Below are 173,396 nucleotides of genomic sequence, written 5' to 3' on the forward strand. Positions count from 1 at the left end.
GGCGGGGTCCTTCTCGATCCGCTCGCGGTACTCGTCGAGCGTCGTGGCGCCGACCATGCGCAGCTCGCCGCGGGCCAGCATCGGCTTGAGCATGTACGAGTTCCCTGACCGACCAGGGAACTCGGCGGCGGCGCCGTTTCGTTGGGGGAACACCGGCCGGGCAAGGTGAGCCGTATGGAGCCAGCCGTACGAAGCCGTGGAGGTCGTGCGAGGCCGTACGGCGAAACCGGTCCGGGTACCCAGGGACCCCGGTGTTCCACGCCACTGTGACGTATGGCACGATGCTGGCCACCTCCCCCACCGGCACAGCCCTCACAGGAGACACTTCCTCGTGCAGCACCCCGCCGTCCCGGAACTGGCACACACCGCCGCCCGCCCCGTCCACTGGCTGGCCACCGCTGCCGCGCTGGCCGCCGTCGTCGCGGGCTCCGCCGTCCTCCAGCCCGACGCCGCCACGGCCGCCCAGACGGGGCCCGAGACCCGTTCCAGAGCCGTCGCGGGCGCCCCGGCCGCCCCCGCGCCCGATCCCGCGTCCGTGGACTTCCCGCTCGACTGCGGCACCGTGCGGCCCGTCGTGAAGACGAAGGCATCCGGCGACCTGGACGGCGACGGCCGGGCCGAGAGCGTCGCCGTCGTGCACTGCCGCGCCGGTTCGGGCACCCCGCCCGACGGTGTCTACGTACTCACTCGCCCCGGCAAGGGCAAGCCCCGCGTGGTCGCGACGCTCGTCGACCCGGAGGACCGGCTCAACGCCACGGACCTCGCCGTCCGCGACGGCGCGGTCACCGCCACCCTGCTCGGGTACTCGTCGCTGGACGTGCCCCGCTGCTGCCCCGACCGAAAGGAAGCGGCCAAGTGGCAGTGGAAGGACGGCGCATTCGCACGGACGACTCCGGCCGGGGCGCGCAGCGTCTGACGTGACGCGGGCCGCCTCACCGGGGCAGGCGGATCACTCCGCGTCGGGGCCGTAGACCTCGACCCTGTCCGAAACCCGGCGTACGTGGATGCAGTCGCCCGGGCACTCCTTCGCCGAGTCCGCGACATCGCGCAGGAGCGGCAGCGGCACCGGTGTCGTGGCCCCCGGGGCCTGCAGCAACTCGTCGTCGCCGCTCTTCACGTAGGCCAGCCCGTCGATGTCCAGTTCGAAGACCTCGGGCGCGTACTGGGCGCAGATGCCGTCCCCGGTACACAGGTCCTGGTCGATCCAGACCTCCAGCAGATCGTGGCCCTCACTGCCGGTCTCGGCCTCGTGCCGCACGGTCATCTCTCCTGCCGGTAGCTTCGCCGAGCCGGCCGACGACTCGGTAAGTCGGGCCAGCTCTGACGGGTGTTGAACACTTCGACGATACAACCGCCCGCTTTCCGATGTTGTTGGGTGGGTATTCACCTGAGAGTGAGGGAGAGCGCAAGGGTGAAGATCGGACACACCCCCATCGTCTTTGTGATCTAGGGGTTTCAATCGACACCCACCCAGGTAGGGTCTGGAAGCGTCCAGCTCCCCTTGGAGGAGGTGAGGACCGTGGCAGCCCACGACGACGACATCAACCGCGGCATCCGGCCGGGGCGAGGGTCTGAAGACCCTGCCGGTCAGGTTGCCTATCTCGAGCAGGAAATCGCCGTCCTGCGACGAAAGCTCGCCGACTCTCCGCGTCATACGAGGATTCTCGAAGAGCGGATCGTCGAGCTGCAGACCAACCTGGCCGGCGTGTCAGCACAGAACGAACGGCTCGCCAACACGCTCCGCGAGGCCCGCGACCAGATCGTGGCCCTCAAGGAGGAAGTCGACCGGCTCGCGCAGCCGCCGGCCGGCTTCGGGGTCTTCCTCGCGGCGAACGAGGACGGCACGGCGGACATCTTCACCGGGGGCCGCAAGCTCCGGGTGAACGTCAGCCCCAGCGTGGAGCTCGAAGAGCTCAGGCGTGGCCAGGAAGTGATGCTCAACGAAGCGCTCAACGTGGTCGAGGCCATGGAGTACGAGAGCGTCGGCGACATCGTCACCCTCAAGGAGATCCTTGAGGACGGCGACCGAGCCCTGGTGGTCGGACACACCGACGAGGAGCGAGTGGTGCGGCTCGCCGAACCGCTCCTCGACGTCACCATCCGCCCGGGCGACGCCCTGCTGCTCGAACCCCGCTCCGGCTACGTCTACGAGGTCGTGCCCAAGAGCGAGGTCGAAGAGCTCGTCCTCGAAGAAGTCCCCGACATCAGCTACGAGAAGATCGGCGGCCTCGGCGGCCAGATCGAGATGATCCGGGACGCCGTCGAGCTCCCGTACCTCTATCCCGACCTTTTCAAGGAGCACGAACTGCGGCCGCCCAAGGGCGTGCTGCTGTACGGGCCTCCCGGCTGCGGCAAGACGCTGATCGCGAAGGCCGTCGCCAACTCGCTCGCCAAGAAGGTCGCCGAGGTGACCGGTCAGCCCGCGGGGAAGAGCTACTTCCTCAACATCAAGGGCCCCGAGCTCCTCAACAAGTACGTCGGTGAGACCGAGCGCCACATCCGCCTGGTCTTCCAGCGCGCACGGGAGAAGGCGAGCGAGGGCACCCCCGTCATCGTCTTCTTCGACGAGATGGAGTCGCTCTTCCGCACCCGTGGCTCCGGCGTCAGCTCGGACGTGGAGAACACCATCGTCCCGCAGCTCCTCGCCGAGATCGACGGCGTGGAGGGGCTGGAGAACGTCATCGTGATCGGCGCCTCCAACCGCGAGGACATGATCGACCCCGCGATCCTGCGCCCCGGCCGACTCGACGTGAAGATCAAGATCGAGCGCCCGGACGCCGAGGCGGCGAAGGACATCTTCGCCAAGTACCTCACCGAGCGGCTGCCGCTGCACGCCGACGACCTCGCCGAGCACAGCGCCGACCGGCGCGCCACGGTGCACGGCATGATCCAGTCCGTCGTCGAGCAGATGTACGCCGAATCCGAGGAGAACCGCTTCCTTGAGGTGACGTACGCCAACGGTGACAAGGAAGTCCTCTACTTCAAGGACTTCAACTCCGGCGCCATGATCGAGAACATCGTGGGCCGCGCCAAGAAGATGGCCATCAAGGCCTTCCTTGAGGCGAACCAGAAGGGCCTCAGGGTCGCTCACCTCCTCCAGGCATGCATCGACGAGTTCAAGGAGAACGAGGACCTGCCCAACACCACCAACCCGGACGACTGGGCCAGGATCTCCGGAAAGAAGGGCGAGCGGATCGTGTACATCCGCACCCTCGTCACCGGAAAGCAGGGCGCGGACACGGGACGCTCCATCGACACGGTGGCCAACACCGGTCAGTACCTCTAGAACACAGGGCGGCTGCGGGTGTCCTTCACGGGTGCCCGCGGCCGTCTGCTTTTCAATGAAGGCAATGATCTCCCCACCAGCGCAAAGGCGTTCTAGTCTCTTCGGTACCGCCGAGTCGCGCAGTGCGGGGACGGGCACCGCACATGCACCGGAGCACCAGCGGTACTTGAGCGCCGTTCCCGGACGGGAGCGCCGCCGGGCAAGGAGGGCCGCATGACCGTACGGCGAGTAATGGGCATCGAGACGGAGTACGGCATCTCCGTCCCCGGCCACCCCAACGCCAATGCCATGCTCACCTCGTCCCAGATCGTCAACGCCTATGCCGCGGCGATGCACCGGGCGCGACGCGCCCGCTGGGACTTCGAGGAGGAGAACCCGCTGCGGGACGCGCGAGGTTTCGACCTCGCCCGCGAGGCCGCCGACGCCAGCCAGCTGACCGACGAGGACATCGGCCTCGCCAACGTCATCCTCACCAACGGGGCGCGTCTCTACGTGGACCACGCGCACCCCGAGTACAGCTCACCGGAGATCACCAACCCCAGGGACGCGGTCCTCTGGGACAAGGCCGGCGAACGCATCATGGCCGAGGCGGCCGACCGCGCGGCACAGCTCCCCGGGGCCCAGCCGATCCACCTCTACAAGAACAACACCGACAACAAGGGCGCCTCCTACGGCACGCACGAGAACTACCTGATGAAGCGGGAGACCCCCTTCTCGGACATCGTGCGGCACCTGACGCCCTTCTTCGTCTCCCGCCAGGTCGTCACCGGCGCGGGCCGTGTCGGCATCGGCCAGGACGGCCACGAGCACGGCTTCCAGCTGAGCCAGCGGGCCGACTACTTCGAGGTCGAGGTGGGGCTTGAGACGACCCTGAAGCGGCCCATCATCAACACGCGCGACGAGCCGCACTCGGACGCCGAGAAGTACCGCAGGCTGCACGTCATCATCGGCGACGCCAACCTCTCCGAGATCTCCACCTATCTCAAGCTCGGCACCACGTCCCTGGTGCTCGCCATGATCGAGGACGGCTTCATCGCGGTGGACCTCGCGGTCGACCAGCCGGTGCGCACCCTGCACCAGGTCTCGCACGACCCGTCGCTGAAGCACCTGGTCACGCTGCGCAGCGGCCGGTCACTCACCGCCGTACAGCTCCAGATGGAGTACTTCGAACTGGCCCGCAAGTACGTGGAGGAGCGGTACGGCTCCGACGCGGACGAGCAGACCAAGGACGTGCTCGCCCGCTGGGAGGACGTGCTCGGCCGCCTGGAGAGCGATCCGATGAGCCTCAGCGGGGAGCTCGACTGGGTCGCGAAGCGGGAGCTGATGGAGGGCTACCGCCGCCGTGACGACCTCGACTGGGACGCGGCGCGCCTCCAGCTGGTCGACCTCCAGTACGCCGACGTACGGGCCGAGAAGGGCCTGTACAACCGCCTGGTGGCCCGCGGCAAGATGAAGCGGCTCCTCGACGAGGCGGACGTGGAGCGCGCCGGCACGAAGCCGCCCGAGGACACGCGCGCGTACTTCCGCGGCCGGTGCCTTGAGCAGTACGCGGACGACGTGGCCGCCGCGTCGTGGGACTCCGTCATCTTCGACCTGCCCGGCCGTGACTCCCTGCAACGAGTGCCGACCCTGGAGCCACTGCGCGGCACCAGGAACCACGTCAAGGAGCTCCTGGACCGCTGCCGCTCGGCGGAGGAACTGGTTCGCGTGCTCTCGGGCGGCTAAAGGTCATCGGCGGGGGAATCACAGAGGTGGGTCCCGTGCGTTCCACCAAGTGCGGGGCCGATGTCGGACCCGGATTGTAGGGTCTGATCAAGAACGTCTAACCGAGCGAGCGGGGTGAGGTAGATGGCGACCAAGGACACCGGCGGCGGACAGCAGAAGGCGACGCGCTCCACCGAGGAGACCGAGGAGCAGGCGCCTGAGGCGCAGGGCTCCGAGGACCTCAAGGAGCGCCAGGAGAAGCTGAGCGACGACGTGGACTCCGTTCTTGACGAGATTGACGATGTCCTAGAGGAGAACGCAGAGGATTTCGTGAGGTCCTTCGTTCAGAAGGGCGGGCAGTAGGCCCTGTCAGCCTTTGAATCCAAGGCTGTAGTGGGTTGGGTGGCTGACGGGCGGACGCGGAGCGCCGCTGGTGGAGGGCGCTCCGCGTGATCTGTCCAGGTGCCACCCCAATCCATGTGGATCACCGCCACGAGGCGGGTAGGGTCCGTGGCGTACTGTGCTTCAACTGCAATTCGGCCATCGGCAAGTTGGGAGACGATCCCGACACAGTTCGTCGGGCTGCCGCCTATTTGGAGGGATCCACGTGGAAGCCAACACTCGTCACACCGGGCGTCTGCCAGCTGCCTTCCTGACGCCTGGTTCGTCGTCCTTCATGGACTTCCTGACCGAGCACCAGCCCGAGATCCTGCCCGGGAACCGTCAACTTCCGCCGTTGCAGGGCGCGGTCGAGGCGCCGCACGGCACGACCATCGTGGCCGTGACGTTCCCCGGCGGCGTGGTCCTCGCCGGGGACCGGCGGGCGACGATGGGCAACATGATCGCGCAGCGCGACATCGAGAAGGTCTTCCCCGCCGACGAGTACTCGGCGGTGGGCGTCGCCGGCACGGCGGGCCTTGCCGTGGAGATGGTGAAGCTCTTCCAGCTGGAGCTGGAGCACTTCGAGAAGGTGGAGGGCGCCACGCTCTCCCTGGAGGGCAAGGCGAACCGGCTCTCCACGATGATCAGGGGCAACCTCGGCATGGCCATGCAGGGCCTGGCCGTGGTGCCGGTCTTCGCGGGCTACGACGTGGACCGCGAGAAGGGCCGCATCTTCTCGTACGACGTCACGGGCGGCCGCTCCGAGGAGCACGTCGGGTACGCGGCGACGGGGTCCGGTTCGGTCTTCGCCCGCGGCGCCATGAAGAAGCTGTACCACGACGGTCTGACCGAGGACGAGGCGACGACCCTGGTGGTCCAGGCTCTGTACGACGCGGCAGACGACGACTCGGCGACCGGCGGCCCCGACGTGGGGCGGCGGATCTACCCCATCGTCACCGTGATCACCGACGACGGTTTTCGCAGGCTCACGGACGACGAGTCCGCGGCGATCGCGCGTTCGATCCTGGAGAGGCGGATGGAACAGCCCGACGGCCCGCGTGCCGCGCTGCTCTGACCGTCCCGCATTCGCCGCCAGTATTTTTTGACAGAAAGGGACGGATCCGGTGTCGACGCCGTTCTATGTATCACCACAGCAGCAGATGGCCGACCGCGCGGAATACGCCCGCAAGGGCATCGCGCGCGGCCGCAGTCTGGTCGTTCTGCAATATGCCGACGGCATCGTGTTCGTCGGCGAGAACCCGTCCCGCGCGCTGCACAAGTTCAGCGAGATCTACGACCGCATCGGTTTCGCAGCGGCCGGAAAGTACAACGAGTACGAGAACCTGCGCATCGGCGGCGTCCGTTACGCCGACCTCCGCGGCTACACCTACGACCGCGACGACGTGACGGCGCGCGGTCTGGCGAACGTGTACGCGCAGACGCTGGGCACGATCTTCTCCAGCGCCGCCGAGAAGCCCTACGAGGTGGAGCTCGTCGTCGCCGAGGTGGGTGTCACCCGCGAGGGCGACCAGATCTACCGCCTGCCGCACGACGGTTCCATCGTGGACGAGCACGGTTCGCTGGCCGTCGGCGGCAACGCCGAGCAGATCAGCACCTATCTGGACCAGCACCACAGCGACAGCATGACGCTGGCCGAGGCGCTCAAGCTCGCGGTGCGCGCGCTGTCGCGGGACACCAACGGCAGCGAGCGGGAGATCCCCGCCGAGCGCCTTGAGGTGGCGGTGCTCGACAGGACGCGTCCGCAGCAGCGGAAGTTCAAGCGGATCGTGGGGCGCCAGCTCTCCCGCCTGCTCGACGAGGGCGGTTCGACGGACGCCCCGTCCGACACCGAGCCCGAGCCGGAGACCGACGGCGAGTAGCCCGCTCCCCGTGCGCCCCGCACCCCCGGCCGTCCGGGCGTGCGGGGCGCACGTGTGTGCGGGGCCGGTCAGCGGGCGGGGCCGGTCGAGCCTCGTACGACGAGTTCGACGGCCAGCGGCGTGGAGTCGGGGGCGCGCCCTTCGACGACCGCGACGAGGGACTCCATGCCGCGCTCCCCGAAGTGCTCGGCGGGCAGCCGGACGGTGGTCAGCTCCGGTTCCACGGCGGTCGCGAGGGTGAGGTCGTCGAAGCCGGTCACGGAGAGGTCCTCGGGGACGCGCAGGCCGAGCCGCCGAGCCGCCTTGCAGACGCCCGCGGCGAGGAAGTCGTCGTCGCAGATGACCGCGGTGGGCCGGGGCCCCGGGGCGGCCAGGGCGGCCTCCGCGGCCGTACGGGCGGCCTCGACGGTCAGGGGCGCCGCCACACGGCGTACGGCAGCGCCGGTGCCGCCGAGGGCCGCGGCGAGGGCGTCCGCGCGGACGTCGAAGGTCCAGGAGTCGATGTCGGCGGCGAGGTGCAGGAGGTCGCGGTGGCCGAGGGCCAGCAGATGCTCCGTCACGCGGCGCATGCCGTCGGCGAGGTCGAGGTTGACGGTGGCGGCGCCGAGGCTGCGGGCCGGGTCGCTGTCGAGCATGACCAGGGGCAGGTCGTCACCGCGGATGGCGGCGAGTGCGTGGGAGGCCATGGAGGACGCGAGCACGCCGTCCAGTGAGGCGCGCGCGGAGTCGAAGGGGTCGCGGGCGGGCCCGGTGCCGTCGGGGGAGGGGTAGAGGACGACGCCGAAGCCGTGCCGGGCGGCGACGCGGGCGGCCCCGGTGTGGACATGGGCGAAGAACTCGTTGGTGAGGGCGGGGACCACGAGGAGCGCGGTCCTCGTCCTGCCCAGGCGCAGGTTGCGGGCGGCGAGGTTGGGCCGGTAGCCGAGCTCCCGCGCCGTGGTCCTGACGCGTTCGGCGGTCGGCTCGGCGACCCGGCCGCGCCACTTGTCGCCGAGCACCAGGGACACGGTCGCCTGTGAGACGCCGGCCACGCGCGCGACGTCGCGGCTGGTGGGCCGGGGGCCCCCGGTCTCCTGCTGTGGCCCGGCCACTGCTACCTCCCAGGTCGTGTCCGAGGGCGGGCACGTGGTGGACCCGTGGACTGCGCTCATGGTACGTATGGCGTCCGAAGTTATACGTAAAACCCCGGCCGTGACGGCGCGGGAGAGGGCGGGCTTGCATGGCTGCGGGATACGCGGAGATCCTCAGGACGCGGTACGCGACACGGCTGCTCGCCGGGACGCTGGTGGGCCGGCTGCCCAACGCCACGGCGGCGATCACCATCGTGCTCTTCGTCCGCGCGGAGGGCGGCAGCTACAGCCTGGCCGGGGCGCTCGCCGCGGTGTACGGCGTGGCCAACGCCGTGAGCCAGCCGCTGCTCGGCCGCCTCGTCGACCTGTACGGCCAGCCGCGCGTGCAGCTCCCCGCGGCCCTGCTCTCCGCCGTCGGCATGGCCCTCTTCGCCTTCACCGGCCCCGACCGGATCGCCCTGGCGCACGTCGCCGTGGCCGCCGCGGGGCTGTTCACCCCGCCCCTGGAGGGCGGCCTGCGCGCCCTGTGGCCGAGCGTCCTCGGCAAGGAGGAACAGGTCCACGCCGCGTACGCGATGGACGCCATCGCCCAGGAGGTGATGTTCACCGTGGGCCCGCTGCTCGTGACCGGGTGCGTCGCCCTCTGGTCGGAGCGGGCCGCGCTGCTCGTCGTGAACGCCGTCGGCGTCCTCGGCGCCCTCTCCGTAGTGGTGTCCCGGCCCTCACGCGCGTGGCGCTCGGCGCCCCGCGACGCGCACTGGCTCGGGGCGCTCCGCTCACCCGGGCTCCTCGCGCTCCTCGGCGCCTTCCTCTTCATCGGCATGGCGCTCGGCTCCATCACCGTCGCCGGCGTGTCGTACGCGGACGGGCACGGCGGCGACGCGGTCTACGGCTGGATGATGGCGGCGCTCGGCCTCGGCGCGCTGATCGGCGGCTCGGTGTACGGCGCCCGGCAGTGGCGCGGCGTCCCCGAGCGGCGGCTCGGCGTCCTGGTGGCCCTCCTCGCGGTCTGCTACGCGCCGCTGACGCTGACCCCGGGCGCGCCCGCCATGACCGCGCTCACCGCGCTCGCGGGGGTCTTCCTCGCGCCGGCACTCGCCTGCGCGTTCATCATCGTGGACCGGCACGCGCCGCGCGGCACGGTCACGGAGGCGTTCTCGTGGCTCGTCACGACGTTCACGGTCGGCGCCTCGCTCGGTACGGCCGCCGCGGGACCGGTGGTCCAGTGGGGCGGAACAGCGGCGGGATTCGCGGTGCCGCCCCTCGCGGGCGGGGCGGCACTCCTGGTTTTGCTGGCCACCGCGCGGGTACTGGTGAAGCCCCGTACAACAGGGGTCGTTGCGGGTTCATCCGAAAATGATCGAAACGGTGCCGTCGAACCCGGTTTCAGTGCCGGGCATCAGGCGTAATGTTCAGTCATGGACCGCCGCATTTTCGGGCTGGAGAACGAGTACGGCGTCACGTGCACGTTCAGGGGACAGCGCCGCCTGTCGCCTGACGAGGTGGCGCGCTACCTCTTCCGCCGTGTTGTGTCATGGGGCCGCAGCAGCAACGTCTTTCTGCGGAACGGCGCCCGCCTCTATCTTGACGTGGGGTCACATCCGGAATACGCGACACCCGAATGTGACAACGTGACCGAGCTGGTCACCCACGACAAAGCCGGCGAGCGCATTCTGGAAGGCCTGCTCGTCGACGCAGAACGTCGCCTTCACGAGGAGGGAATCGCGGGCGACGTCTATCTCTTCAAGAACAACACCGACTCGGCGGGAAACTCCTACGGCTGCCACGAGAACTACCTGGTGGCCCGGCACGGGGAGTTCTCGCGGCTCGCGGACATCCTCATCCCGTTCCTCGTCACCCGCCAGCTGCTGTGCGGTGCGGGGAAGGTGCTGCAGACTCCGCGCGGCGCCGTGTACTGCGTGAGCCAGCGCGCCGAGCACATCTGGGAGGGGGTCTCCTCCGCGACGACCCGCTCCCGTCCGATCATCAACACCCGCGACGAGCCGCACGCGGACGCCGAGCGCTACCGCAGGCTGCACGTCATCGTCGGTGACTCCAACATGTCCGAGACGACCATGCTCCTCAAGGTCGGCGCCACCGACCTGGTGCTGCGCATGATCGAGGCGGGCACGGTCATGCGCGACCTCACCCTGGAGAACCCGATCCGGGCCATCCGCGAGGTCAGCCACGACATCACCGGCCGCCGCAAGGTCCGCCTGGCCAGCGGCCGCGAGGCCTCCGCCCTGGAGGTGCAGCGCGAGTACTACGAGAAGGCGGTGGACTTCGTCGACCGCCGCGGCATCCGCACCGGCACCGTCGAGCAGGTGCTCGAACTGTGGGGGCGGACGCTGGACGCGATCGAGACCGAGGACCTCGACCGCATCGGCACCGAGATCGACTGGGTCATGAAGTACAAGCTCATCGAGCGGTACCGCGCCAAGAACAACATGACCATGTCGCATCCGCGGGTCGCGCAGATAGACCTCGCCTACCACGACATCCACCGCCGCCGCGGGCTCTACTACCTCCTGGAGAAGAAGGGCCAAGCCGCCCGCATCTGCAACGACTTGAAGATCTTCGAGGGCAAATCGGTGCCCCCGCAGACCACCCGCGCGCGGCTGCGCGGCGACTTCATCCGGCGCGCCCAGGAGCAGCGCCGCGACTTCACGGTCGACTGGGTGCACCTCAAGCTCAACGACCAGGCACAGCGCACCGTGTTGTGCAAGGACCCCTTCCGGTCGGTCGACGACCGCGTGGAGAAGCTGATCGCCGGTATGTGACCGCGGCCCCGCCGACCGGGGTCGTGTGACCCCGGTGAAGCGGGTGGCGTCGTGGGAACGCAACGCGGGCGCCGTACGTTCCTCGTACGGCGCCCTTCTCACGCCGTAGAGTTGCGCGCACGCCAACCCACAAGATCGACCGATACGAGGCCCCCACCGTGCGCCGACGCTCCCTCCTCCTTGCCGTTCCGGCCGGCCTGCTCACGCTCGCAGGCTGTGGTGACGACAAGCCCGACAAGGCCAAGTCCAAGACCAGCGACGCCCCGACGAACTCGCCGTCGGCCGCGCCGAAGGCGAAGATCGTGGACGGGCCGGTGCCTGAGATCACCAAGGGCGACAAGTTCGGCCAGAAGCCGACCGTCGCCAAGGGCTCCGGCAAGCCGTCCTCCGACCTCGCGGTCAAGACCCTGATCGAGGGCAAGGGCAAGGAGGTCGCCAAGGGCGACTACCTCCAGGCGCACTACCTCGGCCAGATCTGGGCGACGGCCAAGGTCTTCGACAACTCCTACGACCGGGGGAACCCCACGGTCTTCCCGATCGGCGTCGGCCAGGTCATCCCCGGCTGGGACCAGGGCCTCGTCGGCAAGAAGCTGGACAGCCGCGTCGAGCTCGCCATCCCGCCGGAGCTGGGGTACGGCAAGCAGGGCAACAAGGACGCGGGCATCAAGGGCTCGGACACCCTCGTGTTCGTCGTCGACCTCGTCGACACCTTCAACGCCAAGAGCTCGTCGAAGGGCAAGGAGGTCGCCCAGTCCAACAAGGACCTGCCCAAGGTCGGCACGGACACCGACGGCAAGGCCCCCTCGATCGACGTCCCGAAGACCGACGCGCCCAAGAAGCTCGTCGCCTCCTACATCCTTGAGGGCGACGGCGACGTGATCAAGGAGACCGACAGCCTCCTGTGCCAGTACAAGGGCGTGCTCTGGGAGGACGGCAAGGAGTTCGACTCCTCGTACAAGCGGAAGCAGCTCGCGCAGTTCCAGCTCGCGCAGGTCGTCAAGGGCTGGGCGCAGGGCCTGGCCGGCAAGAAGGTCGGCAGCCGCGTCCTCATCGTCGTCCCGCCGAAGCTGGGCTATGGCGACCAGCCGCCGCAGGGCAGCCCCATCAAGAAGGACTCCACCCTCGTCTTCACCGTGGACATCCTCGCGAAGTCGTGACGCCCGGGGGATGTAAGACTGTCCGCGCCGACTTTCCGTACCAAGCAGGAGCATTTTCGTGAGCATTGACAAGCCCGAGGTCGACTTCCCGGGCGGCGAGCCGCCGGCCGAGCTCAAGATCAGGGACATCTGGGAGGGCGACGGCCAGGTCGCCAAGGCAGGCGACTTCGTCAAGGTCCACTACGTGGGCGTGGCCTTCAGCACGGGCGAGGAGTTCGACGCGAGCTGGAACCGCGGCAACCCGCTGGAGTTCCAGCTCGGTGCCGGCCAGGTCATCTCCGGCTGGGACCAGGGCGTCCAGGGCATGAAGGTCGGCGGCCGTCGCGAGCTGATCATCCCCGCCCACCTCGCCTACGGCGACCGCGGCGCCGGTGGCGGCCGCATCGCCCCGGGCGAGACGCTGATCTTCGTCTGCGACCTCGTCGCGGTCTGAGGTCCGGGTGACCGGGTCGCGGGCCTCACGCCCCGTGACCCGACCCGACGCGACCCGTCCGCCGAGGGCCCATGCCTGTCCGGCATGGGCCCTCGGCTTTTGCCCCGACACCCCGGGGCGGTACGGTCATCGGTCGGAAGCATTGTGTGCTCGCAAGCGTTGCCTGTTCGAGAGACATGTGTGTGAGGCCGAGAAAGGGCGTCCATGGCCATTGCCAAGGCCGAGCGGCTGATGAATCTGGCGTTGTGCCTGCTCGGGACGCGTCGGCCGCTGAGCAAGCGGGAGCTGCGCGAGTCCATCGAGGCCTACCTCGAAGCGGGCTCGGACGACTCCTTCAACCGGATGTTCGAGCGTGACAAGGACGACCTGCGCGAGCTCGGCCTGGTCATCGAGACCGTGGAGAACCTCGACGGCGACGTCGGCTACCTCGCCCGCCGCGACAGCAACCGCCTGCCGCCCATCACCCTCGACGCCGAGGAGGCCGCCGCCCTCGGCCTCGCCGCCAAGGTCTGGCAGCAGGCCCGCCTCGCCGGAGCCGCCAGCGGCGCCCTGCAGAAGCTGCGCGCCGCCGGCCTGCCCGAGGAGATGGACCCGTACGGGGCACACAGCGCCCTGGAGCCCCGCATCCCCGCGCACGAGGCGTCCTTCGAACCGCTGATGCTGGCCTGCCGCGACCGCAGGCCCGTCGTCTTCGACTACCGCAAGGCCACCGCCGCGCACCCCGAGCAGCGGCACGTCGAGCCGTGGGCGCTGGAATGCTGGCGCGGCCACTGGTACCTCGCGGGCTGGGACCGCGACCGGGGCGCCGAACGCGTCTTCCGGCTCTCGCGGATCACCGGCAAGGTCCGCGCCCGCGCGGGCAAGTACACCGCCGAGGTCCCCGACGTGGTCACGGTGCGCGAGACCGTGGCGAGCTGGGCGGGGGAGTCCGCCGACCGCACGGCCCGCATCAGGCTCCGCACGGGCGCCGGCTACCCGCTGCGCGCCAAGGCGGGCTCGGTGCGGGAACTGGGCGGCGGCTGGGACGAGCTGGAGATTCCCTACGGGCACGGCCTCGATGCCTGGCTGGTGGAGTTCGGGCCCGACGTGGTGGTCCTCGAACCCGCCGAGCTGCGGGCCGACGTCGTGGACCGGCTGCGCGCCGTGGCCAAGGGCTGAGGAGACGAGAGAACCATGGCCTCGAACGCCATCGACCAGACGCGACGCATGCTGTCGCTCGTCACCTACCTGCGCGAGCGGCCGGGCGCGCACGTGGAGGACGTCGCCCGCGCCTTCGGCATCACCCCCGACGAGCTGATCTCCGACCTCGACGTGCTGCCCCTGTGCGGGACCAGCTTCCGCGGCGGCGACCTGCTCGACATCGACACCGACGGCGACCGCATCTGGTGGCACAACCCCGACGACGTCGCCGCCCCGCTGCGCCTCGCCGCCGACGAGGCGACCGCGCTGCTCGTGGCCGCCCGCGCCGTGGCCACCCTGCCCGGCCTGCGCGAGAGCGACCGCCTCGCACTCCTTCGCGCCACCGCCAAGCTGGAGACCGCGGCCGGCGAGACGGCGGGCGCGAGCGCCCGGCTCTCGGTGACCTTCGAGTCCGAGGGAGGCGTCTTCGCCGACGTCGACCGCGCCATCTCCGAGCGGCGCAGACTCTGGATCCGGTACTACTCACCGGCCCGCGACGAGCTGACCGAGCGCGAGATCGACCCGATCCGCCTCGTCAGCGTCGGCCACACCTACGTGGAGGCGTGGTGCCGCCGCTCCGAGGCGCGCCGCACCTTCCGCCTCGACCGCGTCGCCGAGATCAAGATCCTCGACGAGCCGTCCGCGCCGCCCGAGGTCGAGCTGCGCGACCTCTCCGAAGCGCTCGTGCAGCCCGCCGCCGAGGACCCCGAGGTCGTCGTCGAGGTCGGCCCCGGCGGCCGCTGGGTCGCCGAGTACTACCCGCACGACAGCGCCGACGAGCTGCCCGACGGCGGCCTGCGCATCACCCTGCGCACCCCCGACCCCGCCTCCCTGCGCCGCCTCGCGCTGCGGCTCGGCGGGGACGGACGGATCGTCTCCCCCCTCCCGCTCGCGGAGAGCGCCCGGCAGGCGGCCCGGGAGGCACTCGCCGCCTACGACGGCACGTATGGCGAAGGACACGCCGAGCCGCCGTCCGGCCCCTACGATGAACAGCCGTACGCGCAGGCACAGGAACGGCAGGAGCTGGGGCGTTGAGCACACCGACCATGTCCGGGCTGCCGGGGGTGCCGGCCCAGGCCGGGCCCGTCCCGGTCCTCTTCACGGCCGCCTGCCCCGACTGCCGCGCGCGCTTCGAGCTGACCGCGGGCGCGCTGCGCCTGGTGATCGGCGCCAGCGACCGCACCACCTTCTACTCCTTCACCTGCCCGGCGTGCGAGGTCTCCGTCCGCAAGCCCGCGGGCGAGCGCATCGTCGAACTGCTCACCGGCGGCGGGGTGCGGACCTTGCGTCTGCACTCCACCGTCTAGGCTCGGCTCATGTTCTGGGCGATGCTCGCGATCGCGGCGGGCTTCTTGGGCCTCGCCGTCCTCGGCGTACTCGCGGTCAAGGTGTTCGTGGAGGCGCGGCGTCTCGCGCTCCAGGTGAACCGGACCACACAGCAGATCAACCGGGCGGCCGAGGACCTGGAGAAGGCAGCGGCGGCAGTGGCGCGTGCGGGCCAGGGGACTCCGTAGCCGCCGCGGCCTGTCACCCGCGGGAGGTGGCCGGGTACGCTGCGAAGGCGGCCCGGAATCGAGGCGGGGGGCCGCACCCGGAGTATGCGTGGGGATTGCCGAGCGTTTACCCCGGGGGGTTACGATCGCTGCCAGCGCGGAGATCGGATGCATGTCCGGTCCGCAAGCACCAGACTCCTGTCGCCTCGGTGAAGAAGGTATTAGCTATGGGTAGGCTCGGCCCCACCGAGATCGTCCTCATCCTCGTCATTGTCGTCCTGCTGTTCGGCGCCAAGAAGCTGCCCGACATGGCGCGCTCCCTCGGAAAGTCGGCCCGCATCCTCAAGAGCGAGGCCAAGGCGATGAAGTCCGAGAGCAAGACCGACGACGCCGCTCCGGCCGACCCGCCGAGCGACCCCGCCGTCCAGAAGCGCACGATCCAGGCTGCCCCCGGCGACGTGACCAGCTCGCGCCCGGTCACCGAGCCGACCGACCGTACGACGCAGCGCTGATCCAAGGCCGGCGACGGCCGGCCTGCCGCACGAGATGAGGACGTGGGTTGCTCAAGTCTGCCCGCAAGAAGGAGAAGGACCCCGAGGGGCGGATGCCCCTCGGAGAGCATCTGCGCGAGCTCCGCAACCGGCTCGCCAAAGGGCTCCTCGCGATCACGGTCGTGTCGATCGTGGCCGCTTTCTACAGCCAGGAGCTGATGGAGTTCCTCGCCGACCCGGTGCCGCGCTGTGAGCCGGGCATGGACCCGACCGGCGGCCACTGCGCGAAGGTGACCTTCAACGACCTGCTGTCGCCGTTCACCACCACGGTGAAGGTCAGCCTCATGGTCGGCATCATCGTCTCCAGCCCGGTCTGGCTGTACCAGCTGTGGGCGTTCGTCGCGCCCGGCCTGCACAAGCAGGAGCGGAAGTACACCTACTGGTTCGTGGGTGCCGCCGTGCCGCTCTTCTTCGGGGGCGCCTGGCTGGCGTACACGATCATGCCCGTCAGCATGCGGGTCCTGATCAGCATCACACCCGACCAGGCCGAGAACCTTCTCGCGATGGACAAGATCCTCGACTTCACCGTCAGGATGGTCCTCGTCTTCGGCGCCTCCTTCGAGCTGCCGCTGCTCCTGGTGATGCTCAACATGACCGGCATGGTGACCGGGCGCCGCATGCTCACCTGGTGGCGCGGCGTGGTCATGGGCGTCTTCGTCTTCGGCGCGGTCGCGACCCCGACCACCGACCCCGTCGGCATGATCGCCCTCGCGGGTCCGATCGTCGTCCTGTACTTCCTCGCGGTCGGCATCTCCTTCCTGAACGACGGGCGCCGACGCCGCAACAACCCCGACGCCGAGCTCGACGACGACGAGGCGTCCGCCCTCGACCTCACGCCCGAGGCGGTCGGAGACGTCGAGGCCGTCCCCGCGCCCAAGGCGCTGCCCGAGCAGGCGGGCACCGGCCGGGCCGACCACCGGGTCAACGGTTTCGACGACGTGACCTGAGGTGACCCGGCCTTGCGGGGTCCCGCCGTGACAAGCGGGATCACCCTCTTCGCCGACCCCACCGCGGGCCGCGGCCGGGGCGCCCGGGCGGCGCGGCCGGCCGCTTCCGCGTCGCGGGCCCGCGAGGCCGTCGCCGGCCCCCCGGGCCCCCGCGCTCCCCGATAATGATCGTCCGTTGTCAGTGGTGCCCGGTAGTCTCGAAAGCACGATGACAGAGGACCTCTCACCGGCCGAGCGGTACGCGGCGGCGCGCAAGCGCGCTGTCGAGCAGGCCACCGCACTCGCGTCCTTCCGCGAGATGTACGAATTCGGCCTCGACCCCTTCCAGATCGAGGCCTGCCAGGCCCTTGAGGCGGGCAAGGGTGTGCTCGTGGCCGCCCCCACGGGCTCGGGCAAGACGATCGTCGGCGAGTTCGCCGTGCACCTGGCCCTCGGCCAGGGCAAGAAGTGTTTCTACACCACGCCGATCAAGGCTCTCTCCAACCAGAAGTACGCCGACCTCGCCAAGAGGTACGGCGCGGACAAGGTGGGCCTCCTCACCGGCGACAACAGCGTCAACTCCGACGCGCCGGTGGTCGTCATGACCACCGAGGTCCTGCGGAACATGCTGTATTCGGGCTCGCAGGCGCTGGTCAACCTCGGCTATGTGGTCATGGACGAGGTGCACTACCTCTCCGACCGCTTCCGCGGGGCCGTCTGGGAGGAAGTGATCATCCACCTCCAGGAGTCGGTCACGCTGGTCTCCCTGTCGGCCACGGTGTCGAACGCCGAGGAGTTCGGCGACTGGCTCGACACCGTGCGCGGCGACACCGAGGTGATCGTCTCCGAGCACCGGCCCGTGCCGCTCTTCCAGCACGTGCTCGCCGGACGCCGGATGTACGACCTCTTCGAGGAGGGCGAGGGCCGGAAGAAGGCGGTCAACCCCGACCTGACGCGGATGGCGCGCCTGGAGTCCAGCCGCTCGTACAACCCGCGCGACCGCCGCAAGGGCAAGATGGTCCGCGAGGCCGACCGCGAGCGGGAGCGCAGGCAGCGTTCGCGGGTCTGGACGCCGGGCCGTCCCGAGGTCATCGAGCGGCTCGACTCCGAGGGCCTGCTGCCCGCGATCACGTTCATCTTCAGCCGCGCGGCCTGCGAGGCGGCGGTCCAGCAGTGCCTGTACGCGGGACTCCGGCTGAATGACGACGCGGCGAGGGCCGAGGTCCGCGCGATCGTCGAGGAGCGCACGGCCTCGATCCCGCACGAGGACCTGCACGTCCTCGGGTACTACGAATGGCTCGAAGGTCTGGAGCGCGGCATCGCGGCGCACCACGCGGGCATGCTGCCCACCTTCAAGGAGGTCGTGGAGGAGCTGTTCGTGCGCGGCCTCGTGAAGGCCGTCTTCGCCACCGAGACCCTGGCCCTCGGCATCAACATGCCCGCGCGCAGCGTGGTGCTCGAAAAGCTCGTGAAGTGGAACGGCGAACAGCACGCCGACATCACCCCCGGCGAGTACACGCAGCTGACCGGCAGGGCCGGGCGGCGCGGCATTGACGTCGAGGGCCACGCGGTGGTGCTCTGGCAGCGCGCCATGAACCCCGAGCACCTGGCCGGACTCGCGGGCACGCGCACGTATCCGCTGCGGTCCAGCTTCAAGCCGTCGTACAACATGGCGGTGAACCTCGTGGAGCAGTTCGGGCGGCACCGCTCGCGCGAGCTGCTCGAAACGTCCTTCGCACAGTTCCAGGCGGACAAGTCCGTCGTCGGGATCTCCCGCCAGGTCCAGAAGAACGAGGAGGGCCTTGAGGGCTACAAGGCCTCCATGACCTGCCACCTCGGCGACTTCGAGGAGTACGCGCGGCTGCGCCGCGAGCTCAAGGACCGGGAGAACGAGCTGGCCAAGCAGGGCGCGGTCCAGCGCAGGGCCGCGGCGGCCGCCTCCCTGGAGAAGCTGAAGCCGGGGGACGTCATCCACGTGCCCACGGGGAAGTACGCGGGGCTCGCGCTCGTCCTCGACCCGGGACTGCCCGCCGGGCGTGCCAACGGCCACCGCGGCTTCGACCACGTCGACGGCCCGCGCCCGCTGGTGCTCACCGCCGAGCGGCAGGTCAAGCGGCTCGCCGCGATGGACTTCCCGGTGCCGGTCGAGGCGCTGGAGCGGATGCGCATCCCGAAGTCGTTCAACGCCCGCTCGCCGCAGTCCCGCCGCGACCTGGCCTCCGCGCTGCGCACCAAGGCCGGGCACATCGTCCCCGACCGGCACCGCAGGGGCCGCGCGGCGGCCGCCGACGACCACGAGCTGGCCCGGCTGCGCGCGGCCCTGCGCGCGCACCCCTGCCACGGCTGCGACGAGCGCGAGGACCACGCGCGCTGGGCCGAGCGGTACCACCGCCTCAAGCGCGACACCTCGCAGCTGGAGCGCCGCATCGAGGGGCGCACGAACACCATCGCCCGCACCTTCGACCGCATCGTCGCCCTCCTCAGCGAGCTGGACTACCTGCGGGGCGACGAGGTCACGGAGCACGGCAAGCGCCTCGCCCGGCTCTACGGCGAGCTGGACCTGCTCGCGAGCGAGTGCCTGCGCGCCGGCGTGTGGGAGGGGCTCAGCCCGGCCGAACTGGCGGCGTGCGTCTCGGCGTTGGTGTACGAGGCGCGGGTCGGCGACGACGCGCTCGCGCCCAAGGTGCCGTCCGGCGGGGCGAAGGCGGCGCTCGGCGAGATGGTGCGGATCTGGGGCCGTCTGGACGCCCTGGAGGAGGAGTTCAAGATCAGCCAGGCCGAGGGGGTCGGCCAGCGCGAGCCGGACCTGGGCTTCGCCTGGGCCGCGTTCATGTGGGCGAACGGCAAGGGCCTCGACGAGGTGCTGCGCGAGGCGGAGATGCCGGCCGGTGACTTCGTGCGCTGGTGCAAGCAGGTCATCGACGTCCTCGGCCAGATCGCCGCGGCGGCCCCGCGCGAGGGGAGCACGGTGGCGAAGAACGCCCGCAAGGCGGTGGACCAGGTGCTGCGCGGAGTCGTGGCCTACAGCTCCGTCGGCTGACCGGGCCGCTGTCGCCCGCCGGGCCGCCCTGACCGGGGCGCCCGGCGGGCTTCGCCGTTTCCGGGCCCCCTGAGCGCGAGGCCCGCGGCTCAGGGGCGTGCGAGGCCCGCGGCTCAGGGGCGCGTGAGGCCGCCGCCGTTCATTACCGCACGTGTTCGAACGATTGCCGCGCGTGTAAATGGGGCGAGTGTATGCCTCCGTCGCGGCCGTCGCAGAGGGTTGCCCAATATGACTCCGCGCTGATGTCGGCGGACTAAGCTCGCCCGGAGCGCGGCGAGTTCGCACGAGTTGTGGCGTATTCGCGCACTTGTTCCCGAAAGATCCGTTGGTTCGCTTGACTCCCCTTGCTCCAACCGCGTGCCTCCCCGCACGCCCCCCTTCCCCAAGACGAGTGTTCAGAGGGCATACATGGTGAGTGTTCAATCGCCTCCCGGTGGCCGAGAAATCCCTTACGTCCGCGCTCTGCTGCTGCCCGTGGCGCTGATGGCCGCGGCGACCGGAGCCGCCGTCGCCACCGTGACGGAACCGGCCAGGCCCGCCGTCATCTGGTGCGGCGCCGTCGCGACGCTCCTGGTCGTCCTGGTCGGCGCGGAAGCCGTGCGGCGCGGCCGCACCATCAGGGGGCAGCGCGCGCAGTACGCGCGGCGGCTCGCCCACCTGGAGCGGCGCATCGCGTCCCACGACGACGAGACCGTACGCCTGGGCCGGGACATCCTGCCCGAGGCGCTCTGGCGGCTCCAGCAGGGCGAACCCCCCGCCGAAGTGATCCGCAACGTCGTCGACAACGACGAGGCGTACCGGGAACTGCCCCGCCCGCAGCGGCAGTTGCTCCGCGACGTCCTCGGAATCGTGGACCACGAAGGGGCGATGCGTGACTCGGCGCAGCGCGCCTTCGTGAACATCGCACGCCGCGTCCAGTCGATCGTCCACCAGCAGGCCGCGGAACTGCGCGAGATGGAGGAGTTCCACGGCCGCAACCCCGAGGTCTTCGACGACCTGCTCCGCATCGACCACGGCACCGCCCTGATCGGCCGCCTCGCCGACTCCATCTCGGTGCTCGGCGGCGCCAGGCCCGGCCGCCAGTGGCCCAAGCCCGTACCGCTGTACAGCGTGCTGCGCGGCGCGATGTCCCGCATCCTGGACTACCCCCGCGTCGAGCTGCACTCGATCGCCAAGGTCGCGATCCACGGCACGTCCGTCGAGCCGCTGATCCACGCCTGCGCCGAACTGCTCGACAACGCGACGCGGTACTCGCCGCCGCAGACCAAGGTGCACGTCACCGCCGTGGAGGTGCAGAGCGGCATCGCCGTGGAGATCGAGGACGGCGGCGTCAGCCTCAGCGAGGAGGCCCGCGAACGGGCCGAGCGCATGCTGGCGCAGGCCCAGGCCGGCATCGACCTCAACGACCTCGGCGAGAGCCCGCGCCTCGGCATGGCCGTCGTCGGCCGCCTCTCGCAGATGTACAACATGCAGATCTCCCTGCGGCAGTCCGCCTACGGCGGCGTCCGCGCGGTGCTCATCGTGCCGCGCGAGATGATCACCACGGGTCCCGCGCCCGGACTCGCCCACGGCATCGGCGCCTCCGCGGTGCCCCGCGTGGACGAGGGCGGCAAGCTCATCGAGGAGCCCGAGCGCAACATCCGCCGCAAGAAGCCCCGCGTCAGGACCGCGGGCCCGCCGCTGCGCTCACCGCTCACCGCCGCCATGGAGGACGAGGTCCCCGTGGTCACCGAGTGGACGGAGAACGGCCTGCCGCAGCGCCGCAGCCGCGCGACGATGTCGCTCAGCGAGCGGTACGCCCGGGAGGCCGAGGTCCAGCGTGCCGCCGAGGCCCACGCCGCCGCGACGGCACCGCCGCCGGTACCCGCGCAGAAGAAGGACGAGCCCGAGCCCGGCCTGTGGATCGAGGCGTTCATGAAGGGCGTCAAGGGGGACCCCGCCGCTTCCGGCCAGGGGACGCCGCAGGGCACCGATCCGGCCCAGGGGGCCGCCCCCGCGCAGGAAACCCACCGGAACAACCACGGCATCGCCGACGAGGGGGGCTGGCAGTGATCCAGCAGCGCGCCAATTTCGACTGGATGCTGAAGGAACTCGCCGACGGCGTCCCGCAGACCCGGCAGATCGTCGTCCTCTCCGCCGACGGCCTGCGCATCGCACGCTACGGCGGCGACCCCGACGCGGCCGACCGCATCGCCGCCGCCTGCGCGGGACTGCAGAGCCTGGCCGCCGCCGTGGCCACCGAGATCCCGCACAGCGACGGCGGCATGAAGATGGTCATCATCGAGATCAACGGCGGCTACTTCTACCTGATGGCGGCGGGCGCCGGCGCTTATCTCGCCGTGCTCGCGGACGAGACCGTCGACGCGGGCCTGATCGGCAACCGCATGCGCGACCTCGTCGTACGGATCGGGGCCCATCTGACGAGCCCGCCACGCCGTGACGGGCAGGCCGTATGACTCCTCCGCAAGAACCTCCGCACGGCCCTCCCCGCGGGGAGGAGCCGGGAGGAGAAGCACCCCCCCAGCGCGAGCGCCGCGACCCGGACAACCCCGAACGGCTGTACGTCCTCACGGGTGAGGACTCCGAGCGGGCCCCCCTCGACCTCGTCACGCTCATCGTGGCGCGGGGCGAGGCGGCCCCCACGGCGCAGCCCGAACACTCCGCGGTGCTGCGGCTGTGCACGACCCCGATCTCCGTCGCCGAACTGTCGGCCTATCTGGCGCTGCCGTTCAGCGTCGTGACCGTCGTCCTGACGGAGCTGCTGGGGTCCGAGCTCGTCCAGGCGCGCGCCCCCATCGTGCGATCCGCCGCGCTGCCCGACCGATCCCTTCTCGAAGCGGTGATGCATGGACTTCAAAAGCTCTGACACGATCACCGGCCCGCGCAGCGAGGACGTCCTGCCCCACACGGCCACGGCCGCGGTCAAGGTCGTCATCGTCGGCGGGTTCGGGGTCGGCAAGACCACGATGGTCGGCTCGGTCAGCGAGATCCGTCCGCTGACCACCGAGGAGACGATGACCCAGGCGGGCATCGGCGTCGACGACAACTACGGCTCGGAGAGCAAGACGGCGACCACCGTCGCCATGGACTTCGGCCGGATCAGCATCTCCGAGGAACTCGTCCTCTACCTCTTCGGCACCCCGGGCCAGGAGCGCTTCTGGTTCCTGTGGAACGGGCTCTTCGAGGGCGCGCTCGGCGCGGTCGTCCTCGTCGACACCCGCCGCCTCGAAGTCAGTTTCGACGTCATCGGCCGCCTGGAGGAGCGCGGCGTGCCGTTCGTCGTCGCCGTCAACGACTTCCCCGACGCGCCCGCCCACGGCATCGAGGTCCTGCGCAGGGCCCTCGACCTGGAGCCCGTGGTGCCGATCATGCCGTGCGACGCGCGCCGCAGGGAGTCCAGCAGGGACGTCCTGATGACCTTGATGCGCCATCTGCACTCCCTGACGGCCACCCGTGTCTGACCGCGCCCCAGACCGCGACCTCCCCCCGTTATCCCGGAACCCCTCGACGCGAAACCCGGAGCGACGACCGTGACGACTCCCCACCCCTCCTGGCCGGGCACCGACGACCCCCTGGCGCCCCCTCCCGGCTGCCCCGCCCACGGCTTCGGACCCGGCGGCCTGCGCCGCCTCCACGGCCCCGAGGCGGAGGCCGACCTGGCGGGACTGTACGAGAAGCTGCGGGCCGAGCACGGCCCGGTGGCCCCCGTCCTGCTCCACAACGACGTACCGATGTGGGTGGTCCTCGGGCACAGCGAGAACCTGCACATGGTCCGCACCCCCTCGCAGTACACCCGCGACTCACGCGTCTGGCGGGCCGTGCGGGACGGCAGCGCGGGCCCCGACCATCCGCTCGCGCCCGTCTTCACCTGGCAGCCCATGTGCAGCTTCGTCGAGGGAGCCGAGCACCAGCGGCTGCGCGGCGCGGTCACCGACGCCATGGCGAAGATCGACCACCGCGGCATCAGGCGCTACATCAACCGCTACACGAACCTGCTGCTCAACGACATCTGCCTGGACGGCGAGGCGGACCTGGTCAGCCGGTTCGCCGAGCACCTGCCCATGATGGTGATGTGCCACGTCCTCGGCATGCCCGAGGAGTACAACGAGCGGATGGTGCAGTCGGCCCGCGACATGATCAAGGGCACCGATACGGCCATCGCCAGCAACGCGTACGTCATGGAGGTCCTGACGGGCCTCGTGACGCGGCGGCGCGCCCAGCCGGAGGAGGACTTCACCAGCAGCCTCATCGCGCACCCGGCGCGGCTCACCGACGACGAGGTCGCCGCCCACCTGCGCCTGGTCCTCATCGCCTCCTACGAGGCCACCGCCAACCTCCTCGCCAACGTCCTGCGGGTGGTCCTCACCGACCCGCGCTTCCGCGCCCAGCTCAGCGGCGGGCAGATGACGGTCCCCGAGGCGGTCGAGCAGTCGCTGTGGGACGAGCCGCCCTTCAGCGCCATGGTCGGCTACTTCGCCAAGCAGGACACCCAGCTCGGCGGGCAGCGGATCAGGGCGGGCGACGGGCTCATCCTCGGCATCGCGCCGGGCAACGTCGACCCGGTCGTACGCCCCGACCTCGCCGCGAACATGCAGGGCAACCGCTCGCACCTCGCGTTCAGCGGCGGGCCCCACGAGTGTCCCGGCCAGGACATCGGCCGCGCCATCGCCGACATCGGGGTCGACGCGCTCCTGCTGCGCCTGCCGGACGTCGAACTCTCCGTCGACGAGTCCCGGTTGCGGTGGACGTCGACGATCCTTTCGCGGCACCTGGTGGAGCTGCCGGTGCACTTCGCGCCCAGGCCGCCGCAGGACGTCATGGCCCGGCCGTCCGCGAACGTGCCGACGTCGCGCGGCGACTGGCACGTCTCGTCGCCGCCGCTCCGGCCGCCCGCCGCCCCGGTACCGCCGCCGGAACCGGCCGTCGAGACACCGGCCCCCGTGGCCGAGCCCGCCCCGCCCAAGGGGGCCTGGCAGCGGTTCGTCACCTGGTGGCGCGGCTACTGAGCCCAGTCGTCGTACGCCGTCCAGGCGCCGAGCGTCCGGCCGCTCACGAAGCGGTGCGCGACGCCGGTGACCGGGTCCGTGAACGCCAGCACGCGCGCCAGGAGCTGGAGGGGCCGCCGGAAGTCGTCCGGCGCGGCGGGGGCCGCCACCTCCGGGTACACGGGGTCGCCGAGGATCGGCAGGCCCAGCGCGTTCATGTGGACGCGGAGCTGGTGGGTGCGGCCGGTGTGCGGGGTGAGCCGGTAGCGGCCGACGGCGCCTCGGTGCCCGACGAGTTCGACGCGGCTCTCGCTGTTCGGCTCGGCGCCCGCCACTTCCCGGGCGGCGATGACCCCGCGCTCCTTCACGATGTGGCTGCGCACGGTGCGGGGGAGCGGCACGTCGGGGGAGTACGGGGCCACGGCCTCGTACTCCTTGTGCACGCGCCGGCCGCTGAACAGGGTCTGGTAGGCGCCGCGTTCCTCCGGGCGCACGGTGCACAGGAGCAGCCCGGCGGTCAGCCGGTCCAGGCGGTGCGCGACGCCGAGCGCCGGGATGCCGAGCTGTTCGCGGAGGCGGGCGAGGGCGGTCTGCGCGACGTGGCCGCCGCGCGGCATGGTGGCGAGGAAGTGCGGCTTGTCCACGACCACGATGTGCTCGTCCCGGTGGACGACGTCGATCCCGAACGGCACGGGCGTCTCGGCGGGCAGCTCGCGGTGGAACCACACGTAGGCGCCCGACGCGTACGGGGTGCCGTGGGTGACGGCCGACCCGTCGGCGCCGACGATCTTCCCTTCCCGCACCATCGCGTCGATGACGCCGGGTCCTGCCGCGAGGCGTTCGACCAGGTGGTCACGGACGGTCGGCCACGGCCCCGCCTGCGGCAGCCTGACCCGGACGGGGTCGACGCCGTGGCGCTGGGGCAGCGGTGCGGGCGGAATGCGGGGCTTGCGTCTCATCAGGGGGTCAGCGTAAGCCCGGCCGGAGGGCCTTCCGCGCTGGTGCCCCGCGGCGGAAAATCACTGCCCTCCTCCCGGCGCCGCTGCCACGATGGGGCCATGCCCTCCAAGATCCTCGACGTGGCCGCCCCCGGCACCCTCGCCCACCGGGAGCAGCCGGTGCTCCCCGTCCCCGGCGGACTCGTCCTCCGCCCGTGGCGGCTCACGGACGCACCCTCGGTGTACGACGCCTTCCAGGACCCGGTGCTGCAGCGCTGGCACGCGCGCGTGGCCGACTCCGAGAGCGAGGCGCGCGGCTGGATCGAGGAGTGGCGCGCGGCCTGGGCGGGGGAGCGGGACGCGCACTGGGCGATCGCCGACGCGGAGACGGACGTCCTGGCCGGCAGGATCGCCCTGCGGCTGATCGTCCTCGCCGACGGCCAGGCGGAGATCGCGTACTGGACGGTGCCGGCGGCCCGCGGCCGGGGCGTCGCCCCGAGGGCCGTGGAGACCCTCTCCCGCTGGGCCTTCGACGAGGTGGGCCTGCACCGCCTGGAACTGACCCACGCGACGGCCAACGAGGCGTCCTGCCGGGTGGCCGAGAAGTCCGGCTTCACGGCGGAGGGCACCAAGCGGAGCGCGGTCCTGCACGAGGACGGCTGGCACGACATGCACCTGCACGCCCGGATCGCGGGGCCGGGCGCGGAGGGCTGACGACGGCGGGGCCGTGCCGCGTCGTGCCCGGGGGCCGGCCCGTACCCGGGTGGCGTGGGCGCCCCCCCCGCACGGGTGCCTCGTACGCCAGGAGGCGGTCACCCCGGGGTGGGGTGGCCGCCTCCCTCCGCCGAGGTCCGCGCGGCGTTACGCCGTCTTCTCCTGCTCCGCCTCCACCTGGGCGTTCCACTCCCGCTTCGAGGCCTGCCAGCCGTCCTCGTCGTGGCCGAGGCGCCAGTAGCCGGAGATCGAGAGGTTCTCGCGGGGGATCTCGCGCTCCACGCGGAGATAGCGGCGGAGTTCCTTCACGAAGCCCGCCTCGCCGTGGACGAAGGCGTGCGGGGTGCCTTCGGGGAACTCCAGGGAGCGCACCGCCTCGACCAGGGCCCGGCCGACCGGGCGGCCCGCGCGGTGGAGCCAGACGACCGGGACGTGCGTCTCGATCTTCTGCTCCTCCTCGGGGCCCTCGACCTCGACGAAGACGTGCGCGGTCGCGCCCGCGGGCAGTGCCTCGGCCGCGGCGGCGATCGCGGGCAGGGCGCTCTCGTCGCCGGCGAGCAAATGCCAGGCCGCGTCGGCCCCGGGCGCGTAGGCGCCGCCGGGGCCGAGGAAGCGGATCGTGTCGCCGGGTGCGGCGTCGCGCGCCCACGGGCCCGCGAGGCCCTCGTCGCCGTGGACCACGAAGTCGACCGTCAGCTCACGGGCCTCGGGGTCCCAGCGGCGCACCGTGTACGTACGGGTCACGGGCCACTGGTCGCGCGGGAACTCCTCGCGGACGCGCTGCATGTCGAACGGCTCGGGATAGGTGACGCCCTCGGCGTCGAAGAGCAGCTTCACGTAGTGGTCGGTGCAGTCGCCCGCCGTGAACCCGGCGAGGCCGTCACCGCCGAGGACGACGCGCTGCATGTGCGGGGTCAGCCGCTCGGAGCGCACGACGCGCCCGACGTGAGCCTTCGGTGCTTTGCGTGCCGGACGTTCTGCCATGGCGACGGCCTCCCCTTCAACAGCTACTTAGGTTTACCTAAGCTAACACCCTCAGCTGTGGAGCGTGCTGACCAGGCGCTGGAGCGAGCCACCCAGGTTCCACTGCTCCGCCAGCGCGTCGAGCGAGGCCGGGTCGCGCGGTTCACGGGGGAGCGCCACGTCGACCTCGGGCAGCGGCACGTCGTCGGCGACCCGGACGACCTTCGGCGCGACCGCCACGTACGCCCGCGACTCGTCGAGCCGCTTGCGCTGCGACGGCGTCAGCTTCGACTTCGGGTCGTCGACCGCGGCCATGATCCCGGCCAGGTCGCCGAAGGCGTCCAGGAGCTTCGCGGCCGTCTTCTCGCCGATGCCGGGGACGCCGGGCAGTCCGTCGCTCGGGTCGCCGCGGAGCAGGGCGAGGTCGACGTAGCCGGAGCCGTCCACGCCGTACTTCTCGCGCAGCCACGCCTCGTCCGTGAGCTGGAGGGTGCCGACGCCCTTGAGGGGATAGAGGACGCGGATGCCCCGCTCGTCGTCCACGAGCTGGTAGAGGTCGCGGTCGCCGGTGACGATGTCGACCGGGCCCGTCGCGCGGGCGGTGAAGGTGCCGATCACGTCGTCCGCCTCGTACGCCGCCACGCCGACGCGCGCGATGCCCAGCGCGTCGAGGACGTCCTCGATCACCGGCACCTGGGGCGCGAGCGTGTCGGGGACCACCTCGGCGTCCGGGCCCTGCTCCGCCTCCTCGGCGACGCGGTGCGCCTTGTACGAGGGGATGAGCCGGACGCGCCAGTCCGGGCGCCAGTCCGCGTCCATGCACGCGACCAGGTCGTCGGGGCGGTGGTCCTGGACGAGGCGGGCGATGAAGTCGAGGAGCCCGCGCACCGCGTTGACCGGGGTGCCGTCCGGGGCCTTCACGGATTCCGGCACGCCGAAGTACGCCCGGAAGTACAGGGAGGCTGTGTCGAGCAGCATGAGGCGTCGTGTTCGCTGAGTCACGTTGCGCATCATGCCGCACGCCACCGACAGCCGCCCGGAGGGCGTGGGCGGGGCAGGAAACGACCGTTGCGCATGGCGGTTCCACGTGCCGAGAGCGCAACGGATGTGAGCCGGGTCACTCTTTGGTTTGGCCTGAACCAGTATGGGCAGGCGCGCAGCCGGAGCGGGGCCGGTCGCACTTTCAACTTTTCGATCGGGTAAGTGGCCCGAAGCCATCACGCTCCACGGCCCGCCGGCGGGGGAGGCGGGCCGTCTTGGTTCAACCCGAGAGGTGTATGTGTCCAGGCTGCAGGCCGAGCGCTTGTACAAGGTGTTCGGCAGACGACCCGATGACGCGGTGGAGAAACTCCGCCACGGAGCCGACCGAGAGGAACTGCGCGCCGACGGCACCACCGCCGCCGTGATCGACGCCTCCTTCGAGGTCGAGCCGGGCCAGATCTTCGTCGTCATGGGTCTCTCCGGGTCCGGCAAGTCCACGTTGCTGCGCATGCTCAACGGGCTGTCGGAGCCGACGGCCGGCCACGTCCGCTTCGACGGCCAGGACCTCACCGAGCTGAGCGCGCGCGAGATGCGCGAGGTGCGCTCCAAGAAGATCAGCATGGTCTTCCAGCACTTCGCGCTCTTCCCGCACCGCAGCGTCCTGGAGAACGCCGGATACGGCCTCGAAGTGCAGGGTGTCCCGCGCGCCGAGCGCGAGAAGCGCGCCACCGAGGCACTGGAGCTCGCCGGCCTCAAGGGCTGGGAGAAGTCCTGGCCCGACGAGCTGTCCGGCGGCATGCAGCAGCGCGTGGGCCTGGCCCGCGCGCTCGCCACCGACGCCGACCTGCTCCTCATGGACGAGTCGTTCAGCGCCCTCGACCCGCTGATCCGCCGCGACATGCAGGACCAGCTCCTGGTGCTGCAGAAGCGGCTGAAGAAGACCATCGTCTTCATCACCCACGACCTGAACGAGGCCATGCGCCTGGGCGACCAGATCGCCGTCATGCGCGACGGCCGCATCGTCCAGATCGGCACCTCCGAGGACATCCTGGTCACCCCGGCCAACGAGTACGTCGCCTCCTTCACGCAGGACGTCGACCGCTCCCGGGTCCTCACGGCGGGCGCCATCATGGCCGACCCCGACGACGGCTTCGCGCGCGCCGACGCGCCCGCGACGGTCACCGAGAACACCCCCATCATCGAGCTGTTCACGCCCTGCTCCACCAGTGAGGTGCCGGTGGCCGTGACCGACGAGGACGGCACGCTCGTCGGGGTCGTGCCGCGCGCCAGGCTGCTCGCCGTGCTCGGCGAGCCGATGGAGTCGGAGACCGGGTCGGAGCCGCAGGACGCCTCCCCGGCCGCCATACCGGCCAGGGAAGACGACGGCAAGAGCGTGGGCAAGGTGAGCAGCGGTGCCTAGGATTCCCTTCGGCGACTGGGTCAATGACTCGGTCGAGTGGCTCAGAACCCACATGGACTGGCTGTTCGACTTCGTCAAGACCCTCTTCCAGAACATGTGGGACGGCGTCTACGACGTCCTCTCCGCCCCCGAGCCGCTGCTGATGGCGGGCATCCTCGCCGTCGTCGCCTTCTGGCTGCGCGGCCTGGTCGGCGGCGTCCTGTCCTTCGCGGGCTTCGCGTTCATCGTCTCCCTCGAACTGTGGGACAACGCGATGATGACGCTGTCCCTGGTGCTCGTCTCGACCTTCGTGGCGCTGGTCGTCGCCGTGCCCGTGGGCATCTGGGCGGCGCGCTCCAAGACGGTCAGCGGCATCGTCAGGCCCGTCCTCGACTTCATGCAGACGCTGCCCGCGATGATCTACCTCATCCCGGCGCTGCTGTTCTTCCGGATGGGCGCCCCCGCGGGCATCGTCGCCACGATCGTCTTCGCGCTCGCCCCCGGCGTCCGCATGACCGAGCTGGGCATCCGCCAGGTCGACAAGGAGCTGGTCGAGGCCGCCGACGCGTTCGGCACCACGCCCCGCAACACGCTCTTCCGCGTCCAGCTGCCGCTCGCGCTGCCGACGATCATGGCCGGTGTCAACCAGGTCATCATGCTCGGCCTCTCCATGGCGGCCCTGACCGGCATGGTCGGCACCCCGGGCCTGGGCGCCGACGTCAACGCGGCCATCGGCCAGCTCGACGTCGGTCTCGGCGCCGAGGCGGGCGTCTCCATCGTGATCCTCGCCATCTACCTGGACCGCGTCACCAGCGGCCTGGGCGGACAGGTCTCCCCGCTCGGCCGCCGCGCGCTCGCCAAGCTGCGGGCCGCGCAGGGCCTGAACCTGTGGAACTACCGCCCCCGGCCCGTCGTCGCGGCGGTGGGCGTCGTCGTCCTCGCGCTCGTCGCGGGCGGCATGGGCATCTTCAGCGGTGACAAGACCGAGCCCGTGGCCGACTCCGAGAACGTCGGCCAGGGCAAGGAAGTCAACATCGGCTACATCAACTGGGACGAGGGCATCGCCTCCACCTTCCTCTGGAAGGAGATCCTGGAGCAGCGCGGCTACAAGGTGAACGCCAGCCTCCTCGACGCGGGGCCGCTCTACACCTCGCTCGCCCAGGGCGACGTCGACTTCCAGACGGACGCGTGGCTGCCGACGACGCACGCCACGTACATGAAGAAGTACGGCGACAAGCTGGAGGACCTCGGCTCCTGGTACGACCAAACGTCCCTGGAGCTGACCGTCCCCGCCTACATGAAGGACGTCGACTCGCTCGCCGACCTCAAGGGCAAGGGCGACAAGTTCAAGGGCAAGATCATCGGCATTGAGCCGAGCGCCGGTGAGATGCAGCTCCTGAAGAGCAAGATCCTCAAGGAGTACGGCCTCGACAAGGAGTACGAGGTCGTCGACGGCTCCACCACCGCGATGCTGTCCGAGCTGAAGGCGGCTTACGCGAAGAAGGAACCGATCGTCGTCCCGCTCTGGTCGCCGCACTGGGCGTACAACGACTTCGACCTGAAGAAGCTCAAGGACCCGAAGGGTGCCTGGGGCAAGGGCGACGGCGTGCACACGCTGGCGCGCAAGGGCTTCTCGGAGGAGAACCCGCGGGTCGCCGAGTGGCTGAAGAACTTCACGATGGACGAGAAGCAGCTCACCAGCCTTGAGGCGGAGATCAACAAGGCCGGCAAGGGCAAGCAGCAGGACGCCGTCCGCACCTGGCTGAAGAAGAACCCGAAGGTCGTCGACGAGCTGGCCCCGCTGCCGGAGAACACCGGCGGCGAGGAGAAGAAGCGCCCGCTGAAGGCCGCGTACTTCGCCTGGGACGAGAACATCGCCGTCACCAACCTGTGGAAGCGCGTCCTGGAGAAGCGCGGCTACGAGATGGAGCTGACGCCGGCCGACGTGGGCCCCGCCTACACCGGTCTCGCGCAGGGCGACATCGACCTCAACCTCGACGCCTGGCTGCCCACCGCCCAGAAGTCGTACTGGGACAAGAACAAGGCGAACCTCAAGGACCTCGGTTCCTGGTACAGCCCGACCTCCCTTGAGGTCGCCGTCCCGTCCTACGTCAAGGACGTGAAGTCGCTCGCCGACCTCAAGGGCAAGGGCGACAAGTTCAAGGGCAAGATCATCGGCATCGAGCCGGGCACCGGCGTGATGCAGGCGCTCAAGGACAAGGTCCTGCCCGGCTACGGCCTGGAGGGCGAGTACGAGATCGCCGCGGGCTCCACCCCGGCGATGCTCACCGAGCTGAAGGCCGCGTACGCCAAGAAGGAGCCGATCGCGGTCCTGCTCTGGTCGCCGCACTGGGCCTACAGCGAGTACGACCTCACCAAGCTGAAGGACCCCAAGGGCGGCTTCGGCAAGGGCAACACGATCCGGTCGCTCTCCAGCAAGGACTTCCCGAACCAGTACCCGCAGCTCACGAAGTGGCTCAAGGACTTCAAGATGAGCGAGAAGGAACTGGCGAGCCTGGAGAACGAGATCAACAAGGCGGGCAAGAACAACGAGCCCGAGGCCGTCGACGCCTGGCTGAAGAAGAACCCGGGCTTCGAGGAGAAGATGACCTCCGCGAAGTAGGCCACCGGTCGCACCCCCGAGGGGTGGGCATCGCCCCTGTGGCGAAGCCCACCCCTCTCGGCGTTCCCGTGGGCCGCCCCGGTGCCTAATGTCGACAAGGCTGGCCCCATCAGGACAGAACCACCGAACAGAACCACCGAACGTGAGACCGTCGTGACCGCTCGGCAGCCGAGGACGGCCCGCCTCCCCATCGCCGCCGCCCTCGCCCTGGCCGCCTCCCTGCTCGTCGCGCAGCTCGCGCGGGCCGACGCCGACCCCGCCTCCCCGGGCACCGCCCGCCTCGCCGCGCTCGCCGAGGACGTCACCGCCGCCGACGGACACCGCTACGACGCGCGGGACCACACCGGGCGCACCATGGACGCCGCGCAGATCGAGCAGGCCCAGGACGGCAGCTACCTCGCCGTCTACCACACGCTCCTGGCCGACGGCCGCTTCCACGCGGCCGTCGCCACCTCCACCGACCTGCGCCACTGGCGGCGCCGCCACGACTTCGGCCCCGGCACCCACCAGGCATCCCTGGCCCACGACGGCCGGGGCGGCTACGTCCTCGCCGTCGAGAGGGACCCGCGCAACCACATCGCCGTACGCTCGTACGAGGACGCCGCGGCGCTGCTCACCGGCCGCGCCCGGCGGTCCTTCGACGCGCCGCTCACCCTGTCGCGCTGCGCCGAGGGCACCCCCGGCATCACCGCCGTGCGCGGCGCGACCGTCCACCTCACCGGGCACTACCGCGCGGGCTGCGACACCGACCGCCAGCTGACGGCCACGCTCACCGGCTTCCGCCACTGGCACGCCGAGCCCGACCGGCGGCTCGACCGGGCCGTGCGGTCCCGCGGCAACAGCGGCAACATCGGGGACCGCGCGCCGGTGGAGCTCGGCGGGCGGCGGGTGGTCCTCGTCGAGGGGCAGGGGCGGCGCGGGGACTTCGGGAGCTGGGCCACGTACGCCTACGATCCCCCGAGTGGACGCGCCGACCGCCTGGACATCCGCACCCACGGCGGCAGCCGCGCCTTCGCCAACCCCTCCGCCACCCTGCTGACCGGCCCGCGGGGCGAACCGGCTCTCCTCATGAGCGTGTTCGTGCCGAGTGAGGGTGCCGCCCCCGGCGAGTCAGGACAGCTGCTCTACTGGCGCCGGCTCGGGAAGTAGGGTCGGCGCGCGGAGTTTTTCCGTACCCGCGGCGGACGGCCGGGAACGGGCGGTCCCGGCAACCGGGCAGAACCGTCCGGCGAACATGCGTAGGGTGCAGACAACCCCTCAGGGTTGAGAGTGGACCGATGCGCTGAAGGGAGCCGAGGCGATGGACGAGCACAAGGAGACCCTCCGGGTGGGCTCGGCCGTGCGGCGGCGCCGCAGGCAGCTCGAACTCACCCTCGCCGTCGTCGCCGAGCGCAGCGGCCTCTCGGTGCCGTTCCTCAGCCAGATCGAGAACGAACGCGCCCGGCCCAGCATGCGCTCCCTGCAACGGGTCGCCGACGCCCTGTGCACCACCGACGTGGAACTCCTCGCCGCCGCCGACCCCGCCCGCACCGTGGAGGTCGTGCGCGCCCACGACGACACGGACCTGGACCACTCCACACCCGAGGCGCGCGTACGGGAACTGGCGCGCGGCCACCACCAGCTGCACGCCCTGGAATTCATCGGCGACCACGACGAGGGCCGCGAATTCCAGCACCGCAACGACGAGTTGATGTACGTCATCGAGGGTGCCGTCGAGATGGAGGCGGAGGGCCGCGCCCACCGGCTCGGACGCGGCGACTCCCTGTTCCTCACCGGCGGTGTGCGCCACCGGTGGCGGGCCACCGTGCCGGACACCCGGGTCCTGGTGGTCGCCGTCGGGGACCACATCGAGGCGGTGGACGACGGGGGGCGCTGACGTGCCGCGCCGCTCGCCGCGGGTGGTCTCCCTGGTGCCCTCGCTGACCGAGGCGGTGGCCGTCACCGTGCCCGGGGCGCTGTTCGGGGCGACCGACTGGTGCACGCACCCGGCGGGCCTCGGGGTCGCCCGCGTGGGCGGCACGAAGAACCCGGACGTGCCCCGGATCGCGGCCCTCGCCCCCGACCTGGTGATCGCCAACGAGGAGGAGAACCGCGCCCCCGACCTGGCGGCGCTGCGGGCAGCGGGCGTCGAGGTCCTGGTGACCGAGGTACGGACGCTGCCGCAGGCCCTCACGGAGCTGGAGCGGGTCCTCGCGGCCTGCGGCGCGGCACGCCCCCGCTGGCTCGACGACGCGGAGGCCGCGTGGCGGGCACTCCCGCCCCCGGCGGCCCGGCTGAGGGCGGCCGTCCCCATCTGGCGGCGGCCCTGGATGGTCCTCGGCCGCGACACGTTCGCGGGCGACGTCCTGGCGCGCCTGGGCGTCGACAACGCGTACGCCGCTCATGCCGAGCGCTACCCCAGGGTGGGGGTCGAGGAGCTGCGGAGCCCCGGCCCGGACCTGCTGGTGCTGCCCGACGAGCCGTACCGCTTCACGCCCGACGACGGTCCCGAGGCGTTCCCCGACGCCCCCGCGATCGCCCTGGTCAGCGGCAGGCACCTCACCTGGTACGGGCCCTCGCTCGCGGAGGCGCCCGCGGTGCTCAGCGCGGCGCTGCGAGCAGCGAGCCGTCGAGGACGCCCCGCACGGTGTGCGTGAGGGCCACCGCACAGGCGGCGGCCAGGGCGGCGAAGAGGGCGGTCGCGAGCCACTCGTAGGCGGCGAGCCCCGTGTGCCGGGCGAGGCCCTCGGCGCCCGTCACGCAGGTGCCCACGGGGAAGGTGAACGCCCACCAGGTCATCGCGAAGCCCATGCCGTCCCGCCGGGCGCGCAGCACCATGGCCGCCGCGAGGGCCAGCCAGAGCAGGGCGAAGCCCAGGACGGGCACTCCGTAGAGCACGGCGAAGACGAGGAAGCCGCGGTCGAGCGGGGCGGGCAGGACGCCGGGCGCGACGTCCGCGAACCTGCCGGCGGCGGTCGTCGACTGCCCCAGGGGGCCGAGCACCAGGAAGAGCGTGGGGGTGAGGGCGGTCGGCAGCGGGCCCGCGGTCACCAGGCGGGCGAAGATCACCGGCAGCATCACCAGGGTGGCGAGCAGACTCAGGCCGAACATCCCGCAGCAGGCGTACAGGAGCGTCTGCTGTGCCTGGCCCGCGGGCAGGTGCGGGACGAGCGCCGGGCCGGTGGCGGCCGACACCATCGGCGCGACGACGGGCAGCAGCCAGACCGGCGACGCCTGGTCGGCGGTGATGCGGTGCCTGACCACCATCAGATACGGGACGGCGACGGCCGCGGCGAGACCGACGGCCGTGCCGAGGGTGAACAGGACGGCGTCGAGCGCGAGGGCCGCGCCGGCGCCCGTCCAGTCCTCGCCCACGGCGGGGGCGCCCGCGCCGACCGCGAGCAGGGCCATCGACAGACAGCCGTAGAACGGTGCCACGGCCGGGTCGAGGAGGTGGGCGCGGGCCTGGTCGCGGTGGCGCGCCCAGTGCGCGGCACGGGCGGTGAGCAGGACGACGAGCATCACCAGCGCCAGCGCCCAGACGGCCGTGCAGGCGGTGCGCAGCCCCGTGAACCGGTGCGGCAGGGCGGCGCCCGCGGTGGCGACGACGGCGGTGCCCATGACGCACGCGTACCAGTTCGGCCCGAGATGGCGGACGCCCGGCGGACGGGTGGCGGCCCCGGGGAGCCGGCTCGTGGCGGTGCCGTGCGACGCGGTCCGGGACGGGGGAAGGGCGGTGACCATGGCTCCACCCTCGTACGGGGCTCGGGACGTCACCAGGAGTCACCTTCCTATGAGCACATAAGCTGGCTTTATGAGCTCGACCCCCGTACCGCCGTCCCGCCCCTTCGACCCCGCCTCGTCGGCGGCCTCGCTCGCCCACCGGGTCCCCGACCTCGGGGCGCTCCAGCTCCTGCTCGCCGTGGCGCGGCTCGGCAGCCTCGGGCGGGCCGCGCGGGAGCTCGGCATCACCCAGCCCGCCGCGAGCAGCAGGGTCCGCGCCATGGAGCGGCAGCTCGGCGTGGCCCTCGTCGACCGGTCGCCGCGCGGCTCCCGCCTCACCGGCGCGGGGGCCCTGGTGACCGACTGGGCGGGGCGGATCGTGGAGGCCGCGGAGGCGTTCGACGCGGGGGCGCAGGCGCTGCGCGACCGGCGTGACTCGCGGCTCAGGGTGGCGGCGAGCATGACCATCGCCGAGTATCTGCTGCCGGGCTGGCTCATCGCCCTGCGCACCCAGCGGCCCGACACGGCGGTGTCGCTGCTCGCGGGCAACTCCGCGGCCGTGGCGTCCCGGCTGCTCGCGGGCGAGGCGGACCTCGGCTTCGTCGAGGGGCTGACCGTGCCGGGCGGCCTCGACGAGGTGGTCGTCGCGCACGACCGCCTGGTGGTGGTGACCGCGCCTTCGCATCCGTGGGCGCGCCGCGCCGAGCCGCTCGACCCCGCCGAGCTCGCCGCCACGCCCCTGATCCTCCGCGAGGAGGGCTCAGGCACCCGCCAGGTGCTCGACGCGGCGCTCGGCGGCCTCGCCCGCCCGCTGATCGAACTCTCCTCCACCACGGCGGTCAAGGCGTCGGCGGTCAGTGGCGCGGGCCCCTCGGTCCTGAGCGAGCTCGCGGTGGGCGAGGAGCTGGCGGCCCGCCGCCTGGTGGAGATCCCCCTGCGGGACATGCGCCTGCGCAGGGAGCTGCGGGCCGTCTGGCCGACGGGGCACCGCCCCGCGGGCCCGGGGCGCGACCTGCTGTCACTGACGCGCGGCGGGACCGGCACGCGCGGGGCGTGAGGCGGCGGCTACCCCTCCGCCCGCTCGTCCGCGTCCGTGCGGGAGGCCAGCCGCTCATACCGCTGCCGGGCGGCCTGCGGCGTGCCGAGGCCGAGCCCGAAGGCGATCTCCGGCCAGGTCATGCCGCGTCCCCGCGCCATCTGGAGCAGCCCGGTCTCCAGCTCGTCCAGCTCGCCGCGGACCAGCGGCAGCAGCGTCAGCGCCGCCGTGATGTCGGCGTGGTCCACCTCCGGCTCACCGTCCGTCAGCCGCGCGGCACCGCTGAGCAGGAACGACACCAGCCGCACCGCTTCGTGCGGGCCGAGGACCGCGGGGTGGACCTGCCGGCGCCGCTGCTCGTCGTCGGCGGCGTGCCGTTCGGCCACGCGCGTCAGCGCCGCGAACACGCGCTGGGCGCGGGCCTGCTCCGGGTGAGGGGCGGTGAAGGGGTCGGCGGCACCGGCGGGCCGCTCGGGGGTCGCTGTCATGGGACCCAGCATGAACTCGAACACGGAACAGTGTCAACCATGCGTTGTGAACACTTTATTTGCGGCGGTGTCTGGTGACAAGTGCCTGGTGACAGATGCCTGGTGACAGACGCCTGGTGACAAATGCCTGGCGGCAGGAGCCGCCCGCGCGTCAGCATGGACCGCATGCATCCCCTCGCACCCCCGGCCACCGGCGTCCGCACCCCCTGGCACCAGCTCCCCGCCTCCGTGCGGGGCGCGCTGGAGGCCGGGCTCGGCGCCGCCGTCGTGGACGCGGTGACGCAGCACGGCGGGTTCTCGCCGGGGGCCGCCGCGCGCGTGCGGCTCGCGGACGGGCGGCGCGCCTTCGTCAAGGCCGTCAGCGCCGAGACCAACCCGGCGAGCCCCCGCATGCACCGCGCCGAGGCCCGCTGCTCCGCCGCCCTGCCGGACGCCGTGCCCGCGCCCCGCCTCCTCACCTCGTACGACGACGGCACCTGGGTCGCGCTCGCCTTCGAGGACATCGAGGGGCACCAGCCGCGGGTGCCCTGGCACGACGAGGAGTTCGGGCGCGTGCTCGACGCCGTGGACGCCCTCGGCCGCGTCCTGACGCCCGCGCCCTTCGACGCCCCGTCCGTCACCGGGGCGAGAGCCGGACACTTCCGGGCCTGGCCCAAGCTGATCGAGGCGGGCGCCGAGGACGACGACAGGATCGACCCCTGGGTCCGCGCCAACCTCGGGACCCTGGCCGAACTGGCGGAGCCCTGGGCCGAGCACGCCGCGGGGGAGACCCTCGTCCACGGCGACCTCCGCGCCGACAACATGCTGCTCACCGCCGACGGCCGGGTCGTCTTCGTCGACTGGCCGCACGCCGTGCGCGGCGCCCCCTGGCTCGACCTGCTGATCATGCTGCCGTGCGTGCGCGCCCAGGGCGGCCCCGACCCCGAGGCCGTCTTCACCGCGCGGCCCGCGGGACGGGCCGCCGACCCCGAGGGCGTCACCGCCGTGCTCGCCGCCCTCGCCGGATACTTCGTGCGGCAGGCCTCGCTGCCGGGGCCGCCGGGGCTGCCGACCCTGCGCGCGTTCCAGGGCGCCCAGGGCGCGGCCGCCGTCGCCTGGCTCAGGAAGCGGCTCTGACCAGGGCCTCCATGACCCGCGTGTCGTCCCCCATCTCCGGGTGCCACTGGACGCCGAGCGCCCACGCGGGACCGGGGAGTTCGATGGCTTCGGGGGTGCCGTCGTCCGAGTGGGCCGAGACGACGAGGTCCCTGCCGAGACGGTCCACCGCCTGGTGGTGGTAGGTCGGGACGCCCGTGGCGGCCTCGGGGGCGATCGACGCGTAGAGCGTGCCCATGACCGGCTTGACCGCGTGCGTGCCGAACGCGCCCACCTTCTCCGAGTGTCCTTCCAGGTGCTGCACCAGCGTCCCGCCCAGCGCCACGTTCAGGAGCTGCATGCCCCGGCAGATGCCGAGCAGGGGCGTCCCCGAGCCCAGCGCCGCGTCGATGAGGGCGAGTTCCCACGCGTCCCGCCGGTGCGCGGGCGGGCCCGTGCGGTCCTCGCGCACGGCGCCGTAGCGCGCGGGGTCGACGTCGGGGCCGCCCGCGATCACCAGACCGTCGAGCCGGGCGACGGCCGCCGCGGCGTGCTCGGGGCCGTCCGGCGGCAGCATCGCGGCGAGGCCGCCCGCCGACTGCACGAGAAGCGGGTACCCGGCGGGCAGCAGGGCCGCGGGCAGCTCCCACACGCCCCAGCTCGCTCTCTGCTCCCAGTACGTGCTGATGCCGATCAGTGGCCTGTTCACCGCGTCGCCTCTCCTCGGGTCGGTGCCGTTCCGCGGGTCCGCGCGGCGGTCAGTCGCGCGTCAGCTCCGCCTCGGCCGCCGCCAGCGCCGCGAACTCCTCCTCCGGGGCCCGCGCCACCAGGTGCCTGCGGCTGTAGAGGCCGAAGTAGGCGATCGCGACCACGTACACGCCGAGCGCGATGAACGCCGCCACCACGTCCACCAGGAACGTGGCGACCAGCGCCGCGCAGGCGAGGACGAGGGCGACGGAGGAGGTCAGGATGCCACCGGGGGTGCGGTAGGGGCGCGCGAGGTCCGGCTCGCGGCGGCGCAGGACGATGTGCGAGAGCGACATCAGGGCGTAGCTGATGGTGGCGCCGAACACCGCGACGTTCAGCATCCGGGCCCCGTCCCCGGTGCCCGCCGCGAGCCCGAAGCCGATCGCGCCGGGGACGAGCAGGCCGAGGTAGGGGGCCTTGCGGCTGCTGGTGAGGGAGAGGAAGCGGGGCAGGTAGCCGGCCCGGGAGAGCGCGAAGAGCTGGCGGGAGCCCGCGTAGATGAGGGAGAAGAAGGAGGCCACCAGGCCCGCGAGCCCCGCGTAATTGATGACGCGGCTCAGACCCGTCGCCCTGCCGTCCGGCTGCAACGCCTCGACCAGCGGGTTGCCTGCCGACTGGATGGCCGCGGAGCCGCGCGCCCCCGCCGAGGCGAAGAAGGTCACCAGGGCGAGGAGGACCAGGATGCACAGCGACCAGCGGATCGCCCTCGGCAGCGTGCGCGCCGGGTCCTTGGTCTCCTCGGCGGCCAGCGGCACCCCCTCGACCCCGAGGAAGAACCACATGCCGAACGGGAACGCCGCCCAGATGCCGAGCAGCCCCAGCGGCAGCCACGAGTTGGCGCCGAAGGCGTCCGTGTCCACGGGGATGTCGTCGAGGCGGGAGGCGTCGAAGTCCATGAACGCGCCGACCGCGAAGACGAGCAGCGCCACCACGGCGATGCCGGTCACGACGAAGCTGAACCGCAGCGCCTCGCCGACGCCCCAGAGGTGGATGCCGATGAAGACGGCGAAGCAGGCGAGGTAGACCGGCCAGCCCGAGGTCAGCCCGAAGAGGCCGAGCGACTCCACGTAGTCGCCGATGAAGATGGAGATCGCGGCGGGCGCCAGGATGTACTCGATGAGGATGGCCGTGCCCGTCAGGAAGCCGCCCAGGGGGCCGAGCGCCCGGCGCGCGAAGCCGTAGCCGCCGCCGGCCGTGGGCAGCACGGAGGAGAGCTCGGCCAGCGCGAAGACCATGCAGGCGTACATCACGCCCATCAGCGCCATGGCGATGCCGAGACCGCCGAAGCCCCCTTCCGCGAGGCCCGAGTTCCAGCCGGAGTAGTCGCCGGAGACGACGTAGGCGACGCCGAGGCCGGTGAGCAGCACCCAGCCCGCGTTGCCCCGGCGGAGCGTCCTGCGCTCCAGATAGTCGTCCGCCGGTTCGGCGGGGCGTGGTTCGGCGGGGCTCGGTCCGGAGGACTCCACGGTCATGGCACGGCTCCTAGCGGCGACGGCACTGCGGCGGGCGACTAATGGAACGGAGCCATACCTTTGCGGTCCCCGGTGGCCGATGGCAAGACCCGTGCGCCACCAGGTCGTCGACGCCCGCGCGGTACGCCTGCCGGGCGCGCCCGCGCTCCCGCTCCGTCCGGCGGCCCGGCGGCCCGGCGGCCCTCAGGTCAAGAATCCCCGCAGCAGCGCCGCCGTACCCGCGCAGTGCTCGCGCATCATCTCCCGCGCCCCGTCCGCGTCCCCGTCGAGCACCGCCTCGACGAGCGCGGTGTGCTGGCGCTGGGAGTGCTCCAGGTTCCGCACGAGCAGCGGGATGCAGTCGAGGAGGTCGTTCACGGTCGCCCGCACCGCCGCGTACTGCGCGGTCAGCGTCGGCGACCCGCACAGCTCGGCGAGCGTCAGGTGCAGCAGGGTGTCCCGGCGGCGGTACTCCGCGAGCGGCGCGTCGTGCGTGCGCGCCAGCGCGTCCCGCAGCCGGCCCGCCCGCCCCGCGTCGAGGCCGTGCGCCGCACAGAGCCCGGCCGCGCCCACTTCGAGCACCTCGCGGAAGCGCAGCGCGTCCTCGACGTCCACGTCCGCGACCCTGCGGCGCAGCTCGTCCTCGCCCGCCGCCTCGGGGCGCCGGCGCACGAAGGTGCCGCCGTACCGCCCGCGCCGCGACTCGACGAGGCCCTGGTCCTGCAGCACCTTCAGGACCTCGCGGAGCGTGACGCGGCTGATGCCGAGGCGGTCGGCGAGCTCCCGCTCCGACGGCAGCCGCTCGCCGCCGGGCACCAGACCGAGGCGTACGACCTGGAGGATCTGCTCCAGGGCCTCCTCGAAGCCGTTGCCCGCGCGCACCGGACGCAGCACCGGGGTCAGCCGGTCGTCGTCCCGCGCGCCCGGCGCACTCCACGCGTCCCGCCCGCCGCGGGCGCCCCCCGCGGACGGGATGCCCTCTTCCGTGTGCGACATGCCCGTACCCCCTTCCCAAGCAAAGGTTCTCCGCAATACCTTATGGCCCTCGGCTGACCCAAGGAGGCTCTTCCCGTGGCAGACCGCACACCCCCGCTCGCCGTCGAGGAGCTCAGGGCCCTCGTCGCGGGCGGCGAGATCGACACTGTCGTCCTGGCCTTCCCCGATATGCAGGGTCGCCTCCAGGGCAAGCGGTTCGCCGCCCGCTTCTTCCTCGACGAGGTCCTCGAACACGGCACGGAGGGCTGCAACTACCTCCTCGCCGTCGACCCGGAGATGAACACCGTCGACGGATACGCGATGTCCTCCTGGGACCGCGGCTACGGCGACTTCGCCCTGCACGCCGACCCCGCCACCCTGCGGCGCGTCCCCTGGAACGAGGGCACCGCGATGCTCGTCGCGGACCTCGCCTGGAACGACGGCTCACCCGTGGTCGCCGCGCCCCGGCAGATCCTGCGCCGCCAGCTCGACCGCCTCGCCGGACTCGGCCTCAGCGCCCACGTGGGCACGGAGCTGGAGTTCATCGTCTTCAAGGACACCTACGAGCAGGCGTGGGACGCCGGGTACCAGGGCCTGACCCCCGCCAACCAGTACAACATCGACTACTCGGTCCTCGGCACGGGACGCGTCGAACCCCTCCTGCGCCGCATCCGCAACGAGATGGCGGCGGCCGGACTCGTCGTCGAGTCCGCCAAGGGCGAGTGCAACCCCGGCCAGCACGAGATCGTGTTCCGCTACGACGAAGCCCTCGTCACCTGCGACCAGCACGCCATATACAAGACCGGAGCCAAGGAGATCGCGGCCCAGGAGGGCGTCTCGCTCACCTTCATGGCCAAGTTCAACGAGCGCGAGGGCAACTCCTGCCACATCCACCTCTCGCTCCAGGACGCCGAGGGCAACAACGCCATGGCCGGGCCCCCGGACGCCCCCGGGGGAGGCATGTCGCCCCTCATGCGGCACTTCCTCGCGGGCCAGCTCGCCGCGCTGCGCGACTTCTCCCTGCTCTACGCGCCCCACATCAACTCCTACAAGCGGTTCAGGCCGGGCTCCTTCGCGCCCACCGCCGTCGCCTGGGGCCAGGACAACCGCACCTGCGCCCTGCGCGTCGTCGGCCACGGCCGCTCCCTGCGCTTCGAGAACCGGCTGCCCGGCGGCGACGTGAACCCCTACCTCGCGGTCGCCGGCCTCGTCGCGGCCGGCCTCCACGGCGTGGAGCAGAAGCTCGAACTGCCCGAGGAGTGCACGGGCAACGCCTACTCCGGCGAGTACGCGCACGTCCCCACCACGCTGCGCGAGGCCGCCGAACTCTGGGACAACAGCCCCATCGCGAAGGCCGCCTTCGGCGACGAGGTCGTCGCGCACTACCGCAACATGGCCCGGGTCGAGCTGGACGCCTTCGACTCCGCGGTGACCGACTGGGAGCTCCGCCGCTCCTTCGAACGCATGTGAGAGGTGAGGACACCTTGCTGCAGGTACTCGATCCGGCGACCGAAGAGGTCGTCGCGACCGTCCCCGCCGCCACCGCGCAGGACGTCGACGCCGCCGTCGCCCGTGCCGCGCGGGCCCAGGAGCGGTGGGCCGCGGCGGCCCCCGCCGACCGTGCCAGGCTCCTGCGCCGCTTCGCCGTCCGGGTCGACGACCACCTGGAGGAACTGGCGCGCCTGGAGGTGCGCGAGGCCGGTCACCTCATCGGCAACGCCCGCTGGGAGGCCGGCAACGTCCGCGACCTCCTCGACTTCTCCGCCGGGGGAGCCGAGCGGCTGAGCGGCCGGCAGATCCCCGTGCCCGGCGGCCTGAACGTCACCGTCCTCGAACCCCTCGGCGTCGTCGGCGTCATCGCCCCGTGGAACTTCCCGATGCCCATCGCCGCGTGGGGCACGGCCCCCGCCCTCGCGGCGGGCAACGCGGTGCTCCTCAAACCGGCCGAGACGACCCCGCTCACCGCGCTCCGCCTCGCCGAACTCGCCCTGGAGGCGGGTCTTCCCGAAGGGCTCTTCCAGGTCCTGCCCGGCGAGGGCGGCGTCGCGGGCGCGGCGCTCGTCGAACACCCCGGCGTCGCCAAGATCGTGTTCACCGGCTCCACCCGCGTCGGCAAGCAGATCATGGCCAGGTGCGCCGACCGGGTGAAGCGGCTGACCCTCGAACTCGGCGGCAAGAGCCCGAACATCGTCTTCGCCGACGCCGACGTGGAGGCGGCGGCCCTCGCCACCCCCATGTCGTACCTGGACAACTCCGGCCAGGACTGCTGTGCCCGCACCCGCGTCCTGGTGCAGCGCTCGGTGTACGACCGCTTCGTGGACCTGGTGGCGCCCGCGGTCGAGTCCGTCGTCGTGGGCGATCCGTCCGACGAGAAGACCCAGATGGGCCCGCTGATCTCCCGGGCCCAGCTCGACCGCGTCCGGTCCTACGTCACCCCCGGCGACGGCATCCACGGCACGGCCCCCGAGGGCCCCGGCTTCTGGTTCCCGCCGACGCTGCTCACCGACGTCGACCCGGCGGCCCCGGTCGCCACGGAGGAGGTCTTCGGCCCCGTCGCCGTCGTCCTCCCCTTCGACGACGAGGCCGACGCCGTACGGCTGGCCAACGCCACCGACTACGGCCTCTCCGGCTCCCTGTGGACCCGTGACGTGGGCCGCGCGCTCCGCGTCTCACAGGCCGTCAGGGCGGGGAACCTGTCCGTCAATTCGCACTCCAGCGTCCGCTACTGGACCCCCTTCGGCGGCTACAAGCAGTCCGGTCTCGGCCGGGAACTCGGCCCGGACGCCCTGCACGCCTTCACGGAGACCAAGAACGTCTTCATCAGTTCCGAGAGCACGGAGGCCTGAGCCACATGACCGACCAGACCGTCTGCCGCCGCCTGGTGGGCCGCACCGCCGTCGTCACGGGAGCCGGCAGCGGCATCGGGCTCGCCACGGCGCGCCGCCTCGCCTCCGAGGGCGCCCACGTCGTCTGCGGCGACATCGACGAGGCCGCGGGCAAGAAGGCCGCCGAGGAGACCGGCGGGCTCTTCGTCCAGGTCGACGTCACCGACGCCGAGCAGGTCGACGCCCTCTTCGAGGCGGCCTTCGCCACCTACGGTTCCGTCGACGTCGCCTTCAACAACGCGGGCATCTCACCGCCCGACGACGACTCCATCCTCGACACCGGCCTCGAAGCCTGGAAGCGCGTCCAGGAGGTCAACCTCACCTCGGTCTACCTGTGCTGCAAGGCCGCCATCCCCTACATGCGCCGCCAGGGCAAGGGCTCCATCATCAACACCGCCTCGTTCGTGGCGCGGATGGGGGCCGCGACCTCGCAGATCTCCTACACCGCGTCCAAGGGCGGCGTCCTCGCCATGTCGCGTGAACTCGGCGTGCAGTTCGCCCGCGAGGGCATCCGCGTCAACGCGCTCTGCCCGGGGCCGGTCAACACCCCGCTGCTCCAGGAGCTGTTCGCCAAGGACCCCGAGCGGGCCGCGCGCCGCCTCGTGCACATCCCGGTGGGCCGCTTCGCCGAGGCCGAGGAACTCGCCGCCGCCGTGGCCTTCCTCGCCAGCGACGACTCCTCGTTCGTCAACGCCACCGACTTCCTCGTGGACGGCGGCATCTCGGGGGCGTACGTGACACCGCTGTAGCCGGGGACACGGCGCGAGCCCGGCACATCGTCGCCCGCGGAAGACTGATGTACGGTCCACTCACATGCGTACCAGACACCTTGTGGCGCTGACGCTCGCCACGGCCGCCACCCTGGCGGCCGTGCCCGCAGCCTCCTCCGCGGCCGCCGCCACGCCCGCGAACTCCCGTACCGCCGCCGCGCACTGCCCGCAGCTCTCGAAGAAGCTGAGGTGGCACGGTGACAACCGCGCCACGCTCCAGCGGATGATCGACGAGCGCGGGCGCTGCGCGAACCCGCGCGTCGGACACGGCGGGAAGCGCCCGGTCGCCGCCTTCGACTGGGACAACACCATCACCAAGAACGACGTGACCGACGCGACCATCGCCTGGTCGCTGCGGCACGACAAGATCCTGCGCCCCAAGAGCTGGAAGTCCACCAGCAAGTGGCTGACCGACGCCGCCGACCGCGCGCTCACCCGGGCCTGCGGCACGAAGGTCCCCGTCGGCGCGCCGCTGCCCACCTCCACCGACACCGACTGCGCGGACGAGATCTTCGAGGTCCGCGAGGACGGGAGGACGATGAGCGGCGCCGCCGCCTTCGCCGGGACATGGGACCACCGCCACACCGTCCCGCAGTACGCCTGGGTACCGCAGATCTTCGCGGGGCACACCGTCCCCGAACTGGAGTCGTACGCCGCGAAGGCCCGCAAGGAGGCGCTCGCCGCCCCCGTCGGCGCCACCCAGACCGTCGGCACCCACGAGATCCCCGGCTACGTGCGCTACTACGACCAGCAGCGCGACCTCATCCGCACCCTCAAGAAGGCCGGGTTCGACGTCTACATCGTCTCGGCGGGCTCCGAGCCGGTCACCGAGGTCTGGTCGAGGAGCGTGGGCATCGACCGCGCCCACACCGTCGCCATCCGCTCCGTCCTGGACCGCGAGGGCCGCATCACGACCTGGAACCAGGGCTGCGGGGGAGTGCCCGTCAACAAGGGCGAGGCCATCCCGTACATCGACGGCAAGCGGTGCTGGATCAACCAGGAGATCTACGGCGTCGAGGGCGAGGCGGCCTGGCAGAAGCAGGACCGCGCCCACCGCATCGCGCTCGGCGGCGGTGACGCCGACACCGACGTGACCTTCGTCGGCGACGCCACCGGCGCGCACCTCGTGCTCAACCGCAACAAGACCGAGTTCATGTGCCGCGCGTACGACAACGCCGACGGCCGCTGGGTCGTGAACCCGATGTTCATCGAGCCGCTGCCGCGCAAGTCCGGCGCCTACCCGTGCTCGACCGCCGCGTACAACCGGCACGACGGCGCCAAGGGCCCGGTCCTGCGCGCCGACGGCTCGGTCGTGCCCGACCAGCGGGACTCGGTGTACTGACCTCCGCGGCACGGCCTAAAGTGCCGGGATGAGCATGTCGCCGCCGCCCGGCTGGTACCCGGACCCGCACCAGAGCGCCGTCGAGCGCTGGTGGGACGGGACAGCGTGGACCGAGCACCGGCGCACCCCCGAAGCCCTCCGGGCGGCCCCGGCCGCGCAGGGCTTCGGCCCCGCGCCCGACCCCGCCGCGACGGCGGTGACGGCACCGGCGCCCTCCGGCGCCGGCCGCGCGAAGATCCTCGCGCCGGCCGTCGCCGGAGTCGTGCTCGTCGCGTCGATCGTCACGGGCGTCGTCGTCCTCGGCAAGGACGACGACGGCTCCGAGGCCGTGGCCGCGCCGAGCACGCACGCGGAGACGGGCCCCGCGCCGACCGCCACGGACGAGGAGTCGGAGTCCCCGACCGCCGACCCCGACCCGGACACCCAGGTCGACGACCTCAACGGCATCACGCTGCCCGTGCCCGAGGGCTGGGAGAAGGACGACGACACCGTCGGCGGCGGCGCGACGATCCGGACGCCCGACATCGTCGACTGCCCCGGCGACCCGGGCCTCTGCCGCCACGGCACGGTCACGTCGGGCACCGCCACCGGCACGGACGAGACCGACCCCAAGGCGCTCGCCCTCGGGGACATCAAGGACGCGGCGGAGGCCGCCTACGACAAGGACAAGCTCGACCGGCAGCCCTACGGCGGCATGACCGGCCACGAGCAGGTCGAGGCGGGCCAGGTCGCGGTCGCGGGCCGCGCGGGCTACTACGTGCGCTGGCGCGTCCACACGGCGAAGGGTCCGGGTGGCTACGTCCAGTCCCTCGCGTTCGCCTCCAGCGTCGGCTCCGAGTCGATGGTCATCGTCCGCTTCACCGTCGGCGCGGCGGACGGGGCCCCGCCCGTCTCCGACCTGGACGAGATCATGGCCGGCATCCGGTCCGTGGACGACAGCGCGTCGAGCGGTGGCGTGGGAAGCGGCGTCACGCCCACGCCGTAACGGCCCCTGACCGCCCGTCAGAGGAAGGTGTGTCCCTCGCCCCGGTAGGTGGGGACGCTCGCCGTGACGGTGTCCCCCTCCACCAGGCGCAGGGTGGCGAAGCGTTCGCACAGCTCCCCGGCCTTGGCGTGCCGGAACCACACCTTGTCGCCGATCCGCAGACCGTCCGCGGCCGGGCCGTGCAGCGGTGTCTGCACCTCGCCCGCACCCTCCTGCGGGTCGTACCGCAGCCCTTCGGGCAGGTACGGCACCGGCGAGCGGTCCGGGCCCGCGACCCCCGACGCGGGGTAGCCGCCGCCGAGCACCGTCACGACGCCCGGCCCCGGCCTGCGCACCACCGGCTGCGCGTAGAGCGCCGCCGGACGCCCGTGGAAGGACGTGTAGTTGTCGAAGAGGCGCGGTACGTAGAGACCCGACCCGGCGGCGATCTCCGTCACCGCCCGCTCGGCAGCGGTGTGCTGCACGCTGCCCGTGCCGCCGCCGTTCACGAACTCCAGGTCGCCGGCGGCCTCGCGGACCGCCGCGATGGTCCGCGCCCTGCGCTCCGCCAGCTCCTTGCGGGCCGCCGCCTGCATCAGCCTGATCGCCCGGGAGCGCGCGGGACGCCCCTCCACCGCGTCACCGACACCGGCCACATGACCCTCGTACGCCATGACGCCCACGAGCCGGAACCCGGGCCGCCCGGCGATGGCGCGGGCCAGGGCGGAGACCTGCCCCGGCGAGTGCAGCGGGGAACGCAGGGCCCCGACGCGGACGTGGCCGCCGAAGGCGCGCAGGGAGGTGTCCAGTTCGAGGCAGACCCGGATCTCCTCCTTCCCGCCGTCCCTCGCCTCGTCGATCAGCCGCAGCTGGGCCGGGTCGTCGACCATCACGCTGACGCTCGCGGCGAGCTTCGGGTCCGCGGCCAGCTCGGCGAAGCCGGACCGGTCCGCCGAGGGGTAGGCGAGCAGCACGTCGTCGAAGCCGGATCGGGCGAGCCACAGGGACTCGGCGAGCGTGAACGACATGACCCCGGCGAAACCGTCGCGGGCCAGGACCCGTTCGAGCAGGGCCCGGCAGCGGACGGACTTGCTCGCCACCCGGATCGGCTTGCCCCCGGCACGGCGCACCAGGTCGTCGGCGTTGGCGTCGAACGCCTCCAGATCGACGATCGCGACGGGGGCGTCGAGGTGCGCGGTGGCCCGGTCGTAGCGGGCCCGGTCTGCGGCGAGGGCAGTCATGGGCGAAGCCTGCCAGACGCGATTACCCGAGGGTAGGGGGAGGTTCCGGGCAGATCACCCGGGGGCGCGAACCGGTTCCCGCGCGGCCCGCGTCTGCCCGTAGAGTGACGCGCACGGAGCCTCGCCGGGCCGAGCGCTCCGGCACCGGAGCGCGAGGAGACGGGGGAGTATGAGCACGGAGGCGCGTCGCACCCCGATCCCCCCGGTCCCCGCCACGCCACCCCTCCCGACGCTCCCGCCGGACCCCCCGCCGCCCCCGTCGGCCCGCTTCCCCGACGTGCGCCCACCGGTGGACGACGACTGGCTCCTGAACGCCCCCCACCCCACGGCCCACCCCGAGCCCCCGCCCCCGTCTCCCCCGACCTGCTTCCCCGACGCAGGCCCGGCGGTCGCCGAAGCCGTTGCCCAGGCGGTCGGTGGTGCGGACGCCGCCGCCGGGCAGGCGACCGACGGCGAGGTCAGCTCAGCCACGGAGGCGCCCCCGGCATCGTCGGCGCGCTTTCCCGACGCCCGGCCGGCGGCTGCCGATGCCCCTCCGGCGATCCTCGACCGTGCGGACGACGTCGCCGAGCGCATAGAGGACCTCCTCGCTCCCTTCGAGCGTGCCCGTGCGCCCCGCGAGGCGGTGCCTCCGCCGCCTCCGGCGTCCGCGCGGCTGCCCGACGCGCCCCCGGGGGCGACGGCGGAGCCTTCCGCACCGCCCGCCGAGACCGAGGTGCCGGAAGCCGCCCCCGATGACGCGCCCCCGCGCGGCGACCGGTCCCGTGCCACGGCCGCCCGGCGCGCCGTCGGAGCCGTCGACCCGGCCCCGGGGCCGGGAGCGGGGCGGCCCTTCATCGTTTTCGCGCCGCCCGCCCTGTACGACGACACCACCACCCGGCTGCGCCGCGTCGGCGCCTGGGCGCGCCCCCGCGTGGCCGCCGCCGCGGCCTGCGCGGTCGTCGGGCTCGGCCTCATCGGCGGCGCGGTCACCGGCAGCTGGCTGACCGGCGAGTCCGCGGCCAGCGGCAGCGACCGCGGCGCCTACGAGGTCACCGGCGCGCTCTGGCACAGCGTCCCCGTGGACCGGCTCTTCCCGCCCACCCTCAAGGGCGGCGGCGCGGGCCCCGGCGGCGCCGACCGCTCCTGGACCCGCATCGCCGTCGCCCCCGACAGCGACTGCCGGGCCGCCTTCGACCCGCTGCTCGCCAAGGCCCTCGCCCCGGCGGGCTGCCTGCGGCTGCTGCGCGCCACGTACGCCGACGCCACACGCAGCCACGTCACCACGGTGGGCCTGATGTTCGCCAAGGCGGACGCCGACGCCATGCGGGCACTGCGCACCCGCGTCACGGAGGAGGGGCTCGACCGGCGCACCGACCTGATGCCCCGCGCCTACGCCGCCGACGGCACCCTCGCCGAGCACTTCGGCGACGCCCAGCGCGCGGCCTGGACGCTGTCCGTGCTGCCGGACGCGCCCGTCATCGCGTACGCCGTGTCCGGCTTCGCCGACGGCAGGGCCGTCACCGACCCCGAGCCCGCGGCCGAGGCGATGGAGGGCAACGACTCCGCACCCGCCCAGTCGGGCCTCGGCCACGAGGCCAAGGGCATCGCCGACCGCGTCGAGCGCGGCCTGCGCAAGACGATCGCGGACGCGGAGAAGGACGCATGAGGAGCACGAGGACCCCGCGGGGACGGCGGCGCGCCCTCGTCACCGCGCTCGCCGCCACGCTGGCGCTCGCCCCCGCCGCCACCGCCCGCGCCGACGACGGCATCCGCGTCCAGCAGTGGGGCCTCGGCGCGATGCGCACCAGCGAGGTCTGGCAGACCACCAAGGGCAGGGGCGTCACCGTCGCCGTCCTGGACACCGGCATAGACGACCAGCACCCCGACCTCGCGGGCAACGTCCTCGAAGGCAAGGACATGGTCGGCTTCGGCGCCTCCCGCGGCGACCGCCCCTGGGCCCGGCACGGCACCGCCATGGCGGGCATCATCGCGGCCCACGGGCACGGCGACGGCCGCGCCGACGGCGTGCTCGGCATCGCGCCGGAAGCGAAGATCCTGCCGGTCCGCGTGATCCTGGAGGACGGCGACCCCGCCCGCAAGCGGGCCCGCAACACCCGGGGCAACGCCCTCGCCGACGGCATCCGCTGGGCCGCCGACCACGGCGCCGACGTCATCAACCTCTCCCTCGGCGACGACTCCAGGTCCGCCCACCCGGAGCCGTCCGAGGACGCCGCCGTGCAGTACGCCCTCAAGAAGGGCATCGCCGTCGTCGCCTCCGCGGGCAACGCCGGCGAACGCGGCGACCACATCTCGTATCCGGCCGCCTACCCCGGCGTCATCGCCGCCACGGCCGTCGACGAGCAGGGCGCGCGCGCCTCCTTCTCCACCCGCCGCTGGTACGCCACCGTCGCCGCGCCGGGCGACGACATCGTCATCGCCGACCCCGACCGCAAGTACTACGAGGGCTGGGGCACCAGCGCCGCCGCCGCCTTCGTCTCCGGAGCGGTCGCCCTGATCCGCGCCGAGCACCCGGACCTCGCGCCCGCCCAGATCAAGCGGCTCCTTGAGGACACCGCCCGCGACGCCCCGCCCGGCGGCCGTGACGACTCGCGCGGCTTCGGCCTCATCGACCCCGCGGCGGCCCTCGCCCGCGCCGGAAAGCTCAGGCCGGACGAGCTGCGCGCCGCGGCGTACGGGGAGACGTACTTCGGCCGCGGCCCCGACGCCGACCGGGACCACGAGGACCCGGCGGCCTGGGTGGGCCCCGTCGCGGGCGCCCTCGGCGTCGCCCTGCTCGCGGCGGCGGTCCACCTGTGGCGCGGGCGGCGCCCCTCCGCGACGGGGCGCCGCCCGCAGCCGCCCCTGTGACGGAGGCGGAACCCGCCCCACCTGCCGCCGCGGCCCCCGCCCGGCCTCTGTAGGGTCGGACCGTGGCGAACAAGAACATTCCCGACCCCGGTTTCTCCGACGACGACGGGTCGGCCGACCCCGCGCTCGCCGCGGCGCTCGCCGCTTGGTCGAAGGACCGTACGGCCCACGCGCCCGTCCTGCGGGCCCTCGCGGGAGCGCGGCTCCTCGTCCCCGTCGTCGCCGTGCTCGGTGAGGTCGAGGAGGACGAGAACGGTCTGCGCCGCGAGAAGACCAGCGACATGGCGGTGCCCACCCTGAAGGCCGGCGACCGCAAGGCCCTGCCCGCCTTCACCTCCACCGAGGCCCTCGCCCTGTGGGATCCGGCCGCCCGCCCGGTAGCGGTGCCCCTGCACCAGGCGCTCCAGGCCGCCGCCCACGAGCAGGCCGACACCATCGTCCTCGACCTCGCGGGCCCCGTCCCCTACGAACTGGGCAGGACGGCGCTGCTCGCCCTCGCCGAGGGCCGCGCCGACACGGACCCGCTGGCCGACCCCGCCGTGCGTGAGGCCGTGCGCGCGGCCGTCGCCGCCGAGCCCGCGGTCGTCCGGGCCCACCTCGGCCCCGGATCGTCCGACGGCATCCTGGCGCTGGTCGTCGACGCCTCGGCCGAGCCGGCGGAGACCGCGGGGCGGGTGGCGCGGCTCATCGCCGCCGACGAAACACTGAGGGCCCGCCTGGTGCGCGGCCTCGACCTGGCACTCCTGCCGGCCGAGGCGACGCCACCGGGCGAGCCCCTCTACGTACGCACGGTCTGAGACCGCGGGGTCGGGCTCAGCCGAAGACCGGGCCCGTGTACTTCTCGCCGGGGCCCTGACCGGGCTCGTCCGCCACGATCGACGCCTCGCGGAAGGCGAGCTGCAGGGACTTCAGGCCGTCCCGCAGCGGCGCCGCGTGGAAGGAGCTGATCTCCGTGGCGCTCGCGTCCATCAGGCCGGCGAGGGAGTGGATCAGCTTGCGGGCCTCGTCGAGGTCCTTGTGGCCCTCGCCGCCCTCGGCGAGGCCGAGGTTCACGGCGGCGGCGCTCATCAGGTGGACCGCCACCGTGGTGATCACCTCGACCGCAGGGACGTCCGCGATGTCACGGGTCATGGTGTCGAAACTGGGGGAGTCACCCGTGGGGGACTCGGGGGTGGGGGTCGTGTCGCTCATGTCCCACACGATAAGCCGCGGCGGGGGCGGACCCGGCGCCGGGCGCCGGGGCCCCATGGGTTCGCCCCACCCCGGTGGAGCTGCTAACCTTGTGTAACGACCGGCCGGACACCCGTGTGCCAACGCGCGAGGAATCCGGCCCACAAGTGGAGGCTCCGATCTCCCACCTGACCGCTCCCCGGAGCGGTGGGTCACCGGTCAGGCGGCCGAAGTCCCCAGGGCTTCGGGTCGCCCGATGTGCGCCCCGCGATCACCGCGGAGGTGCTCCGGTAGTACATGGAGCCCCTTCAGTGATCGGTCGGGGCATTTTTTATGGCTCCGCGCGGTTGGTCGAGTCAACAGACGTAACGCGGCTGTCCGCCAGACGGTCGCGTGGTGCTACCGAGGAGGATCCATCAGCGCCGAGCCCCGCATCAACGACCGGATTCGCGTTCCCGAGGTGCGACTTGTCGGCCCCAGCGGCGAGCAGGTCGGAATTGTTCCGCTTGCCAAGGCCCTGGAGCTCGCGCAGGAGTACGACCTTGACCTGGTCGAGGTCGCGGCGACCGCCCGGCCGCCCGTGTGCAAGCTCATGGACTACGGGAAGTTCAAGTACGAGTCGGCCATGAAGGCCCGTGAGGCGCGCAAGAACCAGGCGCACACGGTCATCAAGGAGATGAAGCTCCGGCCGAAGATCGACCCGCACGACTATGACACCAAGAAGGGTCACGTCGTCCGGTTCCTCAAGCAGGGCGACAAGGTCAAGATCACGATCATGTTCCGTGGTCGCGAGCAGTCCCGCCCCGAGCTGGGCTTCCGACTGCTGCAGCGTCTCGCTTCGGACGTCGAGGACCTCGGGTTCATCGAGTCGAACCCGAAGCAGGACGGCCGAAACATGATCATGGTTCTCGGTCCGCACAAGAAGAAGACCGAGGCGATGGCCGAGGCCCGCGAGGCCCAGGCGGCCCGCAAGGCGGACGCGAAGGCCAATCCGGGCCGCTCGCAGAACTCCGCCGAGGGGGAGGAGTCCACCGAGGCTCCCGCCGAGGCCCCGGCCGAGGCCAACGCCGAGGCCTGATCACCCGGACGCGAGTCCAGGCGATCGCCAACTGACACATATGGCTCCCGGATGCCCGGTTTCGCGACCGGGCATCGGAGTGCCACTGACGAGGAGAGAACGGCGCTATGCCGAAGAACAAGTCGCACAGCGGTGCCAGCAAGCGCTTCAAGGTCACCGGCTCCGGCAAGGTGCTCCGTGAGCGCGCCGGCAAGCGCCACCTGCTCGAGCACAAGTCGTCCCGTCTGACGCGTCGCCTCACCGGCAACGCCGAGATGGCCCCGGGCGACGCCAAGAAGATCAAGAAGCTTCTCGGCAAGTGAGCCGGGGCGCGCACCGCGCGCCTGAGCTCTGACCGGGACCCAATCGATATCGGGCCGTGTGAGTCCAACCACGGCCCCGCTGCAAGGAGTCAACAAGTGGCACGCGTCAAGCGGGCAGTCAACGCCCACAAGAAGCGTCGGGCGATCCTCGAGCAGGCCAGCGGCTACCGCGGCCAGCGTTCGCGCCTGTACCGCAAGGCCAAGGAGCAGGTCACCCACTCCCTGGTCTACAACTACAACGACCGCAAGAAGCGCAAGGGCGACTTCCGTCAGCTGTGGATCCAGCGCATCAACGCCGCTGCCCGCGCCAACGGCATCACCTACAACCGCTTCATCCAGGGTCTGAAGGCCGCCAACATCGAGGTGGACCGCAAGATCCTCGCGGAGCTCGCCGTCAACGACCAGAACGCGTTCGCCGCGCTGGTCGAGGTCGCGCAGAAGGCCCTGCCCTCGGACGTCAACGCGCCCAAGGCCGCCTGACGCCGCGCTGAGCCGAGCGTGTTGTCGGACCCGTAAGCCGCCCGGCTTACGGGTCCGACTCTGTTCGGGCCCTCGTCCGCCCGCCTCTGCCGTCCGCCGTCCGCAGGTCCTGTGTGGGGCTGGTCGCGCAGTTCCCCGCGCCCCCGATGGGCTGCCCCTGCGGGGCGCCCATCCATGATTCCGAAGGTGAGTCCATGCCCGCCGCTCCTGAGCTGATCTCCCCCAAGTCACCCCGTGTGAGTGCCGCGCGGCGGCTGGCCAAGCGGAATTTCCGGGGGAAGGAGCGGCTGTTCCTCGCCGAGGGGCCGCAGGCCGTACGGGAGGCCGCGCGGCACGAGGAGACGCTCGTCGAGCTGTTCGCCACCGTCGAAGCCGCCGAGCGGTACGCCGGCATCGTGGGGGAGGCCCGCGCCGCGGGTGCCCGCGTGCACCTCGCCGACGAGGACGTCATCGCCGACATCTCCACCACCGTGACCCCGCAGGGGCTCGTCGGGGTCTGCCGGTTCATCGACACCCCGTTCGCGCGCGTCCTCGCGGCACGGCCGAAGCTCGTCGCCGTCCTCGCCCACGTACGCGACCCCGGCAACGCGGGGACCGTGCTGCGCTGCGCCGACGCGGCGGGCGCCGACGCGGTCATCCTCACGGACGCCTCGGTGGACCTCTACAACCCGAAGTGCGTACGGGCCTCCGTCGGCTCGCTGTTCCACCTCCCGGTGGCCGTGGGCGTACCCGTCGAGCAGGCCGTCCAGGGGCTCAAGGACGCGGGCGTGCGCATCCTCGCCGCCGACGGCGCGGGCGAGGACGACCTCGACACGGAACTCGACAGGGGCACCATGGGCACCCCCAGCGCCTGGGTCTTCGGCAACGAGGCCTGGGGCCTGCCGGAGGAGACCCGCGCGCTCGCCGACGCCGTGGTGCGCGTCCCGATCCACGGCAGGGCCGAGAGCCTCAACCTCGCCACGGCCGCCGCCGTGTGCCTCTACGCGTCCGCCCGCGCTCAGCGAGCCGTCCGTACTCGCTGAGGGGGTCCGCTCCGTCACATCGAGCTAGTAGTGTGACGGGCTCGGGGGCCGTCCCCGTCTCCGCGGTCGCTCCCTCCATGTTCCCGGTTCCGCTCGCATGTTCCCGGTTCCGCTCGAACAAGGGGGGCCGCTGAGCAGGGAGGCACCCGCACCGGAAGTGCGAGAGGCGGGGTACGGGGAATGAGCGTCGGCACGAGCAGAGCACCGGGAGCACCGGACGTCGTCCGTGCCCGCGCGGACCGCGGCGGTTCCGGTGACCTCGGCGGCCTCGGACTCGACCCCGACGAGCTGCCCGACGGACTCGTCGTGGCGGACGAGACGGGCCGGATCATCTGCTTCAACGCGGCGGCGGCGCGCATCACCGCCGTCCGTGCCGACGAGGCCATCGGCGCGCCCCTCGAACGCGCGCTCCCTCTGGAGGACCTCGAAGGCCGCCGCTGGTGGCAGCTGACCGATCCCTACGGTGGCCTCGCCATCCGCGTCGGCCAGCCCGAGCGCAATCTGCTGCTCCCCGGCGGCCGCGAGGTCCTGGTCTCCGCCCGCTATCTGCGCAACCACCGCAACGGACCCGTGCGCCGCGTCGTCGTCTCGCTGCGGGACACCGAGGCCCGCCGCCGCACCGAGCGCAGCCACGCCGAGCTGATCGCCACGGTCGCCCACGAGCTGCGCTCGCCCCTCACCTCCGTCAAGGGCTTCACGGCGACGCTGCTCGCCAAGTGGGAGCGGTTCACCGACGACCAGAAGAAGCTGATGCTGGAGACCGTCGACGCCGACGCCAACCGCGTCACCCGGCTGATCGCCGAGCTGCTCGACATCTCCCGCATCGACTCCGGGCGCCTTGAGCTGCGCCGCCAGCCCGTCGACATCGGCGCGGCGGTCGGGCGGCACATCCAGTCGCACGTCGCCTCGGGCCAGGACGCCGACCGCTTCCTGGTCCGGGTGCAGCAGCCGCTGCCGGACTGCTGGGCGGACCCCGACAAGATCGACCAGGTCCTCGGCAACCTGCTGGAAAACGCGGTGCGCCACGGCGAGGGAACCGTCACCATTGGGGTGGCGCCCTCCTCCTCGCCGCGCGAGCGGGGCGGCGCCGAGACCGCCGTGACCGTGAGCGACGAGGGTCCCGGCATTCCGGAGGAGTCGATGGGCCGCGTCTTCACCCGCTTCTGGCGGGGCAGCAAGCGCGGCGGTACGGGACTGGGGCTGTATATCGTGAAGGGCATCGTGGAGGCGCACGGCGGGACGATCACCGTCGGCCGCGCGCCCGGCGGCGGTGCCCAGTTCCGATTTACGCTGCCCGTGGGGGCCCCGGCGTATCTCCAGTAGGAAGCCGCGAGCGGCCCGCGGGCTCATTCGTCCACCGCACCCCCGGTAGACTCGGTCGTTGGCACTTTGCGTCCCCATGTCCGGGACAACTTGTCTCCGAGTTGTTGACGGGGACCCATCCGCCAGCCAATCGGAAGCACGGGAAGAGATGTCGGCACCGAACAAGTCGTACGACCCTGTTGAGGTCGAGGCACTGAAACCTGAAGAGATCGAGCGCATGCGGGACGAGGCGCTCGCCGCCTTCGCCGCCGCGGACACGCTCGACGCGCTCCAGGAGGCCAAGGTCGCGCACACCGGCGGCACCTCGCCGCTGGCCCTCGCCAACCGCGAGATCGGCGCGCTGCCGCCGCAGGCCAAGGCCGAGGCGGGCAAGCGCGTGGGCATGGCCCGCGGCGCCGTGAGCAAGGCGCTGGCCGCCCGCCAGGCCGAGCTTGAGGCCGAGCGGGACGCCCGGGTCCTGGTCGAGGAGGCGGTGGACGTCACCCTGCCCCACGACCGCACCCCGGCCGGTGCCCGCCACCCGCTGACCACGTTCATGGAGCGCGTCGCGGACGTCTTCGTCGCCATGGGCTACGAGGTCGCCGAGGGCCCCGAGGTCGAGGCGGAGTGGTTCAACTTCGACGCCCTGAACTTCACGCCCGACCACCCGGCCCGGCAGATGCAGGACACCTTCTTCGTCCAGGGTCCGAGCACCGAGGGCAAGGGCACCTCCCAGGCCCTCGGCTCCGGGGAGGAGTCGGGTGTCGTCCTGCGTACGCACACCTCGCCCGTGCAGGCCCGCGCGCTGCTCGAACGCCGCGAGCCGCCGGTCTACATCGTCTGCCCCGGCCGCGTGTACCGCACGGACGAGCTGGACGCGACGCACACCCCGGTCTTCCACCAGATCGAGCTGCTCGCCGTCGACGAGGGCCTGACCATGGCCGACCTGAAGGGCACCCTGGACCACATGGTCAAGGCGCTCTTCGGCCCGGACATGAAGACCCGGCTGCGGCCGAACTACTTCCCGTTCACCGAGCCGTCCGCCGAGATGGACATGGTGTGCTACGTCTGCCGCGGCGAGTCCGTGGGCAACCCCGACCGCCCCTGCCGCACCTGCGGCAGCGAGGGCTGGATCGAGCTCGGCGGCTGCGGCATGGTCAACCCCAAGGTGCTGACCGCCTGCGGCGTCGACCCCAAGAAGTACAGCGGATTCGCCTTCGGGTTCGGCATCGAGCGGATGCTGATGTTCCGCCACAACGTCGAGGACATGCGAGACATGGTCGAGGGTGACGTCCGTTTCACCCGGCCGTTCGGGATGGAGATCTGATGCGGGTCCCGCTTTCCTGGCTGCGGGAGTACGTCGACCTCCCCGCCACCGAGACCGGCCGTGATGTGCAGGCCAAGCTGATCGAGGTCGGCCTGGAGGTCGAGACCGTCGAGCAGCTCGGCGCCGGCCTGAAGGGCCCGCTCGTCGTGGGCAAGGTCCTCACCATCGAGGAGCTGGAGGGCTTCAAGAAGCCCATCCGCTTCTGCACCGTCGACGTCGGCTCCGCCAACGGCACGGGTGAGCCGCAGGAGATCGTCTGCGGCGCCCGGAACTTCCAGGTCGGCGACAAGGTCGTCGTCGTCCTGCCCGGCGCCGTCCTGCCCGGCGACTTCGCCATCGCCGCCCGCAAGACGTACGGCAAGACCTCGCACGGCATGATCTGCTCCGGCGACGAGCTCGGCATGGGCGACGACGGCAGCGGAGGCATCATCGTCCTGCCGCCCGAGCACGAGGCCGGCACCGACGCCATCGAGCTGCTCGAACTGGTCGACGAGGTCCTGGACATCGCCGTCACCCCCGACCGGGGCTACGCGCTGTCGATGCGCGGCGTCGCCCGCGAGACCGCCATCGCCTACGGCCTGCCGCTGCGCGACCCGGCGCTCCTCGACGTCCCCGCGCCGAACTCCTTCGGCTACCCGGTCAAGATCGACGACCCGATCGGCTGCGACCGCTTCACCGCGCGCACGGTCACGGGCCTGCGGCCCGAGGCCCGCTCGCCGATCTGGCTGCGGCGCCGCCTGCAGAAGGTCGGCATGCGCCCGATCTCCCTCGCCGTGGACGTCACCAACTACGTGATGATGGAGCTCGGCCAGCCCCTGCACGCCTACGACCGCTCCCGCGTCCAGGGGACGATCGGCGTGCGCAGGGCCGAGCAGGGCGAGAAGTTCACGACGCTCGACGGCGCCAAGCGCGTCCTCGACGCCGAGGACCTGGTGATCACCGACGACCGCGGCCCGATCGGCCTCGCGGGCGTCATGGGCGGCGCCAACACCGAGATCGCCGACGACGACGAGGCGGCGGCCGGCACCACCGACGTCGTCATCGAGGCCGCGCACTTCGACTCGCTCTCCATCGCCCGCACCGCGCGCCGCCACAAGCTGGGCTCCGAGGCCGCCAAGCGCTTCGAGCGCGGCGTCGACCCGCAGGCCGCGTCGGCCGCCGCGCAGCGCACCGTCGACCTGCTCGTGCTGCTCGCGGGCGGCACCGCGGAGGCGGGCGTCACCGAGGTCATCGCGCCGACCGCGCCGCGCACGATCACCATGCCCGCCGACCACCCCGACCGGGTCGCCGGCGTGGCCTACGGCCGCGAGACCGTCGTACGCCGTCTCCAGCAGGTCGGCTGCGACGTGTACGGGCAGGACGACCTGACCGTCACCGTGCCGTCCTGGCGCCCCGACCTCGCCGAGCCGAACGACCTCGCCGAAGAGGTCATCCGCCTGGAGGGGTACGAGAACCTGCCCTCCACGCTGCCCAAGCCCCCCGCGGGCCGTGGCCTCACCGAGCGGCAGCGGCTGCACCGCAGGGTCGGCCGCGCGCTGGCCGGCGCCGGTTTCGTGGAGGCGCTGAGCTACCCCTTCATCGGCGAGGGCGTCTTCGACCAGCTCGGCCTGGCCGCGGACGACCCCGCGCGCCGCGTCGTGAAGCTGGTCAACCCGCTCTCCGACGAGGAGCCCGCGCTCCGCACGACGCTGCTGCCCGGGCTGCTCGCCGCGCTCCGCCGCAACGACGGCCGCGGCAGCCACGACCTGGCGCTCTTCGAGACCGGGCTGGTCTTCCTGCCCCGGCGGGAGCTGAAGGTCGCGGTGCGCCTGCCCGTCGACCGGCGGCCCACCGACGAGGAGATCGCCTCCCTCACCGAGGCGCTGCCCGTCCAGCCCCGGCACGCCGCCGTCGTCCTCGCGGGCGCCCGCGAGCAGGCCGGCTGGTGGGGCAAGGGCCGCCCCGCGGACTGGGCGGACGCCGTCGAGGCGGCGCGCACCGTCGCCCGCGAGGCCGGCGTCGAGCTCATCGTGGAGCAGGGGCAGTACGGCCCCTGGCACCCGGGCCGCTGCGCCGAGCTGAAGGTCGTCGTCGACGGTGCGACGGTCACCGTCGGCCACGCCGGTGAGCTGCACCCGCGCGTCGTCAAGGCGCTCGGCCTGCCCGCGCGGACCTGTGCGATGGAGCTGGACCTCGACCGCGTGGAGGAGGCCGGCGACGGTGCGCTCCGGGCGCCGCGGATCTCCACCTACCCGGTGGCGACCCAGGACGTCGCGCTGGTCGTCGACAAGGAGGTGCCGGCCGCCGCGGTCGAGCGCTGCCTCACCGACGGCGCGGGCGGCCTCCTTGAGTCCATCCGGCTGTTCGACGTCTTCGAGGGCGAGCAGATCGGCGCGGGCAAGAAGTCGCTGGCGTACGCGCTGCGCTTCCGCGCGGCCGACCGCACGCTGACCGTCGACGAGGCGTCGGCGGCCCGTGACGCGGCCGTCGCCCTGGCGGCCGAGCGCACGGGCGCGGTGCTGCGCGGGGCGTAGTCACCACGCGGGGAGTAGTCACCGCACGGAGCGTAGTGAACCCGCCGAGCGGGACACCGCCCAGAAGGGGCGAAGAGGGGCTTATCCGACTACGGATAAGCCCCTCACTCATTCGAGTGACTACAGAACGCACTATGGCCCGATAGGCCCATCCGATGGTCAGAATCGATCCGGCCGCGGGGGCCTACCTGCGCGCCGTACACGGTCCTGAGGGGGCATCGGCATGATGCGGATCAAGGCTGGATCTCCCTGCCGGGCACTGCTCCGGGCCAGGGCGAGGGGCGCGCGTCTCGTCATCCGCCGCAGGGCACGCCGCGAGGGCGGGACCGCCGCGGCCCGTCCGCTCCCCGAGGACCGGAGGCCGCGCTGGTCGCGCGGCCTCGGTCTGCCGACCGGCTGGGGCGCCCTCGCCGTCACGTACAAACTGACCTGCCCGCTCGCCCAGCAGGACGGCATCGAGGCGCGGCTCGTCAGCAGCGCCGTCTTCCTCGCCGTCGGGACCGGGCTCGTCGTGCACGTCCGCCGGGCGCTGCTGCGGGAGCTGCGGCAGCTGCGCGAGGTGGCGGGCGCAGCGCAGAACGTCCTGCTGAGGCCGCTGCCGGCCCGCGTCGACGGGCTCGCCCTCGCCGCGGTCCGGCTCTCCGCGTCACGCGGCGCCACGGTCGGCGGTGACCTGTACGAGGTGGCCGCCACCGACCACGGTGTCCGCGTCGTCATGGGGGACGTCCGCGGCCACGGCCTGGCCGCCGTCGGGACCGCCGCCGCCGTCCTCGGCAGCTTCCGCGAGGCCGCCCACGACGAACCCGAACTGCCGCGGGTGATGCGGCGCCTGGAGCGGACCCTCGGGCGCCACCTCAGGGAGAAGGCGCGCGCCGAGCACCCCGCGAGCGGTGGCCGCGTGCCGGAGGTCCCGCCGGCCGAGGAGTTCGTCACCGTACTGCTCCTGGAGATCGGCAAGGACGGCGAGATCTCCGCGCTCAACTGCGGGCACCCCTGGCCGCATCTGCTCAGCGGCCACGCGAGGCCCCTCACCGACGCCGAGCCGCTCCCGCCGCTCGGCCCCTTCCCGCTCCCCGCCGAGCTGCCCGTGCTCTCCAGCGGCCGGCTGCTGCCCGGGGAGACGCTCGTCCTGCACACCGACGGCATGGAGGACGCGCGGGACGCGGCCGGGGCCTTCTTCCCGCTGCGGGCGAAGCTCACCGAGGCCGCCCGCGGCAGGCCGCTCTCACCGCAGGGTCTCGTCCACGAGGTCTATGCCCAACTGCTGCGGCACACCGGCCGGTTGCCGTACGACGACGTGACGCTGCTCGCCCTGCGCAACGACCGCAAACGGGTGCCCGTGCAGCATCCGGAGCCCGGACGGCACGCGGGCACCCTGCGGTGACGCGTCGGGTCCGGGGCGACGGCGCGCGCCGCCCGCCCCGCCATGGAGTTGTCGGGCAGACGGCGGGACGGACGGCACCGATGGGGGCCGCCGCACTGTACGAGGGGGGAGCCGGCGGCCCGGCCGGCCTCCTCAACTGACGAGGCACCTCAGTCAAGCGAGCCCACACGGCATGCGGCAGAGCGCACACCCCCCGGACGCGGGCACTCCGTTCACACCCCGTGTGAAGGCACCTCGACTAGGCTGAACAGGACCGAGTCATCGGAGGGCATTCATGCAGCCCAACACCTTGCTCGACGCGATCCTCGACGAAGCCGGCATCTCCCACGCGGGGCTCGCCGCGCATGTGAACCAGGCCGGCAAGTCCCGCGGGCTCGCGCTGCGTTACGAGCACACGGCCGTGTCCCGCTGGCTGAAGGGGCAGCGCCCGCGGGGCCAGGTCCCCGACCTGATCTGCGAGGTGCTCGCCGCCCGGCTGCAGCGGCCCGTCACCCTCGACGACATCGGCCTCGGCCTGCCCGGCGCCCCCTCGGCCCGCGTCGGCTCGGCGGCCACGACGCTCTCCGGCTTCGTGGAGCGGGCCACCGCGCTGTGGCGCTCGGACGAACAGCAGCGCCCGCACCTGCTCGGCGCCCCCGCGGTCACCGGCACGCCCGCGGTGATGCCGGTCTGGGAGTGGGAGAACCCGCCGGAGGACGTCGATGTCTCCCGCGGCGGACGGCACCCCGTGAGCACGGCGGACATCGAGATGATGCGGGCCGCCCGCGCGCACTACGAGCAGATGTACCGGAAGACCGGCGGCGTCGCGACCCGCACCCGCATCGTCGGCTTCCTCAACGCCGAGGCGGCGCCCCTGCTGCGCGGCAGCTACACGGACGAGATGGGCCGCCAGCTGCACCGCTCCACGGGCGGGCTGGTCGCGATAGCCGGGATCTGCGCCTACGACTCCGACGCGCACGGCCTCGCCCAGCGCTACTTCCACCAGGCCCTGCGGCTCGCGAAGGCCAGCGGCGACATGGGGCTCGGCGCGTATGTGATCGCGCTGCTCGTCAACCAGTCGCTGTTCATGCGGGAGTACCGCCAGGCGGTGGCGTTCGCCGAGGCGGCGCTGCGGGCCGCGGGCCGCGACCTCACTCCGGCGCTCGCATCGGATCTGTACGCCATGCAGGCCAAGGCGTACGCGCACCTGGGCGACGGCAGGAGCGCCCTGTCGTGCATCAGGCGTGCCGAGGCCGCGGCCGACCGCATCCTGCGCGGCCGGGAGCCGGACGAGACGGGGTATGTGCAGCCCGGCCTCGTCAACGTGCAGGTGGCGGAGGCGCTGCTCAGCCTCGGGGATCTGACGAGTGCCAGGGAGCACGCGGCGGCGGCCGTGGACACGCCTGCGCACGACCGGGGCCGGGTCCACCGCCTCGCGATGCTCAGTCAGATCGAGCTGCGCCAGGGAAACACCGACCGGGCGGTGGCCACGGCCGTCGAAATGGCGGAACAGGCGCGGGGCATGGAGTCGCAGCGGCTGCGCGACCGGCTGCGCGCGGTCCGCGAGCACCTGGTGCGCAGCGACTGCGCGGGCACCGCCGAGGCGGCCGAACTCATCGCCGGGGCGCTGCGCGTCCCCCTGTGACGCGCCGGTGCCGGCCGGCCTCCGGGCGTGCCATGCGCACCGCTCCGCGCCTCACACACTCTGCTCCGACCTTCCGCCTGCTGCGATATTGCCAGCAACTCGGCGGAAGGTGGCAGAACCGTGCAATGGACGAAACAGAACGAACAAACTGTGTATGGAAACAGGTGGTTCACGGTCAATCTCGCAGATGTCGAACTGCCCGACGGCCGGCATCTGGACCACTTCCTCATCCGGCTGCGGCCCGTCGCCGTGGCCACCGTCGTCAACGAGGCCAACGAGGTCCTGCTCCTGTGGCGGCACCGCTTCATCACCGACAGCTGGGGATGGGAACTCGCGGCGGGCGTCGTCGAGGACGGCGAGGACATCGCGTACGCGGCGGCACGCGAGATGGAGGAGGAGACCGGCTGGCGGCCGGGCCCGCTGCGGCACCTGATGAGCGTCGAGCCCTCCAACGGGCTCACCGACGCCCGGCACCACATCTACTGGTCCGACGAAGGGACGTACATGGGCCATCCGCAGGACGACTTCGAGTCGGACCGCCGTGAGTGGGTCCCGCTCAAGCTCGTCCCCGACATGGTGGCCCGTGGGGAGGTCCCGGCCGCCAACATGGCCGCGGCGCTGCTCCTCCTGCACCATCTGCGCCTCGGCCAGGACGCGCGCTAGCCGGACCCTAGCGGCCGATGGCCTGCCAGACCGCCACGGCCAGTGCCGCGACCGACGCGAGAGCGACGATCGTGGGCAGCGGCCAGCGCGTGTGTTCCAAGGCGGCGACCCGGGCCTCCAGGGCCTGCACCGTCTTGGCGTTCTGGTCGTCGTGCTGGGTGAGCAACGCCAGCCGTCCGTCGACGCGGGCGAGACCCACGTCCAGGCTACGGCGCAACTCGGCGAATTCCTCCGGGACCACGGCACTCTCGCCGTCGGTGGTCACGAGTGCACTCCTCTCTGTAATGGCGCGTCCCCCCTTCATCCGCACAGAAAGTGAACTCTCCTGGTGGACAGGGCGGGAGAGTGTGCGATGGGCATATGCGAGCCCGCTGCGCACACGGTGTGTGAACGCCGCGGGCCCGGCACTCGAAGGAGTGCCGGGCCCGTCGGGTACCGAGAGTGTTCGTACGGGGAGTGAATCGCTCCGGATGCCCCGCCGCGCGGGCCGGACATGTCAGACGTAGGTGTAGAACCCCGACCCCGTCTTGCGGCCGAGGCGGCCCGCGTCGACCATCCGCTGGAGCAGCGGGGGAGCGGCGTACAGCGGTTCCTTGTACTCCGCGTACATCGAATCGGCGACCGAGGCGACCGTGTCGAGGCCGATCAGGTCGGAGAGCTTGAGCGGGCCCATCGGGTGGGCGCAGCCCATCTCCATGCCGTTGTCGATGTCCTCGCGGCTGGCGATGCCCGATTCGAACATCCGGATGGCGGAGAGCAGGTACGGGATGAGCAGCGCGTTGACCACGAAGCCCGAGCGGTCCTGGGCGCGGATCGCGTGCTTGCCGAGCACCTTCTCGACCATGACCTGGGCCCGGCTGATGGTGCCCTCGGACGTGGTGAGCGCGGGGATCAGCTCGACGAGCTGCTGCACCGGCGCCGGGTTGAAGAAGTGGATGCCGATGACCTGGTCGGGGCGCGAGGTCGCGACGGCCAGCTTCACCAGCGGGATGGAGGAGGTGTTGGAGGCGAGGATCGCGTCCTGCCGGGTCACCACCTGGTCGAGCACCTGGAAGATCTCGGTCTTGACCTGCTCGTTCTCCACGACGGCCTCGATGACCAGGTCACGGTCGGAGAACTCGCCGAGGTCGGTGGTGAAGCTCAGGCGGGCCAGTGTCGCGTCGCGCTCCTCCTCGGAGATCTTGCCGCGCTCGGCCGCCTTGGAGAGCGAGTTGTACAGCCGCGTACGGCCGATCTCCAGGGCCTCGCCCGTGGTCTCCGCGACCTTCACGTCAAGACCGGAGCGGGCGCAGACCTCCGCGATCCCGGCGCCCATCTGGCCACAGCCCACCACTCCGACGCGTGCGATATCGGTCATGGAGTCGGTCACCTCGTGCCTTTCGCTGATTACGGGGCCGGCAGGAACCCCCCGTTCGGACGCGGTGCCTGCCTCGGCCGTGAACGTTACTCCGCAACACGGGGTCCATGGCGTGCCGGGTCCGGCATGCTGAGCGCAACCGGCGACGGAGCCGGACGGATGCGAGCTCAGGGGCGTAACGATGAGGCATATGTCACGTCGGGGATTCTCGGTGCTGGCCGCGGCCACGGTCGCGGGCCTGACGTCGGCGGGGGGCGTCGCGGCGGCTCCCGGCCGGCGTCCGCGCAAGGGCCGCGAGCTGCGCGGCATGTGGCTGGCGACGGTGGTCAACCGCGACTGGCCGTCGAAGCCGGGGCTCACCGCGCAGGCGCAGCGGAGCGAGCTGCTCGCCTTCCTCGACTCCGCGGCGGACCGCAGACTCAACGCGGTGGTCTTCCAGGTGCGGCCCACCGCCGACGCGCTGTGGCCCTCGCCGCACGAGCCGTGGACGGAGTACCTCACCGGGGTCCAGGGCAAGGACCCGGGCTGGGACCCGCTGGGCACCGCGGTGAAGGAGGCGCACAAGAGGGGCCTGGAGCTGCACGCGTGGTTCAACCCCTTCCGCATCGCGAACCACACCGACCCCTCGCGCCTGGTGGCCACCCACCCGGCGCGCGTCCACCCCGACTGGGTCGTGCCGTACGGCGGGAAGCTCTACTACAACCCGGGCCTGCCCGAGGTGCGGCGCTTCGTGCAGGACGCGATGCTCGACGCGGTGCGGCGCTACGCGGTCGACGCCGTGCACTGGGACGACTACTTCTACCCGTACCCGGTGGCGGGTCAGGTCTTCGACGACGACGACGCCTTCGCGCGGTACGGCGAGGGCTTCCCCGACCGTGCCTCCTGGCGGCGCGACAACATCGACAAGCTGGTGCGCGAGATGTCCGTCCGTGTGAAGAAGGCGCGGCCCGGCACCCAGTTCGGGGTCAGCCCCTTCGCGGTCTGGCGCAACATCGCCACCGACCCGACCGGTTCGGACACCAGGGCCGGGGTGCAGACCTACGACGACCTGTACGCGGACACCCGCGGCTGGGTGAAGAAGGGCTGGCTGGACTACATCGTCCCGCAGGTCTACTGGAACATCGGCTTCGCCGCGGCGGACTACGCCAAGCTGGTCCCGTGGTGGGACGAGGTGGTGCGCGGCACGGGCGTGAACCTGTACATCGGCGAGGCCCTGTACAAGGCCGGTGACCCGGCGCAGCCCGCGCCCTGGCAGGACCCGGCGGAGCTGTCCCGGCACCTCACGTTCGCCGAGCGGTACCGCGAGGTGCGCGGGCACATCTACTTCTCCGCCAAGGAGGTCGGCACCGACAGGAACGGCGCGATGGCGCGGGTCGTCGCCGACCACTACCAGAAGCCGGCGAAGCCGCCGCGCTGACGGATTCGCCGAGCTAGGTCGCCGGGTCCTCGTGCCGTACGACGGTGTCGGGGCCCGGCGACATCAGCGTCTCGTGGCCGTCCTCGAACCGGATGCGGTAGGGCGGGCCGCCGTCCGCGCCGAGCACCTCGACGACCTCCGCGGTCCGGTCGTGCTGTCCGACGATCCTGCCGTGCAGGACCAGCCTGTCCCCTACGGTTGCACGCATCTGGAGTACTCCCTCGTCCCGCTCTGCGGTCGCGATCCGTGGCCTCCAGTCTATGCCGGGGAGCGGGAGTCGGCGCCCGGCGGGACGCCGTCCGCGTCAACCTCTGGCCCGCTGGGTGACGGCGATGCAGACCAGCACGGCGGCCGCCGTGACGGGGGCGGCGACGGGCAGGTGCTCGCCGAGCAGGAACACCGACCAGACCAGGGTGAGCAGCGGCTGGGCGAGCTGGAGCTGGCTGGCCTTGGGGACGCCGATGGCCGCCATGCCGCGGTACCAGACGACCAGGCCGAGGAACTGCGAGCCGATCGCGGCGTAGAGCAGGCCCGCCGTGCTGTGCCCGGTGAGCCGGAACGACTCGTGCTGGAGGGCGACGAACGCCCCCACGGCGTTGAGCGGCAGGCAGAGCATCAGGCCCCAGCCGATGACCTGCCAGCCCGGCATCTCGCGGGCGAGCCTGCCGCCCTCGGTGTAGCCGGCCGCGCAGATCAGGAGCGCGCCGAAGAGGTAGAGGTCCGCGCCGGTCAGGGCGCCGCCGCTCTGCTGCACGGTGAAGGCGATGACCGCGGCGGCCCCGGCGAGCGCCGCCGCCCAGAACGTCCGCGAGGGGCGCGCCCCGGTGCGCAGCGCCGAGAGGACGGCGGTCGTCAGGGGGAGCAGCCCCACGACGACGGCGGCGTGGGCCGTGGTGGAGGTCCGCAGGGCGAGCGTGGTGAGCAGCGGGAACCCGACGACGACTCCGGCGCCGACCACCGCGAGGCCCGGCCAGTGGCGGCGGTGCGGGACCGGGACGCGCAGCGCCAGCAGGCAGCCGCCCGCGATGAGCGCGCTCAGCGCGCCCCGCAGGGTCACGAGGCTCCAGGGGCCGATGCCTTCGAGGCCCCAGGCGGTGGCGGGGAAGGTGAGCGAGAAGGCGACGACGCCGAGGGCGGCCATGAGCGTGCCGGTCCTTCGGTGGCCGGTCGCTCGGGTGGCCGCCGGGCGGTCGACGGGCCCGGTCGCTCCGGTGACCGCTATCCGCTCCGGGAGGGTAGCGCTATCCTGTGCTGTCATGCATGACGGTAGCAGCGTTGACGAACTGGCGAAACAGCTGCAGAAGGAGCTGGACCGCTACTCTCCCGGTGAGAAGCTGCCGTCGAGCCGAGCGCTCGTCGAGCGGTTCAGGGTGAGCCCCGTGACCGTTTCGCGGGCCCTGGGCCGGCTCGCCGCCGAGGGTCTGGTCGTCACCCGCCCCGGCGCCGGGGTCTTCCGCGCCGAACCGCGGGCTTCCGCCGCGCCCGCGGGTGACACCTCGTGGCAGGAGGTGTCCCTGAGCGCCGACGCCACGGCGGAGCTGGTGCCGCGCGCCGTCGACGCCTCCGGGGTGCTCGCCACGCTCGCCGCGCCCGCGCCCGGCGTCATCGAGTTCAACGGCGGCTACCTCGACCCCGCGCTCCAGCCCGAGCGCGCGATGGCGGCGGCGCTCGCGCGGGCCGGACGGCGGCCGGGGGCGTGGGGCAGGCCCCCGATCGACGGGCTCCCCGAACTGCGGGAGTGGTTCGCGCGCGGCATCGGCGGGGCGATCACGGCCGCGGAGGTGCTGATCACGGCGGGCGGCCAGAGCGCGCTGACCACCGCGCTGCGGGCGCTCGCGCCGCCGGGGGCGCCGGTGCTCGTGGAGTCGCCCACGTATCCGGGGATGCTCGCCATCGCCCGCGCGGCCGGGCTGCGGCCCGTTCCGGTGCCCGTCGACACGGACGGGGTGCGCCCGCACCTCCTTGAGGCGGCCTTCCGGGCCACCGGAGCGAAGGTCTTCGTCTGCCAGCCGCTCTTCCAGAACCCCACGGGGGCCGTGCTCTCCGCCGAGCGGCGCCCCGAGGTCCTGCGGATCGCCCGCGCCGCGGGGGCGTTCGTCATCGAGGACGACTTCGTGCGCCGCCTGGTCCACGAGGACGCGGGCCCGCTGCCGCACCCGCTCTCCTCCGACGACCACGACGGCGTCGTCGTCCACGTCTGCTCCCTCACCAAGGCCACGTCGCCGAGCTTCCGGGTGAGCGCGCTCGCGGCCCGCGGCCCGGTCCTCGAACGGCTCCGCGCCATCCAGGTCGTCGACCACTTCTTCGTGCCGAGGCCGCTCCAGGAGGCGGCACTCGAACTGGTCGGCTCCCCGGCCTGGCCGCGCCATCTGCGCACCGTGTCGGGGGAGTTGCGGGCCCGCAGGGACGCCATGGCCGCGGCCCTGCGGCTGCGCGTCCCCGACCTCGCGGTGCCGCACGTCCCGGCGGGCGGCTACCACCTCTGGGTACGGCTGCCCGACGGCACCGACGAGACGGCCCTCGCCTCGGCGTCCCTGCGCGCGGGCGTGGCCGTGGCCCCCGGCCGCCCCTACTTCGCGGCGGAGCCCCCGGCGGCCCACGTCCGCCTCAGCTTCGCCGCGGTCGCGAGCGTCGCCGAGATCCACGAAGGGGTACGGAGACTGTGTACGGCCTGCGAAGAGGTGAGCGGCCGGCCGCCTAGCCGCGTACGCGTACGTAGTCCGTGACGAGCAGGAGGTCCTTGGCCGGGCCGCCCACCCGCCAGCGCGAACGCCAGCGGTCCCCGTCGTACACCTCGAACTCGCCGCGGTAGAGGTCCCGCGCGCACGGATGGTCCGCGGTGTGCCGGCCCTCGCGGAGGTCCAGGCCGTGGAAGAAGCGCCCGTCGGCGAACTCCACGCGGACGGTGCCCGGTTCGTCACCGGCCAGGAACCGCAGGGTCCGCTCGGCGGGACGCGCGACGCCGCGCCAGGTGAACGTCCCCGACTCCCGGTGCAGGAGCCCGCCGTCACCGGCGCCGGGCAGCGCGGAGAACACCGTCGTACCGGCGAAACGGCCCTCGGACCCGTCCCCGAGATCGACGACGTCACGGGTGACGAGCCACTCGCCCGCGAGGTGCGCGAGGGCGTCGGGGACGGGGTGGAAGGCGGGCGGCATGCCCGCAGAGTACGCGCCCGCGCGAGCGGCGGGGCCCGCCTAGCGGTCCACCACCGACATGCTGCGGTCGTCGTACCGGGTGCCGGCGATCCGCTCGGCGGGGGCCGCCGCGTCGATCGCCGCGAGGTCGGCGGCGGTCAGTTCCAGGGTGGCCGCCGCCACGTTCTCCAGGAGGTACTTCTCGCGGCGCGTGCCCGGGATCGGGACGACGTCGTCGCCGCGGTGCTGGACCCAGGCGAGCGCGAGCTGCCCGGCGGTGACGCCCTTCTCGGCGGCGAGCGCGTTCAGGGCGTCCACGACGGCGAGGTTCCGCTCCAGGTTGCCTTCGGCGAAGCGGGGCTGCGTGCGCCGCAGGTCGTCGTCGGGGAGCCCGTCGAGCGAGGTGTAGCGGCCGGTGAGGAAGCCGCGCCCGAGCGGCGAGAACGGGACGAGACCGATGCCCAGCTCGCGGCAGAGCGGGGCGATCTCCGCCTCCAGGTCCCTGGTCCACAGCGACCACTCGCTCTGCAGCGCGGTGATCGGATGCACGGCGTGCGCGCGGCGGATCGTGCGCGCACCCGCCTCGGAGAGCCCGATGTGGCCCACCTTGCCCGCCGCGACCAGGTCGGCGAGCGCGCCGATGGTCTCCTCGATGGGCACGTCCTTGTCGACGCGGTGCACGTAGTACAGGTCGATGTGGTCGACGCCGAGCCGCCGCAGCGAGGCGTCACACGCCTCGCGCACGTACGCGGCGTCGCCCCGGATGCGCAGCGGCTCGCCGAGGCGGTTGGCGAAACCGAACTTCGTCGCCACGACGGCCTTCTCGCGCCGCGCCCCGGCGAGGGCGCGGCCGATGAGCTGCTCGTTGTGGCCGCTGCCGTAGAAGTCGGAGGTGTCGAGGAGGGTGACGCCGAGGTCGAGGGCCCGGTGGACCGTCGCGATCGACTGCGCGTCGTCCGACGTGCCGTAGCCGTGGCTCATCCCCATGCATCCGAGCCCCTGCGCCGAGACGGTCAGCGCGCCGAGCCGGCGCGTGGGAAGGCTGCTCATGGTGTACCTCCTGGCTGGTGCTCCGTGGTCGTTGCCGACCCTAGGAGCTGGAGCGGACTCCAGGTCAAGGAAGAGCCGCGTACGGGGGCCGGCCCCAGGGGCAGTTGACCGGTCAGCCCGATGGTCCGGGGCCCTCCGCGTTCCTAGCGTGGTCGGCGACTCCCCGGCCGCCCGGCGGGCGGAGCCGCAGCCGGGACAAGGAGCACGATGCGCGTCACCTCAGCAGTCACCGCGGGCCTGGGCCTGGCCGGACTCCTCGCGGCCGGAGCGGCCGGAGCGACCGGAGCCACGGGACCGGCCGGACCGGCCGGAGTGCCCGGCGCCTCCACGGCACCCGCCTCCACGGCACCCGCCTCCGCCGGCCCCGCCGAGAGCGCCACCGCGCCTCTGGACTGGGGCAGTTGCTCCGCCGGCCAGAAGGAGCTGAACGCGGCGGGCGCGCAGTGCGCCGAGGTGACCGTGCCGCTCGACCACGCCGACCCCGGCGGCCGGACGATCCGGATCGCGGTCTCCCGCGTCAAGGCGGCCTCACCCGGCGAACGGCGCGGCATCCTGCTCTCCAACCCCGGCGGCCCCGGCGGCACCGGCCTCGCCCACACCCTCGCCCTGCGCCCCGCGCTGAAGGACGCGGCGGACCACTACGACCTGATCGGCTTCGACCCCCGCTTCCTCGGCGAGTCCACCCCCATCACCTGCGGCCCGGCGCCCCGGCCCGCCCCGTCCGCCGCGCACACCACGCCCCGCGCGGACTTCGAGGCCTCGGTGCGGGCCGCGCGGGACACCGCGCGCCGCTGCCACGGCCACGGGGACAACGCCCGGCTCCTGCCGTACGCCTCGACCCGCGACGTCGCCCGCGACATGGACGCGATCCGCGCCGCGCTCGGCGAGCGGAAGCTGTCGTACTACGGCGTCTCGTACGGCGCCGACCTCGGCGCTGTCTACACCCAGATGTTCCCTGGCCGGGCCGACCGCGTCGTCCTCGACTCCTCGACCGACCCCGAGGCCACGCAGTACGAGCTGTTCCAGCGCTCGGGGGCCCCGGCCGAGCGGGCGCTCCGCGGCCGCGTGCGCGAGGACGTCCTCGCCCTGCTGGCGCGGGCCGAGCGGCGGCCCGTCCCCGTCGCGGGGCAGCGGCTGACCGCACCGCTGCTGCGCCTGCTGTTCAAGCAGCTCGTCCAGCACGAGGAGAACGACCCGGCACTGGCGAGCGTGGTCAGCGACCTGAAGAGGGCCGCCGCGGGCGAGGACGTCGCACCGGGCCCCACGCTCGCCGGGCTCCTCGCACTCCTGTCGTCGCCCGAGCTGGAGAGCGGCATGGTGGGCGGCGCGATCTTCATGTGCGGCGACGGCGGCTGGCCCGCGGGCGGTTGGCCGGAGAACCCCGGGACGTACTGGCGGAACATGCAGCGCAGCCGCGCCTCCCAGCCGGTCTTCGGGCCGTACGTGAACGGGATGATCGCCCCGTGCGCGTTCTGGGGGTCCGAGCCCCGCGAGCCGGCCACGAGGATCGGCAACGGCGTGCCCGTCCTGATGCTCCAGGCCCGCCACGACAACAACGTGCCCTACGAGGGCGCCCTCGCCCTGCACCGCAGGCTCACGGGGTCCCGGCTGGTGACGGCGGACATCCGCGCGCACGGCGTCTACGGGCGCGGCAACGACGGCCTCACCCCCGTCCCGTGCGCCGACCGGGCCGTCAACACCTATCTGCGGGACGGGAGGCTGCCCGCCGGCGACGTGACCTGCGCGAGGCCGGAGGCGCCGCGCTGACGGCGGGGTCCGCGGGGCCGCCGCCGGCGGCGAGGGCGAGCCGGTCCGTACAAGGTGCCGTGCCCCGCGGAAGCCGCGCCCCCGCCAGTGCCCCCAGCGCCGCCACCGCCGCGAGGGCCGTCAGCGTCGGGCCCATCGCCGCGAGGAACGCGCCCTCCGGGCCGGCCGCGGGCGGGGCGAAGGCCGTCATCAGGGTGGTCGCCAGGGCGATGCCCAGGGCCGGGCCCACGTTCATCGCCGTCTGCTGGAGGCCGCCCGCGACCCCGGCCCACGCGGGCGGGGCGTGCCGCACCAGCACCGCCGTCGCGGCGACCATCACCGTGCCGAAACCGGCCCCTACCAGCAGGAACCCACCACAGGTCGGCACCGCCCCCGAGCCCTCGTCCAGGCGGGAGATGACGAGGACGCCCAGCGTCAGGAGCACCATCGCCGCCGTGACCGTCCGCCGTGGTCCCTGCCGCCGCAGCACCACGGCCGCGAGGGGCGCGCCCACCACCATCATGACCGCGAGCGGCAGCGCGCGTACCGCACTGCGCAGGGGGTCGAGCGACATGACGTCCTGGAGGAAGTACGTCGCCACGAACAGCGCCCCGAACATCGCGGCGGACGCCGCCACCAGGACGGCGAGGGCCGGTCCTGCCGCCGCCGAGCCGACGAGGCCGGGCGGCACCAGCGGGCCCGCCGCCCGGCGCTCGTGGCGCGCGAACGCCGTGCCCGCCGCCACGGCCGCCAGCGCCCCCACCGCGGTGGCGGCCGTCAGGCCGTGCTCAGGGACGCCGACCAGGGTGTGCACGAGGCAGGCCAGCGTCACCGCGAGGAGCCCGGCGCCCGGCAGGTCGAGGGCGGGCGCGGGGCCCTCGCGCGGCGGTGCCGGTACGCGGACGGCCAGCGCCAGCACCCCGGTCACCAGCGCGGGCACCACGCTCAGGAAGAACACCGAACGCCACCCGAGCCACGTGGCGAGCGCCCCGCCGAGCAGCGGCCCGGCGGCTGCCGCGAGGCCGATGGCGCTGGTCCGCAGCGCGATGGGCATGCCGAGCCGCTCCGGCGGAAACACCGCCCGCAGCATGCCCAGCGTGGCCGGCTGCGCCAGCGCGCCGAAGACGCCCTGGGCGACGCGCAGCCCGATGACCCAGCCGACGCCGGGCGCGAGGCCGATGCCTGCCGAGGCGAGCGCGAAGCCGAGCGTGCCGACGGCGAGGAGCCGCCGGTGGCCGTACCGGTCGCCGAGCCGCCCCGCGAAGACCAGCAGGCTCGCCACGGCGATCAGATAGCCGGTGCTCGTCCACTGGACCTCGGCGAACGAGGCGCCCAGATCGCGTTGCAGGGCCGGCTGCACGACCGTGAGCACGGTGCCGTCCAGGGCGATGACCATGGCGCCGAGGACGCTGCACGCCAGGGTCAGGTTCCGCTGGGCCGGGGCGGGCGCGGTCATGGGCGCTCCGGGCCGACGTGCGCGTCCAGCGCGGCGTCGATCAGCGGCTCCACGTCCCCGGCCCCGGAGGCCAGTGCGAGGCTGCCCCAGACCCAGAGCTGCGCGATGCCGTGCAGGTTCGCCCAGAGCGCGCCCGCGGCGACCCGCGGCCCCGCGCCCCGGCCCCCGCCCCGCGGGCGCGCCTCCGCGACCAGGCCGACCAGGACGTCGAAGAGCGGCAGGCTCGTCCCGCGCAGCCCGAGACCGTCGCTTTCGAGCAGGTCGTGGCGGAACATCAGCTCGAACATCCCCCGGTGCGCCCCGGCGAAGCCGACGTACGCGCGGCTCAACGCCCGCAGCCGCGTACGGGCGTCCCCGGCGTCCTCGCCGCCGGCCGCCCGCTCCACCTCCGCCGCGAGGTCCGCGAAGCCGCGGCGGGCGATGGCGGAGAGCAGCGCCACATGGGTGGGGAAGTGGCGCCGGGGCGCCCCGTGCGACACCCCCGCCCTGCGGGCGATCTCCCGCAGGGTCAGCGCCTGCACCCCCTCCGCCTCCACGAGGTCGACGCCCACGTCCACCAGACGGGCCCGCAGCCCGGAGTCCTGTTCACTCATGGGCACTGTCTACCCCACCGCGTAGACAGTGTCTACCAAGATTGAGGCCCAAGGGGCACTGTCCGTAAGGGGGGAGGTACGAGATATCTTGATGTCGAGCAATGTTGCAGACGCGGAGCGGAGCACCCGGTGACTGACTCGACCATCATCTACACCCACACTGACGAGGCCCCGGCCCTGGCGACCCATTCGTTCTTGCCGGTGGTCCAGGCCTACGCCTCGACGGCCGGTGTCAGCGTGGAGACCCGCGACATCTCGCTCGCGGGCCGCATCATCGCGAGCTTCCCCGAGCGTCTCGAGGAGGGCCAGCGCATCAACGACGCCCTCGCCGAGCTCGGCGAACTCGCCAAGACGCCGCAGGCGAACATCATCAAGCTGCCGAACATCTCGGCCTCGATCCCGCAGCTCAAGGCCGCGATCGCCGAGCTGCAGGGCCAGGGCTACGCGCTCCCCGACTACCCGGACGACCCGAAGACCGACGAGGAGCGCGACATCCGCGCCCGCTACGACAAGGTCAAGGGCAGCGCCGTCAACCCGGTCCTGCGCGAGGGCAACTCCGACCGCCGCGCCCCCGCCTCGGTCAAGAACTACGCCAAGGCCCACCCGCACCGCATGGGTGCCTGGACGGCCGACTCCAAGACCAACGTCGCCACCATGGGCCAGAACGACTTCCGCTCGACCGAGAAGTCCGCGGTCATCGCCGACGCCGGTTCCCTGCGCATCGAGCTGACCGGTGACGACGGCTCCACCACGGTCCTTCGCGAGTCGGTGCCCGTCCTCGCGGGCGAGGTCGTCGACGCCTCCGTGATGCGCGTCGCCGCGCTCCGCGAGTTCCTCAAGGAGCAGGTCGCCCGCGCCAAGGCCGAGGGCGTCCTGTTCTCCGTGCACCTCAAGGCCACGATGATGAAGGTCTCCGACCCGATCGTCTTCGGCCACGTGGTCCGCGCCTTCTTCCCGAAGACCTTCGCCGCGTACGGCGACGTCCTCGCCGCCGCGGGGCTCACCCCGAACGACGGCCTCGGCGGCATCTTCAAGGGCCTCGACTCGCTCGCCGACGGCGAGAAGATCAAGGCGTCCTTCGAGGCCGAGCTGGCCGAGGGCCCCGAGCTGGCCATGGTCGACTCCGACAAGGGCATCACGAACCTGCACGTCCCCAGCGACGTCATCGTGGACGCCTCCATGCCGGCCATGATCCGCACCTCCGGCCACATGTGGGGCCCGGACGGCGCCGAGCACGACACCCTCGCCGTCCTCCCCGACAGCAGCTACGCGGGCATCTACCAGGTCGTCATCGACGACTGCCGCGCCAACGGCGCCTTCGATCCGTCGACGATGGGCTCGGTCCCGAACGTCGGCCTCATGGCGCAGAAGGCCGAGGAGTACGGCAGCCACGACAAGACCTTCGAGATCCCGGCCACGGGCACCGTGCGGGTCGTCGACGGCGCGGGCGAGGCCGTCCTTGAGCAGACCGTCGCCGCCGGTGACATCTTCCGCATGTGCCAGACCAAGGACGCGCCGATCCAGGACTGGGTCAAGCTCGCCGTCACCCGCGCCCGCGCCACCGGCAGCCCGGCCGTCTTCTGGCTGGACGAGAGCCGCGCCCACGACGCCGTGCTCATCGGCAAGGTCGAGCGCTACCTCGCCGACCACGACACCGAGGGCCTGGACATCCGCGTCATGTCGCCGGTCGAGGCCACCGCGTTCTCCCTGGAGCGCATCCGCCGCGGCGAGGACACCATCTCCGTCACGGGCAACGTCCTGCGCGACTACCTCACGGACCTCTTCCCGATCCTGGAGCTGGGCACCAGCGCCAAGATGCTCTCGGTGGTCCCGCTGATGAACGGCGGCGGCCTCTTCGAGACGGGCGCCGGCGGCTCGGCCCCGAAGCACGTCCAGCAGCTCGTCAAGGAGAACTACCTGCGCTGGGACAGCCTGGGCGAGTTCCTGGCCCTCGCGGTCAGCTTCGAGCACCTGGCCACCACCACGGGCAACGCGCGCGCCCAGATCCTCGCCGACACCCTGGACCGCGCCACGGCCACGTTCCTGGAGAACGACAAGTCGCCGAGCCGTCGCCTCGGCGGCATCGACAACCGCGGCAGCCACTTCTACCTCGGCCTGTACTGGGCGCAGGAGCTGGCCAAGCAGACCGACGACGCGCAGCTCGCCGAGGCCTTCGCGCCCCTGGCCAAGACGCTGGCCGAGCAGGAGCGGACCATCGTCGACGAGCTGATCGCCGTGCAGGGCTCGCCGGCCGACATCGGCGGCTACTACCAGCCGGACGCGGAGAAGGCCTCCAAGGTCATGCGCCCGTCCGCGACGCTCAACCAGGCGCTGTCGATCCTGGGCTGACGTCCGCGCGCACCGGGGTCCCCGGTACGTCCCCGGTATGTGAAGGAGGGGGCCTCCCGCCACTCGGCGGGAGGCCCCCTTCCCGTGCGTACGGAGTCACGAGCGCCGGCGGGGCCTGCCTCGCCCGGCGGCCTTCGGGCGGGCCGCGGGCTTCTTCTTCGGCTGGGCCGCGCCCTTGGTCGCGCCTTTGGCCCCGGGCTTGGCCTTGGCCTGCGGCTTCTCCTTGGCGGCCGGGGCCTGCGCACGGCCCCGCGAGCTGTTGACCGTACGGCCGCGGACGATGCCGATGAAGTCCTCGACGTGGTCCGTGGTGGCCGCCTCCGGCCACGACAGGGCCACCCGCGACTCCGGGGCGTCCGTGACGGGGCGGTAGGTGAGGTCCTTGCGGTGGTGCAGCCGGGCGAGGGACTGCGGCACGACCAGTACGCCGATGCCCGCGGCGACCAGCTCGACGGCGTCCTCGGTGGTGGCGGGGCGCTCGTGCGCGGGCAGGCCGGGGCGGCGCTCCCAGGTGAGCGTCTCGTCGAGGGGGTGCAGCACGATCTCGTCGGCGAGGTCGGCCGCGGAGACCTCGTCGACCGCGGCGACGACGTGGTCCTTGGGGATCACGACGACCGTCGTCTCGGTGTAGAGGGGGATCGCGCTGAGGTCCGTACGGTCGATGGGCAGCCGTACGAAGCCGGCGTCGGCGCCGCCGGCGCGCAGCACGCCGGGTGCCTCGGCGGCGGACACCTGCACGAGGGTCAGCGGGACGTCGGGCAGCCGCTCGTTCCAGATCCGCACCCACTTGGTGGGCGTCACCCCCGGGACGTAGGCGAGCCGGAACGAAGGGGTTGTTTCCGAGCCTGTCACTTCGCCAGGCTACCCGCCGTGGTCAGCGGTGGCGCACACGCTCGATACCCTTGACCCCATGACGTCGCACCAGACCACCCAGACCATGAAGCCCGCGACCGCGGCGAAGAAGCTGGGTGTGTACCTTCCGGCCACCCCCGCAGAGTTCCAGGAGGGCGTGGTCTCACGCGGCGAGCTGAACGCGCTCCAGGCCGACCCGCCCGAGTGGCTGCGTGAGCTGCGCCGCACCGGCCCGCACCCCCGCCCCGTCGTCGCCGCCAAGCTCGGCGTCTCCATCGCGGGCCTCGCCCGCGGCGGGGTCACCGAGCCGCTCACCACCGAGCAGATCGAGGCGCTGAAGCAGGAGCAGCCCGGCTGGCTCCGCCAGGAGCGCGCCACCCAGGCCGATGTCCGCAAGGATGCCGTGCGGATCAAGGAGAAGCGGGCCGAGCAGGCGGAGCGGGACGCGGCTCGCGAGGACGGCTCCCGCGCCTGACGCCGGAGGCTGCTGACGCGGGGTCCCGGCCGGTGGGGCAAGCCGCGCGAGAGCGGGCCGGAGCCGCCGTCCGGGTCCCGCGGCTCAGCGGTCGCCCGGCTCCGCCTCCGCCTCGTCGGGCCGGATCAGCAGGGTGAACCAGACCGTCTTGCCGGCGGCGTCCGGCCGGGTGCCCCAGGCATGGGCGAGGGCGTCGACCAGGAGCAGGCCCCGGCCGTCCTCCTCGGTGCTCTCGGCGAGCCGGGCCCTGGGCCGGGGCGTGCTGTGGTCGGTGATCTCCACACCCAGTTCCCGCGCGCTGTGCCATACGCGCAGGTGCAGCGGCCCCCGCGCGTGACGCACCCCGTTGGTCAGCAGCTCGGAGGCGAGGAGCAGCGCGGAGTCGGTGAGTTCCGCCAGGCCCCACTCCGCGAGCCTCTCGCTCAGGAAGCGCCGCCCGGTGGGCACCGACACGGCCTCGCAGGCCAGCTCCCGTCCCGCGATGTCGACCGGCGCGGTGGGGAACCCCACGAGCAGCAGCGTCACGTCGTCGGCGTGCGACTCGGTGGCGGGGAGCAGGGTGTGCAGGACGTGGTCCGCGGCTCTCTCCAGGTCCTCCGTGGTGTCGAAGACACCTTCGAGGGCGCTGGTCAGCCGGTCGAGCTGATGGTCGATGTCGGTGCTCGCCGTCTCCACGAGGCCGTCGGTGTACAGGGCGAGGGTCGTCCCCGCGCGCAGCGGAAGACGCACCTGCTGGTGCGGCACCCCGCCCACCCCGAGCGGCAGCCCCGTCGGCACCGGCAGCTCGCGGACCTTGCCGTCCGGCTCGACGAGGAGCACCGGCAGATGACCGGCCGAGCACACGGTGATCTCGCCCTGGGTCGGGTCGGCCTCCAGATAGAGGCAGGTGACGAACGGCTCGGGCAGGTCGCGCGTGAACGCGTCGAGGGTCTGCATCAGCTCGCACGCCGGGAGTCCGGCCAGCGCCAGGGCACGGCCCGCGGAGCGGAGCTGCCCCATCACCACGGCCGCCTTCATGCCGCGCCCCATGACGTCGCCGATGAAGACCCCGACGCGGCCGGCCCCCAGGTCGATCAGGTCGAACCAGTCGCCGCCGACCCCCTGGTCCTGGGTGGACGGCAGATAGCGGCTCGCGGTGCGGGCGCCCGGGATGCGCCTGGCCGACCCCATGAGGTTGAGGGCCAGCGCGATCTGGCGCTGCTGCGCGTACAGCTTGGTGAGCTCCGCCTCGGCTCTCTTGCGTTCGGTGATGTCGCGCATGACGGAGCAGGCGGTGGTGATGGTGCCGTCGGGTGTGCGGATGGGCCAGAGGGTCACGTCGATGTCGAGGACGCGTCCGTCGCTGGTGGTGCGGCGGGTCTCGTAGTGCTCGATGCGGACGCCGCGGGCGATCCGGGCGAGGAGGTGGGCCTCCTCGTCCTTGAGGTCGGGCGGCACGAGGAGGCCGACGTGGCTGCCGATGGCTTGTTCGGGGGTGTATCCGTACAAGCGGTGTGCGGCGGCGTTCCAGAAGGTGATCTCGCCGTCGAGCGTCTTCATCAGGATGGCGTCCTGTGAGGACTCGACCAGTTCCCTGAACAGCTCGTACTGGCTCTCGGAGCCCCGTACGGTTCCCGCAGTCGTCATCGATGCCTCGCTTCGCGTACCCCCTGCCCCCATGAATGGCATCACCGATACTCCAGCACACGGACCGTCGCCATTCTGGCTCTGCGGCTAATTCACCGTGATGGCTTCGATCTTGTCGCTTTATGCAAGATATGGACGGAGACGGTGCCGCGCGGGGGCCGGTGGGGCCGCCCTTCCCGGCGGCACCGCACCGGCGTCAGGCCAGGAGAGCGGCGTGTTCCCGCGCCGACTCGGCGGCCCGTTCGAGCGCCTGCCGCTCCGACTCCTCGGCCTGCGGCACCAGTTCGGCCATGGCGGGGTTGACGGCGGCCATCGTGAGCTCGCGGGTGATGACCTCGACCCGCAGGCCGAGCCCGCCGCCGAGCACCTTCTCCAGGTAGTTGGTGTCGAACTCGAAGCCCGCCCGCGGTGTGCCGGGGCGGTAGGAGCCGCCGCGCGAGGACGCGACCACGGCGCGCTTGCCGGACGGGGCCACGCCCGGACCGAACGTCCGCCCCGCCAGGATGACGTGGTCCAGCCACGCCTTGAGGGTGGAGGGGATCGTGAAGTTGTACATGGGGGCGCCGATGAGGACCACGTCGGCCTTCTCGAACTCGGCGATGAGCTCTTCACGCAGCGGGGGGACGGACGCCGCGGTGACGGTGGCGGCGTCCAGGTGCGGCACGGGGGCGGCGGCCAGGTCGCGGTAGACGACGCCGCCCTGCGGGTGCTCCGCCTCCCAGGCCGTGCGGAAGGCGTCGGTGAGCCGGCGGGAGCCGGAGCGCTCCAGGGGGGACAGGGACGAGTCGATGTGCAGCAGAACGGCCATGGGAGGTGCTCCTCGGTAGGGACGCGCGGGGTGCGCGCACGCGGTGGACCGGCGCACGGGACGGGCGCCGCTCGTCGACTTCGTAAGCTGCTTACGAAGTCACAGTAGCGCACTTTTCCGCAGTGACTAACGGGCGGGCGATAGCATGGGCGCCATGGCTGAGGAGCGGCATGACACGGGACAGTGCTCAGGGGTGGGCGGCGCGGTCGAGCGCGTCTTCCTCCTCCTGGGCAAGCGCTGGAACGGCGTGATCCTCGCCAGCCTGATGAGCGGCCCCGGCCGCTTCGCCGAGCTGCGCCGCGCGGTCAACGGCATCAGCGAGCGCATGCTCTCCGACCGCCTCGCCGAGCTGGGGGAGGCGGGCCTGGTCAGCCGCGAGGTGGACGCGGGCCCGCCGCTGCGCGTCTCCTACCGCCTGACTCCCGCGGGCGAGGCCCTGCGCCCGGCCCTGCAGGAGCTGGGTGACTGGGCCGAGCGGTTCCTCGGCGCCTCCGAGCAGGGCGGCTGCCCCTCGGTGGGGCAGCCGCGGGCGGTGGACGAGCAGGCCGTGTAGCGCGGTCCTGGGCGGCCCCGGGGCGCGCTGCTCCTTGATCTTCAATTGCATAAAACTGCGGCTGTGCGTATAGTCATGCCATCCAAGAGGAGGGTTCCATGGCGGTACGCGCAGCAGTGGCAGGGGCGAGTGGGTACGCGGGCGGCGAGCTGCTGCGTCTGCTGCTCGTCCACCCCGAGGTGGAGATCGGCGCCCTGACCGGCAACTCGAACGCGGGGCAGCGCCTGGGCACCCTCCAGCCGCATCTTCTTCCGCTCGCCGACCGCGTCCTCGAACCGACGGCCCCCGAGGTCCTCGCGGGCCACGACGTCGTGTTCCTGGCCCTGCCGCACGGGCAGTCCGCGGCCGTCGCCGAGCAGCTCGGCCCCGACGTCCTCGTCATCGACATGGGCGCGGACTTCCGGCTGAGGGACGCGGCGGACTGGGAGAAGTTCTACGGCAGCCCGCACGCGGGGACCTGGCCCTACGGTCTGCCCGAGCTGCCCGGCAGCCGCGCCGCCCTGGAGAAGACCAAGCGCGTGGCGGTGCCCGGCTGCTACCCCACCGCCGTCTCGCTGGCCCTCTTCCCCGCGTACGCCGCGGACCTGGTGGAGCACGAGGCCGTGATCGTCGCCGCCTCCGGCACCTCCGGCGCGGGCAAGGCCGCCAAGCCGCACCTGCTCGGCTCCGAGGTCATGGGCAGCATGTCGCCGTACGGCGTGGGCGGCGGGCACCGGCACACCCCCGAGATGATCCAGAACCTCAGCGCCGCGGCCGGCACCCCCGTCTCCGTGTCCTTCACGCCGACGCTGGCGCCGATGCCCCGCGGCATCCTCGCCACGTGCAGCGCCAAGGCCAGGCCCGGGGTCACCGCCGAGAGCGTGCGGGCCACGTACGAGAAGGCCTTCGCCGACGAGCCGTTCGTCCACCTGCTGCCCGAGGGGCAGTGGCCCGCGACCGCGGCCGTGTACGGCTCCAACGCCGTGCAGATCCAGGTCGCGTACGACGAGGCCGCGGGCCGCGTGATCGTGGTCGGCGCCATCGACAACCTCACCAAGGGCACCGCGGGCGGCGCCCTGCAGAGCATGAACATCGCCCTCGGCCTCGACGAGGCCACCGGGCTGACTACGATCGGAGTCGCGCCGTGAGTGTGACGGCAGCCAAGGGATTCACGGCGGCGGGCATCGCCGCCGGCATCAAGGAGAACGGCAACCCGGACCTGGCCCTCGTGGTCAACACCGGGCCCCGCCTGGCCGCCGCGGGAGTCTTCACCTCCAACCGCGTCAAGGCCGCCCCCGTCCTCTGGTCGGAGCAGGTGCTCAAGGGCGGCCTCGTCTCCGCCGTCGTCCTCAACTCCGGTGGCGCCAACGCCTGCACGGGCCCGCGGGGCTTCCAGGACACGCACGCCACCGCCGAGAAGGCCGCCGGGACGCTGTCGCTGAACGCGGGCGAGATCGCCGTCGCCTCCACGGGACTCATCGGCGTGACGCTCCCCATGGACAAGCTCCTGCCGGGTATCGAGAAGGCCGCCGGTGAACTCTCCGCGCACGGCGGCGAGAAGGCCGCCATCGCCATCAAGACCACCGACAGCGTGCACAAGACGTCCGTGGCCGCCAGGGACGGCTGGACCGTCGGCGGCATGGCCAAGGGCGCGGGCATGCTCGCCCCCGGCCTCGCCACGATGCTCGTCGTGCTCACCACCGACGCCGACGTGGAGGCCGGCCACCTGGACAAGGCGCTGCGCGACGCCACCCGCGTCACCTTCGACCGGGTCGACTCCGACGGCTGCATGTCCACCAACGACACCGTGCTCCTGCTCGCCTCCGGCGCGTCCGGAGTCACCCCCGAGTACGCCGAGTTCGCCGACGCCGTCCGCGAGGTCTGCGCCGACCTGGGCCGCCAGCTCATCGGGGACGCCGAGGGCGCCAGCAAGGACATCAGGGTCGAGGTCGTGAACGCCGCGAGCGAGGCCGACGCCGTCGAGGTCGGCCGGTCCATCGCCCGCAACAACCTCCTCAAGTGCGCCCTGCACGGCGAGGACCCCAACTGGGGCCGGGTGCTCTCCGCCATCGGCACGACCTCCGCCGCCTTCGAGCCCGACCGGCTCAACGTCGCCATCAACGGCGTCTGGGTCTGCAGGAACGGCTCCGTCGGCGAGGACCGCGACCTGGTCGACATGCGCTACCGCGAGATCGTCGTCACCGCCGACCTGGCGGCGGGCAACGAGACCGCGACGATCTGGACCAACGACCTCACCGCCGACTACGTCCACGAGAACAGCGCGTACAGCTCATGAGCGCACGCAAGCACACCGCACTGCCCAAGGCGCAGATCCTCGTCGAGGCGCTGCCCTGGCTGACCCGGCACCGCGGCAAGACCGTCGTCATCAAGTTCGGCGGCAACGCCATGGTCGACGAGGAGCTGAAGGCCGCCTTCGCCCAGGACGTCGTCTTCCTGCACCACGCGGGCCTCAGGCCCGTGGTCGTGCACGGCGGCGGCCCGCAGATCAGCAGGGCCCTGGACCGGCACGGCATCGTCAGCGAGTTCAAGGCGGGCCTCCGCGTCACCACCGAGGAGGCGATGGACGTCGTACGCATGGTGCTCGCCGGACAGGTGCAGCGCGAACTGGTCGGCCTGCTCAACCAGCACGGACCGCTCGCCGTCGGCCTCACCGGCGAGGACGCGCACACCATCACCGCCACCAAGCACCAGCCCCGCATCGAGGGCGAACTGGTCGACATCGGCCGGGTCGGCGAGATCACCGAGATCGACACGGGCGCCATCGAGGCGCTGCTCGCCGACGGCCGCATCCCGGTCGTCTCCTCGATCGCCCGCTCCCAGGACCCCGGAGAAGGGGGCCATGTCTACAACGTCAATGCTGATACGGCGGCTGCGGCACTCGCTGCGGCGCTTGGTGCCGAGACCCTGATGGTCCTCACCGACGTCGAGGGACTCTACGAGGACTGGCCCGACTCCGACGAGGTCATCAGCAGGCTCACCGCGCTGGAACTCGAAAAGCTCCTGCCCGAGCTGGCCAGCGGCATGGTCCCGAAGATGGAGGGCTGCCTGCACGCCGTGCGCAACGGCGTGAACACCGCCCGCGTCATCGACGGGCGCGTCCAGCACTCGATCCTGCTGGAGATCTTCACCGACGAGGGCATCGGCACCATGGTCGTGCCCGACCAGGCCGGGCCCGGCCTGGCAGAGCCCGACCGGACAGAGGGGGAGTCATGAGCAACCAGGAGCTGACCGCGCGCTGGCAGGGCGCGCTCATGGACAACTACGGCACGCCGAAGCTGCCCCTGGTGCGCGGCGCGGGCAGCAGGCTGTGGGACGCCGACGGCAAGGAGTACGTCGACTTCGTCGGCGGCATCGCCGTCAACGCGCTCGGCCACGCCCACCCGGCCGTCGTCGAGGCCGTGAGCACCCAGATCGCCGCCCTCGGCCACGTGTCGAACCTCTTCGTCGCCGAGCCGCCCGTCACGCTCGCCGAACGGCTGCTCCAGCTCTTCGGCCGCGAAGGGCGCGTGTACTTCTGCAACTCGGGGGCCGAGGCCAACGAGGGCGCCTTCAAGATCGGCCGGCTGACGGGCAGGCCGCACATGGTCGCCACCCGGGGCGGCTTCCACGGCCGGACCATGGGCGCGCTCGCGCTCACCGGACAGCCCGGCAAGCAGGAGCCGTTCGTGCCGCTCCCCGGCGACGTCACCCACGTCCCGTACGGGGACGTCGAGGCGCTGCGGGCGGCGGTGACCACCGACACCGCCTTCGTGATCATCGAGCCGATCCAGGGTGAGAACGGCGTCGTCGTACCGCCCGCCGGGTACCTGGGGGCGGCCAGGGAGATCACCAGGGCCACCGGGACGCTCCTCGTCCTCGACGAGGTGCAGACCGGGATCGGCCGGACGGGCCACTGGTTCGAGCATCTGGCGCACGAGGGCGTCGAGCCCGACGTCGTCACACTCGCGAAGGGTCTCGGCGGCGGTCTGCCGCTCGGCGCGACCGTGGCGTTCGGCGCCGCGGCGGAGCTCTTCAGGCCCGGCCACCACGGCACGACGTTCGGCGGCAACCCCGTCGCGTGCGCCGCGGGACTCGCCGTCGTCGACACCATCGCCGCGGAGGGGCTGCTGGAGAACACCAAGCGGGCCGGGGAGAAGCTGCGGGACGGAATCGAGTCACTCGGTCACCCGCTCGTGAACCATGTAAGGGGCGCGGGTCTACTCCTGGGTATCGTGCTCACCGAGCCGCTCGCGCCACGGGTGCAGCAGGCGGCTCAGGACGCCGGCTTCCTGGTGAACGTGCCCGCCCCCGATGTCGTACGGCTGATGCCGCCGCTGAACGTGCGCGACGACGAGGTGGACGCGTTCCTCCGGGCGCTGCCCGGCGTACTGGACAAGGCCGCCGAGGCGGCCGACGGGGACGGACGATCCGGAGAATGAGACGACGATGAGCCAGGCGCAAGGCAACGAGCACGTCGACCACGCGGGTCCCGCCGTGCCGCAGACCCGCACGGCACGCCACCGCCGGATCGTGGACATCCTCAACCGGCAGCCGGTGCGCTCGCAGAGCCAGTTGGCGAAGCTGCTCGCGGACGACGGTCTGACCGTCACGCAGGCGACGCTCTCGCGGGACCTGGACGAGCTGAACGCGGTGAAGATCCGCAACACCGAGGGCGACCTCATCTACGCGGTGCCGAGCGAGGGCGGTTTCCGCACGCCGCGCGCGCCGCTGGGCGAGTCGGCCAAGGAGGAGCGGATGCGGCGGCTCTCCGCGGAGCTGCTGATCTCGGCGGAGGCCTCGGCGAACCTGGTCGTCCTGCGCACCCCGCCGGGGGCCGCGCAGTTCCTGGCGTCGGCGATCGACCAGGCCGAACTGCACGACATCCTCGGGACGATCGCGGGCGACGACACGCTGATGCTCATCAGCAGGGAACCGGCCGGGGGCCAGGCCCTGGCCGACCACCTCCTGCGGCTCGCCTCGAACGAATAGCGGGTCCCTGGGCCAGGGCGCGGCTCTTCGCCGGCCGCGCCCGGCCCGTCCTCAACCGCCGGACGGGCTCGATCCGGCCGCACCCGGCTCGTCGCGCTCGCGCTCGGGCCCACGCTCGGGCCCGGTCGTCCGCCGGGCCATCCATGCCGCCACCAGCGCTCCCGACACGTTGTGCCAGACGGAGAAGACCGCCGCGGGGAGCGCGGCCAGCGGGCTGAAGTGGGCGGTGGCCAGCGACGCCGCGAGGCCGGAGTTCTGCATGCCCACCTCGAAGGCCATGGCGCGGGACGCCGGCGGGCCGAGGCGGGCGAGCTTGCCCGCGCCGTACCCCAGGGCGAGGCCGAGGCCGTTGTGCAGGACGACGGCGAGCAGGACCATGGCCGCGGCCGACCTGATGGCCGCGGCGCTGCCCGCCACGACGATCGTGACGATGGCCGCGACCGTCAGGGCGGACAGCCACGGCAGCGCGCCGAGCGCCCGGTCCACGTACCGCCCGAGGAGCAGCCGTACGAGCAGCCCGGCGACGACCGGGAGCAGCACGGTCTTGACGATGTCCCCGACCATCGAGCCCGCGTCCACCGGCAGGTACTCGCCCGCGAGCAGCAGCGTCAGCGGCGGGGTGATCAGGGGCGCGAGCACGGTCGAGACGGTGGCCACCGAGACGGACAGCGCCACGTCGCCGCGGGCCAGGTACGTCACCACGTTCGACGCCGTGCCGCTCGGCGCGCAGCCCACCAGGATGACGCCCGCCGCCAGTTGCGGCGAGAGGCCGAGCGCGTGGGCGATGAGCCAGCCGAGCCCGGGCATGATCACGTAGTGCGCGACGAGCCCGAGCGCGACGGCCCAGGGGCGCCTGACCACGCCCTGGAAGTCCAGCGGGGTCATGGTCAGGCCCATGCAGAACATCACCACGCCCAGCAGGTACGGGACGTTCGTGCCCCAGCCCTCGAAGGTTCCGGGCGCGAGGAGCCCGAGGGCGCCGGCGGCGAGGACGAGGACGGGGAAGACCGTGACGGCGCGGCGGGCGGCCTTGTCGGCGGTGCCCGGGGCGTCGGCCGGGTCGTGGAGCTTCTGTTCGGGTCGCACGGCGCGATGCAACGCCGCGCCCGCCCCGCGCGCAACCCCGTCTCGGTATGTGGTCGCTACACGGAATCTGCCGCCGGCCCGTGTGCGACCGGTCCGTGGGCGCCCGGCCCGTGGGCGCCCGGCGTGGGAGGCAGGGGGAGTGGCAGCCCCGGCAGCCCGTCGATGCTCCGGGCGATGTACTCCTTCTTGGCGAAGTACGCGCCGAGCGACGCGTCGTCCTCGCGGGCGAACCGCTTGGCGTGCAGGTCGCGGTCCTCGTCGTACGACATGTACGGCACCGCGTAGCCGCAGGAGTCGCGGATGAGGTCGGCCCTCACGACGATGACGGCCCGCAGGCCGTGCTGGTCGGGGTCGCTGCCGGGGAAGTGGCCGAGGAGTCCGGGGAAGCGCGGATCGTCGCGGAAGACGGGTTCGCCGCGGCCGTGCACCCGGACGATGTTGGGCGGGCCCTGGAAGGCGCACCACATGAGGGTGATGCGGCCGTTCTCGCGAAGGTGCGCGATGGTCTCGGCGCTGCTGCCCGCGAAGTCCAGGTAGGCGACGGTCAGGTCGTCGACGATGGCGAAGGAGCCCTTGAGGCCCTTGGGCGAGAGGTTGACCGTGCCGTCGCCGGTGAGGGGCGCGGTCGCCGTGAAGAACATCGGCTGCTCCTCGATGAAGGTGCGCAGCCTGCCGTCTATGCGTTCGTGGATCTTTCCCATGTCCACGGATTATTCGCCGTGGCGCCCCGGTTGTCCGGCGACTTCCGCCGGTGCGCGGCAGGAGCGCGGCCGGCCGCCGTCGATTGACGAATCATGCATAGTTATGCATACTCATGCAGGCAAGGTGAGTGGCGGCGCACGAGCCGCCGTGAAGAGCCCGCGCTTCGAAGGAGCACGCAGTGAGCAGCAACAGCGGTGACGTCCGGCTCTGGGGCGGGCGGTTCGCCGACGGCCCCGCCGAGGCCCTGGCGAAGCTGTCCGCGTCCGTCCACTTCGACTGGCGCCTCGCGCCGTACGACATCGCGGGCTCCCGCGCCCACGCGCGCGTCCTGCGCACGGCGGGCCTGCTCACCGAGGACGAGCTGACCCGCATGCTGGCCGGGCTCGACCAGCTCGAAGCGGACGTGGCCGACGGTTCGTTCGTCGGCACCATCGCCGACGAGGACGTGCACACCGCCCTGGAGCGCGGCCTCCTGGAGCGGCTCGGCCCCGACCTCGGCGGCAAGCTGCGTGCCGGACGGTCCCGCAACGACCAGGTGGCCACGCTCTTCCGGATGTACCTGCGCGACCACGCGCGGATCATCGGCGGTCTCATCGCCGACCTGCAGGGCGCGCTCGTCGGCCTCGCCGAGGCGCACCCGGACGTCGCCATGCCGGGCCGCACGCACCTCCAGCACGCGCAGCCGGTGCTCTTCGCCCACCACGTCCTGGCCCATGTCCAGTCCCTCTCCCGGGACGCGGAGCGGCTGCGGCAGTGGGACACCCGCACGGCCGTGTCGCCGTACGGCTCCGGCGCGCTCGCCGGATCGTCCCTGGGGCTCGACCCGGAGGCCGTCGCCAAGGACCTCGGCTTCGAGCGCGGGAGCGCGGGCAACTCCATCGACGGCACCGCCTCGCGCGACTTCGTCGCCGAGTTCGCCTTCATCACCGCGATGATCGGCGTGAACCTCTCCCGGATCGCCGAGGAGGTCATCATCTGGAACACGAAGGAGTTCTCCTTCGTCACCCTCCACGACGCCTTCTCCACCGGCTCCTCGATCATGCCGCAGAAGAAGAACCCGGACATCGCCGAGCTGGCGCGCGGCAAGTCGGGCCGCCTCATCGGCAATCTGACGGGCCTGATGGCCACCCTCAAGGCCCTCCCGCTCGCCTACAACCGCGACCTCCAGGAGGACAAGGAGCCGGTCTTCGACTCCTGCGACCAGCTCGAAGTCCTGCTGCCCGCCTTCACCGGCATGATGGCCACGCTCACCGTCCACCGCGAGCGCATGGAGGAGCTGGCCCCGGCCGGCTTCTCGCTCGCCACCGACATCGCCGAGTGGCTGGTCAAGCAGGGTGTGCCCTTCCGCGTCGCGCACGAGGTCGCGGGCGAGTGCGTGAAGGCCGCCGAGGCCGAGGGCAAGGAGCTCGACGCCCTCACCGACGAGCAGTTCGCGAAGATCTCCGAGCACCTCACGCCCGAGGTCCGCACCGTCCTGAACGTGCCGGGCGCGCTCGCCTCCCGCGACGGCCGCGGCGGTACGGCGCCCTCGGCCGTCGCCGTACAGCTCGCCGAGGTCGAGGCGGACCTGGCGGCGCAGCGGGAGTGGGCGAACGCCCGTACGTGACGCGAGGTCACGGGCGTCGCGGACACCAGGGGTTAGGTTGTCGGGATCACCCGTACGATCATCACCCGAGGAGTCCGCGATGCCCTTCGCCCGGGCGGCCGCAGCCACGACGCCGACCGCACACCTGGGGCTCGGCCTCGCCGCCGTCGGCAGGCCCGGCTACATCACGCTGGGCAGGGAGCACGACCTGCCGGCCACCCGCAGCGTCGAGGCCCTGCGCGAGCGCACCTTCGAACTGCTCGACGCCGCCTACGCGACGGGCGTCAGGTACGTCGACGCCGCCCGCTCGTACGGCCGCTCCGAGGAGTTCCTCGGCGACTGGCTGCGGGCCAGGCCCGACGCGCGTGACGTCGTCGTCGGCAGCAAGTGGGGCTACACGTACACGGCGGACTGGCGCACCCGCGTCGAAGGCCCGCACGAGGTCAAGGACCACGGCACCGCCGCCTACGACCGCCAGCGCGCGGAGACCGCCGCGCTGCTCGGCGACCGGCTCGACCTCTACCAGGTCCACTCCGTCACGCCGGGGAGCCCCGCGCTCACCGACCGGGAGCTGCACGCCCGCCTCGCCGCGCTGGCCGCCGACGGCGTGACCGTCGGCCTCTCCGCGAGCGGCCCCGACCAGGCGTCCGCCATCCGCGCCGCCCTCGCGGTGACGGTCGACGGGGAGCCGCTCTTCCGGACCGTCCAGGCCACGTACAACCTCCTGGAGACGTCGGCGGGCCCCGCGCTGGCCGAGGCCCATGACGCCGGGCTCACGGTCATCGTCAAGGAGGGCGTGGCCAACGGCAGGCTCGCCGCCGCCCCGCACGCGCCCGCCGCGCTGCGCGAGGCCGCCGGGCGGACGGGCCGCGGCTGCGACGCGGTGGCGCTCGCGGCGGTGCTGCGCGAGCCGTGGACGGGCGTGGTCCTGTCCGGCGCGGCGACCTCGGCCCAGCTGATGTCGAACCTGGACGCAGCGGCGGTCGACCTCGACGAGGAGACCGCGGAGCGGCTGAGGGGGCTCGCGGAGGAGCCGGGGGAGTACTGGGCGCGGCGCGCGGAGCTGCCCTGGCACTGAGCGGTGCGGTGAGACGCGGTGAGACGTTCATGTCTCACATGCTCTATGGTTGTCTCATGACTGTCGACCGCGGCCAGGTCCTGCGCAGCGCCGCCGCCCTGCTCACCCGCAAGGCCACGTCCACCATGGACGAGGTCGCCCGTGCCGCGGGCATCAGCAGGGCCACCCTGCACCGCCACTTCGCGGGCCGCGACGCGCTCGTCCGCGCCCTGGAGGAGCTGGGCCTCCAGGAGTGCGACGCCGCCCTCGACCGGGCCCGGCTCGACGAGGGCAGCGCGCGGGACGCCCTGCGGCGCCTGGTGAGGGAGATCGAGCGGGCCGCCGGGCTCCTCGCGTTCCTGTACACGGAGAACCAGCTCTTCGAGGGCGACACCCAGCACGACGGCTGGGCCCGCATCGACGCCCGGCTGGCCGCCCTCTTCCGCCGGGGCCAGGAGAGCGGGGAGTTCCGCATCGACCTGACGCCCGTCTGGCTCACGGAGGCGCTCTACGGCCTCATCGGTTCCGGTGCCTGGGCCGTACAGGACGGCCGGGTGGCCGCCAAGGACTTCTCGTACATGATCGCCGAGCTGCTGATCGGCGGCGCACAGCGGAGAGTGGACTCATGACCAGCATCAAGGAGCGGACCAGGCCGGACGCGGAGCGCGGCGCGGCGCGCTGGCTCGCGCTCGCCGTGCTCGTCCTCGCCGTCCTCCTGGTCGCCGTCGACGCGACCGTGCTCGGCCTGGCGACGCCCTACATCAGCGAGGACCTCAAGCCCTCCGGCACGCAGCTGCTGTGGATCGGTGACGTCTACTCCTTCGTCATCGCCGGCCTGCTCGTCTCCATGGGCAGCCTCGGCGACCGGATCGGCCGGAAGAAGCTGCTGCTCTGCGGGGCGGTGGCCTTCGGCGCGGTGTCCGTCCTCAACTCCTACGCCACGAGCCCGGAGCTGATGATCCTGGCCCGCGCGCTGCTCGGCGTCGCGGGCGCGACCCTGATGCCGTCCACCCTCGCGCTGATCCGCAACATCTTCCACGACCCGCGCGAGCGGAGCCTCGCCGTCGGCATCTGGGGCGCCATGGCGTCGGCGGGCGCCGCCGTGGGACCCGTCGTCGGCGGTTTCCTGCTCGAACACTTCTGGTGGGGCTCGGTCTTCCTCATCAACCTGCCGGTGATGGCGGTCCTCGTCCTGGTCGGCATCAAGCTGCTTCCCGAGTCGAAGAACCCGGCGCCGGGCCCCTGGGACCTGCTGAGCGTCCTGCTCTCCCTGGTCGGCATGATCGCCGTCGTGTACGCCATCAAGGAGGCGGCGGCGCACGGCCTCCGCTGGGACGCGGCGGCCGCCGCGGTGATCGGCGTGGCCGCGCTCACCTGGTTCGTGCGCCGTCAGCTCACGCTGCGCGCACCGCTCCTCGACATGCGGCTCTTCAGTCACCGCGGCTTCTCCGGGGCGGTCCTCGCCGACCTGCTGACCGTGCTCGGCCTCTCCGGCCTGGTCTTCTTCCTCTCCCAGTTCCTGCAACTCGTGCAGGGCAGGAGGCCGTTCGAGGCGGGCCTCGCCGAACTGCCCGCCGCGGTGGGGGCGGTCGGCGCCGGTCTGATCGCGGGCATGGTGGCCCGGCGGTTCTCCGTACGGATCGTGGTCGCGGGCGGACTCGCGGCGGTGGGGCTCTCGCTCGCGGTGCTCACGGGGCTGAGCCAGCACACCGGCTATCCGCTGCTCGGCGCCTCGCTCCTGGTGGTCGGCATCGGCGCGGGCTTCTCGTTCACCGTGACCGCCGACGTGATCCTCTCCAGCGTGCCCAAGGAGCAGGCGGGCGCGGCCTCCGCGGTCTCGGAGACGGCGTACGAACTGGGCGCGGCCCTCGGCATCGCCCTGCTCGGCTCGATCGTGACGGGCGTCTACCGCGACTTCACGGCGCCGGCGGGCACCCCGCCCGACGTGGCGTCGGCCGCCCACGAGTCACTGGGCGGCGCGGTCGAATCGGCGCAGAACCTGCCGCCCCACGAGGCGGAGGCACTCCTGCACGCGGCCCAGGCGTCCTTCGTGGACGGCCTGCGGTTCGCCTCCGGCGTGGGGGCGGCGGTCCTGCTGGCCACGGCCGTGGTGGCGTGGTTCCTGCTGAAGGGCCAGAAACTGGAGGACGGGGTCGAGCACTGAAAGCCCGCCGCGGCGCACGGCCCACGAGACGGCGCCCAGGGCCATGGTTCAGGGGCGCGGGGAACCGCGCGACCAGCGACGACGCACCGGCAGACGGAGAACCGGGGGGCGGAACCGCTCAAGCCCCGCAGGGCTACGCAGCCTTGGCCTTCGTGGCGTACATGTCCACGTACTCCTGGCCGGACAGCCGCATGACCTCCGTCATCACGGAGTCCGTCACGGCCCGCAGCACATAGCGGTCGCGGTCCATGCCGTCGTACCGGGAGAACTCCATCGCCTCGCCGAAGCGGACCGTCACCTTGCCGGGGCGCGGCACGCCCTTGCCGCCGGGCTGGAGCTTGTCCGTGCCGATCATCGCGAAGGGGACGACGGGCGCGCCGGTCATCAGGGTCAGCCGGGCGATGCCCGTACGGCCCCGGTAGAGCCGCCCGTCGGGGGAGCGCGTGCCCTCGGGGTAGATGCCGAAGACCTTGCCGTCGTCGAGGATGCGGCGCCCCGTCATCAGCGCGGCCACCCCGCCGCGACCGCCGTCGCGGTCCACCGGGATCATGCCGACGCCCGTGAAGAACCACGCCATGAGGCGGCCCTTGAAGCCCTTGCCGGTGACGTACTCGTCCTTGCCGATGAAGTACACCGGGCGGTTGGTCACCAGCGGCAGGATCATCGAGTCGATGAACGTCAGGTGGTTTCCGGCCAGAATGACCGGTCCGGTCCCGGGGATGTTCTCGGCGCCTTCTACCCGTGGACGGAACATCAGGCGCAAGATCGGTCCGAGCACTGCCTTGATGAGCGCTAGACGGGACAACGAGCCCTCCGGGTTCAACGGGTCGACGAGTAAGCGACGGGTAAGTGCAGGTGAGTACGGTACTCGCGGGTCACCGCCTCTCGCACATCGGGTTCACGCCCTCGACACGCAGTGTTGACCCCGCCCCGCGTGGCGCCGCCGGGAGCGTGGCCCTCGCGAAGACGGTATCCCCGTGCGACGGGTGTGGCCCGAAGCAGTGGTCCTTGTCACGCACACACTTCTCTCTGCGTAGCGGGACGTTTCACGCGCCTGTCCCCTCCATCGTGCGCCCATTCGCCATGCCGCGTCATCCTGACGTTCCGTCCAGGGTCTCCCTCCGGCCACTCGCGGCCACCTACGATCAGTCCCGCTTTGTCAGGTGCAAGGCAGCGGTACATCGGGAGGAGCGCCAATGGCGACGCAGGAGTCGGGTCAGCAGCAGCCGGGGACGGACCGGGGTCGGCGCGCGGTACTGGGGGCGGCGGTCCTCGGCGCGGGAACAGCCGCGATCGGGCTGCCCGGCGTGGCGAGAGCCGACGCGCGGCACGGGCACGGGCGCGGCGGGGGCGGATACAAGAGCCTGCCGAAGCCGACCGTCGTCGCGCACCGGGGCGCGAGCGGCTACCGGCCCGAGCACACGCTCGGCGCCTACCAGCTCGCCCTGGACATGGGCGCGCACGTCATCGAGCAGGACGTCGTGCCCACCAAGGACGGCCACCTGGTGTGCCGTCACGAGAACGACATCACCGGGACCACCGACGTCGCGGCGCACCCCGAGTTCGCCTCCCGCAAGACCACGAAGTCCGTGGACGGCGCCTCGCTCACCGGCTGGTTCACCGAGGACTTCACGCTCGCCGAGCTGAAGACGCTGCGCGCCAAGGAGCGCATCCCGGGCACGCGCCGGCACAACACCCTCTACGACGGCCGCTGGGAGGTGCCCACCCTGGAGGAGGTCTTCCGGTGGGCCGAGAAGGAGGGCCGCAAGCGGGGCAAGGAGATCTGGCTGCACATCGAGACCAAGCACCCCACCTACTTCCGCAAGCTGGGTCTCGGCCTTGAGGAACCGCTCGCCAAGCTGCTGCGCCGCTACGGCAGGCACAAGAAGAACTCGCCGAACTTCCTCCAGTCCTTCGAGCCCAGCAGCATCCAGCGCCTGGCCAAGCTGGTCTCCGCGCCGCGCGTCGTCCTCCTGTCCGGCGCGGCCTCGCGCCCCTGGGACTTCGTGGAGGCGGGCGACCCGCGCACCGTCGCCGACCTGGTCACGCCCAAGGGCCTGCGGTGGATGGCCGGATACGCGCAGGGCATCGGTCCGACCCTGGACCTGGTCATCCCGCGCAAGTCCGACGGCACCCTCGGCACCCCGACCACGCTCGTCAGGGACGCGCACGCCGCGGGGCTGATCCTGCACCCGTACACGATGCGCAACGAGAACACCTTCCTGCCGGTGAACTTCAGGAAGGGCACCGACCCGAGCGCCTACGGCGACGCCTTCGGCGCCTTCAAGGCCTACTTCGAGACGGGCATCGACGGCATCTTCTCCGACAACTGCGACACCGCGCTCCTCGCGGCCGCGGACTTCGTCAACGACTGACCGTCCCGACCCCTCTCGGGGTGAGGAAGCGCCGCTCCGGAAACCTCGTCCGGGAGCGGCGCGTCCCGCCGTGCATGACGTACGAGGCCCTGCCCGCGCTCATCCGCGCCCTGCTGCCGCTGCTCGCCGCCGAGGCGTCCGCCGAGACCCTCGGCCCCGGCACCGACCCCGGCGACCTGGAGCAGACGGTGTGGCTGCGGCTCATCGAGCGCCTCGCGGCCGAGGGGCCGCCCGCCGACCCCGCGCTGTGGCTGCGCGGCACCGTCCGGGCCGAGGCCCGCCGCAGCCGGCGTGCCGCCGGGCGGGAGACCGGCTACGCGGGCGAGCCCGCCGACGACCACCGGCGCGGCCCCGAGGACCGCGTCCTGTGGGCCGACCGGCGTGCCGCCCTGCACGCCGCGGTCCGCAGGCTGCCGGGCCGCTGCCCCCGCCTCATGGCTGCGCTTCTGTCCCCCAGAGACCTCACCTACCGCGAAATCGCAGGAGCGTTGGGAATGTCACAGGGGAGTCTGGGGCCGGAACGTTCCCGATGCCTGGGATGCCTGCGCAGAATGCTCGCGGCAGAGGTTGCGTCTCCCGGCCCGTGGGGAAGGGAGTGAGGGACAACCGGTGGAGCAGGTGAGCGGGAGGCATGCACACATGGGCATGAGCGTGACCATCTCGGCGGCGGCCGAAGCGGACGCCGAACAGATCCTCAAACTGCAGTACCTCTGCTACCAGGGCGAGGCGGAGCTCTACGGCGACTACTCGATCGAGCCGCTGACCCAGACCCTCGACTCCATCAGGGCCGAGCTGACGTCCGGGACGGTGCTCGTGGCGCGCCTCGGCGACGAGGTGGTGGCCTCGGTGCGCGGCACGGTCGACGCGGACGGCACGGCCCGCATCGGCAAGCTCATCGTCCATCCGCGCATGCAGCGGCACGGCCTCGGCGGGCGGCTCCTCGACGCGGTGGAGCGGCGCCTCGGCGCCGCGAAGTGCTTCCAGCTCCTGTCCGGCCACCGCAGCGAGCAGAACCTCCAGCTCTACCGCAAGCACGGGTACGCCACCGTGAGCACGGAGTACGTGAACGAACGGCTCACCCGGATCACGCTCGCCAAGGACGCCCCGGCCGACGCCTTCGTGACCAGCGCCTAGCGCTCCGCCGCCGGTGTCCTCCGCGTCCCTACCGGGGCGCGGCCCGGCGGGCCCTCCGCAGCCAGAAGATCGCCGTCACCGGCAGGATCACCGGGATGAACAGGTAGCCCATCCCGAAGTCCGACCAGACCGTGGCGTCGGGGAAGGCGGAGGGCTCCGCGAGGGTCCAGGCGCCGACGCCCAGCACGCCGACCAGCTCGGCGGCGCAGCACACCAGCGCCGCCCTGCGGGCCGTGTCCCCGCCGCGCACCAGCGAGTACGTGATGAAGCCGTAGACGAGGCCCGCGAGCGCGGAGAGCGAGTAGGCGAGCGGGGCCCTGCCGAAGTCCGTGGAGATCTGCACGGCGGAGCGCGACACCGCGCCGACGACCATCACGCCGTACAGCCAGAGCAGCAGGATGCCGGGGCCCGTGATCAGCTTCTGTGCGCGGCGGTCCGCGGGCGCCCCGTTCTCGTCGGGCTCGGTCACGGTCATCTCAGCCACCCCAGATGTCGTAGAGCCGCACTTCGAGCACGGCGAGGACCACACCGCCCGCGGCGACCGTCACGGAGCCCCAGCGGGTGCGCTCGGCCAGGGACATGAAGCCCGCGGCGGGGACGCAGGCGAAGGAGCCGAGCAGATACGCCACGAAGATCGTCGTGCCCTGCTCCGGGTCCTCCCCGCGGGCGAGCAGGACGATGCCCACGACCAGCTGGACCAGGGCGAGGAAGGTCACCACGCCCATGCCGATGAAGTGCCAGTCCTTGGTCGGCTGGTCGCGGTAGGCGGCGAGACCGCACCAGGCGGCGAGGGCGAGCGCGGCCACGGCGGTCGCGATCGTCAGGGCGTCAAGCATGCCCGTGACTTTATTACGGCCCCTTTGACCCGATGCGCGTGCCCCCGGAGACCTCCGCGGGCCGACCGTGGCGTTGACCACAGCGCGCCGCGCCCCGAACCGGTGGCGGACGAGGCCGCCCGGAGTCCTCTCCACCGCATCGGCGCAGGCCACGGCGGACCGGCGGGGGATCTCCCCCCGCGGCCGGCCGGCCCGTACCCGTCGTCCGCGCCCGTCCCACCGCTGTCCGCATTCCGGACAGCGGTGGCGGCCGGGCGTCTCACGCGTGTTTTACTTGGCCCATGACCACGACGAGCAGCCGCACCCTTGCGACCGAGGCGATGACGACGCCCGGTGCTCGTTGTATGTGTCGAATGTGCGCCTTCTGAGGGCCCCCGCACCACCTCTGAGCCTCGCGCCCCGAAGCGAAGCCGCTGTGCCGCGCCCCTGCACGACGTACGCGACGTAAGCCGTACCGACGCAGGAAGCGAGCCCGCCCCGCGCACACGTCCTCCGGTTCACCTCGCCACCGCGAGAACCGTGCCGCGTTCCGAACGAATGCCCCGTGCCCGGCCACCTCCGCGCCGCGCACTCGACAGTGACGGAATCCCCTGTGATCACCACTTCCGGCCTCACCAAGGTCTACCGCTCACGCGGTCGTGAAGTAACCGCTCTCGACGGAGTCGACCTGCACGTCCGCGAGGGTGAGGTGTACGGCGTCATCGGCCAGTCCGGCGCCGGCAAATCCTCCCTGATCCGCTGCGTCAACCTCCTGGAGCGCCCCACCTCCGGCACCGTGACCGTCGCCGGGCAGGACCTCACCGCCCTCGCCGGCCGCGGCCCGCGCGCGGGCAAGGAGCTGCGCGAGGCCCGCAGCCGCATCGGCATGGTCTTCCAGCACTTCAACCTGCTGTCCTCGCGCACCGTGCAGGACAACATCGAGCTGCCGCTCGAAATCCTCGGCCTCTCGGGGCAGGCGCGCTCCCGCAAGGCCCTCGAACTGCTCGACCTGGTCGGCCTCGCCGACAAGGCCAGGTCCTACCCGGCGCAGCTCTCCGGCGGCCAGAAGCAGCGCGTCGGCATCGCCCGCGCCCTCGCCGGCGACCCGAAGGTACTGCTCTCCGACGAGGCCACCAGCGCCCTCGACCCGGAGACCACCCGCTCCATCCTCCAGCTCCTGCGCGACCTCAACCAGCAGCTCGGCCTGACCGTCCTGCTCATCACCCACGAGATGGACGTCGTCAAGAGCGTCTGCGACTCCGCCGCCCTCATGGAGCGCGGGCGGATCGTCGAGTCCGGCACCGTCAGCGAACTGCTCGCGACGCCCGGCTCGGAGCTGGCCGCCGCGCTCTTCCCGGTCAGCGGCGAGACCACGGGCGATGACCGCACCGTCGTCGACGTGACGTTCCTCGGCGAGGCCGCGACCCGGCCCGTCATCTCCCAGCTCTCGCGCACGTACAACATCGACATCTCGATCCTCGGCGCCGCGATGGACACCGTCGCGGGCAAGCAGGTCGGCCGGATGCGCATCGAGCTGCCCGGCCGCTTCGAGGACAACGTCGTCCCGATCGGGTTCCTGCGCGAGCAGGGCCTCCAGGTCGACATCGCGGGCGAGGACCCCGTACCGACGCCGAAGAGCGAACCGCTGCTGGTCAAGGAAGGTGCCGAATGACCTGGTCGGAGATGCAGCCCCTGCTGGAGCAGGCCTGTTGGGACACCCTCTACATGGTGGGCTGGTCGACGCTCATCGCCGTCGTCGCCGGACTGCCGCTCGGCGTCCTGCTCGTCCTCACCGAGCGCGGCGCGCTCCTCCAGAACGCCGTGCTCAACAAGGTCATCGGGCAGGTCGTGAACATCGCCCGCTCGATGCCCTTCATCATCCTGATGGTGGCCCTGATGGGCTTCACCCGCTGGATCACCGGCACCACCATCGGCCGCGAGGCCGCCCTCGTGCCGCTCGCCGTCGGCGCCATCCCGTTCTTCGCGCGCCTGGTGGAGACCTCCGTCCGCGAGGTCGACGGCGGACTCGTCGAGGCCGTGCAGTCGATGGGCGGCTCCACCTGGACCGTCGTACGCAAGGTGCTCGTCCCCGAGTCACTGCCCTCGCTGATCTCCGGCGCCACCACCACCGTCGTCGCGCTCATCGGCTACTCCGCCATGGCCGGCACGGTCGGCGGCGGCGGCCTCGGCGACCTCGCTCTGCGCTACGGCTACCAGCGCTTCGAGACCGAGCTGATGTGGATCACCGTCGCGATCCTCGCCGTGGTCATCTCGGTCATCCAGTTCATCGGCGACTACACCGCCCGCAGGCTGCACAAGCGCGGCGGCGGCTCGGCCCCGCTGCTGCTCTTCCGGCCGCTGCGCGGCGCCCTGCCCGGCACCGCCGCCGCCGAGACGACCACCAAGACCGGCTGACCGGGGCACCCCCGCAGTCTTCCCCGCCCACCCGGCGGGGCGGCACCACCCATGGAGAAAGGCACTTTTCGTGCGTAACACCGCCAAGATCACCACCGCTGTCCTCGCCGCCGGAGCCCTCACCCTCGGGCTCTCCGCCTGCGGCTCCGACAAGGGCTCCGCCGGGGACAAGGACGGCCCGCTCATCGTCGCCGCCACCCCGACGCCGCAGGGCGAGATCCTGTCGTACGTCCAGAAGAACCTCGCCAAGGAGGCGGGCCTCGACCTCGAGGTCAAGGAGTTCACGGACTACGTCACCCCGAACACCGCCGTCCAGCAGGGCGAGGTCTTCGCCAACTACTTCCAGCACAAGCCGTACCTCGACGACTTCAACAAGAAGAACGGCACGGACATCGTGCCCGTCGGGGGAGCCACGGTTCACCTGGAGCCGCTCGGCGTGTACTCCAAGAGCCTCAAGAAGCTCGGCGACCTGAAGAACGGCTCCACCGTCGCCGTCCCGAACGACACCACCAACGAGGCGCGCGCCCTCAAGCTCCTCGCGGACAACGGGCTCATCGAGCTGAAGAAGGGCGTCGGCTACGAGGCCACCCCCAAGGACATCGCGAAGAACCCCAAGAACCTGAAGTTCAAGGAGCTGGAGGCCCCGACGCTGCCGCGCAGCCTGAGCGACGTCGACGCCGCGGTGATCAACGGCAACTACGCCCTGGAGGCGAAGCCCGCGCTCAGCCCCGCCAAGGACGCCATCGTCGCCGAGAAGGCCGAGGGCAACCCCTACGGCAACTTCCTCGCCGTCAAGAACGGCGACGAGGACGACCCGCGCGTGAAGAAGCTCGCCAAGCTCCTCACCTCGCCCGAGGTCAAGAAGTTCATCGAGGACAAGTACGACGGCGCCGTCGTCGCGGCGTTCTGACCATGCGTACGTCCCTCATCGCCGCCGCGGCCGGGTCCCTCGCCCTCGCGCTGGGGCTCACCGCGTGCGGCGCGGGCACGGACGGCGGCTCCGGCGGCGCGGACGACACGCTCGTCGTCGGGGCCACCCCGACCCCGGCCGGCGAAGTCCTCGCGTACATCAAGGACAACCTCGCCGAGAAGGCGGGCCTCGACCTGAAGATCACGGAGTTCACGGACTACGTCACGCCGAACACCGCTCTCCAGGAGGGCTCACTCGACGCCAACCTGTACCAGCACACCCCGTACCTCAAGGACTTCAACGCGTCCAAGAAGACGGACCTGGTGCCGGTCACCGAGGTGTACCTGCCGCCCATGGGCGTGTACGCGAAGAAGACCGACGACGTGCGCGCGCTCCGCCCCGGCGCGACCGTGGCCGTCCCCAACGACACCACCAACGAGGGCCGCGCGCTCCAGCTCCTCGCCTCACGGGGCGTCATCGGGCTCAAGAAGGGCGCCGGCTCCACCGCCACGCCCGAGGACATCACGTCCAACCCGAAGAAGCTGGAGATCAAGCCGCTCGACCCCGCGCAGCTCCCGCGCTCGCTCGACGACCTCGACGCGGCGGTCATCAACAACAACTACGCGCTGGACGCCGGGCTCAGCCCCAAGAAGGACGCCATCCTCCTGGAGTCCCCGAAGGGCAATCCCTACAACAACGTCCTCGCGGCCAGGAAGGGCGAGCAGGACGATCCGCGGATCGCGAAGCTGGCGGAACTGCTGACGTCGCCCGAGGTGAAGAAGTTCATCGAGGACGAGTACCGGGGCTCCGTCCTGCCCGTCGCGGCGCGCTGAACGGCGTCCCGCGCACGGGACACCGACACCGCGGCCACGGGGTCCCCTCCCGGCGGAGGAGAGGACCCCGTGGTGCGTCTGGGCCTGTGCATGCTGCATGCTGGGCACTTCGGAAGGCCTGAAGGTGAAGGTCCTCGAGGTCTCAGACGGTTATGGAGCGGCGCATGACAACAGCCTCCTCGGGCTCCTCCGCACATCCGGTGTTCCCCGACGTCTCCATCAGCACGGAGCGGTTGGTGCTGCGCCCCCTCGAAGAGGCGGACGTCCCCGCGTACGCGGAGATGATGAACGACGAACTCGTCACCGCCTGGACCTCCGTGCCCGAGCCCTACACCGAGGAACACGCCCGCACCTGGATCACCCGCCTTGCCCCCGCGGAGCGCACCGAGGGCCGCGGCATCGTCCTCGCCGTCACGGAGTTCCTCACCCAGCGCCTTGTGGGCATCATCCGACTCCGCGCCACCGACTGGCGGGTGCGCTCGACGGAGCTGAGCTACGTCGTCGCCCCCTGGGCCCGCGGCGAGGGCTACGCGTCCGAGGCCGCGCTGGCCGCCGCCGAATGGCTCTTCCGCGACCGCGGGTTCGAGCGCATCGAACTGCGCACCGCCGCCGACAACGCCGCCGCCCAGCAGGTCGCGCAGAAGATCGGCTGCATCAGCGAGGGCGTCCTGCGCGGCGCCTGGATAGCCCGCGTCAGAAACGGCGGCGACCCCTTCGGCGGCTGGCTCGACGTGCGCACCGACCTCATCGTGTGGAGCCTGCTCCCCGAAGACCTGGAAGGCGTCTCCGAGAGCCTCGCCGAGAGCGGCTTCTCCGCCTTCTCCGACTGGAACTGAACCAGGGCCGCCCCGGCGCACCCGACCCGCCCGCGCCACCCGGCGCACACGCCGCGCAGCAGGTACGCTCGCCCCTGGCCGCGTGCGCGGTCGCACCCCGCGTCACCGCCCCCGCACACACGACCCGCGAGAACCAGGAGACGAAACGACGATGGCCGACCGGGTCACGGTGATCGGCTGGGACGGCACGCCGCTGACCGCCGCGGCACGTTCCGCGCTCAACGCCGCCACGCTCGTGGCGGGCGCCGCCCACCACCTGGCGCTGGAGGAGGTCCCCGCCCGCGCCGAGCGAATCCGCCTCGGCAGCGTGAGCCTCGCGGCCCGCCGCGTCGCGGCCCACCGCGGCACCGCCGTGGTCCTCGCCGACGGCGACCCCGGCTTCTTCGGCGTCGTACGCACCCTGCGCGCCCCCGAGTTCGGCCTTGAGGTCGAAGTGGTGCCAGCCGTCTCCTCCGTCGCCCAGGCGTTCGCCCGCGCGGGCATGCCCTGGGACGACGCCGAGGTCGTGGTCGCCCACCGCCGCACGCTGCGCCGCGCCGTCAACGTCTGCCGCGCCCACCCCAAGGTCGCCGTCCTCACCTCGCCCGGCGCGGGCCCCGCCGAACTCGGCCTGCTGCTCCAGGGAGTCCACCGCACCTTCGTGATCTGCGAGGAACTCGGCACCGAGCGCGAACAGGTCTCCGTCGTCACCTCCGACAAGGCCGCCGACCACTCCTGGCGCGACCCGAACGTCGTCATCGTCATCGGCGGCACCGCCGCCTCGCCCGACACCGGCTGGATCGCCGGGCGTGAGCCGGCCACGTCGCCGCGCGGCTGGGCGCTGCCCGCCGCCGAGTACGGCGGTGACGTCTGGCTCGGCGAGGGGGAGAACGACCGGCTGCGGGCCGCCCAGCTCGCCCGCACCGGCCCCCGCCCGGGAGACCTCGTCTGGGACATCGGCTGCGGCAGCGGCGCCTTCACCGCCGAGGCCGCACGCTTCGGCGCCGCCGTGATCGCCGTCGACAGGGACGCCGACGCCCTCGGCCGCACCACCGCGGCCGTACGCCGCTTCGGCGTCCAGGCGCAGACCGTGCACGGCGTCGCGCCGCACATCCTGGAGGACCTGCCCGAACCCGACGTCGTACGCGTGGGGGGCGGGGGAGCGGCCGTCGTCTCCGCCGTCGCCGACCGCCGCCCCGAGCGCATCGTGACGCACGCCGCGACACGCGACGCCGCCGAACTCATCGGCAGGGATCTGAGCGAGCACGGGTACGGCGTGGAGTGCGCCCTGCTGCAGTCCGTGGAGCTCGACACACGGGCCTGGCGGGAAGAGAAACGGACCGTTGCGTTCCTGCTCACGGGCCGTCTGCAGGACCGTTCCCCGTGACCCTGCTGCGCACCGGCGCGGGGTAGGCTGGCCGATCGTTGTACCGCACTCGGGTGTCCGGCGGTCCGTCGGCCGGGGTCCGGAAAATCCACCCGTACTGGGGGGTGCGTGTGGTACGGCAAGCACCGGAGGACGCGCAACGTGGCGCAGTCCACAGCGGCCCGTGGCCGATCAAGCTGCCACGGCGGCGGACCGACCGGGACAATACCTCTGTCCGGTAAGCGGTTCGTGCCGCTCGGCGCACACGCTCGTTGAGGATGACGGGCGGATGGTGCGCCGCTCCGGGCGATGGGGCCTCCCCGGCCGAAGGCGGCGGGGCGGTCGAAGAAGCACTAACCGATGGGCGAGGGGTTACGCATGACCGACACCGGCCAGGTCCCGGGCGAGGGGCTGCCGGAGGGCGCAGGCAACGGTGTACCTTCCGGGCCCGCGCAGGGCATGGGGGCGCAGCAGCCGGGCGTTCCCGCACCGGGTGCGTATCCGTTCACGGCCCCCGACCCCTCCGCGTCCACCGCCGATGACGACGACCTGCTGTTCATGCCGGGCTCGCAGGGCGCCTGGAGCGAGTCGCAGTCCGCGGCGCAGGCCCGGCCGCAGACCGCCCACGCCCCCGGCCCGCACGAGACCGCGGGCAGGGACAGCGGCTCCGTCGACCTGAACGGGGTCCGTATGCCCGGCGCCGCCTCCCACCCGGGCCCCCGCCGCCCGCTCCACCACGGCCCGACCGGCCCCGCGGTGCCCGACGCCTCGGCGGGGCCCGTGCGTTCGCTCGCCGACCGGGGGCCCGCGTCGGCGCAGCCCGCCGCGCCGACGCGCCACGCGGGACCGCCGGCGACCGGCCCCGAGTACCTCGACACCCCGCGTGACGACGCCGCCCCGCCCGGACCGCAGCTCGGTGAGATCCCGCCGCAGCCGGGTACGCCCTGGGGCCCCGCGGAGCCGCAGCCCGCCGCCGCGCAGGAGCAGCCGGCTCAGCCGCAGGCAGAGGCTCCCGTCACGTCAGCCGCGTCCACCGCGCCCGTCGCTTCGGTGACTGGAGAAACGGTCGTCCCGGAGGACTCGGCTGCCCCGGACGCCCCCGCTGCCACTGGCGTCCCGGACGCCACACAGGCCCCGTACGTCGCCCAGGACGCACCGCACGCGGGCGGCCAGCGGCCCGAGGAGACCGCGGCCGAGCCGTTCCCGGTGACGGCGGAGGCGGCGCCCGGCGCCGAGCAGCCGACGTTCGCCGTCGCTTCGGCGCAGCCGTGGGAGAGCGCGCAGCTCCCGCACCCCGAGGAGACCGGGTTCGCCCAGGGCCCGCAGGCGCAGGCCGACGGCTTCGTCGGACAGTCCGGCTTCGCGCCGGAGGGCGGCCACCCGGCCGGGGCCCCGCAGGAGCCCTACGCGCCGGTGGAGGGGTCGCTCGGCGGCGCCCAGCCGGCCATGCCGATCGGCGAGTTCGTCCCGGTCGAGGGCACCGTGCCGACCACGCCTCACCTGGCGCCCACGCCTCCGCAGCCGGTCGTCGTACCGCGGGAGGAGGCTGTTGCTCCGGAGGCCGCGGCCGTGCCGGACGCTTCCGCTGTCCCGGAGGCCGTAGCCGTACCGGAGCCCACCGCTGCCCCGGAGGCCGTCGCCGCCGAGGTCCCGGCGGCCCCCGAGGCGCAGGTGGCTGCCGAGACTCCCGCCGCTGCCGAGGCTCCCGCCGCGCCTGAGGCGTCCGTCGTCCCGGAGGCCGAGCCCGTTCCGGAGGCCGAGCCCGTTCCGGCGGTCGAGCCCCTTCCGGCAGTCGAGCCCGCGCCGGAGGCCGTCGCCGCGCCCGGGGCCGAGGCCGAGGCCGCACCTGAGGCTTCCGCTGCTCCCGAGGCCGTCGCCGCCCCTGAGGTGCCCGCCGCCCCTGAGGCGCCGGCCGCCCCTGAGGTGCCCGCCGCGCCGGCGGCCGAGACCGCCCCCGCAGCCCGGCCCGCGCCCGAGGCCGTGGCCGCCACCGAGGCGGACCAGGAGGCCCCGGAGGTCCCGGAGGCCCGGACCGTCCCGGAAGCCGTCGTCCCGGAAGCCATCCCGATGCCGGGCGCCGAGAGCCCGTCGGCCGAGGGGGCCCAGGAAGCCGCACGGTCCGCCGTGACCGTGCCGGGGCCGCGCGACGGTGCCGAGGCCGAGGCAGGGTCCGAAACCGCCGAGCCCGTCCAGGACCCGGCGGCCGCCGTCGTGGCCCCGGCCGGGTTCCCGGCCGCCGCGGGCACGGCCGACCGGGCCGAAGAGTTGGACGAGGCCGACGAAGTCATCTCGTTCGAACCGATCGAAGCGAACGAAGTGACTGAAGTGACCGAAGTGGCCCAAGCACCCCAGCAGGCCGAAGAGCCCGCCGCGGTCCCGGCGGGCGAGGCCCCCGAGGCCGTCGTCGCCCAGGAGTTCCCCGAGGCGGCGGAGGCGGCGGAGGCGGCGGCCCCCGGACCCCTCGTCGCCGACGAGGAAGCGGCCGAGCCGGGCCCGGCCGCGCCCGGCTACGACGACGCCGAGCGCGAGGCCGTCCTGCGCGTCATGCGCGAGCGCCGCGACATCCGCAACGGCTTCCGCTCCGACCCGATCCCGCACGAGGTGCTGCTGCGCGTCCTGGAGGCCGCGCACACCGCGCCCTCGGTCGGCCACTCCCAGCCCTGGGACTTCGTCGTCATCAAGTCGGCGGAGACCCGGCGCTCGATGCACGAGCTGGCCATGCGCCAGCGCGACGCGTACGCCAAGTCCCTGCCCAAGGGCCGCGCGAAGCAGTTCAAGGAACTGAAGATCGAGGCGATCCTCGACACCCCGGTGAACATCGTCGTCACCGCCGACCCCACCCGCGGCGGCCGCCACACCCTCGGCAGGCACACCCAGCCGCAGATGGCCCCGTACTCCTCGGCGCTCGCCGTCGAGAACCTCTGGCTCGCCGCCCGCGCCGAGGGCCTCGGCGTCGGCTGGGTCAGCTTCTTCGACGAGCGCGAGATGGTCCGCGCCCTCGACCTGCCCGAGCACCTCGAAGTGGTCGCGTACCTCTGCGTGGGATACGTCGACGAGTTCCCCGACGAGCCCGAGCTGATGCAGGCCGGCTGGTCCAAGCGCCGCCCGCTCTCCTGGGTCGTCCACGAGGAGACGTACGGCCGCCGCGCCCTGCCCGGCGAGGACCCGCACGACCTGCTCGCCGAGACGGTCACCAACATCCGCCCGCTGGACGCCAAGGCGCTCGGCGAGGCATGGGAACGCCAGAAGCGGATGACGAAGCCGCCGGGCGCGCTCGGCATGCTGGAGATCATCTCCGCACAGCTCTCCGGCCTGTCGCGGATGTGCCCGCCGCCGGTACCGGAGCCCGCGGCCGTCGCGATCTTCGCGGGCGACCACGGCGTGCACGCCCAGGGCGTCACCGCCTGGCCCCAGGAGGTGACCGCGCAGATGGTCGCCAACTTCCTCGGCGGCGGCGCGGTCTGCAACGCCTTCGCCAACCAGGTGGGCGCCGAGGTCTGCGTCATCGACGTCGGCGTGGCCTGCGAACTCCCCGCCACGCCGGGCCTGCTGCCCCGCAAGGTGCGCGCGGGCACCGCCGACATGACCACCGGCCCCGCCCTGACCCGCGAAGAGGTCAAGGCGGCCATCGAGGTGGGCATCGAGACGGCGCGCGACCTCGTGGCGGCGGGCAACAAGGCGCTGCTCACCGGTGAGATGGGCATCGCGAACACCACCGCCTCCGCGGCCCTGATCTCCGTCTACACCGAGACCGACCCGGCCGAGGTCACCGGCCGCGGCACCGGCATCAACGACGAGATGCACACCCGCAAGATCGAGGTGGTCCGCCGCGCCCTCGACTTCCACCAGCCGGACCCGGCGGACCCGATCGGCGTCCTCGCGGCCATCGGCGGCCTGGAGCACGCGGCCATGGTGGGCCTCCTCCTCGGCGGCGCGTCCCTGCGGACGCCGGTGATCCTGGACGGCGTGAGCGCGGGCGCCGCCGCCCTGGTGGCCCGCGCCATCGCCCCCGAGGTCCTCGCGGCCTGCATCGCGGGCCACCGCAGCGCCGAGCCCGGCCACGTGGCGGCCCTGAACAAGCTGGGCCTGCGCCCCCTGGTCGACCTGGACCTCCGTCTCGGCGAGGGCACGGGCGCGCTCCTCGCGCTGCCGGTCGTGCAGAGCGCGGCCCGCGTGATGCACGAGGTGGCCACGTTCGACTCGGCGGGCGTCACCGAGAAGTAGCGCCGCTCCGGCGCGGACGTCCGAACCGCCGTGCCCCCCGTTCCCGGGCGGGCACGGCGGAACCGGCGGGTACGCGCGGCCCGCTTCCCGCGCACGACGGAGGCCCCGGGCACCCGCCGTCACGGAGGCCCCGGCCAATCGCCCTTTTTCGGGCAGGCGCGGCCTCGGGGAACGACACCCCGATCCGCCCCGGCCATACTGAACCCGCACGTCACCCCCATCCGCCGCTCCACCGCCGCAGCGGCAGCCGCAACGCCCCGCACGAGGAGCCACAGAGCCATGGCCGAACACCCCGCCTACCCCGTAGGCCTCCGCCTCGCGGGACGCCGCGTCGTCGTCCTCGGCGGCGGCCAGGTGGCCCAGCGCCGCCTGCCGGCCCTGATCAAGGCAGGCGCCGACGTCCTCCTCGTGTCGCCCTCGGCGAAGCCGTCCGTCGAGGCGATGGCCGACGCGGGCGAGATCACCTGGGTCAGGCGCCGCTACGAGGACGGCGACCTGCGGAACGCCTGGTACGCCCTGATCGCCACCAGCGACGACGAGGCGAACACCCGCGCCTCGGCCGAGGCGGAGGCGCACCGCGTCTGGTGCGTGCGCTCCGACGACGCCGAGGCGGCCACCGCCTGGACCCCGGCCACCGGCCGCTCAGAGGGCGTCACCGTGGCCGTCCTCTCCAGCGACGTCCAGGACCGCGACCCGCGCCGCACCGCGGCCATCCGCGACGCGGTGGTGGAGGGCCTGCGCGACGGCAGCCTGGTCGCGCCGCACCACCGTATCCGCACCCCCGGGGTGGCCCTCGTCGGCGGCGGCCCCGGCGACCCCGACCTGATCACGGTCCGCGGCCGCAGGCTGCTCGCCGCGGCCGACGTCGTCATCGCCGACCGGCTCGGTCCCCGCGACCTGCTCGACGAACTCCCGCCGCACGTCGAGGTCATCGACGCCGCCAAGATCCCGTACGGCCGTTTCATGGCCCAGGAGGCGATCAACGACGCCCTGATCGAGCACGCCAAGCAGGGCAAGGCGGTCGTCAGGCTCAAGGGCGGCGACCCCTACGTCTTCGGGCGCGGCATGGAGGAGGCGCAGGCGCTGGCCGAGGCGGGCATCGCCTGCACGGTCGTCCCCGGCATCTCCAGCTCGATCTCGGTGCCTTCGGCCGCGGGCATCCCGGTCACGCACCGGGGCGTCGCCCATGAGTTCACCGTGGTCAGCGGCCACGTGGCCCCTGACGACGAGCGCTCCCTCGTCGACTGGACGGCCCTGGCCAGGCTCCGCGGCACCCTCGTGATCCTGATGGGCGTCGACAAGATCGGCAGGATCGCCGAGACCCTGATCGCCCACGGCCGCTCGCCCGAGACCCCGCTCGCCCTCGTCCAGGAGGGCACGACGGCCGCCCAGCGCCGCGTCGACGCGACGCTCGCCACGGTCGCCGAAGCGGTCCGCGTCCACGAGGTGCGGCCCCCGGCCGTCATCGTCGTCGGCGACGTCGTACGGGTGGGCCCCGAACCCCTCGCGTGACGCTCAAGGAGCCCCTGGCGCGACGCCCTGACACCCCCTCGCGTAACCAGCGGTAACAGAACACGTTCCGTGCCGTTGGCACCACACCCCGGACAAGGCAGTATCACCCTGTGGCTGATCTCATCACCGTCGACGACCCCGACGACCCCCGCCTGCGCGACTACACGGGCCTGACCGACGTCGAGCTGCGCCGCAGACGCGAGCCGGCGGAGGGCCTGTTCATCGCGGAGGGCGAGAAGGTCATCAGACGGGCCAAGGACGCCGGGTACGAGATGCGCTCGATGCTGCTCTCGGCCAAGTGGGTCGACGTCATGCGCGACGTCATCGACGAACTCCCGGCCCCCGTGTACGCGGTGAGCCCGGAGCTCGCCGAGCGGGTCACCGGCTACCACGTGCACCGGGGTGCCCTCGCCTCGATGCAGCGCAAGCCGCTGCCCACGGCCGGCGAACTGCTCGCGACCGCCCGCCGGGTGGTCGTCATGGAGGCGGTGAACGACCACACCAACATCGGCGCCATCTTCCGCTCGGCCGCGGCGCTCGGCATGGACGCCGTCCTGCTCTCCCCGGACTGCGCGGACCCGCTCTACCGCCGCTCGGTGAAGGTCTCGATGGGCGCGGTCTTCTCCGTCCCGTACGCGCGCCTCGAATCCTGGCCGAAGGGCCTGGACGGGGTGCGCGAGGCCGGCTTCGACCTGCTCGCCCTCACCCCGGACGAGAAGGCGAAGTCGCTGGACGAGGTGGCGCCCCACCGCATGGACCGTGTCGCCCTGATGCTCGGCGCCGAGGGCGAGGGCCTCTCCAGGCAGGCCCTGGTCGCCGCCGACGAGTGGGTCCGCATCCCGATGGCCCACGGCGTGGACTCGCTGAACGTGGGCGCGGCGGCGGCGGTCGCGTTCTACGCGGTGGCGACGGGCCGCCCGGAACTCTGAGGCCGGGGCCCGCGCCTGAAGAGGCGTCGGGCACCGCGGGCGCGGCCTGACACGGCGGGCGGTGTGCCGCCCGCCCGCGCTACCCGTGCGCGGCGTGGACCGGCTGAGGCACGACCTGGCCCCGCACCGACGAGGACACCGCCCGCTCCCGTACGTCCTGATCGCCGCCGCCCAGGCCCCGCGCGGGCCCCTGGCACCCCTGGGCCGCCGCGATGCCGAGCGCCACGAGCAGCGTCACGATGACGAACACCGTGAGCCGCTGCCGCAGCAGCCGGGGGTTGGCGGGCCTGGGCAGCCCGGCCCGCGTGGTGCGCTGACCGGGGCGGCCCGTGCCGCTGCGGGGAGCAGGCCGCTTGCCCGACCGCGTGGCGTTGCGGGGCGCCGAGGACCGCGATCCGGTACGGGAGCCGCCGGTACGCGACGAGGCACCCGTACGGGATGAGGCACCCGTACGGGAGGAGCCGGTCCGCGACGCGCCGGTACGGGATGCGCCGGTACGGGAGGGGCCGGTACGGGAGGGGCCGCCGCGCGGCGGGGGCGTGGCGCCCGGCGGGGAGCGCCGCTGGGTCTGCTGGTCCGTGTAGCTCTCGGCGAGGCGGCCCGTGGGCCGGTCGAGGTCCTGGCGCGGCGCCGGTGGGCGCGGGTCGCCGAGGCCCTGCGCCTCGCGGGCGGCGATCTCCTTGAGCCGCAGCGAGAGCTGCAGCGTGCTGGGCCGCTCCTCCGGGTCCTTGGCGAGGCACGCCCTGATCAGCGGAGCCAGGGAGTCCGGCACGCCACGGAGCTGCGCCTCCTCGTGCACCACCCGGTAGAGCATGACCTCGGAGCTGCCGTGGCCGAAGGGGGAGTCCGCCATGCCCGCGTAGGCGAGCGTCGCGCCGAGCGCGAAGACGTCGGTGGCGGGCGTGACGGCGGCGCCGCGCACCTGCTCCGGCGCGAGGAAGCCGGGGGAGCCGACGGCCGTGCCGACGTGGGTCAGCGTGGAGGCGCCGGTGGCCCAGGCGATGCCGAAGTCGATGATCCGCGGGCCCTTGGGGGACAGCAGGATGTTCGACGGCTTGAGGTCGCGGTGCACGACACCGGCCTCGTGCACGGCCACCAGGCCCTCGGCGAGCGCCGAACCGACCACGGCCACGTCGGCCGCCGCGAGCGGACCCTCGGCGGCGACCTTGTCGTGCAGCGAGGGCCCGGGGACGTACTGCGTGGCGAACCACGGCCGGTCCGCGTCGAGATCGGCGGCGACGAGCCGCGCCGTGCACCCGCCCCTGATCCGCCGGGCGGCCGAGACCTCCCGCGCGAACCGCGAACGGAACTCCTGATCCTCCGCCAGATCGGGCCGGATCACCTTCAGGGCGACGCGCTGCCCCCTCCGGTCCGACCCCAGATAGACGACCCCCATGCCGCCGGCGCCCAGGCGCCTGTGCAGCCTGAACGAGCCGACGACACGCGGGTCCTCGCGCCGGAGCCGCATCATCGCCATGTCCATCCCCGCTACCCGGTCCGTTTGACGAGCCACAGCTTACGTTTCCACGGCCGGGGTCGTGCAGAGGCCGCGCCCTCGTCGGCCGACGGATTGTCAGTGCCGGGTGAGAGGACTCGAAGAGCGGTCAGGGGGCGTGGCGCGCAAGGCCGTTGCGGCCGGCCCGATCTCCAACCATCCGCCGACGGAGGGGGATTGATCGCGTGCGGGGTGACCGTGCGGGGCAAGCCGTGGACGCCGGGGGCCCGGCACGGACGTGCGCGGAGGCGGCGGCCGGGGCGGGCCGCCGGGCGGAGACGGCGGTGCGCGGGGGAGCGGGGGGAGTGAGCGAAGTCACCCGTGGGAGTGCTCCCGCGCTCCGCGGTGCGACCCCGAAGGGGGACGTACCCCGGAGCCGCGGCGCCGTCCTCTACGGGAAGACCCTGAGACGTAGGACTTCGTCTCCAACTACAGGAGTACGCGGACGGACGCCGCTCATCCTCCGGGAGGCCAGCCAATCGGTACGAGGGCATGACGTGCCGCATCGCCCGCGGACCTAGATTTGAGGTCAAGCGGCGGGTGCAGCACTCGTCCCCCGAGGTCAAGCACCCGCCGCTGCCAGAGCCACATCGAGATCGGTCAGGAGAGGAACCATGGCGGACATCGCACCGCGGACCTTGATCCGCACCCGGGGTCGCAAGGTCTCGGCGTTCGGCGTCCGCCCCTCCGGCACGCGCCACCCCCTGGTGGCGACGGCGATGGTCCTTCCCCTGGCGGCCCTGCTCGTAGTCGTCTTCGGCGGCTGGGAGGCAGTGGTCACACAAGCGTCGTCCGTGGGCGTGATGCTGGGGCGCTGAGCGGCGCCCCAGGCCCGGAAGAGCGGTCCGGGCGGGGACATCCGGCCAGGAAACCCCGTGGGGACGGGGGTGCGGCGGACGGCAGAATGCCCGCGCAGCTGGGGAGCTGCGCGGGCATTGCCATGCGCGCGGTCAGGTCCCGCGTGGGACGGGCCCGCGCGGGGTCAGCCCTGCCGCTCAGGGGCGGTAGGCGCTGGCCGGCTTGTCGCCGCTCCGCCGGTGCTGTCGCCGAGGGCGCCGATGGTGAGGGCCGTGGCACCGGCCGCCGCCGCCACGCGGGGCACGGAACCGGCCGACCCGGCCGAGCGAGTCCCGCGCCCCGTCGAGCGGCACCGCACGGGTCGACGTCGGAGTGACACCACCGGACGAGCGATGGACCGACGGAGCCCCGCCCTCCGCCGCCGAGCCGCTCGACCGCCCGGCTCGGCGGCGGCCGACGCCTGTGCAGACGCCCGGCGGCCCGCCCGGGAGGCGCAGCCCCCACGGAGAGCCGCCCCCACGTCGCCCTCGCCCGCCCCGCCGCCTCCGAGGCCCGCAGCGTGGCTCACCGGGATGCGGCCCGTCCGCCCGGCGGGGCGTGCCGCTGCGGAGACGCCCGAAGGCCCGCCCGAGGCGCAGCCCCCACGGAGAGCCGCCCCTCCGTCGCCCCCGCCCGCCCCACGGCATACCCTCGGCTCCCGTGATGACCACCCTGCTGCCCGCGCTCACCTCCGAGGCCCGCAGTGTGGCTCACCGGGATGCGGCCCGCCCGCCCGGCGGGACGTGCCGCTGCGGAGACGCCCGAAGGCCCGCCCGAGGCGCAGCCCCCACGGAGAGCCGCCCCTCCGTCGCCCCCGCCCGCCCCGCGGCATACCCTCGGCTCCCGTGATGACCACCCTGCTGCCCGCGCTCACCTCCGAGGCCCGCAGCGTGGCTCACCGGGATGCGGCCCGCCCGCCCGGCGGGACGTGCCGCTGCGGCGGGGACGCCGTGCTCGCCGAGCGGGACGACGCCCAGGTCGTACGCCATGGCGACGTGGTCGCGAAGGCGCACGCGCCCGGCACCGGCCAGCGGGCCCTGACCGTGCGGCTCGGGGTGGCCGCCCGGCTTCCCGGGCTGCTCCTGCCGCCCCTGCGCGAGGCGCCCGCGCCCCTGCACGGCCGCCTCGTCACGTTCTGGCCGCACGGCACCCCCGTGGACCGCGACGACCCCGACGCCGCGCCCTGGGAAGCCGCCGCCACGCTGCTCGCGGGCCTGCACGCCACCGACCCGGCGGCCCTGCCGCAGCCCCTGCCGGAGATGCGGGGACCCGCCAAGGCCGCCCGCGCCATGGCCAGGCTCCGCGCCGCGGGCCCGCATCCCGCCGTGCCCCCGGTCCTGCGCGCATGGGCGGCCCTGCCGCCCTGGGCCCGCGGCGAGGCCCCCGCCCCCGCGGGACGGCGGGGGCTCTGCCACGGAGACCTGCACCTCGGCCAGCTCGTACGCACCGAGGGCCGCGGCTGGCGGCTCATCGACGTGGACGACCTCGGCACGGGAGACCCGGCCTGGGACCTGGCGCGCCCCGCGGCCTGGTACGCCTGCGGGCTGCTCTCCCCCGAGGAGTGGACCCGCTTCCTGGACACCTACCGCCGGGCGGGAGGCCGCGCGCTCCCCGCGGACGGCGCCGACCCCTGGCCGGTGCTCGACACCCCGGCCCGCGCCCTGACCGCACAGACCGCGGCCCTGGCGGTGGTCAAGGCCGTCGCCGCGGGTCGTCCTCTGGACGAGATCGAGCAGGCCCTGGTCGACGCCTGCGACCGGATGGCCGGAGTGGCCGCCGTACCGGTCGAGTTGGCACCGGAGGTGACGAAGTAGGGTGCAACGCACCGAAGCCGGGCAGAGGCCCGGTGAAGCAGTCACCACCGGCGAGGAGTTGAGCCGTCCATGCAGTGCCCCAAGTGCCACGCACCGATGCACACGTACAACCGCAATGGCGTCCAGATCGAGCAGTGCAACAACTGCCGCGGCATCTTCCTGGACTACGGCGAGCTCGAGTCCTTGACCCGGCTTGAGGCCCAGTGGGGCCAGCAGGCACCGCCGCCCCCCGCGCCCCCGGCCGCCCCGCAGCCCTACCCCGCGGCCCCGGCACCCGCCTGGGGCGCCCCGCACGGCGGCCACGGCGGTCACTACGGCCACCACAAGCGCCACAAGAGCTTCGGCCACATGCTCTTCTCGTCCTGAGTGCCTGAGTGCCTGAGTGCCTGAGTGCCTGAGTGCCTGAGTGACGCACGCGACGAAGCCCCCGGCCGTGGAGACGGCCGGGGGCTTCGTGGGTGGTGCGCGATACTGGGATTGAACCAGTGACCTCTTCCGTGTCAGGGAAGCGCTCTCCCGCTGAGCTAATCGCGCGGGGTTCCCGCGTGTGCTGCGCACGGCGTCCGCCGTCTCCGGCTTCCGCTGTGTACTGCGTGCGCGATACTGGGATTGAACCAGTGACCTCTTCCGTGTCAGGGAAGCGCTCTCCCGCTGAGCTAATCGCGCGGGACGATCTCCATGAAGCCGATCTTCATCGGCTCTCACCAAGATCCAGTGGACGATACTGGGATTGAACCAGTGACCTCTTCCGTGTCAGGGAAGCGCTCTCCCGCTGAGCTAATCGTCCTTGGAGGTGGAGACGGGATTTGAACCCGTGTAGACGGCTTTGCAGGCCGTTGCCTCGCCTCTCGGCCACTCCACCAGGAGTGTGGGGGTTCGGGAAGATCCCCCTCTTCCTGCGAGCGGACGACCAGGTTCGAACTGGCGACCTCAACCTTGGCAAGGTTGCGCTCTACCAACTGAGCTACGTCCGCTTGTCTTTCCCGGTCCGCTTGCGCGTCCCGGCGACGTGTTGAACTCTAGCGGATTCCTGGGCCAGTACAAAAACGCGTTTGCGCAGCGTGCTGCGCTGTCGTCGGCCCGGGGCGCGCCCGGACCACCGGCCATAGACTCGCAGCCGTGCACAACCCCGCTCTGACGTCGTCTTCGACGCTCCCTCCCCTGGCGCGCTTCGGCGGCCGTGTGGCCACCGGTCTGCGCGACGTGACCAGCGACCCCGCGGCCCTGGAGTCCACCGGCTTCTGGGCGGTGACCGCCGACTTCGAGGGCGGTCTGGTCTGCGCCCGCTTCGACGACGTACGCGAGGAGGCGGTGCCGCCGCCCGTCCCGGGAAGGTGGCGCGGGCCGGCCACCGACGCCTGGACGTCGTCCCTCGACCGCGCGGCGTACACCGCGGGCGTGCGGCGAATACGCGAGTACATCGCGGCCGGCGAGGTCTACCAGGCGAACCTCTGCCGCGTGCTCTCCGCGCCCGTCCCCGCCGACGCCGACGTCGACGCCCTGACCGCCCTCCTCGCGCGCGGGAACCCCGCCCCCTACGCGGGAACGATCCGCCTGCCCGGCCACGGCGTCGAGACGGCCACCGCATCGCCCGAGCTGTACCTGCGCCGCACGGGCCGTGCCGTGGAGTCCGGCCCCATCAAGGGCACGGGCAGGACCGAGGCGGACCTCCTGGACAAGGACTACGCCGAGAACGTCATGATCGTGGACCTCGTCCGCAACGACCTCGGGCGCGTCTGCGCCACCGGCTCCGTGACCGTCCCCGACCTCTGCGTGGTCGAGAAGCACCCCGGCCTCGTCCACCTCGTCTCCACCGTCCACGGCGAGCTGCGCCCGGACGCGGGCTGGCCGGAGCTGCTCGACGGGACCTTCCCGCCCGGCTCCGTCACCGGCGCCCCGAAGTCGAGTGCCCTGCGGATCATCGAGGAGCTGGAGACCGCGCCCCGCGGCCCGTACTGCGGAGGCATCGGCTGGGTCGACGCCGACCGGGGCACGGGCGAGCTGGCCGTCGGTATCCGCACCTTCTGGATCGACCGCGCGGAGGGGATGCTGCGCTTCGGCACGGGAGCGGGCATCACCTGGGGTTCCGACCCCGAGGGGGAGTGGCGGGAGACCGAGCTGAAGGCCGCGCGGCTGCTGGCGGTAGCGTCGGGGGCGTACGAAGCGAGTGGAGGAAACCCAACGTGAAGATCTGGCTCGACGGCGGGCTGCAGGACGCCGACGCCGCCCGCGTCTCCGTGCTCGACCACGGCCTCACGGTCGGCGACGGCATCTTCGAGACGGTGAAGACGGTCCGGGGCAGGACCTTCGCCCTGACCCGCCACCTGGCCAGGCTCGCCCGCTCGGCGCGCGGGCTCGGGCTGCCCGAGCCGGACCTCGACGAGGTGCGCCGCGCCTGCGCCGCGGTCCTCGAAGCCAACCCGCTCCCGCTGGGACGGCTGCGGATCACCTGCACCGGCGGCCTCTCACCGCTCGGCTCGGACCGCGGCGACCGGGGCACCACCCTGGTCGTGGCGCTCGGCGAGGCCGAGCGGCGCCCCGACTCCACCGCCGTGATCACCGTGCCGTGGACCCGCAACGAACGCGGCGCGCTGACCGGCCTGAAGACCACCTCGTACGCGGAGAACGTCGTCGCCCTGGCCCGCGCCCGCGAGCGGGGAGCCTCGGAGGCGCTGTTCCCGAACACGGTCGGGCGGCTCTGCGAGGGCACAGGGTCCAACGTCTTCGTGGTGCTCGACGGCGAGATCCACACCCCGCCGGTGGCCTCGGGATGCCTCGCGGGCATCACGCGCGAGCTGGCCGTCGAGTGGACCGGCGCCACGGAGACCGATCTGCCGATGGACGTCCTCGACCGCGCCGACGAGGTCTTCCTGACGTCGACGCTCCGCGACGTGCAGGGAGTGCACCGCGTGGACGGGCGCGAACTGACCGGTGGGCCGGGACGGCCGGGGCCCGTGACGGCCAAGGCGATGCGGACCTTCGACGAGCGGGCGGCCGACGACCTCGACCCCTGAGCCGGCACCGTGTCCGGGGCACGGGCCGCGTCTGGGCCAGGGCCGTGTCCGGGGCACATCCGGGGAAACCCCGGTGACGCGGCGGCCGTGGGGCGGGTAGAACACCTGTGATGACCACGACCCTGCGGCCGACCGGGCCGCTTCACCGGAGCGCCGACGGTTCCAAGGCGCGCACCTTCGACGTCTGTGTGAACAGCCGTCCGGTGGGCTCCATAGCCCTCGCCACCCACGACGTCTTCGGACCCGAGGTCTGCCGCGTCGTCGAGCTGCGCATCGACGAGCCCGACCGCGGGCGGGGCCGCGGCACCGTGGCGGCGCTGGCGGCCGAGGAGGTGGCGCGCGGCTGGGGCTGCCGGCGCATCGAGGCGGCCGTGCCCGCCGAGTCGACGGCGGCGCTGCGCCTCGCCACCGCCCTCGGGTACGTGGAGCGCAACCGCAACATGGCCAAGCGCCTGGAGGCCGAACCGGCCGCGCTGCCGCCGGGGGTGCGGGGCCGGCCGATGACCGAGGACGAGTACACGGCCTGGCTGGCGCGCGCGAAGCTGTCGTACGCGCGCACCTGGATCGAGCGCGGCGTGTCCGAGGCGGAGGCCCGCGCCAAGTCCGATGCGGACCACGGGAAGAACCTGCCGCAGGGCCCGGCCACCCCCGGCGTCTTCCTGAGCGTGCTCACCGCGGGGGACGAGCGGGTCGGCAGCCTCTGGCTCAAGGTGAACGACGACGCGGGGTTCGTCTTCGACGTCCGGGTCGACGAGCCCTACCGCGGGCGCGGCCACGGCCGTTCGCTGATGCTCCTGGCCGAGGCGCAGACCCGGGCGGCCGGCAAGGACCGCCTCGGCCTCAACGTCTTCACGGGCAAGGTCCCGGCCCTGCGCCTGTACGAGTCACTCGGCTATGAACCGAGCTCGTACCACCTCTACAAGCCCCTGCTCTAGCGCCCGGCGCCCGGCGCCCGGCGGGATCTTGCTCCCACGGGTTCCCGCTCCGGCGGGTCCCCCGGCGCTCCGGGCGGCCGGGGCTCAGCCCTCGGCGCCCAGCAGGCCGTCGACGATCGCCTCGACACGCTCGCGCAGGCCGTCCTGGCTCTTGCCGCCGTCGAGACGCTCACCGCCGACGACGTACGTGGGCGTACCGGTGACGCCGATCGCCTTGCCCTCGGCCTGGTCGGCGTCGACGATCAGGATGTGCCGGCCGTCGACGAGGGCGGTGTCGAACTCCTCGGCGTCCAGGCCGAGGTCGCGGGCGCTCGCCACCAGGAAGGGCTCGCCCCCGCGGTCCAGCTCCTCGACCCGGCCGAGCACGGCCTCGACGTACGGCCAGCCCCGGCCCTGCGCGAGGGCCTCCTCGGCGGCCTGCGCGGCGGCGAAGGAGTGCTTGTGCTTCTCCAGGGGGAAGTGGCGCAGGCGCAGCTCGACGCGGTCGCCGTAGCGGGCGCGCAGGGCGCGTACGTCGTCCAGGGCGGTACGGCAGTCGGGGCACTGCAGCTCGCACCAGACGTCGATGACGACGGGGCGGGCGGGGGTGGAGTCAGTCATGGGGACAGTCTTCCAGCACGCGGGGCCGCCCACCGACCGGGACCTGGGGAGGAGAGCGGACCCGGAGATGTCCCGGAGATGTCCCTGAGGTCGGCTCGGGACGATGGCTCCGCGGCGCCCTCACGGTGCAGGATGGAGGGGACGACAGAGCCATGGACGACGTAAGCCTGTAAGCCTGGAGGGCCGGATGATTGCCGAGACCATCTGTTCCGCCGTGTCCGCGGCCGGCCTCGGCATCGCCGCGGTGTCGGCCTATCGCAAGCGCTTCCTGACCGCCGCCCGCCTCGCGGCGTACTCCCTGGTGCCGGTGGGCCTCGTGCTCACGGGTGTCGTGGGCTGGGCGGCCGACACCGCGTTCAGCCTGAAGGCGTGGGTCGGCTTCGGCGTGCTCGGCGCGGCCTGGCTGATATTCCTCGGGGCGCGGGCGGTCGAGCGCCGCTCCGGGGGCACCCGCAAGGAGCGCAAGGCCGCGAGGGCGGCCCAGCGCGAGGCGGTGGCCCCCGCGGCCTCGGCGCCCTCGCTGGGACAGGGCGGGCGCCCGGCCGCCGCCAGGCCCGCGGAGAAGCCGCGGTCGGCCGCGCCCGCGGAGGACTTCAGCGACATCGAGGCGATCCTGAAGAAGCACGGGATATGAAGCTTCTGTCAACAACCGTCTGCGCCCCGGGGCCGCGGCGCTAACTCGTTCGAGTGCGGGCCGCACCGCAGGCCGGTGCGGCGGCAGGGCCTCGTTGCAGGGCGGGAAGGCGCCAGGCGCTGCGCTTTCTCCCGTCCACGGGGGCCGGTCCCGACGCCCGCCGGCCGGGCTCCTTGGTCATCGGTGCCGTCGGGCTGCGTCATCATCACGACGAGATGCTGGACACCACCAATGAGGGCGGCACCGCTCCGCCGGACGACGAGGAACGGCGAGGCTGTCTCTTCGCCCTCTCCCAACCGCCCCTGATGATCTTCCTGACCGTGATCGGCACCCTGATCCTGCTCGCGTCGCTGCACGACCTGCTGCTGCTCTGACGGCTCCGCTCGGCCCGTCGGCCCCCTTCAGCCGGAAGCTTCCTTGCGGCGGGCGCGGTAGGCGGCGACGTGCAGGCGGTTGCCGCAGGTGCGGCTGTCGCAGTAGCGCCGGGAGCGGTTGCGCGAGAGGTCGGCGAAGGCGCGCCGGCAGTCCGGTGCCTCGCAGCGCCGCAGCCGGTCCTGTTCGCCCGCGACCACGAAGAAGGCCAGGGCCATGCCGCAGTCGGCGGCCAGGTGGTCGGCGAGGGAGGCGCCGGGGGCGAAGTAGTGGATGTGCCAGTCGTAGTCGTCGTGGTCGGTGAGCCGGGGTGTGGTGCCCGCCGCCGCGATGAGTTCGTTGAGGATGGTGGAGGCGGCCTTCGGCTCCGGGTGGGCGAAGACCTCCGCGAAGCGGCCGCGGACCCGGTGCACGGCGGTCAGGTCCTCCTCGGTGAGCACCCCGACGTCGCTCACCTTGTGGCCGCGCGCGAAGTCACCGAGCGCCGTCACGTCCGCGAGTCCGTCGGCGCCGCCCTCCTCCGGTGCGGTGTTCACCAGATCGACCACGGCGTCGAGGGAACACCGGGTGTCGTGGGTGATCAGCACGATGCGCTCCCTGGCCTGGGGGTCGGGCGGGTGCCCGCCGGTGCTGGCCGATGCTAGCGCCATCCCGCGCAAAGACAGTGGCGCCGTCGCGGCGGAAGAACTCCGCGACGACGGCGCCGGTGTCTGAATCTCTGCGGCGAGCGTCTCGTGCCGTGACCGTTCGCGCCGTCGCCCCGAGTCGGACGGCGTGAGGAGATCCCGACGCGCCTGGCGCGGTTAACTTTCCGCCAGGATGTGAGAGAGCTCGGTGTCGAGATCGAAGTGACGGTGCTCCGTGCCAGGGGGCACCGCCGCGTCGGTCCGCTTCAGGAAGGACTCCAGGGCCCGCGCCGGGGCTTCAAGCAGAGCCTCACCCTCCGGGGAGCTCAGGGCGATGCATACGACGCCCTGACCGTGGCTCCGGGACGGCCAGACTCGGACGTCGCCGGTACCGGTGGGCCGGTGCAGGCCCTCGGCGAGGAGATCGCGGGCGAAAACCCACTCGACCGTCTCCTCGGCTCCGGTGTGGAAGGTGGCGTGCACGGCATAGGGATCGGCCGTGTCATACCGCAGTCCTGCGGGAACAGGCAGTGAGGACTCGCTCGACACAACGAGGCGCAGGTGCAGCTCGCAGCTGACCGTGGTGTTCATAAGCGCCAGGGCCTTTCGCTCAGTGTGCGCTCGGGGATTCGCACGTCGGCGAAATCGACATGCCACCTACGGTGCCGTTGTAAACCCCTCTGAGTGTTTTGCGTGTCTTTAGGTAGCTCTTTTGGCGGGTTGTCTCTCCTGGCCGTGCGGCCATTCCGGTGACGGGTTTCCGTCCGGTAGGGTTTGGCCGTATGAATACGGGGAGTAACGAACCGGCGGAGGCCGTGGAGCCCGTCGGTGGGGCAGAGCCGGAGCCGGCCCTCGGGTCGCGTGCGCCGCAGTACGTCCAGTCCCGCCGGGTGCTGCACCTGAGCTGGCAGGTGGGCGTGTTCATCGTGGGGCTCGCGGTGGTCGTCGCGGGCATCATCATGCTGCCGCTCCCCGGCCCCGGATGGCTGGTGATCTTCGGCGGCATGGCGATCTGGGCGACCGAGTTCGTCTGGGCCCAGCTGGTGCTGCGCTGGACGAAACGCAAGGTCACCGAGGCGGCACAGCGCGCGCTCGACCCCAAGGTGCGCCGCCGGAACATCATCCTGACGACGATCGGCCTGGTCATCGTGGCGGTGCTCGTCGCGGTGTACGTCTGGAAGTTCGGCATCACGATGCCGTGGAAGATCAAGGAGTGACCCACGGGTCACTCCGGGGTGGTCGGAGGCACCCGCTGACATGCGGTAATGTTCTCCATGCGCCCGGGGCGATTAGCTCAGTGGGAGAGCGCTTCGTTCACACCGAAGAGGTCACTGGTTCGAACCCAGTATCGCCCACCCCGGATTACGGCCCGGAGGCTTTTCAGCCTCCGGGCCGTTGTCGTATTCGCTTATGCGGTAAGGGAATTGACGGGTCCGCATACGCGCGCGGGCGACCGGATTCCCCCGCATTCGGCCCCGGGCATTCCGGAACCGGCGTGTCGCGTACGGCCGTTGCGCGAACGCGCCGCGGATGGCGTGAAACAACACCCCGCGAGAGCCGGCGGCAATCGGCGGGGCAAGGCGCCCACCGCGGGCAGACTCGGACCATGAACTGGTGCCGATACCGCTTCCACACCCGCTGGGACCTGCCCGCGGCCCCCGGCGACGTCTACGCCGCCCTCGAGCGGGTCCGGGACTATCCGCTGTGGTGGCCCCAGGTGCGCGAGGTGGCGTCGGCCGACGGCCGCAGCGGCGTCGCCCGCTTCCGGTCCTTCCTCCCGTACGACTTGGTCGTCGGCGCGCGGGAGGCGCGCCGTGATCCCGCCGCCGGGGTCCTTGAGATCCGGATGACCGGTGACCTGGACGGGTGGGCGCGCTGGACGGTCCGGGCCGCGCCCGCGGGGACGTGCGCCGTCTACGACCAGGAGGTCGAGGTGCGCAGGCCGCTCATGCGGCGCTTCGCCGTCCCGGGGCGGCCGTTCTTCGTCCTCAACCACGCCCTGATGATGCGGGCGGGACGACGCGGTCTCGCCACCCGTCTCGCCGCCCTCGACCGCTCGTAGCCGGCCGGCCGGCGATGGGGCGGGGAAGCGGCGGAGGACGGTTTGAACGAAGGGCGTCGGGACCTGTATTGTTCAGTGCGTTCCCGGGCGATTAGCTCAGTGGGAGAGCGCTTCGTTCACACCGAAGAGGTCACTGGTTCGAACCCAGTATCGCCCACCGGAGAACGCCGGTCCGTCAGCAGACGGACCGGTTTTTTCTTTGCCCGCTCGTCAGGCGGCGGCCCGCAGTTCGGGGCGCAGCGGCCACGCCGGGTCCACCGTCTCCGGCGTGCCGCTCTTGGCGAACCAGGCCTGTAGCCCCCGTGCCTGCGCCGCGTGCCAGACCGCCTGCAGCGTGTGCAGCTCGGCAGGTGAGAGGCGTTCCAGGCGGGTCGCGAAGCGGCGTCCGATCGCCCGTACGACGTCCAGGGCCGCCTGGGCGTCCGCCGCCGCGTCATGGGCCTCCGCGAGCTCCACCTCGTAGTGCGCGCACAGGTCGGTGAGCGTGCGGCGGCCCTTGCGGTAGCGGTCCAGGTGCTTGTCGAGGACCCGCGGGTCGATCACGCAGAGGGCGGAGCCCTCCATGTAGCGGCCGAGCGACGAGGCGCGGTGCCTGCGCAGCTCCCGGTCGAGCATCGTCAGGTCGAACGGCGCGTTCATCACCACGATCGGCCGGCCCGCGGCGCCCTGCTCGGCCAGATCGCGTGCGATCTCCTCCATCACCGGCGCCGGCCAGCGGCCGGTGCGCTGCAGGTGATCCTCCGTCAGTCCATGGACCGCCGTGGCCTCCTCGGGCACCGGAACGCCCGGGTTGACCAGCCAGCGGCTGACGCGCGGCCGGGTGCCCGCGCCCTGCTGGACGACGACGGCGGCCGACACTATGCGGTCGGTCTCGACGTCGACGCCCGTGGTCTCCGTGTCGAATGCGGCCAAGGGCCCCTCGTACCAGCACGTCATGGTCGTGCAACTCCTCGCTCAGTCCCGGCAGATGACGTCGGTCCTCCGCCCACACCGGTGATACCCGGGCCGTTTGCGCCGTACGCGGGCCGGAGACAACAGAGGTGCGGGGCCCTTGACATGGCGCCCCGCACCGGTAACCGCCCTTCGCGGAAGGCCAGTTGGACATGGCGCTCGCGCAGCCCGAACAGGGTGGGCTGCTGCCCGAGCGGATCGCACCGCCGCGCGGCACACTCGCCACCACCGCCTGTATGGAGACCCTTCAGGTGGGCTACCTGCACGCCGTCGCGGCGGCCGCGGGGTGCTCGCTCTCCCAGCCCTTTCCCGACAACGGCATCGACTGGCACGTCAGTCACAGCGCCCCCGGGCACACGGTCGACGACGAGGTCACCATCAAGGTGCAGCTCAAGTGCACCTACCAGGTGCCGCCGCTCCCGGCGGAGGGGAGCGCACGGCCCGCCTTCTCGTTCACGCTCGACAACGCGCACCTGGAGAAGCTGGCCCGGACACCGGTCGCGGTACACAAGATCCTGGTCGTGATGATCGTGCCCAGATCCCCCGACGACTGGTTGAGAGCCGGTCACGACCGGCTCGACCTGCGGCACTGCTGCTACTGGACCAACCTCGCCGGCCACTCCGTGACCGGCAGGCGCAAGACCACCGTGCGCGTCCCCACCTCGCGGATCTTCGACGACCGTGCGCTCCGCGAGATCATGACGCGGGTGGGAAGGGGAGGGAGACCCTGATGCACCGCCCCCACGAAGAGCCCCTGCCGCCGGCCCGCCCCCACCCGGTGGCCGCCGCGGGTCAGTGGCCCGATCCGCCCGGGCCCGGCCTCGTCGACCCCGCGGTGCTCGGCGCGCTGCTCGCCCGGCACGGCTGGCGCAGGCGCGGCGGAGCCCCCGGGCGCTACACCCGCTGGACGCCGCCGGAAGCCGGGGGCGGCGGCACCAGCCTGCTCGTCCCCGAGAGCCGGGCCTTCCCCGACTGCGAGGACCTCATCGGCGAGGCCCTCGTCGCGCTGGCCCGCAGCGCCTCGCCGACCGCCCGCGACATCCTCGTGGGGCTCGCCGTGCCCAGTGACGAGATCCACTGGTGGCGTGACGTGCCCGAGGGGCCCGCGGGCACCGCGACCTGGCCGGCCGAGGAGCGGCTGCGCACGGCGGCACGGCAGATGCTGCTCGCCGGGGCGCTCGCCGCCCGGGGCCGCGCCGGGTACCACGGGGCGCGGCACCGCGGGGCCGCGGCGGCAGCCCTGGACGCCGTGCTCGTCGGGCCCGCGCCCGGCGGTCGCAGGCTGACCGCGTATGTGCCGGTCGAGGCCGGGCGGCCGCTCGCGGTCCGGCTCCACCAGGCGCTGTACGCGGTCCGCGAGGCCGTCGACTACCAGCGCGCCACGGGTGGCACGGACGCCTTCGACGGGGCGGTCGAGGCGGGCGTGAGCCATGAGCTGACCGAGGCCGTCGTGGCGCTGGTGCACGGCACGGAGGGGGCGCGCGTCGCGGTGGAGTGGGCGCCGGGCGCGGGGGTGCCCGAAGGGTGCGCGGCGCGCGCGGAGCCCGTGGAGTTCTCGCCCGGCGACCTGGCGGCGCTGCGTGCGGCGAGCGCCCGCTACCGGCGGGACGAGCCCTCGGTGCCGGTGCGGATCACCGGGGCCGTGGTGCGGATGCGGCGCTCGTCGCCGCGCGGTCCCGGCACGGTGCGGATCAGGGTGATCGCCGGGGCTGACGTCCCGCAGGTGCGGATGGTCCTGGACGAGGAGTCGTACCTCGTGGCCGTCCAGGCGCACCTCGTGGGGCTGCCGATCAGGGTGCGGGGACGGCTGGAGAGCCGGGGCGGGTTCCGCAGGCTGACCGGGGCGAACGGCGTGGCGCCCGTACAGGTGGACGAGGCGGAGCGGGACCGGCTGATGAAGTCGCTCCAGGAGAACATCGACTTCTTCGAGGAGGCGTGCGGCACGGACTGAGGGCGGGAGCGCCGCGTGCCGTGGGGGAGCGGCGGCGGAGGGGGCGCTTCCGGGCGGCAGGGGATATCCGTTTCGCGGGGGGAGCCCCCGGCTCGGTACGATCCTCTTGGCGGCGCGTGAGAAAGCGCCGCAGCCCCCTTCAGCTAGGAGAGACCGGTGTCAGACGTCCGTGTGATCATCCAACGCGATTCCGAGCGGGAAGAGCGCGTGGTGACGACGGGCACTACGGCCGCCGAGCTCTTCCCCGGTGAGCGCACCGTCGTGGCCGCCCGCGTGGCGGGCGAGCTGAAGGACCTGGCCTACGCCGTGGCCGACGGCGACGAGATCGAGCCCGTCGAGATCTCCTCCGAGGACGGCCTGAACATCCTGCGCCACTCCACCGCGCACGTCATGGCGCAGGCCGTGCAGGAGCTCTTCCCCGAGGCCAAGCTGGGCATCGGCCCGCCCATCAGGGACGGCTTCTACTACGACTTCGACGTCGCCGAGCCGTTCACCCCCGAGGACCTCAAGCGCATCGAGAAGAAGATGCAGGAGATCCAGAAGCGGGGCCAGCGCTTCTCGCGCCGCGTCACGAACGACGACGACGCCCGCGTGGAGCTGGCCGACGAGCCGTACAAGCTGGAGCTGATCGGCCTCAAGGGCAACGCCGCGAACGCCGCCGACGGCGCGGACGCCGAGGTGGGCGCCGGCGAGCTGACGATCTACGACAACCTCGACGCGAAGACCGGCGAGCTGTGCTGGAAGGACCTCTGCCGGGGCCCCCACCTGCCCACCACCCGCAACATCCCCGCGTTCAAGCTGATGCGCTCCGCCGCCGCCTACTGGCGCGGCAGCGAGAAGAACCCGCAGCTCCAGCGCATCTACGGCACCGCGTGGCCGTCGAAGGACGAGCTGAAGGCGCACCTGGAGTTCCTTGCCGAGGCCGAGAAGCGCGACCACCGCAAGCTCGGCTCCGAGCTGGACCTCTTCTCCTTCCCGGAGGAGCTCGGCCCGGGCCTCGCGGTCTTCCACCCCAAGGGCGGTGTGATCCGCAAGGAGATGGAGACCTACTCCCGCAAGCGGCACGAGGACACGGGCTACGAGTTCGTGAACACGCCGCACATCTCCAAGGAGCGTCTCTTCGAGATCTCCGGGCACCTGCCGAACTACTCCGACGGCATGTTCCCCGCCATCGAGTTCGACGAGCAGAACTACCGCCTCAAGGCGATGAACTGCCCGATGCACAACCTCATCTTCAAGGCGCGCGGCCGCTCCTACCGCGAACTGCCGCTGCGGCTCTTCGAGTTCGGCACGGTCTACCGCTACGAGAAGTCCGGCGTCGTGCACGGCCTGACCCGCTCGCGCGGCTTCACCCAGGACGACTCGCACATCTACTGCACCAAGGAGCAGATGGCGGGCGAGCTGGACTCGCTGCTCACCTTCGTCCTCGACCTGCTGCGCGACTACGGCCTGAACGAGTTCGAGCTCGAACTGTCCACCCGCGACCCCGAGTCGGACAAGTTCATCGGCGAGGACGCGGAGTGGGAGGAGGCCACCGAGGCGCTGCGCCTGGCGGCCGCCAAGCAGGACCTGCCGCTGGTCCCGGACCCGGGCGGCGCCGCGTACTACGGTCCGAAGATCTCCGTGCAGGCCAAGGACGCGATCGGCCGGTCCTGGCAGATGTCGACCATCCAGGTCGACTTCCAGCAGCCCAAGCGCTTCGGTCTGGAGTACACCGCCTCCGACGGCACCAAGCAGCAGCCCGTCATGATCCACCGGGCGCTCTTCGGCTCCATCGAGCGGTTCTTCGCCGTGCTCCTTGAGCACTACGCGGGCGCCTTCCCGGTGTGGCTGGCCCCCGTGCAGGCGCTCGGCATCCCGATCGGCGACGCCCACGTGCCCTACCTCCAGGAGTTCGCCGCCAAGGCGAAGGAGCGGGGCCTGCGCGTGGACGTCGACGCGTCCTCGGACCGCATGCAGAAGAAGATCCGCAACGCCCAGAAGTCCAAGGTGCCGTTCATGATCATCGCGGGCGACGAGGACATGGCCAACGGTGCCGTCTCCTTCCGCTACCGCGACGGCTCGCAGGAGAACGGCATCCCGGTCGACGAGGCCATCGCGAAGATCGCCAAGGCCGTCGAGGACCGCGTCCAGGTCTGAGTCGGACGTACGGTCGAAGGCCCCCGAGGCGCGCACTCGGGGGCCCTCGGCCGTGCGGAGTCTCGTACGGCTGTGCGGATATGCCCCGCCGACGCGTTCCGTACGGGTGAAGTCATATGCTGCACCTCATGACGAGTGAGCCGGAGCAGCAGATCGGAGTGGGGACGCAGGACGCGTTCCAGCGCCTGTGGACGCCCCACCGGATGGCGTACATCCAGGGCGAGAACAAGCCGACGGGCCCAGGGGCCGACGACGGCTGCCCCTTCTGCTCCATCCCGGCCAAGTCCGACGAGGACGGCCTGGTGATCGCGCGGGGCGAGCACGTCTACGCGGTGCTGAACCTCTACCCGTACAACGGCGGCCACCTGATGGTGGTGCCCTACCGGCACGTCGCCGACTACACCGGGCTGACCGCGCCCGAGACCGCCGAGCTGGGCGAGCTGACCAAGCAGGCGATGACGGCCCTGCGCACCGCGTCGGGCGCGCACGGCTTCAACATCGGCATGAACCAGGGAGCCGTGGCGGGCGCCGGCATCGCCGCGCACCTGCACCAGCACGTCGTACCCCGCTGGGGCGGCGACACCAACTTCATGCCCGTCGTGGGGCACACGAAGGTGCTGCCGCAGCTCCTCGCCGACACCCGCGAGATGCTCGCCGACGCCTGGCCGGCCCAGGCCGCCTGAGCCGGCTCACGCGTCGTAGACGTCCGCCTTCCTCGGCATCGGGTCCTGGATCGCCCCGCTGAGGAAGCCGGAGCGGGCACCGAACTTCTCGGTGTTCACGCCGTTCTCCTCCAGGACCTTGATCGCCGCCGAGTGCACCACGCGCAGCACGGGCGTGGCGGCGCGCAGCGCGTCGTCGGCCATGAAGCGGTGCCGCCACGGCTTGTCGGCCCAGGCGTGCCGCAAACCGAACGGCTCGGGCAGGGCCAGCTTGCCGCCGAGGTGGTCGAGGAGCGGCGGATACCAGGTGAAGGGGGCGCGCACGGCGAGTCGCACCACCTCGTCGGCGTCGACCAGGGGCAGACTGCGGTCCACGGTCTCCCAGAACCTGATGGGCTTGGCGACCGTCTTGGTCTTCGGGTCGGGCTTGCTGGTGAACAGTGAGTGCACGGGGCCGAGCGCGTGCCCGGTGACCTCGATGCGCAGCGTCTCGTGCAGCACGGTCACCGTGATGAGCATCGTGATGACCAGCTGGCCGTCCCATAGCGTGAACTGCACGCCCAGGTAGTGGCGCTCGCCGCTGCCGAACTGCTGTTCGTTGCAGATCCGCTGCACCTCGTGACCGCGGACCTGGAAGGCCTCCACGTCGGTGCCCGAGGGGCGGGCCACCGCCTTGGCGTTCTCCCCGATGGGGGAGACGATCCAGTGGTTTATCTGCGGCTTGGTGAAGCCGCCGGTGTGCAGCGGACCGCGCTCCAGGAGGCGGAGCTGGTCGTGCACCGCGCGTATGACGTCCCAGCTGCGGAAGGGGTGGATCTCCTTGCCCGGCACCGCGGGCACCAGCTCCTCGGCGAGCTGCCAGCTGCCCCAGCGCGTGCCCATGCCCAATATGCCCTTGGGGCCGGCGTAGAACACGGAGTTGCTCTGCTGCTCGGCGGAGAGGCGCGCCAGGCTCTGGCGCAGCCGCTCGGCGGCCGTCTCGCCGGGGCTGCCGGGCACCGCCTCGGGGATCTTGGCGCCGATGCCGCCGCCCGAGAGCAGGGCGGACCAGCGCTCGCGCATGTCCTTGGCCGTGCGCTCGGCGATCTGCTTGGCCCAGAACCAGCCCACGACGGGCAGCACGATCGACGCCCGCAGATACCAGGCCCAGAAGCCGTCGAACGGCAGCTTGATCAGGGCGAGAGCGGCCAGCACGCCCACGGCGACCAGGACGGCGGAGGCGAGCGCGCCCGTCCGCTTGTTCTCGCTCTTGGCGACCTGGCGCCGGATGGTGAAGACCGCGAGCCAGACGATGAGGCCCGGCAGGAAGAGCACACCGCACAGGACCATCACGGCCGTGAGCCAGCTGTCGCGCTCCTTGCGGATGCGGTTGGCCGCGAGGCAGTGCTCGACGACCACCTGCGGCTCGATGCCGAAGGACTGGATGAGCGGCTTGCGGCCACCGCCCAGCATCCGCACCTGCACGGTCCGCGCGAACGCCTCACCGAGGCTCGGCTTGAACAGCGACCATATGCCGGGCTTCACCTCGGACTTGTGCCACTCGTTGTTCGCCTTGAGGATCTCGGTCACGTCGCTGTCGCGATACGCGGCCGAGGCCAGGGCATGCGTCGCCGCCGTCTGCCCCGCGGCGCCCGAGAGCGGGACCTGGGCCCCGGGCCTGAAGTCGAATACATCGTCCGCCACTGCCGCCCCCTCGCCGCGACGCCTTCGCTGATGCGGCTCTTCCCGACTTCCCTGTCCGGCACACCTGTTGACGTCCGGCGCATCTGTTGATCAGGTCATCAGCGTATCGGGGAGGACCGACATCCGTCAGTGGGCACCGGGGTGCCGCCCGCCCGCCGGGGCGCGACGGGCGGCAACCGTCCACGCGTCGACCACACGTCGTCCACGCGCCGACCACACGTCAACTACGCAGTGGCCTCCGCGCGTTCACGGATCTTCTCCGAGAGCTGCGGGGGCATCGGCTCGTGGCGCGCGTACGCGCGGCTGAAGCGCGCGGTGCCCTGGGAGAGCGAGCGCAGGTCCACCGCGTACCGGCCGATCTCGATCTCGGGCACCTCGGCCCGCACCAGCGTGCGCCCGCCGGGTGCCTGCTCGGTGCCGACGACCCGGCCGCGGCGCCCCGACAGGTCGCTCATCACCGCGCCGACGTGTTCGTCGCCGACGAGCACCCGCACCTCGGCGACGGGTTCGAGCAGATGGATGCGGGCCCCGGCCGCCGCCTCGCGCAGCGCGAGCGCGCCCGCCGTCTGGAACGCGGCGTCGGAGGAGTCCACCGAGTGCGCCTTGCCGTCGAGGAGCGTCACGCGTACGTCGATCAGCGCGTAGCCCGCGGCGACGCCCTTCGCAGCCTGGGCCCGTACGCCCTTCTCGACGGACGGGATGAACTGCCGGGGCACCGCGCCGCCGACGACCTTGTCGACGAACTCGATGCCGCTGCCGCCGGGCAGCGGCTCCACCTCGATCTCGCAGATCGCGTACTGGCCGTGACCGCCCGACTGCTTCACGTGCCGCCCGCGCCCCGCTGACCTGCCCGCGAACGTCTCCCGCAGGGAGACCTTGTGCGGGACCACGTCCACCTGCACGCCGTAGCGGCTGCGCAGGCGCTCCAGGGCGACGTCGGCATGGGCCTCGCCCAGGCACCACAGGACGACCTGATGGGTGTCCTGGTTGTGTTCGAGCCGCATCGTCGGGTCCTCGGCCACCAGGCGCGAGAGGCCCTGGCTGAGCTTGTCCTCGTCCGCCTTGCTGTGTGCCTGGATGGCGAGCGGCAGCAGCGGGTCGGGCATGTCCCAGGGCTCCATGAGGAGCGGGTCGTCCTTCGCCGACAGGGTGTCGCCGGTCTCCGCGCGGCTCAGCTTCGCCACGCACGCCAGGTCGCCCGCGACGCACCGGGTGAGGGTGCGCTGGTGCTTGCCGAACGGCGCGGAGAGCGCGCCGATCCGCTCGTCGGCCTCGTGCAGCGCGCGCGGCTCATGGCCGAGGTCGGTCAGACCGTGCCCGGAGACGTGCACGGTCTCGTCGGGCCGCAGGGTGCCGGAGAAGACCCGTACGAGCGACACGCGGCCCACATAGGGATCGGACGCCGTCTTCACCACCTCGGCGACCAGCGGGCCCGCGGGGTCGCAGGTCAGCGCGGGGCGGGCCGCGCCGCTGGGCGTGGTGACGGCGGGCGCGGGGTGTTCGAGCGGCGTGGGGAAGCCGCCGGTGATCAGCTCCAGGAGCTCGACCGTGCCGATGCCCTGGCGGGCGCCGTCCGCCGCGGGCGCCGCCGCGAGCACGGGGTGGAAGATGCCGCGGGCCACGGCCCGCTCCAGGTCCTCCACGAGGGTCTTGTGGTCGATGTCCTCGCCGTCGAGATAGCGGTCCATGAGGGACTCGTCCTCGCTCTCGGCGATGATCCCCTCGATCAGCTTGTTGCGTGCCTCCTCGATCAGCGGGAGCTGGTCGTCGCCCGGCTCGGACTCCTTGCGTTCGCCCGACGCGTAGTCGAACACCCGCTGCGAGAGCAGTCCGATCAGGCCGGTCACGGGCGCGTGCCCGTCGGGCCCCTGCTCGCCGTGGAGCGGCAGGTACAGCGGCAGCACGGCGTCCGGGTCGTCGGCGCCGAACGCCTCGGCGCACGTCCGCGTCATCCCCGCGAAGTCCGCGCGGGCCGACTCCAGGTGCGTCACCACGATGGCGCGCGGCATGCCGACCGCCGCGCACTCCTCCCACACCATGCGGGTCGCGCCGGTGATGCCCTCGGCGCCCTCCGCCGCCGACACGACGAAGAGGGCCGCGTCCGCCGCACGCAGACCGGCCCTCAACTCCCCGACGAAGTCGGCGTATCCGGGGGTGTCCAGTAGGTTGATCTTGTACCCGCCCCATGCGACGGGCACCAGGGAGAGCTGCACCGAGCGCTGCTGCCGGTGCTCGATCTCGTCGTAGTCGGAGACGGTGCCGCCGTCCTCCACGCGGCCCGCCCGGTTCACCGCCCCCGCGGTCAGCGCGAGGGCCTCCACCAGAGTCGTCTTGCCCGATCCGCTGTGGCCGACCAGCACCACATTCCGTACGGACGCGGGGTGGTCGGCCGATGCTGCCCTGCCGGCGGCTCCGGGGTGTGCGTTCGCCTTGTCGCCCATGCCTTGGCCTCCCGGTTACGTGCACGGTGAGGAGGCTCAGCCCCCTCGGGGATGCTGGCTGCTCGCGGGCGCGCGGGGCCGGGTGCGGGGCGGCTCCGACGGCGCCCGTAGCGCTTTCGAGCTTTCCACCCGTGTCACTCTGCGTCCATACGTCGTACGCGATGGTGAGGGGGCGAGCCCGGGGGTGAGGGGCGTGACTACGATGGGCCAGCCGGTGGCCAACGGGGCCACGCGGCCACCGACCCCTCGGGAAGGCCATGCTGAACAAGTACGCGCGTGCATTCTTCACGCGTGTCCTCACACCGTTCGCCGCGTTTCTCATCCGCCGCGGGGTCAGCCCCGACGCGGTCACCTTCATCGGCACGGCCGGTGTGGTGGCGGGAGCGCTGGTCTTCTTCCCCCGTGGCGAGTTCTTCTGGGGCACGGTCGTCATCACCCTGTTCGTCTTCAGCGACCTCGTCGACGGCAACATGGCCCGCCAGCTCGGCCGCTCCAGCCGCTGGGGCGCCTTCCTCGACTCCACGCTCGACCGCGTGGCGGACAGCGCCATCTTCGGCGGGCTCGCCCTCTGGTACGCCGGTTCCGGCGACGACAACATCCTGTGCGCCGTCTCGATCTTCTGCCTCGCCAGCGGCCAGGTGGTCTCGTACACGAAGGCGCGCGGCGAGGCGATCGGCCTGCCCGTGGCCGTCAACGGCCTCGTGGAGCGCGCCGAGCGGCTGGTCATCTCGCTGGTCGCCGCGGGCTTCGCGGGACTGCACAAGTTCGGCGTCCCCGGCATCCAGATCCTGCTGCCCATCGCCCTGTGGATCGTCGCGGTCGGCAGCCTGGTCACCCTCGTCCAGCGGGTCGTCACGGTCCGCCGGGAGTCCGCGGAGGCGGACGCGGCCGCGGGCACCACGCAGGAGAGTGAGGCCGCGCAGTGAGGGACCGACTGACGGACGCGCTCTACGGAGCCGGCTGGAGCACCGTCAAGAAGCTCCCCGAGCCGGCCGCCCAGCGGCTCGGCCGGACCATCGCCGACCTGGCCTGGAAGCGCCGCGGCAAGGGCGTCCTGCGCCTGGAGTCCAACCTCGCGCGCGTGGTGCCCGACGCCACCCCCGAGCGGCTCGCGCAGCTCTCCCGGGCGGGCATGCGCTCCTACCTGCGGTACTGGATGGAGTCCTTCCGGCTGCCGTCCTGGAGCAAGGACCGCATCAGGAACGGCTTCGAACCGACGGACCTGCACCATCTCACCGACGGCCTCGCCGCGGGCAAGGGCGTCATCCTCGCCCTGCCGCACCTCGGCAACTGGGACCTCGCGGGCGCCTGGGTCACCACCGAGCTGGAGACCCCCTTCACGACCGTCGCCGAGCGCCTGAAGCCCGAGACGCTCTACGACCGCTTCGTCGCCTACCGCCGGGGCCTCGGCATGGAGGTCCTGCCGCACACCGGCGGTTCCGCCTTCGGCACCCTCGCCCGGCGGCTGCGCGCGGGCGGACTCGTCTGCCTGGTCGCCGACCGCGACCTCTCCGCGTCCGGCGTCGAGGTGAAGTTCTTCGGCGACACCGCCCGGATGCCCGCCGGGCCCGCGATGCTGGCCCAGCAGACCGGGGCCCTGCTCCTGCCGGTCACCCTCTGGTATGACGGGACCCCCGTCATGAAGGGGCGCGTCCACCCACCGGTCGACGTGCCCGAGACAGGTACGAGGGCCGAGAAGACGTCTGCCATGACACAGGCGCTGGCAGACGCCTTCGCCATCGGTATCGCCGACCACCCGGAGGATTGGCACATGCTGCAGCGACTGTGGCTCGCCGACCTGGAACCCCGCCCCGACCAGGACCCGGCGAACCCGGCGGGGGAGGCGTCGTGAAGATCGGCATCGTCTGCCCGTACTCGTGGGACGTGCCCGGCGGCGTCCAGTTCCACATCCGCGATCTGGCGGAGCACCTCATCCGCCTGGGGCACGAGGTGTCCGTCCTCGCCCCCGCGGACGACGAGACCCCCCTCCCGCCGTACGTCGTGTCGGCGGGACGCGCCGTTCCCGTGCCGTACAACGGCTCCGTCGCGCGGCTCAACTTCGGCTTCCTGTCCGCCGCGCGGGTGCGCCGCTGGCTGCACGACGGCACCTTCGACGTCATCCACATCCACGAGCCGGCCTCGCCCTCGCTGGGCCTGCTGGCGTGCTGGGCGGCGCAGGGGCCGATCGTGGCCACCTTCCACACGTCCAACCCGCGCTCCCGGGCCATGATCGCCGCCTATCCGATCCTGCAGCCCGCCCTGGAGAAGATCAGCGCGCGCATCGCCGTGAGCGAGTACGCGCGCCGCACCCTCGTGGAACACCTGGGCGGCGACGCGGTCGTCATCCCCAACGGCGTCGACGTCGGCTTCTTCTCCGAAGCCGAGCCGAGGCCCGAGTGGCAGGGCGAGACCATCGGCTTCATCGGCCGCATCGACGAGCCCCGCAAGGGCCTGCCCGTCCTCATGAAGGCCCTCCCGCAGATCTTCGCCGAGCGGCCGAACGCCCGCCTGCTCGTCGCGGGCCGCGGCGACGAGGAGGAGGCCGTGGCCTCGCTCCCCGCCGAGCTGCGCCCCCGGGTGGAGTTCCTCGGCATGGTCAGCGACGAGGACAAGGCGCGGCTGCTGCGCAGCGTCGACCTGTACATGGCGCCGAACACCGGCGGCGAGAGCTTCGGGATCATCCTGGTCGAGGCGATGTCCGCGGGCGCGCCCGTGCTCGCCAGCGACCTGGACGCCTTCGCCCAGGTCCTCGACCAGGGCGGGGCCGGCGACCTCTTCACCAACGAGGACGCCGACTCCCTGGCCAAGTCGGCGATCCGCCTGCTGTCCGAACCCGGACGCCGCGAGGGGCTCCGCGAGCGCGGCAGCGCCCACGTACGCCGCTTCGACTGGTCGACGGTGGGCGCGGACATCCTCGCGGTCTACGAGACGGTGACGGACGGCGCGGCCTCCGTGGCGGAGGACGAGCGGATGGGCCTGCGGGCCCGACTCGGCCTGGCACAGCGAAGCTAGCGCGAGATCCCGGTCCGTGCGGGGTGCGTGATCCCGGCCCGTGCGGAGTGCGAGGACCCGGCCGCACGGGGTGCGAGAACCTGGCCGTCCGGCGTGCGAGGCCGTGGGTCCGGGGCGGAGTCCTCTGAGGGGGCTTGCGGGGCTTGCGGGGGATGGCCCGGGGGGCGGAGAGCGGTGACGGTGTCCGCGGGGACGGCTGGCGGCGGAGTCCCGTGACGGTGCTTGCGGGGGCGGCGTCCCGTGACGGCGTCCGTGGGGGGACGGTCGGGGCGGAGTTCCGTGTCGGTGTTCGTGCCGGTGTTCGTGTTGGTATCGGTGGCGGACGGCCGGAGGCGGAGGCCCGTGACAGTGCCGTGGGAGGCGGCCAGGGCGGCGCCTCCTGAGTGTGCTTGCCGGGAATGGCCGGCGGCGGAGGCCCGTGACGGTCCGTGGGGCATGGCCGGGGGCGGCGTCCCGTGACGGCTCTTGGGGGACGGCCGGGGCGCGCCCCGTGGCGGTGTCCGCGGGGACGGCCGGGCGCCCCGTGGCGGTGTCCGCGGGGGCGGTCGGGAGTGGGGCCCGTGGCGGTGTCCGTGAGGGCGGTCACCGGGTGAAGGGCGGGCGGCCGGGCGGGGTGCCTGCCCCCCGGCGGTAGCCTTGCCGCCCGTGACCACACTGATCTGGATCGCCGCGGCTCTCTTCGCGATCGGCCTGTACCTGAGCTGGACCGCGGGCCGGCTCGACCGGCTGCACGCCCGCATCGACGCGGCCCGCGCCGCCCTCGACGCCCAACTGCTGCGCCGCGCCTCGGTCGCCCAGGAACTCGCGACCTCCGGAGTGCTCGATCCGGCCGCCTCGATCGTCCTCTACGAGGCGGCGCACGCGGCACGCCAGGCCGAGGAGGAGCAGCGCGAGGTCGCCGAGAGCGAACTCAGCCAGGCGCTGCGGGCGATCTTCGGCGAGGCGGCGCAGGTCGAGGCGGTGCGCGAGGCCCCGGGCGGCGACGAGGCGGCCACCGAGCTGGCCGCGGCCGTACGCCGGGTGCCGATGGCCCGCCGCTTCCACAACGACGCCGTACGCGCGGCACGCGCCCTGCGCAGGCACCGCACGGTGCGCTGGTTCCGGCTCGCGGGGCACGCGCCCTTCCCGCTGGCGTTCGAGATGGACGACGAGCCTCCGGTGGCCCTCGCCGACCGCGCCGCCGCGTAACGCCCTGACCAGGCACGCAGCGCCCGCCCGAGCGGGAGCGCCGCGGAAAATGAGCCACCGGTCACCTATTGGCCCTTGCTGTGGCCTGGTCGGCGGGAGTTTCCTCGGAGTCGCAGCAGCCGTCTCCTTCGAGTGAGGTCACCTCCGTGTCCAGCACCCCCGCCAGCAGCAACCCGTCGCCCACGACCGGCACCGCGCGCGTGAAGCGCGGCATGGCCGAGCAGCTCAAGGGCGGCGTGATCATGGACGTCGTCAACGCCGAGCAGGCGAAGATCGCCGAGGACGCCGGCGCCGTGGCCGTCATGGCGCTGGAGCGGGTGCCCGCCGACATCCGCAAGGACGGCGGCGTGGCCCGCATGTCCGACCCCAACATGATCGAAGAGATCATCGAGGCCGTCTCGATCCCGGTCATGGCCAAGTCCCGCATCGGCCACTTCGTCGAGGCCCAGGTCCTGCAGTCCCTCGGCGTCGACTACATCGACGAGTCCGAGGTCCTCACCCCGGCCGACGAGGTCAACCACAGCGACAAGTTCGCGTTCACGACCCCGTTCGTCTGCGGCGCCACCAACCTGGGCGAGGCCCTGCGCCGCATCGCCGAGGGCGCGGCCATGATCCGCTCCAAGGGCGAGGCCGGCACCGGCAACGTCGTCGAGGCCGTCCGCCACCTGCGCCAGATCAAGAACGAGATCGCCCGGCTCCGCGGCTTCGACAACAACGAGCTGTACGCCGCCGCCAAGGACCTCCGCGCCCCCTACGAGCTGGTCAAGGAGACCGCCGAACTGGGCAAGCTGCCGGTCGTCCTGTTCTCCGCCGGTGGTGTCGCCACCCCCGCCGACGCCGCGCTGATGCGCCAGCTCGGCGCCGAGGGCGTCTTCGTCGGCTCCGGCATCTTCAAGTCCGGCGACCCGGCCAAGCGCGCCGCCGCCATCGTGAAGGCCACCACCTTCTACGACGACCCGAAGATCATCGCCGACGCCTCCCGCAACCTGGGCGAGGCCATGGTCGGCATCAACTGCGACACCCTGCCCGAGGCCGAGCGCTACGCGAACCGGGGCTGGTGATGACCACTCCCGTCGTGGGCGTCCTCGCCCTCCAGGGGGACGTACGGGAGCATCTGATCGCCCTGGCCTCGGCGGACGCCGTGGCCAGGCCGGTCAGGCGCCCCGAGGAGCTCGCCGAGGTCGACGGCCTGGTCATCCCCGGCGGCGAGTCCACCACCATCTCCAAGCTGGCCACCCTCTTCGGCCTGATGGAACCGCTCCGCGCGCGCGTGCGGGACGGCCTGCCGGTCTACGGCAGCTGCGCCGGCATGATCATGCTCGCCGACAAGATCCTCGACCCGCGCTCGGGCCAGGAGACGGTGGGCGGCATCGACATGATCGTGCGGCGCAACGCCTTCGGGCGGCAGAACGAGTCGTTCGAGGCCGCCGTCGCCGTCAAGGGCGTCGAGGGCGCTCCCGTCGAGGGCGTCTTCATCAGGGCGCCCTGGGTGGAGTCGGTCGGCGCGCGGGCCGAGGTGCTCGCCGAGCACGAGGGCCACATCGTGGCCGTGCGCCAGGGCAACGCGCTGGCCACCTCGTTCCACCCCGAGCTGACCGGTGACCACCGCATCCACGCGCTGTTCGTGGAGATGGCGCGGGGCAACCCGCGCGCGGGATCCTTGTAGGATCTCCGGGGAATCCCCCAGACCTCAAGGCTCCGGGGACCCCCCGGAGCCTTGAGGTCTGGGAGAGTCCGTACTGGTTGTTGGGTAACGCGAAGGAGACAGGCAGATGTCCGGCCACTCTAAATGGGCTACGACGAAGCACAAGAAGGCCGTGATCGACGCCAAGCGCGGCAAGCTCTTCGCGAAGATGATCAAGAACATCGAGGTCGCGGCCCGTACCGGCGGCGCGGACCCCGCCGGTAACCCGACCCTGTTCGACGCCATCCAGAAGGCCAAGAAGAGCTCGGTCCCGAACAAGAACATCGACTCCGCGGTCAAGCGCGGCGCCGGCCTGGAGGCCGGTGGCGCCGACTACGAGACGATCATGTACGAGGGCTACGGACCGAACGGCGTCGCGGTGCTCATCGAGTGCCTCACCGACAACCGCAACCGTGCCGCCTCCGACGTCCGCGTCGCCATGACCCGCAACGGCGGCTCGATGGCCGACCCGGGCTCGGTCTCGTACCTCTTCAACCGCAAGGGCGTCGTGATCGTCCCCAAGGGCGAGCTGTCCGAGGACGACGTGCTCGGCGCGGTCCTCGACGCGGGCGCCGAGGAGGTCAACGACCTCGGTGACACCTTCGAGGTGCTCAGCGAGGCCACCGACCTGGTCGCGGTCCGCACCGCGCTCCAGGAGGCCGGCATCGACTACGACTCGGCCGACGCCAACTTCGTCCCGACCATGCAGGTCGAGCTGGACGAGGAGGGCGCCCGGAAGATCTTCAAGCTGATCGACGCCCTGGAGGACAGCGACGACGTGCAGAACGTCTTCGCCAACTTCGACGTCTCCGACGAGGTCATGGCGAAGGTCGACGCGTAGGCGCTCCGCCGGGTCACCGGTGACGCGGCCGCGGTCGTCCGCGCTCGCTCACGCAGTTCCCCGCGCCCCTTCAGGGCGCGCCAGGGCCGACGGGACACACCCCGTCGGCCCGTCGCGTTGTCAGAGGGACCCGATAGCCTGCACAGACAGGCGAAGGGGAGGGGCTTACGTGCGCGTGTTGGGGGTCGACCCGGGACTGACCCGGTGCGGTGTCGGTGTCGTCGAGGGCGTCGCCGGACGGCCGTTGACCCTGCGCGGCGTCGGCGTCGTGCGGACCCCGGCCGACGCGGAGCTGGGCCACCGCCTGGTCGCCGTCGAGCGGGGCATCGAGGAGTGGCTCGACGAGCACGAGCCGGAGTTCGTCGCCGTGGAGCGCGTGTTCAGCCAGCACAATGTGCGCACGGTCATGGGCACCGCCCAGGCCAGCGCCGTCGCCATGCTCTGCGCGTCCCGCCGCGGCATCCCCGTGGCCCTGCACACGCCCAGCGAGGTCAAGGCCGCCGTCACCGGCAGCGGCCGCGCCGACAAGGCCCAGGTCGGGGCGATGGTCACCCGCCTCCTGCGGCTCGACGCACCACCCAGACCCGCCGACGCCGCGGACGCCCTGGCCCTCGCCATCTGCCACATCTGGCGCGCCCCCGCGCAGAATCGCCTGCGACAGGCGGTCACCCAGAACCGCCTCCAGCAGGCCGCCGCCCAGCACGCCGCCAGGACCACCACAGCCCAGAAAGGCCGTACCGCATGATCGCCTTCGTCAGCGGCCCCGTCGCCGCCCTCGCCCCCGATACCGCGGTGGTCGAGGTCGGCGGCATCGGCATGGCCGTCCAGTGCACGCCCGACACGCTCTCCAGGCTCCGGGTAGGCCAGCAGACCAAGCTCGCCACCTCCCTGGTCGTACGGGAGGACTCCCTCACCCTGTACGGCTTCGCGGACGACGACGAGCGCCAGACCTTCGAGCTGCTGCAGACCGCGAGCGGCGTCGGACCGCGCCTGGCCCAGGCGATGCTCGCCGTGCACAGCCCGGACGCCCTGCGCCGCGCGGTCTCCACCGGCGACGAGAAGGCCCTGACCGCCGTGCCGGGCATCGGCAAGAAGGGCGCCCAGAAGCTGCTCCTGGAATACAAGGACCGCCTCGGCGAGCCCCTCGGGACCGGCGGCCCCGCGATCGCCAAGCCCGTCACCGCGGGCTGGCGCGACCAGTTGCACGCCGCCCTCATCGGCCTCGGATACGCCACGCGCGAGGCCGACGAGGCCGTCGCCGCCGTGACCCCGCAGGCCGAGGCGGCCCAAGGCACACCGCAGGTGGGCCAGCTGCTCAAGGCCGCGCTCCAGACCCTGAACCGCACCCGCTGACAGGCCGGCGGGCCGCACCCGCCGGCCACCCGTACGGCACCCCGGCACCCCCCGACCGCACACCTGAACCGCATCGCGAGGCACACCGCATGAACTGGGACGACACGACCGACGAAGCTGCCGACGCGGCCGAGCGGCTGGTCGGGTCCGCCGCGGAGCGGCTGGTGGACTCCGGCGCCGACGGCGAGGACCAGGCCGTCGAGGCCGCCCTGCGCCCCAAGGACCTCGGCGAGTTCATCGGCCAGGAGAAGGTCCGCGAGCAGCTCGACCTCGTCCTGCGCGCGGCCCGTGCCCGGGGCGCCACCGCCGACCACGTCCTGCTCTCCGGCGCCCCCGGACTCGGCAAGACGACCCTGTCGATGATCATCGCCGCCGAGATGGGCGCCCCCATCCGCATCACCAGCGGCCCCGCCATCCAGCACGCGGGCGACCTCGCGGCGATCCTCTCCTCCCTCCAGGAGGGAGAGGTCCTCTTCCTCGACGAGATCCACCGCATGTCGCGGCCCGCCGAGGAGATGCTCTACATGGCGATGGAGGACTTCCGCGTCGACGTCATCGTCGGCAAGGGCCCCGGCGCCACCGCCATCCCGCTCGAACTGCCGCCCTTCACCCTGGTCGGCGCCACCACGCGCGCGGGACTCCTGCCGCCGCCGCTGCGCGACCGCTTCGGCTTCACCGCGCACATGGAGTTCTACGAACCCGCGGAGCTCAAGCGCGTGGTCCACCGCTCGGCGGCGCTGCTCGACGTGGAGATCGACCCGGACGGCGCCGCCGAGATCGCGGGCCGCTCCCGGGGCACGCCCCGCATCGCCAACCGTCTGCTGCGCCGCGTGCGGGACTACGCCCAGGTCAAGGCCGACGGCGCGATCGACAGGGACATCGCGGGCGCCGCCCTCGCCGTCTACGAGGTCGACGAGCGGGGCCTCGACCGTCTCGACAGGGCCGTCCTCGAAGCGCTGCTCAAGCTGTTCGGCGGCGGTCCGGTCGGCCTGTCGACGCTCGCGGTCGCCGTGGGGGAGGAGCGCGAGACGGTCGAGGAGGTGGCCGAGCCCTTCCTCGTGCGCGAGGGACTGCTCGCCCGTACGCCCCGCGGGCGCGTCGCCACCCCCGCCGCCTGGGCGCACCTGGGCCTCGTACCACCGGGCCAAGCGGGTGCAAAGGGACAACAGGATCTGTTCGGGGCGTGACGGCGGCGGTCCGGGGCCCCGAGGTGGCGCAACCTCGACGGTACGGCGCGGATAGTCGCCGGGTCAGGAACCCCGGTGCCATGCTGAGCGTTGTTCGTTAGGCGCGGACTCGCTTAGACTCCGCCGATGCCGCCCTTGTGGGCGGCGTGCCCACCCCCATCCAGTAGGCCGCTTCTACCCGCGCGGTCGTGCGAAGGAAATTCCGTCCCGTGAATATCGTGACCCTCCTCCCGTTCATCGTGCTCATCGGGGCCATGTTCCTGATGACCCGGTCGGCGAAGAAGAAGCAGCAGGCCGCCGCGCAGATGCGCAACGAGATGCAGCCCGGCACCGGCGTCCGCACGATCGGCGGCATGTACGCCACCGTCAAGGAGGTCCACGACGACGCCGTCCTCCTTGAGGTGGCCCCCGGTGTCCACGCGGTGTACGCCAAGAACTCGATCGGCGCCGTTCTCGCCGACGACGAGTACAACCGCATCGTGCACGGCACCGAGGACGACCTGAAGGAGGACACCCCCGTCGTTCCCGACGACGCCTCCTCCCTGACCGAGACCGACGAGCCCGCCGCCTCCGACGACTCGCGCATCGACCTCGGCAAGAAGGACGCGGCCGCCGAGGCCGACGACGTGGAGCCGAAGAAGACCGACGGCGAGTCCGACGCGAAGTAGGCACGACCGGGGTTCGCGGGGCGCGCCGCTCGCGCGTCACGGGCCCCGGACCCCGTGCATCTCGCGCCGAGTCTCGACACCACTTCATGGCCGCCCGCCCGGGTCCTCCCCGCAACCGCAGGGGCCGGACCGGACGCCGGGCGGTTGGACAGGGAGAACGAGAAGGTGGCAGCACCGAAGAAGGGCCGAAGGCAGAGCGCACCGGGCAAGCCGGGCCGCGCACTGGCCTTCATCCTGATCGCCCTCGTGGCGCTGACCGGGGGAATGTTCCTTTCCGGGCACACCACGCCGCGTCTGGGCATCGACCTCGCGGGTGGTACGAGCATCACGCTCGAAGCGAAGAACGAGCCGGGCCAGAAGAACGCGATCAACCCGACCAACATGAACACCGCGGTCGACATCATCAACAACCGTGTCAACGGTCTGGGTGTCTCCGAGGCCGAGGTCCAGACCCAGGGCGATCGCAACATCATCGTCAACATCCCCAAGGGGACGAACGAGAAGCAGGCGCGCGAGCAGGTCGGCACGACCGCTCAGCTCTACTTCCGTCCGGTGATCACACAGGCCGCCGGCGCGCCGACTCCCGACCCGTCCGCCAGCCCTTCCGGCACGGACAAGGAGAAGGCCACCGACAAGGCGACGGACAAGGCCACTGACAAGGCCACTGACAAGGCCACGGACGGCGACGCGGAGTCCCCGAGCTCCACCGCGACGCCCCAGGGACGCGCCCTGACCGACGCCCTGAAGGACGACCCGACGCCCTCCGGCTCGGACAAGGCCAAGGACGACAAGAAGGACGCCGGGAAGAAGGACGAGACCCCGGCCCCCGACCCGGCCACGGCCAAGCTCCAGGAGCAGTTCACCAAGCTGGACTGCACCGACAAGAAGCAGCGCGTCGAGGCCGGCCGCGGCATCAAGCCCTCCGAGCCCACCATCGCGTGCGGCAAGAGCTACGACGGCAAGTCGTGGGACAAGTTCATCCTCGCCCCGGCCGAGGTCAACGGCAAGGACGTCGACGAGGCGCAGGCGACCATCAAGCAGGAGACCGGCTCCTGGGTCGTGAACATGGAGTTCACCAAGGGCGGCGCGGACAAGTTCTCGAAGGTCACGAGCAAGCTGTCGCAGCAGCAGTCCCCGCAGAACCAGTTCGCGATCGTCCTCGACGGCGACGTCGTCTCGGCCCCCAGCGTCAACACGACCCTGAGCAAGAAGGCCGAGATCTCCGGCAGCTTCACGCAGGACTCCGCCAAGGACCTCGCGAACATCCTGTCGTACGGCGCCCTGCCGCTCACCTTCCACGAGCAGAGCGTCACCACGGTCAGCCCGGCCCTCGGCGGCGAGCAGCTGAAGGCGGGCCTCATCGCGGGCGCCATCGGCCTCGCGCTGGTCGTCATCTACCTGGTGGTCTACTACCGCGGCCTGTCGCTCATCGCCATCGCGAGCCTCCTGGTCTCCGCGGCGCTGACGTACACGATCATGACCCTGCTCGGTCCGACCATCAAGTTCGCGCTGAACCTGCCCGCGGTCTGTGGTGCCATCGTCGCGATCGGCATCACGGCGGACTCGTTCATCGTGTTCTTCGAACGCGTGCGTGACGAGGTCCGCGAGGGCCGCACGCTGCGTCCCGCCGTCGAGCGCGGCTGGCCGCGGGCCCGGCGCACCATCCTGGTCTCCGACTTCGTGTCGTTCCTCGCCGCCGCCGTGCTCTTCGTCGTCACGGTCGGCAAGGTCCAGGGCTTCGCGTTCACGCTCGGCCTGACCACGCTCCTCGACGTCGTCGTGGTCTTCTTCTTCACCAAGCCGCTGATGACGATCATGGCACGCAAGAAGTTCTTCGCGAGCGGCCACAAGTGGTCCGGCTTCGACCCGAAGCGACTCGGGGTCAAGCCCCCGATCCGCCGGGTCCGCCGCGCCGCCGGCTCCGCTGGCCCCGTCGACCCGAAGGAGGCCTGAGGTGTCGAAGCTCGGTAATCTCGGCGCCAGGCTCTACCGCGGCGAGGTCGGCTACGACTTCGTCGGCAAGCGCAAGATCTGGTACGGCGTCTCGATCCTGATCACCATCACGGCCATCGTCGGCCTCGCGGTGCGCGGCCTGAACATGGGCATCGAGTTCGAGGGCGGCGCCGTCTTCAACACCCCGAAGACGAGCGCCTCGGTCTCGAAGGCCGAGGAGTCCGCGGAGAAGGCCTCCGGCCACGACGCGATCGTCCAGAAGCTCGGCGACGACACGATGCGCATCCAGATCGCCGGCGTGGACATCGAGAAGTCCGACCAGATCAAGAAGGCGCTCGCCGAGGACCTCGACGTCAAGGCCGGCGACATCAACGCCGACCTGGTCGGCCCCAGCTGGGGCGAGCAGATCGCCAACAAGGCCTGGCAGGGCCTGGCGATCTTCATGGTCCTCGTGGTGATCTACCTGGCCATCGCCTTCGAGTGGCGCATGGCGTTGGCGGCCCTCATCGCGCTCATCCACGACATCACCATCACCGTGGGTGTGTACGCGCTGGTCGGCTTCGAGGTGACACCCGGCACCGTGATCGGTCTGCTGACCATCCTCGGCTACTCGCTGTACGACACGGTGGTGGTCTTCGACAGCTTGAAGGAGCAGTCGAAGGACATCACCAAGCAGACCCGCTTCACCTACGGCGAGATCTCCAACCGCAGCATCAACGGCACCCTGGTGCGCTCCATCAACACCACGGTCGTCGCACTGCTCCCGGTCGCGGGTCTGCTCTTCATCGGTGGCGGCGCCCTGGGCGCGGGCATGCTCAACGACATCTCGCTCTCGCTGTTCGTCGGCCTCGCGGCCGGTGCGTACTCCTCGATCTTCATCGCCACGCCGCTCGTCGCCGACTTCAAGGAGCGCGAGCCGCAGATGAAGGCCCTCAAGAAGCGGGTGCTCGCCAAGCGCGCGGCGGCCGCGGCCAAGGGCGAGTCCGCGGAGGCACCGGAGTACGAGGGCGACGAGCCGGACGACGGCGCGTACGAGGACGACGCGGCCCCCGCGGTCGTCGGCCCCCGCAACCAGTCCGCGTCGCGCAGCCGCGGCAAGGGCCGTCCGTCGGGGAAGCGCCGATGACCGAGCGGACGGACGTCACGCGGCTGCTCCTCAGCCGCATCCGTGACGTCGCGGACTACCCGGTGCCGGGCGTGATGTTCAAGGACATCACCCCGCTCCTCGCCGACCCGGCGGCGTTCGCGGCGCTCACGGAGACGCTCGCCGACCTCAGCGTGCGGCACGGCGCCACGAAGATCGTCGGCCTGGAGGCCCGCGGCTTCATCCTCGGCGCCCCCGTCGCGCTCCGCGCCGGGCTCGGCTTCATCCCCGTACGCAAGGCGGGCAAGCTCCCCGGAGCGACGCTGCGGCAGAGCTATGACCTGGAGTACGGCAGCGCCGAGATCGAGGTGCACGCCGAGGACCTGGCGGCGGGCGACCGCGTCATGGTCATCGACGACGTCCTCGCCACCGGTGGCACCGCGGCGGCGTCGCTGGACCTGATCCGCCGCTCGGGCGCCGAGGTGGCCGGTGTCGCGGTCCTCATGGAGCTCGGCTTCCTCGACGGCCGCCAGAAACTGGCGCAGGCCTTGGACGGGGCCCCGCTGGAGGCGCTGATCACCGTCTGACGGACGGTCCGCAGGACGGCACGACGGGCGTTCCGGTAGCCACCGGGGCGCCCGTCGTCGTCCCGGCCCGACACCGCAGGGACGGCCTCCGGGGAATCGGGCCCCCGCCTCTCGCGTTTCTCCAGTAGGGGGCTGTCCCACCCGCCCAGGGCGAGCCGAAGGCCCAGGATCGATACCATGGACCCTCGGGGCCTGTCCGGGGGACCCCGATCGCGCACAGGGAGCGCTCTTGCCAGACGAGTCCCAGCCACTCACCGCCGCCAAGGCCGCCCAGAAGGCCCAGCAGGCCTCGGCGGACTCCGTCGCGCCCGCGAAGAAGGCTGCGGGCGGGCAGGGCGGTACGTCCGCGCAGCGCGCCCAGGGGGAGGTGTCCCGGGGCGACAAACCGGCCGAGCAGCCGCGTCCGAAGCCGCCGGCGGACCACCATCCGACGGCCCCCGCGATCCGCCCGGCCACGGGGCAGCCCTCGCGCTCCGGCTCCTCCAACCGGGTACGGGCCCGCCTCGCCCGCCTCGGCGTGCAGCGGTCGAACCCGTACAACCCGGTCCTGGAGCCGCTGCTGCGGATAGTGCGCAGCAACGACCCGAAGATCGAGACGTCGACGCTGCGGCAGATCGAGCGGGCCTACCAGGTCGCCGAGCGCTGGCACCGCGGGCAGAAGCGCAAGAGCGGCGACCCGTACATCACGCATCCGCTCGCCGTGACGACCATCCTCGCCGAGCTCGGCATGGACCCCGCCACCCTGATGGCCGGACTCCTGCACGACACCGTCGAGGACACCGAGTACGGCCTCGACACCCTCAAGCGCGACTTCGGCGACCAGGTCGCGCTGCTCGTCGACGGCGTCACCAAGCTGGACAAGGTCAAGTTCGGCGAGGCCGCGCAGGCCGAGACCGTGCGCAAGATGGTCGTCGCCATGGCCAAGGACCCCCGGGTCCTGGTCATCAAGCTCGCCGACCGCCTGCACAACATGCGCACCATGCGGTACCTCAAGCGCGAGAAGCAGGAGAAGAAGGCCCGCGAGACGCTGGAGATCTACGCTCCGCTGGCGCACCGCCTGGGCATGAACACCATCAAGTGGGAGCTGGAGGACCTCGCCTTCGCGATCCTCTACCCCAAGATGTACGACGAGATCGTACGGCTGGTCGCCGAGCGCGCCCCCAAGCGCGACGAGTACCTCGCCATAGTGACCGACGAGGTCCAGGCCGACCTGCGCGCCGCCCGCATCAAGGCGACCGTCACGGGCCGCCCGAAGCACTACTACAGCGTCTACCAGAAGATGATCGTCCGCGGCCGGGACTTCGCGGAGATCTACGACCTGGTGGGCATCCGTGTCCTCGTCGACACGGTCCGCGACTGCTACGCGGCCCTCGGCACCGTGCACGCGCGATGGAACCCGGTCCCCGGCCGGTTCAAGGACTACATCGCGATGCCGAAGTTCAACATGTACCAGTCGCTGCACACGACGGTCATCGGACCCAACGGCAAGCCCGTCGAGCTCCAGATCCGCACGTTCGACATGCACCGCCGCGCCGAGTACGGCATCGCCGCGCACTGGAAGTACAAGCAGGAGGCCGTCGCCGGCGCCTCGAAGGTGCGTACGGACGTACCGAAGAAGGCGGGCGGCAAGGACGACCACCTCAACGACATGGCGTGGCTGCGCCAGCTCCTCGACTGGCAGAAGGAGACCGAGGACCCCAGCGAGTTCCTGGAGTCGCTGCGCTTCGACCTCTCGCGCAACGAGGTCTTCGTCTTCACGCCGAAGGGCGACGTCATAGCGCTCCCGGCGGGCGCGACCCCCGTCGACTTCTCGTACGCGGTGCACACCGAGGTCGGCCACCGCACCATAGGGGCGCGGGTCAACGGCCGTCTCGTACCGCTGGAGTCGACCCTGGACAACGGCGACCTGGTGGAGGTCTTCACCTCCAAGGCGGCCGGCGCGGGCCCCTCCCGCGACTGGCTCGGCTTCGTGAAGTCGCCGCGGGCACGCAACAAGATCCGGGCGTGGTTCTCCAAGGAGCGCCGCGACGAGGCCATCGAGCAGGGCAAGGACGCCATCGCGCGCGCCATGCGCAAGCAGAACCTGCCGATCCAGCGCATCCTGACCGGCGACTCCCTGGTCACACTCGCCCACGAGATGCGCTACCCCGACATCTCGTCGCTGTACGCGGCCATCGGCGAGGGCCACGTCACCGCGCAGTCCGTCGTGCAGAAGCTCGTCCAGGCGCTCGGCGGCGAGGAGGCGGCCAACGAGGACATCGCCGAGAGCGCGCCGCCCGCCCGCGGCCGCGGCAAGCGCCGCTCCAACGCCGACCCGGGCGTCGTGGTCAAGGGCGTCGACGACGTGTGGGTCAAGCTGGCCCGCTGCTGCACGCCCGTGCCCGGCGACCCGATCATCGGCTTCGTCACCCGCGGCAGCGGCGTCTCGGTGCACCGCAGCGACTGCGTGAACGTCGACTCGCTGTCCCGGGAGCCCGAGCGCATCCTGGAGGTCGAGTGGGCGCCCACCCAGTCCTCGGTCTTCCTGGTCGCCATCCAGGTCGAGGCACTCGACCGCTCGCGCCTGCTCTCGGACGTGACGCGCATCCTGTCGGACCAGCACGTGAACATCCTGTCGGCGGCGGTGCAGACCTCGCGCGACCGCGTCGCCACGTCCCGCTTCACCTTCGAGATGGGCGACCCCAAGCACCTGGGTCACGTGCTCAAGGCGGTCAGGGGCGTCGAGGGCGTGTACGACGTCTACCGGGTCACGTCGACGCGACGGCCCTGACGGCTGCCGGGCCAGGTCCACGAGGCCCTCGGCACGTCGGCACGCACGGGCGTCAGCCCTCTTTCGTGATGGAGCTCCTGGAGGGCCTGAACCTCCAGGAGCTGATCGGCCGGAGGTTTGGGGGTCGTCCTCCGGATCTTCGGCATCGCGCACCTGCCGGTCGACGACGGCCCCGCCCTGACCTCGACCGGCGTCCCCGTCGGCACCCCGCGGTCCACGAGCCCCGAGGCGCCGACAGCGGCGCGGCCCGGACCGCCGGCGGGCGTCTACGGCGTCGGCGTCTGCCTGTACGCCATGTGCTGACCGGAGAGAACCCCCGCGCCCGTGGCGGGCGCGGGGGTTTCGTTACCCGGGGGGAGAGAGCGAGCGGTGTCAGCCGCCGAACTCGTGCAGGCCCTTCAGCGCCTGGTCGAGCAGCGCCTGGCGGCCGTCGAGCTCCCGCTGGAGCTTGTCGGCCTTCGCGGTGTTGCCCGCGGCGCGCGCGTTCTCGATCTGGCCGTGCAGCTTGTCCACGGCCGCCTGCAGCTGACCCGTGAGGCCCTCGGCACGTGCGCGTGCCTCCGGGTTCGTGCGGCGCCACTCGGCTTCCTCGGACTCCTGGAGGGCCCGCTCCACGGCGTGCATGCGGCCCTCGACCTTCGGGCGCGCGTCACGCGGGACATGGCCGACGGCCTCCCAGCGCTCGTTGATCGAGCGGAAGGCGGCACGCGCCGACTTCAGGTCCTTCACCGGGAGCAGCTTCTCGGCCTCCTCGGCCAGCTCCTCCTTCAGCTTCAGGTTCTCCGTCTGCTCGGCGTCGCGCTCGGCGAACACCTCGCTGCGCGCCGCGAAGAAGACGTCCTGGGCGCCGCGGAAGCGGTTCCACAGGTCGTCCTCGTGCTCGCGCTGCGCGCGGCCCGCCGCCTTCCAGTCCGCCATCAGCTCGCGGTACCGCGCGGCCGTCGGACCCCAGTCCTTCGAGCCGGACAGCGCCTCGGCCTCGGCGACCAGCTTCTCCTTGGCCTTGCGGGCCTCCTCGCGCTGCGCGTCCAGCGAGGCGAAGTGCGCCTTGCGGCGCTTGGAGAACGCCGAGCGGGCGTGCGAGAAGCGGTGCCACAGCTCGTCGTCGGACTTGCGGTCGAGCCGGGGCAGGCCCTTCCACGTGTCCACCAGGGCCCGCAGCCGCTCGCCCGCGGCCCGCCACTGCTCGCTCTGGGCCAGCTCCTCGGCCTCGACGACCAGGGCCTCCTTGGCGTGCCTGGCCTCGTCGGACTGCTTGGCCTTCTGGGCCTTGCGCTCCTCGCGGCGGGCCTCGACGGTCTCGACGAGCTTGTCCAGCCGCTTGCCGAGGGCGTCCAGATCGCCGACCGCGTGCGCCTCGTCGACCTGCTGGCGCAGGTGATCGACGGCGGTCATGGCGTCCTTGGCCGACAGGTCGGTCGTCTTCACCCGGCGCTCGAGAAGTCCGATCTCGACGACCAGACCGTCGTACTTGCGCTCGAAGTAGGCGAGGGCCTCATCAGGAGATCCTGCCTGCCACGAACCGACCACTCGCTCGCCGCCGTCGGCCGTACGCACGTACACGGTCCCCGTCTCGTCGACGCGGCCCCACGGGCTGCTGCTCACAGCGCCTCCTCCACATGATGCCTGCGCAGGGCCTCGGGGCCCCCGGCATCGTCCACAGTTTCGTCACCGCCAACATAGGCGACCGGCGGGGCGGCTGTCCGCATCCCGCACGACCGAAGTTTGCCCGTGCGGTGCTCAGGACTTGGTGACGGTCGCCTTGTCGATGACGACGGTCGCGTTCGGGCTGCCGTCGCCCTGGCCGCTGCTCTCCCCGGCGTCGGCGATCTTCTCCAGCACCTTCATCCCGGAATCGGAAATGGTCCCGAACGGTGTGTAGTCGGGTGGCAGCTGACTGTCCCGGTAGACGAGGAAGAACTGGCTCCCGCCGGTGTCGCGGCCCTTCTTCGTCCGGGCGTTGTACTGGTTCGCCATGGCGACCGTGCCCGCCGGATACACGTTCCCCTTGAGGCGCTTGTCCTTGAGGTTCTCGTCCGGGATGGAGTAGCCGGGGCCGCCCTCGCCGGTGCCCTTGGGGTCGCCGCACTGCAGGACGTAGATGCCGCCCGTGGTCAGCCGGTGGCACTTGGTGTGGTCGAGGTAGCCCTTGTCGACGAGGAACTTGAACGAGTTCACCGTGTGCGGGGCCTTCGCCGCCGACAGGTCGAGACCGATGTCCCCGCACGTCGTCCTCAGGTCCATCGTGTAGTCGGCCGACTTGTCGATGGTGAGCGCCGGCTCCTTCTTGAAGCTGAGCGGCTTCACCTTGCCGGGAGCGGCCTTCCCGCACGGGTCCTTCGGGGTGCTGCTGGGCTCCGCGGCCGCCTCGTCGTCCTTCGCCGCGCCGTCACCGTCGAAGGCGCCCGCCGCATACGACACCGCGCCCCCCGCCACCACCACCGCGAGCGCCCCCGCGATCACCGCGTTGCGCATGCGCGCCCTGCGCCGGGCGGCCTCGCGCCGCTGCTGTTGACGCAGGAACTTCTCACGGGCGAGCTGCCGCCGCCGCTGATCGTTGCTGACCACCGGGTTCTCTCCCCTTTCCGGGTGACCGCCTGAGTTGCCCGTACCGTATATGGGTTACCTGTGGAATCGGCAGCGCCGGTAGGCTCTGATCTGCCGTGATCCTCCGCCGGGGGCCGCGGCCCATCCCGCCGGACGACGAACGAAGGACGATCGTGCTCATTGCCGGGTTCCCCGCCGGGGCCTGGGGCACCAACTGCTACCTGGTCGCCCCCGCCGCAGGCGAGGAGTGCGTGATCATCGACCCGGGCCACCAGGCCGCCCAGGGAGTCGAGGACGCACTGAAGAAGCATCGGCTCAAGCCCGTCGCGGTCATCCTCACCCACGGGCACATCGACCACGTGGCCTCGGTCGTCCCGGTCTGCGGGGCGCACGACGTGCCCGCGTGGATCCACCCCTCCGACCGGTACATGATGAGCGACCCCGAGAAGGCCCTCGGCCGCTCCATCGGGATGCCGCTCATGGGCGAACTGACGGTGGGGGAGCCCGACGACGTGCGGGAGCTGTCCGACGGCGCGGGGCTGAAGCTGGCGGGGCTCGACTTCTCCGTCGCGCACGCGCCGGGCCATACGAAGGGGTCGGTGACCTTCCGGATGCCCGAGACGGCCGAGATCCCCTCGGTCTTCTTCTCGGGCGACCTGCTCTTCGCCGGCTCCATCGGACGCACCGACCTGCCCGGCGGCAGCCACACCGAGATCCTTGAGTCGCTGGCACGCGTGTGCCTGCCGCTCGACGACTCGACCGTGGTGCTGTCGGGCCACGGCCCCCAGACATCCATCGGCCAGGAGCGCGCCACCAACCCGTATCTGCGGCAGGTGGCCTCCGGCCTGGGCGCGGACCCGACGTCCGCCCCGCGACGAGGAATGTGACGAGAGAACTCCCGTGAGCACCTTCAAGGCCCCCAAGGGCACCTACGACCTGCTCCCCCCGGACTCCGCGAAGTTCCTCGCGGTCCGCGAGGCGATCGCCGCGCCGCTGCGCAACTCCGGCTACGGCTACGTCGAGACGCCCGGATTCGAGAACGTCGAACTGTTCGCGCGCGGTGTCGGCGAGTCCACCGACATCGTCACCAAGGAGATGTACGCCTTCACGACCAAGGGCGGCGACGAGCTGGCCCTGCGCCCCGAAGGCACCGCCTCCGTGCTGCGCGCCGCCCTGGAGGGCAACCTCCACAAGGCGGGCAACCTCCCGGTCAAGCTCTGGTACTCCGGCTCGTACTACCGCTACGAGCGCCCCCAGAAGGGCCGCTACCGCCACTTCTCGCAGGTCGGCGCCGAGGCGATCGGTGCCGAGGACCCGGCGCTCGACGCCGAGCTGATCATCCTGGCCGACCAGGCGTACCGCGCCCTCGGCCTGCGGAACTTCCGCATCCTGCTGAACTCCCTCGGCGACAAGGAGTGCCGCCCCGTCTACCGGGCCGCGCTGCAGGACTTCCTGCGCGGCCTCGACCTGGACGAGGAGACACGTCGACGTATCGACATCAACCCGCTGCGGGTCCTGGACGACAAGCGCGCCGACGTGCAGAAGCAGCTCGTGGGCGCGCCCTCGCTCCGCGACTACCTCTGCGACGCGTGCAAGACGTACCACGAGCAGGTACGTGAGCTGATCACCGCGGCGGGTGTCGCCTTCGAGGACGACGAGAAGCTGGTCCGCGGCCTGGACTACTACACGCGCACCACCTTCGAGTTCGTCCACGACGGCCTCGGCTCGCAGTCCGCGGTCGGCGGCGGCGGCCGCTACGACGGCCTCTCCGAGATGATCGGCGGCCCCTCGTTGCCCTCGGTCGGCTGGGCGCTCGGCGTGGACCGCACGGTCCTCGCCCTGGAGGCGGAGGGCGTCGAGCTCGAACTCCCCGCGGCCACCAGCGTCTTCGCGGTCCCGCTCGGCGACGAGGCCCGCCGGGTCCTCTTCGCCAAGGTGACGGAGCTGCGCAAGGCGGGTGTCGCGGCCGACTTCAGCTACGGCGGCAAGGGCCTCAAGGGTGCCATGAAGAACGCCAACCGCTCCGGCGCGCGCTTCACCGTCGTCGCGGGCGAGCGCGACCTCGCCGAGGGCGTGGTCCAGCTCAAGGACATGGAGTCCGGCGAGCAGACCGCCGTCGCGGCGGACGAGATCGTGGCGGTCCTCACGGACAAGCTGGCCTGACGCGCCGACGCGGCACTTCTCCACGCGGGGTCCGGAAACGGACCCCGCGATGCCGTTCCGGGGACGGACACACAGGCACGTACGGCACAATGTCCCTGCCCGCGGCCACCACAAGCGACGGAACGGCGTGATGAGCGAAACGATGTCAGTGAAGGACGACGCCACGGACCGTGCGGAGCGGGTGGCCGCTCCCGGGGGTGTCGGGGGCAGCCGTGCGCTCGCCCTGCTCCTGGTGATCACGGGCGCCGCCGGTGTGCTCGCCTCCTGGATCATCACCATCGACAAGTTCGAGCTCCTCAAGGACCCGAACTTCCAGCCGGGGTGCAGCATCAACCCGGTGGTCGCCTGCGGCAGCATCATGAAGAGCGAGCAGGCGGAGGTCTTCGGCTTCCCCAACCCGATGCTGGGCCTGGTGACCTACGGCATCGTCGTCTGCGTCGGCATGAGCCTGCTGGCGGGGGCCCGCTTCCCGCGCTGGTACTGGCTGACGTTCAACGCGGGCACGCTCTTCGGTGTCGGATTCTGCACCTGGCTGATGATCCAGTCGCTGTACCACATCAACGCGCTCTGCCTGTGGTGCTGCCTCGCCTGGGTGGCCACGCTCCTGATGTTCTGGTACGTCACGTCGTTCAACATCCGCCACGGCTTCCTGCCCGCGCCCCGCTGGGCCAAGGGCTTCCTGGAGGACTTCACCTGGGCTCTGCCGGTGATGCACATCGGCGTCATCGCCATGCTGATCCTCACCCGCTGGGGCGCCGACCTCTGGGCCTGAGCGCGCGGAAGCTCCCGGCGGGACTGTCAGTGGCGTGACATAGGGTTCTGGATGTGGAGCCCGACCTGTTCACCGCCGCAGCCGAAGACCGCCAGGAGAAGGACCCGTCCAGCAGCCCCCTGGCCGTCCGGATGCGCCCGCGCACCCTCGACGAGGTGGTGGGCCAGCAGCACCTGCTGAAGCCCGGCTCACCCTTGCGCCGCCTGGTCGGCGAGGGCGGCGGCGGCCCCGCGGGACCGTCCTCGGTGTTCCTGTGGGGCCCGCCGGGCATCGGCAAGACGACCCTCGCGTACGTGGTCTCCAAGGCGACGAACAAGCGCTTCGTGGAGCTCTCCGCGATCACCGCGGGCGTGAAGGAAGTGCGCGCGGTCATCGACGGCGCCCGCAGGGCGATGGGCGGCCACGGCAAGGAGACCGTCCTCTTCCTCGACGAGATCCACCGGTTCAGCAAGGCCCAGCAGGACTCCCTGCTCCCGGCCGTCGAGAACCGCTGGGTGACGCTCATCGCGGCGACCACGGAGAACCCGTACTTCTCGATCATCTCCCCGCTCCTGTCCCGCTCCCTGCTGCTCACGCTCGAACCGCTCACCGACGACGACCTGCGCGGCCTGCTGCGCCGCGCGGTCACCGACGAGCGGGGCCTCGGCGGCGCGGTCGCGCTGCCCGAGGAGGCCGAGGAGCATCTGCTGCGCATCGCCGGCGGCGACGCCCGGCGCGCGCTCACCGCCCTGGAGGCCGGCGCGGGATCGGCCCTGGCCAAGGGCGAGCGGGAGATCACCCTCCAGACGCTGGAGGAGTCCGTCGACCGGGCCGCCGTGAAGTACGACAGGGACGGCGACCAGCACTACGACGTCGCCAGCGCCCTCATCAAGTCCATCCGCGGCTCCGACGTGGACGCGGCCCTGCACTATCTGGCCCGCATGATCGAGGCGGGCGAGGACCCCCGCTTCATCGCCCGGCGGCTGATGATCTCCGCGAGCGAGGACATCGGCCTCGCCGACCCCACGGCCCTGCCCACCGCCGTCGCCGCCGCGCAGGCCGTCGCCATGATCGGCTTCCCGGAGGCGGCGCTCACCCTCAGCCACGCCACGATCGCCCTCGCCCTGGCCCCGAAGTCGAACGCCGCGACGATCGCCATCCAGCAGGCCCAGGCCGACGTCCGCGGCGGCCTCGCCGGACCCGTCCCGCCCCACCTGCGCGACGGTCACTACAAGGGCGCGGCCAAGCTCGGCCACGCCCAGGGGTACGTGTACCCGCACGACGTCCCCGGCGGAATCGCCGCCCAGCAGTACGCCCCGGACACCATCGAGGGCAAGCGGTACTACCGGCCGACGAGGTACGGCGCGGAGGCGCGCTATGCCGACGTGGTCGAGCGCGTCCGCGCCCGGCTGAAGGGCGAACAGCCCGAGGGATGAGGCACCGCGCCGCACCCGGTACACTTGTCGCCAGTGCTGCGTCCCGTGCCGGTCCCGTACCGGCGCCACCAGAACGGGACATCCAGCCGGACCCCGCCGCCGCGAGGCAGGGGGACCAGGAGCGTCGCGCACCGTCGAAGGTGTCGCGGGCAGCCCACCACCATCTCGTACTCCGGGAATCGGTCGGTGGGCCACTCGCGTGCTGCACATAGTGCCCAGACCAGGGAGCGGCTGCCTCGTGGGCCCATGGCCCATGAGGTTTCCCAGGCTGCGGATGCGACCTCCCCTAACCACTGGTGAAGCCGAATCCACAAGGAACAGAGAGGTTGGTTCATGCCGAACCAGTCCCGCCCCAAGGTCAAGAAGTCGCGTGCCCTCGGCATCGCGCTGACCCCGAAGGCCGTCAAGTACTTCGAGGCCCGCCCCTACCCGCCGGGCGAGCACGGCCGTGGGCGCAAGCAGAACTCGGACTACAAGGTCCGTCTGCTCGAGAAGCAGCGGCTGCGCGCGCAGTACGACCTCTCGGAGCGTCAGCTCGTCCGTGCCTACGAGCGTGCGTCCAAGACGCAGCTCAAGACCGGTGAGGCCCTGGTCATCGAGCTGGAGCGTCGTCTCGACGCCCTGGTTCTGCGTTCGGGCATCGCCCGCACGATCTACCAGGCCCGCCAGATGGTCGTGCACGGCCACATCGAGGTCAACGGCGGCAAGGTCGACAAGCCGTCGTACCGCGTCCGTCCCGACGACGTCGTGATGGTCCGCGAGCGCAGCCGCGAGAAGCCGCTGTTCCAGGTCGCGCGCGAGGGCGGCTTCGCCCCCGACGGCGAGACCCCGCGCTACCTCCAGGTGAACCTGAAGGCCCTGGCCTTCCGCCTGGACCGCGACCCGAACCGCAAGGAGATCCCCGTGATCTGCGACGAGCAGCTCGTCGTCGAGTACTACGCCCGCTGACCCGGACGTAGCTCACCCTGCTTCAGCCCGTCGCCTCCCCGCCCTTCCCGGCGGGGCGGGCGGCGGGTTCTCGCATGTCCGCGCCCCGCACCCAGCGCCCGCGCCACCGCCGCTTCGGGGTCGAGCGCCGCGCCCGCGCGCACGCACTCCTCGTACCGCTCGTCGCCGAGCGCCCCGCGGACCTGCTCCTCGCACACCATGTGCGGCCCGCCGAAGTTCCCCGAGCCGAACAGCGGAAGCCCCACCGAGGGCCAGACGCGGGACGCGGCGCCCTGCAGCACCGCCGCCTCCGCCGCGTCGCCCGCCGCCGCCGTGAACAGCGCGAGCAGCTCGACGGCGAGGGCCGTGCCGAGCAGGTCGTTGAACCGGTGGTTCAGATCCAGGGACCGGGTGACCAGCTCCCGCGCCGCCTCCGTCTCGCCCCGCGTCCAGGCCGCGTACCCGAGGACGTACAGGGCGTACGCGAGGGTCCAGCGCTCGCCGTGGTCCTCGCAGACCCGCCGCACGTCCTCGCACAGCTCCACCGCGCCCGCCAGATCGCCGCGGAACGCCAGGGCCATGGCCAGCTCGACCTGGCACATCAGGACGTTGCTGTTCAGCTCACCGGCCTCCCGGTAGCGGTCGAGGGCCGAGCGCAGCAGCGTCTCGGCGCGTGCGACGTCGTCGGTGACCAGGGCGAGGCAGCCGATGCGGTGCTCCGCGTACGCCGCGGCGACCGCGCTGCCCGACAGCCGCGCGCCCGCACGGCACTCGTGCAGCGCGGCCAGGGCGGCGATCGTGTCGCCCTGCAGCACCGCCACGTAGCCGAGCACCCAGAGCGCCTTGAGCCGCGAGTCCGCGCGGCCGGCGTCCGGTTCGAGTTCGAGCGAGCGGTCCAGCCAGTGCCTGCCCTCCGCGAGCCGCCCGCAGCCGACCCAGTAGAACCACAGCGTGCCCGCGAGGTACTGCCCCAGGTGCGCCTCGTCGCGCTCGGTCAGGCAGAACTCCAGGGCGGCGCGCAGCTGGGGCAGCTCCATCTCGACCAGCTCGGCGACCGCGGCCTGGCGCGGCGAGAACCAGTCGAGCTCGCACCAGGTGGCGAGCCCCAGATACCAGTCGCGGTGCCTGCGCCGCAGCCGCGTGGTCTCGCCCGCCGCCTCCAGCCAGTCCAGGCCGTACGCCCTGACCGTGTCGAGCATCCGGTAGCGGACGCCCGCGGCGCTCTCCTCGCGGGTCACGACGGACTGCGCGAGCAACTCGTCGAGGACGCCGAGGACGTCCTCGGAGGGCAGCCCGTCCCCGGCGCAGATGTACTCGGCCGCCTCCAGGTCGAACTGCCCGGCGAACACCGAGAGCCGCGACCACAGCAGCCGCTCCTGGGGCGTGCACAGCTCATGGCTCCAGCCGATGGCCGTGCGCAGCGCCTGGTGGCGCGGCGGTACGTCACGGCGGGCGCCGGTCAGCAGGCCGAACCGGTCGCCGATCCTGGCGAGGAGCTGGGCGGGGGAGAGCGCCCGCAGCCTGCCCGCCGCCAGCTCCACGGCGAGCGGGATGCCGTCCAGACGCCGGCAGAGCTCCACGACGTCCCCGCGGTTGCCGTCGTCCAGGGCGAAGCGGGGCAGGCCGGCCGCCGCCCGGTCGACGAAGAGCTCGACGGCCTCCGCCTCGGGCATCGGCGCCAGCGTGAGGAGCCGTTCGCCCTCGGTCGCCAGGGGCCTGCGCCCCACCGCGAGGACGCGCAGCCCGGGGGAGTGCACCAGCAGGTCCCGCACCAGCGGGGCGCACGCCCCGACGAGGTGCTCGAACCCGTCGAGCACGAGCAGCAGCTCCCGCTCGGCGAGGTGCTCCCGCAGCACCTCGCGCGACGGCCTGCCCGTGTGGTCGGTGAGCTGCAGCGCCTCGGCGACGGCGTACTCCACGAGGTCCGCGTCCCGCAGCGCCGCCAGCTCCACCAGCCAGGCACCGTCGCGCGGCGGGCTCCCGGCCGCGGCGCGCAGGGCGAGCCGTGATTTGCCGACCCCGCCGACGCCGGTCACGGTGACGAGCCGCGCGGTCTCCAACGCCGCGGTCAGCTCGGCCAGTTCACGGGCGCGTCCGACGAAGGCGTTGAGTTCCAGCGGCAGGTTGCCGGGTCGAGTAGAAGGCATGAGGTACGGAGGGTACTCATCCGCATGCGGTCCGTACAATTGCGGCGCACGAGTCCCGTCACCCGGGCGGCCACGCGGTAGGGAGCGGCGGTCCCGGCGCGATAGGCTCGGGAAACGACTTTTCGATGTTCAGGACGATGTCTCAAGGAGCGGTGCCACGTGTCCGGTGGAGAGGTTGCCGGGATCTTGGTGGCCGTCTTCTGGGCGATCCTGGTCTCCTTCCTCGCGGTGGCCCTCGCGAGGCTGGCCCAGACGCTCAGGGCGACCACCAAGCTCGTCGCGGACGTGACCGAGCAGGCGGTGCCCCTGCTGGCGGACGCCTCCACCGCGGTGCGCTCGGCGCAGACGCAGATCGACCGCGTCGACGCCATCGCGTCCGACGTCCAGGAGGTCACGTCGAACGCGTCGGCGCTGTCCACGACGGTCGCCTCCACCTTCGGCGGCCCGCTCGTCAAGGTGGCCGCGTTCGGCTACGGCGTCCGCAGGGCCATCGGCCGCAAGGCGGCGCCCGAAGCAGGGGAAGTGCCCACCAAGCCGTCCCGTCGTCGTACGGTGATCGTGGGCCGCACGGTGCCGTCCGCGCGCCAGAAGAAGCGGGACACCCGGAATAAGAGGGACTGACACAGCGATGTTCCGCCGTACGTTCTGGTTCACCGCCGGCGCAGCCGCCGGTGTGTGGGCCACCACCAAGGTCAACCGCAAGCTCCGGCAGCTGACGCCCGAGAGCCTGGCCGCGCAGGCCGCGAACAAGGCGGTCGAGGCGGGCCACAGGCTCAAGGACTTCGCGCTCGACGTCCGCGACGGCATGGCCCAGCGCGAGGCCGAGCTGGGCGACGCCCTGGGCCTCAACGCCCGTCCCGACGCCGACGCCCTCCCCGCGCGCCGCTTCGCGGTCATCGAGAACCGCAGTCCCGCCAAGCACGACAGCAGCAACGACAACAAGACGAAGTACCTCGAGAACACGACGTACTCGTACAACCGGAATGAGGACCACTGATGGAGTCGGCTGAAATCCGCCGCCGCTGGCTGAGCTTCTTCGAGGAGCGCGGACACACCGTCGTCCCTTCGGCGTCGCTCATCGCGGACGACCCGACTCTGCTGCTCGTCCCCGCGGGCATGGTGCCCTTCAAGCCCTACTTCCTCGGTGAGGTCAAGCCGCCGGGACCGCGCGTCACCAGCGTGCAGAAGTGCGTGCGTACGCCCGACATCGAAGAGGTCGGCAAGACCACGCGGCACGGCACGTTCTTCCAGATGTGCGGCAACTTCTCCTTCGGCGACTACTTCAAGGAAGGCGCCATCAAGCTGGCCTGGGAGCTGCTGACCGGCTCCGTGGCCGACGGCGGCTTCGCGCTCGACCCGGAGAAGCTCTGGATCACGGTCTACCTCGACGACGACGAGGCCGAGCGGATCTGGCACGAGGTGATCGGCGTGCCCAAGGAGCGCATCCAGCGCCTGGGCAAGAAGGACAACTTCTGGTCCATGGGTGTACCGGGACCCTGCGGCCCGTGCTCGGAGATCAACTACGACCGCGGCCCCGAGTTCGGCGAGGAGGGCGGCCCCGCCGTCAACGACGAGCGCTACGTGGAGATCTGGAACCTGGTCTTCATGCAGTTCGAGCGCGGCGCAGGCGACGGCAAGGAGGACTTCCCGATCCTCGGCGAGCTGCCCTCGAAGAACATCGACACGGGCCTCGGCCTCGAACGCCTCGCCATGATCCTGCAGGGCGTGCAGAACATGTACGAGACGGACACCCTGCGCGTCGTCATGGACAAGGCCACCGAGCTGAGCGGCGTGCGCTACGGCGCCGACGCGGGCTCGGACGTCTCCCTGCGCGTCGTCGCGGACCACATCCGTACGTCGGCCATGCTCATCGGCGACGGCGTCACCCCCGGCAACGAGGGCCGCGGGTACGTCCTGCGCCGCATCATGCGCCGCGCCATCCGCAACATGCGCCTGCTCGGCGCCACCGGCCCCGTCGTCAAGGAGCTCATCGGCGTCGTGATCGACACGATGGGCCTGCAGTACCCGGAGCTCATCGCCGAGAGCAAGCGCATCGAGACCGTCGCCCTCGCCGAGGAGGCCGCCTTCCTCAAGGCCCTCAAGGGCGGCACCAACATCCTCGACACCGCCGTCACGGAGACCAAGGCCGCGGGCGGCAAGGTGCTCTCCGGCGACAAGGCGTTCCTGCTGCACGACACGTGGGGCTTCCCGATCGACCTCACCCTGGAGATGGCCGCCGAGCAGGGCCTCTCCGTGGACGAGGACGGCTTCCGGCGCCTGATGAAGGAGCAGCGGGACCGCGCCAAGGCCGACGCGAGGGCCAAGAAGACCGGCCACGCCGACCTGCACGCCTACCGCGAGATCGCCGACAGCGCCGGCGCCACCGACTTCACGGGCTACTCCGACACGGAGAACGAGGCCCGCATCGTCGGCCTCCTCGTCAACGGCGTCTCCTCGCCCGCCGCCACCGAGGGCGACGAGGTCGAGATCGTCCTCGACCGCACCCCCTTCTACGCCGAGGGCGGCGGCCAGATCGGCGACACCGGCCGCATCCGCCTGGACAGCGGCGCCGTCGTGGAGATCCGCGACGTCCAGAAGCCGGTGCCCGGCGTGCACGTCCACAAGGGCGTCGTCCAGGTCGGCGAGATCACCGTCGGCGCCCCGGTGTGGGCCTCGATCGACGCGCACCGCCGCCGCGCCATCGCCCGCGCCCACTCCGCCACGCACCTCACGCACCAGGCGCTGCGCGACGCGCTCGGCCCCACGGCCGCCCAGGCCGGTTCCGAGAACCAGCCCGGCCGCTTCCGCTTCGACTTCGGCTCGCCCTCGGCCGTGCCCACGGCCGTGATGACGGACGTCGAGCAGAAGATCAACGCGGTCCTCGCCCGGGAGCTGGACGTCCAGGCCGAGGTCATGTCGATCGACGACGCCAAGAAGCAGGGCGCCATCGCCGAGTTCGGCGAGAAGTACGGCGAGCGCGTGCGCGTCGTCACCATCGGCGACTTCTCCAAGGAGCTGTGCGGCGGCACGCACGTGCACAACACGGCCCAGCTCGGCCTGGTCAAGCTGCTCGGCGAGTCCTCCATCGGCTCCGGCGTGCGCCGCATCGAGGCCCTGGTCGGCGTCGACGCGTACAACTTCCTCGCCAAGGAGCACACGGTCGTCGCCCAGCTCCAGGAGCTGGTCAAGGGCCGCCCCGAGGAGCTGCCCGAGAAGATCTCCGGCATGCTCGCCAAGCTGAAGGACGCGGAGAAGGAGATCGAGAAGTTCCGCGCGGAGAAGGTCCTCCAGGCCGCCGCCGGTCTCGTCCAGGGCGCCAAGGACGTACGCGGTGTCGCCGTCGTCACCGGTCAGGTGCCCGACGGCACGGGCGCCGACGACCTGCGCAAGCTGGTCCTCGACGTGCGGGGCCGCATCCCGGGCGACCGCCCGGCGGTCGTCGCCCTGTTCACCACGGCCAACGGCAAGCCGCTCACGGTCATCGCCACCAACGAGGCCGCCCGTGAGCGCGGCCTCAAGGCCGGCGACCTGGTCCGTACGGCCGCCAAGACCCTCGGCGGCGGTGGCGGCGGCAAGCCGGACGTCGCCCAGGGCGGCGGCCAGAACCCGGCCGCCGTCGGCGACGCCATCGCCGCGGTCGAGCGCCTCGTCACCGAGACGGCCTGATGACCGAGTCCATGCGCAGGGGCCGGCGTCTGGCCATCGACGTCGGCGACGCCCGTATCGGGGTCGCCTCGTGCGACCCCGACGGGATTCTCGCCACGCCGGTCGAGACGGTGCCGGGACGCGACGTCCCGGCCGCCCAGCGCCGGTTGAAGCAGCTCGCCGAGGAGTACGAGCCGATCGAGATCGTCGTCGGCCTCCCTCGCTCCCTCAACGGGGGCGAGGGCCCGGCGGCCGCCAAGGTCCGCGCGTTCACCCAGGACCTCGCCCGCCTGGTCGCCCCCGTCCCGGTGAGGCTCGTGGACGAGAGGATGACCACAGTGACGGCCGGTCAGGGGCTGCGCGCCTCGGGTGTGAAGTCCAAAAAGGGCAGGTCTGTCATCGACCAGGCGGCGGCCGTGATCATCCTCCAGCAGGCACTGGAGTCCGAACGGGCGTCAGGTAAAGCTCCGGGCGAGGGCGTCGAAGTGGTCATCTGATCGCGATACGGTAACGTTCCGCGCGATGCGGCGGCGTTCGAACAGCTGCCGCACGGCATCAAGAGGCGGAACGGTTGCCCGGCCCACCAGACGGCGGCCCCGCCTCGCGGCATGTAGGGGATCGATGACTGAGTATGGCCGGGGCCCAGGCTCCGAACCGTGGCATCCGGAGGACCCGTTGTACGGGGACAGCGGATGGGGAGGACAGCAGCCCGCGGGCGACCGGTCCACCTACGGCGGCCAGGAGCAGTACCACCAGCCGCACCAGCATCAGGAGTACCAGCAGCCGCAGCAGCACCAGCACCAGCACCAGCAGCCGCAGCAGGGGCAGTACGGCGGTGACTGGAGCACCGGGCAGCAGGCCGCCCAGGGCCAGTCGGGGTACGGCGACGGTCGGCAGATGTACGAGGGCGGGCCGGCCCAGGCGTACGGAGGTGCCCCGGGCCAGGGGTACGGCGGCCAGGACCAGGGCCACGGCCACCAGCAAGGCCACGGCCAAGGCCACGGCCAAGACCGCCAAGGTCACGGGCACGGCCAAGGCCAAGGCCGGCACGGCGGCTCCGAGTCCGGTTACCCGGCAGGGCCCGAGTCCGGATACGCCGGGGGCCACGAGACCTACGGCGGCGGTGGCCACGACACGGGACAGCAGCCGCAGGCCCCCTACGCGGGCGACCCGATGGACCCCTACGGCGGCCGGCCCGAGGACTACGCCCAGGAGAGCCCCGACTACTACGCGACGCCGGACGCGTACGAGCCGCCCGAACCGCCGGGCCGCCGCCGCCCGGCGGAGCCCGAGGCCGGACCGGGGGCCGAGACCGACTGGGACCCCGGGCCCGACCGGGGCGAGCACGCGTTCTTCGCGGACGGCGACGACGATGACGACTTCGACGACGAGCCGGGACGCAAGGGCGACCGGCGCGGCGGCCGGGGCGGCAAGAAGCCGAAGAAGCGCCGCAGCGGCTGCGCCTGTCTGGTCGTCACCCTGGTCTTCGGCGGCGGCCTGGCGGGCGTCGGCTACTTCGGCTACCAGTTCTATCAGGATCGTTTCGGCACGGCGCCGGACTACGCGGGCGACGGCTCGGGCGCGGTCACGGTCGACATCCCCGAGGACTCCACCGGCTACGAGATCGGCGCCGAGCTGAAGAAGGCCGGTGTCGTCAAGAGCGTCGACGCGTTCGTCTCCGCCCAGGGAAAGCGCCAGGACCAGTCGATCCAGTCGGGCGTCTACACGCTGAAGAAGCGCATGTCGGCGGCGAGCGCCGTGGATCTGATGCTGAATCCCAAGAGCCGCAGCAACCTCGTCATCCCCGAGGGCAGGCGGAACGAGTGGGTCTATCAGCAGATCGACACACGCCTCCAGGTGAAAGAGGGCACCACCGAGAAAGTCGCCAAGAACGACTGGAAGAAACTCGGGCTGCCTGACTGGGCGAATACGAACAAGGACATCAAGGACCCGCTGGAAGGCTTCCTCTACCCCTCCAGCTATCCGGTGGCCAAGGGCCAGAAGCCCGCGGACGTCCTCAGGAAGATGGTCGCCCACGCCAACGAGAAGTACGAGCAGCTCGACCTCAGGTCGAAGGCCGCGGAACTGGACCTGAAGGACCCGCTCCAGGTTCTCACCGTGGCGAGCCTGGTCCAGGCGGAGGGCAAGTACAAGCACGACTTCGAGAAGGTCGCGACGGTCGTCTACAACCGTCTGAAGCCCACGAACACCGAGACGTACGGCCTGTTGGACTTCGACTCCACGGTGAACTACCTGAAGGGCGAGTCCAAGCTCGGCACCGGCACGGTCGACCAGCTGCGCAGGATCGACGACCCGTACAACACGTACAAGGTGAAGGGCCTCCCGCCCGGACCGATCGGCAACCCGGGCGAAGTGGCGCTGAATTCGGCGCTGCACCCGGCCGAGGGCGACTGGTATTACTTCGTCTCCATTCCCCACGAGGACAAGACGTACTTCGCCGAGACGAACGAAGAGCAGAACCGGAACCGCGAGAAATACCTGAAGGGGCAATGAGCGCGCAGAAGCGTCGAGCCGCCGTCCTCGGCTCCCCGATCGCCCATTCCCTCTCCCCGGTGCTGCACCGCGCCGCATACGGGGAGCTGGGGCTGAGCGACTGGTCGTACGACCGTTTCGAGATCGACGAGGCGGCGCTGCCCGGATTCGTCGGGGAACTCGGCCCGGAATGGGCAGGGCTTTCCCTGACGATGCCGTTGAAGCGGGCGATCATTCCGCTGCTCGACGAGGTCAGCGGGACGGCCGCCTCCGTGGAGGCCGTGAACACCGTCGTGTTCGGCGAGGACGGCCGCAAGGTCGGTGACAACACCGACATCCCCGGCATGGTCGCCGCGCTGCGCGAACGCGGCATCGAGCAGGTCGACTCCGCCGCGATCCTCGGCGCCGGCGCCACCGCGTCGTCCGCGCTCGCCGCCCTCGCCCGGATCTGCACCGGCGAGGTCGTCGCGTACGTACGCAGTGACGCCCGCGCGGCCGAGATGCGGCAGTGGGGCGACCGGCTCGACGTGGAGGTCAGGACCGAGGACTGGGAGGACGCCCGCGAGGCGCTGAGCGCGCCGCTGGTGATCGCCACGACCCCGGCGGGCGCCACGGACGCGCTGTCCGGCCTGGTGCCCGAGCGTCCGGCGACCCTCTTCGACGTGCTGTACGACCCGTGGCCCACCGAGCTGGCGGCCCGCTGGTCGGCGTACGGAGGAGCGGTGGTCAGCGGCCTCGACCTGCTCGTGCACCAGGCGGTGCTCCAGGTCGAGCAGATGACCGGCCGCCCGTCCGCGCCGCTCGACGCCATGCGCAGGGCGGGCGAGCACGCGCTCGCGGAGCGCTAGCGACGGGCGTCCGCCTGGCGGGCACGGCGTCCGTCTGTTGGACCTGGGGCCGGTTCCGCCCCCGGATCGTGGGAGGATCGGGGCAAGGCGGGCCAGGGCCGCGCACCCGGCCGCGCCGTCGAAGACCGCAGTTCCAGGCGCGAGCATGAGGAGCACCGTTGAGCAGGTTGCGCTGGCTGACCGCTGGGGAGTCCCACGGACCCGCACTTGTCGCGACGCTGGAGGGACTTCCCGCCGGCGTGCCGATCACCACGGAGATGGTGGCGGACCACCTCGCCAGGCGACGGCTCGGCTATGGACGCGGCGCCCGCATGAAGTTCGAGCGCGACGAGGTCACCTTCATCGGCGGCGTCCGGCACGGCCTCACCATGGGCTCGCCCGTCGCCATCATGGTGGGCAACACCGAGTGGCCCAAGTGGGAGCAGGTCATGGCGGCCGACCCGGTCGACCCGGCCGAACTCGCCGAACTGGCGCGCAACGCCCCGCTGACCCGCCCCCGCCCCGGCCACGCCGACCTCGCCGGGATGCAGAAGTACGGCTTCGACGAGGCCCGGCCGATCCTGGAACGCGCCTCCGCCCGCGAGACCGCGGCCCGCGTCGCGCTCGGCGCGGTCGCCCGCTCGTACCTCAAGGAGACGGCCGGCATCGAGATCGTCAGCCATGTGACGGAGCTGGCGGCGGCCAAGGCCCCCTACGGCGTGTACCCGACCCCCGCCGACGTCGACAAGCTCGACGCCGACCCGGTGCGCTGCCTGGACGCCGACGCGTCGAAGGCGATGGTCGCCGAGATCGACCAGGCCCACAAGGACGGCGACACCCTGGGCGGCGTCGTCGAGGTCCTCGCCTACGGAGTGCCGGTCGGCCTCGGCTCGCACGTGCACTGGGACCGGCGGCTCGACGCGCGGCTCGCCGCCGCGCTCATGGGCATCCAGGCCATCAAGGGCGTCGAGGTCGGCGACGGCTTCGACCTCGCGCGCGTGCCGGGCTCCAAGGCGCACGACGAGATCGTCTCCACCGAGGACGGCATCCGGCGCACCTCAGGCCGCTCCGGCGGCACCGAGGGCGGTCTGACCACCGGTGAACTGCTGCGCGTACGCGCCGCCATGAAGCCCATCGCGACCGTGCCGCGCGCCCTCGCCACCGTCGACGTGGCGACCGGTGAGGCCACCAAGGCGCACCACCAGCGCTCCGACGTGTGCGCCGTCCCCGCGGCCGGCATCGTCGCCGAGGCGATGGTCGCGCTCGTCCTCGCCGACGCCGTGGCCGAGAAGTTCGGCGGCGACAGCGTGCCCGAGACGCGGCGCAACGTCCGCTCCTACCTCGACAACCTCCAGATCCGGTGAGCGGCCCGCAGATCGTCCTCGTCGGCCCCATGGGCGTGGGCAAGACGACGGTCGGCGAGCTGCTCGCCGGCCGGCTCGGGACCGCGTTCCGCGACACCGACGCCGACATCGTCGCCGCGCAGGGCCGCGAGATCGCCGACATCTTCGTCGACGAGGGCGAGCCGTACTTCCGCGACCTGGAGCGGCGGGCCGTGCGCGCCGCCGTCGAGGAGCACGACGGCGTCCTCGCGCTCGGCGGGGGAGCGATCCTCGACGACACCACGCGCGCGCTGCTCTCGGCGCACCCCGTCGTCTACCTCTCGATGGACGTCGAGGAGGCCGTCAGGCGCACCGGCCTCAACCAGGCGCGCCCGCTGCTCGCCGTCAACCCGCGCAAGCAGTGGCGCGAGCTGATGGACGCCCGCCGCCATCTGTACGCCGAAGTCGCCCGCGCGGTCGTCGCCACCGACGGCCGCACCCCCGAAGAGGTCGCCCAGGCGGTCCTCGACGCACTGGAGTTGAAGGAAGCATGACCACGGAGCAGACGACCGAGCAGACCCCCACCCGCATCCACGTCGGCGGGACCGCCGGCACGGATCCGTACGAGGTGCTGGTCGGTCGGCAGCTCCTCGGCGAGCTGCCGGGCCTAGTCGGCGACCAGGCCAAGCGGGTCGCGGTGATCCACCCCGAGGCGCTCGCCGAGACCGGCGACGCGCTCCGCCAGGACCTCGCCGACCAGGGCTACGAGGCCGTCGCCATCCAGGTGCCCAACGCCGAGGAGGCCAAGACGGCCGAGGTCGCGGCGTACTGCTGGAAGGCGCTCGGCCAGTCGGGCTTCACGCGCAGCGACGTCATCGTCGGCGTGGGCGGCGGTGCCTCCACCGACCTCGCCGGGTTCGTGGCCGCGACCTGGCTGCGCGGCGTCCGCTGGATCGCCGTGCCGACCACGGTGCTCGGCATGGTGGACGCGGCGGTCGGCGGCAAGACCGGCATCAACACCGCCGAGGGAAAGAACCTGGTGGGCGCCTTCCACCCGCCGGCCGGTGTCCTCTGCGACCTCGCGGCGCTCGACTCGCTGCCGGTGAACGACTACGTCTCCGGGCTCGCGGAGATCATCAAGGCCGGGTTCATCGCCGACCCGGCGATCCTGGAGCTCATCGAGGCCGACCCGCAGGCCGCGCGCACGCCGGCCGGGCAGCACACCGCCGAGCTCATCGAGCGCTCCATCAAGGTCAAGGCCGAGGTCGTCTCGGGTGACCTCAAGGAGGCCGGGCTGCGCGAGATCCTCAACTACGGGCACACGCTCGCGCACGCCATCGAGAAGAACGAGCGCTACAAGTGGCGGCACGGTGCCGCCGTCTCCGTGGGCATGCTCTTCGCCGCCGAACTCGGCCGTCTGGCGGGGCGCCTCGACGACGCGACCGCCGACCGGCACCGCACCGTCCTGGAGTCGGTGGGCCTTCCGCTGACGTACCGCTACGACCAGTGGCCGAAGCTCCTGGAGACCATGAAGGTCGACAAGAAGTCCCGCGGTGACCTGCTGCGGTTCATCGTCCTCGACGGCCTCGGCAAGCCGACCGTGCTGGAGGGCCCCGACCCGGCGGTGCTGCTCGCCGCCTACGGCGAAGTCGGCCAGTAAGGGCCTGACGGCCAGGCCGATTCGGCCACGGGCACTTCGCGGGCTCCCCGGCCGTTCACACAACGGCGGCCGGGGACGGTACCGTTCGACGAGAGCCTGGCCGGGGTTGCCGCACAGGCTCTGACGGGCGGTCCGGCCGCCGCCCGACCAGCGTCAGTCGCACGAGACGGAGTGGCACCGGATGCAGCACGCAGTGGGGTCTCCGCTGCCGCCCCACCAGCCGGGGCACGGACCGGCCACCGGCTGGTCCCCGGCCGCACATCACCCGAGCGCTCCGCCCCCGGGCGCCGTCCCGCGCGGCGGACCGCCGCCCCCGCAGGGCTTCACGGGCGCGCCCGTCCCCCGGGCCCCGCACGCACAGGCCCCGCAGGCCCCGGGCCAGGCCCCGCACACGCCCGGCCAGGCCCCGGTCCCGCACCCGTCGGCGCCGCACCCGCAGGCCCCGCACCCGCAGGGCCCGCACCCGCAGGGCCCCGTGCCGCCCGCGCCGGAGTCCACCGGGCACATCCAGCTGCCGCCGGGCGGCCCCGTGGCGATGCCGAGTCCACCGCCGGACACGGCGCAGGCCGACATGGGGGCCACCACACTCGCCGTGCTGCTCATCGGCCCCGCGGGCGCGGGCAAGACGAGCGTCGCCAAGTACTGGGCGGAGCACCGGCACGTGCCGACGGCCCACATCAGCCTCGACGACGTACGCGAATGGGTGCGCTCGGGCTTCGCCGACCCGCAGTCGGGGTGGAACGACCACTCCGAGGCGCAGTACCGCCTGGCCCGCCGCACCTGCGGCTTCGCCGCGCGCAACTTCCTGGCGAACGGCATCTCCTGCATCCTCGACGACGCGGTCTTCCCCGACCGCCCGGTCGTCGGCCTCGGCGGCTGGAAGCGCCACGTGGGCCCCGGCCTGCTGCCCGTCGTCCTCCTGCCGGGCCTGGAGATCGTCCTCGAACGCAACGCGCGGCGCAGCGGCAACCGCCGCCTCACCGACGAGGAAGTGGCCCGCATCCACGGCCGCATGGCGGGCTGGTACGGCTCGGGCCTCCCCATCATCGACAACTCCCAACTGGACGTCCCCACCACGGCCCAACTCCTGGACGACGTCCTCACCAGAGCAATCGCCAGCCCACCACAGTGGTAGCGCCCTCCGCGGGGCACGGTTGAGCCTCTCGGCCTCCGCGGCTCCCTCACACCACCGGACGCGGTCTTCGCCGCCGACATGGGCGCCGCGGCGACCCCGGCCGCGGCAGACTCCCTGGTGGCCCCGACCCCCGGTCGGACGCGCTGGCCGGGCCGGGGGAGCGGGGCGCTCGTAGGCTCGCCCCATGTCTGAGGTCTACGCGGTCCGCAGGGAGCGGGTGAGGGAGCGGTGCGCCGCCGGCGGGGGTGCCGCGGCGCTGGTGTCCCGGCCGGCCAACGTCCGCTATCTCGCGGGAGCGGCGCCGCGGGGCGCCGTGCTGCTCGTGGGCAGGAGCGAGGACGTCCTGCTGTGCGGGAGGCCGCCCAGCGACCAGCACGGCGAGGGGCGGCCCGACGAGGCCCTGCGGATGCGGCTGCTGTCCGAGCCGGGCGCCGACCCGGCCGTGGCGGGCGCCGGACTCGCGGCCGGCCAGGGAGCGGAGTCGCTGGCCGTGGAGGAGCACCACCTGACCGTCGCCCGGCACCGGGCGATCGGTTCCGTCGCGCCCCGGCTGCGCCTCGTCGACCTCGGCGGCGCGGTCGAACAGCTGCGCTTCATCAAGGACGAGGAAGAGATCTCCTGTCTGCGGATCGCCGCCGAGATCGCCGACCAGGCCCTCGGCGAACTGCTCGAATCCATCCTCGTCGGGCGGACCGAACGCCATCTCGCCCTGGAGCTGGAGCGGCGGCTCGTGGACCACGGGGCCGACGGCCCGGCCTTCGCCACCTCGGTAGGCACCGGCCCGAACTCGGGGCTGAGCGGGCACCGGCCGTCCGACCGGAGGGTGGAAGAGGGCGACTTCCTCTCCGTCTGCCTGGGGGCCGCCTACCGCGGCTACCGGTGTGAGATCGGGCGTACGTTCGTCATCGGTACCTCTCCCGCCGACTGGCAGATCGAGCTGTACGACCTCGTCTTCGCCGCCCAGCGGGCGGGCAGGGAGGCCCTCGTACCCGGCGCCGCGTGCCGCGACGTGGACCGCGCGGCCCGTCATGTGATGGACTCGGCCGGGTACACGGACGGACTCGCTCCGGTCACCGGTCACGGTGTGGGGCTCGAAATCGACGAGGACCCTCAATTGGCGCCCGCCGCCATGGGTAAACTGGACGCTTGCGTGCCGGTCACCGTCGAGCCGGGGGTTCACCTCCCGGGCAGGGGCGGAGTCCGGATCGATGACACGCTCGTCGTACGCCCCGAGGCGGACGGCGGACCCGAGCTACTCACCATTACGACCAAGGAGCTGCTCGCGCTCTAGCCCAGAGCTGTGCGCGTGCGCCGGGGTCGTCCACGTCAGTCCAGGAGATTGAAGCAACCGTGGCTTCCACGAACGACCTCAAGAACGGCCTGGTGCTCAAGCTCGAAGGCGGCCAGCTCTGGTCCGTCGTCGAGTTCCAGCACGTCAAGCCCGGCAAGGGCCCGGCCTTCGTGCGCACCAAGCTGAAGAACGTGCTCTCCGGCAAGGTCGTCGACAAGACGTTCAACGCCGGCGTCAAGGTCGACACGGCCACGATCGACAAGCGCGACATGCAGTTCTCGTACATGGACGGCGAGTACTTCGTCTTCATGGACATGGAGACCTACGACCAGCTGCACGTCGACAAGAAGGCCGTCGGCGACGCCGCCAACTTCCTGATCGAGGGCTTCACGGCCACGGTCGCGCAGCACGAGGGCTCCGTGCTCTTCGTCGAGCTGCCCGCCGCCGTCGAGCTCGTGATCCAGGAGACCGAGCCGGGCGTCCAGGGCGACCGCTCCACCGGTGGCACCAAGCCCGCCACGCTGGAGACCGGCCACCAGATCCAGGTCCCGCTCTTCATCACCACCGGCGAGAAGATCAAGGTCGACACCCGTGACAGCAGCTACCTCGGCCGGGTGAACAGCTAACCGTGGCTGCTCGTAACACGGCCCGTAAGCGCGCTTTCCAGATCCTCTTCGAGGCCGACCAGCGCGGCACCGACGTTCTGACGGTCCTCGCCGACTGGGTGCGCCACTCGCGGTCCGACACCCGGCAGCCGCCGGTGAGCGAGTACACCATGGAGCTCGTCGAGGGCTACGCGGAGCATGAGCGCCGCATCGACGACCTCATCTCGCAGTACGCCGTGGGCTGGACCCTCGACCGGATGCCGGTCGTGGACCGCAGCATCCTGCGGCTCGGCGCCTATGAACTCATCTGGGTCGACGGCACCCCCGACGCGGTGGTGCTCGACGAGGCGGTGCAGCTCGCCAAGGAGTTCTCCACGGACGAGTCGCCCTCCTTCGTGAACGGCCTGCTCGGCCGGTTCAAGGACCTCAAGCCGTCCCTGCGCCGCGACGAGGCGTGAAGAACCACGAGGCGTAGGACCGACGAGGCCGCACGGCCTCGTGACGGTCACCCGGAGGGCCCGCGGCAACCGCCGCGGGCCCTCCGGGTTTTCCCGCGCAAAGGCGCTTATGCGTCCTTGGCGGAGCCACGCACCAAAAGAGCGCGGCCCCGGGCAAGGGCCAAAGCTTTGGGTAAAGCAGAAACCGCCGGGGTGGCCGCAGATGGGTGGACGAGACGCGGCCGCTGCTCCAGGGGGCGCGGCTCACGGCGTACGAGGCGGCGCGG

Annotated in this window: 160 protein-coding genes, 7 tRNA genes and 4 pseudogenes; 128 read left to right on the forward strand and 43 right to left on the reverse strand. The window is 72.3% G+C overall.

Going from position 1 to position 173,396, the window contains the following annotated elements:
- The first annotated feature begins 331 nt into the window (after positions 1-331).
- Positions 332-916: a hypothetical protein gene (locus AB0I16_RS15395; protein WP_363249878.1), complete on the forward strand. Its 585-nt coding sequence runs from the start codon at positions 332-334 to the stop codon at positions 914-916.
- A 33-nt stretch (positions 917-949) separates the two neighbouring features.
- Here AB0I16_RS15395 and AB0I16_RS15400 read toward each other — a convergent pair whose 3' ends face one another.
- Entirely contained in the window at positions 950-1,264 is a 315-nt protein-coding gene (locus tag AB0I16_RS15400) for a ferredoxin (RefSeq protein WP_363249879.1), read from the reverse strand.
- Positions 1,265-1,519: 255 nt separating this feature from the next.
- Between AB0I16_RS15400 and arc the strand changes: the two genes are divergently transcribed.
- The 6 genes and pseudogenes from arc to prcA all read left to right on the forward strand — a co-directional run bounded on the left by arc (position 1,520) and on the right by prcA (position 7,251).
- Positions 1,520-3,286 (forward strand): proteasome ATPase, encoded by a 1,767-nt coding sequence (arc, locus tag AB0I16_RS15405; protein ID WP_062780029.1) that lies wholly within the window; start codon positions 1,520-1,522, stop codon positions 3,284-3,286.
- A 213-nt stretch (positions 3,287-3,499) separates the two neighbouring features.
- On the forward strand, positions 3,500-5,011 hold the full coding sequence (gene dop, locus AB0I16_RS15410) for a depupylase/deamidase Dop (RefSeq protein WP_363249880.1): 1,512 nt from the start codon (positions 3,500-3,502) through the stop codon (positions 5,009-5,011).
- Positions 5,012-5,134: 123 nt separating this feature from the next.
- A complete protein-coding gene (locus AB0I16_RS15415; protein ID WP_062780032.1) occupies positions 5,135-5,353 on the forward strand; it encodes a ubiquitin-like protein Pup in 219 nt (72 codons plus the stop codon).
- 110 nt (positions 5,354-5,463) lie between these two features.
- A pseudogene (locus tag AB0I16_RS15420) lies at positions 5,464-5,646 on the forward strand (endonuclease domain-containing protein); the annotation flags it as partial.
- Positions 5,598-6,446, forward strand: a complete 849-nt coding sequence (gene prcB, locus AB0I16_RS15425) for a proteasome subunit beta (protein ID WP_062780034.1) — start codon at positions 5,598-5,600, stop codon at positions 6,444-6,446. The pseudogene AB0I16_RS15420 and the gene prcB, both read left to right, overlap by 49 nt.
- Before the next feature lie 49 nt (positions 6,447-6,495).
- On the forward strand, positions 6,496-7,251 hold the full coding sequence (gene prcA, locus AB0I16_RS15430) for a proteasome subunit alpha (RefSeq protein ID WP_363249881.1): 756 nt from the start codon (positions 6,496-6,498) through the stop codon (positions 7,249-7,251).
- Between the two features lie 68 nt (positions 7,252-7,319).
- Here prcA and AB0I16_RS15435 read toward each other — a convergent pair whose 3' ends face one another.
- The gene (locus AB0I16_RS15435) at positions 7,320-8,402 is read right to left on the reverse strand and encodes a LacI family DNA-binding transcriptional regulator (protein WP_363249882.1); all 1,083 of its coding nucleotides are present in this window, start codon (positions 8,400-8,402) and stop codon (positions 7,320-7,322) included.
- A 68-nt stretch (positions 8,403-8,470) separates the two neighbouring features.
- Between AB0I16_RS15435 and AB0I16_RS15440 the strand changes: the two genes are divergently transcribed.
- From AB0I16_RS15440 to AB0I16_RS15520, 17 genes and pseudogenes are all read left to right on the forward strand, one after another.
- Positions 8,471-9,730 carry an MFS transporter gene (locus tag AB0I16_RS15440; protein WP_363249883.1) on the forward strand — a complete coding sequence of 420 codons (1,260 nt, stop codon included), beginning with the start codon at positions 8,471-8,473 and terminating at the stop codon, positions 9,728-9,730.
- A 9-nt stretch (positions 9,731-9,739) separates the two neighbouring features.
- Positions 9,740-11,101: a Pup--protein ligase gene (pafA, locus tag AB0I16_RS15445; protein ID WP_355810318.1), complete on the forward strand. Its 1,362-nt coding sequence runs from the start codon at positions 9,740-9,742 to the stop codon at positions 11,099-11,101.
- A 158-nt stretch (positions 11,102-11,259) separates the two neighbouring features.
- Positions 11,260-12,258 (forward strand): FKBP-type peptidyl-prolyl cis-trans isomerase, encoded by a 999-nt coding sequence (locus tag AB0I16_RS15450; RefSeq protein WP_363249884.1) that lies wholly within the window; start codon positions 11,260-11,262, stop codon positions 12,256-12,258.
- A 58-nt stretch (positions 12,259-12,316) separates the two neighbouring features.
- Entirely contained in the window at positions 12,317-12,691 is a 375-nt protein-coding gene (locus AB0I16_RS15455) for an FKBP-type peptidyl-prolyl cis-trans isomerase (RefSeq protein WP_363249885.1), read from the forward strand.
- 204 nt (positions 12,692-12,895) lie between these two features.
- Positions 12,896-13,849, forward strand: a complete 954-nt coding sequence (locus AB0I16_RS15460; protein WP_363249886.1) for a WYL domain-containing protein — start codon at positions 12,896-12,898, stop codon at positions 13,847-13,849.
- Positions 13,850-13,864: 15 nt separating this feature from the next.
- Entirely contained in the window at positions 13,865-14,905 is a 1,041-nt protein-coding gene (locus tag AB0I16_RS15465) for a WYL domain-containing protein (protein ID WP_363249887.1), read from the forward strand.
- An 11-nt stretch (positions 14,906-14,916) separates the two neighbouring features.
- Positions 14,917-15,177 (forward strand): hypothetical protein, encoded by a 261-nt coding sequence (locus AB0I16_RS15470; protein WP_363250019.1) that lies wholly within the window; start codon positions 14,917-14,919, stop codon positions 15,175-15,177.
- A gap of 9 nt (positions 15,178-15,186) precedes the next feature.
- On the forward strand, positions 15,187-15,384 hold the full coding sequence (locus AB0I16_RS15475; protein ID WP_363249888.1) for a hypothetical protein: 198 nt from the start codon (positions 15,187-15,189) through the stop codon (positions 15,382-15,384).
- 206 nt (positions 15,385-15,590) lie between these two features.
- Positions 15,591-15,875: a Sec-independent protein translocase subunit TatA gene (gene tatA, locus AB0I16_RS15480; RefSeq protein ID WP_062780053.1), complete on the forward strand. Its 285-nt coding sequence runs from the start codon at positions 15,591-15,593 to the stop codon at positions 15,873-15,875.
- 92 nt (positions 15,876-15,967) lie between these two features.
- Positions 15,968-16,861: a twin-arginine translocase subunit TatC gene (tatC, locus tag AB0I16_RS15485; RefSeq protein ID WP_363250020.1), complete on the forward strand. Its 894-nt coding sequence runs from the start codon at positions 15,968-15,970 to the stop codon at positions 16,859-16,861.
- Positions 16,862-16,888: 27 nt separating this feature from the next.
- Positions 16,889-16,978: pseudogene (locus tag AB0I16_RS15490) on the forward strand (sphingosine kinase); the annotation flags it as partial.
- A 91-nt stretch (positions 16,979-17,069) separates the two neighbouring features.
- Positions 17,070-19,880: a DEAD/DEAH box helicase gene (locus AB0I16_RS15495; protein ID WP_363249889.1), complete on the forward strand. Its 2,811-nt coding sequence runs from the start codon at positions 17,070-17,072 to the stop codon at positions 19,878-19,880.
- A 408-nt stretch (positions 19,881-20,288) separates the two neighbouring features.
- Positions 20,289-21,932, forward strand: coding sequence for an ATP-binding protein (locus tag AB0I16_RS15500; protein ID WP_363249890.1), 1,644 nt, complete (start codon positions 20,289-20,291; stop codon positions 21,930-21,932).
- The gene (locus tag AB0I16_RS15505; protein ID WP_363249891.1) at positions 21,929-22,336 is read left to right on the forward strand and encodes a roadblock/LC7 domain-containing protein; all 408 of its coding nucleotides are present in this window, start codon (positions 21,929-21,931) and stop codon (positions 22,334-22,336) included. Before AB0I16_RS15500 ends, AB0I16_RS15505 begins: the two co-directional genes overlap by 4 nt.
- Positions 22,333-22,746, forward strand: a complete 414-nt coding sequence (locus tag AB0I16_RS15510) for a DUF742 domain-containing protein (protein ID WP_363249892.1) — start codon at positions 22,333-22,335, stop codon at positions 22,744-22,746. The genes AB0I16_RS15505 and AB0I16_RS15510 overlap by 4 nt, the downstream gene beginning before the upstream one ends.
- The gene (locus AB0I16_RS15515; RefSeq protein WP_363249893.1) at positions 22,727-23,341 is read left to right on the forward strand and encodes an ATP/GTP-binding protein; all 615 of its coding nucleotides are present in this window, start codon (positions 22,727-22,729) and stop codon (positions 23,339-23,341) included. Before AB0I16_RS15510 ends, AB0I16_RS15515 begins: the two co-directional genes overlap by 20 nt.
- Positions 23,342-23,410: 69 nt before the next feature.
- A complete protein-coding gene (locus AB0I16_RS15520) occupies positions 23,411-24,886 on the forward strand; it encodes a cytochrome P450 (RefSeq protein WP_363249894.1) in 1,476 nt (491 codons plus the stop codon).
- Here the strand turns inward: AB0I16_RS15520 and AB0I16_RS15525 are convergent.
- Positions 24,880-25,824: an RluA family pseudouridine synthase gene (locus tag AB0I16_RS15525; RefSeq protein ID WP_363249895.1), complete on the reverse strand. Its 945-nt coding sequence runs from the start codon at positions 25,822-25,824 to the stop codon at positions 24,880-24,882. The two genes, AB0I16_RS15520 and AB0I16_RS15525, sit on opposite strands and share 7 nt — an antisense overlap.
- 99 nt (positions 25,825-25,923) lie before the next feature.
- Between AB0I16_RS15525 and AB0I16_RS15530 the strand changes: the two genes are divergently transcribed.
- Entirely contained in the window at positions 25,924-26,517 is a 594-nt protein-coding gene (locus AB0I16_RS15530) for a GNAT family N-acetyltransferase (RefSeq protein WP_363249896.1), read from the forward strand.
- 147 nt (positions 26,518-26,664) lie between these two features.
- Here the strand turns inward: AB0I16_RS15530 and AB0I16_RS15535 are convergent, their stop codons facing one another.
- Positions 26,665-27,501: a siderophore-interacting protein gene (locus AB0I16_RS15535; RefSeq protein ID WP_363249897.1), complete on the reverse strand. Its 837-nt coding sequence runs from the start codon at positions 27,499-27,501 to the stop codon at positions 26,665-26,667.
- Positions 27,502-27,552: 51 nt separating this feature from the next.
- Positions 27,553-28,491: a 5'-3' exonuclease gene (locus tag AB0I16_RS15540; RefSeq protein ID WP_363250021.1), complete on the reverse strand. Its 939-nt coding sequence runs from the start codon at positions 28,489-28,491 to the stop codon at positions 27,553-27,555.
- Positions 28,492-28,759: 268 nt separating this feature from the next.
- On the opposite strand from AB0I16_RS15540, the gene AB0I16_RS15545 reads away from it, so the two are divergent.
- The 5 genes from AB0I16_RS15545 (at position 28,760) to AB0I16_RS15565 (ending at position 35,119) form a co-directional block, all read left to right on the forward strand.
- Positions 28,760-29,881, forward strand: coding sequence for a glycine betaine/L-proline ABC transporter ATP-binding protein (locus AB0I16_RS15545; protein WP_363249898.1), 1,122 nt, complete (start codon positions 28,760-28,762; stop codon positions 29,879-29,881).
- Entirely contained in the window at positions 29,874-32,483 is a 2,610-nt protein-coding gene (locus AB0I16_RS15550) for an ABC transporter permease/substrate binding protein (protein ID WP_363249899.1), read from the forward strand. The genes AB0I16_RS15545 and AB0I16_RS15550 overlap by 8 nt, the downstream gene beginning before the upstream one ends.
- 153 nt (positions 32,484-32,636) lie before the next feature.
- The gene (locus AB0I16_RS15555; protein ID WP_363249900.1) at positions 32,637-33,632 is read left to right on the forward strand and encodes a hypothetical protein; all 996 of its coding nucleotides are present in this window, start codon (positions 32,637-32,639) and stop codon (positions 33,630-33,632) included.
- Positions 33,633-33,783: 151 nt separating this feature from the next.
- On the forward strand, positions 33,784-34,359 hold the full coding sequence (locus AB0I16_RS15560; protein WP_062780067.1) for a helix-turn-helix transcriptional regulator: 576 nt from the start codon (positions 33,784-33,786) through the stop codon (positions 34,357-34,359).
- A 1-nt stretch (position 34,360) separates the two neighbouring features.
- Entirely contained in the window at positions 34,361-35,119 is a 759-nt protein-coding gene (locus tag AB0I16_RS15565; RefSeq protein WP_363249901.1) for a helical backbone metal receptor, read from the forward strand.
- Here the strand turns inward: AB0I16_RS15565 and AB0I16_RS15570 are convergent.
- The gene (locus tag AB0I16_RS15570) at positions 35,064-36,083 is read right to left on the reverse strand and encodes a TDT family transporter (protein WP_363250022.1); all 1,020 of its coding nucleotides are present in this window, start codon (positions 36,081-36,083) and stop codon (positions 35,064-35,066) included. The genes AB0I16_RS15565 and AB0I16_RS15570 overlap by 56 nt on opposite strands.
- 193 nt (positions 36,084-36,276) lie before the next feature.
- Here AB0I16_RS15570 and AB0I16_RS15575 point away from each other — a divergent pair, with 193 nt between their 5' ends.
- Positions 36,277-37,242, forward strand: coding sequence for a LysR family transcriptional regulator (locus tag AB0I16_RS15575; RefSeq protein WP_363249902.1), 966 nt, complete (start codon positions 36,277-36,279; stop codon positions 37,240-37,242).
- 8 nt (positions 37,243-37,250) lie between these two features.
- On the opposite strand, the gene AB0I16_RS15580 is transcribed toward AB0I16_RS15575, so the two are convergent.
- A complete protein-coding gene (locus AB0I16_RS15580) occupies positions 37,251-37,709 on the reverse strand; it encodes a DNA-binding protein (RefSeq protein ID WP_363249903.1) in 459 nt (152 codons plus the stop codon).
- A gap of 165 nt (positions 37,710-37,874) precedes the next feature.
- Between AB0I16_RS15580 and AB0I16_RS15585 the strand changes: the two genes are divergently transcribed.
- Positions 37,875-38,825, forward strand: a complete 951-nt coding sequence (locus AB0I16_RS15585; protein WP_363249904.1) for an aminoglycoside phosphotransferase family protein — start codon at positions 37,875-37,877, stop codon at positions 38,823-38,825.
- Here the strand turns inward: AB0I16_RS15585 and AB0I16_RS15590 are convergent.
- The 3 genes from AB0I16_RS15590 to AB0I16_RS15600 form a co-directional block, all read right to left on the reverse strand.
- Positions 38,809-39,492, reverse strand: a complete 684-nt coding sequence (locus AB0I16_RS15590) for a gamma-glutamyl-gamma-aminobutyrate hydrolase family protein (RefSeq protein WP_363249905.1) — start codon at positions 39,490-39,492, stop codon at positions 38,809-38,811. The genes AB0I16_RS15585 and AB0I16_RS15590 overlap by 17 nt on opposite strands.
- A 49-nt stretch (positions 39,493-39,541) precedes the next feature.
- Positions 39,542-41,002 carry an ethanolamine permease gene (eat, locus tag AB0I16_RS15595; RefSeq protein WP_363249906.1) on the reverse strand — a complete coding sequence of 487 codons (1,461 nt, stop codon included), beginning with the start codon at positions 41,000-41,002 and terminating at the stop codon, positions 39,542-39,544.
- Between the two features lie 183 nt (positions 41,003-41,185).
- The gene (locus tag AB0I16_RS15600; RefSeq protein WP_363249907.1) at positions 41,186-41,977 is read right to left on the reverse strand and encodes an FCD domain-containing protein; all 792 of its coding nucleotides are present in this window, start codon (positions 41,975-41,977) and stop codon (positions 41,186-41,188) included.
- A gap of 75 nt (positions 41,978-42,052) precedes the next feature.
- Here AB0I16_RS15600 and AB0I16_RS15605 point away from each other — a divergent pair, with 75 nt between their 5' ends.
- From AB0I16_RS15605 to AB0I16_RS15625, 5 genes are all read left to right on the forward strand, one after another.
- Positions 42,053-43,426 (forward strand): glutamine synthetase family protein, encoded by a 1,374-nt coding sequence (locus AB0I16_RS15605; protein ID WP_363249908.1) that lies wholly within the window; start codon positions 42,053-42,055, stop codon positions 43,424-43,426.
- 14 nt (positions 43,427-43,440) lie between these two features.
- Positions 43,441-44,802 carry an aldehyde dehydrogenase family protein gene (locus AB0I16_RS15610; RefSeq protein ID WP_363249909.1) on the forward strand — a complete coding sequence of 454 codons (1,362 nt, stop codon included), beginning with the start codon at positions 43,441-43,443 and terminating at the stop codon, positions 44,800-44,802.
- A 5-nt stretch (positions 44,803-44,807) separates the two neighbouring features.
- A complete protein-coding gene (locus tag AB0I16_RS15615) occupies positions 44,808-45,590 on the forward strand; it encodes a 3-oxoacyl-ACP reductase (protein ID WP_363249910.1) in 783 nt (260 codons plus the stop codon).
- A 64-nt stretch (positions 45,591-45,654) separates the two neighbouring features.
- A complete protein-coding gene (locus AB0I16_RS15620; RefSeq protein WP_363249911.1) occupies positions 45,655-46,953 on the forward strand; it encodes a haloacid dehalogenase-like hydrolase in 1,299 nt (432 codons plus the stop codon).
- Between the two features lie 28 nt (positions 46,954-46,981).
- The gene (locus AB0I16_RS15625) at positions 46,982-47,938 is read left to right on the forward strand and encodes a DUF2510 domain-containing protein (protein WP_363249912.1); all 957 of its coding nucleotides are present in this window, start codon (positions 46,982-46,984) and stop codon (positions 47,936-47,938) included.
- 17 nt (positions 47,939-47,955) lie between these two features.
- On the opposite strand, the gene AB0I16_RS15630 is transcribed toward AB0I16_RS15625, so the two are convergent.
- Entirely contained in the window at positions 47,956-49,158 is a 1,203-nt protein-coding gene (locus tag AB0I16_RS15630; RefSeq protein ID WP_363249913.1) for an amino acid deaminase/aldolase, read from the reverse strand.
- Positions 49,159-49,327: 169 nt separating this feature from the next.
- Between AB0I16_RS15630 and AB0I16_RS15635 the strand changes: the two genes are divergently transcribed.
- From AB0I16_RS15635 to AB0I16_RS15645, 3 genes are all read left to right on the forward strand, one after another.
- On the forward strand, positions 49,328-50,806 hold the full coding sequence (locus tag AB0I16_RS15635; protein WP_363249914.1) for a hypothetical protein: 1,479 nt from the start codon (positions 49,328-49,330) through the stop codon (positions 50,804-50,806).
- Positions 50,803-52,008 carry a type VII secretion-associated serine protease mycosin gene (gene mycP, locus AB0I16_RS15640; protein ID WP_363249915.1) on the forward strand — a complete coding sequence of 402 codons (1,206 nt, stop codon included), beginning with the start codon at positions 50,803-50,805 and terminating at the stop codon, positions 52,006-52,008. The genes AB0I16_RS15635 and mycP overlap by 4 nt, the downstream gene beginning before the upstream one ends.
- A 62-nt stretch (positions 52,009-52,070) precedes the next feature.
- Positions 52,071-52,805 (forward strand): SseB family protein, encoded by a 735-nt coding sequence (locus AB0I16_RS15645; protein WP_363249916.1) that lies wholly within the window; start codon positions 52,071-52,073, stop codon positions 52,803-52,805.
- 16 nt (positions 52,806-52,821) lie between these two features.
- Here AB0I16_RS15645 and AB0I16_RS15650 read toward each other — a convergent pair whose 3' ends face one another.
- Positions 52,822-53,199: a DUF1844 domain-containing protein gene (locus AB0I16_RS15650; protein ID WP_363249917.1), complete on the reverse strand. Its 378-nt coding sequence runs from the start codon at positions 53,197-53,199 to the stop codon at positions 52,822-52,824.
- A 394-nt stretch (positions 53,200-53,593) separates the two neighbouring features.
- On the opposite strand from AB0I16_RS15650, the gene infC reads away from it, so the two are divergent.
- The 10 genes and pseudogenes from infC (at position 53,594) to AB0I16_RS15700 (ending at position 64,873) form a co-directional block, all read left to right on the forward strand.
- Complete coding sequence (infC, locus tag AB0I16_RS15655; RefSeq protein ID WP_363250023.1) at positions 53,594-54,256, forward strand: translation initiation factor IF-3; 663 nt, start codon at positions 53,594-53,596, stop codon at positions 54,254-54,256.
- 107 nt (positions 54,257-54,363) lie between these two features.
- On the forward strand, positions 54,364-54,558 hold the full coding sequence (rpmI, locus tag AB0I16_RS15660) for a 50S ribosomal protein L35 (protein ID WP_007829094.1): 195 nt from the start codon (positions 54,364-54,366) through the stop codon (positions 54,556-54,558).
- A 96-nt stretch (positions 54,559-54,654) separates the two neighbouring features.
- Positions 54,655-55,038 (forward strand): 50S ribosomal protein L20, encoded by a 384-nt coding sequence (rplT, locus tag AB0I16_RS15665; RefSeq protein ID WP_363249918.1) that lies wholly within the window; start codon positions 54,655-54,657, stop codon positions 55,036-55,038.
- A 194-nt stretch (positions 55,039-55,232) separates the two neighbouring features.
- Positions 55,233-56,088: pseudogene (locus tag AB0I16_RS15670) on the forward strand (RNA methyltransferase).
- 152 nt (positions 56,089-56,240) lie between these two features.
- Positions 56,241-57,383 carry an ATP-binding protein gene (locus AB0I16_RS15675; protein WP_363249919.1) on the forward strand — a complete coding sequence of 381 codons (1,143 nt, stop codon included), beginning with the start codon at positions 56,241-56,243 and terminating at the stop codon, positions 57,381-57,383.
- A gap of 148 nt (positions 57,384-57,531) precedes the next feature.
- Positions 57,532-58,689: a phenylalanine--tRNA ligase subunit alpha gene (pheS, locus tag AB0I16_RS15680; protein WP_363249920.1), complete on the forward strand. Its 1,158-nt coding sequence runs from the start codon at positions 57,532-57,534 to the stop codon at positions 58,687-58,689.
- Positions 58,689-61,202 carry a phenylalanine--tRNA ligase subunit beta gene (pheT, locus tag AB0I16_RS15685; protein ID WP_363249921.1) on the forward strand — a complete coding sequence of 838 codons (2,514 nt, stop codon included), beginning with the start codon at positions 58,689-58,691 and terminating at the stop codon, positions 61,200-61,202. The genes pheS and pheT overlap by 1 nt, the downstream gene beginning before the upstream one ends.
- 223 nt (positions 61,203-61,425) lie before the next feature.
- A complete protein-coding gene (locus tag AB0I16_RS15690; protein ID WP_363249922.1) occupies positions 61,426-62,586 on the forward strand; it encodes a PP2C family protein-serine/threonine phosphatase in 1,161 nt (386 codons plus the stop codon).
- A gap of 274 nt (positions 62,587-62,860) precedes the next feature.
- Positions 62,861-64,210, forward strand: coding sequence for a transcriptional regulator (locus AB0I16_RS15695; protein WP_363249923.1), 1,350 nt, complete (start codon positions 62,861-62,863; stop codon positions 64,208-64,210).
- Between the two features lie 120 nt (positions 64,211-64,330).
- Positions 64,331-64,873, forward strand: a complete 543-nt coding sequence (locus AB0I16_RS15700) for an NUDIX hydrolase (RefSeq protein WP_363249924.1) — start codon at positions 64,331-64,333, stop codon at positions 64,871-64,873.
- Positions 64,874-64,880: 7 nt separating this feature from the next.
- Here AB0I16_RS15700 and AB0I16_RS15705 read toward each other — a convergent pair whose 3' ends face one another.
- Together AB0I16_RS15705 and AB0I16_RS15710 are read right to left on the reverse strand one after the other, a co-directional pair.
- Entirely contained in the window at positions 64,881-65,138 is a 258-nt protein-coding gene (locus tag AB0I16_RS15705) for a hypothetical protein (RefSeq protein ID WP_363249925.1), read from the reverse strand.
- Between the two features lie 231 nt (positions 65,139-65,369).
- Complete coding sequence (locus tag AB0I16_RS15710) at positions 65,370-66,230, reverse strand: 3-hydroxybutyryl-CoA dehydrogenase (protein ID WP_363249926.1); 861 nt, start codon at positions 66,228-66,230, stop codon at positions 65,370-65,372.
- A 181-nt stretch (positions 66,231-66,411) separates the two neighbouring features.
- On the opposite strand from AB0I16_RS15710, the gene AB0I16_RS15715 reads away from it, so the two are divergent.
- Positions 66,412-67,647: a family 10 glycosylhydrolase gene (locus tag AB0I16_RS15715; RefSeq protein WP_363249927.1), complete on the forward strand. Its 1,236-nt coding sequence runs from the start codon at positions 66,412-66,414 to the stop codon at positions 67,645-67,647.
- A 13-nt stretch (positions 67,648-67,660) separates the two neighbouring features.
- Here the strand turns inward: AB0I16_RS15715 and AB0I16_RS15720 are convergent, their stop codons facing one another.
- Positions 67,661-67,855 (reverse strand): DUF1918 domain-containing protein, encoded by a 195-nt coding sequence (locus AB0I16_RS15720; RefSeq protein WP_363249928.1) that lies wholly within the window; start codon positions 67,853-67,855, stop codon positions 67,661-67,663.
- A 96-nt stretch (positions 67,856-67,951) separates the two neighbouring features.
- Positions 67,952-68,905 (reverse strand): DMT family transporter, encoded by a 954-nt coding sequence (locus tag AB0I16_RS15725; protein ID WP_363249929.1) that lies wholly within the window; start codon positions 68,903-68,905, stop codon positions 67,952-67,954.
- Between AB0I16_RS15725 and AB0I16_RS15730 the strand changes: the two genes are divergently transcribed.
- Positions 68,904-70,373, forward strand: coding sequence for a PLP-dependent aminotransferase family protein (locus AB0I16_RS15730; protein WP_363249930.1), 1,470 nt, complete (start codon positions 68,904-68,906; stop codon positions 70,371-70,373). The two genes, AB0I16_RS15725 and AB0I16_RS15730, sit on opposite strands and share 2 nt — an antisense overlap.
- Here the strand turns inward: AB0I16_RS15730 and AB0I16_RS15735 are convergent.
- Together AB0I16_RS15735 and AB0I16_RS15740 are read right to left on the reverse strand one after the other, a co-directional pair.
- Positions 70,345-70,803: a DUF6314 family protein gene (locus tag AB0I16_RS15735; protein ID WP_363249931.1), complete on the reverse strand. Its 459-nt coding sequence runs from the start codon at positions 70,801-70,803 to the stop codon at positions 70,345-70,347. The genes AB0I16_RS15730 and AB0I16_RS15735 overlap by 29 nt on opposite strands.
- 39 nt (positions 70,804-70,842) lie before the next feature.
- On the reverse strand, positions 70,843-71,832 hold the full coding sequence (locus tag AB0I16_RS15740; RefSeq protein WP_363249932.1) for an aldo/keto reductase: 990 nt from the start codon (positions 71,830-71,832) through the stop codon (positions 70,843-70,845).
- 207 nt (positions 71,833-72,039) lie between these two features.
- Between AB0I16_RS15740 and AB0I16_RS15745 the strand changes: the two genes are divergently transcribed.
- Positions 72,040-73,599: an alpha/beta hydrolase gene (locus tag AB0I16_RS15745; RefSeq protein ID WP_363249933.1), complete on the forward strand. Its 1,560-nt coding sequence runs from the start codon at positions 72,040-72,042 to the stop codon at positions 73,597-73,599.
- Here AB0I16_RS15745 and AB0I16_RS15750 read toward each other — a convergent pair.
- Together AB0I16_RS15750 and AB0I16_RS15755 are read right to left on the reverse strand one after the other, a co-directional pair.
- Positions 73,526-75,034: an MFS transporter gene (locus AB0I16_RS15750; RefSeq protein WP_363249934.1), complete on the reverse strand. Its 1,509-nt coding sequence runs from the start codon at positions 75,032-75,034 to the stop codon at positions 73,526-73,528. The genes AB0I16_RS15745 and AB0I16_RS15750 overlap by 74 nt on opposite strands.
- On the reverse strand, positions 75,031-75,627 hold the full coding sequence (locus tag AB0I16_RS15755) for a TetR/AcrR family transcriptional regulator (protein ID WP_363249935.1): 597 nt from the start codon (positions 75,625-75,627) through the stop codon (positions 75,031-75,033). Before AB0I16_RS15755 ends, AB0I16_RS15750 begins: the two co-directional genes overlap by 4 nt.
- A 129-nt stretch (positions 75,628-75,756) precedes the next feature.
- Here AB0I16_RS15755 and AB0I16_RS15760 point away from each other — a divergent pair, with 129 nt between their 5' ends.
- On the forward strand, positions 75,757-77,976 hold the full coding sequence (locus AB0I16_RS15760) for an NADP-dependent isocitrate dehydrogenase (RefSeq protein WP_363249936.1): 2,220 nt from the start codon (positions 75,757-75,759) through the stop codon (positions 77,974-77,976).
- Positions 77,977-78,072: 96 nt separating this feature from the next.
- On the opposite strand, the gene AB0I16_RS15765 is transcribed toward AB0I16_RS15760, so the two are convergent.
- On the reverse strand, positions 78,073-78,828 hold the full coding sequence (locus AB0I16_RS15765) for a LysR family substrate-binding domain-containing protein (RefSeq protein WP_363249937.1): 756 nt from the start codon (positions 78,826-78,828) through the stop codon (positions 78,073-78,075).
- A 58-nt stretch (positions 78,829-78,886) separates the two neighbouring features.
- Between AB0I16_RS15765 and AB0I16_RS15770 the strand changes: the two genes are divergently transcribed.
- Entirely contained in the window at positions 78,887-79,303 is a 417-nt protein-coding gene (locus tag AB0I16_RS15770; protein ID WP_363249938.1) for a DUF5997 family protein, read from the forward strand.
- An 84-nt stretch (positions 79,304-79,387) separates the two neighbouring features.
- Here AB0I16_RS15770 and AB0I16_RS15775 read toward each other — a convergent pair whose 3' ends face one another.
- Together AB0I16_RS15775 and AB0I16_RS15780 are read right to left on the reverse strand one after the other, a co-directional pair.
- On the reverse strand, positions 79,388-80,929 hold the full coding sequence (locus AB0I16_RS15775; RefSeq protein ID WP_363249939.1) for a SpoIIE family protein phosphatase: 1,542 nt from the start codon (positions 80,927-80,929) through the stop codon (positions 79,388-79,390).
- 196 nt (positions 80,930-81,125) lie between these two features.
- Positions 81,126-81,737: an NAD(P)H-dependent oxidoreductase gene (locus tag AB0I16_RS15780; protein ID WP_363249940.1), complete on the reverse strand. Its 612-nt coding sequence runs from the start codon at positions 81,735-81,737 to the stop codon at positions 81,126-81,128.
- Between the two features lie 154 nt (positions 81,738-81,891).
- Here AB0I16_RS15780 and AB0I16_RS15785 point away from each other — a divergent pair, with 154 nt between their 5' ends.
- The 6 genes from AB0I16_RS15785 (at position 81,892) to AB0I16_RS15810 (ending at position 87,258) form a co-directional block, all read left to right on the forward strand.
- Positions 81,892-82,290, forward strand: coding sequence for a helix-turn-helix domain-containing protein (locus AB0I16_RS15785; RefSeq protein WP_363249941.1), 399 nt, complete (start codon positions 81,892-81,894; stop codon positions 82,288-82,290).
- A gap of 98 nt (positions 82,291-82,388) precedes the next feature.
- Positions 82,389-83,417: an N-acetyl-gamma-glutamyl-phosphate reductase gene (gene argC / locus AB0I16_RS15790; RefSeq protein WP_363249942.1), complete on the forward strand. Its 1,029-nt coding sequence runs from the start codon at positions 82,389-82,391 to the stop codon at positions 83,415-83,417.
- Entirely contained in the window at positions 83,414-84,565 is a 1,152-nt protein-coding gene (argJ, locus tag AB0I16_RS15795) for a bifunctional glutamate N-acetyltransferase/amino-acid acetyltransferase ArgJ (RefSeq protein ID WP_363249943.1), read from the forward strand. The genes argC and argJ overlap by 4 nt, the downstream gene beginning before the upstream one ends.
- Positions 84,562-85,503, forward strand: a complete 942-nt coding sequence (argB, locus tag AB0I16_RS15800) for an acetylglutamate kinase (RefSeq protein WP_363249944.1) — start codon at positions 84,562-84,564, stop codon at positions 85,501-85,503. The genes argJ and argB overlap by 4 nt, the downstream gene beginning before the upstream one ends.
- Positions 85,500-86,708 carry an acetylornithine transaminase gene (locus tag AB0I16_RS15805; protein WP_363249945.1) on the forward strand — a complete coding sequence of 403 codons (1,209 nt, stop codon included), beginning with the start codon at positions 85,500-85,502 and terminating at the stop codon, positions 86,706-86,708. Before argB ends, AB0I16_RS15805 begins: the two co-directional genes overlap by 4 nt.
- A gap of 7 nt (positions 86,709-86,715) precedes the next feature.
- Complete coding sequence (locus AB0I16_RS15810; protein ID WP_363249946.1) at positions 86,716-87,258, forward strand: arginine repressor; 543 nt, start codon at positions 86,716-86,718, stop codon at positions 87,256-87,258.
- A 51-nt stretch (positions 87,259-87,309) separates the two neighbouring features.
- Here AB0I16_RS15810 and AB0I16_RS15815 read toward each other — a convergent pair whose 3' ends face one another.
- Together AB0I16_RS15815 and AB0I16_RS15820 are read right to left on the reverse strand one after the other, a co-directional pair.
- Positions 87,310-88,344: a bile acid:sodium symporter family protein gene (locus AB0I16_RS15815; RefSeq protein ID WP_363249947.1), complete on the reverse strand. Its 1,035-nt coding sequence runs from the start codon at positions 88,342-88,344 to the stop codon at positions 87,310-87,312.
- 56 nt (positions 88,345-88,400) lie between these two features.
- Complete coding sequence (locus tag AB0I16_RS15820) at positions 88,401-89,045, reverse strand: pyridoxamine 5'-phosphate oxidase family protein (RefSeq protein WP_363249948.1); 645 nt, start codon at positions 89,043-89,045, stop codon at positions 88,401-88,403.
- 179 nt (positions 89,046-89,224) lie between these two features.
- Here AB0I16_RS15820 and argH point away from each other — a divergent pair, with 179 nt between their 5' ends.
- The 4 genes from argH to AB0I16_RS15840 all read left to right on the forward strand — a co-directional run bounded on the left by argH (position 89,225) and on the right by AB0I16_RS15840 (position 93,852).
- Entirely contained in the window at positions 89,225-90,652 is a 1,428-nt protein-coding gene (gene argH, locus AB0I16_RS15825; protein ID WP_363249949.1) for an argininosuccinate lyase, read from the forward strand.
- Between the two features lie 79 nt (positions 90,653-90,731).
- On the forward strand, positions 90,732-91,709 hold the full coding sequence (locus tag AB0I16_RS15830) for an aldo/keto reductase (protein WP_363249950.1): 978 nt from the start codon (positions 90,732-90,734) through the stop codon (positions 91,707-91,709).
- Between the two features lie 56 nt (positions 91,710-91,765).
- Positions 91,766-92,317: a helix-turn-helix domain-containing protein gene (locus tag AB0I16_RS15835; protein ID WP_363249952.1), complete on the forward strand. Its 552-nt coding sequence runs from the start codon at positions 91,766-91,768 to the stop codon at positions 92,315-92,317.
- Positions 92,314-93,852, forward strand: a complete 1,539-nt coding sequence (locus AB0I16_RS15840) for an MFS transporter (protein ID WP_363249953.1) — start codon at positions 92,314-92,316, stop codon at positions 93,850-93,852. Before AB0I16_RS15835 ends, AB0I16_RS15840 begins: the two co-directional genes overlap by 4 nt.
- Before the next feature lie 133 nt (positions 93,853-93,985).
- Here AB0I16_RS15840 and AB0I16_RS15845 read toward each other — a convergent pair whose 3' ends face one another.
- Complete coding sequence (locus AB0I16_RS15845) at positions 93,986-94,606, reverse strand: lysophospholipid acyltransferase family protein (protein WP_363249954.1); 621 nt, start codon at positions 94,604-94,606, stop codon at positions 93,986-93,988.
- A gap of 442 nt (positions 94,607-95,048) precedes the next feature.
- Here AB0I16_RS15845 and AB0I16_RS15850 point away from each other — a divergent pair, with 442 nt between their 5' ends.
- The 3 genes from AB0I16_RS15850 (at position 95,049) to AB0I16_RS15860 (ending at position 97,361) form a co-directional block, all read left to right on the forward strand.
- Positions 95,049-96,227: a glycerophosphodiester phosphodiesterase gene (locus AB0I16_RS15850; RefSeq protein WP_363249955.1), complete on the forward strand. Its 1,179-nt coding sequence runs from the start codon at positions 95,049-95,051 to the stop codon at positions 96,225-96,227.
- A 74-nt stretch (positions 96,228-96,301) separates the two neighbouring features.
- Positions 96,302-96,826, forward strand: a complete 525-nt coding sequence (locus tag AB0I16_RS15855) for a sigma-70 family RNA polymerase sigma factor (RefSeq protein ID WP_363250024.1) — start codon at positions 96,302-96,304, stop codon at positions 96,824-96,826.
- Between the two features lie 40 nt (positions 96,827-96,866).
- Complete coding sequence (locus AB0I16_RS15860) at positions 96,867-97,361, forward strand: GNAT family N-acetyltransferase (protein ID WP_363249956.1); 495 nt, start codon at positions 96,867-96,869, stop codon at positions 97,359-97,361.
- Positions 97,362-97,389: 28 nt separating this feature from the next.
- On the opposite strand, the gene AB0I16_RS15865 is transcribed toward AB0I16_RS15860, so the two are convergent.
- Together AB0I16_RS15865 and AB0I16_RS15870 are read right to left on the reverse strand one after the other, a co-directional pair.
- Positions 97,390-97,836, reverse strand: coding sequence for a hypothetical protein (locus AB0I16_RS15865; RefSeq protein ID WP_363250025.1), 447 nt, complete (start codon positions 97,834-97,836; stop codon positions 97,390-97,392).
- Position 97,837: 1 nt separating this feature from the next.
- Positions 97,838-98,197 carry a hypothetical protein gene (locus tag AB0I16_RS15870; RefSeq protein WP_363249957.1) on the reverse strand — a complete coding sequence of 120 codons (360 nt, stop codon included), beginning with the start codon at positions 98,195-98,197 and terminating at the stop codon, positions 97,838-97,840.
- A gap of 592 nt (positions 98,198-98,789) precedes the next feature.
- Between AB0I16_RS15870 and AB0I16_RS15875 the strand changes: the two genes are divergently transcribed.
- From AB0I16_RS15875 to AB0I16_RS15915, 9 genes are all read left to right on the forward strand, one after another.
- On the forward strand, positions 98,790-99,848 hold the full coding sequence (locus AB0I16_RS15875; RefSeq protein WP_363249959.1) for an ATP-binding cassette domain-containing protein: 1,059 nt from the start codon (positions 98,790-98,792) through the stop codon (positions 99,846-99,848).
- Complete coding sequence (locus tag AB0I16_RS15880) at positions 99,845-100,591, forward strand: methionine ABC transporter permease (protein ID WP_363249960.1); 747 nt, start codon at positions 99,845-99,847, stop codon at positions 100,589-100,591. The genes AB0I16_RS15875 and AB0I16_RS15880 overlap by 4 nt, the downstream gene beginning before the upstream one ends.
- A 70-nt stretch (positions 100,592-100,661) precedes the next feature.
- Entirely contained in the window at positions 100,662-101,501 is an 840-nt protein-coding gene (locus AB0I16_RS15885; RefSeq protein ID WP_363249961.1) for a MetQ/NlpA family ABC transporter substrate-binding protein, read from the forward strand.
- Positions 101,502-101,503: 2 nt separating this feature from the next.
- Complete coding sequence (locus tag AB0I16_RS15890; RefSeq protein ID WP_363249962.1) at positions 101,504-102,334, forward strand: MetQ/NlpA family ABC transporter substrate-binding protein; 831 nt, start codon at positions 101,504-101,506, stop codon at positions 102,332-102,334.
- 164 nt (positions 102,335-102,498) lie between these two features.
- Positions 102,499-103,170, forward strand: coding sequence for a GNAT family N-acetyltransferase (locus AB0I16_RS15895; protein WP_363249963.1), 672 nt, complete (start codon positions 102,499-102,501; stop codon positions 103,168-103,170).
- 151 nt (positions 103,171-103,321) lie between these two features.
- On the forward strand, positions 103,322-104,536 hold the full coding sequence (gene cbiE / locus AB0I16_RS15900; protein WP_363249964.1) for a precorrin-6y C5,15-methyltransferase (decarboxylating) subunit CbiE: 1,215 nt from the start codon (positions 103,322-103,324) through the stop codon (positions 104,534-104,536).
- 357 nt (positions 104,537-104,893) lie between these two features.
- Positions 104,894-108,739 (forward strand): nicotinate-nucleotide--dimethylbenzimidazole phosphoribosyltransferase, encoded by a 3,846-nt coding sequence (gene cobT / locus AB0I16_RS15905; protein ID WP_363249965.1) that lies wholly within the window; start codon positions 104,894-104,896, stop codon positions 108,737-108,739.
- Positions 108,740-109,018: 279 nt separating this feature from the next.
- Positions 109,019-110,251 (forward strand): uroporphyrinogen-III C-methyltransferase, encoded by a 1,233-nt coding sequence (gene cobA / locus AB0I16_RS15910; RefSeq protein WP_363249966.1) that lies wholly within the window; start codon positions 109,019-109,021, stop codon positions 110,249-110,251.
- Between the two features lie 110 nt (positions 110,252-110,361).
- Positions 110,362-111,180, forward strand: a complete 819-nt coding sequence (locus tag AB0I16_RS15915) for an RNA methyltransferase (RefSeq protein ID WP_363249967.1) — start codon at positions 110,362-110,364, stop codon at positions 111,178-111,180.
- 79 nt (positions 111,181-111,259) lie between these two features.
- Here AB0I16_RS15915 and AB0I16_RS15920 read toward each other — a convergent pair whose 3' ends face one another.
- Positions 111,260-112,663, reverse strand: coding sequence for a protein kinase (locus AB0I16_RS15920; RefSeq protein ID WP_363249968.1), 1,404 nt, complete (start codon positions 112,661-112,663; stop codon positions 111,260-111,262).
- 626 nt (positions 112,664-113,289) lie between these two features.
- Here AB0I16_RS15920 and AB0I16_RS15925 point away from each other — a divergent pair.
- From AB0I16_RS15925 to AB0I16_RS15935, 3 genes are all read left to right on the forward strand, one after another.
- Complete coding sequence (locus AB0I16_RS15925) at positions 113,290-113,493, forward strand: hypothetical protein (RefSeq protein WP_363249969.1); 204 nt, start codon at positions 113,290-113,292, stop codon at positions 113,491-113,493.
- 867 nt (positions 113,494-114,360) lie between these two features.
- Positions 114,361-115,326 carry an aminoglycoside phosphotransferase family protein gene (locus tag AB0I16_RS15930; RefSeq protein WP_363250026.1) on the forward strand — a complete coding sequence of 322 codons (966 nt, stop codon included), beginning with the start codon at positions 114,361-114,363 and terminating at the stop codon, positions 115,324-115,326.
- Between the two features lie 69 nt (positions 115,327-115,395).
- Positions 115,396-115,692: a zf-TFIIB domain-containing protein gene (locus AB0I16_RS15935; RefSeq protein ID WP_363249970.1), complete on the forward strand. Its 297-nt coding sequence runs from the start codon at positions 115,396-115,398 to the stop codon at positions 115,690-115,692.
- A gap of 93 nt (positions 115,693-115,785) precedes the next feature.
- On the opposite strand, the gene AB0I16_RS15940 is transcribed toward AB0I16_RS15935, so the two are convergent.
- The 5 genes from AB0I16_RS15940 to AB0I16_RS15960 all read right to left on the reverse strand — a co-directional run bounded on the left by AB0I16_RS15940 (position 115,786) and on the right by AB0I16_RS15960 (position 116,300).
- Positions 115,786-115,860, reverse strand: a tRNA-Val gene (locus AB0I16_RS15940).
- A gap of 60 nt (positions 115,861-115,920) precedes the next feature.
- A tRNA-Val gene (locus tag AB0I16_RS15945) sits at positions 115,921-115,992 on the reverse strand.
- Between the two features lie 49 nt (positions 115,993-116,041).
- Positions 116,042-116,113 (reverse strand) — tRNA-Val (locus tag AB0I16_RS15950).
- Position 116,114: 1 nt separating this feature from the next.
- Positions 116,115-116,188 (reverse strand) — tRNA-Cys (locus tag AB0I16_RS15955).
- A gap of 39 nt (positions 116,189-116,227) precedes the next feature.
- A tRNA-Gly gene (locus tag AB0I16_RS15960) sits at positions 116,228-116,300 on the reverse strand.
- A gap of 145 nt (positions 116,301-116,445) precedes the next feature.
- On the opposite strand from AB0I16_RS15960, the gene AB0I16_RS15965 reads away from it, so the two are divergent.
- The 3 genes from AB0I16_RS15965 to AB0I16_RS15975 all read left to right on the forward strand — a co-directional run bounded on the left by AB0I16_RS15965 (position 116,446) and on the right by AB0I16_RS15975 (position 119,275).
- Positions 116,446-117,513, forward strand: coding sequence for a chorismate-binding protein (locus AB0I16_RS15965; protein ID WP_363249971.1), 1,068 nt, complete (start codon positions 116,446-116,448; stop codon positions 117,511-117,513).
- Positions 117,510-118,340 (forward strand): aminodeoxychorismate lyase, encoded by an 831-nt coding sequence (locus AB0I16_RS15970; protein WP_363249972.1) that lies wholly within the window; start codon positions 117,510-117,512, stop codon positions 118,338-118,340. The genes AB0I16_RS15965 and AB0I16_RS15970 overlap by 4 nt, the downstream gene beginning before the upstream one ends.
- A 110-nt stretch (positions 118,341-118,450) precedes the next feature.
- Positions 118,451-119,275 (forward strand): GNAT family N-acetyltransferase, encoded by an 825-nt coding sequence (locus AB0I16_RS15975; RefSeq protein ID WP_363249973.1) that lies wholly within the window; start codon positions 118,451-118,453, stop codon positions 119,273-119,275.
- A gap of 84 nt (positions 119,276-119,359) precedes the next feature.
- On the opposite strand, the gene AB0I16_RS15980 is transcribed toward AB0I16_RS15975, so the two are convergent.
- Complete coding sequence (locus tag AB0I16_RS15980; RefSeq protein WP_363249974.1) at positions 119,360-119,875, reverse strand: DsbA family protein; 516 nt, start codon at positions 119,873-119,875, stop codon at positions 119,360-119,362.
- A 187-nt stretch (positions 119,876-120,062) separates the two neighbouring features.
- On the opposite strand from AB0I16_RS15980, the gene AB0I16_RS15985 reads away from it, so the two are divergent.
- Together AB0I16_RS15985 and AB0I16_RS15990 are read left to right on the forward strand one after the other, a co-directional pair.
- Positions 120,063-120,509 carry a hypothetical protein gene (locus AB0I16_RS15985; RefSeq protein WP_363249975.1) on the forward strand — a complete coding sequence of 149 codons (447 nt, stop codon included), beginning with the start codon at positions 120,063-120,065 and terminating at the stop codon, positions 120,507-120,509.
- 215 nt (positions 120,510-120,724) lie between these two features.
- Positions 120,725-120,883: a hypothetical protein gene (locus AB0I16_RS15990; RefSeq protein ID WP_363249976.1), complete on the forward strand. Its 159-nt coding sequence runs from the start codon at positions 120,725-120,727 to the stop codon at positions 120,881-120,883.
- Between the two features lie 27 nt (positions 120,884-120,910).
- Here AB0I16_RS15990 and AB0I16_RS15995 read toward each other — a convergent pair whose 3' ends face one another.
- Both AB0I16_RS15995 and AB0I16_RS16000 read right to left on the reverse strand, forming a co-directional pair.
- A complete protein-coding gene (locus AB0I16_RS15995) occupies positions 120,911-121,468 on the reverse strand; it encodes a CGNR zinc finger domain-containing protein (protein ID WP_363249977.1) in 558 nt (185 codons plus the stop codon).
- Positions 121,469-121,684: 216 nt separating this feature from the next.
- Entirely contained in the window at positions 121,685-122,098 is a 414-nt protein-coding gene (locus tag AB0I16_RS16000; RefSeq protein WP_003959770.1) for an SsgA family sporulation/cell division regulator, read from the reverse strand.
- Positions 122,099-122,289: 191 nt separating this feature from the next.
- Here AB0I16_RS16000 and AB0I16_RS16005 point away from each other — a divergent pair, with 191 nt between their 5' ends.
- From AB0I16_RS16005 to AB0I16_RS16020, 4 genes are all read left to right on the forward strand, one after another.
- The gene (locus AB0I16_RS16005; protein ID WP_363249978.1) at positions 122,290-122,724 is read left to right on the forward strand and encodes a TIGR02611 family protein; all 435 of its coding nucleotides are present in this window, start codon (positions 122,290-122,292) and stop codon (positions 122,722-122,724) included.
- 66 nt (positions 122,725-122,790) lie between these two features.
- Positions 122,791-122,862: transfer RNA gene (locus AB0I16_RS16010), tRNA-Val, on the forward strand.
- Between the two features lie 251 nt (positions 122,863-123,113).
- Positions 123,114-123,569 (forward strand): SRPBCC family protein, encoded by a 456-nt coding sequence (locus AB0I16_RS16015; protein ID WP_363249979.1) that lies wholly within the window; start codon positions 123,114-123,116, stop codon positions 123,567-123,569.
- Positions 123,570-123,654: 85 nt separating this feature from the next.
- Positions 123,655-123,726 (forward strand) — tRNA-Val (locus AB0I16_RS16020).
- A gap of 53 nt (positions 123,727-123,779) precedes the next feature.
- Here the strand turns inward: AB0I16_RS16020 and AB0I16_RS16025 are convergent.
- The gene (locus AB0I16_RS16025) at positions 123,780-124,505 is read right to left on the reverse strand and encodes a 3'-5' exonuclease (RefSeq protein WP_363249980.1); all 726 of its coding nucleotides are present in this window, start codon (positions 124,503-124,505) and stop codon (positions 123,780-123,782) included.
- A gap of 167 nt (positions 124,506-124,672) precedes the next feature.
- Here AB0I16_RS16025 and AB0I16_RS16030 point away from each other — a divergent pair, with 167 nt between their 5' ends.
- From AB0I16_RS16030 to AB0I16_RS16045, 4 genes are all read left to right on the forward strand, one after another.
- Positions 124,673-125,251, forward strand: a complete 579-nt coding sequence (locus tag AB0I16_RS16030; RefSeq protein ID WP_363249981.1) for a DUF4365 domain-containing protein — start codon at positions 124,673-124,675, stop codon at positions 125,249-125,251.
- On the forward strand, positions 125,248-126,471 hold the full coding sequence (locus tag AB0I16_RS16035; protein WP_363250027.1) for a hypothetical protein: 1,224 nt from the start codon (positions 125,248-125,250) through the stop codon (positions 126,469-126,471). The genes AB0I16_RS16030 and AB0I16_RS16035 overlap by 4 nt, the downstream gene beginning before the upstream one ends.
- A gap of 156 nt (positions 126,472-126,627) precedes the next feature.
- Positions 126,628-128,610: a threonine--tRNA ligase gene (gene thrS, locus AB0I16_RS16040; RefSeq protein ID WP_363249982.1), complete on the forward strand. Its 1,983-nt coding sequence runs from the start codon at positions 126,628-126,630 to the stop codon at positions 128,608-128,610.
- A gap of 116 nt (positions 128,611-128,726) precedes the next feature.
- Complete coding sequence (locus AB0I16_RS16045; RefSeq protein ID WP_363249983.1) at positions 128,727-129,293, forward strand: HIT domain-containing protein; 567 nt, start codon at positions 128,727-128,729, stop codon at positions 129,291-129,293.
- 6 nt (positions 129,294-129,299) lie between these two features.
- Here the strand turns inward: AB0I16_RS16045 and AB0I16_RS16050 are convergent, their stop codons facing one another.
- Both AB0I16_RS16050 and AB0I16_RS16055 read right to left on the reverse strand, forming a co-directional pair.
- The gene (locus AB0I16_RS16050; RefSeq protein WP_363249984.1) at positions 129,300-130,955 is read right to left on the reverse strand and encodes a hypothetical protein; all 1,656 of its coding nucleotides are present in this window, start codon (positions 130,953-130,955) and stop codon (positions 129,300-129,302) included.
- A 224-nt stretch (positions 130,956-131,179) separates the two neighbouring features.
- The gene (locus tag AB0I16_RS16055) at positions 131,180-133,396 is read right to left on the reverse strand and encodes an elongation factor G-like protein EF-G2 (protein WP_363249985.1); all 2,217 of its coding nucleotides are present in this window, start codon (positions 133,394-133,396) and stop codon (positions 131,180-131,182) included.
- 257 nt (positions 133,397-133,653) lie between these two features.
- Here AB0I16_RS16055 and pgsA point away from each other — a divergent pair, with 257 nt between their 5' ends.
- From pgsA to AB0I16_RS16135, 16 genes are all read left to right on the forward strand, one after another.
- On the forward strand, positions 133,654-134,322 hold the full coding sequence (gene pgsA / locus AB0I16_RS16060) for a phosphatidylinositol phosphate synthase (protein WP_363249986.1): 669 nt from the start codon (positions 133,654-133,656) through the stop codon (positions 134,320-134,322).
- Positions 134,319-135,248, forward strand: coding sequence for a phosphatidylinositol mannoside acyltransferase (locus tag AB0I16_RS16065; RefSeq protein ID WP_363249987.1), 930 nt, complete (start codon positions 134,319-134,321; stop codon positions 135,246-135,248). Before pgsA ends, AB0I16_RS16065 begins: the two co-directional genes overlap by 4 nt.
- The gene (locus AB0I16_RS16070) at positions 135,245-136,408 is read left to right on the forward strand and encodes a glycosyltransferase family 4 protein (RefSeq protein ID WP_363249988.1); all 1,164 of its coding nucleotides are present in this window, start codon (positions 135,245-135,247) and stop codon (positions 136,406-136,408) included. The genes AB0I16_RS16065 and AB0I16_RS16070 overlap by 4 nt, the downstream gene beginning before the upstream one ends.
- Before the next feature lie 636 nt (positions 136,409-137,044).
- Positions 137,045-137,596 carry a hypothetical protein gene (locus AB0I16_RS16075; RefSeq protein ID WP_363249989.1) on the forward strand — a complete coding sequence of 184 codons (552 nt, stop codon included), beginning with the start codon at positions 137,045-137,047 and terminating at the stop codon, positions 137,594-137,596.
- Positions 137,597-137,742: 146 nt separating this feature from the next.
- Positions 137,743-138,657: a pyridoxal 5'-phosphate synthase lyase subunit PdxS gene (gene pdxS, locus AB0I16_RS16080; RefSeq protein ID WP_363249990.1), complete on the forward strand. Its 915-nt coding sequence runs from the start codon at positions 137,743-137,745 to the stop codon at positions 138,655-138,657.
- Positions 138,654-139,262 (forward strand): pyridoxal 5'-phosphate synthase glutaminase subunit PdxT, encoded by a 609-nt coding sequence (gene pdxT, locus AB0I16_RS16085; protein WP_363249991.1) that lies wholly within the window; start codon positions 138,654-138,656, stop codon positions 139,260-139,262. Before pdxS ends, pdxT begins: the two co-directional genes overlap by 4 nt.
- A 106-nt stretch (positions 139,263-139,368) precedes the next feature.
- Positions 139,369-140,121: a YebC/PmpR family DNA-binding transcriptional regulator gene (locus AB0I16_RS16090; RefSeq protein WP_363249992.1), complete on the forward strand. Its 753-nt coding sequence runs from the start codon at positions 139,369-139,371 to the stop codon at positions 140,119-140,121.
- Positions 140,122-140,290: 169 nt separating this feature from the next.
- Positions 140,291-140,866, forward strand: a complete 576-nt coding sequence (ruvC, locus tag AB0I16_RS16095) for a crossover junction endodeoxyribonuclease RuvC (protein WP_363249993.1) — start codon at positions 140,291-140,293, stop codon at positions 140,864-140,866.
- Positions 140,863-141,474: a Holliday junction branch migration protein RuvA gene (ruvA, locus tag AB0I16_RS16100; RefSeq protein WP_363249994.1), complete on the forward strand. Its 612-nt coding sequence runs from the start codon at positions 140,863-140,865 to the stop codon at positions 141,472-141,474. Before ruvC ends, ruvA begins: the two co-directional genes overlap by 4 nt.
- 89 nt (positions 141,475-141,563) lie before the next feature.
- Entirely contained in the window at positions 141,564-142,661 is a 1,098-nt protein-coding gene (gene ruvB, locus AB0I16_RS16105) for a Holliday junction branch migration DNA helicase RuvB (protein WP_363249995.1), read from the forward strand.
- Between the two features lie 209 nt (positions 142,662-142,870).
- Complete coding sequence (gene yajC / locus AB0I16_RS16110) at positions 142,871-143,329, forward strand: preprotein translocase subunit YajC (protein ID WP_363249996.1); 459 nt, start codon at positions 142,871-142,873, stop codon at positions 143,327-143,329.
- Between the two features lie 165 nt (positions 143,330-143,494).
- Positions 143,495-145,282, forward strand: coding sequence for a protein translocase subunit SecD (secD, locus tag AB0I16_RS16115; protein ID WP_363249997.1), 1,788 nt, complete (start codon positions 143,495-143,497; stop codon positions 145,280-145,282).
- A 1-nt stretch (position 145,283) separates the two neighbouring features.
- Entirely contained in the window at positions 145,284-146,408 is a 1,125-nt protein-coding gene (gene secF, locus AB0I16_RS16120) for a protein translocase subunit SecF (protein ID WP_363249998.1), read from the forward strand.
- A complete protein-coding gene (locus AB0I16_RS16125) occupies positions 146,405-146,953 on the forward strand; it encodes an adenine phosphoribosyltransferase (protein ID WP_363249999.1) in 549 nt (182 codons plus the stop codon). Before secF ends, AB0I16_RS16125 begins: the two co-directional genes overlap by 4 nt.
- Before the next feature lie 367 nt (positions 146,954-147,320).
- A complete protein-coding gene (gene relA / locus AB0I16_RS16130; RefSeq protein ID WP_363250028.1) occupies positions 147,321-149,723 on the forward strand; it encodes a GTP pyrophosphokinase in 2,403 nt (800 codons plus the stop codon).
- Between the two features lie 117 nt (positions 149,724-149,840).
- Positions 149,841-150,026, forward strand: a complete 186-nt coding sequence (locus AB0I16_RS16135) for a hypothetical protein (RefSeq protein ID WP_363250000.1) — start codon at positions 149,841-149,843, stop codon at positions 150,024-150,026.
- A gap of 69 nt (positions 150,027-150,095) precedes the next feature.
- Here the strand turns inward: AB0I16_RS16135 and AB0I16_RS16140 are convergent, their stop codons facing one another.
- On the reverse strand, positions 150,096-151,328 hold the full coding sequence (locus AB0I16_RS16140; RefSeq protein ID WP_363250002.1) for a DUF349 domain-containing protein: 1,233 nt from the start codon (positions 151,326-151,328) through the stop codon (positions 150,096-150,098).
- Between the two features lie 135 nt (positions 151,329-151,463).
- Positions 151,464-152,291 (reverse strand): peptidylprolyl isomerase, encoded by an 828-nt coding sequence (locus tag AB0I16_RS16145; protein ID WP_363250004.1) that lies wholly within the window; start codon positions 152,289-152,291, stop codon positions 151,464-151,466.
- A 152-nt stretch (positions 152,292-152,443) separates the two neighbouring features.
- On the opposite strand from AB0I16_RS16145, the gene AB0I16_RS16150 reads away from it, so the two are divergent.
- From AB0I16_RS16150 to rpsD, 5 genes are all read left to right on the forward strand, one after another.
- Positions 152,444-153,157 (forward strand): MBL fold metallo-hydrolase, encoded by a 714-nt coding sequence (locus AB0I16_RS16150; RefSeq protein ID WP_363250005.1) that lies wholly within the window; start codon positions 152,444-152,446, stop codon positions 153,155-153,157.
- Positions 153,158-153,170: 13 nt separating this feature from the next.
- A complete protein-coding gene (gene hisS / locus AB0I16_RS16155) occupies positions 153,171-154,433 on the forward strand; it encodes a histidine--tRNA ligase (protein ID WP_363250006.1) in 1,263 nt (420 codons plus the stop codon).
- Between the two features lie 142 nt (positions 154,434-154,575).
- Positions 154,576-155,205 carry a vitamin K epoxide reductase family protein gene (locus AB0I16_RS16160; RefSeq protein WP_363250029.1) on the forward strand — a complete coding sequence of 210 codons (630 nt, stop codon included), beginning with the start codon at positions 154,576-154,578 and terminating at the stop codon, positions 155,203-155,205.
- 53 nt (positions 155,206-155,258) lie between these two features.
- Positions 155,259-156,620, forward strand: coding sequence for a replication-associated recombination protein A (locus AB0I16_RS16165; RefSeq protein WP_363250007.1), 1,362 nt, complete (start codon positions 155,259-155,261; stop codon positions 156,618-156,620).
- Between the two features lie 333 nt (positions 156,621-156,953).
- Positions 156,954-157,568, forward strand: coding sequence for a 30S ribosomal protein S4 (rpsD, locus tag AB0I16_RS16170; protein WP_055563995.1), 615 nt, complete (start codon positions 156,954-156,956; stop codon positions 157,566-157,568).
- On the opposite strand, the gene AB0I16_RS16175 is transcribed toward rpsD, so the two are convergent.
- Positions 157,556-159,694, reverse strand: a complete 2,139-nt coding sequence (locus tag AB0I16_RS16175) for a regulator (RefSeq protein WP_363250008.1) — start codon at positions 159,692-159,694, stop codon at positions 157,556-157,558. The genes rpsD and AB0I16_RS16175 overlap by 13 nt on opposite strands.
- A 159-nt stretch (positions 159,695-159,853) precedes the next feature.
- Between AB0I16_RS16175 and AB0I16_RS16180 the strand changes: the two genes are divergently transcribed.
- From AB0I16_RS16180 to AB0I16_RS16245, 14 genes and pseudogenes are all read left to right on the forward strand, one after another.
- Positions 159,854-160,315: a DUF948 domain-containing protein gene (locus AB0I16_RS16180; protein WP_363250009.1), complete on the forward strand. Its 462-nt coding sequence runs from the start codon at positions 159,854-159,856 to the stop codon at positions 160,313-160,315.
- Positions 160,316-160,322: 7 nt separating this feature from the next.
- Positions 160,323-160,691 (forward strand): DUF6167 family protein, encoded by a 369-nt coding sequence (locus AB0I16_RS16185; RefSeq protein ID WP_363250010.1) that lies wholly within the window; start codon positions 160,323-160,325, stop codon positions 160,689-160,691.
- Positions 160,691-163,360: an alanine--tRNA ligase gene (alaS, locus tag AB0I16_RS16190; protein ID WP_363250011.1), complete on the forward strand. Its 2,670-nt coding sequence runs from the start codon at positions 160,691-160,693 to the stop codon at positions 163,358-163,360. Before AB0I16_RS16185 ends, alaS begins: the two co-directional genes overlap by 1 nt.
- An 11-nt stretch (positions 163,361-163,371) precedes the next feature.
- Positions 163,372-163,836 carry a Holliday junction resolvase RuvX gene (ruvX, locus tag AB0I16_RS16195; protein WP_363250030.1) on the forward strand — a complete coding sequence of 155 codons (465 nt, stop codon included), beginning with the start codon at positions 163,372-163,374 and terminating at the stop codon, positions 163,834-163,836.
- Between the two features lie 124 nt (positions 163,837-163,960).
- Positions 163,961-165,853 (forward strand): endolytic transglycosylase MltG, encoded by a 1,893-nt coding sequence (mltG, locus tag AB0I16_RS16200; RefSeq protein ID WP_363250012.1) that lies wholly within the window; start codon positions 163,961-163,963, stop codon positions 165,851-165,853.
- A complete protein-coding gene (locus AB0I16_RS16205; protein WP_363250013.1) occupies positions 165,850-166,680 on the forward strand; it encodes a shikimate dehydrogenase in 831 nt (276 codons plus the stop codon). Before mltG ends, AB0I16_RS16205 begins: the two co-directional genes overlap by 4 nt.
- 158 nt (positions 166,681-166,838) lie before the next feature.
- The gene (gene aroC, locus AB0I16_RS16210) at positions 166,839-168,023 is read left to right on the forward strand and encodes a chorismate synthase (protein ID WP_363250014.1); all 1,185 of its coding nucleotides are present in this window, start codon (positions 166,839-166,841) and stop codon (positions 168,021-168,023) included.
- Between the two features lie 29 nt (positions 168,024-168,052).
- Entirely contained in the window at positions 168,053-168,535 is a 483-nt protein-coding gene (locus AB0I16_RS16215; protein WP_363250031.1) for a shikimate kinase, read from the forward strand.
- Positions 168,532-169,641 (forward strand): 3-dehydroquinate synthase, encoded by a 1,110-nt coding sequence (aroB, locus tag AB0I16_RS16220; RefSeq protein WP_363250015.1) that lies wholly within the window; start codon positions 168,532-168,534, stop codon positions 169,639-169,641. The genes AB0I16_RS16215 and aroB overlap by 4 nt, the downstream gene beginning before the upstream one ends.
- Positions 169,642-169,822: 181 nt before the next feature.
- Positions 169,823-170,776, forward strand: a complete 954-nt coding sequence (locus AB0I16_RS16225) for a Pro-rich N-terminal domain-containing protein (RefSeq protein ID WP_363250016.1) — start codon at positions 169,823-169,825, stop codon at positions 170,774-170,776.
- 184 nt (positions 170,777-170,960) lie between these two features.
- A complete protein-coding gene (locus AB0I16_RS16230) occupies positions 170,961-172,067 on the forward strand; it encodes an aminopeptidase P family protein (protein WP_363250017.1) in 1,107 nt (368 codons plus the stop codon).
- A 59-nt stretch (positions 172,068-172,126) separates the two neighbouring features.
- On the forward strand, positions 172,127-172,693 hold the full coding sequence (efp, locus tag AB0I16_RS16235; RefSeq protein WP_062779556.1) for an elongation factor P: 567 nt from the start codon (positions 172,127-172,129) through the stop codon (positions 172,691-172,693).
- A 2-nt stretch (positions 172,694-172,695) separates the two neighbouring features.
- Entirely contained in the window at positions 172,696-173,130 is a 435-nt protein-coding gene (gene nusB / locus AB0I16_RS16240; RefSeq protein ID WP_363250018.1) for a transcription antitermination factor NusB, read from the forward strand.
- Positions 173,131-173,327: 197 nt separating this feature from the next.
- Positions 173,328-173,396 (forward strand): annotated as a pseudogene (locus AB0I16_RS16245) (S-methyl-5-thioribose-1-phosphate isomerase); the annotation flags it as partial.

Origin of the sequence: Streptomyces sp. NPDC050703 (genome assembly GCF_040654435.1) — a bacterium.
Lineage (GTDB): Bacteria > Actinomycetota > Actinomycetes > Streptomycetales > Streptomycetaceae > Streptomyces.

Bases quoted from the DNA above. Each gene is read 5' to 3' on its own strand.
- ruvB (WP_363249995.1), top strand. From the start codon at position 141,564: ATGAACTGGGACGACACGACCGACGAAGCTGCCGACGCGGCCGAGCGG.
- pgsA (WP_363249986.1), top strand. From the start codon at position 133,654: ATGCTGAACAAGTACGCGCGTGCATTCTTCACGCGTGTCCTCACACCG.
- ruvA (WP_363249994.1), top strand. From the start codon at position 140,863: ATGATCGCCTTCGTCAGCGGCCCCGTCGCCGCCCTCGCCCCCGATACC.
- AB0I16_RS15925 (WP_363249969.1), top strand. From the start codon at position 113,290: ATGGCGGACATCGCACCGCGGACCTTGATCCGCACCCGGGGTCGCAAG.
- AB0I16_RS16185 (WP_363250010.1), top strand. From the start codon at position 160,323: ATGTTCCGCCGTACGTTCTGGTTCACCGCCGGCGCAGCCGCCGGTGTG.
- AB0I16_RS15575 (WP_363249902.1), top strand. From the start codon at position 36,277: ATGAGCTCGACCCCCGTACCGCCGTCCCGCCCCTTCGACCCCGCCTCG.
- AB0I16_RS16160 (WP_363250029.1), top strand. From the start codon at position 154,576: ATGTCAGTGAAGGACGACGCCACGGACCGTGCGGAGCGGGTGGCCGCT.
- AB0I16_RS15805 (WP_363249945.1), top strand. From the start codon at position 85,500: ATGAGCAACCAGGAGCTGACCGCGCGCTGGCAGGGCGCGCTCATGGAC.
- AB0I16_RS15830 (WP_363249950.1), top strand. From the start codon at position 90,732: ATGCCCTTCGCCCGGGCGGCCGCAGCCACGACGCCGACCGCACACCTG.
- mycP (WP_363249915.1), top strand. From the start codon at position 50,803: ATGAGGAGCACGAGGACCCCGCGGGGACGGCGGCGCGCCCTCGTCACC.
- AB0I16_RS15560 (WP_062780067.1), top strand. From the start codon at position 33,784: ATGGACGAGCACAAGGAGACCCTCCGGGTGGGCTCGGCCGTGCGGCGG.
- AB0I16_RS15500 (WP_363249890.1), top strand. From the start codon at position 20,289: ATGGTGAGTGTTCAATCGCCTCCCGGTGGCCGAGAAATCCCTTACGTC.
- AB0I16_RS15820 (WP_363249948.1), bottom strand. From the start codon at position 89,045: ATGGGAAAGATCCACGAACGCATAGACGGCAGGCTGCGCACCTTCATC.
- tatC (WP_363250020.1), top strand. From the start codon at position 15,968: ATGCCCCTCGGAGAGCATCTGCGCGAGCTCCGCAACCGGCTCGCCAAA.
- alaS (WP_363250011.1), top strand. From the start codon at position 160,691: ATGGAGTCGGCTGAAATCCGCCGCCGCTGGCTGAGCTTCTTCGAGGAG.
- AB0I16_RS15690 (WP_363249922.1), top strand. From the start codon at position 61,426: ATGATGCGGATCAAGGCTGGATCTCCCTGCCGGGCACTGCTCCGGGCC.
- AB0I16_RS15510 (WP_363249892.1), top strand. From the start codon at position 22,333: ATGACTCCTCCGCAAGAACCTCCGCACGGCCCTCCCCGCGGGGAGGAG.
- AB0I16_RS15975 (WP_363249973.1), top strand. From the start codon at position 118,451: ATGACCACGACCCTGCGGCCGACCGGGCCGCTTCACCGGAGCGCCGAC.
- AB0I16_RS15540 (WP_363250021.1), bottom strand. From the start codon at position 28,491: ATGCGCAACGTGACTCAGCGAACACGACGCCTCATGCTGCTCGACACA.
- AB0I16_RS15930 (WP_363250026.1), top strand. From the start codon at position 114,361: ATGACCACCCTGCTGCCCGCGCTCACCTCCGAGGCCCGCAGCGTGGCT.
- AB0I16_RS16045 (WP_363249983.1), top strand. From the start codon at position 128,727: ATGCTGCACCTCATGACGAGTGAGCCGGAGCAGCAGATCGGAGTGGGG.
- AB0I16_RS15440 (WP_363249883.1), top strand. From the start codon at position 8,471: ATGGCTGCGGGATACGCGGAGATCCTCAGGACGCGGTACGCGACACGG.
- AB0I16_RS15475 (WP_363249888.1), top strand. From the start codon at position 15,187: ATGTTCTGGGCGATGCTCGCGATCGCGGCGGGCTTCTTGGGCCTCGCC.
- AB0I16_RS15635 (WP_363249914.1), top strand. From the start codon at position 49,328: ATGAGCACGGAGGCGCGTCGCACCCCGATCCCCCCGGTCCCCGCCACG.
- rpsD (WP_055563995.1), top strand. From the start codon at position 156,954: ATGCCGAACCAGTCCCGCCCCAAGGTCAAGAAGTCGCGTGCCCTCGGC.
- mltG (WP_363250012.1), top strand. From the start codon at position 163,961: ATGACTGAGTATGGCCGGGGCCCAGGCTCCGAACCGTGGCATCCGGAG.
- AB0I16_RS16055 (WP_363249985.1), bottom strand. From the start codon at position 133,396: ATGGGCGACAAGGCGAACGCACACCCCGGAGCCGCCGGCAGGGCAGCA.
- AB0I16_RS15525 (WP_363249895.1), bottom strand. From the start codon at position 25,824: ATGAGACGCAAGCCCCGCATTCCGCCCGCACCGCTGCCCCAGCGCCAC.
- pheT (WP_363249921.1), top strand. From the start codon at position 58,689: ATGCGGGTCCCGCTTTCCTGGCTGCGGGAGTACGTCGACCTCCCCGCC.
- AB0I16_RS15570 (WP_363250022.1), bottom strand. From the start codon at position 36,083: ATGGGCACCGCCGTCGTCGCCACCGCGGGCGCCGCCCTGCCGCACCGG.
- AB0I16_RS15755 (WP_363249935.1), bottom strand. From the start codon at position 75,627: ATGAGTGAACAGGACTCCGGGCTGCGGGCCCGTCTGGTGGACGTGGGC.
- eat (WP_363249906.1), bottom strand. From the start codon at position 41,002: ATGACCGTGGAGTCCTCCGGACCGAGCCCCGCCGAACCACGCCCCGCC.
- AB0I16_RS16000 (WP_003959770.1), bottom strand. From the start codon at position 122,098: ATGAACACCACGGTCAGCTGCGAGCTGCACCTGCGCCTCGTTGTGTCG.
- AB0I16_RS16030 (WP_363249981.1), top strand. From the start codon at position 124,673: ATGGCGCTCGCGCAGCCCGAACAGGGTGGGCTGCTGCCCGAGCGGATC.
- AB0I16_RS15400 (WP_363249879.1), bottom strand. From the start codon at position 1,264: ATGACCGTGCGGCACGAGGCCGAGACCGGCAGTGAGGGCCACGATCTG.
- AB0I16_RS15725 (WP_363249929.1), bottom strand. From the start codon at position 68,905: ATGACAGCACAGGATAGCGCTACCCTCCCGGAGCGGATAGCGGTCACC.
- AB0I16_RS15865 (WP_363250025.1), bottom strand. From the start codon at position 97,836: ATGACCGTGACCGAGCCCGACGAGAACGGGGCGCCCGCGGACCGCCGC.
- AB0I16_RS15460 (WP_363249886.1), top strand. From the start codon at position 12,896: ATGGCCATTGCCAAGGCCGAGCGGCTGATGAATCTGGCGTTGTGCCTG.
- pafA (WP_355810318.1), top strand. From the start codon at position 9,740: ATGGACCGCCGCATTTTCGGGCTGGAGAACGAGTACGGCGTCACGTGC.
- pheS (WP_363249920.1), top strand. From the start codon at position 57,532: ATGTCGGCACCGAACAAGTCGTACGACCCTGTTGAGGTCGAGGCACTG.
- AB0I16_RS16205 (WP_363250013.1), top strand. From the start codon at position 165,850: ATGAGCGCGCAGAAGCGTCGAGCCGCCGTCCTCGGCTCCCCGATCGCC.
- AB0I16_RS16125 (WP_363249999.1), top strand. From the start codon at position 146,405: ATGACCGAGCGGACGGACGTCACGCGGCTGCTCCTCAGCCGCATCCGT.
- dop (WP_363249880.1), top strand. From the start codon at position 3,500: ATGACCGTACGGCGAGTAATGGGCATCGAGACGGAGTACGGCATCTCC.
- AB0I16_RS15810 (WP_363249946.1), top strand. From the start codon at position 86,716: ATGAGCCAGGCGCAAGGCAACGAGCACGTCGACCACGCGGGTCCCGCC.
- AB0I16_RS15845 (WP_363249954.1), bottom strand. From the start codon at position 94,606: ATGTTCCGTCCACGGGTAGAAGGCGCCGAGAACATCCCCGGGACCGGA.
- argB (WP_363249944.1), top strand. From the start codon at position 84,562: ATGAGCGCACGCAAGCACACCGCACTGCCCAAGGCGCAGATCCTCGTC.
- AB0I16_RS15630 (WP_363249913.1), bottom strand. From the start codon at position 49,158: ATGACTGCCCTCGCCGCAGACCGGGCCCGCTACGACCGGGCCACCGCG.
- AB0I16_RS15890 (WP_363249962.1), top strand. From the start codon at position 101,504: ATGCGTACGTCCCTCATCGCCGCCGCGGCCGGGTCCCTCGCCCTCGCG.
- AB0I16_RS15850 (WP_363249955.1), top strand. From the start codon at position 95,049: ATGGCGACGCAGGAGTCGGGTCAGCAGCAGCCGGGGACGGACCGGGGT.
- AB0I16_RS15720 (WP_363249928.1), bottom strand. From the start codon at position 67,855: ATGCGTGCAACCGTAGGGGACAGGCTGGTCCTGCACGGCAGGATCGTC.
- AB0I16_RS15770 (WP_363249938.1), top strand. From the start codon at position 78,887: ATGACGTCGCACCAGACCACCCAGACCATGAAGCCCGCGACCGCGGCG.
- rpmI (WP_007829094.1), top strand. From the start codon at position 54,364: ATGCCGAAGAACAAGTCGCACAGCGGTGCCAGCAAGCGCTTCAAGGTC.
- AB0I16_RS15585 (WP_363249904.1), top strand. From the start codon at position 37,875: ATGCATCCCCTCGCACCCCCGGCCACCGGCGTCCGCACCCCCTGGCAC.
- AB0I16_RS15745 (WP_363249933.1), top strand. From the start codon at position 72,040: ATGCGCGTCACCTCAGCAGTCACCGCGGGCCTGGGCCTGGCCGGACTC.
- AB0I16_RS16230 (WP_363250017.1), top strand. From the start codon at position 170,961: ATGTCTGAGGTCTACGCGGTCCGCAGGGAGCGGGTGAGGGAGCGGTGC.
- AB0I16_RS15580 (WP_363249903.1), bottom strand. From the start codon at position 37,709: ATGACAGCGACCCCCGAGCGGCCCGCCGGTGCCGCCGACCCCTTCACC.
- AB0I16_RS15650 (WP_363249917.1), bottom strand. From the start codon at position 53,199: ATGAGCGACACGACCCCCACCCCCGAGTCCCCCACGGGTGACTCCCCC.
- tatA (WP_062780053.1), top strand. From the start codon at position 15,591: ATGGGTAGGCTCGGCCCCACCGAGATCGTCCTCATCCTCGTCATTGTC.
- cbiE (WP_363249964.1), top strand. From the start codon at position 103,322: ATGGCCGACCGGGTCACGGTGATCGGCTGGGACGGCACGCCGCTGACC.
- argC (WP_363249942.1), top strand. From the start codon at position 82,389: ATGGCGGTACGCGCAGCAGTGGCAGGGGCGAGTGGGTACGCGGGCGGC.
- AB0I16_RS15855 (WP_363250024.1), top strand. From the start codon at position 96,302: ATGACGTACGAGGCCCTGCCCGCGCTCATCCGCGCCCTGCTGCCGCTG.
- AB0I16_RS15740 (WP_363249932.1), bottom strand. From the start codon at position 71,832: ATGAGCAGCCTTCCCACGCGCCGGCTCGGCGCGCTGACCGTCTCGGCG.
- AB0I16_RS15465 (WP_363249887.1), top strand. From the start codon at position 13,865: ATGGCCTCGAACGCCATCGACCAGACGCGACGCATGCTGTCGCTCGTC.
- AB0I16_RS15985 (WP_363249975.1), top strand. From the start codon at position 120,063: ATGATTGCCGAGACCATCTGTTCCGCCGTGTCCGCGGCCGGCCTCGGC.
- AB0I16_RS15535 (WP_363249897.1), bottom strand. From the start codon at position 27,501: ATGGCAGAACGTCCGGCACGCAAAGCACCGAAGGCTCACGTCGGGCGC.
- AB0I16_RS15615 (WP_363249910.1), top strand. From the start codon at position 44,808: ATGACCGACCAGACCGTCTGCCGCCGCCTGGTGGGCCGCACCGCCGTC.
- AB0I16_RS15880 (WP_363249960.1), top strand. From the start codon at position 99,845: ATGACCTGGTCGGAGATGCAGCCCCTGCTGGAGCAGGCCTGTTGGGAC.
- aroB (WP_363250015.1), top strand. From the start codon at position 168,532: ATGACCACGGAGCAGACGACCGAGCAGACCCCCACCCGCATCCACGTC.
- AB0I16_RS15620 (WP_363249911.1), top strand. From the start codon at position 45,655: ATGCGTACCAGACACCTTGTGGCGCTGACGCTCGCCACGGCCGCCACC.
- AB0I16_RS15780 (WP_363249940.1), bottom strand. From the start codon at position 81,737: ATGGCCGTTCTGCTGCACATCGACTCGTCCCTGTCCCCCCTGGAGCGC.
- AB0I16_RS16090 (WP_363249992.1), top strand. From the start codon at position 139,369: ATGTCCGGCCACTCTAAATGGGCTACGACGAAGCACAAGAAGGCCGTG.
- AB0I16_RS15415 (WP_062780032.1), top strand. From the start codon at position 5,135: ATGGCGACCAAGGACACCGGCGGCGGACAGCAGAAGGCGACGCGCTCC.
- AB0I16_RS15730 (WP_363249930.1), top strand. From the start codon at position 68,904: ATGCATGACGGTAGCAGCGTTGACGAACTGGCGAAACAGCTGCAGAAG.
- AB0I16_RS15990 (WP_363249976.1), top strand. From the start codon at position 120,725: ATGCTGGACACCACCAATGAGGGCGGCACCGCTCCGCCGGACGACGAG.
- AB0I16_RS15980 (WP_363249974.1), bottom strand. From the start codon at position 119,875: ATGACTGACTCCACCCCCGCCCGCCCCGTCGTCATCGACGTCTGGTGC.
- AB0I16_RS16025 (WP_363249980.1), bottom strand. From the start codon at position 124,505: ATGACGTGCTGGTACGAGGGGCCCTTGGCCGCATTCGACACGGAGACC.
- AB0I16_RS15750 (WP_363249934.1), bottom strand. From the start codon at position 75,034: ATGACCGCGCCCGCCCCGGCCCAGCGGAACCTGACCCTGGCGTGCAGC.
- AB0I16_RS15870 (WP_363249957.1), bottom strand. From the start codon at position 98,197: ATGCTTGACGCCCTGACGATCGCGACCGCCGTGGCCGCGCTCGCCCTC.
- cobA (WP_363249966.1), top strand. From the start codon at position 109,019: ATGGCCGAACACCCCGCCTACCCCGTAGGCCTCCGCCTCGCGGGACGC.
- AB0I16_RS15835 (WP_363249952.1), top strand. From the start codon at position 91,766: ATGACTGTCGACCGCGGCCAGGTCCTGCGCAGCGCCGCCGCCCTGCTC.
- AB0I16_RS16175 (WP_363250008.1), bottom strand. From the start codon at position 159,694: ATGCCTTCTACTCGACCCGGCAACCTGCCGCTGGAACTCAACGCCTTC.
- AB0I16_RS15600 (WP_363249907.1), bottom strand. From the start codon at position 41,977: ATGTCGCACACGGAAGAGGGCATCCCGTCCGCGGGGGGCGCCCGCGGC.
- AB0I16_RS15735 (WP_363249931.1), bottom strand. From the start codon at position 70,803: ATGCCGCCCGCCTTCCACCCCGTCCCCGACGCCCTCGCGCACCTCGCG.
- AB0I16_RS16015 (WP_363249979.1), top strand. From the start codon at position 123,114: ATGAACTGGTGCCGATACCGCTTCCACACCCGCTGGGACCTGCCCGCG.
- AB0I16_RS15840 (WP_363249953.1), top strand. From the start codon at position 92,314: ATGACCAGCATCAAGGAGCGGACCAGGCCGGACGCGGAGCGCGGCGCG.
- AB0I16_RS15695 (WP_363249923.1), top strand. From the start codon at position 62,861: ATGCAGCCCAACACCTTGCTCGACGCGATCCTCGACGAAGCCGGCATC.
- AB0I16_RS16215 (WP_363250031.1), top strand. From the start codon at position 168,053: ATGGGCGTGGGCAAGACGACGGTCGGCGAGCTGCTCGCCGGCCGGCTC.
- AB0I16_RS15895 (WP_363249963.1), top strand. From the start codon at position 102,499: ATGACAACAGCCTCCTCGGGCTCCTCCGCACATCCGGTGTTCCCCGAC.
- AB0I16_RS15435 (WP_363249882.1), bottom strand. From the start codon at position 8,402: ATGAGCGCAGTCCACGGGTCCACCACGTGCCCGCCCTCGGACACGACC.
- AB0I16_RS15495 (WP_363249889.1), top strand. From the start codon at position 17,070: ATGACAGAGGACCTCTCACCGGCCGAGCGGTACGCGGCGGCGCGCAAG.
- AB0I16_RS16005 (WP_363249978.1), top strand. From the start codon at position 122,290: ATGAATACGGGGAGTAACGAACCGGCGGAGGCCGTGGAGCCCGTCGGT.
- AB0I16_RS15920 (WP_363249968.1), bottom strand. From the start codon at position 112,663: ATGGACATGGCGATGATGCGGCTCCGGCGCGAGGACCCGCGTGTCGTC.
- AB0I16_RS15515 (WP_363249893.1), top strand. From the start codon at position 22,727: ATGGACTTCAAAAGCTCTGACACGATCACCGGCCCGCGCAGCGAGGAC.
- AB0I16_RS15785 (WP_363249941.1), top strand. From the start codon at position 81,892: ATGGCTGAGGAGCGGCATGACACGGGACAGTGCTCAGGGGTGGGCGGC.
- AB0I16_RS15710 (WP_363249926.1), bottom strand. From the start codon at position 66,230: ATGACCGATATCGCACGCGTCGGAGTGGTGGGCTGTGGCCAGATGGGC.
- AB0I16_RS16225 (WP_363250016.1), top strand. From the start codon at position 169,823: ATGCAGCACGCAGTGGGGTCTCCGCTGCCGCCCCACCAGCCGGGGCAC.
- AB0I16_RS15775 (WP_363249939.1), bottom strand. From the start codon at position 80,929: ATGACGACTGCGGGAACCGTACGGGGCTCCGAGAGCCAGTACGAGCTG.
- AB0I16_RS15530 (WP_363249896.1), top strand. From the start codon at position 25,924: ATGCCCTCCAAGATCCTCGACGTGGCCGCCCCCGGCACCCTCGCCCAC.
- AB0I16_RS15860 (WP_363249956.1), top strand. From the start codon at position 96,867: ATGGGCATGAGCGTGACCATCTCGGCGGCGGCCGAAGCGGACGCCGAA.
- AB0I16_RS15935 (WP_363249970.1), top strand. From the start codon at position 115,396: ATGCAGTGCCCCAAGTGCCACGCACCGATGCACACGTACAACCGCAAT.
- AB0I16_RS15715 (WP_363249927.1), top strand. From the start codon at position 66,412: ATGAGGCATATGTCACGTCGGGGATTCTCGGTGCTGGCCGCGGCCACG.
- cobT (WP_363249965.1), top strand. From the start codon at position 104,894: ATGACCGACACCGGCCAGGTCCCGGGCGAGGGGCTGCCGGAGGGCGCA.
- AB0I16_RS15625 (WP_363249912.1), top strand. From the start codon at position 46,982: ATGAGCATGTCGCCGCCGCCCGGCTGGTACCCGGACCCGCACCAGAGC.
- AB0I16_RS15470 (WP_363250019.1), top strand. From the start codon at position 14,917: ATGTCCGGGCTGCCGGGGGTGCCGGCCCAGGCCGGGCCCGTCCCGGTC.
- AB0I16_RS15675 (WP_363249919.1), top strand. From the start codon at position 56,241: ATGAGCGTCGGCACGAGCAGAGCACCGGGAGCACCGGACGTCGTCCGT.
- ruvX (WP_363250030.1), top strand. From the start codon at position 163,372: ATGCGCAGGGGCCGGCGTCTGGCCATCGACGTCGGCGACGCCCGTATC.